We start from the raw sequence: 230,686 nt of genomic DNA, 5'->3' as shown, positions 1-230,686 counted from the left end.
ACCTTTATGCTTTTATAATAAAACATATATCCTTATATTTTTCTTAATTTGAAATGAACGGACACTTTTGTACATATATACGATCTTTAATTTGCTTGATGACAAAAGGGGCGATATCTCCATTTTGAATTTTAATCCCTGGTACATCTACTACATTCTCTTTAATCGTTCCAATACCTGTCCCTTCTACAACAAAAGGTAATCTAACAACTGTCCAATCTATATCGCTATGTTGTATAAGGCGTAATTCTTTATATTTATCACTCATCATCTTTGGAAAAAACAACCGAAATAATACGGCTCCTATTTTGTTTAGGATACTTTTTTGGTCTCCTTTTATATCCAATGATCCTCCAGAAATTAAAATATACCGTTTTATTTTATATTCATTCATTACTTTTAAAATATGACTTGTCACGGTACTGAATATGTAAGACTCTTTTTTAGGCTGACCTACAGCATTAATAACAGCTTGACAATCTTGAAGCAGTTCTTGTATAGCATAGAAATCACGCGCATCTCCCTGTATAATTTCCACATCTTGATTATATATTGTAAATTTTTCTGGATTTCGCGTTAAAATTCGTACTTGATATCCTTCCTGTAACGCTTGGTGTACAAGAAATTTTCCAGCTTTTCCATTTGCACCAATCATCGCTATTGTATCCTTTGTTCCCATATCTCGTATGAGGCTCCTTTATATCTTATTTATGTGTAACAGTTCTCCCATGCATTTGCAAAAAAGAAAGTAAATATTCACAAGATTTCTCGCACGCTAATTGTTTAAAGATTTTTTGTTCTTCCTCTGTTTTATCATTTGCTTGATCGGAAGCCGCTTTTAAACATAAGAATGGCTTTTTATTTGCATGGCATACATAAGCAAAAGCAGCTATTTCTTGATCAACTGCTAATGCCCCATATACAGTATGTAACAAATAGCGCATTTCTGAACTGTGAATACGCTGGTCGCCGGATAAAATTGTTCCAAAATGAACTGGCTCATGAGGACGCATTTTCTTTATTTGTCTGACAAGCGCTTTCGTTGTTTCAATCGGCGCTGTTCTCCCAGTATATAAATCAAACTGATTTTCTCCCGTTCCAGCAGCTGGTACATCATGCTGTAAAGTATGAAGAGCTACAACGATATGACCATTCTTCACTTTGTTCGATAAACTATCACAAATTCCCGTCATAAAAAGCTCTTCAGGCTGGAATTCACTAATTAATAATTGTACACAGCTTGCACAACTAACTTTCCCAACACCAGTAACAACTGATATAATTTCTAATTCATGAATAGAATGAAAATGAAAGTCCCAAGCCGCTCGTCTTTCGACACGTTCGCTTGGACAATATTGATGCAAATACGTAAGTTCTGATTCCCATGCAGATACAATGGCAATACGTTTCATTACATGCTTCACTTCCTCCTATTTTCATTTAAACAATGTTGCTATATGATCGAGCTCATAATCTGGTATCCACTTTTCATATTTATTATATAAATGTCTTATACTTTCTTTATTCTTCGCAATTACTTCACATCCTCTATCATCATAAATAAACATGATAATATCTTTCGTTGCATTGATAAGAAAAACGTCAGGATACGAAATATCTGCTCTTCCACCTAAACGCGGATAGAGATTAGGAAAATCTTCATGATTCATAGCTTTTATAAGTGGTATATACTTAATATCTTCTGCCAAACACTGTAATAAAAATTGATATGTACAATATAACTCTGCGTCCTCATCATCAAAGAAATAAGGAAACGTTTCTTGCCTCAGTCGAAATTTTAACTCTTTCTTTTTCAGAAATCGGCTATATAGCCTTAATTTCTTCTGTTTTCTTAATCTCTCCTTTTTAAAGTGATAAACATTTATTACTAAAAACATCATATCTTTTGCAGAAAATATATCTTGGAATAATAGTGTATTATATTTATATATTTGAGAAAAATACTTGTTGTTACATGTAGCAGTACCACACTCATATGGAAAAATGCCTTTTCCAAAGTCAAAATGAAGTTGGGGTACGGCAACCATTCCTTCTTTTTAGAGCCACTCACAAAAGTCGTCTTTTTTACATAATGTTGGTTTTAAATAAAATTTGATTGAAAGACAACCCCAAAATATCTGTTTAACAGTATATAAAAAGACAGAATTTTAAAAATATTAATCAAAATTCTGTCTTTACTTACTAATTGGTATATAACTTAAAAAAGTTTAACTACTTTCATAATTTTTTCAACTAAAACATCCAATCCTTTAAAGTACATACTTTCACATATCCTGTTGCAAGCAATGTAGAATTGGATCATTAAAAAATATTTTTTGCTAAATCTATCTTCAATAAACAATCGTCTTATGCACCATTTTTTATATTCCTATTAATACAATCAATATATAGTACCTTATTGTTTTCTGAATCAATAGTTATTAATAGAGAATCAGACATTTCGTTAAATAGTTTAAGGATTTCTAATTCTTTTAGGTTATTTTTTAACTCCCATCCAATTGGCAATACAGTAAATGATGCCTCCGTTAAATAGAATGTATTTTTAATAAACCACATGACTCGAGTTAAATCTGAATTGATAATGGTAGGAGGTTCTATATATTCCTTTAACACTTTATATTTTACTTGTTGTTTTTCACTTATATTTATATATCTATCCTCTATAGATTCTTTTTCTGTCAAAAAATATAGTTCTTGAACAATAGGATGGATGGCATTATTTTTGAGCATATCTTTAAACTGATTTTTTGAAAAGGATTTTAATTCCTGGAACTGAATACGTTTTAATTGGTTATTAACATATATTTTTTGGACTTTATTAAAGTGATTTGCAATTTCATTTGTCACAATATCCTCTATTTGGGGGCTTGTGATAGGTATAGCAGATAATAAAGTTGGCACATCGTACAGTATATGATTTGCCATAAATAATTGTGCTAGTATAGATATATTATTATCTTCTCTTTCTAAATGTACACTTTGTATTCTTAATTCATCATTGCTATTTACAGAGTCCATTTCAAAGGACTCCTCATTTAATGGATTGACAGACACTTTTTTAAGCCAATTCATTTTCATAGACTCCTTTCACGAATAAAAACGATGTATGCAAATGTCATACATCGTTCTTTATTTTCAAATCTGTTAATTGTTCTTATTTAACAGTGAAGTTTCTAGATGCAACATTGGCAACATTGTATGTTCCTTTTAGACCAGTTACTGTACCCCATAGTTCAGAATAATATGTACCGGAACCAACATACATTTCTGATTGGCCATATACTGTGCTAGAGACCCCTCCATGACGGAAAAATTGTTTATCACTAGCAACATAAATATTTTTTGGCATATAAATATAGACTGTGGTAGATACTGTGCTAATTTTATCACCAAATAAATTGTACGTAGTCACATGATGCGATGCCATGTCCTCCATCTCTACAAGTAACTGTGGCATTTCCACTTGAAAGGGCTGCATTGGAAGTATCTGAATCAACAGAGTTTGTAGTAAAAGCTGGTACTAACTCATATACAGTAGTAACAGTATTTGGTTCTTCAGATTTTTTCTCAAGAATAGGAGTTGTTTCATTTACTTCTGCAAAAATGTTTGGAGTAGGAAAAAGACTAATTGATACAAACAATACAGCAAGTAGAGCAGTAATAACCTTCTTCATAAGTTCCCTCCTAATTTTATTAATACTTAAATGCTAACACCATCTTATGAAAAATACAATATATTTAAAATATTAAGAATATTAAGTGAGAGTATTAATTCAAAAGAAAATTACATCAGTAATATTCTAAAAATCCATATATAGTAAGAACAAAAAGAATCCATTCCCAAAAAAACTAATCAAATTTATTTCAAATTGACACGCAATTTTACTATACCGAACTAGATTTTGGTATAGTTTTTGTTTATTATTCATTGTTCTTTCTTTACCGAACACGTATAATTTCTATATAAAAACAACTTTACCGAACACAATAAAATAAGGAGTATGCTTAATGAATCATATAGACTCATTTCAAATTTATTTACAAGAAGAGGGAAGACGTAATCGTACAATTCAAGAATATGTGGCATCTGTTGTGGCTTTAGAAAAATGGATAGTTGAAAGAACTGGTGAAAATTTCAATCCAGATTTTATTACATCTAGGGATTTACATGAATGGGTATCTTTTATGCAAACGGTAGAAAAATTGGCACCAGCTACAATCAATAAAAGGGTGGCGTCTATTAAGGTGTATTGGTCTTATTTAGCGCAAGCTGGATATTCTACCCTAGATCCTACAACCAAAGTAAAAAGAAAACGAATCTCCCCTTTAGCGCAAGCTCCTAGATGGCTTAGTCGTTTAGAGCAAGATAAATTTTTACATCAAATACATAAAGAAAAAAATACATGGAAAAAAGCGAGAAACCTTGCGATTGTTCAAATCATGTTACAAGCTGGACTCAGGATTTCAGAGGTAGTATCACTAGATATCGAAGATATAGATTTAAAACGCCGAACAATAACCGTAATTTCCGGAAAAGGTGGAAAGAATCGAATTGCCCTTATGAATTTAGAGTTAATGAAAACAGTAGAAAATTGGTTAGTAGTACGAGGTGAATTATCTCAAGTTGCATTATTTCTGTCAGCAAGGCATTCTACTCGGATTACGAGACAAGGAATACATTACCTTATAAAAAATTACTTACATTCTATAGGACTTACAGATTATTCAGCTCACTCTCTAAGACATTCTTTTTGCCGAAATTTAGTGGATGCTAATCAGCCTTTACAAATTATAGCTCAATTGGCAGGACACGAAAGCTTAGAAACAACACGTAGATACATTACACCTAGTGAAATTGACTTGAGAAGAGCAGTAGAGAGTATCAGTTCAGATAAATAATAAAAATAAACTGTTTGTTATGTAGCAAGATTTCATTTCGTTAATAAAGGAGCAACGTTATGGTTAGTATGCAAGAAACAGCTTATCCTAGATTAAAAAGTTGTCCGAATTATAAAGAATTAGAAAAACTTTTTTCACCTACCTCAAGTGAAATATCCTGGGCAAAACAGAAGGCACGTACCCCTTTTTCACAATTAGGTTTATTAACATTGAACATATTGCAAGAAAAGCAAAACTGGATCTACCAGATCAAAAAGAATGGGTTTCTTATCATCGTTCTGGTACAGGGATTCGTCAAATTGCTATGATTCGTGAATATCGCCAAGCTAAAATATTTAATAATCAAGCTCATCAAATTATGTTAAATATTATGAAAGAATCAATATTAGAAAAAAGATGAGAAAAGTGATATTATAAATATCGCAATTGACGAACTTATTAAAAACAGCTATGAACTTCCAGCTTTTAGTACACTTACAAAGGCTGCAGACCACGTACATGCTGAAGCATATCGTACGTTATATCAAAATATATCCGATGCATTAACCATTGAAGAAAAACAAAAGATAGACCAATTATTTCAAAGTATTGAAGGATCCACCTACTCAGACTGGAATGTAGTAAAACAAGATCCTGGACGTCCAACTTTATATCAATTGAGGCGCTGGATTTATCGTAAAAAGCGGTTGGATAAAAGACAGGTAAGATTTAATTTCTATCAACGTTTTCAAATTCCACCGGCTAAAATTGAAAGATTAGCAGCTGAAGCAAAAACATTAGATGCATCTCGGATGAAAAAATTAGAGCCTCATAAAAGATACACATTGGCTGTCTCTTTATTATCTATTCAATTAGCAAATACCATTGATGATAGATGATGTTGGAGAAATGTATATCAAACGTATTGCTCGTGCACATAAGAAATCAGAAAGTTCACTTCAAGAATTGAAAAAAAAGAAAGAAAAACAAATGGACGGCTTAATTACAATTTTACGTAATACAGTGCTTGCTTTTCAATCCAAAGGATCCATAGAAGAAAAGTTTCAAGAATTAGAAAATCTAATTGGTGGAAATCCTGGACTACGTGTATTAGATGAGTGTGAGGATCATTTAGCTTATGCAGGAAACAATTATTTTTCATTTGTATGGCGACACTTAAAAAGCAGTAGAGCCGATTTAATAAAAATATTAGAAACGTTAGAATTCAAGTCGACAAATCAAAATAGAGGCTTAGAACAAGCTATTTTATTTTTAGTCAAACATAAAATGAAGAAATCTGAATGGATTTCCATTCGTGATTTAACAGATTTTACAAATGCTGATGGAGAAATGTCTACGATTGATTTTTCTTGGATACCTGAAAAGTGGTGGCGCTGGATTTGTCCACATCAGCGGAGGAACGTTCCTCTTGAAAAAATTCATCGTCGTCATTTTGAAGCATGTGTATTTTCACAAATTTGGTTAGAATTAAAATCTGGAGATTTATACATAGAAGGAAGCGAAAAGCATGCAGATTATAGAAAACAATTAATTTCTTGGGATGAATTTCAAATAAATCGGGCTACTTTTTGTGAACAAGCAGGGCTTCCTACAACAGCTAAGAAATTTAAATTCCAAGTTTATAACAAACTAGAACAAATGGCTAGAAATGTAGATAGCTCTTTTCCAACAAATAAATCAGTTACTCTTCGTAACGGTGAACCGGTTATTACAAAACCGAAAAAGAAAAGAACATCTCCTTTGCTAAAAGCTGTACAAAAACGTATTGATGAAAAAATGATTCCAATTAATGTGTTAGATTTATTAGGAGATACAGAATATTGGTTGAATTGGACTCGTTTTTTTGGACCGATTTCTGGGCATGATGCAAAATTAGAAAAACCGACTGAACGATATTTAACAACAGCTTTTTGTTATGGATGTAACTTAGGACCTACCCAAACAGCACGTTCGCTATCAAATATAGATAGAAAACATATATCTTGGATAAATGATAGACATATTACAGAAGAAAATATTCAAAAAGCCATTGAATGGATTATTAATGCATATAATCGATTTAAGTTACCTAAGTACTGGGGAAATGGAACTAGTGCCTCAGCTGATGGAACCATGTGGGATCTATACGAAAAGAATTTACTATCTGAAAATCATATTCGCTATGGTGGATATGGAGGAATTGGGTATTATCATGTCTCTGACACATATATCGCCCTATTTAGTCATTTTATTCCTTGTGGCGTTTGGGAAGGGGTTTATATTTTAGACCTTCTAATGAAAAATAAATCTGATATTCAGCCTGATACTCTTCATGCTGATACACAAGGACAAAATGCACCTGTTTTTGGATTAGCCTATTTACTAGGAATCGAACTTATGCCTCGAATTCGTAATTGGAAAGATTTAAAGTTTCTAAGACCAGATAAAGAGTCTAATTATAAGCATATTGATGGATTGTTTTCACAATCAGTAGATTGGAATTTAATTGAAATCATTATGAAGATATGTTACGTGTAGTAATGTCCATTAAAATGGGACGGATTCATCCTTCTACGATTTTAAATAAGTTAAATACATATAGTAAGAAAAATAAACTATATCAGGCTTTTCGAGAGCTAGGAAGTGCCATTCGCACTTTATTTTTATTAAAATATTTATCTGATGAAAAACTAAGAAGCACAATCCAAGCCGCTACAAATAAAAGTGAATCTTTTAATGGATTTGCAAAGTGGTTATTCTTTGGCGGTGAAGGAATTATCGCAGAAAATAATCGAGAGCGTCAAAGAAAAATTATAAAATATAATCATCTAGTAGCAAATTGCTTAATCTTTTATAATGTCTTTCAACTCACACAAATTCTTCATGAATATATACAGGAGGGCAATAAAGTTGATGAGGATGTTTTATCTGATTTAAGTCCGTATTTAACATTTCATGTGAACCGATTTGGAAAATATAGATTAGATTCGAATCGACGTCCGCCAGATATTGAATTTGATATACCTGTATCACTTACCGAAACTGAAGAGGCAAGCTAATATAAAGCAAGAGAAATGAGGATATGAAAACATCACTTCTCTTGCTTTATATTTGTGAGTGGCTCCAAAAAGAAGGAATGGTTGCCGTACCCCAAGTTGGTTCTCCCATTGAAAGTAAATGCTCGGTTTTAAAATGACACCTGGAAAGGTATCATTCATATATTCTTTTATATCCATATCTATGTCCTTTCTCATTCAATCCCTCAGTTAAATCCCAATACGCTTCTTCCAGCCAAGGATGTAATACTTGAAGCGCCTCTTTTCTTTCCCATAAATAGGAGATATATGCAAAAGCAGCTTGCTCCAATGAGGTTTCTAAACCATTTTTCACGCGTTCTATATATGGAGGGACTCCCTTTTGGTCCCATTCTATTTTATCCGCTACAAATAAGACAAGATCCATCGTCGTCGCATGTTTTCGCAAAGTCGTATGGCAACCAATTGCATCTAATATTTGTTCATTTGTCACTTTGAATATTTCTTTTGCGATTCCTTTTGATAACTTTTGATGAATGATCATTGGAAACTCTCGCTCTTCTTGCAGTATGTCTATTCCAAATGCTTCAGCAGCCGCGATACGTTGTTCATTCGGAAAGATGGCACTAATATCATGTAAATACCCTGCAATAGCTGCCTCTTCTTCATTCACATGAAACTTTCTTGCCAATTTACGCGCTTCATTTGCAACACACATAGAATGCTTATATGTAAACTCTTTTTCATATTTTAATAAAAAACGTTCCATATCCTCTTCTATGTTTCCCGTTGGTTGAAATGCATAGATATCATTATACTTCATAAAAAATCTCACCTCATGATTATCTTTTCCTACAATGAAAATGTAAACACTCTTATTTGTTATTGTATTCGTTATGTATGTTTTAAATCCTTTTAATACGTTACATGAAATTTTATGAGGAAACGTTACGACAAAACATCTAAATGTTTGCTATTATAGTAATGTTGAATCATTGTAAAGAAAGGAATTACATATATAATGAATAAAAATATATTAATTATTGATGATGATAAAGAAATTGTAGAATTACTTGCGGTTTATTTACGTAATGACGGCTATGATATTTATAAAGCTTATGATGGTGATGAAGCTTTACAAATGCTATCCATGTATGAAATTGATCTTATGATTTTAGATATTATGATGCCAAAACGCAATGGATTAGAAGTTTGCCAACAAGTTAGAGAACATAATAACACTGTTCCAATTCTTATGCTGAGTGCCAAGGCAGAAGATATGGATAAAATATTGGGACTCATGACAGGTGCAGATGATTACATGATTAAACCATTTAACCCATTAGAATTAATGGCTAGAGTCAAAGCCTTACTACGGAGATCGTCCTTTCAACAAACGGTTTCTCAAGTAAATGAAGACGGCATGATTCGCATTCGTTCTATTGAAATACATAAACATAATCATACCGTAAAAGTAAACGGGGAAAATATTAAACTCACTTCCATCGAGTTTGATATTCTTTATTTACTCGCTAGTAATACAGGAAGGGTATTTAGTTCAGAAGAAATATTCGAGCGTGTTTGGAATGAAGATGGGTATGGTTCTAACAAAACGGTAATGGTCCATATTAGTAACTTGCGGGACAAATTGGAAACAGGGATAAATACCGAGAAAATTATTCATACTGTTTGGGGAGTAGGTTATAAAATTGAAAAATGAAACCTTCGACATTTTAAGAGTCATTCCGAAATGGAAAATCATTCTTTGGCTTTTATTAGCCATTATACTGACACCCATTACTGAAATTATTATATATCGTCTCGTGACAAGTGTAATTGATAGTTCCCTCACGCTAACAGAATTAGGAAAAGAGACTGTTAGAATTGTTGGTTATGAAAAGTATAGAGGATTGAAAGAATCCATTTGGGTTATGATGCTATCCTATCTATATTGGTTTTCGATCTTTTCATTCTATATTTATATGTTTTATCGCCACGAAAAAAAATTATATTACAGAGTTTGCATAAAGAGAATGATTGAAGAAATTCGCTATATTGCGAACGGGAATTTTAATCATAAAGTTTCCATTGTGCAACATGATTATTTAGAAGAATTAGCGATTGGTGTCAACCAAATTGTTGAACAACTCAAAGTATCGATTGAAGAAGAACGACAAACAGAACAAGCGAAAAGTGAACTTATTACGAATGTATCACATGATTTACGAACCCCTCTCACATCTATAGTTGGATATGTAAATTTGATTCATCATGATAACTATCGAGATGAAGTAGAACTACGCCATTACATACAAGTCATTTATGATAAAGTCCACCGCTTAAATACATTGATGAATGACTTATTTGAATATACACGCGTACAAAATAAAGAATTGAGTTTACGCTCTGTACCTATTGATATGATTGAACTACTCGGACAATTAACTGTCCAGTTTCGTATTCAACTTCAAGAAGCAAATATTAAATGTAGGCCTTCATTTTTATCCCAAAAACTAATGGTATTAGCTGATGGTGATAAACTTGTACGTGTATTTGAAAATTTAATTATCAACGCCATTACGTATGGAGGTGATGGTAAATATATTGATATTACAGCTTATGAAGAAGAGGATCTGGTCGCAATTGACGTTACAAATTATGGACAACCAATCCCAAGTACTGACTTACCCCATATATTTGAACGTTTCTATCGCGTTGAGAAATCTCGGTCAGCATATACAGGAGGCTCCGGGCTTGGATTAGCAATCGCCAAAAGTATTGTAGAACTTCACAACGGAACAATTGAAGTATATAGTGATGAAGAAAAAACAACTTTTACTGTAAAACTACTTCGATATAAATAAAGTGAAACTTTAATCAGCGTGGGTTTTCTTCATCCCCCACTGATGATTAGCCCTCACCAATCGGGCTGTTACTGCCCTGAAATAGCGGGATAAATATGAAATTTATTTATCTTCAAGATTCGATTTCTTAACGATTAAGAAATCGAATCTATCCTATTTTTACTCACACTTTAATAATTCTTAAAAATTCTTTAGAAATTCTTTACCTTTTCTTACCCCCTAATTAAGTATTCATTTTTACAATAGGAAATACGGAAGGATTTCGAGGGGGAATACTTATGCAATTCTTAAAAAAAGCAATGCTTATATTTCTATCTTTACTCATTACAATAGCTATCGTTTTATATTTTTATATTTATGTAAATGGCCCCGCTATTCAATCGCAGTCAGCGATTTTAATAGATGCTTATTCTGGTGAAATTGTGTATAAAAAGAACGAAAATTCTCCTCTTCCCTCAGGTGATTTATCTAAACTCATGATAGAATATATTCTTTTAGAACGAATACATAACGGTGCCCTAAAATGGGAAGATAAAGTAAACATAAAGGATGATACTTTTCACATAGGAGCGAATTATATTGGTACTACAGCTAAAGGTGATATCACAATTCGCGATTTATTCCATGCAGTTGCGTTAACGGGGAATGATCATGCAGCACTAGCTTTAGCAGAGCACATATCAACAAATGAAGAAAATTTCATAACACTAATGAATGAAACAGCAAGACAGCTAGGATTATCCAAGGATACATACTTTATAAATGTAACAGGGGTTTCAAATAAACAAGAGCAATTCTCTAAAATCACCGCTTTAGATGCCTCTAAATTAGCTCGTCAGTTACTTCATGATTACCCAATGATATTAAAAAGTAGCAGTGTGACCTCTTATCAATTCACCTTCAAAGATATCCATGTATTTAATACAAATAAAATGCTCTATTCGCTTGATAAAAATGTGAAACTGAAAAGCGTTGATGGTTTACAAACAAGTTTTTCACCTACTACCGGCTACAGCTTTGTTGGAACGGCAAAAGAAAAAGATAGAAGACTGATTTCAGTTGTATTAGGTGCAAAGGGAGAAAACAGCTCCTTTATCGAATCAAAAAAATTATTTAGCTATGGTTTCCATCCTACTTATTTCCCATCTTTTCAATCTCTTAAAGATTATATCTCATCATGGCTATCATCACTAACATTCAAGAATTTTTTCATACAAAGTGCAACTGTTTTGTTTATCATCATTATTTCAATGATTATTCATATGCGAAAACAAGATTCAGAGGATTTGTAAATACAAAACCGACTTATACCTTTTCTGTAAGTCGGTTTTTCAAAGAAATCATTTTCTACATGAATCTAGATGTAAGCAATCTTTCTTTTGAAATCTTCATCTCTCATAGATTCTAAGATTCCCCCTATTTAGGGGCATCTTTTATTATTTCAAATGCGATATGCAGTCCCCTCTTTATCACCTTGTCACCAACGGATTTCCCTTTCATTTATTTATCTCTGACTAAAGCCTTACCTATCCGGGCTGTTCTTTCTATTCGGTTTACTCTGCCAAAGAAAATATGCCTATTACTTTCCCTTTTTCTTCTATTACCTTATAAACAAAAGTATCCGCTTTTCTATGATTTGTATTCTTTACATACCTTTATAATTGTTCTTCATTCAGCGGATACATGAATGCTGACTCTTACCCTTTTCTGATCCAATTTATAGGCTATTTAAAATCATTTCTTTCAAAATAAGGAGAATGTTCGCTTTCAAGTTCGATAGTTCCTACCAATCTCTTCTCCAATTGAGAAATAATATCTAAAATTATAAAATAAAGGATTCCATTTTTGCGGATCAATGTGATTTCCACCTTTTATAATATTTGTATGGGCATGTACATGAATAACTTCTGTTTCCACAATTGCAAAAAATGGATCATAATCTGGAATACGAATGTCTCTTACCCTTGCCTCTATTTGCAATGGACATTCTTCTATACGTTGTGGTTTTACTGTTTTCGAAGAAATTGGAGTTAAATTCGCTAATGCTAATTTATCTTTTATATATGTGTATCCCATGTCGCATTTAAATTTCGGAATGTTGTCAGTTCCTGTATAGGGAGCTATTTTTTCTACATGTTCCCATTGAGAAGAGGACGGTAAATTTATAACACATTCTCTATTCACTTTTATATTTTGAATCGCTTTCCCTCCAAGTCCAATTCCTAAAACAATATACTTTCCTAGAGCCCAAGAGGAAGACATCGGACTTATATTTGTTGTACCATCTTCGTTTAGCGTTGATAACAAATACACTGGCATTCCATAGTATAAGATTTTCGGGTATATCTCTTTGCATACATTTTTACCTACTTCTAAGTTCATATTATCACTCCTTACATTCATTCTTTCCTTATTGTAAAACATAAAAATTTCTATTATCATCGAAATATGAATGTAAAAAAGGAGTGAGTAAGTGTGAATGAAAATATCGCAAAAGCCGCCTCTCTTATTAGTGATCCATCACGAGCGGCTATCTTAACACATCTTATGGATGGTCGCCCTCATCCAGCCACTGAATTAGCACGGGTCGCAAAAATCAAACCACAAACAGCAAGTTTTCATCTTCATAAATTATATGACATGCAAATTCTTGAAGTTGAAAAGCATGGTAGATATCGCTATTACAAATTAGTAAATCAAGAAATGGCAGAAATATTAGAAAAACTACTCTACATCGTTCCATTTAAACCTATTCAATCCTTTAAAGAACTAAAAAAACATGAAGAAATTCAATATGCCAGAACGTGCTATGATCATCTAGCTGGAAAATTGGGTGTCAATCTTGCTAATTCTCTACTATATAAACAAGTATTACAAAAGAATGGATCAGAATTTGAAGTCACTGAAATTGGTGCACATTTTTTTGCAGATTTCGGTATAGATTTAGAAATATTACGTAACAAAAGACGTGTATTTTCAAAATGTTGCTTAGACTGGACCGAAAGACAATATCATATTGCTGGAGCCCTCGGCAATGCTATTTTAGAACGAATGCTAGAACAAAATTGGATTACTAGAAAAGATGGATCACGAGCTGTTTACATTACATCACTAGGGAAGCAAAAAATATTTGAAATCTTTTCTCTAGAAATGTAATGGTCATTGTTTATGTTTTTTAATGTATATATTGAAAGAATTACGACAAAAGATTAACCACCTTTTCCAAGTGTACATACATTATTTATATGAGTTTAATTTATTCACATAAAAGGAGAATTTTCATGCAGAAAAAATCTATTTCAATTATACTTCCTGTTTTTAATGAAGAAAAAACTTTAGATCGTGTGTTGCAAGCTGCTCTGCAAATCCATCCTTTAGAAATTATTGTCGTTGCTAATGGTTGTACCGATCGTTCTGTAGAAATTGCTCACAAATATAAATGCCGTGTGTTAAATTTTGAAGCAGCCCTTGGACATAATATTGGACGGGCTATTGGCGCACAGCAAGCAAAAGGAGATATTTTGTTATTTATGGATGCTGATTTTCCACTTGATAGCAATATATTACGTGAATTTCTTCAACCATTAATGAATCATACAGCTGACGTTGTATTAAATAATTTAGACTATATTTTTTATAAAAAACAGCGTCCCCATTCCACAACGATTTGGAGACAAGTTACAAATCAATTTTTTCATCGTCCGGATTTAAAAATCGATTCCCCTATTTCTGTTCCGCACGCGATGACAAAAGAAGTCGTTCATGCCATTGGAGCAGAATCGTTAGGAAACCCAACGCTCGCTCATCTTAAAATACTCCAACATAACTTCCGCATTTCTCGTCATAAACAAATTGATGTCATTTCAATCAATCGCGTAAATCCTCAGCAACATTTTGCAAAGCATAATGAACTTTCCACTTCTGAAAAGCGAATTATCGGAAATCATATCGCTGCTATGGCAGAGTGGATCGATGAGCTAAAAAATCCCCGTGCACATTATTCTGATGGCGGAAGAAGGCGAGATATTGTCGAAGGATTGAAATTAAAGCAAAGTAAGTCTTTTCCTAAAGTTCATGATACAGGCTGGGGCGTAAACACAGCTAACTATGGTGGGAAACAATTATCTATTATTATTCCTGTTCAAAATGAAGAGAAAATGATACAAGCGATTATCCAGGAATCTAGAAAATTAAATCCTTTAGAAATTATAGTTGTCGTTAATGGTACGACTGACAAAACAGCAGAAATTGCGAAAAAACACGGAGCAACGATTGTTATGTATGAAGAAGAATTGGGAAATGATACTGGCAGAGCAATTGGTGCGTATTTTGCACGAGGCGATATACTATTATTTATTGATGGAGATTTTGTAATCCCTTCAAATGATTTACTGCCATTTGTACATGCGGTTGAAAATGGTGTTGATTTAGCACTGAATGATTTAGATCATTATCTTTCTTATCGTTTCCCGTTCTATATTGTAACAGCCTGTAAATACGCTGTTAATCTAGCTTGTGATCGTAAAGATTTAGGAGTTGGTTCTATTGTTGCTGTACCGCATGCCTTTAGTAAAAAATGTATTGAAACGATCGGATTTGACGCTCTTACTTCGCCAGTATACGGACAAGTAAAAGCAATATTAAGCGGATTACAAGTAAAAAACATTCATCGTGTTGAAGTCGATAAAATGAATCGCATTCGCCCTGATAAGCATTTCTCTAAAACTGGCGGTTTAGCTCCTTCAACGACAAGAATTGTCGGTGACCATATAGAAGGTATTTCTTATTTAATTCAGCAAAAAGGCGAACGTGGATTGTTTTAAAAGTTGCTATTATGTAACCGCAATATCCTATCAAAAAGAAAGCCCTAGCAGCGAGACCACCGAAAAAGTCCAAAGAAGTTTAGCACCTACTTATATATAAATGCTTAACTCCTTTCCATTCTCAACATTCTGATAGAAAGCAATTCCTTTTTCAGTGCCTTCGTAACAGCAAGGCTTTCTTTTTATGTAGATTCAAGCTTTGTATAGAAATATTCATACAAATTAAAAAAGCTGTTCTCAATAGAACAGCTTTTAAACGAGCTAACTGTTAAACAACACGTGAAAATGACTCAATTTCACAGACAGAAACTGTTACTCGTTCTCCTGCTGCCACAATATCAGCAGTATGACAATCAACTGATTCAACAGTTCCTTCAATGACTTGACCACTGCTAGTAGTAATTGCTACTGCTACAGCCGTACCTCTTAATGCTCTTAATTTACGAACAATTCCAGTTGTGCAGCAACAATCACATTTTTGATTGCTTTCTTTTTTACACTCTTCGAATTTTTTCCAACAATCATCACAATCATGTCCATAATAACTACCGTTTCTGCCTGAACACTTAGATCTTTTCTTTTCATACCAATAATCATCTCGGTAACCCATAATTTCACCCCTTTATTCTTTTACTATAAAATATGCTAACAAGAATAGGGATGATAGAGACAAAGACATAGGGATAAAGAAAACCAACACTTGCCCTATACTCTATTATATAAACAAAAAATGAGCCTCTTATGAAAGAAGCCCATTTTTTGTTTATATTCGACTCGATTGCAAACCTTGAATGTAAGGAACCACTTCCGGATTGACAAGTGAAGATAAATCTCCTAGTTCTTTCCCTAAGTATGCTGCTTTAATAATTCGTCGCATGACTTTAGCGTTGCGCGTTTTTGGTAAATCTTCTACCATGTGAATATCTTTAGGACATAGTGCTTTTCCAATATGAGAACTCACTAACTCCATTAGTTCTTTCTTTAGTTGATCAGTAAAAGATATTCCTTCTTGTAACACAACAAAACAGTGACAAACCTCGCCCTTTACATCATCTGGCACACCAATTGCTGCCGCTTCTACAATATCAGTATGCTTCATAAGAATCGATTCATATTCCGCCGGTCCAATACGTTTCCCTGCAATATTTAATGTATCGTCAGAGCGCCCTGTAATGATATATTGCTCTCCATCATAAATAACCCAATCGCCATGTACCCATTTATTTTTAAAGCGTGACCAGTATGTATTCACATACCGTTCATCATCTTCCCAAAAACTCTTCGTCATTCCTACCCAAGGTTTCTCTAAGCATAGTTCTCCTACTTCATCTCGAATCAGATTTCCTTGTTCATCTAGTACAACAGCTGCCATTCCTGGTAACGCAGCATTAAAACTAACCGGAGCAATGGGCTTTACAAGAACATTTCCAAAAATCCCACCAGAAATTTCTGTTCCACCTGAATAGTTACAAATTGGAACTTTTCCTTTCCCAACTGTTTCAAAGAGCCACATCCACGGGTCTGGGTTCCATGGTTCTCCTGTAGATGCAAAAACTTTTAAACTTTCTAGTGAGTGTTGTTTTACATATTCATCACCTTTCGCCATCAATGCTCGAATTAAAGTTGGCGAAATACCGAGATGTGTAATTTGATATTGATCTACTGTTTCCCATAATCGATCTGCTTTTGGATAATCAGGAACTCCTTCATACATGACCATTGTAGCGCCATTCATAAGAGAACCGAATAATAAAAACGGTCCCATCATCCATCCCATATCAGTTACCCATAGAACACGATCTCCTTGCTTAATATCCATCCCAAATCCGGCATCAAACGCTGCCTTTAAAGGAAATCCGGCATGCGTATGCACCGTCCCTTTCGGTTTTCCTGTTGTACCAGACGTATAAATAAGCATGAGTGGATCATCACTCTTCATTTCTTCTGCATGCGTAAATGGTTTTTCCTTTTCAAGAATGCTCCACGAAAGGTCATAGTTATGAGGTGTAAAATCATTTCCAGCATGGCGAACTATAACAACCTTTTCAACCGTTGGGCATTGTTCACACGCTTTATCCACTTCATCTTTTAAAGAAACAATTTTGCCACGACGTGAGAATCCATCAGCTGTAATAATCATTTTCGATCCAGCTGCTTGCACGCGTGTCATCACTGCATCTGCTGCAAAACCTGAAAAAATAGGAGAAATAATGGCCCCAATTTTCATAACAGCTAGCATTGCAACTACTGTTTCAGGAATCATTGGCATATAAATTGTTACACGATCCCCTTTCTCAATCCCTGAATGTTTCAAGCCATTTGCCACTTTACTTACCCAACGATCCAGCTCTTCATATGTAAATGACTTTGACGTGCCATTCTCTCCTTCGTACATCAGCGCACGTTGTATTCTTGTTTCTTCTTCCGCTAGCCAACGAGATAAAGCGGATTCTACAACATTGCAAGTCCCCTCTGTGTACCAATGGGCAAATGGGGTGCCGTTTTCTAAATCTAGTACTTCCATATAAGGCTTCATCCATTGATAACCAACTGCTTTTTCTGCTTCGCCCCAAAACCATGCTGTTTCTTCGATTGATTTTTTATAAAACACATCATAATCTTCATAACCAAGTTCTTTCATCCATCCATATAAACGCGTTTTTTCTTTATATTCTTCTGTTGGAAACCAAACCGCTTGTTTCAATGTTTTCCCCTCCTTATGTTTTCGAACAAGAAAGCCCTAAATAGGGCTTTCTATACTGGATAAACTGGATGTTTACGATCTGTAAATATTTGATATTTACTCATGTACATATCAAAACGTTTCTTCAGTTCTTCTCGCAAATCATTTGGATGCACGATGCCATCGATTACCATTTCCGATGCCAAACGATAAATGTCAATATCTTGTTTATACTCTTCACGCTTTTCTGCAATAAATGCTGCACGTTCTTCTTCTGGTAGCGCTGCAATTTTCTTGGCATAAACTGCATTCACAGCCGCTTCTGGTCCCATTACCGCAATAGAAGCAGTTGGTAATGCTAAGCAACAATCCGGTTCAAATGCAGGTCCCGCCATCGCATATAGCCCAGCACCGTATGCTTTTCGCACAACAATTGAAATTTTTGGTACTGTGGCTTCGCTCATGACAGAAATCATTTTCGCACCATGACGAATAATGCCAGCTCTCTCCACTTTCGTACCAATCATAAACCCAGGCACATCAGCGAGGAATAATAATGGAATATGGTAGGCATCACATAAATTAATAAATTTCGCGGCTTTATCAGCAGAATCATGAAATAACACGCCACCTTTCATGCGCGGTTGATTTGCGATAATTCCTACAGGCTTTCCATCAATACGTGCTAAACCTGTAATTAATTCTTGTGCAAACAGTTTTTTCACTTCAAAGAAGGAACCTTCATCAATGATTCGATTAATCAAGTCTTTCATATTAAATGGGGTATTTTGATTCTCTGGAATGATTTGTTCTAACGTTTTTTCGAACTGTTTTGGTTCTTGAGGTGTCGTCATAGGAGTTTTTTCTAAGTAGTTATTTGGAAAGTATGAAATATATTGTCTTGCTTGAGAAATAGCATCTTCTTCTGTTTTACATAAAACATCGCCACATCCTGATACAGAGCAATGCATACGAGCTCCGCCCATTTCTTCTAATGTTACTTTTTCACCGATTACCATTTCAGCCATGCGCGGAGATCCTAAGTACATTGAGGCATTTCCTTCCACCATCATCACAACATCACAAAATGCTGGAATGTACGCACCACCAGCTGCTGATGGCCCAAATAGTAAGCAAATTTGCGGCACTTTACCTGACAACTTTACTTGATTATAAAAAATTCTTCCTGCTCCGCGGCGCCCTGGGAACATCTCAACTTGATCGGTAATGCGCGCACCAGCAGAGTCAACGAGATAAAATAAAGGAACTCGTAATTTTTCAGCTGTTTCTTGAATGCGCAAAATCTTTTCGACTGTACGAGACCCCCAAGATCCAGCCTTTACTGTTGAATCATTTGCCATTACACATACCGTACGACCATGTATTTTTCCTGTTGCAGTTACAACACCATCTGCTGGTAAGTCTTTCTTTTCACAATTAGCAAATAAAGCATCTTCTACATATTCGCCATTATCAAATAATCGTGCTAGGCGCTCCCTGACAAAAAGTTTTCCTTTCGCTTTATTTTGTTCGTGATATTTTGGTGCGCCACCTTGTTTAATTGTTTCAATACGGTCTTCTAATGAATGTAACTGTTGTTTTTGATCTAGCACATTTATTCCCCCTTATAGATTGGTTTACGTTTTTCCTTAAATGCTTGTAACCCTTCTAATCTATCTTTTGTTTGAATAACACCTTCATATGCTTGCTTTTCCATTTGCAATCCGGTATGTAAATCTACTTGAATCCCATTTGAAATTGCTTGCTTTGCTAATCGGACCGCAATCGGGCCGTTGCTAGCAATTTGCTCAGCGATTTCAATCGCTTTCTCTTCAAGTGAATATTTTGGTACAACAAATTCTACTAAACCATATTCCTTCGCTTCTTGAGCTGAAATACGTCTCCCGGTATAAATTAATTCTTTCGCTCTACCGATTCCAATTAATCTTGGTAAACGCTGCGTCCCGCCAGCTCCCGGAATAATTGCAAGGGATGTTTCCGTAAGACCAAGACTTGCCGAATCCGCTGCAATTCTGAAATCACATGCTAAACTTAATTCCGTTCCACCACCAAGTGCTATGCCATTTATCGCAGCAATTACAGGTTGCGTTAACTGCTCAACCATATTCATTGTCGAGCGAATCATTCCAACAGCATGACGCACTTGCTCTTCATTCATATTGGCGCGCTCTTTTAAATCTGCACCAGCGCAAAATGCTTTTTCTCCAGCACCTGTTATCATAACAACGCGAACATTTGCTTCTTCATGAATATGAGTTAATGTTGACTGCAATTCTTCTAATAATGCTAAAGATAGAGCATTTGCTTGTCTTTCACGATTTAATGTCAACTTAACGATGTGTGGGGTTACATAATCAACAGAAATGTTTTGTAATTGTAGCATGTTCTCACCTACTTATTGTTTTATGTTGAAGCGCTTTATACACATGACTAGGTAATTCAATATTTAGTTTATTTTGAATAAATTGACTGGCTTTCCACAACTTTTCTTCATTTATATTGGTTTGTACACCTAACTTATGAAGCATATGCACGAGGTCATCTGTTGCGACATTTCCTGAAGCTCCTGGTGCATAAGGACAACCACCTAAACCACCACACGAACTATCAAAGGTTGTAATTCCGCATTCTAAAGATTTTACGACATTTGCAAGTGCCATTCCATATGTATTATGAAAATGCATAGCAAACTGAGAAGCATCATACTTCTTTAATAAATGCTCTAGTACTTGTTCTACTTGAAACGGATTTGCTACACCGATTGTATCTCCTAGCGAGATTTCATAAATACCATATGAAAAGAGTTGGTTGCATAATTCATCTATAGCTTCTATACTTACATTTCCTTCATATGGGCAACCAAATACAGTAGACACATACCCTCTCACTTTTTTACCAGCAAACTCAGCTTTTTTCGTAATATCTTTTATGACTGCTACTGCTTCTTTAATAGATTTATTAATATTACTTTTATTATGAGATTCACTCGCTGATAAGAAGACATTCACCTCATCAACATCTTGCAAAAGAGCTCGTTCCAAACCATTTTGATTTGGAACAAGCGCAGCATATGTCACATTTGATTCCCTCTTTAGCTCTGTAAATACATCACTTGCATCCGCTAAAGCAGGAACCCATTTTGGGTGAACAAAAGAGGAAACTTCAATGTATGATAATCCTGCTTCTGTCAGTAATTGAATCCATGTTACTTTATCTTTTGTGCCAATGATCTTTTTTTCATTTTGTAAGCCATCTCTTGGCCCAACTTCCTTAATGACAGCAAAATTAGGTAATTTCAATCCATTTCACCCCTCATTTTCACTATTCAATTTCTACCAATACATCTCCTTCGTTAACAAAATCGCCTTCTTGAACATGTATTTTCATAACCGTTCCAGCTTCTTCTGAAACAATTGGAATTTCCATTTTCATAGATTCTAAAATGACGACATCTTGTTCTTCCTCTACCGTATCTCCTACTTCCACTACAATCTTCCAAACATTACCTGCCATCGATGCATATACTTTTGTCATCATTTTTCCCCCTTTAATAGTGATACATCTTATTTTTTCACAAGTTGTTTTGTTACAAATCCAGTTGTATATACTCCGCTTTGAAATACTTCATCTCCTAATACTTGGAGTAACATCGGTGTATTCGTTTTAATCCCTTCTACTTTCAATTCTTGCAGCGCATTTTGTAATTTTACAATTGCTTCATCACGCGTCTCACCATGCGCAATGACTTTCGCAATCATTGGGTCGTAAAAAGGTGTAATTGTTACGTTATTTTCTAAAAAGTGATCGATACGCACATGAGTTGGTAACGTTACATTCGTAATTGTTCCTGGTGATGGGAAGAACGTCTTTGGATCTTCTGCATAAATACGCGCTTCAATAGCATGACCATTGCGGTTTATTTCTTCCTGCGTAAAGGATAATTTCTCACCATAGGCAATGCGAATCTGTTCTTCAACGAGATCCAATCCTGTAATCTCTTCCGTTACTGGGTGTTCTACTTGCAATCTCGTATTCATTTCCAAGAAATAAAAGTTCTTTTGATCATCGACAAGAAATTCAACTGTACCAGCATTTGTATAACCGAGAGCTTTCGCTGCTTGTACAGCAACTTCTCCCATTTCTTTGCGCGTTTTTTCATCTAAAAACGGAGAAGGTGCCTCCTCTATTACTTTTTGATTTCGGCGCTGGACAGAACATTCACGCTCCCATAAATACACTGTATTACCATGTGTATCGGCAAGAATTTGAATCTCAATATGATGCGCATCCGCAATGTAGCGCTCTAAATACATTTCACCGTTTCCAAAGAAATTTTGAGCTCTTGTTTTATTACTTTCAAACGCCTTGGTGAGCGTTTGCTCAGTTTCCATCAACTGCATTCCAATGCCTCCGCCTCCAGCCGATGCTTTAAGCATTAACGGATAACCAATTTGCTTTGCAATTTCAATTGCTTCTTCAGCCGTTTCGATATTTGTTGTAATCCCAGGTACAACTGGAACATTTGCTTCTTGCATTGCCAAACGAGATTCAATTTTACTTCCCATCTTAGCAATGATTTCTTCAGAAGGTCCGATAAATACAATTCCTTCTTCATGACACCGAATCGCTAAAGATGGGTTTTCTGATAATAATCCATACCCTGGATGAATTGCTTCAGCATTTGTTTTCTTGGCAATCTCTATAATCTTTTCTAAGTTTAAGTAGCTTTCTTGCACACGAGGTCCACCTACTAAGTACGCTTCATCTGCTAATTTGACATGAAGTGCATTTTCATCTGCTTCTGAATAAATCGCAACGGTTTGAATACCAAGTTTTTGACATGTTTTTATAATACGGACTGCAATTTCTCCACGATTTGCAATTAATATTTTTTGAAACATAGTGAGTCCTCCTTTTATCTACATCCTAAATGTCTAGCAATCACAAGACGTTGAACTTCAGAAGTTCCTTCACCAATTTCTAATAGCTTTGCATCACGTATATGTCGTTCTACCTCATATTCACGCATGTATCCATATCCACCATGAATTTGTACTGCTTGATTTGAAATACGACTTGCCGCTTCAGAGGCAAACAATTTTGCCATAGCTGCTTCTTTGCCGAAAGGCTTATCATGGTCTTTTAGCCAAGCTGCTTTATGTACTAAATTTCGCGCCAACTCTATTTCAGTCGCCATATCAGCTAGCTTAAATTGAATCGCTTGGAAATTTGAAATCGTTTTTCCAAATTGCTTACGTTCTTTTGCATATTGCAGTGCACGTTCAAACGCAGACTGTGCGATTCCTACAGCTAATGCTGCAATCGAGATACGTCCTCCATCAAGTGTATATAAGAATTGTTTAAAGCCTTTATTCACATCACCGAGTATATTTTCCCTCGGTATACGTACGTCCTCTAATACAATTTCACAAGTGTTAGATGCACGAACACCCATCTTATCGTAAGGGCTTGAAATGGTAAGTCCTTCACTAATCGTTGGAACAATGAATGCAGAAATCCGTTTTCTACCGTTCTCATCAACACCGTTGACAGCGGTTACAATGATTGTGTTTGCGTATTCTGCGTTTGTAATCCAACATTTCTCACCGTTAATCACATATTCATCGCCATCTAAAATCGCTTTTGTTTGTGTTCCACCTGCATCTGATCCCGCATTCGGTTCCGTTAATCCAAAAGCGCCCAATGTTTTCCCTGATGCCATGGGAACTAAATATTTTTGCTTTTGTTCTTCCGTACCGAAGTAATAAATCGGCGAAGCACCTAACGAAATTGTTGCAGCATAACTTAAGCCTGTACCACCGCAAGCTCGGCCAATTTCTTCAACGGCTAATACGTACGATAATGTATCGCCACCAGAACCGCCATACTCCTCTGGGAATGGGATGCCTAGCAAACCTAGTTCGCCCATTTTTTGAAATGTTTCATATGGAAATTCTGCTGTCTTATCATAGTAAACAGCCTTCGGAGCGATTTCCTTTTCAGCAAAATCACGTACCATTTCTTTAATCATTTGTTTTTCGCGAGTTAGAGTAAATTCCATTCCGCTACACACCCCTTATCGAATATTGAGTTTCGACAGCGTGCGAGTTCGTACTACAACCATTGCTTTTCAAAAGATACGAAATAGTAGTTAGACAATTGTTATAATTCTGTCATAATTTAATTTTAAAACAGAATCTGTACTTATGCACAAAAAAATTCCTACATTGTTCTACAACAACATAGGAATTTCCGTGTCGAATTATGCGGTTTTCATACTCTTCTTCGCATAGTCCTTCTGCCAATGCTTCAAATGAAAGTTTCCCATCATATATTATCCTCGTCAAAGTTAGATTGTCTATGATGTTAAAGTCATCGCAAGTTGCCTGAGTGAAATTTCATTCTATATATATTCGTGCAACAATCTTATTTTTTCTTTCCCTTATATTTTAAAGTACCAAAAATACACTCCCATGCGTTTGTGTTCAAAGTATAGCACGTGATACGAATAGGTAAAAAAATAATGTTTAATTCCCCTGTCTTCTGAGCAATCATAATTTGTTTCCGTTCTTTCTATTTTTGTTGATTATCTAACATAAATAATGATCTATACTATAATTTGACTAAAATGGAATGCAATCTTTCAATTTACTTCTTTCTTAAAGCTTTCTATTCAAGTGTAATAAAATTCGACAATCAATCTCCGGCCTCGGTTGCAATATACGAAAAAATTTTTTCGTACAACCTTATTAAACAAGTTAGCCCTGTCCTTTTATTCTATATAATGGTGTACATTTCTAATTCTGTAGCTCGGAACATGAATATTTCAGTACATTTGTAGGTGGTTGAACAAATCATTTTGAATTGTGAGCACCTAACAATATTCAAATCATACTATTTCATATTCATTCGCAATTTATAAACTACGTTTCTAAATTTAAATACTTTCTAATTCTAGCAAGATCACAGGAATACTCAATTACTAAATGTTGAATGGATAAAATGATTTTTTCAGGATATAAGTGTGCATGTTTTAATGTTTCGGTATATTTTTCAAGCCTTTTTTCTAAATATCTTATAATTTGTTCAGGATGATTTACCAACAAACATTGACAATAATAATGAATTTGCTCTTCAATCTCTGTATATTCTTCAATTTCAAATTCTTTATGCATAAGTACACTCCTCTAAACCATTTTTAATATAAAATAATCCATATCCCTTTAAATAAAACTGATTATTTAAACTATTTATACTATACCAAAGAAAAGCCTCAAAATTTGTTAGTTTATGTAGCGTATCACAAATTTAACAAAATTGTAATGGATACTTGTACTACAAAAGCGTACAGATTTGCATCAAAATTTCCGGATTGCAATATAATTATATTAAGTTTAATCTTGTATATTTTTTACACTTCTCCCTCATACAACATATTTTAAGGTGTATGTTTTATAATTTTTGGGTTTTAAATACAGTATGTGAAATTATCATTCTTAATGAATTCAATTTGTAAGTTTCTTAACAAAAAAAGCCCTAAAAAGGCCCTTATACATAACTAGATTACATAGTCTATACGATTGTACTCAATTACTAGATAAGACAAAGAATTCTTTTTCTAACCCTACATGTTCCCAAAAGGATTGTGCTATGTGATTATCTAAATCAACATGAACATACACATCGAAAATATAATTCACTTCAAACCATTTCATTATATTCTCTACAAGTTCTTTACCTATCTTTTGTTTTCTATATTTTGGTACCACATATAATTCATCTATTTGCCCATATTGGGTATTTGTCACTAAGTCTTGTTTCATAGAAACTGTTCCGAAACCGATAATATCATGATCCTTACCCACTACAACAAAAACCGCTCCAAAATTCGATTGAATATATTGTTCTACTAATTTTTGTACATTTAACTTTTCACTTTGTTCCAATTCGCACTCTGCTGTTTCTAAACAATTATCGTTCCAGAGGCATATAATATCTTGAATGTACCGTTTATCATCAATCACATTCATTAATTGTTTGCATAGTATAGCCATTTTTCCCCTCCATGAATGAAAATGTTCATCATAACGTATTTCATTACGAAATAGCAAACGAATTTCAAATTTTGAACATTCAAAAAGCAGTTCCGGTACAATACCGGAACCATCTTATAATCGCTTCATTTTTGATCCCGCTATTTTAGTGGTAGCCCGCTTGGTAGGGTCTTATAATCAGTAAGGGATGAAACCCCACTGATGAAAGTTTCACTTTATTTCACTAGCTCTTTTGTTTCTCTCAGCACGTCAATAAAGTAACCCCAGTTATTCATAACCGATGAAATGCTAATATGTTCGTCTGGTGTATGAACATTAAAAATATCAGGACCAAATGAAATCGCATCTAGTTCCGGCATTTTTTGTACAAATACACTGCACTCAATACCAGCATGCACTGCATAAATTTCAACATCTTCGTTATATTTTTCTTGATGCACTTTTTCAAACAAATTACGAATTGGAGAGTTTGGATTGTATGGCCATTCTGGATATTCAGATTCTTTCTCGAATTGTGCGCCAACTAACTCCGCAATATGCTTAATTTTATTTACAATATGCTGTTTTAAAGTCGCTACAGAACTTCTCACTTCATTTTTTAATTTAATTTCATTCTGTAACGTTTCAATCACTCCTAGGTTTGTCGAGCTCTCAACAAGCCCTTTAATATCCATGCTCATGCTTTGAATACCATTTGGGATTAAGAACAAAGAAGAAATGAGTTGTTTTTGCGTTTCCTTTGCAAATACTTGATTTATTTTTTCTTCTACTTTTGTTAGAGAAACATGTACATCTGGGTCTACAGCGCGTAGCTCTTCTTGTAGAATACGCGTCCACTCTTCTACTTTTCCTTCTACTGTTTCTACATCGCTTTTAGCGAATAGAATTGTTGCCGCACTTTCACGCGGAATGGCATTTGTTTTTAATCCACCGCGAATATCACTTATATAAAGTGACACTTCATTCGATAAATCATAAAGAACGCGTCCTAATACTTTATTCGCATTCCCACGTTGCTTATCAATTTCCATACCAGAATGGCCACCTTTTAGCCCTCCTACAGATAGACGATATGTCTCTAATTCTGCTGGTGCTTCATCCCAAATAATAGAGATTGTTTCAACCGCTTTTGCTCCGCCAGCACTGCTTACTAATAGTTTGTGATCCTCTTCAGAATCAATATTAATAAAGATTTTTCCATCGAAATGTTTTGGATCAACAGCAAAAGCACCGCCCATTGTTGTTTCTTCCTCTGTTGTAATAACAACTTCAAGGGCAGGATGAGCGATATTTGTTGAATCTAATAATGCTAATGCATATGCAACAGCAATGCCGTTATCTGCACCTAAAGTCGTTTCCTTTGCATATAGCATATCGCCAACAATTCTCAGTTCAATCGGATCTTTTTCAAAATCATGAATAGTTGCTTCATTCTTTTCACATACCATGTCCATATGCCCTTGTATAATAATAGTCGGCACATTTTCATATCCAGGAGTTGCTGGTTTTTTTATAATGACATTTAACGCTTCATCTTGCACAACCTCTAAATTGCGATCTTGTGCAAATTTCACTAAGTAATCACTAATTTCTTTTTCATTTCCAGACCCTCTTGGAATCTTTGAAATTTCTGCAAAATGATAAAATACAGGATGCTTCGTTAATTGTTCTAAAGTAGAATACATGTATAAGCTCCTCTCCTAAATCTATAAATAGAAGTATTTTCCTTACTATTATATCACGTTCCTCCCCTTGCGCTTCCTTTTTCATTCTTTTTGACACTATTTGACCGCCGAAATTTTACAATATTACGACATTTTTCGAGAAATATTGCTATAATTTAAAATATAAAGACTTTCTTTTAGAACACTAAAAATGAGGTGAAGTGTAATGAGAAGTGAAAAGGAAATGTTCGATTTAATTATAGGATTCGCTCAGCGAGATGAACGAATTCGAGCAGTTTATATGAATGGTTCTAGGACAAACTCCAATATTCCAAAAGATATTTTTCAAGATTATGATATCGTTTATGTTGTGACAGATACGGCATCTTTTATAGAGGATAAAAGATGGATTACAATGTTTGGCGAGTTACTTATGATGCAAGAGCCAGATAAAAATGATCAATTAAAAAACCCAACTATAGACTTCAAAAACTCCTATGGATATTTAATGCTCTTTACAGATGGAAATCGTATAGATCTTCACATTGAAACAAAATCTGCCATGCTTAAAGACTATGGAAAAGATAAGCTGACGGTCCCATTACTAGATAAAGACAACATTCTACCAACTATCCCTACTCCTACAGATATTGATTATCACGTCAAAAAAGCAACAGAACCTATGTATATGAGTTGTTGCAATGATTTTTGGTGGTGTTTACAAAATGTTGCAAAGGGCATTTGGCGCGATGAATTACCATACGCAAAGCAAATGTTTGAATATGTTATAAGGGCTAGACTAGACGAAATGGTTTCATGGTGGATTGGTATGAAATATGATTTTCAAATTTCTACAGGGAAAATGGGGAAATACTTTAAAAAATATCTTCCAAAGTCTTATTGGAAAATGTATGAGGAAACATATTCAGATTATCGTTATGAAAACTTTTGGCATTCCATCTTTGTTACTTGTGAATTATTTAGAACATTAGCAACAGATGTTGCAGATGTTCTATCCTTTACATATCCTACTTGTGACGATCAAAATATGACTACATACTTGAAACAAGTACAAAATTTATCTTCTCATGCCAATACACTCTTTTAAATCTACTTTCACTAACATATCACATGATAAGGAGCATAAAATGAAAATCAATGTACGTGAATTTCATGTAAACGGACAAACATATAGGATTCGCTCTGCCATACATGCAGATGCTGAAGAATTATCTAAAGTAAGATTACAAATTGACGGTGAAACAGAAAATCTTGACAGAGAACAAGGGGAAGCATTTATAGATACACAAGACTTTGAAAAGTTAATTAAAGCAGATACAGAAAGTTCCAAAAATCTATTCTTAGTTGCTATCGTCCAAAATAAAATTGTGGGATTCTCAAGGTGCGAAGGAAGTAACTTAAAACGACTTTCTCATAAAGTCGAATTTGGCGTCTGTGTTTTAAAAGACTATTGGGGCTATCGTATTGGGAAAAACTTATTAAAAGAATCCATCGATTGGGCGGATGCAAATAACATCAAAAAGATCATATTAACTGTTCTTGAAACGAATAAAAAAGCAATCCATCTTTATAAAACATTCGGCTTTCAAACAGAGGGAATTCTTCGAAATGACAAACTCCTTTCTGACGGTCAGTTTTATCATACTGTTACGATGGGAAGATGGAATGGATAAATTTTTTTATTTTCAAGTAACTTTTTCTAAATGAGCGTATGAAAATAAAAAACTGAAAGAAATGATTCTTATACATTTTCTTTCAGTTTTTTTCCATGGATATATTTTGGTGGTTCACGATCCATCAGTTTTTCTAACCGATTGATATTTTCTGTTAATGCACCTTTCACAAGAGAGAAATCAATGTTTGGTGCTTCTTTCTGTTCCTTAAAAAATGAAAGATTGTTTTGTTTTGTTTCTTTCATCTCTCCTGCCCCCTTTAATAAAAAGACATCATCTCTATCTACTTTTATTATATCTTAAATAGAATCGGAATGCACCGTTATCCTCTTCTTTTCAATTCTTCTTCTAACTCTTCCACTTGCTGCATTGTATCTCCTTTTATTAAAGAAAAATCTGTTGTATCCTCAGCTTCGTCTTTAAAGAAATCATTGCTATATTCTTTTAACACTACCATCACCTCTACGTGATAGTGTAGGAATGTTTCGTTCATTTTATTCAATGTTTGTCCAATTTTATCGAATGTTCGTTAAAAATATGTATAGGAGAAAAGGACAGAAAATCATCTCTGCCCTTACTTACAAAAATAACTATGATGTATTGTTAAATTATATACATTTTCAAAGTCACGATCTTGCAAATTATTTTTTTGTCCATCTATAATAATATAAACGTCTTTTATTATTTTCGCTGGTATAATTCCAATATTTTCAATTTGAACTGCTTTTTGTTCATTCAGTTGTTCAATAGATTCGGGTGATACTGTAATACTAAATTGAGATCGAACGCCTCGGAAGTTTGTATTTAATTCCTCTTCTGTTACAAACACTACAATTTTCGCACCTATTTTTTCAGCATACGTATCAAGAAAAGCATTTAAACTGCATGCATACTCAGCTGCTGTTTTCCATTCCATCGTACCAAATACAGCTGGATTTACATTTTGAATAAGTGTTGTATATATTTCTCCTCTTGCTTTTGAAGCAATAAGCGATCGTTTAATCGATTGAACTGTTTTACCAATATCGCTAAACTTTGCGCCCCAGATTTCCGAAATATTTGGCGTTAAAATAAATGCAATATCAACAAATACAACCATCGCAACAACCATTAAAATATGTTTCCAGAGGGTTAAATCAATTCCTTTCATCATGAAATACATTGTGACTGATGTAATAAATAAACCATACCACGTCTTTCGAATAAGTTGTTTTCTTTCCTCGTATAATTCTTCATTTCTCCAATAAAAGAAAATAAGAAATAAAAAAAAGATTACAAGAAAAAACAAGCCGATTCGAATGCTAGAGACAGTCAATCACATCCCCCTCCATTCAAAAACTTCACACGATATCATTACATGCTTCTTTTGCCTTGATTATGACAAAAGACATGGACAACCTTCTAAAACAATTGCTCGCGCATATACTAAGAAGGAAGCCACGTCTTTTTATAGAATGAATCTACATTTTATATGTAGACAAGCCTGTATTTCAACTTTTTCAAAATATTTTTTTATAAAGAAATGTGTTTTGGAATAACACCTTCTTGTACTTCACCATCCATATTTAAATAGTAGTGACGGACTGGATGTAAATGCTCATCTAATTCATAAACAAGCGGAATACCAGTAGGAATATTTAATGAAACCACTCCATCATCGGAAAGATGATCTAAATACTTCACGAGAGAGCGGATCGTATTACCGTGCGATGATATAATGACTTTTTGATTTGATCGTAGCATAGGTGCAATTTCTTTATGCCAAAATTCTAGTACCCTTTTTTCCGTATCTTCTAAGCACTCTGTCAGTGGAAACTCACCTTTTTTTAATCGCTTATATCTTGGATCAGTGACTTCATATCTTGGGTCATCTTCAGCAAGAGCTGGCGGTCTTACATTTGTACTTCGTCTCCAAATATGAACCTGCTCATCTCCATATTTTTTAGCTGTTTCATCCTTATTTAACCCTTGTAATGCTCCGTAATGTCTTTCATTTAATTTCCATGATTTATATACCGGAACCCAAGCAAGATCCATCTCATGAAGAATGATCCATAATGTCCGAATAGCCCTTTTTAATACCGATGTGTATGCAACATCAAACGTATAACCATTCTTTTTTAAAATCGCACCAGCTGCTCGCGCTTCATGTAATCCATTTTCTGATAAATCCACATCTGTCCATCCTGTAAACCGATTTTCTAAATTCCATAAACTTTGTCCGTGTCGAATAAGTACAAGTTTTATCATATTCATTCCCCTTTCGGAAATTGCAATTTAAATTTTGTAGTACGTACACGTCTAAAGTATTTGGTAATGTTTATTTGTATCCATGTACTCTATGATTCACACATAGTTGCCAAAATACACAGATCAATGATTCCTTTTATTTTTCGTTTACTGGCTCTTTACGTTTGGATGACCATGTATGAAAACCAAGGCGATTATTTGCTAATTCATTCATAACTTGGTGCCAATTTTCTTCACATTTCTCACCAAACGTTGTGAAAATACGTCCCATTTGTTCTCTTTGCACATCGCTTAGTTTTTTCTCTAACTCTGCTCCTGCTTGCGTTAGAACAAGTTGTTTTACGCGGCGATCATGTTCTGCTTCATTGCTTTCAATCAGCCCCTTCTCAAGAAGTTGACGAAGCGGTCCATGAAGAGCTTGTTTACTAATTTCAAGCAAAGACAACAATTCATTTATACTAAGCCCAGGAAAACGAGCAATAAAAAATAAAATTCGATGATGCACACGCTGAATGCCATATTCTTTTATAATTTCATCTGGTTTTTCAGTAAATGTTTTATATGCAAAATAAAACAATGCCAGTGCCTGATTCATCAGTTCTTCTTTATGGTCTGTCATCTAATTTCCCCCTACATGTAAATTATACCACAAATTTCTTTTTCATAGCTAAATCAACCTTTTCGACCTAACATCCACATCTTATGACGATACATGAAGAGGTTGTCCCAAAAGAGTACTTTTCATCAAACAAAATACCATATATAGGTTCAACTCGTTATCATGCGCGTATATATAGTACAGAAAAAGGCGTCCCATAATTTTTGGGACACCCTCATATTTAACGACCGCGTCTTTTTTGTCCTTGCTTTGTTCCTCTCTTCTTTTGGTTTGCTTGATAAGAAGAACTTTGATTTGCTTTTTTCGTCCCGTCTCGTCTATCTTTTGAACGATATTGCCCTGCTTTCTGCGGCTTTTTGATCTGTTTCTTTTTGTCCTTTGTATCACTTGTTCGCTTAGCAGGTTGTTCAATTTCTTGTCTTTGTAAAGTACTACCGATATACTTTTCGATTTCTTTTAAATACATCCTATCTTTCGGAGCGACAAATGTAATCGCAAGACCTGTTCCTCCAGCACGACCTGTTCGGCCAATTCGGTGTATATAGCTCTCTACATCTTCTGGAATATCATAGTTAAATACGTGCGTTACGCCTTCTACATCTAACCCACGAGCCGCAACATCTGTTGCAATTAAATATTGAATTTTTGCTTCACGGAAGTTTTTCATTACTCTTTCACGTTTCGCCTGCGATAAATCTCCATGCAATTCATCACAATTGTAACCGTACCCTTTTAAAGCGGTAAATAATTTCGTTACGCGGCGCTTTGTCCGGCAAAAAATAACAGCTAAAAATGGTTGGTCACGCTCCATGACATAACGAAGTGCGTCTTGTTTTGCACGATCTGTCGTTTCAATTACACGCTGCTTTATATTTTCTACAGTGACTTCTGCACTTTGAATTTGAATCACCTGTGGCTCTTTCATATATCGCTTTGCAAGTTTTTTAATATCTTTTGGCATCGTTGCTGAGAATAACATCGTTTGTTTATTTTCAGGTGTTTCTTCTAAAATGTGTTCAATATCATATAAGAAACCAAAATGCAGCATTTGATCCGCTTCATCTAATACAACCATAGAAACGTTTGATAACACAATTGTCTCGCGGCGTAAATGATCTAACAAACGCCCCGGTGTTGCTACAACAATATGTGTGTTGCCTTTTAATTTTTTCATTTGCTGTTCCACATCTTGTCCACCATATATCGCTAAAACATGAATATCCTGTTTATGGATCAGCATTTTTTTTATTTCAGTTGTAATTTGTAGTGCCAGTTCTCTCGTTGGCGCTACGATTAAAGCTTGTATATCATTTGCATTTGGATCAATATTCTCTAAAATCGGTAATACGAATGCAAGCGTTTTTCCTGTTCCTGTTTTTGCTTGTCCAATTACATCTTTCCCATCCATAATAACAGGAATTGCTTTTTCTTGAATGGGTGTCGCTTCAGCAATTCCATTTTCTCGTAATGTATGTTGAAATGTTTCACTAATTCCAAGTTCTAAAAAATTTTTCAAATCGATCACTTCTTTTCCTTATTTTTCACATTAAGTTTCCATTGTACCATTTGTTTCTCTAAATATGAAAAAAACTTTATCTTCTTTTTTATTCACTATGTATCAATGGAACGAACTTTTTCCTGTTTCTACTTCACCTTTATGAAATCGAAATGAGAAAAAACAATCATAATGGTTATTTTCCTCATTGTTTGGCCACCCTTTTAAAAAGCTATATTTTCATATGCATATATAAGGAGTGTTTACATGGAGAAACAAAAACTATGGAGAAAGTTAAAAACAGGTGCTATGAAGTTAGGGAAATCTGGTGTGTATGAGAGTATTATTTTATATTACACTTTAAAGAAACAAAATCTACCGCTCAAGGCAAAAATGGTTATATTGATGACATTATCCTATTACATATGGTCAATCGATTTCATTCCTGATTTAGCTGCTATTATCGGCATCGGTCTTTTAGATGATGCAATCGTAATTGCTTTGGCACACAAATATATTATGGTTCATACAGATGCAGAAATTCGGCAAAAAGGAAAATTGCAAATGGAATCTTTTTTTAGACATGCACACTCATAAGGCGGTTACCATAACCGTCTTCCCTATTCATATATCTCCTTTTTCCGCCATTAACATATACACTCCTTTTGCAGAGGAAACATCATTTTGAATGAAATGTATTTTCTCTTTTATGTTCTTTTCACAATTTGTTTTAAACTGAGCATATATTTCCGGTACAGAATTTAAAATTCCGCCTTTGACTGCAATAGAAATTGGTTCTTCAAACAGCATTCTCTTATACATATAAGTCGTAATGTTAGCCAATTCTTCGCCTGCTTTTCTGATAATCTGAAACGCATCCGTATTTCCTTGCTTAGCTGCCTCTACCACAATTGGGGCGATAGAAGCTACATGATCTTTCGGTTTTGAATATATAAGTTGTTTTATATCTTCTGGTGTCACAATATGACATTTTTCTTGAATCGCTTTACCAAGTTTACAAAAGGAGATTCCTTTATCATATGCACGTGTCATTCTTTTTAAAGCTTGTAAAGCAATCCAATACCCGCTTCCTCCATCTCCTAAAATATGTCCCCATCCACCGCTATACTCATATCTTCCCCCTTTTTTTCCTAAACAAACAGCACCTGTACCTGCTATCGTTAAAATACCATCGTTTCCTTCTAATAAAGCAGCATGCGCAATGATCGCATCATCATAGATTTCGATTTTCGTCTGATATTTTGTCATAAAACGTTTCTTTAATACATGAATATCGACACTGTTTACACCTGCTAATCCTATCCCTATACAAATACATTCTGTTTTACATAACCTTTGAAAACATTGATCGATTGCTTCAAAAATATGCGATATAGCTCGATTATAGTCCAATAAAACATTGCCAAAACGACTCATTCCTCTGGCAATTTCTTTCCCATTTTTATCAAATGCTATTGCTTCTGTCTTCGTTCCACCACCGTCTACACCAATTATATATTTCACATTCTCACCGACCCTTTCATATGAGATAAAACAACATCTATCCCATCTAAAGATGTACCTTGCATGCAGTCAACAATATACATAACATCCCCTCTATGATTTACTAAAAATTGTGATATACGTAAGCAATGTACAACCTATCAAAAACAGAGTAAATCTTTGCAATAGCTGCCATTTTGATGAATATGTCCCATCTACAAACGAAACAACAACTGTTAGCATAATACTTGCTGACATACTTGTCACAATCCATAAGCTATACATTTTTGATACATGTAGCATTTTTAATAAAGGTGTAAACAATAGATTTGAACAAACGACAACAGATAGAAATAAAAAGACACCCTTATAGCTAAATTTCACATTCATCAGTTCCACCATCTCCTTTGTTTATGCTCAAAAAAGTGAGATCACCGAAATGACCCCACTTCTTCGTTACACCTTTATCGCATTTTCATTATCACTATTTTCTACTTCAAGCATATTTTTATCATACATTTTAAAGAATGGTAGATAAATAAAAAACGAAATTGCAATATTAATAAAGACGAGCACGATTGCTCTCCAATCTCCACCTGTTGCTAGATAGGCACCAATTGGAGCTGGCAATGTCCATGGAGGCATAATATAAGTTGGTGTAACAAGTCCGATTGCAGTTGCAGTATAAGCAACCGTCGCTGTTACGAATGGCGTAATAATAAAAGGGATAATTAATACGGGGTTTAATACAATTGGAAGTCCAAATATAACCGGTTCATTAATATTAAAAATACCTGGTACAATACAAGATCTTGATAATGCTTTGGAATATTTTGATTTACCAAATATAATCATCGCTAATACAAGTCCGAGAGTCGCTCCCGAACCGCCAATCCAAATAAACCATTGATATAACGGCTCTGGTGCGATAAAAGGTATGCTGCTTGCACCATCAGCAACTGCTGCTGAGTTTTTCCCGAGATATACTTCCCATAAAGGACGAGCCACTGTTCCGACAACAGACACACCGTGTATACCAAACGACCAGAAAAATGTAATTAAAAATACAGGTAAAATAACACCAAAATAACTATCACCAGCTTTTACGAGTGGCGCAGCTAGCTGGTCCACTACATGGTGTAAGTCGATACGAAAAACAACGGTAATAATACTCATAATAATAATGACAAAAGCAGCAGGTATAAGTGCTTCAAACGAACGAGAGACAGATGGCGGGACTTGCTCTGGCATCTTAATCATTACATTTTTCGACTTGCAAAACCTTAAAATCTCAACTGATAAAATGGAAACGATCATTGTTACAAATAATCCGTGCCCTCCAAGATTTGTCATTGGGAGCATAAAACCTTTCTTATCGATTAACTCCGGTGTTAAAGTTAGCAGTAATGAACAAACTGCAAGCTGCGCTCCGGATAAAGAATCTAACTTATAACTTTTCGCCAAATTATAGCCAATACCAAAAGCAATATAAAGCGACATAATAAACATCGTTAAGCGATACGGTATTAAAATACTCGTCTGATGTTTAGCCGCCCATACCGAAATAAAACTATCCTTCGGAAGCGGCGGAAAGGCCACGATGAGAAAAAAACTTCCTACAATGATAAATGGTAATGCTGAAATGACGCCATCCCGAATTGCTTGTAAATGCCTTTGTTCAGAAAGCCTTGCCATCGGACTTGACAAGTTATTCTCAAGAAATGAGATGAACTTATTCATCATATCCCCCCCTAACCAATCAATTCATTTACAGCCTTTAATAACGCCGGCCCACCAAGTGGTGTATAAGCTTGCGGCGGAATAATGCCGCACGGAATAGATGCCGCATGTGCCACTTTTTTAATCGAATCATATCGATGCCTTACTTGCGGAGCAACCATAACAACATCCCAACCATTCTTTACCTCTTCTTCTACTTCACTCGTACCAATTGCGTGTACCTCCATACTGCTTCCCTGTTTCTCAGCTTCTTTTTTTAAAGCGTTTACAACAATAGAGCTAGACATCCCTCCGGAACATACAAATAGAACTTTCATTTCATAATCCTCCTATACATTTTAAGTAATCTTTATCCTTTTATAAGGACTGCAAAACCACCAACGAAAGGAAGTTTTACGTTATTACAAATCATATGAAGTATGAAGACAAATTAGTGCTTATGAAATGAAGTTTCAGCAAAAATATTTTTTACAAAAAAGATTCAATATTCTGTTTTCTCAATTGTGAATCTTACATTCACATGATATAGTAGTTCCAATAATAGAATATATAAGGAGGCATACAATGATTTCTAAAAAAAGATTCATAAGTTGTTGTAGCGCTTTTTTATTGATTCCTTTCCTATTCTTCAAGACCACACTCACTGAAGCATCCACTCACTCTCCAAAACATGAATTACGCGCTGCATGGATCGCATCTGTCCTTAACATTGATTGGCCCTCTCAAACTGGCTTGTCTATTGAAAAACAAAAACAAGAGTTTATGAAACTACTAGATGATGTGAAAGGTGCCGGAATGAATGCAGTTGTCGTGCAAATCAAACCAACCGCAGACGCTTTTTATCCTTCAAAATATGGACCTTGGTCTGAATATCTTACTGGGACACAAGGGAAAGACCCTGGCTATGACCCACTTGCATTTATGATTGAAGAATCCCACAAACGAAACCTTGAATTTCACGCTTGGATTAACCCTTATCGCATAACAATGAATCATACGGACTTAAATCGCTTAGCGGAAAATCACCCTGCAAGACAACATCCTAATTGGGTTGTATCTTATGGCGGCAAACTATACTATAATCCCGGCATTCCTGACGTACAAAACTTTATTACAGAAGGCGCGTTAGAAATTGTTCAAAATTACGATATTGATAGCCTCCATATGGATGATTATTTTTATCCGTACAAAGTAGCTGGTGAGGAATTTCCTGATCAAAACACATATGAAACTTATAATAACGGAAAATTTTCGAATATTGAAGACTGGCGCCGCCATAATGTAAATGAACTTGTTAAAAGTTTAAATATGGCGATTAAATCTGAAAAAGCATATGTCAAATTCGGAATTAGTCCATTTGGTGTATGGAGAAATATTGCTGATGATCCAACAGGTTCTCATACAACTGCTGGTCAAAGAAACTATGATGATTTATACGCGGATACAAGAGAATGGATTCAAAAAGGATATATTGATTATATTACGCCGCAAATTTATTGGAATATCGGTTTTGCTCCTGCTGCTTATGACATCCTTCTTGATTGGTGGGTAAAAGAAATTAAAAATAAACCGATTCACTTATATATTGGACAAGCTGCCTACAAAATAAATAATAATTCCGTTCCAGCTTGGTCTGACCCAGAAGAATATCCAAAACAAATTGCACTAAACCGTCAATATTCAGACATAAAAGGCAGTATGCACTTCAGTTTAAAGGATATTAATAACAATCCATTAGGGATTAAAGATCGATTACAACATGATATATATAAACATCCAGCATTAATTCCACCTATGCCTTGGCTTGATAATGATCCACCAAAACAACCTACTTTAAAAGGAGCAATCGCTAAAGATGAAGGAATTGCTTTAGGAATTATCGATGACAGAAACAATGACTCTGCCTACTATGCGATTTACCGCGTAAACGGGAAAGATGACGTTGATATTCAAAACCCGAAAAACTTAATTACAACTATACGAAAAACAAAGCTTGGAGAAATTTACGTTGATAAAACAGCTATACAAGGAGAAACATATACGTATGCTGTGACTGCATTAGATCGCTTGCACAATGAAAGTGTTCCTTCTAGTAAAACGACTGTGAAACCGAAATAATCAAAATAAAATCCCCCGCAACTGGAGCGGGGGATTTTATTTTGCACCTTTTCTTTTACTTATTTTTAAATTTCTCCGTCGCCGCTCTCATCTTCACATTTAAATCATAGTCGATGGAATCGCGAATATCACGCTCTACTGCTTCCATTTCTTTTTGGAAGTTTTGCAAATACATTTTCAGCTCTTCTTCTTTTTCTGGACGTTGTGATGGTGGCAGTTGTGCCACTAGCGACAGCATATCAATTAAGTCTTTCATTAAGAAAGTTTCCAGTTTATGTTGTTGCTCAAACATGCGTTGCTCTTGATAGTAAGGAAGTGCCTGTAAAACTGAAATTGTTATTTCATCAACCGTTCTTTGTAATGAAGGGTTAATAGATCGTTTATAGGATTGAATTGTCTTTAGCGCATCTGGATAACGATCATAAAAATACAATTGATAAAACGACAAATCTGTTGGTTTCATGGATTGCTGCGCTTCTTGTCTTAGAAACTCTTTTACCTTCATTACAGCTACATCCATGTCCTCGTTCGTAATCTTTTTCGTTGTTTTTGCCATACTATGCACTTTTTTCTGTCTATCTTTTGGTAACATCGAGAAAACTTGTTCTCTTGTACGTTGATTTGCTACACAGAAAAGAGTATTAAAAGCTTTCTGTTCTTTTTCCCCTTCCGTACGAATCCAGCGATAAAAGAGTGGATGCTGCGTAAATTCTTGCAAAAATGGTGTCGATTTATTTGAAAGCTTCTCAATAGATTCATGCGCTCGCTTATACGGCTTTGCCCATGATAAATATAGTTTCCGTCCAAAATACACAAGAAGAACAACGATTGTAAATCCAATGAGTAGTAACGTTCCAATTAATAGTAAAACCATTTTTATGAAACCCATCTTTTCACCTCCTCTAATACATCTTTATCTTTTAGGGCGCTGCATGAGCTTCTGTTTCATTTCCTCATTAAATGTATCCAGCTCTATCACAAACTTTTTGCTTGATTCAATAATGCGCTCTGAAGATTTCTCAGATGCTTCAATTGCCGCAAATACATTTTGGAATGATTCGCGCAGTTTCTCCATGCTGATTGCTGGATTTTCAAGCAACTGCGTCGTTTCTTCTGTATTTTGTTTTAAAGCTTGTGAGTTACTTAATACCATCGATTCTATCGCTTCATTTGTCGCGTTCACTGCATCAATCGTCTTACGCTGATTTGTTAAAGCGAGTTGAATCGCTGCTGAAACCGTTACTACGTTTTGCGTCATTGTAATGGCGTTCCGAATTGCTTCTGTTAATTTTTCATTATTTTTCTTAATGATATCTACAGAGGCAATCGATTGTAACAACACGCTTTTCGCTTGCTGCATATTTCTTGTGCGTACAAGAATTTTCTCTAATGCATCATTGATTAATGGAATATCTTTTTGACGCTCTGGATTTTGTTTTTCCGCTTCCAGCATGCTCGCCAATTTTTTTCCTAAATACACTTGTTTATCAAGCGCATGAATCTTATCATAAGACTGCTCTTTTAACATTTCCAGGCCAACTGTATCTTCTTGTAGATTATCTCGGCCAATTAATAATGACCGAATAATTTCCTCAATTTGCTTATCTATGGATTGATATTTATGAACGTATGTTTCAAGCGGATTTTTCTTAAATACTTTAAACATCAATTTCTTCATGCCCGATGCTTTTAATGAATTCGGATCAAGTTCTGAAACTACTTTACGTAATTCTAAAAGTGTGTTTGGAATTTCCTCGTTTTTTCCATTCATCATCGCAGTTACAGGGCGTTTTAACGCGGATAATGTTTGTCCTGCTGCTTGCTGTTCTTTATCACCTAGATCTCCAAGTTGCGATAAAACTTTTGAAAGATCCGTATTTTGTTCACTATTTAATTTCTGTACATAAAGATTAGCTTCTTTATTCAGTTCAACAAGTTCTTCTTCTTTAATAACTGTATCCACAACTTCCACATAATCTTTTTCTATCGATACAGGTTCTTTTTTCTCTAATTCTGTCAACAAAATCGCTCCTTTTATTTATATATGCAAAATGATTTGCACTATATTTCATATATAACAATAATTTCCCATTTATTTTTACAAGCTCCTGCTTATGCAGTCATTTCTATTTCTTACTGTAAGTATACCTTTTTTCTACTTTATTTTCCTCAGACTTAAGACCTAGAAAGCTACGTGCTGAAGGCGTATTCTTCTTTATGTTTCACTGCTCATCGTCTTTATTTCATCCCGCTATTTTAAGGTAGCCCGATTGGCGATTGGCGGAGTTCATAATCAGCGGAAGATGAAGAATCCTCCACTGATGAAAGTTTCACTGTATTTGTGTTTTCGGTAACTGAAATAACACAGCATCTATATATATATATCCATCTTTGACGCTATTCCTTTCAATATCCCGTAATTGAATCACTTTATATCTTTAACGAAACATGATCTCATATCACACTGAATCATTTGACACAGAAGCTTTTTTTATGCCATAATCCAATTGAGAATCATTCAAATTTTTAGTTTCTAACTCTTCTTATTCAATGCTATAACTTCATTTTTTTCTTGCCACAAACGCTCCTTTTTGAAAAGCTAGCAACGCCGTTTCAAATGCATCATCCTCTTCTATCATGTGCATAAATGTAGTTAGTTCATTTTCATGTGAAGTGGCATTATCAATAACGAGAAATCCTTTTGGTTGTAATATGCGCTTTATATGTTCCCACCACCACATATATTGAGTACGCTCTGAATCTAGAAATATAAAATCAAATGAATCGTCAACTTGCGTATCTAAAAATGCTCCTGCCTCTTGATTATGAATATCGATTCGATGCATGAGAATGGCCTTTTCAAAGTTTACAAGCGCCTCCGCAACCCGTTCTGAAGAAAGTTCAACTGTCGTAACGTTTCCGTCTGTTTCTTCACATGCACTTGCTAACCATAATGTTGAATATCCATTTGAAGTACCAATTTCTAAAACTTTTTTTGCTTGACATCCTTTGATAAAAAGTAATAAAAATTGTCCCATTTCACGAGAAATATTTCTTAATTTTTCCTCCCGCTTATCTTTTTTACTGTCATGTTCTTCTCCATATCGCTCAAGTTCAAACAATAACGATTCTAAAGAGCCCACATTATTCATCGCCTTTCCAACAAATTTAATAATAAAAAATTGATGAGAAAGTTGATTCTGTTTGTCTATCTTTCATTATATGCGAAATGCTTTCCTTTTTCCTGTTATAAGACAAAAAAATGAATTTTTTGTGGCAAATTGTTTCATTTTTTGATACAGTTAATTTCTACGTGCATTTATGCCATTCATACTATTTTCCATTTAAAATCCAATCCACTTTAATCGGTATTTCAAGTGTAAAAAGCGCCGTTTTGGACGCATTTTCTTCTAGTAACAATTCATAATAAGAAAGGATGCTTTAAATATGAACGTGATCAATTTAGATGTGGCTAGAAAACGAAAGCAACATAAAAAGCAAATGATAACCATACCGATTATTAAACGAATTTATGAAGAGGACGGAGAGATTAAATTCGAAGTATTAGGCGAAAAAGACGTTCCTCTTGAGCTTTTAGAAAAATAAATCAAATATCTAATAGAACTCCCCCTCTATGTGATTCTGAGGTGAGGAGTTCTTATTTTTATTAATAAAAATAAAGCGCTATCTAGATTACAGATATAAAGTGGAACTTTCATCAGCAACTCTTTTTCACTGCGCATCGAATTCGTACTAACTTGAATAAAAATATAAACCAGAAAATTACATTCTATCTATTTTATACATATCCTTTCACTCCAAATCATTCATTCTATGAAAAAAAGGATTTTTCTTTTTTTCATAGAATGAATGATTAAAAATATAAAGGATGGATATATATGAATAAAATATTACTAGAAAAAGCCTCTTATTTATCTTTCGAGGAACAACATCACTTGAGAAGAGCTATATTATTTGCTAAGCAAGCACATGATGGTCAATATCGCCAAACTGGAGAACCATATATTAATCATCCTTTTGCAGTGACAGAAATATTATTAACTTATAAAGCGGATATAGTAACGTTAATTGCTGCATTGCTACATGACGTCGTCGAAGATACTCCTTATTCCCTTAAGCAAGTTCAATCTCTGTTCGGTAATACTGTCAGTTATATTGTAGATGGATTAACGAAAGAAGAAAAAAAGCACGGGCAAGAAAAAGAGCTATATAACGCTATGAACTTAAAAAAATTTTTAATCGCTTCTCAAAAAGATATTCGTGTCGTAATGATTAAAGTAATAGATCGTCTTCATAATATACACACATTAAGTGTTAAAAAGCCTGCTAAACAAGTTGCTTATGCTAATAAAACATTAAAACTGTTTGCGCCCTTGGCAAAAAAGTTAGGCTTATCTCATATTCAACATGAGTTAGAAAATATATCTTTTCAATACCTTCATAAAGAAAAACATAAGAAAATGCAACACTTTTTAAACGGTTACATACCGACAATGCAAGACGCTATAAAAGATATCCAAGAAAAGATGATAGACTTTCAAGATGCAACGTTATCACTTGAAATCGATTATACATTTACACCTATTTATTCTGCATACTCTCAATTTCAAGAAACACAAGATTTTTCAAAGCTTTCGCAAATATATATTACAACTGATAGTGTAATTGATTGTTATAAAGTACTAGGAATAATTCATCAATTATATACACCACATATGCATGCTTTTGAAGATAATATTGCACTTAAGAATACCCTTTTTAACACTTATTTAAAAACAAAAGTGGAAGTAAATGATAACTGGCAAATCATTTACATACAGACAAAAACTGCACAATTAAAGAGAAATCATGGTATCTTCTCTTTAATACAGAACAATCACGAAAATATTCAAAACCTTTCTTATACCATTATGCATGATGTAATTATGAATAATGGTGTATTAACGGAAGATCCCCTTGCCTTTCAAAGCTTTGTTTCGTATGAGTTATTTGAGAATACAATAACTGCCTATACAACAAATCTACACCCTATTTACTTACCTGAAGGAGCTACAATTATTGATTTCGCATTTAATGCCTTTCCGGAATTGGCGTATTATATGGATGAAGCGCAGCAAAATGGTATAAAAGTACCATTTACAAAAACGATTTCTCATTTAGATATCATTGAACTTCACTTTACATCTACAAAAAATGCTTCAGTACACTGGCTCAATTATGCTCATACAGCGAAAGCACAATTGTTCCTTCAAAACAAACGATTATAACAACAAAAATCCAATGACTCTTCAAAAAGAAGAACATTGGATTTTTGTTTTCACACATCTTTCTATATATTGCTCTCTCTTTCTTATGTCACTTTTAATAGACTTCAAACATATAATATTTGTATATTAAATTGGAGGTGATGAAATCATGAACTATCGTAAAAGTTCCTCTAACAATAAAACGAATCATCCTTCATCCTCTCAACCTTCCAATTCTTCTGAACGGCAAAGGAAATTACAACAGCAAGGATATAAAAAGAAAAAAGGCTGTAATTGCAATAAAAAATAGCTAAACAACTCGTGTACCAAAAGGAGCTTTCTTAAAGATTGCTCCTTTTGGTCGTGATGAAATCCTTCCTTACCTTTCACTTGTCAATTAAAAAAACGATTTCTCATTTGAAGAGAAATTGACTCGTGTACATACCATAATAAAACCCTTCCTTTTCCATTAGTAATGTATGGTCACCTCTTTCAATAATTTTCCCATCTTGAATAACAAGAATTTGATCAGCTTCTTCAATTGTCTTTAAGCGATGAGCAATGACAAAGCTTGTTTTCCCTTTCATTAAACGATTTAATCCAGCTTGAATTTGCAATTCCGTTCTTGTATCAATATTGGATGTCGCTTCATCTAAAATTAAAATATCTGCATCAGCCAAAATCGCTCTCGCAATTGCAAGTAATTGTTTTTGTCCCTGACTTAAGTTAGCTCCTTCCGATGCTATTTTTGTTTCATATTGATTTGGTAAATGTTTAATAAAAGAATGCGCCGAAGCAGCTTTAGCTGCAGCAATGACTTCTTCATCACTTGCATCCAATCGTCCATAGCGAATATTATCCATAATTGTTCCAGCAAATAAATACGTATCTTGTAAAACTACACCGATTTTGCTTCGCAATGAAGAAATATCATACTCTTGTATATTCGTTCCATCAATTTTAATTTGCCCTTTATGAATATCATAAAACCGTGTTAACAAATTAATAATCGTTGTCTTTCCAGATCCAGTCGGTCCTACAAGTGCAATCGTTTCACCTGGGCTCGCTTGCAAGCTCACATCTTTTAAAATCTCTTTTTCTTTCTCATATCCAAATGAAACATGGTCAAATGTCACATTACCTTCTAATTTCTGAACAACAATTGGATTTTTTTTATTTTGAATTTCTGGCACTTCATCCATAATTTCAAACACACGCTCTCCTCCAGCAACTGCTGCTTGAATCGTATTCATAAGTGTAGCAAATTGACTTAGCGGCCTTGAAAATTGCCGAGAATAGTTAATAAACGAAGCAATAACTCCTACTGTTGTCATTCCAGTTAAAACCATAATGGATCCTGTTCCAATAACAAGACCCATTCCTAAATTGTTAATAAAGTTCATACTTGGAAAAATGAACGCCGAAAATGTATCTGCCTTTGTTGCTGAGACTCTCAGTTTTTCATTAATCGCATTAAATTTATGAACGGTTTCTTTTTCTTTTCCGTATAATGTGATTACATCTGCTCCTGTAATCGCTTCTTCAATAAAGCCATTCAATTCTCCTAAATCTTGTTGACGCTTCGCAAAATTTTTCCCACTATAGGCAACTAATCTTTTTGTCACAACAAACATAATCGGAACCGTAATGAGAGTTACAATTGCTAAAATCCAATCTAGTGAAAACATAGCAATCGTTACACCAACAAATGTTAAAGCAGATGAGATAATTTGGACGACGCTCTGCGTTAAAGCTTGATTTAAATTGTCAATATCATTTGTTACACGACTCATTAAATCCCCTTGAGAACGCGTATCAAAAAATCGAAGAGACAATGTCTGGATCTTTTCAAAAAGATCTTGGCGTATTTTTTGGATTGTTTTTAATGCAACATTCACCATCATAAATGTTTGCAACCAAGTTAAAAATACGGTTACACCATAAATGGCTGCAAGGAGTATACACATTTTAACTGTACCATGTAAGTCTCTTGGTATAATATATTCATCAATAATAACTCCTATATAATACGGTCCTAGTAAACCTAATAACGTTGTCACAATTACAAGCATAATAACGAAAATAAGAGCTGCTTTTTGATACCCCATATAGTTCCAAATTCTCATTATTGTACCTTTTGTATTTTTTGGCTTTCCGCCTTTTACGTTGTTACGCCCATTTTTATTTGCAAACTGCCCTTGGAAATTACGCATTTTCTTTCCCTCCTTCTTCATATAAACTACCACCTTGGGAAAGATAAATTTCTTGATATACTTCACATGACTTTATTAAATTTTCATGTGTTCCGTTTCCGACTAACTTGCCGTTATCCAAGACAAGTATTTGATCCGCATCGATAATCGATGAAATTTTTGATGCAATGAAAAATGTTGTTGTTCCTGTATATGTATCCTTTAATGCTTCTTGTATGATTTTTTCTGATTTTGCATCCACTGCTGAAGTAGAATCATCTAGCACAAGTATAGCAGGTTGCCGCACAAGCGCTCTTGCAATAGATAGACGCTGCTTTTGACCGCCGGATAAGTTTGTTGCCCCTTGCGTTAACTGATAGCGATATGCATCTTCTAACTTATAAATAAACTCCGTCGCACAAGCTGCTGCCGTTGCCACTTCTAATTCTTCTGCCGTTGCATTTTCTTTTCCATACTTTAAATTCTCCTCAATCGTTCCTGAAAATAACAATGCCTTTTGAGGTACAACTCCGATAGAAGCACGCAATGTTTGTAAATTATATAATTTCACATTCACACCATCAATGTAAATGTCACCTTGGTCAACATCATACAAACGCGGAAGTAATTTCATTAAAGTAGACTTACCACTTCCCGTAGATCCGATAACCCCTACCTTCTCACCTTTTTGGACTTTAAATGAAATATTTTTCAAAACGTACTCATCGTTTTTGCTGTAACTGTAACTTACATTTTTAAACTCAATATTCCCATTTATTTTCTTAGGCTTATACACATCTACTTCATTCGTAATATCCACTTTCATATCAAGCACTTGTTGTACACGATCAGCAGATGGAAATGCACGTGAAATTTGAATGAATACCATACTAATAGACATAAGCGACATCAAAATAATATTTAAATAGTTAATAAATGCTAATATCGCTCCGACTTGGAGAGTGCCATGAAATACTTTTTCTCCACCCATCCATAATGTAGCTACAATGCCTCCATTTACAACAAGCATAATAATTGGCATCATGAGTGAAATCATTTGCACTGCATACGTATTAACTCCTGTTAAATGCTTATTCACTTTCTTAAACTGAGAAATTTCATACTTTTGTCTTACATATGCTTTTACGACACGAACGCCGGATAAATTTTCTTGTAGTTTTGTATTCACCTTATCTAAAGCTTCCTGTACTCGCTTAAACGAACCGCTAGCTCGCCCAGCAATAAAAACAATCGCAACAAATAAAATTGGTACAACAACAAGTAAAATAGAAAATAAATCTCTTGCTGTAACGAAAACGATCATAATGCTTCCTATAAATAATAAAGGTCCACGGACAAGAACACGCAATGTCATCGTCATCGCTGCTTGAATAGATGTAATATCATTTGTTACAATTGTAAGCAATTTACCAGTTCCAAATGAATCACGATTTTTACTAGAAAATGTCTCAATTTTTGTAAAAACATCTTTTCTAATATCTGTTGCAAAATTCACCGCAGCTTTCGTAGAATACAGCATACAACCTAAACCACCAATTAATCCTATCGCTGCTGCACCGATCATCAGAAGTCCCATTTTCATGACATAATGAAAATCTTGCTGCGCAATACCAATATCGATAATGTGCTGCATAATCGTCGGTTGAATTAAGTCCATCGCTACTTCAAGTACCATAAATAACGGTCCAATCATCGCAAAGAACATGTATGGTTTTAAATACTGCAATAATTTTCGGAATGATTTCATACACTTTCTCCTTTTTCTATTAAATTGGTATTTTATAATTGATCTATCTCCTCCTTCTACTCTTTTATGTACCGGCTTCCCCTCTACTACTATTATATTCTACAGATTAATATTTAACATTATTAAATGATAAGTATTAATCTTTTATTCGTCAATGTAATCTTATTTTTCACCCCATAAGAAAACCGCACTCTTTTACAAGAATGCGGTTTTCCTCGTATTCAATTGGAAACTTAAGAAATTCGGTTTCAAATCCTTCATTTATATAGATTAAAACTCAGTTAAAATTGGAAACTTACATCTATTGAACTGGATGTTATGATTATTTCGAACCATTAAATATTTACTGGAGTGAAATTCTTGATATGTTACGTCTTCAACACCTAGTTCATCTGGATGAAAATAAAATTCGATTTCTGTAAATCCTTCAGGAATTTCACTACATATTTCATCTAAAATTGGGAAAACTGGTGCAAATACACCAAATAGTTTTAATGTTTTCTTCTCTACTTCATACACGATCATTGCATCTAGTTTTTCTGAATAGTAGAGCTTATCGTTCCATTTAGCCTCATACATATTGAAATAAAAAGAAGATTTGTAGTTTAACGTTGAAAACATATTGGAAAGCGTCTGACTTTCCTCTATCTTTTCTTTTATGAACTGAATATCTTCTTCATGATCAAAATTCAATTTTCGGAGTGATGAATCTATCTTCTCACTACTTTCATATGATAATGTCATCAGATATTCTTTTAAAACTTGAAATCCAAAATACTCATATAATTTCGGATGCTCCGTGAATAAGATTGCACAGTCATACTGTCTATCAATTTGTTCTAATACTTCAGAAAAAAGTTGCTTCATCAAACCTCTCTTCCTGTACTCGGGATGCGTCATAACCGACTGAATCCCCGCTGCATTCACAACATTTCCATTCACAAGTAATGGAAGTGCAAAACTGGAAACATTCGCAATTACTTTTTCTTCATGAACAAACGAAACTGGTTTATATGTATGATCCCAAAATCCTCTCGCATCGAAATCTTGCAACATTTTCTTAGAAACACCAAATACTTCCTCGAATAATGAAAATAACTGTTCTTTTCTTGGTTCTTTTATAAAAAAACTTTCAAAAGTAGCACTATTCCCCATATTGTCCCTCCATGACATGTATTCCATCAATTTCATTATATTACATTTTTTATTAACGAAGTATATCGCTTTCAAATCAATATATTATCACAAAATATAACAAAAAAGCTTCATTTATTATTTTATTCCACAAAATATATTTTGTTACAAATTACTCATTTTAATTTTAAAATCGATTCCCACTTGCGCTACCGCTTTACACATATAATTCCCCTTCCCTCTACACTTTTAGCGATATTTTGTTTTAATATACATATTTCCTTATATCGTGTTTCGCTTTATTTATGTGAATTTCTACTCAACTCCCTATACAAATAAGCATTTCATTTTATACTCTTTCAAATTTATGCTAGAGTTATAGAAAGGAGATGAATAAATATGAGTTTATTAAATAATGGTGTCACTTTTCTTCATTTTGATGAAACGTATCAATTACAAAATAAACTTCATTCTTATTCACATGAAGATATTGATTTTCGTCATTTGGAACACTCAAATTTATACTGTGAGAAAAGTGCATTGCAGCACATTCAAGCACAATTATGTAATCGAAAACAAAAAGGCATTACCTTTATAGGTTCTGGCAACTATCATTACGTATCATATTTACTTATTCAAGAAGTATTAAAACCTTTCACCCTCATTCTGTTTGATCATCATACAGATATGAATCTATCTCCTTCTCAAGAAGGGAATATGATTTCTTGCGGATCATGGGTTTCATTTGCACTGCGAAACAATGATATGCTCCAAAAAGTTATCATTGTCGGACCTTCTTCGTTTCAAATCCATTCTTCCGAACATTCAAAAATTGAAATTTTTCCAGTAGAAGGTTCACATACCGTCTCTTTACATACAATCCTTTCTCATATTAAAACCGATACGATTTATATAAGTGTTGATAAAGATGTTTTAGATCCGAAAGACACTGTCACAAATTGGGATCAAGGTCACATGAAATTATCGACATTATTAAGCTATATCCGTTCCATGATTTACAAAAAAGAAGTATATGGAATTGATATTTGTGGAGAAATGCCAGTTTCACCTCCTCAAATATTTATTCCAAAATATCAAGAAGCGATTACGCAAAATGAAATGGCAAACATACAAATTTTAAACACGATTTTGCAAACATACAAACAATACAGTTCTGTAAAGTAATACGCTAGCTATTTTAGGACGGCACCGAAAAAGTGATTGCTTCGAAGAAACAACATGCATTTTATAAAAATGTTAAGAATAAAAAGGAGTCCGTCACCTCTGTATATAGTGGGTGATAGACTCCTTTTTATTATGAAGTCGACTTTTTCAGCGACCTCCTATTTTAGCACTCTTTGTTTATTATTCAATTGTTTCCATAATATGATGGAAGCAACAACAAGCATAATTGTTGTAATTACACTTCCTTCAATTCCGAACGCTCCTCCATGCAAAGCATCTGGGCCATTTGCCGTCGATCGAAAAAACGGTGTAGAAAATACAGTTGTCCCACTAACTGCAAAACCATATACATTGTACTGCGCCCAGTTCCATATCGAATGCCAAGCACAAATTCCCGAAAGGCTATTATCTTTTAATACGTATAAAGCAGCAAATACACCAACTAATATAATATTTGTAATAGATAAGATGGTAACACCGGGATTCAGCAAATGTAGAAACCCAAATAAAAGAGAAGTTACCACAACGCCAATCCATATACGACTTCTAACAGAGATAACCGGGAACAACCATCCTCTTACAATGATTTCTTCTGTGGCACCTTGTATGAGAAATGCAACGAAAGAACTTAAAATTCCTAATATAGCCGTGATTGTAATATGTTGCATTTGCAACTTTACAAATCCTGTTATAACTAGGAAAACAACAGGGAGAGAAATAAGTAGAAACCCTATAAACGCTCCTTTTATGTATTTTTTTAAAAATTGATTTTTCAAAAATCCAATGGATGAGAACGGTCTTTTCTCTATAAAGCGCACCCATAAAAATACAATAAAAATTGCTCCTCCAAACGTTAAAATCATCTGTATATTAGCGTAAATCCCTTTCATAAATGTTGTTTCTGCTTTTGGTAAGAATAACATAAACAATACAAATACTTCACCAAGTATTATAAATAGAATAGATAATATAACTGCAAAAATTGGATGGACCTTCTTCTTCCCTTCCTTTGCAGCTTCAATAACTTTGTATTCAGTATGTCTCATTTTTTTAACCTCCTAATACATTTTACCATTATATTACAATATAGTCACGCTGATTCTTTTTCATTTCTATTGTATTCTTCTCATTTCATTTATTTTTCTCATAACTCTTTACATCTTAACAATTTATTCATGCAGAATGATCCAAATACACTTTACATTCCCCCCGTGATAGCAATATAAGTAATGAAATCTGTGTATATATTTCAAATTACGATTCCTATATTTCTTCATAATAATTCCAGCACTTGCTATTTCTCACCATATGCTGTAAAATGAAGTTTAAGGTTCAATTGAATAAAATTAATTTCACATATTATCAAACATCCATAAGGAATGTTTTTCCTTCTTCATGGGTTTTTGATAATATGTGAATGTTTATTTTCGTCTAAATAAGACTGATCATATTATAATTTTTTTATTTTCAGGAGGCATTTGCCATGACATTAACAGGTAAAGTAAAATGGTTTAACAGCGAAAAAGGTTTCGGTTTCATCGAAGTTGAAGATGGTAACGATGTATTCGTTCATTTCTCAGCTATTACTGGTGAAGGATTTAAAACTCTTGACGAAGGTCAAGAAGTGAGCTTCGAAGTTGAAGAAGGAAATCGTGGACCTCAAGCAAAAAACGTTGTAAAGTTATAATCCAAACAATAAAAAAGGTTGTTACCAAGCACGGTTAACAACCTTTTTATATATAATTCAAATTTTTACATAAAAGGAGTGGTCATATGTATCGCAATCGCAAGAATGATGTAGCAGAAGTACCACCAGAACAAACCCCTGTTTGGGAATGTGAATCAGAGGATTGTTTAGGATGGATGAGAAAAAACTTTTCATTTGAAGAAGAGCCAAAATGCCCTTTATGTAAAAGTAATATGAAAAGCGGAGAACGATTACTACCTAAATTAGGTTAATATTTACACGTCCCCTCTTATCTTATGATAGGAGGGGATTTTATTTTTCTATAAATAATCATAATATTTTCATTTCAATCATTATTCTGGTATCCTTTTAATTAGATACTTAAAAGGAGTTGAAATGATAATGAATAAGAAAGTCCAACTCGGTAGCACCGATTTATATGTCAATCCTATTGGATTTGGAACAAACGCTGTTGGAGGTCACAATCTGTATCCAAATTTAGATGAAGAAGTTGGAAAAGATTTAGTTCGAACTGCGCTACATAATGGAATTAACTTTTTGGATACAGCGTACATATATGGACCTGAACGATCTGAGGAGTTAATTGGTGAAGTACTACAAGAAACAAAAAAGCGTTCAGAAGTTATTCTTGCTACAAAGGGTGCTCATAAAATAGTAGGCAATGATATTGTTTTTGATAACTCTCCTGCATTTTTAACCCAATCTGTAGAAGATAGTTTAAAACGCCTGAAAACAGATTATATCGATTTATACTACATTCATTTCCCTGATGACAATACACCAAAAGATGAAGCTGTCGGTGCTTTACAGCGTTTAAAAGAAGAAGGGAAAATAAGAGCAATTGGTGTATCAAATTTTTCGATTGATCAATTAAAAGAAGCTAACCAAAATGGTTATGTTGATGTATATCAAGGAGAGTATAATTTATTAAAACGAGATGCAGAAATTGATTTATTACCCTATGCGAAAGAAAATAACATTTCATTTATACCATACTTCCCTCTAGCTGCCGGTTTATTGGCTGGTAAATACAATAAAGATATGAAGTTTCATGATTTACGTGCCGATATGCCTCATTTCCAAGGTGAAGCGTTTGAAGAAAATTTAGAAAAGGTAGAGCGAATCCGTCAAATTGCTCATGCAAAACAGACAGAAATAGCTCATGTAGTACTTGCTTGGTATTTAACAAGAGAGTCCATTGACGCTTTAATACCAGGCGCAAAAAGAGTCGATCAAATACTTGATAATTTAAAAACATTAGATGTCCATCTAACAGACGACGAAATTCGTCAAATTGATCTTCTATTTAAAGTAAAGGAATAATCTATATTCTTGGACTTGTCCTACAAGTTTCTTCAAATAACTAAAAAACCGGCGGAGAAAATGGATTATCTCCGTCGGTTTTGTTATTTTTTAATTCTCTTCCTTCATCCGCTTGTTTAAGAAGATTGTAAGGCATGACGATGTGCAGCGGCATAAAAAAACAAGGAGCTGTCCCATAAGTCAAATTTTCGACTATGTGACACTCCCTTTTGTTTTAGAAACGTTGATATATCGATGTTTTTGTTTTTACATTTTGGAGGAATTTCCCCTTTTGGGACAGCCCCATGAAAATCTTGCTACTGATAATCGATGCATTATGTCAACTTCATATGAATATTCTATTCCTACCAAGTCCTCCTCATTGATGATATAATTAAAATAGCGGAGGGATATTATGGGGGTTATTTTGTATTTTGTATTTTATTATGGATTATTGTTTCTTATAATTGGTACTGCATTATTTTTATTTATTATGGCTGCATTACCAAAAATCTGGAATAAAAATCTATCATTCATAATAATCGGTTTAGGGATAAATATACTTGCCATTCCGTTGTCTTTTTTTATAGGTGGGATGGCAACAGATTCTCCGGATAGTACTATGCTTGATTTTTGGAAAGGATTTTTCTTTATTCAAACAATACCGCTCTTCTTACTACTTCTTTTACTACTTTTAACTTTAGTGTTGTGGTTTATTCGCAAGAACAAGAAAAAAGCAAACATGTAGAATTTCAAAATGATTTCTGCTAACGTAAATTATGTAAATAGGGGCTGTCCCATAAGTCGGTGAAACCGACTTATGGGACAGCCCCTTGTTTCTTTATGCTTATTTTGAGCGATTATGTAATGCTTTTATAATTTGACTTGCTGTTTGTTTCCCGTTTCCTATACAAGCTCCAATACCTACACCGTAATATGAAGCTCCAGCTACATAAACGTTCGGAACAATTTTTACTAATTTTTTATTTAAAGATTGAACTGCTTGATTATGCTCTAAATGATAATTGGGCATTAAGTCATCCCAATTTGTAACTTCAACTACTTGGGGTTTCCCTTGAATTCCAAGACTTTTTTCAATATCCGTTAAAGCAATTTGAAGACGTTCTTCTTCACTACTACTTTTCATTTTTTCGTAATTTGCGTTTGAACTTTTATAAAACATTCTCACTAGCAAATTTTGTTTTTCTGACGTGTGTTTCCATTTTCTACTTGTCCAAGTACAAGCATCACATTGTAAATTTTCATTTTCTGAAACAATAAAACCAGTTCCATCTGCTGGTAATTGATGATCAGGTACATCAAACCCTAAATAAATACTTACAAGCGATGAGTTCTTAAATTTATCAAATTCATCGTCTAAATCATGAGAATGTAAAATTGTTTGTGCAACATCATGTGGAACAGCTAGCACGACACAATCTGCTTTTACTGTTTCTCCATTCGAAAAAGAAACTTCATATCCATCATCATTTTTCCTTATATTTGTTGTTAGCATTCCTTTTCGTATTTCCGTATCATTTAATGTTTCTTCTAACCGATGAATAATTGTAGATAGTCCGTTTTTAAATGATACAAACTTTTTGTTTCCAGCTGCCTGAAATTGTTTTTTATTTACTTCGAATCCTTTTATAATACTGCCGTACTTATTTTTATAGTCCACTAAATATGGTAATGTAGATGCCATCGTAAGTTCATGTAATTTGCCAGAATATACACCCGAAAGCACAGGAGCAATTTGTCTTTCCACTAACTCTTTTCCTAAAAAGCTTTCCAAAAATAAAGCAAGCGATGTCTCTTTTGTGAAACTTTTATTCTTCGTAATAAAATCTTTTAGCGCAGTGATCTTCCCTTTTGTAGAAACTAATGTACTCTGAAATAATGATTCTACACTTGTTGGGATTCCAAATACAGTATCAGTGGGAATTGGATGTAACATATCATCTGAATAAATGTAAGAAATTCCTGTTTCGTTATAAACCATCTCCTCTTCTAAATTCAATTCTTTTATAAGAGGAATAACATGTTCATTTCGTGCAACCATGGAGTCTGCCCCTGTCTCCATAATAAAACCATGTTTTTTTACACTATGAATTTTCCCACCTAAATATTTATCTTTTTCCACTAGGATTAAATTTAAATCTAGATTGTAGTCCTTTTTCATTCTTTCTAAGTAAAACATTGTGGAGAGGCCTGTAATACCTCCACCTATAACAACAACTGTTTTCATGTCAACTGAGCTCCTAACCGATACTATAAATTAATAAATTCCTTTATTATTATACCCAAAAGTTAGCTCTCTCGACTAGCAGCTTGCACACTCTGTAAGAATTTAGACAATATATTTGAATATACATCAGGTTGATCCCGATGAACAAGATGATTTGCAAACGGAATAACCGCAATATGAATTGCGGGATTTAACTCTTTAAATGTCATAGCGGCGGTAACTTCAGCTTGTGATTCTCCTCCCACTATACATAACGATGGCACTTGTAAACTTGAAACATCCCCCGTTTCAGAAAATGGATACCAATCCGCTTCATCCCATGATTCGATTAATTCTTTCCAATCACTATTTACATAAATTAAATATTCTGATAAATAAAATTACATCAAAAATATTCGAGAATTTTTATCTTTCTTCGTACATGTCTTTATCTCAAAAACATAATCCAATTTATTAGTTTATCAATTTCTTGACTCACTTCTAATACTTTTTCATGTTGAAAACCATAGTTCGCAACAAGCATGAAGAGTTCTTCTTTTTTTAGTTTGATCATTTCCTCTATTCTTCTCAGCTCCATATCGTAATACTCGCTCCAATTTTAAAAGTTATGTACTTTAGTATAGACTACTTACATAATAAGTAAAACCCTCATGTTTCTGTAAATCTTACATATGTAAGAAAAAACAAGTAAATATCTCTTATTTCAGCGAAAGATAAAACAGCATAAAAAGATTGACTCTACATAAAATGAATTGTATATTTGTATTAGGTAAAAAAAATTTACCTAATACAAAATAAATTACACACGCGCATAATTTATTTAGGTAGTTCAAGATTTCTATCATGTTATTCCTATGTAGCCCGAAATAATACGGGCTACTCCCCATCATTCTAAATTGTAAAGGCTCCATTTCCTTTCAAATGGAGCCCGTCTTTTTTATATAACGCGAACCTTATTTCACGAAATCAATACATCAGAATAGCATCATTATAATGTATCAACAATACCTTTTATGCTGTTAAATCATATCACTGCCTATGAATTGATTTAATTCAGTGGAGGTTTTCTTCACCCCCACTGATTATGAGCCTTCACCAGACTATTCGAACAGAAAACATCATAATTATTTCGATATATTAATTATACTTAATGATGTATAAAACATGATAATACATTCAAAATTATTATATATTTTTTACATAATAATTTTGAGTATATTAGAAGGTAAATCGAAACTCTTTTACATTTAGGTTATTATAAAAATAAATATCTCCTACTATACACATTACCTCTTCTAACAAATTACTACTATAGAATAACAATCATATCTTAGTTCATTTCCGATTCCATCATCCAATATCCTTCCTGTTCCGCATGCAATATCTAATATCCATACCTTTTGAATTTTTAATCTCTCAGCACCTGAAAGTAAAAATGGTAAATCTGATAAACTTCATTTTCTTTTGCACAATCCAACCCTCATCGCTTTTTGAGTGAAAACAATATACAAATTATACTAAATAAATATTTCTCTATAATCTTTAAAATGAGTTGGACTAATCTCTTTTCGATTATCGTAAGTTAAAATGAAGTGAAAAAATGAGGAGTGATACGATGGAACGATTATGGATTCCAATAATCGTAACATTTTTTTCATTTGGTGGTTTATTACTAGGTGGTGCTGTTGGTGTTGTGACATGTCAGTTTATAGAAGAAAAGATGCATCATTTATATGCACTATGTGGCGGCATTTTACTTGGGTTATTATCAATTGAAATTATTCCAGAAACTTTTTCAAATTACAAAGCGGTGAGTCCTATACTTGGAATTGTTATTGGCATTTTACTTATGAGCCTATTCGATCATCATTATCACCATTCCATCGTACATACAAAAAAACAACAAGCATGGCAAACTTTTTTATTTTTATCTTTTGCCATTTTTATTCATAATGTACCGAGCGGATTTGCTCTTGGGTCTGCCTTTATCAATCATAATGAGTCTGCTATTCCTTTTTTACTTGCAGTTGTAATCCATCATATTCCAGAAGGATTAGCCTTAATTATCCCGTTTTTATTTACAAAACATACGTATATTTCGTTTCTAATTGTTATTTTCTTACTTTCTATTATTCTCGGTACAGGAACGATTTTCGGTATTATAATGGAAGAAAAAGCAGCACATTTACAAGGACTAGTTATGGGAAGTGCAATCGGTTCATTAGGATATGTTACTATACACGAAATGCTAGGCAAAGCTGTAAAAAATCTTTCTCCTATCTCCTTTCTTTTCTGGTCTATCAGCGGCGTTTTATTTATCACATTTTTCACATTCTTTGCAGGACATCATTAATTTCATTATGATTTATTCAAATTCATCACGAAAAAGACTTATTTCCTTTATTTAGAAAGAATAAAAGTAAAAAGATAGATAAAAACAAAATGTTTTCATCTATCTTTTTACTTATTCATTTCTATTTTTAATTTCTATCTGTAAATTCTCTATAAACTCATGTAGCGATACAACTTCTGAGTTTTCTTCACCATATTTACGTACATTTACAGATGCATTCTCCATTTCCTTATCTCCGATGACAAGAACATATGGTATTTTCTGTATTTGAGCTTCCCGGATTTTATATCCTAGTTTTTCATTACGAATATCCCTTTCTACTCGTATACCAACCTGTTTGAATTTGTCTTCAATCTCTTTTGTATATAAATCGTGGACTAGATTTGAAACTGGGATCACTTTTACTTGAATAGGAGCTAGCCATGCCGGGAAGGCTCCTCCAAAATGTTCAATTAATATTGCTAGGAAACGATCAAATGATCCTAATACAGCACGGTGAATCACGACTGGCCGTCTCTTTTCATTTTTTTCATCAATATAGTGCAAATCAAATTTCTCAGGCATTTGAAAATCTAATTGAACTGTTCCGCATTGATGACTTCTTTTTAAAGCATCCTTAATATGAAAATCAATTTTTGGTCCATAAAATGCGCCATCTCCTTCATTAATTCTATAGTTATATTGTAAAGATTTCAGTACGTTTTCAAGAGCAGCTTCTGCTTGATTCCATAGTTCATCGTCCCCCATTGAATTTTCGGGTCTTGTTGATAGCTCAATTTCATATTCAAATCCAAATGTTCTATAGACATAATCGATTTGTTTTAATACTGATTGTATTTCACTCTCTATCTGTTCAGCTGTCACATAAATATGTGCATCATCCTGACAAAATGTACGTACTCTTAATAAACCATTTAATGCACCACTAAACTCATGGCGATGAACTTGGCCAAACTCACACATTCGAATTGGTAAATCACGGTACGACCGAAGTTTATGCTTAAATATAAGCATATGACCTGGACAATTCATTGGTTTTAATGCAAAGCTTTTATGGTCTACCTCTGAAAAATACATATTATCTTTATAATGATCCCAATGACCTGATTTTTCCCATAGCTCTTGATTCATCATAAGAGGAGTACGCACCTCTTGATAATCATATGCTTGTTGAATTTCTCTTAAAAATCCTTCTAATTCATTTCGAACGATTTGCCCTTTCGGTAAATAAAAAGGCATTCCTGGTGCTTCTTCAGAAAACATAAATAATTCTAGTTCATTTCCAAGTTTACGATGATTTCTCTTAGCCGCTTCTTCTACAAAATGCAAATATTTTTTTAATTCTTTTTGGGAGGAAAACGCAACGCCGTATACACGCTGCAATACTTGATTATTGCTATCTCCGCGCCAATATGCTCCAGAAACATGAGTTAATTGAAATGCTTTTAAATATCCAGTAGCTGGTAAGTGTGGACCGCGGCATAAATCTACAAATTCTCCTTGTTTATACATTGTTATAACTTCTCCTTCAGGTATTGCTTCTAAAAGTTCTAACTTTAAATGGTCGTCCGCTTCTTTAAAAAACTTCTCTGCCGCTTCTCTACTTATTTCAATCCTTTCGATATTTAAATTTTCATGTATGATATTCTTCATTTCTTTTTCAATTATCGGAAAGTCCTCAACAGTTATACTACTTGAAAGATCCAAATCATAATAAAAACCATTTTCAATCACAGGTCCTACACCAAGTTTGACATTGCCATAAATTCTTTTTACAGCTTGTGCTAATATATGTGCAGCAGTATGCCTTGCTATGTTTACTCCTTCCTCTGAATCGATAGAAATAATTTCAACTTTTGCATCATCTTCAAGCTTACGGCGTAAATCAAATAGTTGATCATTCACCTTCCCGGCTACTGCTTTCTTTTTCAAACTAGAACGAATGGATGCCGCTATTTCTTCTAAAGTAATTCCTTTTCTATATTCTTTTTTGCTTCCATCTGGAAAAATAATATTGATCATCTGTTTACTCATTTTCATCGCTCCATTTCTTTTATAAAAAAAAGCACACTCATCCCTATATATAGGGACGAGCGTGCTTTTACCCGTGGTTCCACCCAGATTCCCATTATATAAAAATATACAATGGCTCCTTTTGCGGTAACGTCGCTGACACGGCACCAGATACTTTTCTTTTCCCCAGTGCAGCTCGAAGGTGGTAAGTTATTTCACTGCGTTAGGAAGTTCTCAGCTATCCTTCCCTCTCTGTACAACCGTTTGAAATAACTCGTGTCCTTTTCTTTGCTTGTCGTAATATAAAATTTTAAAAATAAAAAAGCATATTCATCCCTGAAATTAGGGACGAATATGCTTAATATCCGTGGTTCCACCCAGATTCCCATTATATAAAAATATACAATGGCTTCTTTTGCGGTAACGTCGCTGACACGGCACTAGATACTTTTCTTTTCCCCAGTGCAGCTCGAAGGTGGTAAATTATTTCACTGCGTTAGGAAGTTCTCAGCTATCCTTCCCTCTCTGTACAACCGTTTGAAATAACTCGTGTCCTTTTCTTTGCTTTTAGATTAATATCCATGAATTGCTATTAAATATATCTTATTCAAATTATTTTTGCAAGTGTTTTAAAATAAAAAATTTAATTTTTTTATTTCTGACTCTGCACTTTTATTATGGACTAACAAGCCATTCTTTTATATATTCAACTTTTTTCCCTTGTACATGTTCTACATCTAATGATACATTTGCCTGTTCATATAACGTTGGAAAAATTTCATTCATGTAAAAGTAATGTGATTTTGCATCTTTCCAAAAAGAAAGTACAATATAGCGATTTGCATTTTTCAGTGATTTTCCTACAACACCGCCTAGCATCCCTGCTGTTTCTCTCATCCCTTCATTCCAAATAGTTCGTTGTACATGTAAAAACTGTTCTTCCTTCCCACGTTTCACATCACAAATTGCAGTTCTAATAAACATACCTTTTGCAATTGCCTTCGTGAGTGATGACTCCTTTATATGAAATAATGTTTCATATAGTTCAATATCACAAGCTACGTACGTTTCCTGTTGATTGCTATTATTAAAAATGGAATCGTGTATTTCATCCATAAATGTTTGATATGTACTCATATTCTCCCAAAGAGTAAATATACAAGCTTCTTCTTGATTCCATCCTCCACATTGACCAAGAAATCCATTCACATTTCGCAAATTCCTCCATCTTCCTTGCGCTTTTGAAAACAAACTCATTTTCTCTTTTTCGACTTGACAAAATATTGTTTTTAACAGCATTTCATTCTCTCCTAACCAATCTACTAGTAAAACTGAATTAAGTTTACATAATATAATTATAATTGATTGAAATATTTCACAGCAGGATACATATATTATAAATCAAAATTTTCAGACGGGTATAAAAATACGAACGAGATGATGCAAGTTTTGTCTTAGTACGAAATCTTTCTACGTCGACAAAATATGACAAAAAGAAAATGTATAACTTGTTATGATAGATGAGATATTTTTATGCTTCATCTTACTGGAGGAATATACATCATGAAAAAGTTATTCTATCGAAAATGGTGGGTGGTGCTTTTTAGTGCGGTCATCATTATAGGCACAATCTCTTTTATTACATTCAGCTACAATTCAGAGAAAAAACTACAACAGGATACAAAAAAACCCCTTGACAAATCTACTTATCAAAAAGAATTAAAATCGCACATTGATTTGTTCAATGCAAAATATGATCAAATTGTAGCCAAGGAATGGCTCCCTGCCTGGGACATTATAAATGAGAACAAAGGTAATGTAAATAAAGCCGAATTAATAGAAAAAATGAATCAGATTAGCAATGATTTTAGCGAACTCTCAAGTCAAATGGAGAATTTTAAGGCGGAGAAAAAACTACAAGATGCGGATTTGAAGGAAAAAATGAATCATTTTCGAATCGCATTTATCGCTGCTTCAAATTACATGAAAAGTGCGGCATCTTCAGTTTCTGAACATTTAAGTGATGGTACACCTTTAAATGAAATTTCCCAAAATACACTTCATCCTTTAGGTCTTGCTGATCAAAATATGGTAATGGCATTATCTACTTTAAGTGAGATAAACAACATATTAGGCATCACAAAAAAATAATTTGTTCCGCTTTGAAAAGTTCCTTTCTTCTATTCCACTTGAATCTAAATTGAAAAAACTAAAGGCTGTCCCAAAAGTTATCCTTTTAGGACAGCCTCCTCATAAAGTGAAACTTTAATCAGTGGGGGTTTTTTTCATCCCCCACTGATTATGAGCCTTCACCAATCGGGCTGTTACGGGCAGTTAATCTCCCACCTATCTTCCTTGCTTCTCTCTGAATCTTGGGGTGGGAGTCTTACTGCCCTAAAATAGCGGGATAAAATGAACTTGATCGAATATATGTATATAAATCTTAATTTTCAGTTTGTTTATATGGCATTTATTCGATCACAGATAGTTGTTGTTTCTGAAATTCTGTTTTTTCATCCGCTTTCGCAATTCCTATTTTTTCTATCGTTTTCTTTTTTATAGATTTATATTTTACATATGTGTCGAATTCTGTTTCAAAAGGAAACGGCGCGACTCGAATCGTTTTTTTATCTACCCATTCCGCTTGTAGTAGCTCATTTGCTTCTCTATTAAATATTTCAGTTCCCTCAAATCCATCTTTAAATAAAGCTACTTCCTCTTGTTTTGACACACCGGGATGATTCATACAAGCATATAAAGATAATTCATCACAAAATTTCAATAATCTATAATGCTTATCAAACATCGTATACTGTCCTTTTGTTAACGTTTTCAAAAGTTGTTTTTGACGGTCTAATTCTTTTTGATAGAAATTCACCATCTCGTTATCTTCTTGATTGAGAGGAAATGAAATAAAATGTTTACTACAAAGTACAGCTCCATATGTATTACTTTTTGCAATCTCATTAAGTCCTAACGTGTAAAAAACAAATCGTAAAGAGCTTGGACAGTCCATAAAAGTATATGGTGCATTGGTAGCATCATTCCAAATTGGCGTCTTATCCAATCCGATCCATCCCCTATCATGTTCATAAATCGCATCAATGCATTCTTTTAAATATAAAGTATCTTCAAAAAAATCCTTTTTTATATGTTTCGCAAATTCTCCTGCGAGAAAACCATGATCATGTTGGCGAATCAGTACAAATTCTTCTTTTTGATTACGAATAATCATAGACTTACTCCCCCTCTTCATTCCACTTTATTTACTTTCCGCGATTAAAATAAATTCTTAGTCCTTAGCAGGGATTTCACCTCTTACAACGAAATTAACTAACAGTATGATATGATCCTACTAATTCATTCTATAAGTGAATCCTTTTCTATTCTTACTATTCATTATACTAGTAACCACACGCAAAATAATTTTTTTATGAGGTGAAAAAATGAACAAAACGGAATTAATCAAAAATGTAGCACAGTCAGCTGATATCTCCCAAAAGGATGCCTCAGTAGCTGTTCAATCTGTATTTGACACAATCACGAATGCTTTACAAAACGGAGACAAAGTACAACTAATTGGATTCGGAACATTTGAAGTACGGGAAAGAGCAGCTCGAACTGGACGCAATCCTCAAACAGGTGAAGAAATCCAAATTGCAGCTGGAAAAGTTCCTGCCTTCAAAGCAGGAAAAGAATTAAAAGAAGCTGTAAAATAAGAAGAAATTTTATCTATTTCATCCAAAAAAGAAAAGAACAGAATTTTTATCTATATACAGAAATGAAAAGAAGATGGCCATCTATGCATGAAATGGTCATCTTCTTTTCTATTAATAGATCATAAAATTCATTCAAAAATTCTCTTATCAATCGGAGAATTGTATAGAATTAAGAAGGTTATGTTCTCTCTTTAGAATCCTTTTCTTCAAACTCCATAACTTCATATATATGTTTCGCATGAAATACTTCACAAATATAAAATAGGCATTTACATTTACTTACAATTTGATATTTTCTAGTTGGATATATATGTGATTCTACTGAACATCCATCAAATAATTCAAGGATATGTCCTGACGGCTGGTAACCTTGATATAGAATATTTTTTCTTGTATCTAGCTGTCTCACTACTTCTTCAACAGGGGTACATTCATTTTCTAATTCTTTCTTTACATGACTCGGCAAAAGTGATATATCAGCAAATATGAGTCTTTCAGATAATACCTTTCCTTTATAAGAAATAGAAGATACACGATAAAGATATGTTCCATTATGATCAAAAAAGTTTTTCGCTTCTTTTGGAATATATTTCCTTTCTAACATTTCTTGTTCAATCACATGAAACTGAACGCTGTCTTGAATGATGTTTTCTAACGTTTCCATTGATGATTTATCATAAGAAAACACGATATCTTTCATTGCTTTTGCGGCTGTCATATCAGCAGCTTCGTTTCTTTTACTTTCGGTTACTAACACGACCAACACCTCTTTTATTTTTCTGAACCTTTGTATATTGGCAAGCTCTCTTCTTCGTAAGAATATAGAAGAGATCTAGCATTTCGCTGTTGAAACTCTGTTATTTCTTTATTTAACACTGCCAATGATGCGATGTATCCTAAACCGAATTGCACCTCCCTCATGACTGTATTTTCTAAGAGTAATGATTTTTCCTTAAAAACGAGTAGTTTAGGAGCATCATTTGGTGCTGAGACCGTAAGATGAGTTGGCGAGATCATCAGTCCTTCTCCAGTAGCCTTTAGTACAGCTTCCTTCCGCGTCCAATACGTTAAGAATCCTGCAATCTTTTTTTCATCTGGCAATTGCATAACGTGCATCATTTCCGTATCTGTTAATACACCTGTCGCCATATTCATAACATCAATATTCGGCGTTATTTGTTCAATATCTATCCCAACAGGCGCGGATGCTGTAAATGCTACGACAACATATTCTCCAGAATGCGATACGGATAATTGCGGCATCCCATCTGGTAATTGCGGTCTTCCATGCGCTAATTTACAAACTGGACATGTCCGATCTATTGGCACTTGAAGCGGTGACACAGCAAGGTGTTTTCCAAGTACGAGACGACTGATTACACAACCGATTACAAAGCGGGCGCGGTCCGCTGCATGATGAAACGAATTTGCCTTTTTTCGTTCCTCTTCATCTAATAAATGAAAATGCCATGGTTGTAAGTCTGATATTTGTGCCCACCATATTTGACAGTTACGATGATGAAGTTTCGGAATGAAATCTCCATCCTTCCAAGCTATCACTAGCATCCCCCCTTTATATCCTCTACAATCTCTTCACTCACTTGCCGCTTTTTTATTTCATTGTATAGATGCTTGTTCTACTTTTTTGCTTACGCTCTCATCACGAATACGTAATGCAAATAATAATGCGATAAACAAAAAGCCAGCTGCGGTACATAAAGCAACTTGATAAGCTGTAATATCGGTTTGTCCAACTTCCATTTCACCTGTAATATGACTTTCAAGCGCTAACATACTAGCAAGAATCGCAACACCTATTGCAGAACCTAAGCGATTTTGCACATGAAATATCGTTGTAGCCTTTCCTATAGAAGAGGACTGAATATGCTGAAAAGCAGAAAATTGTACCGTCCCGACAGAATGTCCTAAGAAGAAACCTATTCCAAACAATAGTAGGCGAATGAGCCATGGGTTTGTCTCATTCGTTACAAAGCTTAACAAAACGAATAAAATAGCCGCACATAGTAAACCGATAGAAATGAGTCTTCGCGATCCTATTTTTCTATAAGACCATGGTATGATTTGTGATGAAATCATTAATCCAATTGCCTCTGGAAATGTCGTCAAACCCGTTTCTAATGCGGATGCATGTCCTATATTTTGATACATAAGTGGAAATATAAATAACATACCAAGTAATCCCGCTGCCGATAAAAATGAAATGATGCTCATATTTCGAAATAGGTGTTCCTGTAATAAACGTAAATCTAACATTGGGTGCTTTACTCGAAGTTCGACAATAATAAACAAGGTGATACATAAAATTCCACCTATTCCAGTTCCGATAACATCGAAAGACATCCAGCCTTTTGATGGCCCTTGACTTAAAGAATATACTAGCATCGTAAAACCAGGTGCTGAAAGAATAAAACCTAATAAGTCTAATCTTCCAGCGTCTGTTTCTATATGTTCTACAAGAAACAGCATGCCAAATATAAATGCAATAATTCCGAACGGTACGTTTATATAAAACGCCCAGCGCCAAGATAAATGCTCTACAAAAAATCCACTGATAATGGGGCCAACTGCTGGTGCAACAGCAATTGGCAACACAATAAATCGTGAAATTTTCGGCCTCTCTGCAGGTGAAAACGTTCGAAACAACATCGCCATTCCTACTGGTGTCAAAAGTCCTCCACCAACGCCTTGAATCATCCGAAATATATTTAAAGTTGTAATGCTATTGGCAATACCACATAATGCAGAAGCAACTGTAAATATGGAAAGAGCAATTAAAAAGATTCGTTTTGTTCCAAAGCGATCACCGAGCCATCCAGAAATAGGTAAAAATATAGCAAGACTAATCAAATACCCTACATTAACTGTCCCCATGGCTGAAGGTGGCACTTGTAACTCCTGACTAATCGTCTGAAGTGCGACATTCACAATCGTTGCATCCATTGAAGCCATAAACATCGCGATAATATATACAACAGTAACAACCATTTTTGGATTCATTCTTACTTCCCTACTGATACATATTCAAATTGACGAAGACGCTTTGGCATCATATCCGTCCAGTGTAATTCAATATATGCTAGACAAGCTTGCCTACTATCATTGTCATGCACAACGCTCCAACCAGCTGGTACGTCGAGAAAAGCTGGCCAGACAGAATGCTGGCCTTCTTCATTTATTAACACTTTATACATATCATTATCATTTTCAAATGGATTCGTCATATATGATTACTCCTTTCTTTTCTTGTAATCTATTCGCTAAAACTTTTCCAATTTCAGCAAGTGGTTCCGGCTGACATAAATCTTTATGCCGGCAGTCAATATCATACTGTTCTATTTCCCCGTCTATATAGCTAGACCACGTGTCCGGTGAAATAGGTTCAAACCATTCTGGTATCATTGTCGATCTGAAAAAGATAAGATTCCCTTTAAATTTCTTTGGAACATATTTTCCAAGTAGAGTAACAGAATTTACATATGTTTCTTTTAAATTCAAAATGGTTGTCTTTTCTAGGCTGGCTAATGCACTTCCATCCTTATGAAGAATTTCAATGGCACTTTCCATATTAAGTGGTTTCCCATCCATATGATCTGGATCATAACCACCTAAAGCTAACAACGCGATAAGTGCCTCTTCTTCAGTGGGCGCCTCTGTATTTGGTAAGAAATGCCCTGGATACGAATCAAGCATCACAAGCATTTCAACTTCTTCTCCCTCACTTTGCAAATGCGTCGCCATTGCATGAACAACATTTCCTCCAAGCGACCACCCTAATAATCTATATGGCCCATGCGGTTGCACTTCGCGAACATGTATAAGATAATCCGCAGCCATTTCCTCTAATGTTTTTGGAAGTTTTTCTTTTTTGGAAATACCGCGCGCTTGTACACCGTAAATTGGATACTCTTTTCCTACAGATTTCATTAATCCTGCATAACACCAGCTCAGTCCTCCCGCTGGATGAACACAAAATATCGGCAATTCTTCACCGCTTGTTCGTAAAGGTAACATGACATCTAACGCACTTTGATTCGTTCCCATATCAAGTCTTTCCGCAAGAGCGGAAACTGTCGGCGCTGTAAATAAATGACCGATATTTATTTCTATACCTAACGCCTCTCTAATACGGCTCATTAGCTTTACAGCAAGCAACGAATGTCCGCCGAATTCAAAGAAACTATCGTCAATTCCAATTCGAGGCACTTGTAAAACTTCTGTAAATATGTCACATAATAGTTCCTCTTTCGGTGTTCTTGGTCCTCGGATTCTATTAGACACTGTAAATTGCGGAGCTGGTAACGCCTTTCGATCTAACTTTCCATTTGGAGTTAATGGTAACGTATCGATTACAACAAAAGCGGATGGCACCATATAATCTGGTAGACTCTTCCCGACATATTGACGCATATGAACTGTTTCCATCTGTATTTGTGGTGACAGAACGATGTATGCAACTAACCGTTTATCACCTGGCTGATCTTCCCTCACAATAACAGCGGCTTGTTCCACATGTGGATGCTGCATAATTGTAGCTTCCATTTCACCAAGTTCAATGCGGAAACCGCGCATTTTAATTTGGTGATCTGCCCGACCTATGTAATCTAATGTTCCATCTTGTCTCCAGCGCGCCAAGTCACCAGTGCGATACATGCGAGTACCAGGTTCTCCGTATGGATTTGCTATAAAGCGTTCCGCCGTTAATCCTGCGCGTCCTAAATATCCACGCGCAAGCCCCGCTCCTGCTACATACATTTCTCCAACAACTCCCGGTGGTACAGGCTGCAAATAAGGATCTAATACGTATACTTGCAAATCTGGTATACTACATCCAATTAAACTATTTGCTCGTAAGGATACTATATTTTGATCCAGTTCCATATAACTTACATGTACAGTTGTTTCCGTAATCCCATACATATTAATGAGCTTTGGTGCATGATCTGTATGACGGCTGTACCAATCTTCTAGGCGACTTAATTCCAGTGCCTCCCCGCCAAAAATGATATAGCGTAAAGAAAGCTGTTTGCCTAATTCTATGTTTTCACGATCCGCCTGCATCAGTTGATAAAATGCGGACGGGGTCTGGTTTAAAACAGTTACTCTCTCCTTAACAAGAAGATGTAAAAACTCCTGAGGTGAACGACTGACCGTATGCGGTACAACAACAAGTCGACCTCCATATAAAAGCGGTCCCCAAATCTCCCAAACTGAGAAATCAAATGCATAAGAATGAAACATTGTCCAAATATCTGTTTCATCAAATTGGAACCAATGATCCGTTGCACCGAATAACCTTACAACATTTTGATGCGGAATCATAACACCTTTTGGCTTGCCTGTTGAACCTGACGTATAAATAACATAAGCGACGTGCAGCGGTAATAAAGGTTGTATCCGTTCTACATCCTCAATATCCTCGGTACAATATTGATTGATCACATTTCTTGTTTTCACATCATCAATAACAATTACGTTTGTTACTTGATACTCTATTTCAACTTCTGTACTCGTAATGATACAAACTGGCTGTGCATCACTTAACATAAATGAAATTCGATCTGCTGGATAATGAGGATCTAACGGTAAATATCCTGCTCCTGTCTTTAAAACAGCTAATAAGCTAATCATCATATCAAGTGATCGCGGCATTGCTAGCGCAACAATTTGCTCTGGCCCTACCCCTTTTGCAATTAACAAACGAGCTAACTGATTCGCCTTCTTATTTAACTGTTCATAACTTAATGTTTTCCCCTCAAACACAACAGCAGTTGCACCCGGAGCCTTGCGAACTTGCCGCTCAAACAATTCCGGCAGCGTCACTTCAGCTGTAGTTTGAAAACCACCATTCCACTTTTTCAAAATTGTACGATATTCTTCTTCTTCTAAAATTTCTAAACATCCAATCTGTTTCTCTGGATTCTCTACCGCATCTTCTAACAGTCGAATGAACCGCGTTACAAATTTTTGAGCCGTCTCATATTGAAATAAATCTGTACGATATTCTAGTAAACCTTGTAATCCATTCGCGTTTCCTTCTTTAGTACTTTGCTCACTTAGTTCAATCGTCAAATCAAATTTGGCAGCGCCTACGCTCTGAATCTCAAGCGTTGTGTCTACATTTGGAATATCAAATGTAGCTTCCGGTGTATTTTGAAAAGCTAGCATAATTTGAAAGAGCGGATGACTATTTCTCGAACGTACAGGGTTTAATACTTCCACAAGTCGCTCAAATGGAACATCTTGATGTTCATAAGCAGCAAGATTTCCTTTTTTCACTCGATTTAACAGTTCTACAAAAGTCGGATCTCCCGATGTATCTGTACGTAAAACGAATGTATTTATAAATAAACCAATCATCTCACTAAGAGCATCATCATTGCGTCCAGCTATCGGGCTACCAATTGGAATATCCGTTCCAGCTCCTAATCTTGTAAGCAATGCAGTAAGGCCTGCTTGCATTACCATAAATAGACTCACACCATGCATGCGAGCGAGTTCTAATAAACGTTTGTGTAACCTTGAATGAATATGAAAATCTATCGTATCCCCGTGATAACTGATTTCAGCAGGACGTTGATAGTCTGCAGGCAATTCTAGTTGATCTGGTAATCCTTTTAATGTTTCTTTCCAAAAATCAATTTGTTTTGAAATCAGACTATCCTTTCTCTCTTCATTTCCTAATAGTTCTTGTTGCCAAAGAGCGTAATCAGCGTACTGCATTGGAAGAGTTTCCCACTGCACGACTTCACCTTGACAACGAGCTCTATACGAAGTGGCGAGATCTTTTGTGAATGGGCTTAAAGACCAACCATCCCCTATAATATGATGTAATAAAATAAGGAGTACATGTTCATTTTTCCTAATTTCAAACAGTTCAACGCGCATGGCAGGCTCTGTAGCTAAATGAAAGCTATATCGAACTGATTCAGCAAGCAAATCAGATAAATCCGCTTCCGTAGTCTGCGTTATAATAAGCTTAGGTTTCGCCTCCTTTGTTGTAAGAATTTTCTGGTACGGGGTTCCAAATTGATCTGGAAAGATTGTTCTTAGCGTCTCATGACGTTCTACAATATCATAAAGCGCACCTTGTAATGCTTCTTTATTTATTTCACCAGACATACGAATCACTAACGGAATATTATATGTTGGACTTGGTCCTTCTAAACAATTCAAGAACCATAAACGGCGCTGTGAAAAGGAAAGAGGAATTTCCTTCGGACGCTTCATCTTTTTCAAAGCTGGTCTTGCACTTTTTGCACCATCTAACTGTTTCGCAAGTGCAGCAACGGTTGGCGCCTCAAATAACTTACCAATTCCTATTTCTACACCTAACATGTCCCGAATGCGTCCCGTTAAGCGTGATGCTAAAAGAGAATGACCGCCCATTTCAAAGAAATGATCATCTATCCCGATTCGTTTAAGCCCAAGCACTTCCGCAAAAAGATTACATAAGATTTCCTCTTTCGGGTTTCGCGGTACTCGTTCACTTGTATTTATACTGAAATCAGGTGCTGGCAGTGCTTTTCGATCGATTTTCCCATTTGGTGTTAACGGTAATTTCGACAATATAATAATGGCCGAAGGGACCATATATGCCGGTAAGTGCTCCGCTACATAAGAGCGAATGTCTGTAGAATCAGCAGATTCTCCTACAATATAAGCAACGAGCCTTTTATCTCCTGGTTGATCTTCTCTCACAAGTACAACTGCTTGCTGAACAGCTGCATGCTGATGGAGTACTGTTTCTATTTCAGCTAACTCTATACGGAAACCGCGCATTTTAATTTGATAGTCTGCACGACTAATATATTCGAGAGAACCATCTCGGCGCCATTTGACAAGATCACCCGTACGGTACATCCGCGTTCCTGGTTTCCCATAAGGATTTGCCACAAATCGCTCTGCTGTTAAATCTGGTTTTCCTAAATATCCATGAGCAAGCCCTGCTCCAGCAATATACAATTCTCCTACTACCTCTGGCGGAACCGGTTGCAAACTGGCATCTAATACATATACTTCTGTATTCCAAATTGGTTTTCCAATAGGAGGTATATGTGTGTTCGTATTATTCAAATGCATTGCTGTAGACCAAATGGTTGTTTCTGTTGGTCCGTAAAGGTTTGTAACATCACAATTTAATTCTTTTAATTTTGCTGCCAATGCATTGGGAAGTGCTTCACCACCTACGAGAGCACGTAATCCCTTTATACTTTCCGGATTATCTGTAACAAGCATTTGCCAAAGCGATGGTGTTGCTTGCATAATCGTAATTTTTTCTTTTTGTAATACTTCCGCCAAAATAACGGAATCTTGGATTTCTTCTTTTTGCGCAATTCTAATACTTGCACCGCTTATAAGCGGGACATACATCTCTAATGCTGAAATATCAAAGGCAAAAGTTGTAACGGCTAGTAAACGGTCGTTTTCCTGTAGTGAAAATGTATCCTGCATCGCTAATAAGAAATTGCTTAAACTTTCCATTGAAACAACAACACCTTTTGGTTTACCAGTTGACCCAGACGTATAAATTGCATATGCAGGATTTAAAAGACTAGAAGCATGTCGCGTTTCTGGATTGATACAAGGATACTGTTGCAATTTTCTCTTCATTACTTCACTATCTAATACAAACGTCTCCACATTTCGCTCATTAGGTAAATTTTCCAACACGGAAGATGTTGTAATCATGCAAACAGGATTGGCATCACTGAGTATATATTGCACTCGATCAGCTGGATACTCAGGATCTACTGGTATATATGCGGATCCAGTCTTTAGTACTGCTAACATTCCAATTAGCATGTCGACTGTCCTTGGAAATGCTAAGGCTACAAATTGTCCCGGCTGCACCCCTTGTTCTAACAAGAAATGCGCTAGCTTATTTGCTCGTTCGTTTAATTCTTGATAAGTCAGTTGCCATTCTCCGCCTACTACCACTGTTGCATTTGGTGTTTGATTTGCTTGCTTCTCAAATAAATTTGGCAGACTGATACGTTCTTTCTCTACAGAAGTTGCATTCCACGCTTGTATTACTTGATGTTGTTCCTTTGGAAGTACTACTTCCATCTTACCAATTGATTCAGTTGGATCCATATGTGCTAGAGCTTCTAAAAAATGCATAAATCGGTCTTTATGAGCCGTTACATCTCCTTCGCTATATATCGCAGGATTGGCATCAAAGTGAAACATGAATTCATTCTTATCAAAATGGTTATATACATGTATAGAAAGATCGTCTACAGGTCCCGCTGATAGATTGTGTTTCACTCCAAGATTTCCAGCGAAATTCAAACGATAATCAAATGGCATCACATTGATGATTGGACCAAATAATCGTTGGTTTTCTCCTAATAATTTAAGGTCGCGGCGGAGTTCTTCATGACGATATTTTTGATGAAGACGTATTTCGCGTATTTCATGAGCGACTTGCTCAGCAACTTCAGCGAAACTCATATGAGAAGATAAGGACAATTTAAGCGGAACAACATTCATTACCATACTCGGCGTATTGATCGATGACGATCCTAAACGTCCCATCATCGGTAATCCTAAGACAATATCTTTAGCACTTGTTAATTTATGAAGATAAATGGCAAGTGCAGCGATAATCAAGTCTGGCCAATTTACATTGCACTCCAGCGCTACTTGCTGTAATGATTTTGTTTGCAAATGCGATACATAAGCTGTTTGACGTAAAAATTCTTTAGATGTTTTAGACGTATGTTCAGCTAAACTAATCACTTCTGATAAATCTTGAAATCGTTCTAACCAGAAATTGCGGTCTTTCTCAATTTGAGAAGAGTTTCGATATACAGCATCTTCCGCTAAAACTTGTTGTAAAGAACCGAATGGCTTCTCATGATACGATTGCTGATTCATTAACCTCGTATATACTTTTGCTACTTTTTGGACAAGTAACGAGAAACCGTATCCATCCATTACAATGTGATGAATACGCTGATACCAAATAAAATGATCAGATGCTACTTGGAATAATGCTTCGGTAAACAACTTGTCTTTTTGTAAATCAATCGGCATAGATATATTTTCTTTCATCCACATTTCAGCCGCACGTTTCGGATCATTTTCTGAACTGACATCGATGAAATGCATATGAAAATCTAAAGAATCAGCAATGACTTGCCATGGGCCCGCTTCATCTTCTTCAAAATGAACATGTAATGCTTCTGCTTCCATTACAACAGTGCGGACTGCTAATTCAAATATTTCTGGATTCACTACCCCATGTATCTCCACATATTCAGCTGTATTATAAATTGGATTATCTGGATCAAGTTGCTGCGCAAACCACATTCCGGATTGCGCAGATGACAATGAATGGCGAATATTTCGATAATTAGACATACTGTATGACCCCTTTATTTTGTAATCTGCAATTTACAGTACTCTTTCTTTTTGTGATGCTATCATTCGAAACCAGTCTGAAATTGTTGGGTGTTCCGCTAAATCAGCAAAACTAACTTCTACACCATTTTGGCGCCACTTCTCTACTAAACTCATCAATCTAACAGAGTCTAATCCGCGGTTTAATAAATTTTCATCATTTGTAATAGCCGCTGGGGACTCGCGCAGTAGCTGGGCGACTTGTTCACGTATCATTTGTAGTGTAATGGACGATTCGCTTCCCTCTTTTACACATTGTAAATCTGTTAATACTGCATTCGTTGTTGTTGTTACCGCGCATCGATCGGATGCATATTGCATGGCTTGTCTATGATGATCGAATGAAAAATCGGCAACTGCATCAGCGATGAAGAAAGGTTGAATGCCATCCATAAACGCTTCACATGCTGTTAAAAGACATCCAATATGCGCATATACACCGCAAATGATCAATTGATCACGACCTTGTTCATGCAAAATGTCTAATAAATTTGTCTTTTTAAAGGCACTATATCTCCATTTTGTAAGAAAAATATCATGGTCATCAGGTGCAAGGTCATCAACAATTTTCTGTTTATATGGTCCTTCTGGGATACCAGCACCCCAAAAATCTTGTAATAACCCTCTTTGTTCCAATGTTTGTCCACCTGGCTGCGCCGTATAAATAACGGGTACATGAAGTCCCTTACAAGTTTGTCTTATTCGCTGAATATTAGAAATGAGCTCTACTTTTGGAGATTCTTCATCACAGTACGCATCAAGAAAATACTCTTGCATGTCGTGAATAAGAAGTACTGCACGTTTTGGATCTAATTTCCACGTTACTTTATTCATTGGTAAATCTGATTCAGTTGGCATTTTATATATGGAGATAGCAGGAATCGCCATCTAATCACTTCCTTCCAAGTTAATTGAATATATAATGAAAACATTATGAATGAATGGTAGACTGCAATCTTTCAGCAATTGCTTTTCGTAATTCTTTCTTACTTACTTTCCCTACACCAGTTTGCGGAAACGCTTTAACAAATTCAATTCGATCCGGAATTTTATACGCCGCAATTCCGCGTTCTCTTAAAAATGTTTTCAGCTCTCCTACGGATGGCTGTTGTCCGCGTGCGATGACGAAGGCACAAGTACGTTCTCCTAAATACTCATCAGGCATTGATACAATTGCAGCATCATGAACGGAATGATGGGCTAACAGATGATTTTCTACCTCTTCTGCTGCTACTTTTTCCCCGCCGCGATTAATTTGATCTTTATCGCGACCTTCGACGACTAAATACCCGTGCTCATTTATTTTCACGAGATCACCTGTACGGTAAAAACCATCAGGTGTAAAAGATTTCGCATTATGTTCTTCCGCTTTATAATAACCGCGAATCGTATAGGGACCACGAGTTAATAGCCTTCCCACTTCACCCGGCTTTACGTCATAGTCATTTTCATCTACGACACGTACTTCATCAAACTCTGACATAGGTCGCCCTTGCGTATGAATAATCATTTCTTCACAATCATCAAGTCTTGTATAATTGACTAATCCTTCTGCCATGCCAAATACTTGTTGCAATGTACACCCAAATGTAGGACGTATACGCTTTGCAGCTTCTGCGCTAAACTTCGCCCCTCCAACTTGCAAAACTTGAAGGCTAGATAAATCATTATGGCGCGATGGTTTTGCATCCAGCCATATCATCGCAAGCGGCGGTACAAGCGCTGTAATTGTGACGCGTTCCTTCTCAATTAAAGCAAACGCTTCATCAGGACTCCCTCCAGAAGCGAGCACAACCCTTCCCCCAGCATAAAATGTTCCGAGAGTTCCTGGTGAGCTGAGCGGGTAATTATGAGCAACCGGAAGAACAGCGAGATATACACTACCCTCGTTCAATCGACAAATCTCAGCGCTTACTCGCAAACTATAAATGTAGTCATCGTGTGTTCTTGGAATGAGTTTCGGTAGTCCCGTTGTCCCCCCTGATAGTTGTAAGAAAGCTACATCGCTAGATTTCACTTCAGGTAAGTCAACTGGTTCCCTATATAAATTACGAATTCCAACAAATTCTTCTTCCTCACCAACAACAATGATATGCTTCAATGTCGGTACTTTTCTTTTCACGTCTCTTGCAAGATTTCGATAGTCAAATCCAAGTTGTTTATCTGCAATAATATAAGCAGTAGCTTCAGCAAATTCACAAAAATAACAAATCTCACTACTTCGATGTGCTGGCAGAGCGAACACAGGGAGAGCCCCAATTCGAAAAAGTGCAAAACACACTTCAAAAAACTCTATCATATTTGGTAATTGAAGAACGACACGATCTGTTTTTTTAATTCCTAGTGATAGAAAACCAGCGGCTAAACGATCCACTCGTTTATCAAATTCTTTATAACTTATATGATCTTCCCCGCTCGTCAATGCGATGCGTTCACCATACTTGATAGCCCGCTCTCTAAGCATTTCTCCAAACGTTTCTCCGCGCCAACAACCAGCTTCTCTGTAACGATTTGCAAATTTTTTAGGCCATTCATAGCATCCTAATAGCATCATTTATCCCTCCAATGAGTCCTCATGTAATCCCATAGCTTGAAGCATTGTACGGAATTTCGCTGATGTTTCTGCTAATTCATCCTCAGGCTTTGATTCCGCAACAATACCAGCTCCAGCATATAAACGAAGTGAATTCTCTTCTACTTCCGCACAGCGAATTGTTACAATCCATTCCCCATCACCATTTATATCACTCCAACCAAGCATGCCCGTGAAAAACTCTCGATCAAATGGTTCAATTTCTTGAATTGCTTCACGCGCTTTTTCAGTAGGTGTTCCGCAAACAGCAGGTGTCGGATGAAGTACAGATGCTAATTCTAATGCAGAGATAGATTCATCCAGTAGCTCCCCTTTCACTTCCGTAGATAAATGCCACATCGTTTCACTATAAATGAGCGATGGCTTTTCTGGCACATGTAACGTACGGCAATAGGGACGAAGCGCTGCCGCTACTGCCTCTACCACAACCGCATGTTCATGTAAATCTTTCGCTGAGGAAAGTAAATCTTCTGCTCGCCTCTTATCTTCAGCAGGATCTCCACTTCGAGGTCTAGATCCTGCAAGCGGGTTAGAAATAACTTGCATCCCTCTTTTTGAAACAAGCAATTCGGGACTAGCTCCTATCAAGGTCCGAGTGCGTTTCTGCTTTGCACTATCCTCATTATTTGGTAAATCTACCGCAAACGTATAGCCATGTGGATTGTGTTTTGCTAAATCATATAGCAATTTCTGAACATCAATTTCCCCTGAAGAACAAACATCTAATGATCTTGATAAAACGATTTTTTTCAAGTCACCACTCTTTATTTTTGCTATTCCTTGCTCCACACCACGCATATATTCTAAAGGCGTTGGAATCGGCTTCATTTTAAATCTATGTACAGAGGAAGAGTCCTGAGTTTGTTCTGTAACATCCCACTGTAAACGATCTGTAACTCTTGTTTCCTGAGGAACAATAAGTTGCATTGTTTTTGTTCGATCAAAAGGTAGCGCCCCTACTACAATGGGATTTTGATGTCCCGTTTGTTTTGCACTTTTTAATACAGATTGAACAATCTCAGGGAATTTTTCTGCCTGGCTATGTTTAACTGTAGCAAACGTTCCTTCAGCTAGCATCGTTCGATATGGTGAAGCAAAAAAGAACGAAGACCCAGCTTTGTAATCACGCAATAAACTTGTCGCTAATTCGTTTAAAGTAGCTGTATGATTCATAATTTGAAATTCCTCCCGCAATCATTTTTTAAACTCCTAAAGTTGCACCACCATCGATACATAAATTATGCATCGTAATATGACTTGCCTTATCTGAAGCTAAAAATAATACTCCTTCAGCAATTTCTACAGGTGTCGCTATTTTTTGAAGTGGAATTCCCAATCTATATGTATCTTGTGAACCTGCAATAATCCTTTCAGGTCCATTTTCATCTGTCCAAAGTTGCCGCTGCATCTCTGTTTCAGTTGAACCTGGCGAAACTACATTACAGCGAATATTGTACTCTGCAAGCTCTAATCCTAAACATTTTGTAAACATCGTTACTGCCGCTTTTGATGCTGCATATGCCGCCATCCCTATTCTCGGAATATTCGCTGCATTTGAACCAACCGTCACAATGACGCCAGACTTTCTCCCGATCATACGATTACTAACTGCACGGGACATATAAAATACCCCTGTAGAATTGACAGAAAAAGTGGCATTCCAATCTTCATTACGAAAAGATGGAATTTGACCCATTCGTAAAACACCAGCAACATTTACTAAAATATCAATAGATCCCATTTCATTTTCAATTTGATCTACTACACTTTCTACTGCCGCACTGTTACTGACATCCAATTGGAACGCTTTCAAAATTGTTCCTTCTAATTCATGAGAATGTGAAAGTAATTGAAGAGCTGAAAGATTGGTATCTACAGCAGCAACTTCAGCCCCCCTCTCAGCAAGCATACTGGCCACTGTTTTACCAATTCCTTGGGCTGCCCCAGTAACTAAGACTATTTTCCCCTTGAACTCGTTACAACTCATATCCCCAAGTCCTTTCTTTTTAAAATCGATTTCTTATTCCTGTCTAACATGAGAAAATAAGATTCTTTTTATCGATATTGATAATCATTATCAATTATATCTCAACAAAAATAATATACATAGTAAGCTTATCTGTCAAGTATAGATTTTCGTATTTTCACTTCGCTTTTCAAAACTACTTCAATTGATAATGATTTTCATTTTCTTTACTCACAACGAAATGATAATGTTTCTCAATAATCTTGTCAATATTTTTTTATTTTTCAGATAAAATTTTAATTATATCTATATAGTAAAATATTAATATCACCTATTATAAAAACAGTCATTTGCTCAAAAACTGTACCTTTTCCCTCTGAAACCAGTATATTTATATTTACACTTCAACCACAGACATGATAAAAGTAGCAATTTACTACATTTTTAAATTAATATTTTCTCAACAAATATCTGAAAATAATAACGAACAATTTCATCCCTATTATATATATTGAAGTCTTACTGACGGGATAAATGACATATGAATATTCAATTTATAAACTAAATGTAAAAAATGTTCATAAAAACAAAAAACTACTAGTTCATGCTAGTAGTTTCAAAAATAGTATTTATCGCATTCCATTCTCCCACTTTTTCATTTTTTTCTCCATTAATTCCTGTAATTCATGTTCATCTTCCGTTAGTTTATAAAATAAAGCGAGCGATACGAGAATCACATCTATACACTCTTCCTTGACATCATTTATTTCTAATTTCTTATATTCACTGCCGTTTACTTTTAAATAAGACAATACTGCTTGAGATGTCTCACCAACCTCTTCGGTTAATTTTAAAACCATTTGCTCCAATGTTTTTGGTTCTTGTTTACTAAGTAGTTTTATTTTTTTCAATAATGTATCCATAATTTCCCCTCTCGTATTCCTTATGGTTCTAGTGTAAAAATAAAATGAAGCCAGTAAAATGTATATATTCCTAACAGAATTGTATTTTATGCTACAATTTCAAACAATCGATGGATGAATTCTTTCTGATTTTGGACAGACTGGTCCTGTAAATCAATCTGTTTTTTTCATCATATGCATAGCTTCTACTCCAGAAAGAATGGATGTAGCTGTGTCAAAATACTTGAACCCTAGTTCGTTTATCTAATTCTGGACCATACTGATGAGCCCAATACATAATCATTGTATGAGAAATGGATAAACCACGTTCCTCTATTATGAATATTAAGTTATTACCATATCCTTTAGCGCAAGAGTGTTCAACGTCATGCTAATTATTAAATTTTCATATTTAATTGATTATTAGATTTAATGAAGAGGCAGCTTTAGGCCATCCAACGTAAAATGCCATATGTGTTATCAAAGCAATAATTTCCTTTTCGCTAATTCCATTTTTTTTAGCTAATTGTAGATGAAATGGTAATTGTTCAGTATTACCTATACTAATTAGAGCAGATAGTGTACATAAACTTCTTTCTCTAGATGTTAAAGTAGGATTTCTCCATATTTTGTCAAATAATATATTTTCACTATACTCAACAAAATCAGGAGCCATTTCTCTCATTTTCTTTGGTATATTGGATTCGATACGATCATTCACTATTCTTTTCTCTCCTTCATATTAACCAATTGCACTACTCCTTGACCAAATGACCAGTTTTCAGCCGATGTCTCGTTTAATATAATAAAAATATCAGTTGTAGAGATGTTTAAATGATTAGAAATAGCTTTTGATATGGATTTATACAACCTCTTTTTCTGATTTATCGTTCTTCCTGGCCCACATGTAATAGAAACGTGCATCATGTTTTCTGTTCTCTTTTCCTCTCCTTCTAATAGATAATCCGAATCATAAAAAAAATGATTAGAAGAGTAGGGAAAAAACATTTGAAAATAATCATTTTCAGGTATTTCAAAATGTTCAATCAACGAATAGTGAATACTATTACTCACCTTTTTTAATTCTTCTTCTTTCTTCAAAAGACCTTTAGGATAGTAAACGTTAACAAAAGGCATATACTCTCATTCCTTTTCTAATTGTATCGTTTTTGAGATTAATTTCTATTGTGAAACATGTAAAACTTCATATAATGTAAGGTTATCTAGTGAGTTAAATTCTGGTTTTTCTTGATAAAAACTAAATTGACTATAGCCCCATTTATCGGGATTATACACTAATACATTCCCCAAACTTTTTTCTGCATTGTTCACATATTGATTATTGGTATTCAATGGAATTCCACTTAACGATTTACTTTTAGAAATATTCCCTGTATATTCAACAACATATCTACTGTTATTAAAATCTTTATCTAAATGAATAGATAAAGGAACACCAATATTAATTTGTTGCCATCCAAAGGATTCTAAAATATTGTCATAAAAACCATCAAAGATAAATTTGTTCATTCCCTCATGGTTATTCCAAATATATAACGGGGCATAAGAATTATATAGATTTTTATTTTCCACAGCCTCAGTAATTAAATACACCTTAAAATTTAGCCCTTGAAACCCATCTGTTTTATGCCCATTCTGTTTTACCCTTTGTCTAATAATCTCCATATCATAATCTTTTGGCAAGATAATCTTATATTGCATCCCAATCATGTTTATCACTCACTTTCGATATTATATATATTATAATAGTTTGACATTAAGACAGTGTAAAATAGGTATAAATGATGCTCTATATCATTTATACTGATACCTAATAAGGAGTTGAAATGAATGGAAATCAATGATCTTATCATATTTAAAACTGTAGTAAGTGAAGGGTCAATTAGCAAGGCTGCAAAAGAATTAGGTTATGTTCAACCAAATGTAACTGAACGAATTAAAAGATTAGAACAAGAATTAGAAACACCGCTACTACATAGAAATAACAAAGGTGTTTCCCTATTGCCATCAGGCGATATTTTGTTAGATTATACTAATAAAATATTAAATCTAATAGAGGAAGCCAAAAATGAAATTAAAATGAGTGACACTTCTTATCGAATAGCAACGTCACAGTCTATTTTGTCAGATTATTTAAGTACACGTATCAAAGAAAATTTCAGGAATTATCAAATATATATGGACAGTAGTAATTATTTGCAACAACTATTAAAGAAACAAAGAGTTGATATGGTCATAACTTATGAGGATTATTCTGATCCAGTATTTCAAAAAGTATTTAGTTCAACAATTTCTATGGGTTTACTAAAAGCAAAAGGATTATCCAATATTGAATATTCAAAGGAGTTCTTTTTTGTTAGCCATGATAAACAATGTCCCTTTAGAAATTATACAATCGAATTCATAAAGAAGAATAACCTTTCTCAAAAGCAGCTTCAGCAACTAGATTCTTATTCACTTATTAAGGAATTTATTGCTCAGGGAAAAGGATTAGCTTTCTTACCCATCTGTAATGGTAATTTAGAACCCATTAAGGAAGTGCCAATAGAAAAAATACCTATTTATTTTTTTAGGATTCGAGAATCAGAAAAAATGATTCCAAGGGAGCTATTTGATTAATAAATGAATTTTCCTTGCGTATTAACATCTGAAAAAGGTATGATTTATGCGTCCTTCTTTAATTCATTTTTTAAACATCAGAAGTTCTTTTTCTTTTTTTTACGTAGCAACGTTATTTGCACTTGAGGATAATAAATATTCTTAAGTTGATGGGCATGGGGGGCACGTCACATGCCCATCAACTTAAAATTTTATACTACCCCCAGAACGAAAATTTTGTGCATTTTGCTCGTATTTATTTTTATAAATATCGATGTATTTCATTATGAAGTGTTTTCACACGCTCTTTATAGAATATGCCTTTATCCTCTATTTTCAGTTGCGCTATAAACAGATTTGCAAGCATTACCGCTGTATCAAGCTGATAAAATAAGCTGACAATACGAGGAATAGATGCAAAGATACCTTTATTCTTATATCCATCTTTAAATTCATACCAATCAATTTCATTAGTTTCAGCTATCCTCATAAGTTCTAACAGCGGGTGACCAATTAGAGCATTATCCCCATCAACCAACGCCTTAACTTCTCCGTTATATCCAATTAGATTTGCTGGTCGAATGTCCATATGTAATAATTTCCTTACATGATCTGCTTGTTTAAGAATCTCTTCGATTATCGATATATCAGGAAATTTAATATCGCAATGTGTAATTTTGTTAAATCCTTCTACATGTATTTCCCTTCATTTCAATACATGTGTTTTTTTATATTTCCAATCGTAATAAAGCTAGCCAATATTAAGATAGAAAATAAAAGCAAAATATTATTCACTCCCATATGAGTTATGAAAATACCAGTCGACAGAGCGGACGATATCTTAACAAATGATGCTAGAATTGTTCTTAAGCCTATTACTCTACCAATATATTCTGTTGTAGTATTCAACTGTATTAACGTTTGCACAATAATCAAATGCGACATGGTAAATAGCCCCATTATAAATATACAAATAACGGCCGTTGTTTTATAGTCATTCAAATATAATAAAAAAGAAGAGGTTGCCATACCCATCATCGTAATAAAAATAACTTTATGTTTAAACTTTTTTAAAAAATAGATAGCAATCAAACCTGCTATAATTCCTCCTACTGAAAATGCTATCTCAAATATTGAGTAAAGTCCGCTACCTCCTTCAAACTGTTCTGCAAGAGGTAATAATAAAGTTGTTGTCATTTGTATGCTAATGCTATTCAAAATGGATAAAAACAGTAAGTACTTCATTCCTTCTATTTGATTAATAAAACGCCATCCCGATATTAATTCTGCAAAGTAGGATATTCTTGTATTTTTTATTTTTTTAGGGTTCATTCTTTTTATAGAAGAAAAGAAAATGGCCGCAACTAAAAATGTTACAGAATTAATAAAGAAACTAGTGGCTAAAGAAAATTCAATTAGAAATAACCCAGATATACCAGTTCCCACTAGTAATGCTGCTTCATTTAATGAAGATGCTTTTGATATAACAAATGGTATATCATGATTACAGAATGCTTCCTTAATAAATGCAGAAGATGCAGGTTTGTAAACGGTGTAGCAAACTGCTAATAAGAATTGCATAGTGTAAAAAATAAATACTGATTCAAATTTTATGAAAATAAGTATTGCCATGATTAAAACAAGTACAAATCGAATAATATCTGTTAGAACAACAATATTTTTAGAATCATGATGATCTACATAAACAGACACAAAAGGTGTTAAAATGATACTTGGTATATAATAAATTGCAATCATTAATCCGATAGAAGTTGCTTGTCCTGTTAAATGAAAAATATACCATAGCAAGGCAATTTGTTGAATTCCATCCCCAAATCCGGTAATGCTAACCCCTAATAAATATTTTAATTTATTACTCATAAAATTACCCCTGATATAATTGTTATCTTCATTTTAGGTGCATCACTTCAACAGAGTAAATTACAATTTATTTATCTATATTTATAATTTATTCTTATAAGGTATCTCGCCAATTGCCCATCAAGCGAAGTTAAAATCATATCCTCGTAGAGTAGAAAACTGAAACAGATTAAATTTTCTTTAGGGATGGCTTTACCATCCCTTTTCTGTTTCAGCTTCCCCTCATCAAACCGTACGTGAGGTTTTCCCTCATACGGCTTTCCGATGTTCTTCCTTCTTTGGCATTCAGTTTTGTTCTAACTTCCTACTTTCACGAGTGTGTATGTTGTTTTCTTCATCAAGTCCTTAATCCGACCATGTTTCTTTCGAACATTTCTTTTCTTATTCCAGAAAAGGTTAAGCCGTTCTAAGACATACCAATCTATTTTACCGAGCCACTTCCGTCCCATTGAAGATAGGCTGTAATAATTCTTGAATCCTTGTAGAATTCTATTTAAACCTTTTACCATCTCTTCCAATTGTAAATACAGTTTGTTCCTCACCAGCAAGCAGTGCCCAGCTTAGCTGGGCACGCGAAAATAAAAAGACGATTTTTATATTTTAAAAATCATCTTTTTATTTAAACATACTTTTTAACTTACAATTTCCTCTTTTGATTCGTCTGACACTTTTTGTTTCTTTTTCATTTTCACAATATAGATCCCAACTAAAGCAATTAACATCCCCATTACTTCCACTATTGTAAGCTTCTGAGTAAAAATAAACCATGCATATATTGCAGCTACGATTGGTTGTAATAAAACTAATATAGAGGATAGTGCAACATTAACTTTACCCAAACAAAAACTCAGTAGCCCTTGCCCTAAGATCTGTGAAAAAATAGCTAAACCTATTAAAGGCATCTATTCTGAAGTACCGCTTGGAATATAAACTCCTTCAGTAAAAAGCATAGCAATGAAAATTGTTACTGCACTTCCAAAAGCACTAACAAACATAATAATACTAGCGCTTCCTCTTTCTCGTACTTTATATACTGTCAATAAAAAGAATGCATAGAAAAAAGCAGTTAAAAAGGCCAACATATCTCCAAATAAATTATCTGTTGTTATTACTGCTTTACCACTACCTAAAACAATTAACCCAGATATTGTAATAATAGATCCTATAAAAAATGTACGTGTTATCTTTTCCTTAAAAATAAAAAATGAAAATGGAATAATTACTATGGGTACTAAATTAGCTAACAAATTTGCATTTGCGACACTAGTATAATAAAATGATATGTTCCATAAAATTAAATCACCTGCTAAAAGTATGAATAAAATATCTTTTTTTGAAACTTTATTAAGCTCTTTCCATACAAACGGTAATAAAAGCGGTATAGAAAGTAATACGCGATAAAAGCCTGTATTAATCGGCGGTAATTCACTTAGTTTCACAAAAATACCACCTGTAGCTAAAAAACAGACAGCTAAAAATACTAATAGTATATATTTCGTTTCATTATTTCTTATCATTTTTTCTCCTACTGTAACCCCTAAATAAAAGTGGTTCTTACGCACTTTTGGTGAGGATCCATATGTCCCCATGTAAAGAGATTTGGATATTTTTTTAGAAAAACATTTTCCCTACAAAGTTATTAACACTCTTTGTGTTAATAATTTGCTATTTGCACGTCCATACATCATTCGTTTGATTGTTTTAAGTCGATTAATATGTCCTTCTGTTATGCCGTTACTAAGTGAAAGAGAACATGCTGCAGTAATTGCTTTTATATCTTTCTCCACGTAATTTACAAATGTTTGGATGGCAGGAAATGGTATGTTTTTATATGTTATAAACCAATTTGTTAAGTCTTCAGCTCGTTTTTCACGAACAATAGATAGAAAATCTTGAATCATGCGATGAACTTTTTTCAGTTCAGGAAACTCTGTTCGAAATATTTCTGATATGCTGTTTTTCCACTCTGCAGGAACATGCTGGTTTAGTGATTCTTTCAATGCATCAAATAGTCCTTTCAGTATATACCAACGGTCTGCTACCTGTTGGGCATGAGGAAGTGCTTCGGAAATGGCAGAAGCGTAAGAAATAGAGCCGTCACGACTCACAACTTGTATAGTAGGATGTTGTTTTAACCACTCTACAACGTCTTTTTTGTATGGCTTTCTAAAATCGTAATAGGACGCCTTGTATCTTGGTCTATAATAAGCGCTCCATAACGATTGCGTTTTTTAAAAGCAAAATCATCAATTCCAATGTTAAATAAGTTTTGATACGTAGGCGGCTCCATTTTATAGAGTAAGCGAAGAAGTGTATCACGCCTTGTATGAAATCCTAGTGATTCCGTCACTTTAGATGCAGTTGTACAGTTTGTGAATAGAACAATTTTCTGTGAAATTTCTTGCAAACGATTCGTTTTTCGTTGATATGATTGAAGCCACGCGAATCGCTCGACAAATATCCGTTGGGCTATCACAAAAGAATTTCTTTACTTGTAAGTGTAGGTGGATAGATATTTGTTGAATAGCTAAGTCTTGAACAAAACGTGTATAACGACTATGTACTCGTGATGAAATCTTGCCACAAGAAGGGCAGGGACATGATTTACAGATGGATTTTAGGATATAAACATGAGTGTGGACCGCTTGAAACGAAGACATAAGTTCAATACCTTCAAATGAAGGAATACTTGTATTCCTTCACCAAAAGTGCGTAAGAACCACTTTAGTTTAGCAGTCACAGGCACCTGTAAGTGTCTTTTCTTTATGGAAAAGTAGTTCTAAATAAATAGAAAAGCCTCCTTATTGAGGCTTTTCTATTTAAAACTTCATTATCCTTTTCTTCCTTCATAATGTCCTACGTAATAAACTTTACCTTCTTTATCATGTTTTACCTCTATTCCTTTCAGGTACCAATGAACTCCATTTTGATAAAAATAGTTAGCAAACCTATTATCATATCTGATTTCATCCCTTTTAAAAATCGAATCTAATGTATTTAATTCAGTTTTAGGACTAACAGTATTTTCTGTAGTTGTTGTACTTGCTGATGCGGCCCCAATTCCTCCTGTTAATGCAATACCTGTCGCTAAAGCTCCAACTACTAATTTCTTAAACATAACAATTCCTCCTTTAATAATTTTATAACTTACAACCTAAATATAACCAAATTTACAAAAATGTAAATATTTTCGAATTATAGAAATATTTGTTTAAATTTTAGGAATGTTGAGATTCTACTTTATCAAAGATTACTAAGAAAATATCGATTATACTAGAAGCTGACACTTCCCTATTTTTTAGTTTAAATAACTTGTTTTTAACTACATTATATTGCAAAGGAAAAGACATCTGAAGGTCTCATGGAGGGGGGATTCACCCAATAATATAAAACTCACGTTAAGACATTTGATTAGCGATACCCCTAGAAAAGCCTTTTTTATCACCATACAAATCATAACCACCCTTCCAAAGGGTGGTTTGCACAAAGGCTATAAGCCTATACTACCGGTCAACGACTAAAGGCGCTGGCTTTCATATACATTCAAGCTTCTATTGCCTTTGCCACTTTTGCCACCCCTGAAGGGATATTTGTATGACACGCTACCCTTTAAAAGGGTCTGTATATTCTTTTACACTTAATTTATCTAGTGCTATATCATGCTTCTCTTGGTCTTGAATATATTTTTTTATTGTCGCTTCATTCAATCCCACTGTACTCACATCATATCCTTTACGCAACGATTTACAAGCTGTTGCCTTTATTCTTCCCTATAGTAATGGCGTGTTAGAAGGACAGGTAAATCGCTTGAAATCAATCAAACGAATGTTGTATGGGCGAGCTGGTTTAGCTATATTGCAAAAGCGCATGTTATATACACTCTGATTTATTATTTTGAAAGAATAAAATTTTATACGGTAACAACGTTATATGAGATTTCACCAAATCTGCGTAAGAACCACTTTTGTATTGCAAAAAACACTCAGTATTTTGGTTAATAGTAATTATTTTATTATCTTATTCTTATAAAAATAAATAATTAAAAATTTAAAATCATAAATACAGCAAGGGAAGGCTTGTATACTGATATATAATACTGCACTCCCTTGTTATATGTATGATATAGCCTAGTACTAACGTTGCTGTAACCAAGGGCAAAGCTACAAATGTAATTATTCGGACGTATTCTGCTGATTACATCGATCACACAAAATCTCTTTCGTATTTTTTACTAATACTTTATCTAATACCCGACGGGCATTCTTGATCTAGTTGGTAGGTTCAACCGAACAATAAATTCTTCCCCTTCAACAATTTTTTTAACACAAATATGGCAAACTAGTTTTGCTTCTTTAAAAAATGACACCAACTTTATCACCTTTCTCTACTCATCTTCTAAATCTTGTTCTTGCTTTACTCTTAATCTATATACATAATACAGCGGTATAAACCCACAAATAAATACAATAGATCCTAACAATAGACCATCAATCCAGCTAAAGTTTGGTGTAATAGAAATCAGATATGCAACAGTTACTACAATAATAGTTAGTACTACCATACTAACTATAAGTGATTTCTTTGGATTTTTTATTTCCTTTTCCTGTTCCACACTAACACTCATCGATAAATATGCAGATACAACAGAGGTTAAAATAACTACCATCCAAAGTGGATTTTCACGCACCCCATCAAGTCCATTTTGAAAGAACTCGTAGCCAAGAATGCATAAGATTCCAATCGTTTGGATAATATACATAATTCGAATATTTTTCAAATTCCTTAAAATGAGTCTTTCATCTGTAATTTTCTTCATTCAAAATCCTCCTGGTTTATCCAAAATATTTCGTCTAATTTCGCATTTACAGCATAGCAAATTTGTAAACATAGCTTTAATGATGGGTTATATTTCCCTTTTTCAATTAGACTGACGGTTTGCCTTGTAATACCAACTGCATCAGCAAGCTGCTGTTGTGTTAAATCTGCTTTGACACGAGCAATTTTCACGTTATTTTTCATATAACACCCTCCATAAATAATGTAACTTATATATTACTTTATGTAAAGTATAAGTTACATAAAAACTAAAAAACAACTTCATATTTGAACTGTATCCTTTAAAATAGACAGTTTAAAGGAGATCATAAATACTTTTCCCTTATTTTCTTATTCTTTACACAAGTATATATTAACTATAAAATCGATTCCTGTTATAAATATCAACATAACAATAAACGTTAAAATGAACAAAAATTTCACTAAGGTGAAGATAATGAGAAACCACTCCATTTCCATGGTCAACATACACTCCTAGACTACCTCCATTAACATAGATTGTTTCCTGTCTAGCAATTCTAGCTTCCATTGCCCAATGCGGTGGTCGCTCCAATATCTACTGCATTATGCGGTTTACCACCTCGTACCGCATCAAATGTATCTGTCATTCGAGTAAAGTTGTCCATTTCCATCCTTCATCTGAAACCATCTCGCCATCCCCCGCGGAAACATAGCTTTAATTCGTTTGTAAAAAATATTAAACTTTATTAAATTTGATATTTTTTGTATAATTAAAATGTTTAGATAACTTAAATTTTTAGGAGGTTTTATTTTTTTATGGCAACGTTAGATAAAAAATCCATAGTTGAAAGCGTCCCGCAGAAAGGCTTTTTCGGTCACCCAAAAGGCTTATTCACCCTCTTTTTCACAGAATTTTGGGAGCGCTTTTCTTACTATGGAATGAGAGCAATTCTACTCTTTTATATGTATTATGAAGTATCAAAAGGTGGGCTTGGAATCGATAAAGCAACCGCTGCATCCATTATGGCCATCTACGGTTCACTTGTATATATGTCTGGCATTATAGGCGGCTGGATTGCCGATCGTCTATTAGGGACAAGTCGAACTGTTTTTTACGGCGGTGTTTTTATTATGTTCGGTCATATTGTTTTATCTTTTCCTGGCAGCATTACTGCCTTTTTTATCTCGATGGCACTTATCGTTATCGGGACAGGATTATTAAAACCAAATGTATCAAGTGTTGTAGGAGACTTATATAGCGACGAAGATAAAAGACGCGATTCAGGTTTTAGTATTTTTTATATGGGAATTAATTTAGGCGGTCTTCTCTCTCCTTTAGTCGTTGGTACCATTGGACAACAGTATAATTTCCATCTCGGTTTTGGTGCAGCAGCTATCGGTATGTTCATTGGCCTAATCGTATTTGTTACAACAAAAAAGAAAAACCTTGGCTTAGCAGGCACTCAAGTCCCTAACCCTTTAGCACCTCAAGAACGCACAAAAGTGTTTGGAAGGCTCGGTATTGGTGCTCTTGTCATTATCATCATTGGATATATGACAATTACAACTGGTATTCTAACAATACAACGCTTCACCATGGTCGTAAGTGTGTTAGGTATCATTATCCCAACTTGTTATTTTTATGTCATGTATCGAAGTCCGAAAACAACTGAGGTGGAACGCTCACGCCTTCTAGCATACATCCCTCTTTTTATTGCAGGTATTATGTTCTGGTCCATCCAGGAGCAAGGCTCTATTATTCTCGCAAGATATGCTGATGAGCGTACACAATTACAATTCGCTGGATTAGAACTGCAATCTTCATGGTTCCAATCCTTGAATCCACTATTTGTTGTTTTATTGGCACCAGTATTTGCATGGTTATGGATAAAACTTGGAGATCGTCAACCTTCTACTTCTAAGAAATTTTCAGTCGGACTATTTTTTGCAGGAATTTCTTTCTTAATTATGATTATTCCGGCATACATGCATGGTACAGAATCACTAGTAAGTCCAATATGGTTAGTGCTTAGCTTCCTCCTCGTTGTAACTGGGGAATTATGCTTATCACCTGTTGGACTTTCTGCCACAACAAAGCTAGCGCCAGCAGCATTCTCTGCGCAAACAATGAGTTTATGGTTTTTATCTAATGCTTCTGCGCAAGCAATTAACGCACAAATTGTACCGCTATATAACCCAGAAACAGAAATTATATACTTTGGTGTCATCGGTGGGGTCTCTATTCTTTTAAGTGCTGTTTTATTTTTACTTTCACCAAAAATTCAAAGCTTTATGAAAGGGGTACGTTAATCCCTATTAAAAAGAAAAGAGACTTGCTTCATTTGCTAGTCTCTTTATCTTATTATCAGAAAAACTGAACTTATTAGAAATGTCTTCATAAACGTTTATAGACAGCTATCATGTGATAATCATTCCAGTAAAAAACATAACACATCACTACTTACTAGAGCTATTTTTGGCTATATTTACCGGTTATAATACAAAAAAGTTCATGTTATCCTTTTATTATCGAAAAGATTTCATTCGATGTAGTTATTCACACAAAAAACATACTTCTCTTTCCCTTGAATCTCTGTCGCTACAGAGATTCTTTTTCTATGTTTTCTACTTTTCAATATGCAAGTCCAATATACAAACTACCCTATTCATTCTATAAAGTGACACTTTCATCAGTGGAGCTTTTCTTCATCCCCACTGATGAAAAAACTATTTCACCATAAACTTCGTCTGACTACACCCATCTTTCTGCTTTGTTACTTCTAATACAGCTGGCATTGCGTTTTTTAACTCTTGTACGTGTGAAATCACGCCGATAAATCGTCCTGATTTTTGCAGGTCGATGAGTGCATCTACTGCTTTTGTAAGAGATTCTTCATCAAGTGATCCAAACCCTTCATCAATAAACATCGTTTCAATCGAAATTCCGCCTTCATATGCCTGGATTACATCTGACATTGCAAGCGCAAGACAAAGTGACGCGTTAAATTTCTCTCCACCAGACAATGTTTTTACGTCGCGCGTTTGACCTGTGTATGCATCGTATACATCTAATCCTAATCCACTTTGACGATTGCGCTTTTCCACTCGTTCGCTTCGTTTTAAATAGAACTGTCCATTTGATAATTTACGCAGTCTTTCATTCGCAATATGAACAATTTGTTCTAAATACTCAATTAAAATGTAACGCTCAAAGGAAATACGGCTTTCATTATCTCCTTTCATTACTTCATATAAATCAACAAGTTCTTGGAAAGCTTTTTCTTCCTCACGAATTTGCTCGTCAATTCGTCTAATGTTTTCATATAAGTCAGAGATATATTCCACGGCACTTTGTGCACGCTGACGTTTTTCTTTTGTAATATCAAGCTCAATATCTAACTTTTTCATTTGTTCTTCAATGGATATAATATCCGTCCATTCTTTATCCTGTAATTCATTTGTTAATTCTTCAATTTGCTTCGCCAATACTTCAAGTGATGAATAATAACTTTTAATTTTTTGTTGTAATTCTGCTATTTCTGTATCTGTTCGTTTTGCTTCTTTATACGCAGATTGATCCGGAAAACCACCTTGTTCAAGCTCGTTTGCAAAACGCGTAAACGTCTCTTCTCTCTTCTCTTTCGCATTGTTTACTTGTTTCACAGCACTATCATATTCAGCTTGCATGCGCACATATTCATTTTGCCAATGTTGATAAGCTTCTTGGCCTTTCTTCCATTCATCTTCCATCGTTCGTAACTCTTGCATTGCACTATCCAGTTTTTGTTTCCATGCTTCAAATGTTTGTAAGTTTTCAGGAATTTTTTGCTGATTATATTCATAAGATGTTCGAAGCTCAATGTATTCTTTCTCTACGCTGTGATGTGCTATTTCCATCTCACGTTTTTTCTTCTGCACTTCCTCTAATTGTACTTCTAACTCTTTTACATGTAATGCAAGTTGTTTTCTCTTTTCTTCACTTGCTTTTAATTTATTTACTTCAGCCGCTCGTTGTTTTCCTTTTTGTACTAGCGCATGATACGTATCGACTAACACTTCTGGTTGATAACCACGCTTTTTCACTTCTTCAATTATTTGTTCATACTGCTGACGGTAGAAATTCCATTTTTCCGCTAATTGAAGATGTGATTTTTCAGCAATATTTTTCTTTTCTCGCAACTCATTCAGTTGATTTTCATCAATAGAATCGCCTCGCTCTGTTGCTTTATTTGGATGCGTTGTACTACCGCATACCGGACAAGATTCTCCATCATGAAGATGCAGTGCTAATATGCCTGCTTGTTCATTTAACCAGCGGCTCTCCATCTCTTCATATGTTGTAACAGCAATCTCCATATGTTGAGCTGCTTGCTTTTTTTCTTGCTCATATTTTTCTTTTTCTTCCCAAACGTCATATGCTTGTTTTAATACTTTTGCATCTTCTCGCATATGTGTTAATTCTTCTATTTTTTCTACATATTGTTCGAGCGCGGCTTCTAACTGGTTTAATTCCTCAGTTAGTTGTTGTTTTTGCGAAATCTGAACTTCTAGCTGTTGTTCCAGCTTTTGAATATTCGTTTTCATTCGCTCGCTCTGCGCCTCAGCTTTTTGCAGTGTTGATTTTTGTTCTGCCAATGAAGTTATAACGGGCTGTAATTCTTCTAGTCTCTGTACATTTTGTTTCAATTCTTCACGCGCAGGTTCTTTCTGTTTTAATTCTTCATATTTTCCTTGTGCAAGCACAAATGCTTCAGCCGTTTTTTCCTTCTGAACAGTTATTTGGTTCAATGATCGCTGGGCATTCTGCTCACTTTGCTGCGCTTCTTCATACCATTGTTCAAACGGTAGTAATCTTTTTGCTTGTTCTGCTCGTTTAAAGTGTTTTTCTGCGATTTCGATTTGTTCACGTCTTGCTTCTAAAGCTTGTTGTTGCTCTTTTTTCTGCTGTAAATCTTGAAATTTTTCATTTGTTGATTTTGCTGTATGAAAATGTTCTTCGATTTCTTTTAATTGCTTTGTTTGTGCGATTTGCTGCGCTTGTAATTGTCGAATTTCCGCTTCATAGTAACTCGTTTCTTGTTCTAGCGCTTCAACTACTTGATGCGTATTGACATGTTCTTGCTGCACTAAGACCTCTAATAACGAACCGTCTCGAACAGGTAATTGAAAAGCATTTCGGAAATAAATTTCTCTTTCTTTTTGTTTTCCCTGCAATATGTCTTTCCACTGTTTCCGCTTTTGATCCAGTAATTCACGCATTAATTTATAACGATCCGTTTTAAAAATACGACGCAGAATTTCTTCTTTATTCTCTGTTTCAGATGTTAATAGTTTTCGAAACTCTCCTTGTGGAAGCATAACAATTTGGCTAAACTGATGTTTACTAAGACCTATTAACTCTTCCACTTTTTTATTTACATCCGTCACATGAAAACGATCGACACATGGATTTTTCTCACCGTTGACTACTTCATACAATTCAATTGCATGCCCAGTCACAGTTTTATTTCCTTTTTTCTTATGTCCAAGTTGTCTTTTTATCTCATATAGTTTTCCTTTTAATTGAAATGTCAATTCTACACTCGTATATACATTATCATCGGCAAAATGACTGCGTAGCATACTTGTATCACTTCGTTCTTCTCCGCTAGCTTCCCCATATAGCGCATAACAAATTGCATCAAAGATTGTCGTCTTTCCTGCACCAGTATTTCCTGAAATTGCAAAAATACGATGATTTCCTAAATCGCTAAAATCAATGACTTCTCTCTGTTTATATGGGCCAAATGCTGTCATCGTAAGCTGAATTGGTCTCATCCTCGTTCACCTTCCCGTTCCTGCACTGTTTGTAACACTTCTAAGAAGAGACGTTCTTTTACTTCGGATAAATCCGATCCCTTCATTTCTTTATAAAAAGCTTTTAATAAAGATACATCATCCATTTTATGTCTAGAAATAGTGATTTCATTTGCTTCTGTAAGCTCTCGTCTTTGTATCGAACGCTCAACATGCATTGCATTTGGATATACAGATCGAACTTTTTCCATTGGTTGTAATACTGGTGTTTCATCTAATAGTTTTACAAAAACATAGTCTTCACTTGTTGGATGTTTTAATAAATCATCTATTTTCGCTTCTACTGTTCGCATTTGGCGACGAGGAATCAATAAACGCTTTTCTATTTCAACGTTACCTGTTCCATCTATCTCCACAATATAGTACCCTTTTTTATGTCGTTCTTCTGAAATGGAGTATGCTAGCGGTGAACCAGAATAGCGAATGGTTTCATTACGAACAAAATGCGCTTGATGTAAATGTCCAAGCGCTGTGTAATGAAACTGGTCAAAATAGTGACTATTTACATACTCGGCACCACCAATTGAAAGCGGACGTTCTGCATCGCTCGTGTTCTCCTCTGGTTCACCCGAAGATGTAACAAATGCATGTCCTACAAAGATATGTCTTGCCTCTTTATCCATTCTCTCTGACAGCTCATTTATAAAAATACGCATCGCATCATCATGAGAACGAATATCCTCATTTTTCATAATATGTCTAACAATACTTGGATCAGCATATGGCACTAAATGAAAATGTACTTCTCCATACTCATCATGTAAAATAACTGGCTCATCTGGAAATTGAAATTGACCGACAATATGTAGCCCCTGTTTTTTCATTAACCCACTACCAAAATGAATGCGATCTGGGCTATCATGATTTCCTGCTACCGCGATAACAGGTGTTTGTAAGTCAATCACTATTTTTTGTAATACATCATTTAATAAGTCGACTGCTTCTGTTGGAGGGATTGCTCGGTCATATAAGTCACCTGCAACAATTACGGCATCTGGTTTTTCTTCTTCTACAGCTTGAACAAACTGTTCTAAAACAACTCGTTGATCGTCCGTCATATATACACCGTGAACAAGTTTCCCTAAATGCCAATCCGCTGTATGAAAAAACTTCATCTTGTCCTTCCCTTCTCTCTTTTAATTTACTGATTGTAATGAAACAAGTTGATAGTTAACAATTGTTTTCTCGTCTTTCCATTCTAACTTTTGAATCATTGCGCTACCAATTCTTTCTTGCTCTGATTTATATAAAGGTAATATTTCATTCACAGCAAATAAGTGATAGCCCTCTAAAGTTAATTGAAATATGTTTTCTTCTATATGTAATCTTATTTCTTTTTCATTTGAAATAATTTTTGTATGCATCTCAAACTTCATATAGATACAACCCCTTTTTCTCGATTCACTATACTTTAATAGTATAGTGGGGATTCTAGATTGACAAGGGCATACATCTTCTTATTTCCTTTTTTATTTTTATATCTTTCAATACGGTATGTGAAATTATAATCATTTACAAAAATAAAAATACTATCTCAAGTATTTTTATTTTTGTAAATAATCTTTCATTATATAGTACAATACAGGAATTAAAACACTCACTATAAAGAATGAAAATAAAGCGATAGTATACCCGTCTTTATTTAATATAAAACAAAGTGAAATAGCAATGATAAAAATCGGAAATACAAGACGAACTTTTTCCTTCACTTCTTCTGTCGTATCTGTATGATGAAAATAATGCGTAATTCCTACCATGAGAGAAGACAAAATAATAACCGATAATAGTAAAGGTCCTGGCATTCCGATCTCCCCTTTCTCTATCCCTTATTATATACAAACTAAGGATTTGTTAAAAGTTTGATAATTCAGCACTTATGACAAAATGTAACTTCTATATTACATTTTCTTACATAAAAATCATTCAACATCATAACATATCTTTTGTTTTCATACTATAAACTATCATGATTGCTGTTGTAATATTCCGCTTACTTCATTGAAATCCTGCAAATGTTACTCGTCAAAATATGCAAGACATTTAAAAAAACCTAACATTTTGTCTAAACAATGAGACACTTTATTTTCTTTGTTTTCTTTCATTTCGCGTTCTCAAAACTGGCACATTCCTTGCAATGTACAATAAATTATAAAGGATATTTTAGCTTTTATCGAGAAATAAGAAAATGAGAATATTTGTAGAGGAGGATTTAAAATGACTGAAAATGTTTTATTTTCCATTGGTGATCATGGTGTCGCAACCATTACGTTAAACCGTCCAAAAGCGCTTAACTCCTTATCGTATGATATGTTAAAATCAATTGGGCAAAAGCTAAAAGAATGGGAAACAGATAATCAAATTGCATTGATTGTCTTAAAAGGTGCTGGATCAAAAGGTTTTTGTGCGGGTGGTGATATTAAAACGTTATATGAAGCTCGTTCAAATGAGGTTGCATTACAACATGCCGAAAAATTCTTTGAAGAAGAGTACGACATAGATACTTACATATATCGTTATCCTAAACCAATTATCGCTTGTTTAGATGGAATTGTCATGGGTGGTGGCGTTGGTCTAACAAATGGAGCAACATATCGAATTGTTACAGAACGCACAAAATGGGCAATGCCTGAGATGAATATTGGATTTTTCCCTGATGTTGGGGCTGCTTATTTCTTAAATCAAGCACCGGGACACACTGGTCGTTACGTTGCTTTAACAGCTGCCACTCTAAAAGCTGCTGATGTATTGTATATAAATGCTGCTGATTATTATATGACAACCGAATCTTTATCTGCTTTCTTAACAGAAATCGAAAATACAAATTGGAATATACAAGATGTACATACTGCATTAAAGAAAATTATTCATACCTTCGCAAGTACACCTAATGCAGAAAGTACACTTGCTTCTCTATTAGAAGATATCAATACCCACTTTTCCTTCCGTTCAATTGAAGAAATTATCGACTCATTAGAAAAAGATAGTGGAACATTTGCTTTACAAACAAAAGAAACATTATTATCAAAGTCTCCATTCTCATTAAAAGTAACATTAAAGCAACTAACTGAGGGAAGAAATAAATCGATAGAAGAATGCTTTGCAACCGACCTTATACTAGCAAAAAACTTCATGCGCCACGATGATTTCTTTGAAGGTGTTCGTTCCGTTGTTATCGATAAAGATCAAAATCCACAGTATAAATATAAACAATTAAGTGATGTTTCAGATGAAGATGTAAACCGTTTCTTTCACCTTCTACATGTATGATGAAGAAGCTAGATAAGCGGCAGATTCGCTGCCGTCATCTAGCTTCTTATTCTTTATCCCGCTATTTTAGGGCAGATCGGTTGGTAATGACTCATAATCAGTGAAGGATAAAGAAAACCTCACTGATGAAAGTTTTACTTTATGTTAAACTATTGTTAACCCAAATTTCATACAATTCAAACAAGAAAGGTGGAGTGATTATGGAGAACTATTTTCTTTTTATTATTATGTCCATTTGTCTTATTATTTTGCCTGGACCTGACACCGCAATGGCGACAAAAAATACGCTTACGTCAGGGAAAATAGGGGGAGTGAAAACAGTTTTTGGCACATGTATCGCTCTTTTCATTCATACGCTAGCTGCTGTAATTGGGCTTTCTGCAATTATCGTAAAATCTGCTTTCTTATTTTCCATTTTTAAATATGGCGGTGCCCTTTATCTCATCTATTTAGGCATAAAAGCACTTTTATCTTTAAAAGACAAAAACAATATAGATGTAAATGAACACTCTATACACCATACAAATAAAAACAGTTCTTGCTTTCGTCAAGGTTTTCTTACTAACCTTTTAAATCCGAAAGTCGCTGTTTTCTTTTTAACCTTTTTACCACAATTTTTAAATCCGAATCATAATACACTTGTTCAACTTTTCATTATGGGGCTTACTTATCTAGTTTTAACAGTAATCTGGTTTAGCTTCTATATCTTCTTAATTGACAAAATCAGTGCTTTCATGAAAAAACCTACTACTCAAAAATATGTTCAAGGACTTACTGGCATTGTACTAATTGGATTTGGTATCAAACTAGCTTTTGAAAAAAGCAACTAAAAAAAAGGGTGAGTTGCAAATAAAACTCACCCTTTTGATAATACGCTATCTGGAAATAAGATTTCCATATCAAGTAAAACTTTAAATTTATAGTTTGTTATATTATAGTTTATTTTTAATTCTTAATAATAAATTGTTCAACTATTTTTTCTAAATCCTCCACTTTCTTTTTCATATCACTAGAGTTAGTGGAAATTTTTTGGATTGACATTGCTTGTTTTTGAATTAACTGTCCCGTTTGACTCGTTCCTTCAAATACTTGTGTGGAAGTTTCAGAAACTGCGGATAGAGACGCATTTACTTCTTCTGTTGCAGCTGATATTTCCTCTGTTGCAACAGACACTTCTTGAATTTGGCTTGTAATTCTATTGATATCCTCCATAATAGAAGAAAATGCTTGATCTGCTGTAAGAGCAGATTCTTTTCCTTCTGCTGCTTTCTCTGTACCCCTTTGCATAACGAGAACTGTATGTTGCGTATCTTGTTGGATCGATTGTATCAAATGATTAATTTCTTTGGCAGATTCCTTAGACTGTTCAGCTAAATCTCTTATTTCAGATGCAACTACTGCAAATCCTTTTCCATTTTCTCCAGCACGTGCAGCTTCAATGGCAGCGTTTAAAGCTAATAAGTTTGTTTGTTCTGCAATATGTGTAATGGCATTTAATGCTGTATCAATTTTCTGTATGCGTAAGACAAGATGATCTATCGCTTTAGAAGTTTCTTCTACCACTTCATGTACATTGTTCAGCTGAAGAATGGATTGTTTCACCACTTTACTACCAGAATCCACTCGTTCTGTTGTTGTAACAGCTACTTCAGCAACAGTTGATGAAGAGTCAGCTACTGTTTGCACTCCCGTTGAGATTTCTTCCATTGATGATGAACTTTCCTGGATTCCTGTAACTTGATTCTCAATTTTAACATTCATTTCTGAAATCGTTTGAACAACCTCTTTTGATATATTCGACGCTTGCTTCGCATCTTGTAACATGGCATCGGTAGAAGAAATAACTTCCTGTGTCGTCACTTTCACGTTTCCAATCAATTGTTGCAGGTTATCTAACATGGCATTAAAAGACTGTACGATGCTTCCTAATTCATTCTTTGATGTATAAGAAGTACGTATTGTTAAATTACCCGCAGCAACTTGCCCCATATCTCTTTGTAATAATGCGATTGGTTTACTAATTGCTTTTCTAATCATATAACCGATCCCAACAAGACATATAATTGCAAGAACTGAAATAGTAATAAACGTAAATATTGTATTTTTCACATCTGTATCATTTTCTTTATATAATTGTTGGACTGCGTCGTTATTATCCAGTGTCAACTCCTGAATCATTACAATTAGCTTTTGTAAATTCGGTCCAATTTCTTTTACATAATACGTATAAGCTTCTTCAGTATTAGACTGTGCTAATTCTTGTACTGTTTTTAACTTCGGTCGTGTCTCATTAAATAATTTTCGAAATGCTTGAAGTACTTCCTTCTCTTTATCTAAGTTTATTTGAGCCTCAAATTTTTTTAATAACTTATCATTTGCTTCACGAATCTCCCCCATCTCTTTTGTCAGTTCTTGCTTCCTATTTTCATCCTTTGAAAGCAAGAATTCCATTAGATCCTTATTAATTTGATACATATTCGATTGGACACTTTCTATCCATTGAACCGGCAGTAGGTGATTTTGATACATATCATTAGATGTTTTATTTATTTTTTGAATCGACAAAAATCCAATTGAAGTTAATGTAAGAATAACAACACACGCTATGAATGTTAATATCCTTACCCTTGTTCTAATTTTACTGTTACGTATAAAAGACAACCAAAAACACTCCATTTCTATATAATGTTTAAGTAATATATTTTATATTAAATTTTAATATTTTTCCACATAATTATAGTGCATAAGGAGCTGTCCCATAAGTCAAATTTTCGACTATGTGACACTCCCTTTTGTTTTAGAAATGTTGATATATCGATGTTTTTGTTTTTACATTTTGGAGGAATTTCCCCTTTTGGGACAACCTCATTATTTTTTTATCCTCTAATTACTTATACCTTATGTTTACTACTTAGCCTTTCTCTATACACTACATAATTAAGCCTCTGAAACTCCTTTCCCCTCTCGCTCTTCAAAATAAACTTACTTTTAAAGGGAAAAAGAAAAATTGACAAGGATTTTCTATGATCTTTAGCGTATATGTTTACAAAGAATAACTAGAAATTCAACCCTATTTTATAAAAATAAGGAGGACATATGAGAAGGATCCTTGCAAATAAGTATGTTGAAATTCCCATACACTATATTCTATCAATCATTGTAATTTTCTTTTTAGGGACATTACCCCAATTATTTATCGGCATGAAACTTGATGTTACAAATTATTTCAATACTATCGTATCTACATTTTCCCGTTTTTTTGATAATAGCTCTTTTACATATTCTCATTATAATAAGGATTTATTTCCGCAAATCTTTATTCAATATAAAGAAACGGTTTTTATATTTTCAATCTCATTTCTTGTCTCTATCATTGCCTCATTTCTGATTGTTTATCTTATTTTAAAAACGTCATCGAAAACAAAAGAACGAGTAAAAATGGTTTTTGAATTCCTTGAATCGATTCCTGATATTTTACTAATCATTGGTCTTCAATTACTCATTGTTTGGATCTACAAAAAAACAAATTTACTCATAATGAACATCGCGCGAGTAGGTAATGAAAACATTGTATTTTTACCTGTATTATGTCTTAGCTTACCCACTATTTTAATGTTTACAAAATTGCTCTTATTTCGCTTCGAGATGGAGTTACAAAAAGATTATGTATTATTAGCTCGTGCCAAAGGCTTTGATAAATTATATATTTTAAATCGCCATATTTTGCGGAACGTATTACTTAGTATGCTATACTTTTCAAAAACCAATATTTGGTTTATGCTTTCGAATTTATATATTATTGAATATTTCTTTAATATTTCTGGTATTTTTTTATTCTTAAAAGAATACCCCAATCCTGAAATATTTACAATTGCTTTAATACTTATTTATACCCCCATCTTCATTGCATTTAAATTATTTGATATTTTCATTCCAAATGAATTGAAAGGAGATACTTAAAATGTGGAATATATTAAAAAAAGATAAGTATTTTCTTATTAGTATTTCCTTTTTAATTCTAGTCTTTTTAATTAGTATAGGTTTCTCTCTATACACAAACGATAATATTCCTCAATTTTCTATTAAATATGATGAAAAAGGTAATGTTCAGCCTGCACCGTTTCCACCATCCTCTACCTTTCTATTAGGAACAGATACAAGAGGATATGATTTATTACATCGTGTTATACTAGGGGCTAAATGGAGCATTGGGATTACATTTCTGATCGCCATCCTCCGTACCATATTAAGCATAGGAATTGGATTTTATATCGCATTTTATGTAAAAAGAAAATTTAGAACATTGGAAGGGATTTTTGATAGCTTCACTGTAATACCAATGACACTAATCGCCTATTTCATCTTAAATACTGTACTTAGATTTGAGAACGGCGATGTCCCTCCTCCATTCTATCAACGTGCTATATTCGAAACCATTACCTTAGTAATACTAGCACTCCCAACTCTATCCTTTTACTTTGCTAATGAAACAAAAAAGCTTCTTTCTGAAGAGTTTATGCGTGCAGCTGAAATATTAGGGGGAAGTAAATGGCACAAAATAAAAAAACATATATTACCTAATATATTTCCCATTTGTATGATTGTTTTAATTCAACAGTTTGTACAAGCATTAATTCTTCTCTCTCACCTAGGCATTTTAGAACTATTTTTTGGTGGAACTATACTAACAGGAGGAGGAAAAGAAGCAGACTCTGTTAGTAATGAATGGTCAGGATTAATAGGACTCTATTTTCGTTCTCTATCTACTCAGCCTTGGATTTCACTTGCTCCAATTGCATGCTTCATTATTACTATAATTGTAGCAAACCTCCTTGTAAGACGTGTTACACTCGCAAATGAAAATCGCTATACGAAGAACAACATAAAGGAAAATTCCGATAACATTCCTAAACAAAAATTAGAAAAAACTTCAGCAAATTCCTTTACGTTTTATAATGAGGGACAATAAAATGATATTAACGTGAAAAGAATGGATACTTTATACGTTATCCATTCTTTTTCTTTATTTCTCTTTTCTTCTCTCACCTCTATTGTCATTCAATCTACATATCATTAAAATAAATTTTCTATCTCGACTAGAGAAAGAATTTACCTCTATAAATCCACAGTATGTATAGAGCGTAATCGCTGTTGTTACACTTCTTGATGTAAACGCCAGAATAAATTTTACAGTTTTCGCTAATATGAACTTTACATTTTTATCCGCATTTGTCGCCCACTTTAGTTGGAGAAGCAGGTATGATAGCCTTGTAGAATCAGCCATGGTTCTTTTATTACTAAGGCTTCAAGGCGGTTTATCATACCTGTAGAGGCTCCATGTCAAGTGGGCTATGCGTAATCTAAAGTGTAAAATTCTCCTTGGCGTTTACACTTGATCAAAGAAAAGGCGTGAAAACGGATATTAATGCCTTATCAAACTCAAACAATCGGCACATTTTGTCATCATGAAAGGAGCTGTCTCAAAAGGTCTTTAAATACGACCTTTTGAAGATGTTTTTTCATTTTCACCTTAATATGGATAAGCTTTGGATTGAGCTGTTGTTGTCCATTTCCGTAAATTATGTGCAAAACAAATAAGACCCCATTCCAATCGATTTTTCGAAAGGCCTCGCAAGAAAAAAAGTTAGAAGAAACGATTGTATTTCATATGACCAAATACGGGTTCTACCTCTATTTTTCGTTTTCCATATAATTCTTTACCTTCTTTTGTACATAATCTATAAACATAAAGTGAAACTTTAATCAGTGAGGGTTTTTTTCATCCCCCACTGATTATTAGTTGAACCAATCGGGCTGTTACGGGCAGCCCTACTCCCACCTATCTTCCTTGCTTCTTTCTGAATCTTGAGGTGGGAGTCTTACTGCCCGTTAATGCGGGATAAAAGAATCGTTCCTTTCTTTTGATTATTTTGTTGTGGTGGCTTAATTATATCAAAAATGGACGATTCTTTTTTATATTTTACGTAAAGAAAGAGGTTGCCCAAAAGTAGCTATTCAGCTACTTTTGGGACAACCTCATTTTAATCATATGTATACAATAAGAAAAAAGGTTCAAAAGCTTTTTTCTTTTGAACCTCAACTTGATGGCTATGAAAATAAGCCCATTTTTTATATACCATACATGACATACTTACCCGTTCTCACATTAAAACCAGCGCTCTGTGACAACTTTTTTACGTGTATAAAATTGAACACCATCTTTTCCATTCGTTCCAAGATCGCCATAGAAAGATGCTTTATTTCCTGCGAAGGCAAAGAATGCCATTGGTGCTGGAACGTTAACATTTACACCAATCATTCCAGCATCGATATGATCACGGAATGTTTGCGCATGTTTACCACTTGAAGTATAAATGACTGCACCATTAGCAAATTTAGATTGATTTGTTAGTTGAATCCCTTCCTCTAAATCTTTTACTCTGACAATACTTAATACTGGAGCAAAGATTTCGTCTTGCCAAATTTTCATATTTTGATGTACTCCATCAAAAATTGTCGCCCCAACAAAATATCCGTCCTCAACATCTTCTTTTATTTGACGACCATCTACTAATAAGTTTGCTCCATCTGCTACACCGCTATTAATATAACCTATAACACGTTCTTTATGAGATTCGCGAATTAATGGTCCTACATAATTCTCTTCATGGAAGCCATCTCCTACTTTTAATTTACGCGTTTCGGATACAAGAGCATCGATAAATTCATCTGCAATTTCATCTAAAACAGCTACAACAGAGCATGCCATGCACCGCTCTCCACTACTTCCAAACGCTGATCCAATGACACCTTGCACTGTCTTTTCAAGGTTGCAATCCGGCATAACAATTGCATGATTTTTTGCACCTGCAAGCGCTTGTACTCGCTTTCCATATTTTGTTCCTGTTTCATATACATAACGGGCCACTGGCTCAGATCCAACAAAAGAAACAGCTTGAATCTCTTTATTCTCAAGAATACTATTTACAACTTCTTTTCCACCTTGCACTAAATTTAATACACCCTTTGGAAAACCAGCTTCATAAAATAATTCTACAAGTCTTTCTGCTAAAAGCGGTGTTCTCTCAGATGTTTTTAATACGAATGTATTACCACAAGCAATTGCTAGCGGGAACATCCATAACGGAATCATCATTGGGAAGTTAAATGGAGTAATACCAGCAACAACTCCAAGAGGATAGCGCCAAATTGAGCCGTCAATACCACCTGCAATATTCGGAAGCGCTTGTCCCATCATTAAATTTGGAGCTGATGTTGCCAGTTCCACTGCTTCAATTCCCCTTTGCACTTCACCACTTGCATCTTTCAATGTTTTTCCATTTTCTAATGTAATAATTTTCGAAAGTTCATCTTTATTTTCTTGCAAAAGTTGTAAATATTTATATAGCATTCTTGAACGGTTTGGAACGGGTACTTTTGACCATGTCTCATAAGCATTTTTCGCAGCCTCTACAGCACGCTCTACATCTTCTTTTGGAGAAAGAGGAACATATGCAATAATTTTTCCTGTTGCAGGATTTGGAACAGCCTCTACTTCTGTACCTGTAGATTCTACCCATTCACCGTTAATATGATTCTTCACTCGTTTAATTTCTGTTGTAATCATGTTATTCGCTCCTTTTTATTTTTTATTGACGATCATTCGTTTATTATTTATGGTTTGAAATGAGTTGTTCACTTATCTTTTTGTATAAAGCAGCCATATCTTTCTCACCATAACCAGCTTTACTTGTTTCATCATATAAATTGAGCAGCGTTTCACTTATTGGTAAGTGAAGCTCACTTTCTTTCGCTAAATCAACTGCAAATCCTAAATCTTTCTTTAATAGATTGACAGTAAATCCTGGCTCATAATTTTCTGGAGCAATAAAGCTTTTATAATTTCGTTCATAAATTCTACTTTGACCATAACTTACATTTAAAATATCAAACATTTTATCTAAATCCATATGATTCTTCTTAGCTAATATCAGAGCTTCACTAACACCTGCCGTATAAAAACCAATTAATAAATTATTAATTAGCTTTACTGTTGTGCCGCTATCAATTTGTTCACTCACATGGAAAATATTCGCTCCTAATACTTCCATTACAGGAAAAGCTTTTTCATAGACTTCTTTTGAACCACCAACCATAAAGGTTAATGTACGATTCTCCGCGCCAATTACTCCTCCGCTAACTGGTGCAGCTAAAAAGTCTACTTGTTTCTCATTTGCAAATTCTGCTATTTTCTTATTTAGTTGCGGTGCTACTGTACTTGTATCGATGAAGATAACATTTGGATGACTATTCTCAATTAAGCCTTCTTTGCCAAAATAAACAGCTTCAACAGCTCGTGAAGATGGTAAACTTGTAAAAACCACATCGCACGTTTCTGCTAATTTCGCAATGGATAACCCGATAATGCCGCCTTCTTTTTCAAAGGAAGCCTCGGCATCTTTATTTAAATCGACACCATAAACCATATAGTTTGATTTCACTAAATTTTTAGACATCGGAAGCCCCATATTCCCTAAACCGATGAAACCAATCTTTTTCATAACAATCTCCCTCCCATTTCATCCACTTTAACTATAAACTCTCTCTTACATTGTGCTCTTACACAACATATTTCCCTCGATTTATAATTGCTTTTGCAATCGCCCTCTTTTTCAGAAATAAATTCGTATATAGAGGCACAGACTGTTGACGAATTTCGTCTAGAATGGAGTTTCTTTTTTCTTCTTCTGTTACTGCTGCAGAAAGAAGCATAGTTGCAGCAGATTCTACTTTGCAGTATCCTTCTTCACAAAGTACATCTGTTATGAGCTGTTTTACACGCTCTTTTTCTTCGCCATTTTTACTTACTGCTTTTTTCGTACGTAAAAATGCTGATTCCATTACGTAAACATCTCTCAACATATCTGCGATTACACGTGAATATTCTTGTTCTTGTTTCAGTTTTATGTCAGGAGTTTGAGATAACGTTTTCAAAGATTGTTTCAACAATTGTTTTGACAATAAAATATAGCTATGATTTCTTTCTAAGTTTTCAAATAATTCTCCTTGTACCTCATGATCCATTTCTTTTAGCTGTTTCATTAACATTTTCGCAACTGTTAATCGATTAATTTCATTCGTCCCTTCAAATATGCGACTAATTCTAGCATCACGGTATAAGCGTTCCACTTCATACTCTTGCATATAACCGTAACCACCATGAATTTGTACAGCTTCATCGACGATATATCCAAGTGTTTCTGAAGCATTTACTTTATTAAGCGCACACTCTATTGCAAATTGAGACATTTTTTGCATGACGTTTTCATCATTCTCATTAATTGCTTCATCAATTATACCTGCTGTTCGGTAAGCTGCGCTTTCCGCACCATATGTAGCAATCGTCATATTTGCGATTTTTTCTTGAATCATTGTAAAATCAACGAGTTCAGTTTGGAACTGTTTACGTTCTTTTCCATATTGTACAGATAAACCAATTGCTTGTTTTGCTGTTCCGATGTTTCCAAAAGCAAGCTTCAATCTCGCGAAATTCAAAATATTTAGAGCTACATGATGTCCCTTTCCAACTTCACCCAATACATTTTTTGCCGGAATCACTACATCTTCTAAAATGAGCGTTGCTGTTGAAGAACCTTTAATGCCCATCTTTTTTTCTTCTAATCCAAGTGAAACACCTTCACATGTTCTTTCGACAATAAATGCTGTCATTCCTTCATTTGTTTTCGCAAAAACAACATATACATCTGCCATATGCGCATTTGTAATCCATTGCTTTTCACCATTTAATGTCCATTCGGTTCCATCTTCATTTAAAACGGCACTTGTTTTTGCGCTTAAAGCATCTGACCCAGCGTTTGGTTCTGTTAAAGCGTATGCACCAATCCATTCACCCGATGCAATTTTGGACAAATATTTTTCCTTTTGTTCCACTGTTCCATAATATATATACGGCAGTGTTCCTACTCCTGCATGAATATTAAAAGAAACGCTAAATGCACCTGCATATCCCATTTTCTCTGCTACAAGTCCCGAAACTACTTTCCCTAGTTCAAATCCACCATATTCTTCAGGAACTTCTATACTAAGTAGGCCCAGCTCACCAGCCTTTTTAAATAAACTGCGCGAAATTTCATAATTGTGCTGTTCGATGTTTTCAATTTGAGGTACAATTTCTTGTTTCACAAATTGTTCTGTCGTTTTTGCGATTAATTCTTCGTCACCTGAAAAGTCTTCCGGCGTAAAAAAGAATGTATGAAGTTCCTCATTTTGTGAAAAAAACTCATCCCATTGCAGCTTTGTTTTCTCCATCTATATCCTCCTATCATTTCAATCTTCATTTTATTTACAAGCAAATAGAGAATATGAAAAGACGATGCACTTCCACATCAAGCAGTTGTGTTTGCCAAAGATGTATCGTCATCGCCTTTTCTTTTTGTTATTGATCTTCAGATAAAACAGTCTTCGCAATTCCGTTATCTAATTCTTCAAAATCATGATATGAAATTGTTTCATACAGTTCACTTCTCGTCTGCATATTTGATAATCCTTCTTTTTGCGAGCCCGTTTCTTTAATAAGTGTAAATATTCGCTCATATGCTTTTGCTGCAACGCGAAGTGATGTAACAGGATAAATGACCATTTGGAATCCCATATTAGCAAATTCTTCTGCACTATAATACGGCGTTTTCCCAAATTCAGTCATATTTGCAAGTAACGGAACGTTCACTTTACTGTTAAATAAACGAAATTCTTCTTCCGATTGAAGCGCTTCTGGAAAAATAGCATCTGCTCCTGCTTCGACATAAGCAATCGCTCTTTCAATCGCTGCATCCAATCCTTCTACAGCTCGAGCATCCGTACGCGCTACAACAACAAGTGATGGTGCAACTTCTTTAATAGCCTTAATTTTTTGTATCAACTCTTCAGTTGTAACAAGTTTTTTCCCATTTAAATGTCCGCATTTTTTCGGCAGTTGTTGATCTTCAATTTGAACAGCAGCAACATTCGCTTCTACCATTTCTACAGCCGTACGCGCTACATTGAGTACACCACCAAATCCTGTATCAATATCAACAAGAAGAGGTAAATCTGTCGCTCTAACAAGATCTCTTGCTCTTTCAGCTACTTCCGTAGATGTCACGATCCCCAAATCTGGCAATCCTTTGCTTGCTGTATAAGCAGCTCCCGATAAATAAAGAGCAGAAAAACCGGTGTTTTTTGCTACGAGAGCAGCCATTGCATCATGTGCACCAGGAATTTGTAAAATTTCAGGCGCTTCTACTAAAGCCCGGAATCGATTCGCAAGCTCTTCTTGTGTTGATTGTTTGTTCACAACCCAAGCCATCCTTATTCCCCCTATATTAAGAAAAGATCTACAAATTCATTTACATTCATATTTTCTAATTTTTCTTCATTCAAACATACTTCATGTATTTTTTCTTGTTGCTTATTAGCGTAATGACCAGCGATATTGGCAGAAAACTTCTGGATAATCTTTGGAATCGCCTCATCGCGACGGAAACGGTGTCCTAGTGGATATTCACATTCGACATTTTCTGTTGCTGTGCCATCTTTAAAATGAACTTGTACAGCATTGGCGATTGAGCGCTTGTTCGGATCGAGGTAATCCAAACTATATTGTTTATTTTCTACAACAACCATCTTATTTCGTAATTCATCTACGCGCGGATTAGAAGCTGCTTCATCCTCATAATCATCCGCAACGATATCCCCTTTTAATAAGCCAATTGCAGTAATATATTGCAAGCAATGATCGCGATCAGCTGGATTATTTAATGGTCCTTCTTTATCAATAATGCGAATAGCTGACTCATGTGTCGTAATCGTAATACGATCAATTTCATCCAATCGCCCCTTCACTTCTGGATGTAATTTCACTGCGCATTCAGCTGCAGTTTGCGCATGGAATTCTGCTGGATAGGATACTTTAAATAATACATTTTCCATGACATAAGAATCTAAATGTCTTGCTAGTTTTAATTCTTGCTTATTAAATAGTACATCTTGGAATCCCCATCCTGGTGCAGATAACGCTGTTGGATATCCCATCTCTCCTTTTAATGCAGTAAGAGCAAGGTGAACACCGCGGCTCGTTGCATCCCCAGCTGCCCAAGACTTACGAGAACCTGTATTTGGAGCGTGACGGTATGTACGAAGGCTCGAATTATCAATCCATGCGTGAGAAAGTGCGTTAAAGATTTCCTCGCGTGTACCACCAAGCATTTTCGTAACAACTGCCGTTGTTGCCACTTTTACATATAAGACATGATCTAGCCCGACGCGATTTAAACTATTTTCTAATGCAAGAACACCTTGAATCTCATGAGCTTTAATCATCATTTCCAGTATATCTTTTACTTTTAAAGGTTCTTTTCCTTCCGAAATGCGAACGCGGCTTATATAATCTGCAACAGCTAAAATGCCTCCTAAATTATCTGATGGATGTCCCCATTCTGCTGCAAGCCATGTATCGTTATAATCTAACCACCGAATCATACATCCAATATTAAATGCACCTTTTACTGGATCTAATACATAAGATGTACCTGGTACACGTGTGCCATTTGGTACGATCGTTCCTGGTACAACCGGTCCAAGTAATTTCGTACACTCTGGATATTGTAATGCTAAAATACCGCATCCAAGTGTATCAAGTAGCACATAACGCGCGGTGCTGAATGCTTCTACACTTGTCACCTCTTTATTTAATACATAGTCCGTAATCTCTTCTAAAATTGCATCTTTTTGTTTAATTTCATTTGTTTTAATCACGCTATCCTTCCCTTTCTGTCGAAAATTCGTTATTATTAGGATGGGTGTCGGTCAAACACCCATCTGGCGGGCGGCCTTAACAACTCCCCAGTTGTTTTTTATTTGCTAAGCACATGTCGCTCGCCAATATAATTTACACGAGGACGGAACAATCGATTATTTGCATGCTGTTCAATTACGTGCGCACATAAGCCCACCGTTCTTGAACTGAAAAAGATTGGCGTATAGAGTTGAATCGGAATACCGAGCATCCAATACACTGGAGCTGCATAATAATCCAAGTTTGGATAAATTCCTTTTTCCTTCTCCATAATTTTCTCTCCAGCTTCACACATTTCATATAATGTATAATCCCCTTTTACATCACATAATTGTTTTAAAGCCTCTTTCATCATAAGCGCTCTTGGATCCATCTTCTTCATATAGACGCGGTGTCCAAATCCCATAATTTTTTCTTTGTTATACAATTTCTTTTGGAGTAATTCCTCAAACTTTTCAACAGTACCTGCCTCTAACAACATGTACATAACAGCTTCATTTGCACCGCCATGTAAGCTTCCTTTTAAAGATGCCACAGCACCTGTTAAAGCTCCATATAAATCCGACTGCGTCGATGCGATGACACGAGCTGTAAATGTAGAATTCGGCATTTCGTGCTCACTATATAAAACTAAAGAGCGGTCAAATATCTTTTCTTCAAGTTCAGTCGGCTTCTTACCTGTTAACATATAAAAGAAATTCGCACTATATGACAATTCTTTCAATGGCTGAATAGGCTCTTTATCATTTAAAATATGATAACTATTTGCCACGATATTTGGTACTTTGCTTAACAATTTGTACCCGCGGCTTTTATTTACTTCCAATGAACGATTTTCAATATCATGATCGTAACCAGCTAATGCTGATACCCCTGTACGTAATCCATCCATTGGATGCGTTTCTTTCGGTAATGCTTTCAATACATGAAATACGCCATCTGGCACTTCATATTCTTCTTTTAATTTCTTTTCAAGCGCCTGTTTTTCATCTGCGCTCGGTAAATGTTCTTCCAATAAAAGGTGCACAATATCTAAATATTCTTTCTTCTTTGATAGTTCAATTAAGTCATACCCTTGAATTACGATTTCACCTTTTACTGTGTCAAGAAACGATATTTTTGTCTCGGCTGCAACTACACCGTCTAATCCCGGGGAAAATTTTTCTTCAGCTCTCATTACTATTTCCTCCAATCCTAATAGATTTTTGTGCACATAAATGTAAGCCTTTACAACGATAGAAAACTACATTTCTATTTCAATGTATCAGAGTTTTTAGAAGATTTCAATTTATTTTATAACGATACGTTCCCTGTACTTTTCCTGATGTAACACTACTACTTTTCAAAAATAATATTTACGCTTTTTATAACAAAATATGAAATGCGCTATTTAATGTTGAAGCTAAATATATAGTTTTTTAGCAAAATTAGACATAACACATTAACTTGAAATAAGTACAAAAAAACGAGTGATACAAATATGTCACTCGTTTTAAAATGTGTTTATGTTATTTGGATTCAAATACAATTTTCATATAAAATTTTTTTATTTTTAATAAAGTTATTATTTTCTCTCATTCTTCATCATTCCTCTGATAGTTTTTATTCTTCATGCACCTTTCTGATCCATATAAGAATATACTGTTATATCCTACAATTTAGGAGTGATCACTTATGTATACCTTTCCCGCAAGAATCACGGTAGCAGCTCCCGTTTCTCCTTCTATACGTGTCGCACCAGTACATGCCGGCACTTCTGATGTTGGCGTGGCCCTTCCTACAACATGGCAGCATTATCAATCTCCTTGGGGAGCAACTCCTTCTTTTTGGCAGCACGGCAATCATTCAACTAGTAGTTCAGGTTATCAACCTCCTCTACATCCTCCGTTACAAATTTTTTATCATTTTCCATCCATCTATTTTCAAAATTTTTATGGAACATTCAATATATAATGATTTAGGAAAGGTTATAATCTATTTTCTCATCATTACGTTTAAAAATTAAAAAGCCCCTATCATGCGAATTTATATCGCAATTATAGGGGCTTTTATCAATCATGCTATGCTACAATCTTTAAGAAAATTTACGCTCACTGTCCGCCATTTGAGCTAGTTGTCGTTTCTCCTTGACTTCCACCACTACTTGGTGGTGGATTTCCTTGACCATTTCCGCTATTTGATGGCGTCTGATTTCCTTGATTATTTCCGTTTCCGCTATTTGGTGGTGTTTGATTTCCTTGATTATTTCCATGTCCACTATTTGGTGGCGTTTGATTTTCTTGACCGTTTCCGCCATTTGATGGTGTTTGATTTCCTTGATTACTTTCATTTTGCTTATTAGCGGCATCTTCTTGTTTTTGTTCATTTTTCTTATTCTCTTCATCTTGTTGTTTTTTCTCTTCTTCTAACTTCTGTTGCTCTTGTTTCTTTTTCTCTTCCTCTAACTTCTGCTGCTCTTGTTTCTTTTTCTCTTCCTCTAACTTCTGCTGCTCTTGTTGTTTCTCTTGATCATCGTTTTGCTTTTGATCATTTGAGCTTGAATTTGACTTGCTCGGATTTGGAGACGAATCAGATTTTGCACCTTTTACTCGCAATTCGCTGCCCTCTTGAATAACGCTGCTCGGCTTTTTAAATTTCGCCTTACTGGAGCCGAATTCACTCATCATTTCTTTAAAAATAAGCTGAGCAATCTTTGTATTCTTACTGCTAATATAATTTTCTTTGCTATTTTGCATATAGCCAGTCCATACTGCCATTGTATATTCAGGGGTATAACCAGCAAACCAACTGTCACGTGCAGCACTTGATGGCAAATGATACTTCGCTACGTCTTCAGCTGAATAATTTGTTGTTCCCGTCTTACCTGCAATATCTAAAGAACTTACATTTGCTGCTGTACCTGTACCTGACTGAACAACTGAACGTAACATATCGGTAATCATATATGCAGTATAATCTTCCATAACCGTTTTTGCTTTTGATTCAAAACTTTTTGATTTTCCGTCTGGATAAACAACTTCTTTTACAAAGTGTGGTTTTATATATTTTCCACCATTACCGAATGCTGCGTATGCTCCAGCTAATTCTGTTGGTGAGGCTTCATTACTACCAATGGCCGTTGATTCTACTGCCGCTTTATTAAATGGAATTCCTAAACTTTCTGAAAACCCTTGTGCTTTTCGTAAACCAACTTCCTTCGCTGTTTTAATCGCTGGTATGTTTCGAGATAGTTTCAATGCATCGCGCATTGTCATCAAACCTTTATAAGATCGATCCGCATTTTGCACTTGTTGGCCTGTTGAATACTTATATGGCGAGTCATCTACTTGATGATATGTTGGCCATTTTAAATATTCTATTGCTGGACCGTAATCAAAAATTGGTTTCATGGTTGAACCTACAGAGCGATCTAATTCAATAGCCATATTCTTCCCTTTAAATGTAGCTTTATTTTCACCGCGACCACTGCCTATAGCACGAATTTCTCCTGTTTTTGTATCCATAAACGTGAACGCGCTTTGGAATTGATCGTTTGGATAAGCAATAATATTTTCATTTAACAGTTTATCTGCAAAATCTTGTGCTTTTGGATCTAACGTTGTGTAAATAGATAAACCATCTGAGCCAATATTCGCATCTGGTAATTCTTGTTCTACTTCTTTTACTACTGCATCTATAAATGCAGGATACGGCATTTCTGCAATTTGTTTAGCTGGACGTAATCCTTTTGTCACTGGCACTTTTGCAGCTTCTTCCATTTGTTCTTTAGAAATGTAACCATGTCGATTCATAAGACGAAGCACAACATTTCTTCTCTCTGTTGCCTTCTCCACATTTTGTGATTTTGTTGGGTCATAATTGTTCGGTGCTTTTGGTAACCCCGCAAGCATCGCCACTTCTGGTAATGTTAACTCTTTCAATTCCTTACCATAATAGTTTTCTGCTGCTGTTGCGATACCGTATGAACGATTTCCTAAGTTAATTTTGTTTAAATACATCTCTAAAATTTCATGTTTTGAATATTGCTGCTCTAACTTATACGCTAAATATATCTCTTGCGCTTTCCGCTTCGGTGTTTTATCCATAGATAAAAAATAATTCTTAATTACTTGTTGCGTAATCGTACTTCCACCTTGCGATCCATACTCTCCCTTTAAGCTGACTAAAACAGCACGTGCTGTCCCTTTAAAGTCAACCCCACTATGTTCATAAAACCGTGCATCTTCCGTAGCCAAAAATGCATTTTCAACTAACTTTGGTATTTGATCATACGTTACATTTGTTCGTTTTTCTTTTCCGTATTCATATATCAACTTTTTATCTTTATCATAAATTTTTGCTGATAACGGATTAACAAGCTTTGATTTTTCTAATTTAGGGGCATCCTTTATCATAATGAAAAAGGTAGTGACTCCTCCTACAAGCGCTACAATTCCAAATATTAAACAACCAATTAAAAATTTGCGAAAAAACGACGCTTTTTCTTTTCCTTTTTCTGTTCCCTTTCTTTTTTTCACAGCTGGTTGCTGTTTCTTTTGAATTTGTCTTCGCTCTTCTCGAGAACGATAATTTTCTGACATGTTTCTTTCTCCTACCTTTCAATTCTCTCATTGATTTACTTGAAAACAAAATTCAAACATTGCTTGCATTGATAAACATACTATCCTCTTCAAAATAATAATTTTATCAAAAAGCAATCTAAAAGTATAACAAACTCCCATGATAGCTTATACCAATAGCAAAATGCTTTTTGAATTTTTCAATCCCTCTATTAATATTGTTCATTTTTTGAACATAAAATATAAGAGATTACATTTCAAGTGATTCCAGTAAGGTCCCCGCATAAAATCATATGCATTTTTTACATTGATCAAACATCTCCAAATGAAAACATACTCGCAAAGCAAAGGTGACATAAAAATAGCACAACAATATGAACTTCGTGTGAACTCATTAAAAAGCAAGGAGAACAACTCATATTCATACTTAATATACATCATCTATGTATTAGAATTCTACAAAATAGCAGGTTTTTCTCTAGTTAACATTTAAATATATTAAAGAAAGGAGCTGAACAAACGTGACTTTATATCCAGTAATTTCTAAAAACTTAGTCGCTGTCGGTTATAATCCATCATCTATGATTTTACGAATTGAATTTCGAAATGGCACATATGATTTTTTTGATGTCCCGGAAAGCGTTTACAAAGAACTGTTAAATGCTCAATCAAAAAGCTACTATCATGACACGTATATAAAAAATTCTTATCGTCACACTAGAGTTTAATATGATTGTGCACGAAAAAAGGAGCATTACGTCTTATAACGCTCCTTTTTTATTAAGATGAAAGATATTCATAATACCATCCTCTTTCATCTAACCAAGCAGTGAATTTGTCCATTTCTGGATTGCTCATTTTCTCTGTTAATACATACGGATTACCATTCTTTCCTTCAAAAATAATGGTAGCTTTTATATTTCGCTCTACTAAAACTTCAGAAACTTCTTTTATAGCGCCTATACCTAACCCGCCTGTTTTAATTTTTCTTCTTCCATCATCCGCCAATGAAACTCCCCCTCCTACAAACCATGATAAATTTTTATTTCCTATTAAATAATTCAAATCACATTTCCCAATTCCAGGGACATTTCCTGTCTCTGTATATTGCCATATATCACATTCATATGCAGGCTTGTTCCCACCGTAACGCGGCAACCAAAGGAAGTCTGCCTTCACCCCACTTAGTCCATACTTATTATACATATGGTGACTTACATAGAACCCAACTTTCCACCCCGCTGCTTTACACGTCTGAATAAAGGCTTGTGAAGCAGCAGCCAACTGATCTGGACCACAACTTTTAAGTGTATCGTCTTCTACATCTAATACGAGGAACTTCGCATTTGGATTTGTTCGAGCCATAAAGTCCTTTGCTTCTACAATGGCATCTTGTACAGAAACAAAACAGCCATACGCATAAGCACCATGAGGTACACCACGCTTCTCTAAATTTGCAACATAATTTTTATACTGCTCATCTGCTGTTCTTGACCCATATTGTACACGGCATATGGCAAGAGCAATTTGAGGAGCAGCTACATCCCAGTTAATATCACCATTCCATTTCGAAAGATCAACTATATGTTTTTCCATTCTTTCTCCCCTTTCTTAATATCCTATTCAAAATTTTATAGATGGATTGTTCCAATACCTAAGTTTTGTACTACCTTACAACATGTATATAAGTAAAACGACTTGAACTAGGTATAAATCAGTAAGAGTTTCTTCATCCCCTACTAATCCCATAAGATCAACGCCCCTAAACATGAAGATTTTGTATACGCTGCTATCATTTTATTTCACTTACTCGTACACATTACAAACAAAAAAAGAGTAACGCCTTGTTACTCCACACCTACTATTCCTTTTCCCTTATAGTCTTTCTCATTTTTCACATTGATATATATACAGTGCCTAACTGTCCATTTTTAAATTTTTGTCCCCAATAAAGTTGTATGTATATTCGTAGCTACATTTCTCAAAGAAAACCAATCTTTTAATATATAACAATAAATCCTCCTTGTAAAATCTTCATTTCACATGCTTTCTCAGTTTCTCCATTTCATTTTGCAACTTCCGAATTTGATCAAAATGTAATGGAATGGATGCATTAGTATTTCTCTTATGATCTTGCTTTACGAGCAATACACCTGTGTCATAGAAAAATGCTTCTAATCCTTCTCTTATAAAAATTTTCGTAATATGAGCTGTTTTTATAGCGGATAAAATTGCAACTTCATTAAAAAATAATTCGATCTTATTTGGGCAAAATGCTTCTTCTAACAATGTAACTTTATATGCATGAATAAACGCAATAAGACGACTTGATTTAGGATTTGTTAAATCTACTTGTGTAATAACATCATTCATATCATCAGCTTCTCCTTTACGATTGTGTCCCGCATATACCCACTCATTTATTAATTTCATCTTACTCATAGTATAGTCAGAATATCTCAAACTGCATATTCAATCAAGAATTGTGACTTTTTCCTATTAAAATCCTTTAACATTCCTATTGCCTGAATATACTTACGAACCTTTCTAAAGAACAAATCATACTATACATTTAACTATTATTTATAAAGCAGGTGAAAAAATGCCCTCAGTTGTTGCAAATTTAGTTGTTCAAAACAGTAATGGCTCCTTCAATTTAGGTGATTTTTATAATGTCTCGCCAAAAGAAAATACAAAAGCTTATAGTGGTTCAGGTGCTTCTAATGTGGCGGTTGTAGTTAGTACTTTTAATGGTATTAGTACAACAAATACGTTTGATTCTGATGTAGCAGATCAAAGTCAATTTGGAACAACTTAACTTCACAATTTATACACAGAGCTACATAACATATATTGCTCTGTGTCACATACATAAAAAAACCCATGAATCATTCATGGGTTTACTTGTTCAAAATCGGATAAAATTTATTTTAAATGTAATGTATACGCGCCATTTCTATTTTCATATTTATAGACATACAAGTAATATTTCCCTGGTTTTGCTCTATATGTCCCTTTAATGACATCGCCATCATTTTGACCATATGCTACATAATTTTGCAAATCAGATTCATGATAAAGGAGCCATGTCATTCCAATTTTTCGTTCATTAGATGCAGAAAGTTCAATATTTTGCGGCGAACTGATGTTAAAGGTATATACATCAACATGATCATGATTGTTCAAATTTCCCTTTATCGACTTATTCATCTCCAAAACATTTGCTTCTGTTAATTGATTATTTGGTTCCTGTTCTACGCTCTGTACCATTTGTTGATCCGTGGCGCCCTCTGATTCTAATCTTGCTGGATGAAATCCTAACTTAGATAAGATTGCTTTCAAGTCAGGTAAAACTCCTATTTTATCTGTAACTGGATTTTGAGACTGCGTTCCAGTACTAGGATTACTTAAAATGTCTCTTAACTCTTCCGGTGTATACGGTTGTCCTAAATGTTCTTTGGCGATACCTTGTAATGATGTAGCTGCCCCTGCAATAATCGGCGAAGCGCTCGATGTTCCGTTAAAGGAAGACGTATACAAGTTAGTTGCCTCTCTACTTGGTTCCGCATGCGTTGTATCTACATGTTCTCCCCATCCGTATGTATCAATTCTACTTCCATAATTAGAAAACCATAGCCGTTTATGTGGAAATGTTGATGAACTTGCTCCTACCATAATAGCACCTGAATCTTTAAAATCCGGACTATTACGATTTAAAACTTGTTTACCATCTCTGTCCCGAAATTGATCCAGATCATTCCCGCCATTAGCCCCTGCCTCAATGATGACGATTCCTTTATTTGTTCCGGCACGAATTGCATCAAATACATCTGGTTGCACTTCTACAGGTAAATATTTATTTCCATATCCATCATAAGAAGACTGTGCCTCTAGTAATAAAATATCGCCAGGTTGTAAATCATTCACAGCACTTAATATCGCATCAGCTGTATTATAATCACCATTATTGCGTATTTGAGAGATTACTTTCACTCTTGCTTTTGGCGCAATACCTATATTACCAATCTCATTATCTACTGCGGAAACAATTCCTAATACAGAAGTTCCATGACCAACATGCTGATTTATATTTTGACCAGACATCAGTTCAATCTTTTGTTGTACTAAGTCCTCATGATTTAATAACCAACCATATTCCATATCTACAAAGGTTGTTCCTTTTCCATCTCCACCTTTAATACTCCATGCATAAGTCGCATTAATGCCATATGGTGCTGCTGCAAGATATCCCTGTTTTCCAAATCTAGGATCGTCATATGGATGAAGGAAAAGATGATTAGGCATTTCAGGTGGTGCTAACTGTTCTTTTTCTTGTACATACGCATCCTCTATAAGAGGAGATTTTTTTAGTTTCTTTAATACACTTTTTTCTTCTATATCATTAGGTACTCGTAACATATAATAGTTTAATAAACTAGCAGATAATTGATCATCCTGTCCTGTTGCATTTTTATCGATATTTCGAATCTCATTTGGATTCAAAGATGTGAATAAACGCTGTAATGTAAATGTTGGAAATTCATCAAAAAACTCACTTAATACTTCATCTTTTTTTTCACTTATAATTCGTTTCTCAATTCCATCTTCATAAGGGAATTGATTATCATTTTTTAACTTTATAATCAGTCGCTTTCCATTCACTTCTACTTGTTGATCTGCATAATACTTTTCACTCGCATACACTGTATTTTCAATCTTTCCAAATCCTACCCTCTCTACTCCTGTACAAATTGTAAGTGCAACTGTAGAAAGAAATATTCCTTTTAAAACCTTTCTCATTTCATCCTCTACCTTCTTTTCGTCTATATATTATCCATAAATATAAATGTCTTAATATATAAATTATAGTGAACAGCATGTTGAACCACAATCTATTTTTATATGCAATTTTTCATACGAAATTGTTCATTGTATAAAATACAAGTTTAATCTTTTTTCCGATTTCCTCTAGATAATTCATTTGTTGTATCACTTCTACCCTTTGACTATTTTTTTAAGCATTTTTAATCTACAATATGTACTTTTCACTCATAAAAATATCATAACTAACTCATACTATATGGAAAAAGGATGTATATACGATGAAGGCTTTTCTAAAATACACGACATTATGTATAGGATTCATTATAGGCGGGATACTGGTACTCTCTTTATTATTTTTATAACTATACAGCCTTACATCGAACTGCCTGAAAATATATTCAAATACATATTTTCAAGAAGCTGTATAATAATTAAAATTTTGAGCATTATATAAATAAGCTGTAAAACAGCTATAGTCGATTTTGTGAGTACCTAATCTTTTTTCTCCCTTTCCCTGGGGCCAAGCAGCTAGCTATCAACTAGCTGCTTTTCATTTGTAAAAATATATTTATACCGTATGCTAGATACACATTTATAAGAAAAATGACAGTTTATCTTTGTTCACAAAATCGTAAAATCTATATATAGATTTTTACCATTAACATGTTACACTTTTAATGTCCAAACCACATTATTTTTTGCAGTTTTATCCTCTAGAAAGTCCTAGCTTGACAGTAGCTAGGACTTTCTATGTTCCATCCAATAGAAATTTTAGTCATTCCATATTTTCTAAAGTTTGCGACATATTAACCAACCAATCATACCTGATTTCCTATGAGTGAGAATTGTATTTTGCAACAAACGGATTCTTCTTCACGATGCGGTTTACATCCGCGATTGTATTTGCCAGTAAAATTTGTCCCGCTATTTTAAGGCAGTAAGACTCCCTCCTCATAAACGAATTGAAGATGGGATAGTTCAATTTAGAAATGAATGAGATTGTTCAAAAGCATAAATCATATCTTTCTTGCTTTTCTCTAAGTCAATCTCGCTGCCCGTTAGCACCGGAGAAGATGATGTGAAGAACCTTATTTCTCGTCCATACAGAATGACAAATTTCTTAAACAAGATAACTCCTCTTTATAATCCCCTATTGAACTTTATAATATTACAATGTAATATTATATTGTCTTACTATCTATTTATTAACTCACACACTAACTAGAAAAGGAATCCAACTCGGATTCCTTTTCTATGTAACAAATACCACATTATGATTTATAAAACATATTTACCAACTATCGATCCATCTTCTCGGCATAATGGCTTTTTATTTTTAGTGTCAATCATCACACTGATCTCTCTCCCCTTACAATCGATAAATGTTATTTCTTCTTTATTCTCCATCACGATACCTCCTTCTCATTACGCTATAAACATTTTAGTTACAAATGAGAAAAAGGAACGTTGTACCACTAAATTTCCATGCACCTTTTACATCCACAAAAGCAATAATGATTGTACAAATGCTTCTATAGTCAGTCACCTATTTCCCCTTCATTAATACCCTATATATTATTGTATTGCATATAGGGGGATAAAACGTGATGATACTTTATGATAAAGAAATGTTACAGGAAGATCGTGCTAATGTCCCGAAGTGGCAGCAAGACGTATTTCATTCTTTTGTTCGTAAAATGACAAACACACACCAACCTTTTCCTTGTATTCCTGCACAGAAAGGTTTTTTATCTAATCATTTGAGATATGGATTTATCGGTGATCCTAGAAAAGAGACTACTAGTAAAGAATTGGCTCATTTACTAAAAGCATACGCAAAACACTCTAAAGATTTAGGTAATTATACCTCTCTTATTGTTTTTATTGAAACCCCAACAAAAATTCGTACAAAAGCTACAGTGACAGACTACGAAAATTGGTATTGGTCCCTTCTTAACCAAACAAGTAAATTAGATGAAAAAGAATGGCCTGAACATGTTCCAAGCGATCCTATGAAGAGCACGTGGGAATTTTGCTTTCATGAAGAACCATATTTTGTTTACTGCGCTACTCCCGCTCATGTTAAAAGACAAAGTAGATCTTTTCCATGCATGATGCTTGCTATTACCCCAAGGTGGGTATTGCAAGAAATAATGAAACCGAAAAGGCTAAGCGAAAAGCTGAAACAGGCGATACGAAAACGCTTACATTATTATGATACAGCTCCAATCCACCCCTCTCTTAAATGGTATGGTGAAAAAGAAAACTATGAATGGCAGCAATATTTTTTACGTGACGATGAAACCATTCCATCAAAATGTCCCTTTTCGAGAGCCATGAAATATTTAAATAACAATCAGTCATAATGAATCTCATCATATAGGAAGAAAACTTCTATCAGGAAATTACATGTTAAAGAAGTGAAAAACCAGATTGTATCGCTTTTTTGTGATACAATCTGGTTTTTTTTGACATATTATTTAGTTGTACAAACATGAATAGCCGAATACCAATAAGTATACATAAAATTCAGCAACCCTAGATGGGAGGAACTTGTTTGTATGAGTATCTTTTTAAGTTATATCTTTTTAGGTTTATCCTTATCAGCTCCAATTGGGCCTATTAATGCCGCACAAATGGACAAAGGAATTAAATATGGATTTTTTCATTCTTGGGTGCTAGGAATTGGCGCCTTAATCGCAGATCTTATTTATATGCTACTTATCTATTTTGGAGTTGTGCACTTTCTTCAGACCGATATCGTAAAACTATTTTTATGGTCTTTCGGAACTTTTGTTTTATTTTATACAGGAATAGAAAGTTTAAAATCCGCCAATGAAATTACAATTACGAATCATAGAAGCAAAGAATCCATTGTAAAAACTTTTTTCTCTGGTTTCTTCATGTCGTTATCAAATCCAATCAGCATCTTATTTTGGATTGGTATATTTGGCTCCATCTTAGCAAAAACTGCTTCTTCATACGACAACAATCAGCTTCTTCTTTATAGCCTAGGCATTATTTTAGGAATTTTTTTATGGGATATTACTATGGCCACTATATCCAGTTCTTTTCGTAATATACTGAACTTACGTGTTCTATCCTTATTAACAATTTTATCGGGTTTATCACTAATTGGATACGGAATATACTTTGGTTTTCAAGTATATCAAATTATTTTTCATTGACCCCAGCTCCTTAAACAAAGAAAAGGCAACGATATAGAAATGCGTGAGTATGATGTATGACAAACCTAGCCATATATCTGGAAATCTTAGGCTTATGATCCGCCTTGGGAATAAAGTGAAGCTTATAATCGGCAGGAGTTCACTGATTATAAGCTCTCACCTATCTTCCTTGCTTCTCTTTGAATCTTGAAGTAGGAGTCTTACTGCCCTAAAGTAGCGGGATAAACGCAACAAATAATCCATATTTTCCTTACTTCTCATCAAAACGTTCTATATCATCATCTAAATATGTATGAGCTAGCTTTTCAATCACATCTATAACATCATACGCCTTCATTTCGTGCTTTGCTACCAATTCACTACCTACAGAAATTTCAACTTTAAACACTTCTTCATGCTTCATTTAGTCTACTCCTTACAGAAGTTTTTTTGATACACCCTTTTCATATAAGTCTAGTCTCCCCTGTCCTTTTCTCTTTATTCCATTTATATATGAACTGTAAAGTTATATCGTATATGTATCATTTAGTGAAATGGATATCAAAAAACATATTAAGATTAGTAGCAGAGACCACTGCTATGGTCTGTGCTACTATTTTTTATAGTAGAAGTGAAGAATAAATTGGGGCAGCTCGTTAACACGAATATACATTCTTCTCTGAAATACTTTCCATACTATAGCTTAAGAAAGCACCTTTTCTTCAAGAGCTTCTGTGTGGGTATAAATAAAATTTCCAATCATTTGATTCAACTCTGTAGCCGCTTTTGTCGGAATTTGATGTTTTGTATGATGAATAAATCTCAGTTCATTATATGGTAACTTTTCATGCAATATATTCGCATGACTATAAAATGTTTTATCTTTTTCTCCATAAACTAATAACACCGGTAGATGGATATTTTGAAGCTGGTGGGTACAATTGTAATGCAAGCTATAACGATAATATTCCTCAATATTTTTCGCATTACCATTTCGAGATTCTCGAAACATTTTTTTAAACAATATCATTTTATTAGAATTTCCCCACGAAATAGCAAATGCTAAAAATGAAATGGCTTTTATCTTTGCTAAATTTACACCGAGAGAGATTTTATTTTTTAAATATCCTTGACGTACCTCTGACATTCCACCTATTAGTATGCCTCCTAAGGACCTTTCTGCATAAGTTAACAAAAACTCAAGTGCCACAGAGCTCCCTGTTGAATATCCACATATAAAAGCATTTTTTATTTTTAAATGATCTAATAAGGCTTTCATATCTTTCGCAATTAATGAATAAGTTATAGGTTCCCTCGAACTAAAACTTTTCCCATGTCCTCTAATATCAAAAGCGATTACTTTAAAATGTTTAGATAGCTCCTCTATTTGATACTCAAAATTTGAATGCGTCAATATCGGCGGATGAATAAAAAGGATAGGAGTCCCTTTTCCTTTCACTACATAATAAAGACTACTACCGTCTACATCTAACATCGGCATGTATGGGATCACCTCGATTGTTTGTAATTATCTTACATAAGCGACTCATTTCAATCTACTTCAGTTTTTATCATTCGCCTTTATGAAAAGAAATATGTTTCTTTTCTGTACCGTTTATAACACAGAACGCATTTTCATTTTTATGCTTTTCAACATTATGGACTAAGAAATATTTAGAAAGAAAATAGTTAAATAAAAAATGATGTTTCATGAAATATTATGACATAAAGAAGGTGAATCATTTGAAGAAGCTTTTCATTTTATATATATTGTTCTCGATTTTAACAGGCTGTTCTACACAACAACCTCCGATAGAAAAACATCAATTTGATGTTACAAATAAAGGAAGTAAACCGATAAAAAATGTAAATTATCGAACATCTCAAACGGATTCTTCGCAGCCTTCAGCTCCTTCCATTAAAAATAAAATCATTTTAGATGTACCACTAATACCTCAAAAACCAGAACTAAAATATGGTTGTGAAGTGACAAGCCTAGCAATGGTATTACATTATGCAGGCATAAAAGTGAATAAAATGCAATTAGCTAACAGCGTAAAAAAAGATCCTACCCCCATTTCGATAGGTAAAAATGGAGATATTATTCAATGGGGAGATCCTCAAAAAGGTTTTGTGGGAGATATAACTGGAAAAAGGAAAGGGTATGCTGTCTATGCTGGGCCTTTACAAGAATTGATGGAGCATTATCTTCCCAATCGTACAGTGAACTTAACAGGAAAAACATTTGATGATGTGCTTGCTCAAATTAAAATAGGTAAACCTGTAGTCGTTTGGACAACGGGAGATTACAAACTTCCAGATAGATGGGAATCTTGGAAGCATGGGAATAAACAGATTAAAACTCCTCTAGATTTGCATGCCGTTGTACTAATTGGATTTGAGGACGGGCATGTTTACATTAATGATCCTTTAACTGCAAAGAAAGCACATAAAGTGAATAAAAAAATGTTTATACAATCTTGGGAAGCGTTAGGAAAACAAGCATTATCTTATCGTTAATAAAAGGTAATGGAATTTATTCCTATTCTTCGCGAATCAGACTACCCATAATAAAGCATTATTGAACATAAAAAAGAATCCTAAAATGGGATTCTTTTTTATGTAATTCATTATATCCATTTATATCATATTCTCTTTATAGCCCAAATACTTTAGACCACCACAAAGCATTGAAAATCCAAACACCCAATTCCTATTATTCAACTTCTGTATCATTCACTTTCCATATAAACGTTTTATTCTCTCAACAGCTACACTAATTGAACTTCCAATGAAGGCACTTCCTATGATATCGAATGGATAATGATGCCCTAACCAAATTCTTGAGAAACCAGTTAAAATGGCTAAAATCCACATGACAACTCCAAATAAACGCTCACGAAGTAAGATAGAAGTCGCTAAGGCAAATGCCACAACTGTATGTTTGCTAGGAAATGAGGAATTCTTTTTAGCTGGAATAAGTAAACGCACAGAATGTACAATAAATGGACGTGGCTTAAAATAAAAAAACTGAATGAAACGATTTACACATAAAGCAGCTCCTACCGATATACCGGCAAACCATATACGTTTTCGGCACCCATTCTTTCTAAACCACATGATAAGTAATAAAAAAATGTAAAGAAATCGAGCTTTTTGTGAAATAAATACCATAAATGCATCTAAGCTCGAATTACGACCAGCTAATCCATTAATAACTTTAAAGATCCTGTAATTCATTTAAATTCTCCCCTTTTTCTTTCAGATCCTATAATGGGTATCATCCCCATATGAAATAGAAGTATGCGATTTCGCTCACATTCTTATTCATCGAGATAAATCCCCTTGTGATATTACGTCTATTCCAAATATACGTACCCCCGTCTCTATCACACTGGATTGAACGTATAATAAAAGCAACATTCATTTTATTAGGAGTTTGCTTATCTTTCTTAAAAAATGATGACCAACATAAAAAGTCAGCTTCTATATTGGAGCTGACTTTCATCATGAACGATTCATTTCTCCCATAAAAGAAAAAGACAAATAAATACATGACGCAAAGGAAAGTTTTTATGATATATTATGTAGTTCCACATATTCTATGACTCCGCCTTCCATATCATTGCCGGAAGCCGTTTAAATGAACAACTTTTCTTTTCTCATCATAAGAAAGCTACAATGATAATCGGCAATTTCATTCCATCTATCACTAGAGACGCGAGCTTTCTTTTTTTGGACATCTGTAGGAGTTATTGATATCATGTCCCATCCATTCTTTGGCAGAAAAATCCTTCATCTGTCTTCCATTCCGCATATAATACATCCTTAAACTTTGTAATCCCTCTTTGTTTAATCTGTTTTAAAAGCCAATTTTCATCAAACCCTGCTTCTCTTAAATTATCCTTAATAACCTCTCCATCACTGATTAATGAAATCGGCATATATACTGCTTTCTGTTTTAAACTTAAATCTTTAATTGTAGGAGATGCATATTGAGGTTTTTTTATGACGCTTATTTTCCCATTTGGTTCTAAAATCATATACTCTACTTCTCTAACCGAGAAAATATCTTTTTGTTGTCGCAACATTTGTTGTAGCTGGTTCAAATCTAAGTGATTCACACTTAATTGTTCTCTGTCAATATGTCCATTTCGTATAAGGATAGAAGGGTGCCCTTCAAACACATTTCTTGCCTTTCGCCATTTTTGTGTCAATACTTCTATCGTATAAATTAATATGATCCATATAAATACAGCGTATAAAATAGACCATACCTTCACTTTCGGGTCATAAATAGAATTTCCAACAAGTTCACCAAGAACAATCGCAGAAATAAAATCAAAGGGAGTCAGTTGAGAAATCTGCATTTTCCCTAACAATTTAGTAGCAATTAATAAAACGAAAAAACCGACTATAAGTTCTATGGTAATTTGTCCGATATGCTCCATATGAAATGTCACCTCATCAAATCATTTTATATACAAAAATATATAACTAAAACAAATTATCCATTTCATAACATACAATGAATAGCACAACCACTTCATTTATTTTCATGAAAGAAGCAGCAAGCTTTATTCGGCCATATCATTATTTATTAATTCTTGTAGGATTTGTGACGGCTCTTTCATTATGAGCTGTTGTTGATAGTTTGTTATACATTCTTGATAACGTTGGAAACGATTTTTATTTTGAAAAAAGGAGCATAATTGCTCCTCAAGAGTGTCTTTTTTACCTGTCACCTTGTTCAGCTGGATGATTACGCCTAACTTTTTTAGCTGCTGCAAATTAATTTCCTCTTGCCCCGGCAATACATGGTATATAAAAATCGGTTTTCTTTTAAATAAACTCTCGCTAATTGTAACTCCTCCGGGCTTTGTAATAATAGCGTCTATTCGATCATAAAGTTTGTTCATTTCTTCTCTACTCGTAATATATGGTAAAGGAATAATATAATCTCGTTGTAATCGTTGAATTTTTTGATATATTTTTTTATTTTTCCCACATAACACATAAAAATGAATGCTTGTTTCCATTCCTATTTGGTCAATTAATTCTTCCATGGCTCCAACTCCTAAACTTCCACCGGTAATTAAGACTGACAGTGTAGAAGATGGAACATTTTCTATATGCTCTTTTTGCTTTTTTATTTTTCTATGAATAGGAATTCCTGTAATAAAAATCTGTTCATTATGTATCCCTTTGTTTTGTAAAAACTCTTTCATATAATGGGATGGAACAAAATGAAAATCAATATGTGTAATCCCCCACCCCTGGTGAATAAAGTAATCCGTATATACATTGATAACAGGGATTTTCAGCTCACCTTTTTCTTTTAAATAATTTAATATATACGAAGGCAATGCATGCGTACAAACAATCAAATCAGGTCGTTTTTCTTTTATTAACTTCCTCATGAATGGGACAAACAAAATTTCGTATAATCGATAACGTTTCTGCTCTTCTTCGTTTTTGTAAACAAAAGTTTTGTATATCTTGTTGTAAAAATTAGGAAACATTTTAATCCATTTTAAATAAATGCTAGAAACGAATGTCTCTACTTTCCCATAACTATATGAGAGAATATCAACTTGATCGCATTTTATATGAAATTGATCGTTCTGTATTCCCTCGATTAATGCATTTGCAACTTGATAATGTCCTGATGGGATTTGTAAAAATGGAAAAAATAAGATCTTTTTTTGCGTTACATATTGTTCCATAAAGCACCTCTTGCCGTAACAATTCATGATATATTTTTCATTATTTTTTATTATGTAGCACTTTTTCTTTTCTATTCTAGTAGTAATGAATGATGGTTCTTGTTCCATAAATTACATACAAAATGAAAAGATTTTTCATGTATAATTTTTTATAAAAGGAGTGATGGAATGAAAATTTTATTACTATCTATTTTATTTATTGCTCTCTTCTACCTTTTCAAAAAAGCTCATAAAAACACAGCTGATGTTGTTATGAATAGAGTTCAAATCAATCAAAAGTACATTCACGGACAAGATCTAAAATTAAATATTCTACACCTTTCCGATCTGCATCTCGAAAATATTTCTATTTCCCCATCTCAGCTTTATGACAAACTAAAAGATGAATCAATTGATTTAATTGCACTTACAGGAGATTTCCTTGACCGTAAGCGTACTATACCGAAACTTGCTCCCTATTTAGAAGTATTAAATCAATTACACGCAGAGTATGGTATATACGCCGTTTTTGGTAACCATGATTATGTGTTGCACGAAACAGATTTACAAACATTAAAAGAAACACTCGAACAATATAACTGTAAAGTACTGCAAAATGAAAATCATATCATTTATGTTCAAGGTAAACTTATAAATATTATTGGTATTGATGACTTTAGTACGAAACGCAGTGACTTAACAGCCTCGTATAAAGGGATTCAGCAAGGCGTAAATTTAGTATTAACTCATGATCCAAATATCGTTCTTCATATGAAAGAATATCATTTTGGCTATTTACTTGCTGGTCATTTCCACGGTGGGCAAATTTGTTACCCAAAGGCCTACCACCTTGTGAAAATGGGTAAGCTTGCAAGAATGAATATGATAAAAGGACTTCATACGCAAGATGGGAAACCTTTTTATATTAATGAGGGGCTTGGGCAAACAGGAGTAAATATTCGAGTGGGCAGTAGACCAGAAATTACATTGCATCAACTGTCAATCCCAACTACAAATAAAGAACTACATGCAGTATAGACAATCAAAGCTGTTAACAGATTTCGTTAACAGCTTCTATCTTTACTCCACAATTAGAATATAGAATTTTATCCCGCTATTTTAGGGCAGTAAGACTCCCACCTCAAAATGCAGAGAGAAGCAAGGAAGATAGGTGGGAGTAGTGCTGCCCGTAACAGCCCGATTGGTGAGGGCTCATAATCAGTGGGGGATGAAGAACCCCCCCCCCCGCTGATTAAAGTTTCACTTTATGTTGCTCTACTATCTTCTTTTAGAAACTTCATGTGAGGCTTTATAAGTGTATCTTTCCAATAAACTTTCCTTTGACATAAATAAATATTGAGGAGAAGAAGATATATTATTCTTTACCATTTTTATAATCGAATTATTACCAGACAATAAACATATTGGTATAAACGCTATCCATTTAAACCATTTATAAAAAGGATTCGAAATAGAAACAAATTCAAATCCTAATCGATCTGCTCCTCGATTTAACATAGTAATGCCAATTACACCTTTAATTTTATCTGCCTTAGGATGATTTTGAATATATAACGCAAGATCTGGTAAGGACTTTTTGACGTATTGATAAATGAACTTTCCTTTTTTAATATTATTTTCAAACGACTTCATTTCATTTAGTAAACGAACATTGTGTAAATGAATTTTAATTAAAGTATCATTTTTATTGATTCGTGTACCATCTGAAAGAGTTATATTTTTTCCTTTGTAACGCGTAAGCCTCACGCGCAAAATATTGTCATCACAAGTTCTCTTATGAATATAAGTTAATCGCGTACATTTGTAATATATCGGATCGATCAAATTCCAAATCGTTAGTACATAACTTTTCATCTTGTTTTCATTTCCCTTTTTGAAATATCGATAAAACTATTTTGCATATTTTCATGAAAAATATTTAGGAAATCTTAAGATTTTAGAAAAAACCGAAGACATTACTATAAGTTGGTATCATAAATTTTCATAAAATATTGCAAGATAAATCATGTGAAATGGAACGGACAATTCTTTTTCTAATTATACTTTTACAGGGGGCAAAGAGATGAATATACTTAATTTCGTGATGTCATTATTTACTTCTGGAAGAAGAACGCCGCAAATGTTTACCTTGTTTAGAAATAGAAAAAATAATCGAGGATGGATTTGGTTTTCCTTATTAGGATTAGGAACCATTTTCAGTGTAGCTGCAACACGGTATTCAAATATAAAGAAACCGATTCAACGATTGTTTCAAGGTATTCAAAATACGACAAAAACTTTTACTCCAGCTAAATTAAACTTGGCAAATACGGAATTCGCTAATGAAATTACACCTAATAAGCAAAAGAAACAAAGTAACAAAACTAATCATTAGCACAATTAAGACAAAACTCGCCTCTCATTCGCGAGTTTTGTCTTATTCTTAATGACTTTCTTTAAACAAATTTTACCTCGCATATCAAAAATCAAAACATTTGACAAAAAAGTTATTTTACGCTATAATTTACATTTGATTATTTAGTGTTTATAATAAGATTCTCCTGGCCAGGGGAATCTTATTTTTTTGTTTTTAAAAAGGAGTGTGTTAAGATGAAAAAAAACGCATCCAGTATAACTTCATTAGTAGCAGCTTTTAGCAGAGCGTATCATAGTCAATTTGATACACCGAAAATTTTTCATGATGATATAGCAAAAGAGTTAATCTCTGCACAAGAATACAATACGATCAAAGAAAACATGGTACAAGGTATACAATTCTTCAACAAAGATATCGCACAAAAATTGAACGGAAATACAGAAGAACTATTAAAATGGATTACCCAAGTGCAACTCTCTCCCACACCATTAGCACGTGCTGCATATTGTGAAACAGTATTACTCCGCGAAATCACGTTAGGGTTAACACAATATGTCATACTCGGAGCAGGATTAGACACCTTTAGTTTTCGACATCCAGAATTAGAAAACAACTTAGAAATATTTGAAATTGATCACCCTGCTACACAAACTTTTAAAATAAAACGATTATATGAAACAGATTTGAAAATCCCTAGTAATCTTCACTTTATTCCTATGGACTTTACAAAAAAGTTTATGTATCCAAACCTAATAGCCGAAGGATTTCGTCGTACAAAAACGTTCTTTAGCCTTTTAGGCGTTTCTTATTATTTAACGAAAGAAGAAATGTCGAATTTGATTAATGATCTATTTACTATCGTTCCACCGGGAAGTTCTATTGTGTTTGATTATGCAGATGAAAAACTCTTTGAAACAAAAGGAATTTCTAATAGAGTTGAAAATATGATCAAAATGGCTTCTGCGGGCGGTGAACCGATGAAATCGTGCTTTTCTTATTCTGAAATGGAGAAGATGTTAGAAAAATCCGGTTTACTCATCTATGAACATTTATCACCAACTCAAATCAATGAGCTTTATTTTCGCAATCGACAAGATTATCTATCTGCCTTTGAAACGATTCACTACATTCATGCTGTAAAACAATAAAAAGCATCACGCCTGAAAAAGCCCGCTTCATAAGAAAAAGGAGTCCATCGCCTACTATCATAGGTGATGGACTCCTTTCTATTCTCAACATTCCGAAAAAAAAAGCATCCACCAGTTGGATGCTAACGTGATAAGGAGTTTTTTTATGAGTATTGAATAGGATATAAGCGAGTGAGCTTGTCCTACACTTTATCATATGCTTGTCCCTCTCAAAAGGTGAAAAAAGAAAGGATATCCCCCAAATAAATATGTTACTTTTTATAAATATTAATCTCTAAAACTTAGCAAATACACCTTTTTCTACCATAAAAAATATGAATAGATTCATCTATTCACTATTTCAAAGGTTGATTTTCTTCCGTTTCAATATGCAATATTGCTTATTTACTGGTTTTCCCCTTTCATTCCAATCTTTTATATGAGATAATTCAAATAAAAAAATATCAGTTATTAACAAGGATGATTTATATGAAAAACTTTCGAATAAAAATTACAAAGGCTTGCCAATCATTTTGGGGATGTTTCATATACGGTATTTTGATATTTATTATATTCTTAATGATCAATTTAACAGATACACCTTTACATACCTTAACTTGGAGAGATTGGTTAGGCTCTATAGTAGGTGCAGGAATCCTATCCGCTGGAATGTTTACTATCAGTAAATTAAATTTAAAATAACTATTTTTTCATATTGTAACCTAATCTCTATTTCTCTTTTTACCTGGATGAAGAATTTTTTCTCAACATCCAATATATGGATTTATCTCACGAATATTGGTACTATATAGTTAATCTCCATATTATTTCTCTGTCGTCTTTCTAAAAGGACTTGCGCCAGGCAGCAAGTCCTTTTAATTTATTTTCTTCCAGTTCACCTTTTGTTTTTTCTACACTAACAAATATTTCTTTCTAAGTCATACAAACGTTTAAGAGTATAGTATTCATCTCTTATATCCTCTTGCGACTAAGGATACTGAAACACACGAAATACAACACGAATTTTTAAATACTATTTTAAAAACTTTCTTCTGTATAAAACTTCGCATTCTGTTAATACTATACATAGGCTGTATGCCATAGCTCATTGAATGACCTCTGACTTTTTTCTTTCTCCAGTCCCCCTTGGAGATGAGCGGTTAGCTTCTGCTAGCTGCTCTTTTTCTCAGTCAACCTTTAAAAAGTAGTATATTCGAATAATTATATTGTAAATATTTGACCTAGACACTCATCTAACTTTTGTGTATGATATTCTCAAAGAGTAAGGTAAGAGTTACTCTTTGCCATTTTGAAAAAGGTTCTGCTGGAGACAGCAGAACCTTTTTTTGTGAAGTAAAAATATTATCATGATATATTATTTTATTATGATTTCCTTATGTTTCTTCCCGATTTCTGATGACAGTGATACAGAACGAAATCGTAAAGTAGTATCAGCCTATGAAGAAGTTCAAATCAAGTGGTACATATAACTGCTCTATTGCTACTACACCTGACAATTCACCAAGTGCTTCTTGTTTATCTATTTTCGGTAATTACGATGTTTCAAAAATAGAATCGATAATGGTCTTTGCTTGCCATTTAATCGGTTCATTCTTCATATCAGTAATTTAATATTTCGCATCGGCCAGTTTTCCTTTTATACTAATAGCACGACTCTGACGCATTTTCATACCTTCTTGTGGGTCAACTCCCCCCCATTAAACAGTAAATACGGGTCGCAGAATACATCTACTCGATTTGAGTTATCATATCATCCGATAAATTACTTGGACCATACTGAACCATACCACTTCTTGGTTGACTAATCGTAAAAAAGGAGCTGTCTCATAAGTCAGTGAAACCGATTTATGGGACAGCCCTTTTAAATGTCCTATGCAAAGGGAACGTTTAAATAGCTATAAATAACTTTTAGGATTTTCGTTTCCCAAGATAAACAGTTATATCATAGCTCCCCCTTTTAAATTCAACTTTACGACCATCTAATTCTATTGTTCGAGAGCTTGCAGTAGGATTTTTCATTATATTGTACAGATAATCGGATTTAGTTGGGAGTAGAGTTTTTAGAATTTTTTTCACAGGCTCATTTAATACAGGGTCATCACTAGAAATAGACATTCTATATGCGCTATCGTCGTTAGAAGAAAATTTAAAATACATAATGGGATCATATACTTTACCATTTCTATTATATACGTAGTTATATTCATTTTTTAAAAAACCAGAATCAATTAGTATATTCTGAATTTCTTTATAATTATACTCATCCCCATTTTTCTCAGGAATAGACTCAGGAACAAAGTTAGGATTTACAAAAATTGCATTATACATAAATTTTGCAAATTGTTCCCTTGTTACATTCATTTCTCCGCCATATTGATAGTTTCCAATTCCGTTTGTGATGCCATTACTATACAATGAACGAACAGAGTCTTTTGCCCAATGATTATTTGAAACATCATGGAAAAGGTCGTTTGTTTTTACAGCTAAATGAAAAGCTTTTTGTAAGATAACGGCCATTTCGTATCGAGTTAATGTATCATCTGGTCTAAATTTGTCAGTACTGTCCCCTGTCATAATCCCTGCTTGAGCAACTGCTTTAATACTGTTTTCAAACATATGCCCATGAATATCAGAGAAATTTTTGATTTTAGATCCATTATTTTCTAGTTTCAGGTATCTTGAAATAATCGCAGATACTTGTCCACGAGTTACATTGTCTCCAAAACCAAATTTTCCATTGCCATAACCGCTAATTACCTTTTTATCAGCTAAGTAGTTAATAGAACTTTCAGACCAATGCCCACTTGGTACATCAGTGAAATCTGCAGTTTGCGCATGAGCATTCGTTGCACTGAATAGCGTAGCGGTAATTAAGCCTGTTGCAAGTACATGTTTAAAGTTCATTATGATTCCTCCTAAGTATATAAAACAATATATAACTCTCACTTATATCCATTGTTTTTAAGTGATGATTACCACTCTAATTATATTAATATATTACAATATCACAAAACAATCAATTACTTTCGTAGTACTACGATCATCTTTAATTTGCTTTTGAAACTTCGGGTACTGCAGCTTATCTTCCTTTTTTATTGCAATGCCTGATACTTCAAAGAATACTTGTATTTTGTGTTTATCGTCGTCTTTTAAAACTTACTTTTTTCATTCCAACACATCATTTCACTACACAATGAAATTTTTGTTAAAGCCTACTTTGTATTTAATCTATTTAAAGAGTCTCCTAATTTGATCAAAATGATGATTATCATGTTGAGCTAAACGGCTAAAATATTTGTATAGATTTAATTGACTTTTTCCAATTAAAAATTCTTTAGGCCATAACGCATCATCTATTTTATTTATGGTGTTAGTCAGTCTCTTCCTAACTAATATAAACCTTTCAATAGAGTGGAATTTATTATTTTGTACAAGCACTTCTTCCTATCATTTCATAGAATAAATAGACATTTCAAAGAAAGGAGAGAACTATAAACATGGCTGATTATTTTTATAAAGATGGTAAAAGGTATTACAAAAAACACAATCACCAAAAAAATACTAACTGCTCTATTGCAACACATATTATATCTGGTGCCCAAACCAATCTAAACGGAAATATATTACTAGATGTTAACATACCACCTAACTCTACGATAACGGCTTTTGAAGACTTTACTAACAATCACAATAAAACATTACTTCAATTTTTTGTTACTGGTGGTACCCCTCCTATTACAATATCAATTTTCACAAGAAACTCTTCCACACCTATTACCGCTACTCTACAAGCGATTGATACTAGGATATTTCAAGTAGAAGACTTCCAAAGGCTCACCTTCACCAATGCTACCAATACAGGAGGCGGCATTGGTATGTATATTGAAAAAACATTCTGTATTTGCTGTAATAATCAGAACAATCATTGCAATGAATATTGCCATAGATACGACCATGATTATGATTATGATTATGATTGTTAAGTTAGCTGCCAAAAGAATCCTTTTTATAAAGGGCTCTTTTGCTTTTACACCACTAATATCCAAGCATTCACGTATTCATTTCTCTACCATTCCTTGTTTCTTAATAAAATAAAAATTTTATTTAGTTTTCTCTAACCGCATTTACTGCAGCTGCACAAACCTCAATACCGAAACGTTCTTCGATATATATATCATCTTCCAACGTGATATGCCAGTATCCATTTTCATTTTTAATTTCTAATGTATAATCATCTTCATTCAATTTATTTATAATGAATGCTGCATCGTTGATTGGATCAAACTGCTCAATTGTCATATTATGAAATGCTCGTCCATCTTTTTCGTCTATGATTGCTGTCAATTTTTCTTGCCAGTTGCTATCTATCGTTTCTGTCTTACTTATATGAGAAGAAGCCATCAAAATTAATATGCCCTACTTCCAAGCGGAAAACCTTTTAATTTCAGAAGTTTGACACAGCTCTGGAAAAAGCTTATAAAGAAAAGTGGAGTTCCTGATATTCGATTCCATGATCTCAGACATACTCATGCGACATTAATGTTGAAACAAGGTATTCATCCAAAGATTGTGAGTGAACGATTAGGACATAAACGAGTAGGCATCACATTGGACACCTACTCTCATGTCGTACCAGGACTTCAGGAAAAAGCAGTGGAGGATTTTGCAAATAATCTATTCCAAAAACACTAATGTTTGCAAATACGAATTTTGCATAAAAATACTAGCGAATTCGTATACGATTGAAAGGAGACAAAAACATGAAAGAAATCAAGTCTGACAAGGAGTTCAAAGACATTATCGCAAGCGAAGAGCCAGTAGTTGTTAAGTTCTTTACTACATGGTGCCCAGATTGCGTGCGTATGGATCATTTTATTGGGGATGTAATGGAAGAGTTCAATAAGTTTGAATGGTACGCTATTAATAAAGATGAGTTTCCAAGTATTGCAGAAGAGTATCAAGTAATGGGTATTCCAAGTTTACTTGTATATCAAAATGGTGAGAAGTTAGGTCATTTACATAGTGCAAATGCGAAAACAGAAGAGCAAGTTACTGAATTTTTAGAAGCATACTAAGATAAGAGATGCCACTGGAACATATTGTTTCAGTGGTTTTTTTATTTGGATTTTTCAACAGATTTTTCCTTTGCGAAACTTTGTTACCCCTTGCTCAAAAAGCTATAAAACGTCAACAATGTTTGTATAGACCCACACGACTTTCCTTTGATACTCTATTGATAGAAGGAATTTCTTGACAGAAAGGAGAGTGCTTTTTATGAATTCATGTTCGAATCAAGAAGCTGATAAAGGGGCTATTGTTAGCATTGTTGCTTACATATTTTTATCAGCGATAAAAATTATCATTAGCTATATCGCTCTATCTAGCGCATTACGTGCAGATGGTTTAAATAATTTAACAGATATCGGCGCTTCACTAGCTGTTTTAATTGGTCTTAAAATTTCGCGTAAACCTCGTGATCCTGATCATCCATATGGGCATTCTCGCGCAGAACAAATCGCTTCATTAGTAGCCTCTTTTATTATGGCATCTGTTGGATTCGAAGTTATTATTAGCGCTATTCAATCATTTTTTAATCCTCAGCAAACAGCACCTAATGTAATCGCTGCTTGGGTTGCTTTCTTTTGCGCTATCGTGATGTACGTTGTATACATGTATAATAAAAAAATTGCAAAGCGGACACAAAGTAAAGCATTAGAAGCTGCTGCCAAAGATAATTTATCAGATGCGCTTGTTAGTATTGGTACCGTCGTTGGAATTGTTGCTTCACAATTTCATATGGCCATTCTTGATCCAATTGCAGCGTTACTTGTCGGACTTATAATTTGCAAAACAGCATGGGATATTTTTATAGAAACATCTCATATGTTAACAGATGGGATTGATCCTGAGAAAATGGAAGAGTATTCTCAAGCAGTGCAACTTGTTCCAGGGGTTGAACATATTGTTGATATTCGGGCTCGTATGTATGGTAATCAAACCTATGTTGATATTACAATTGAAGTAGATGCTCATATGGACGTAAACAAAAGCCATCATATTACGGACACAATTGAAGAAATGTTACAACAGAAATTTGGAATTTTGTATACTCATATTCATGTTGAACCAATGCAAAAAGAACCTATAATACCATGATCATAAGAAAAAGGAGTCCATCACCTGCTGTATATAGATGATGGACTCCTTTTTCTTCTCAACATTCCGATAAAAATACGTGTTCTTTTTCAAAGTAATCACTTTTTTAGCGTCTTCGATACCATAGAGTCTTTTTGTAAGAATGCTTGATGAAAGATAATACATAAAACAAGCCAACTTCCTCCTGCCGCCCACCCAGCTAATATATCGGATGGATAGTGTACGCCAAGATAGATACGACTAATAGAAATCGAAAAGATTACGAAACAGGCTGTAAAAATAATTAACACTTTTTTATGCAGTGCAATACGATGTTCCGTAATCGTCACATAGGCGATAAACCCTAGAAATGCCGTCGCATTCATCGTATGACCACTCGGGAAACTATATCCAGTCGCTGTGACAAGTTGTGATACATCAGGTCTTGGACGCTCATACCATAGCTTAAGCATACTGTTAAGATAACGAGATCCATAATAGTTAATCATTAAAAATAACGCACTCAACAACTTTTTTCGGATGAGAAAGTACATTATGATAATAATAAGCAATGGAAAATAGACTTTTTTAGAGCCAATATAAGACATCCAAATGAAATAAGTCGTCAAATATTCATTTTGGAAACTTTGAATAAATGTTGTAATAACATCATCAAACTTCTCAATACAAGCGGTATGATACGAAAATGATAATACGACAAAACAAATGAGTAATATACAACTTAACAAGTATAAATGTCGATATCGTTTCACATACATAACCTCACAATACAAAAAATGGAGCGGTTGTTTTAGTTTCCCTCTCCATTTCTTTTTTATACATTGTTTTTATTAAGAAATATAACGACTCATTTTTTGTTGCATGCTAGAAATTTTTGAAACACGAATCTCTCGTCTCTTCTAATGCAAAGTATATGTCCTGCTTAAGCTCTTGTACATTTTCATAATATGGTTTCTTCATTTGCAACATTCTCATAATAATTTCTTTATTCCCTTCCGCTAATTGTAATTCTTCATACCATGGTTTTTCTATTTTATCGTTAGACTCATAGCTAGCATATAACAAAAATAAGATAAAATGGCCTAGCGCATAAAAGTCACTGCGATATTCAACTTCGCGCATAAAAGCTTGTTCGCCTTCATAAGATCGCGCTCGTTCATCCATATCTCCTTTATATCTCGCTAATCCAAAATCAACGATACGAATTGAACTCCGATTCATTAAAATGTTAGGGATTCTTAAATCGCGGTGAATGATATCTTGACTATGAATATAAGAAACAACGTCTAATATTTTATATAAGATATAAAATGCTTCTCGTTCTTCATATATATATCCATCTCGAAAAATAAAATCTTCAAAATTCTCTCCAGCCATATACTCCATGACAAAAAACGGTTGCTTCTTCCAAACAAAGTAATCATGCAAGCTTGGAATCGCTGGATGTTGTAAACTCTTTAAAATTTGCTGTTCTCTTATAAAAGATTCCCTTCCTGATTCATACTTTTGCTTACTTTGTCTCAATTGTTTTAATACTTTAACCTCATGATCCTGTAAATCTATCACTCTATAGGTAAAGCCATAACTGCCCATTCCAATTACTGATTCAACCTTATAGCGCTCTATAACAATTGTATTCTTACGCAGCGGTCTATCAAACCACGCGAGTATATGTCGCCATTTCATCAACTACTGGAAAAGAAACTACGGCTTTTCCGTTTTCTTTTATAGTGCTGATGTCCATATCCGTGAGATGGACGTCTTCTGTTGTAATCGCTACTTGAATAAGAGCGTCTTCTATGACGATAGTCACTGCTTGAATAAGAGTGGTATCTACCTTTTTTTCCTAATAGAGAATCAATAATTTTTTTGAACATCCCTTCACCTCTTATAGAAATTTTTATCTTCATTATACCAATATTTTTTCATAAATTTTGTGACAACTTTGTAAAGAAGATTCATGCTGAGAAGAGTAAAAAAACGACGAGTCGATCCCGTCGTTACTTTTACTCTTCATCTCCATCAAACACTTCGTCAATCATACATTTTTCTAGTAAGTATTCAAATGTAATATCAGCAAGATCTTCAATTTCTTCTTGCTTCGGTACATACCCTCTTTCAATTAGTTGCTCATAAAAAAACTCCGCAATTTCTTCCGTGTCAATTACGACTTCAATTTCCTTCATGAGCATCACTCCTTTATTTCTGTTTTATGAAAGAATTTCAAAATTATGTATATGAAATTAGAAAAATACTTTTTCTTTTCCCTCTTATTCTTTTCAGTCATATTGCTGTGAGCAAGTACATACGATGTAGTACAAGCTATTAAAAGGAGGTAACGATAATGAAATATCCATATGAAATAGAGCAAAGAAAAGAAGAGTTCATGCATGAGGACAAATGGGCAGACTCTCTTATTAAATGGCTTTTTATTTTTTTAAGTATAGTAGGCATACCTTATACCGCATACGTTTTTATCCACTTTCTCTTTACCTTCTAATCCATTATTTTTTTTCTGTTAATTTTACTAGATAATTATGAATCACATTCATCACAATTTTATACTCTTCATCCTGAAAAGTTTCATATAATAACTGATAATCATTATAAATATCTAATAATCCATCAATAATTTCTTGCTTATTTGTTTTAATACTTACTTTCTTCGAATTGTTAATGGATTTCAATTTCTCTAAGTCTAATTTATTCATTCCTGCTTTATCTTGTTTCATTTTCTTTAAAATCGCATTTGCTGTTTGGGCATTCGCAAGTAGTGTTAAATCAGATTCATCCGCTTCTAACCACTCACCATCTGTAATTCTTGATAATTCATATATCGTATCTTCCCATGCATCATTTTTATATCTCCATACTTCTGTACGAAATCCAACGATACGAAAAATATCTTGATCATACCCTGAAACTTGCACAAGGTCGCCAAATGTAAACTGATAACATAGTTCAATCCACTCTGTCTTATTTTTTTTCATATCTTGCTCTGTAACATGTTGAAGCGTTTGTTCCACATAATATCCATCGTGATTATTTATTTCATATACATATACACCGTCTAGTACTTTCATATTTGTAATTTTACCAACGGTTCCATATAGCGTAATCACGACTATATCTCCGACATTATATTTAGGTTGTTTTTTTCTTGACATCTATATCTCTCCTTTTTAAAGTCGTGATTTTGATAACAGTATATGCGAACGATATAAAAACGCTTATCACATAAGCGTATATTCAAAAAATTTTTTTCATAAAAAAATACATCACTTTTTATAAAGCGATGTATTTTTACAACCATATTATGCTAGCTATCTTTCTTGTAAATACAAATCCCATGCCTTATCAAAGATAGACATACTTTCTATTAATCCACTGCATTCTAAGTATGAACTAATTTCATGATAATCTTCTGATTGCTTTGGAAAACTTAAATCATCGTAGATTGCTTCTGCCAAATCAGATATTTCATTTTTAACCAATGGCGCACGGTGTTTCATCATATAATGGTAAAATGTTTTCTTCAAAAATATTCCCTACCTTTCTAACTTGGGTACATTATACAAGGGAGAAAAGAAAAAAACCAGCACAATGGCTGGTTAAAAATCAAAATAATTTCTCTTTAATAAACGCGGACGCTCCATTAATTCCTCATAAGTCAGTTGCTTTGGCAAATCTTTTGTATAAATTAGAAACAACTGATCTTCAATTTCTTTCACAATATGATCTGGTTGATATTCCATCCCACACGAAAAACAAGAAATACATGGTGTTTTTTGGATTTCAATTGCCTTTGTACCATCCGGCAACTCCCAATATACAGTATTTACACTTTCTGTTGCTTCTGTACTTTCACACCACATACAATTCATACTGCATCACCTTCAGATTTTTCATCAGCTTCTAGCTTTTCCATTTGTGCTTTATATTTTTTATCTTTAAGTTGATCACGTTTTTCACGCTTATCCTTTAAGGATGAATGCGTTTCATTCATTTCATAATCTTTTCGGCGATTCATACGCTGTAGGTCATCTGGTACGAGGTTAAATTTCTTATCGCTCATTAATGCCGCTACACCAATATCAGAGCGCTTCTCTTCATATGTCGGATAAATTTCTTTAAAATACCCTTCCGCTCTTCCTGGTACATAATTTTCTGGTTCTGGATACGTTGTAATAACCCCTTCAAAGTTACGGAGTACAACTTTATCCGCACTTTGCGAGATTAAATAGTTTGGCTGAAGCGCAATTTTACCGCCTCCGCCTGGAGCATCTACAACAAACGTTGGTACTGCATAACCAGAAGTATGTCCGCGCAGTCCTTCGATAATCTCTAAGCCTTTAGATACTGGCGCACGGAAATGACCAATTCCTTCCGATAAATCACACTGATAAATATAATATGGACGAACTCGAATTTTCACTAAATCGTGCATCAGTTTTTTCATAATTGGGACACTATCGTTAATTCCTGCTAAAATAACCGCTTGGTTCCCAACTGGAACGCCTGCATTTGCAAGCATTTCACATGCTAATTTAGACTCTTCTGTAATTTCAATAGAAGTATTAAAATGTGTATTGAGCCATACTGGGTGATATTTTTTCATAATATTACATAGATTTTCTGTAATACGTTGCGGGAATACAACTGGCGCCCTTGTTCCGATACGAATAATTTCCACATGCGGAATTGCTCGTAAATTCTTTAATACATATTCTAAAATTTTATCATTAATCAGGAGCCCATCACCGCCAGAAATTAAAACGTCTCGTACTTGCGGTGTTTCACGAATATAAGCAATTGCTTCATCTAATTGTTTTTTTGGTACGCCCATGCCAATTTGTCCACTAAAGCGGCGGCGTGTACAATAACGACAATACATGGAGCATTGATTTGTTACAAGAAACAAGACGCGATCTGGATAGCGATGTGTTAAACCAGGAACTGGTGAATCTTCATCTTCATGTAGTGGATCTTCTAAATCATACTTTGTTTTATATAATTCTTCCGAAATCGGTACAGACTGCATTCGAATCGGACAGCGCGGATCATCGGGATTCATAAGCCAAGCATAGTACGGTGTAATATTTAACGGAATCGTTTTTGTTGAAATTTTAACACCTTCTTCTTCTTCTGGTGTTAAATTTATGACTTTCTTTAAATCATCTAACGTTTTAATCGTATTCGTTAATTGCCAAATCCAATCATTCCATTGTTCTTCTGTCACGTCTTTCCATAATTCAATTTCTTTCCAATGACGATTTGGTTTATATACATCGTGTAACATTGCTATTCCCCCTTTTTTTACGCTCACTTTTTATATAAGCAATAATTATGCCAACTTCACAATTTTGATAAGCAAAATTGTAAGATTCTTTATTATATATAGGAAAAATCGTTTTTTACGTGTAGATACGATAATAACTCACTATGATTCTTGTTACTTTTTGTATATGTAAACGCTCTTTTATTGGTGCAAACACATAAAAAACGCCGATTATTCGGCGTTTTTTTTATATTTATTTAACTTATACTGCAAAGTTTGTCTTGGAATACTCAGTAATTTAGCCGCTTGTAATATATTCCCCTCCGTTTCTATTAGAGCTCGATGAATCAATTCCTTTTCTATTTGAGACAGCGCCTCGCGTAAAGGCAATATCTTTTTCTTCTCCTGTCTGTTTTCTTTCTGAAATATTCGGGGTAAACAACAAGCTGTTAGCGAATGCCCTTCTGCAATAATTACAGCATGTTCAATCGTATGCTTTAGTTCTCTTACATTTCCTGGCCAATGATACGATAATAATCTCTCTTTTGCATCATCGTTAATCTCAAATACATCTTTTTTATATTTCTTGTTATACTGTTTTAAAAAATAAGATGCTAGCAATAAAACATCTTCTATTCGCTCACGAAGTGGCGGAATATAGAGAGAAAATACATTCAATCTATAATATAAATCCGTACGAATCTTATTTTCACGCAAACAGACTTCTGGAGGCTGATTCATTGCAGTAATGACACGTACATCTACTTTTCTTGTCTTATTATCACCTATTCGACGTATAACCCCGTCTTCTAAAACGCGAAGCATTTTTGCTTGCAGATCAAGGGGCATCGAGTTTAACTCATCTAAAAATAATGTCCCTCCATCTGCAAGCTCAAATAACCCCGCACGCTCAATAGCTCCCGTATAACTACCTTTTGTTGTTCCAAATAATAAACTTTCTAATAGTGATTCTGGGAGCGCCGCACAATTTTGTGCAATACACGGTTTATTTTTTCTTTTTGAAGCTTCATGAATTGCCTGGACAAATAATTCTTTTCCTGTTCCTGTTTCGCCGTATATTAAAACATTTGCATCTGTTGGGGCTACCTTTTGCGCTAACTCTTTCGTTTGACGAAAACGAGTATCATTCGTCACGATTGTATTAAACGCAATATGTTTTTTCGTTATTTTTCGTTTAGAAGAACACTTCATTTTTGACTGTAAATCAACAATTGTATCTGTTAATTTTTGAATCGTTGTATAATCCTTTGCAATCTCAACCGCTCCAGCAATACTTCCTTCTATGAAAATAGGTAAAGTCGTATTAACAGTACATACATCCTCACCTTTTAAATTTTGATAACGCTGCACTTGATGGACGATAGGCTTTTTTGTATGTAAAACTTTCATAAGTGTACTCGTTTCCCGAGATAACGATGGAAATGCCTCTAATAAATGCTTTCCTAGTACATTCTCAATTTTTGAACCATCATGCTTCGCTGCAACCTCATTATAAAAAATGGTAATTCCATTTTCATCTACAGCATGAATTGCTTCATCAATACTGCTCAAAATCGCTTCAATGACTTCTTGTGTAGAAACAGCTAGCAATGTCATCCCTCCTTTTGCCGACAATTCAGCATATTACATGCCGAATTGTCGGCACCCCTATGTGCGATTATAAGCATTGTGATTTCATTCTATTGTTTCTTCTCCACATTCGTTATTTGTTTAATCATTCATACTGAATAAAGTGAAACTTTCATCAGTATGAATAACTTTTACGAATTTGTCGTTTATGGGCAAGCTCTGCTCCCACGTATTTCCCCCCGAATCGTACTACCTATCAATAATTGGATAAATCTTTTACCCATACATTCATATCTTCTAATTTGTCGAAAATATAACAATTGTTAGCAAGTCTACCTGTATACGTATAGCCTAACTGATGAAAAGCCGCATTCATTCCAAATGAGAGCGAGCGTGCAATTGTATAAGAACAAAAGATTGCTCGATCTCGCAGTTCTTCTTCTAATTGAACAAGTAAGCTTTTCATAAAACCATGTTTTCGATACTCCGGTAAAGTCGCGCAATTTGTTAGTTCTGCATTCCCTTCTTTCACATTCATCTCTGCAGAAGCAGTGCTAACAATTTTCCCTTCTAATTCATATACATAATAAATGGTATCTTCTTTCATTGTTTGTTTCACATAGTCCACTTGATTTAATGGTGTTGGATAAATTTCAAAAACTCTTCCGAATACATTTGCTAACTGCTGTGCATCATCTTCTGTGGCCTTCCGCAATGTAAATGTAGTCGGAACTTGTTTATCCGTTCCCTTTTTTTCTCTCACACCATTTAAAATTTGATCTTCATTTTCCCATTCGATACTATTTCTTCTTTCATCCTGCAAATACTTCACCAAAAAATAAGCATCGTGACCTTGAAAATAATGAGGAATTGTTGCTTCTAATAAAAAGCCAAAAGAGAGCCACGCCGAAACATGCTCTCCCTTTCCTTTTATAATACATTTAGTGAAAGCATGCTTCTTGGCCAATTCTTCAACTGTTTGTCTTACATATTCTACATTGCCTGTGTATTGATCAACTCGCACTCGCTTGTTAAAATAGTCCAATACTCCTTCTACAGTATAATACTTTGTCTGTTCTTTAAATGATTCATAATAGTTCATCGTTTCACCTCACACCAATCTAATAATGTACATGCAATGATTTTTGCAGCGGCAATCATTTTATCTACTTCAATGTATTCATTTGGATAATGCGCTACCTTCGTTTCTCCTGGACCAAATATAATCGTCGGTATATCTGCAATTTGAGTAAATAATCCGCCATCTGTTCCCCATGGCGATGCTTCTATAATCGGATTTTTCCCTTCAATTTGCATGAAATTATCTTGAAGTGTTGTAATGAGCTCATGTTTCTCATCTAATTCACCTGGCACCCATCTCGCTCCAAACCATTCTACTTCTACAGGATGATCTTTAAACCATACATCCTTATCCTGTAATTGTTGAATCCAAGTTTCAAATTCTTCTTTTGCCGCCTCTATAGTCTCATTCGGCGCAATCCCACATCTTCCTTCTAATATTAAGGAATCTGGTACAGAACTCGGCCAACTTCCTCCTTCAATTTTCCCTATATTAATCGGAATTGGGATGGGAATTTCCTTATAAAGTGGGTCTGCCATTCGGTCATTTCTCTTTTGTTCTAATTCTTTTACATGCTCCACTACAATCATACTTTTTTCAATTGCGCTGATTCCTTCATAACGAGTCCCACCATGTGCAGCTTTCCCTTTCACATGCAGTCGAAACCACATAGATCCTTGCTGTTTTGGAAAGAACTTCATATTTGTTGGTTCTGGAATAATGACCCCGTCCGCTTTATATCCTCTTAAAATAGCTGCTAAACTTCCTGCACCACCGCTCTCCTCTTCTATTACGCTTTGAAAATAAATATCTCCTTTTAATACAATTTCATTCTTAATAATCGCTTCCATCGCAAGTATTAAAGCAATATTCCCTCCCTTCATATCCGTCGTTCCACGACCATATATACGGTTTCCAATTCTTTCCCCACTATAAGGTGGATGATCCCACTGGTTCACATCTCCCTCTGGTACAACGTCAATATGTCCATTTAAAATCATGGATTTTCCGCCGCCACTTCCTTTTAAAGTAGCTACAATATTAGGACTATCTGAAAAATTTGTTCTTGGGGATACAAAATAAGGATGATCTTTCATTTTTGTAAAAGACGGCTCCCAAATGTCAAGGTCTAATCCTAATTCACGCAACTTTTCAATTATGATTGCTTGCGCTCCACTTTCGTTTCCAGACACACTCTTTTCTTGGATCAATCGTTTTAATAGTTTCGCACTATCTTCTTCATGATTTTCAATATAATCACATAATTGTTTTTTCAAATCTTCCATATATCCCGCTCCCTTCATTCAATTACAAGCAATTTAGAACTTACATGGAAAGCCGCTTCCGTATGCTCCCTCACATCTTCTACTGTATAAGGGCTCATCAATTCTTGAAGTACTAATCCTTTAGAAGTGACTTCCATCACAGCCATATCGGTAATAATGACATCCACACATTTTTTTGATGTTAAAGGCAATGTACATTCAGATACAATCTTTGCATTCCCATACTTATCGACATGGTTCATTACAACAACGACTCGCTTTGCTTTTTGTGCTAGGTCCATTGCTCCGCCAATACCTGGAACACGCTTTCCTGGTACAATCCAATTGGCTAAATCCCCATTTCCGCTCACTTGCAGTGATCCTAGAATTGTTAAATCTAATAACCCTTTGCGAATCATGCCAAATGCGGTGCAGCTATCGAAGTAACTTCCCCCTTGAATAATCGACGTCGGCAGTCCCGCTGCATTGCATAAATTTGCATCTTCCTCCCCTTTATTAGGTGTTGGTCCCATACCGATAATTCCATTTTCAGCATGGAACATAACGTGTATATCTTCCCGTAAATGATTGGGAACAAGTGAAGGAATACCAATTCCTAAGTTGACAATCATGCCATTTTGAATTTCTTGCGCAGCTCGCTTTGCGATTTTATCCCTTACATCTATTCCCATGCCCATTTCCAATTCACCCCTTCCGATGGAACAATATAATCTATGAAAGCACCTGGAATTACAATTTCTTCCGGATGTAAGGCACCAAGCGGTACAATTTCTTCCGCTTCTACAATTGTAATATCCCCCGCCATCGCAACATGTGGATTCATATTACGCGCACTTTTGTCAAAAACAATGTTTCCAAATGGATCTGCTTTTTTTGCATACACAATCGCTATTTCAGCTGTAAGAGCCGTTTCAACTAAAAACGTTTTTCCATTTAATTCAACTGTTCGTTTCCCTTCCTCAACCATCGTATCAACACCAACATCAACAAGAATGCCGCCAAGACCTACGCCGCCTGCTCGAATGCGCTCTGCTAATGTTCCTTGAGGTGAAAATTCAATTTGTAACTTTCCTTCGTTTAATTGTCTCCCTGCATTCGGATTTGAACCGATATGAGAAGTGATTAACGATTTTACTCTTTCTCTTGTTATAAGACGACCAATCCCCACATCTGGGAACCCTGTATCGTTTCCAATTACATGTAAGTTTGTAATTCCTTTCTCCACAATTGCTTGTATAAGAGATGGAGGGGATCCGATTCCACCAAATCCCCCAAACATTAATGTCATATCATCATGAAATAACGAAATGACTTCATCTATTTCTTTCAACTTTCCGAATGTATTTGTCACCATTTTCATGCGATACTATGCCCTCCTCTTTGCATCATTTCCTCTACACTCTTAGCAAAAATACTAAGTAGCTCATCTAGCTCAGAATATGTAGTAGTCATTGGTGGTGCAACAAGCAATGCGCTATCTTCTTTTCCTGCTTGCCCTGAAACAGCTTGATATAAAAGGAGGCCGTTTTTAGCTGCCACTGAAATGAGTTCTGATGCTTTTGTAAACGGTTGCAATTCGATTCCAATTAGGAATCCTTTCCCCCGCACATCTGCAATAATAGTCGATTGCTGCTGAATTTTTTGTAATCCCTTTATTAAATATTCTCCTTTTTCCGCTGTTTTTTCGGGTAAATTATGTTTTTCCATATATTCGATAACCGCTAAAGCGGTTGCTGCTGATAATGGATTTGCGCTTAATGTATGACCGCTCATCACTGAACGAGACCCTCGTAAAATGGGATCCATAACACGATCGCTTATAACTGTCGCTGCCATTGGTGTATAACCAGCTCCGAGCCCTTTTCCAAGCGTCATAATATCAGGCTCCACACCCCAATGCTCCATTGCAAACCATGCTCCTGTTCGCCCAAGCCCTGTCATAACCTCATCCGAAATAAACAAAATATCATAATGCGTACAAATATCTTTAATCACTTTATAATATTCTTTTGGAGGAACAACCGCTCCACCGGCAGCACCAATGATTGGTTCCGCTATAAAAGCTGCAATATGTTCCGCACCAATTCGCTCAATTGCTCGTTCTAATTCCGTTGCGCAGGCAAGCTGACAAGTTGGATATACTTTTTGTAACGGACACCGAAAGCAGTATGGAGCTGATACGGTTGGATAATCTTCCAAAATAGATACAAATCGTTGTCGTCGCAATGGATGCCCAGACATAGATAAAGCTCCCATCGTAATTCCGTGGTAGCTCATCCATCTTGATAAAATTTTATGTTTACCATGAATACCACGTTCTTGAAAATGTTGAATTGCAATTTTCATAGCTGTTTCATTTGCTTCTGTACCACTATTTACAAAAAAACTCCAATTTAAGTCTCCTATACTTAAATCACTTAGTTTCTTTGCTAACTTTTCTGCTGGTTCACTTGTAAACTGTGACCGATAGACAAAAGCAATCTCCTCTGCCTGCTTTTTTATTACTTCAGCAATTTCTGTTACGCCATGTCCGATACCAGCCGTAATAGCTCCCGAGGAACCATCAAAATATTTATTGCCATTTTGATCGTATAAATATACTCCTTTTCCATGAGAAATCATCGGATACGGCTGACCAACAAGTGGCTTAATTAAGTAATCGCGCATAGCGCTCCCCCATTTCTCCAATTTGTATATATATATGAAGAAAATTGACGTTTCTTTCATAAAAAAGAATCCCCTGCAAAAGCAGTGAATAGATAAAAAATACTTATAAACTATAGAAATAGGCCTTATGAATCAAAAAAATATTCAGAATTAAAACTTTTTAATTCCCCTCTCCTTCGATGATAAAATCATGCTCTTCTCCCCCAATCCGATTAAAAATTTTCTACAACATCAGCCATTCTATTCAAATTGCCGATATTGTGTAAACTTCGACGAAACTCCCGTTCATTTCCTTCTTCTTTGCATAGTTTACATCTCATACTTTTAAACAAAATTAGACAAATTTCTTCACTAGCGTCCCATTAAACTAATGCAACTTAGAATATTAATCTGAATTTTCTTTTATTATAAAACTCCATAAAAAAATCCTTTATAATGGTTTGGTGGTAGTAACCGATCCAAATCCAAAATAAAGGACAACCCATGGATAAGATTACACGAAAAACATCATTTAGACAATGGCTTTCACCAATTTCTACTTCATTATTTGAAGAACAAGTGAAGAAGCATCATTTAAACCACTATACAAAGAAACTTCATATGGCTTCATTTATGAAATTACTTCTGTATGCACAACTCCATGAAACTGAGAGTTTACGTGCGTTGAGTGATTGCGTCTTCTCAGAAGAATTGCAGAACGAAACGAATCTTGATTCCATCAGCTTCTCTCAATTAGGCAGACGGCTCAATCAGGTTCCGACCGAGTTCTTTCAAATGATTTTTCTTGATTTAGTGGCGCAAGTTCACACAAAGACCGATTTTTATACAAGACGTAAAACGACAACACCACTGAAAATCATTGATTCGAGTACATTGCCATTGAATTTGAAAAAGCATCAATGGGCGGAATTTCGTCGAACAAAATCAGGAGTAAAGCTTCATTTACGGCTTGTCTTTATGGAAAAAGGGTATTCGTACCCAGATCAAGCTGTCCTTACGAATGCTAAGGAACATGATCGTGGTCAGCTAGAAGTATTCGCAGATGACAAAGAATGCATGTATGTGTTTGACCGTGGCTACTTAGATTATGAGCGATTCGACCGTATGACGGATGAAGGTTACTTTTTTGTCTCACGATTACGTAAAAATGTGGTGACACGGGTGATCGAGACATTCTCCTTACCGAAAAAATCCGCTGTGATCTCGGATGAAATGATTGTGATTGGCACGGCACAAAATCGTTCTGAAAACGCATTTCGTTTCATCAAGGTACTCGATTCAAAAGGAAATGAATTACATTTACTGACGAATCAATTTGATTTGGGCGCGGATGAAATCGCCGAGTTATATAAGTCACGGTGGGCCATAGAATTGTTTTTCAAATGGATGAAACAACATTTGAATATCAAGAAGTTTTACGGTCAGAGCGAACAAGCGGTGCACAATCAAGTATACATTGCAATGATTGTGTACTGTTTACATGTACTAGCTCAGTTGTCTTCGCAAAGTAAGCGAACCTATTTGCAAATCAGTCGCTTTTTAAAAGCATCGTTATGGAAACCTGCACACATTTGGCAACGTAAAATCCAAGGAAAGAGCGTTCCATAAAGCTTTTATGTCTCTGTTGCACAAGTCGAAGGTTATAGTAAAAAAATGGATGTTTACTACCTCTGTTAAAGTGTTTTTGTTTTTCTTCTTATGGAAGAAAAACAAAAAACTGAAAATTCAAAATTCTTTTACGCGACACTAGTGAATTATTAACAATATTGGAATTACATTTTATCAAATGGAAAATAGAGGGATTTATGATGATATGTAATAATGCATGTTCATTCAGCAAAAAATCGTGATAAAATCTAAGTACCTGTTCTATTTTTTTCAATTAAAATGGAAACCTTACTTCTTATTTACCCAAATGGGAGGCGCTTGATGGCTATGAACAAAAAACCCACCTATTTCCGTAGGTGGGCCTTATCTTTATTACACAATACCAAATTATACTCTCATTTTTTCATAAACTTTATGCAATTATACATATTCATAAAAATTACACCAAATAAATATTACATATAGTGAAATATAAATTGTGGATACATTCTATAAAGCAGATTCTTTTGAAAGGCGTAACATATCGATAATTATAAAAGGTTTGGCGTCACTCTAATACTGATCTCAAATCTCTTGTACTTTGTGAACTAACAATCTGGTGTATATTGACGATTCTGTTTTATAGGATGTGTTTACACGTATAACAAAGGGATAATACGGATGGGTTTATACTAAATGAACGTGGTTCAAGTCAGAGGAAGGCACCTTTGGGTGTCTTTTCTTTATATGGGGCCCGCCAAATCACCATCAACTAAAAAATAAACACCCCCAAAACGAAAAAGATGAGCTACCTTCTCAAAGTAACTACCTGTAGAAAAAGAAAATTTCCGTTTAGGGGGGACTTTAAAATCTTAGCTTGATAGCGATGTTGCGCTAACCCAATATTAACTTTAGACCAAATGAGTATCAGTCCAAATTACATGTGCTATCACACTCGTATCGTTTCTTGTCACATCAATATGGAATTGATCTTCTGCTTTTATATGGCATTTTTGTTTTGCTGCAGTGCTGAAATGTATTTCGTATTTTCCATCAATGTTTACTATCCCTATATCCTTCCACATAGTGTTCTTTTGAAAACCAGTACCGAGTGCTTTTACTGATGCTTCCTTGATGCACCACATGATTGAATAGTTGATGTAACTCTCTTTAGCCCACATTACTTCTTGTTCCGTGAATAGTTTTTGCAGTATCTTTTTATTTTTCCATCTTTCAATCTCTGTAATATCTATACCAATCCCTTTAATCATTAAGGGCAACTTTCTTACTTGAACTTGCTGGTTTTGAATTAGCAATGTATACCCCAATTAGTACAAATATCATACCAATTACTTCTTTCCAACTCATGACTGATCCATAGAACACTACAGAAATTAAAGTCGTCACGATTGGTGTAAGATTTAGATACATACTCGCTTTACTTGCACCGATTTGCTCTACACCTTTGTTAAAAATAATATATCCAACAAGCGTACCGCATATAACCATATAAAACATTTCTAACCAGCTTTGTGCAGACATACTTGGTACTTTGTCCCAGCCACCTTCATATAAGGAAGAGATTGCTAGAAAAACAGAACCCATAACAGTCATAATCGTAGTTGCAAATAAAGGCGAAACATCTTTCATAACAGCTTTACCTACTAAACCATAAATAACGCCACATGCTAAAGCAGCTAAAAATAGTAAATCTCCCACATTAAATGCTAAAGAGAGTAACATATCAAGTGACCCTTTTGTAATAACAATAATCACACCGATTAAAGATAGCGATAAACTGATTCCGACCTTACTGTTCCATTTTTCATTTAAAAAGAGAATAGAACCTAGTGTAACGAAGATTGGCATTGTTGCAATGATTAATGAACCATTGATTGCAGACGTATAGTGTACACCTAAAAAGAAAAGAGCATTATACCCGAAAATACCAGTTAACGCGACTAATAATAATCCTTTCCATCTTTTCTTAATAGATCCCATATCCCACTCTGCTTTAATTGTTAAATACACCATAAGGATGACACCCGCGATACCGAAACGAAGTGTAGCCGCCACTAGAGGTGGGATTTCTGTTACGACATGTTCAGCTGTTGAGAATGAACCGCCCCAAAACAAAGGAACTAATAGAAGTAAGAAATAAATTTTGTTTGAATGGTTTTGGTTTTGCATCATTGTACCTCCTATTTGTTAAAAGTGCATACAACATGTTCATATGTTCAAACTTATAAACATGTTAATTAAAAAAATTAATATCCTGCTTCAATCGCAGATACTAATTCTTTCATATAAATTACAAAATTGCTGGTTGTCAAAGAGTAATATACTTCTTTTCCATGTTTCTTTGGTCTAACCAATTCTGCCTGTTTTAGTATTTTTAGATGATGAGATACTGCAGGTCTAGAAATTGACATTTGCTCTGTTATTTGAGTTACATTTAATCCATCTGTTTTAAGTAAAATCATAATAATTTGCTGCCGATTTACATCACCCAATGCTTGGAAAATGGGAGTCGCCAAATTAAATTGTTCGAGAATGTTTTCTCTGTTTTTGCATTCGTAATTCTCCATGATTCGCATCCTTTTTAATTAATATATTTGTAATGATACCATCAGTTAGAGGTAAATGAGCTAATATTACTGATGGTATCATAACTATCTGTATGTATAAGTATATCATCTTTTACAACGATAGTTAGCAAATATAGGAATTAAAATTCAAAGATTTCTTTAGCCTCTATTAATAAATCAACTACTTTTTGACATTCTTCAATCGAGTGGCTACTTGTAACACCAATACGTAATCGGCCCTTATTTACAGGAACACCTGGAGAAATGAAAGCTGCTGTAAACAATCCTTTTTCCATCAACCATGAAGTGACGCTTGCTGTCTTTTTATCATCTCCAACTAGAACAGGGACAATTTGGCTTACAGTATCTAATAAATTGAAACCATTCTCCTGTAATTTATCAATTAAGTATCGTGAATTTCTCCAAAGGTCTTCTCTTAATTGTAAACCGTGTTCTTCCATATATGTTAAAGAAGCAAGGGAAGCCGCTGCAACTGCTGGCGTAGATCCTCTTGAACTCGTATATGATGGTGCATAATATCTTATACCTTTTTCAATTTCTTTATTTGTTACAATAAATCCGCCAACACTACCTACAGCTTTACTCATTGTTCCAACAACAATGTCTACCTGGTCTAAAACACCAAAATGCTCCGCAACTCCTAGTCCGTTCGGTCCAACAACACCAAATGAATGTGCTTCGTCAACCATTACAATCGCGTTATATTCTTTTGCAAGTGCACATATTTTATCTAATGGCGCATAATCTCCATCCGCACTAAATAGGCCATCTACAACGATGATTCTTTTTCCTTTGTCCATGCTTTGTTTTAAAATAGATTCTAGCTTCTTTACATTATTATGTGGGAAGGATCGGATTTGCGCACCTGATAACTGGCTTCCCATGAAAATAGAAATATGATTTAATCTGTCATTTATAATGACATCGTCTGGCCCAGCTAATACAGTTAAAACCCCAATATTTGCAGTCATACCAGATGGGAATATAATTCCAGCTGGCTTATTGTATAGTTTAGCAAGTTTATTTTCTAGTTCATTATGAATCGTTGTATGACCACAAAAGATTTGTGCACCATATGTATTTGTACCAAAATTCTGAATCGCTTCGATGGATTTTTGTTTTAAATAATCATTCTGAGATAATCCTAGATAATCACAAGATCCGAACATCAACATCTTACCGTTTTCCTTTGTTGTAATGTAGTTGTCAGTTGTTGATTCAACTGTTGGGAAGAATGGATAAACGCCTTCTTTCTTCCAGTCTTCAAATTTTTCTACATCAAATCGAGTACGTGTATCAACTGTAGTCGTCATCTTATTAACTCCTTCTACGAATCATAATTTTCTTCCACATTAAGTTTGATTATAAAATCTGTTTATTAATTTAAACAAATTAAAACAAGTTTAAACTATTAAACTTGTAAACATGTATAAACTGCCTTTACCAGATCGTTAACAGTAGGCTTTGATTCTTTTGGATTTAAGTGCTCTTCTACTTCCAACTCTTGATCAAATTCGTCTTGTAATACGATCATAATTTCTGCGAACAATAATGAATCCACATCTAGATCTTGTAAAGTTGCATCTAAAGCTACTTCATCTACTGAAGCTTCTTCTTTAATTACAGTGATGATCACATCCTGCACTTGTTCATAAGTAAATTTCGTTCCAGTTACGTTAGTCATAACGCACAACCTTTCCATATTTTGTATTTATTTGTTTTACAATTAGAAGTTTATTCCAAAAAATGAGAAATGTAAATATTTTTTTCTAAAAAAAATTCTCTTTTTTTAGAAAACTTAGCTTTTTCTACTTCTAAATACAGACTAAAGTGTTGTTGCATTCGAATTGAATATACTCTTGTTTTTGTAGTAATTTCTCATGTATTTGCTTTAATTCTGACGCATACGAATTGTCTATTAGCATAAAAAGCTCTGTTAAATGAATCATAATCTCAATATCCAATAAGATTTTTTTTAGCTCTTTCTCAACCTGTTTTCTCTCTCCACAACCTTCCAGTCTAATAAACTCGTATGTGCAAAATTGCAATTTTTCGTTTAAGTTTTGAATAAAACAGCTGGTTTTTGCATCCATCATCCTCACCCCGCCTTCTGATACACATGAGAACTAATAAGATTATATTCAAATATAAAGAATTACGTTTATAATATTAGCACAAAAAACAAAACACGTTACATATAATAACAATTTTATCCACAAATTAACAGTTGTTTTTTTCTTCTCTGTGTAATATTTTGCTCTATTCTACTCGTTATCTCAGTCATAGCATGGGTTTTCTTACAGTTGTAACAGGATATGTCTCCTATATTTATTGGAGTAACATCACTAGTGTTGCGTAAATGAAGATTGAAAATTCGAATTATTTATTTCTGTAATTCAAAACAAAAAAAAGGAAACATCTCAATAAAGGTGGATCTATCTATTTGGTTTTTATTTACAATTAGACTAGAGAAACATCAACATTTTTCTTGTTACGGTACAGTTTTTCCTTCGATTTTCCGTATCCAAATATGTGATGGCTTCCAAAGCGACGCCTTTAAGTACCGGCTAATTTGCAGGATTTTACGTTTACTCTTCGTGTTAAGTTGTGCGAGAACATGAAGACAGTAAACAATAAGCGCAATAAATACTTGATTATGAATCGCCCACTCACTGTGACCATAGAACTTTTTAATGTGTAAGTGTTGTTTGATCCATTTAAAAAATAACTCGATCGCCCATCGTGATTTGTACATATCCGAAACTTCTTCGGGTTCTAAATCAAAACGGTTCGTCAATAAATGAAGCATATTTCCTTTTGAATCTACGACTTTCAGTAAGTGGAAGTAGTTTTCCATCCGTTTTTGTGGTGTACCGATGAGCACCATTTGATCTGATAAAACGGAGGACTCCTTTTGTACTTTAAAGTCACAAATCTTTCGTATTACTGCGTTTTTTCGTAGTCTTGAAAGGAAAAAATAGCCATCATCTGTCATTCGATCAAACCGTTCGTAATCTAAATAACTACGATCAAACACGTACATGCAGGATTTGTCATCTACCATTATTTCAAGCTGACCACGATTATGTTCCTTTGCATTTGTGATCACAGCTTTTTCTGGATATGACTCACCTTTTTCCATGAACACAAGACGTAAGTGGAGCTTCACACCAGCTTTTGTTTTTCGAAACTCCGCCCATTTATGATGTGTTAAATTGAGCGGTAATGTACTCGAATCAATAATTTTTACAGGCATGTTCATTTTTGAGTAACTTGTTTTTTGATGAATTTGAGCGACTAAATCCAAAAATAGATGTTGGAATATATCGGGATTCATTCCGTTTAATCGACGTGATAACTGTGCAACACTAATTGATTCTAGTTGTGTTCCATCTTGAAGTTGGTCATCAAATAAACAATCACGTAACGCATGTAAACTTTCGGTCTCATGCAGTTGCGCAAAAAGTAATAATTTCAGAAACGAATCTGTCGTTAATTTTTTCGTATAATGGTCTAATTTCATTGTTTTCACGTTTTCTCCAAATAATGAAAGATTTATTGGTGAAAACCATTGCCCAAATGAAGTTTTTCGTGTAATCTTGTCCATGTGTCTGGTCCTTTATATTGGATTTGGATAGGTTACCACCTAACTTCATCCATTATAAAGGACTTTTTTTGTGCGTAAAACAAAATCACTGAAGATTTTGGGTATTTTTAAAATTCGAAGTGTTTTAATGCAACACTAGTGAAATTTCTTATAAATATAAAAGTTTTCTTCTCCTAGGAAATATGTGATGCTTTTCTTTCATAAAAAAAAGAACCGATTAACGACAGTAACCAGTTCAGTATGACGCTCTTTATCCATGATTAGTGTACCCAACAAGCTCCAATGATGATTAATAAAATAAACAGTACAACTAACAACGCAAATCCATAACCTGTACCGTATCCGCCACCGTAGCCCCCATAGCCATAGCCACAATAACTACTTGGATATCCATACCCCTACATGTTTTCTCCTCCTTTTCCATATTTATATTGCACTATTACATTATGTAGGACAACTATTCTTTCGTATGTGTATTTGCCTAAAAATCAAAAAATCCATATGTATAATCTCTTTTGGAAGCAAGTTTCTTGCATAACTTCTTTTTACTGAAGCATATAGTTGTAATGATGACAAAGGAGGAATATCCATGACGCAATCTGAATTTGAAAAATATGGACAAGAAGCAATTTGCTATGAACAATTGGCACGGTACTATCAATATATAAATCCTAAAAAATATATCGAGCTATCCATGAAGTATCATCATGCGATAAAGCAACTTGTACAGGCATACGAAAGGCGTGAATCACAAGAGGCAACGTTACCATCTTATATGAGGATATTTCATGCCTCACCTCATACAGCCTCTGTCGATATTTTAATAAACGGACAAAAAGTAATTCAAAATATCACTTTTCAACAATTCAGCCCTTATTTATCCTTGATGCAAGGACAATATAGGCTTGATATTGTTCCTCTAGAGAATGAAACTCCAATTTTTTCAGCGCTTATCCCGATGCTAGGAAATCATTCCTACACACTTGCAATGCTTGATAAAGATTCGCATATTCAACTACAACCAATGCTAGATAATATACATTTGCCATCTGGTCAAGCTAAAATACGATTCGCACACTTCTCACCTGACACTTCAGTTGTAAATGTATCCTTAAAGAACGGCGATCGTCTATTTGAAAACGTACTCTTTAAACAAGTAACAGATTATTTACAAGTAAGTCCTGGTACAGCTGATATCGAAATTTCACTTGCTGATACAAAGAAAAACCTTGTAACGATTCCAAAACTAAAAATCGAACCAAATACTGTTTATACATTTTCCCTTGTAGGTTACTCTACAAAATCGCCAAATATTACTACCGTTACTCTTACAAATTAAAAAAATCTACGCCATATTATGGTGTAGATTTTTCATCTTATTTTTGAAATGTAATATGAAATTCTGTCCATTCAGAGTTTGATTGACATGTAATCGTCCCATTATGCTTTTCAACAATTTGTTTACATACAAATAAACCAATACCAGTTCCTAATTTTTTTGTTGTAACAAATGGTTCAAAAATCGTTTCAATATTCTCTGCTGGAATCATTGGACCATTATTTTTTATTACAATATGAATCATTTCTTCATCTTCACATGTATCGATAATAATTTTACGATCTTCATGAATTGCTTCTAAAGCATCAATCGAGTTCATTAAAATATTTAAAAAAACTTGCCTTACTTCACTTCGATATCCTACAAATGGAATCGGATAAGGTAAGTTTTTTTCAATTGAAACATTTGCATTCACTAAACTTGGATATAAGAAATGAATAATATCTTGAAACAAATCGTTTAGCCAAAATCGTTCCGATTCATTCCACATTTCCTTTTTAGAAACAAGTAAAAATTGCGAAATACGAAAGTTTAACTGATCTAGCTCATGAGAAATAATATCTAAATACGATAAATTAGGATGATCTGATTTCAACAGTTTCACAAAACCCATTATGGAAGTTAACGGATTTCGGAATTCGTGAACAAAGCTAGCAGACATTTGCCCTAAAATAGTTAATCTTTCTTTATGTGTTTCATTTATATATTGCTGTTTTTCCTCTAAATTTCTTGATATGATTTCCGAGTATTTTAAAACAGTATAATAAATTAATCTGTCAAAACAAGTATGTATTTTTGTCATAATTGGTTTTAGCTCGCAAGCTTTCACATCTAACTCACACATCGCTTCAAATAGTTCATTTCTTCCGACATTTGCGTTATAGACAAAATCGCCAATATTTGCGTCCGCCCCTGCACGTTCAATCGCAATTTTCTCACATAACGGCTGTAAATAAGCAATATCCTTATCTTCCATAATAAGTTTAATAATGAATTCTAATAAGCGTTCTCCATTTCGCTCTACCTCTTGCTTAAACGGATCTTTGTCGGAAATTATCGTTTTGTTTTTCCAGTTCTCTACGAATTGATGCCTATTGTCTTTCAAATACGAACAAAATACTTCTTTAATATCCTCCTTATCGATTGGAAAAACCCCCATTTCCTCCATTTCCATGCGACGATACCCTGTATATTTTGAATAGTATCACAAAAAACAAATTTCGTTAAGAGATTATTGTCACATTTTGTTAATTTCTGTTGATAAAATTCATTTTATTTTTATCGTCCGTTATACCACTTTGATAAGTGCTAGATAATTTCCTTCTATTTGTGTCAATTTTCACATATATATCATGATTTTTTTTGCATCCTTTCCGATTCTTGCGTACAATAAACATGGAAAGGTGTGAAAAATATGGTAAATAAAAATGTGGAAGATTATCTCCAAGAAGGCATTTATGGCCAAAAGCAAAACAAACCAGAAGAACGTAATATGTATTTAGGTACATTGCGCGAACGTGTAGAGATCGCTTTAACCATCGGTCAAGTAATGCGAAGCACCATTTATTCAGAAGTAACAAAAAGTATGAATTCTTCTCAGAATCTGCATCTATTTGTAAATGGAAGCATTACTTACCCACATTTATCAAAATACATTAAATTAGCAAACGAAAAAAACGTTCCCTTCACTATTGTTCAAAATAAGGGAACACATACGCCAATTGGCTTAGTTGTAGCGCATCATACTGCTGTAGATAAAAGTCAAATTTACGTTGAAGATGACATTTTCAAACAAGAAATGCCCTCATAACGAAGAAAAAGGTACACTTTAAAGAGTGTACCTTTTATGATCTACTCATCCATTCCATTTACGAACTAATTTGTTCTTGCAGCGATATAGAAGAGTCCGTTTCAGACATAACAATTGGCGCGGGTTGTTTCGTTACTTCTATTTGCTTAATATAATGGCCATCTAATTCTTTAATACAGAACCTATATCCTTCGATTCTCACGATATCTCCTTCTTCAATTCCAAGGTTTTTCGTTAAAATCCAAGCGCCAATCGTATCAATTCCATCGTCATGAATTGTTAAACCAAGTAGCGCATTCACTTCACTAACAAGTACTTTTCCTTCTAAAATTGTTTTTGTTTCGCTGACACATTGAATTTCCGGTTGTTCATCTATATCAAATTCATCTTGAATTTCCCCAACAATTTCTTCCAATATATCTTCAACTGTTACAAGCCCTGATGTTCCTCCATATTCATCAATTAACACCGCAATATGCGTACGCTCCCGTTGCATTTTTAAAAACAAATCACGAATTGGAATAGATTCGATAACAAGAATAATCGATCTCATATATGTTCCTACTGTTTCAGCATGATCAGCACCACGTTTCACATAATCTGTGAAAATATCTTTAAAATTAACAAATCCAATAACATGATCCTTATCTCCGTCAACTACAGGATATCTTGTATATTTTTCTTTTGACATTTTTTGCAATGCTTCTTTTGTCAGCATATCCTTATCTAAAATATACATTTCCGTACGCGGGACCATAATTTCTTTTGCAATCCGGTCATCAAATTCAAAAATTTTATTCACATATTTAAATTCTGATTGATTAATCTCTCCATTTTTGTAACTTTCTGAAACTAATAATTTCAGTTCTTCTTCTGAATGTACATCTTCACGCTCTTTCACCTTCGATAAACCAAACATTCTTGCTATATATTGAGCGGATCCATTTAGTAGCCATATAAATGGGAATGTAAGGCGATAAAAGAAAATGAGCGGCCTTGCTATAAACAAGCTAATTTGCTCTGCCTTTTGAATTGCAAATGTCTTTGGTGCCAATTCCCCAATAACTACATGGAAGAAAGTAATGAACATAAACACTAGAATTACAGCTAAAAATTCCGCAAGTTGAACAGGTACTTTCAAACTAGCAAATAGTTGATCAAACGTGTGCTTTAGTGCTGGTTTTCCTAACCATCCTATTCCAAGTGCTGTAACTGTAATCCCTAATTGGCAAGCTGATAAATACTCGTCTAAGTTTGTAATGACTGTTTTTACTGACTTTGCGCGCCTATTGCCCTCAGCAATTAAGTAATCGATGCGCGATCCTCTCACTTTCACAATTGCAAATTCTGTTGCAACGAAAAATGCAGTTAAGACAATTAAAACAATCAACATACTTATCCTAAATATGTCCAAATATGTTTCCTTACTTACGCTGTAAGCAAGGAAGCCACCTCCTACTTCAAATTATTCAAGCGAAATATCCAATTTGAATCTGGCAAAATTCTACATTAGCAATCACCTTTTTATATATTATATGCATAAATAAAAAAGATATTTATATTTATGATAATCTAAAAATCTTGTTCCCGTCAATTTACAACACGGAGAAGTTGAAAATTGTACAGCTCTATGTTTTATAGATACATATTAAATTTCGTGAAAAAACACTTTCTTTGGCGATTCAACACTTCTTTTGTCACTCTAGAAGGGAACAAACTTTTCATCTAGAAATCATGTAACAAGATATATATAGGAGGGATTATCTTGGAATATAAAACACCCTTTATTGCGAAAAAGTTAGGTGTTAACCCAAAAGCAGTGGTTCGGATTGCTCAACAATTAAATCTCACGATTCAAAAGAATAAATATGGACATTACATTTTTACAAAAAGTGACTTTGATCAAATGTTAGAATATCACCGTTCTCAAATGGAACAAGATTCCACTTCCCAAACGAAATCCTCAAATGAGATTGAACAACTCGTCATACAATTAAATACCATTACAAAACGATTAGATCATATTGAAGAACAAATGCAAGATAAGGCAAATGATGTTGTCACATATCAACTATTACAGCATCGTCGTGAAATGGAAGAAATGTTAACAAAGATTGAAAAATTGGAAACTTCTATTCAGAAAGAAGAACCCGTATATATTACACCGGACAGTCAATCAACATATGAACGAGAAAAGAAACCAAAACGCCGTAAAATGATTTTAAGTATGTTTGGATTTTAATGATTCTTATTTATCCCGCTATTTTGGTGTAGTAACAACCCTAAAATAGCGGGATAAAAAAAGAAGCAACTAAAGCTGCTTCCTTACTTATCTATCCATAATCTTCTTCATCATCAATTTCTTCGCAATACATAGTACCCATGCCCATGACACAGCTAAACGTTTATGTAATGCGCGCCACAAGTTTATTGATTTTCTTTCATACTCTTGAAACTTCTTTATATTTTAAATTACTTCTATGCATTCCATTGCAAGTGAATATACATTTTCATACCCTGCTATGCTTAGCTTTTTCTGTAATCGATCTGTATCCTCTTTAAGAGCGTGCACTAGCACTGTATGTTCTGGTAATAATGTGTTTAACATCTCTTTAACATCTCTTATACTTTGATGAACTTTATACGGAACTCGTTTCACCCTACATTTCCTGCTTACACGTTCTTTCATCACCTTTTCAGCGAAACTCCCTTTAGCAATATGTCCAGTAAAGATAATGGAAGTTTGTTCTTCATACCGAAGTTGTTCATAATATAATTGTGCTCGTTTCGTTTGCATATTCGCATCACTCATTACAACTATTCCATAACTATTTTGCATACAAATGTCATGATCCATAACTATTATGTTTCTTTTCAAACTCTCTATCATCCATTCGAGTTCTTCATTATTTTTTATCCAATCTTTGTATACGAACATCTCTTCAAATCCAGCTAAAATTTCTTTATCTATTATAATTGGAAGTTCTTTATATCTTTTATATAAATACAATACGATGTCTTGTGCCCTACCAAGTGGAGGCAATGGTAGTAATGCTATCCCTTTATTTTGCGTAGCTCTTTCAATTTCTGTACATAATTCATCTACTCGTTCAGTTTGCGTAATATCATCAGTGTGATACGCGGCATCTACAATTGCTATTTTTATATCGCCACGCAATTTCTCAGGTAAATTAGCTCGTAGTATATGAGACTCTGCTGAATAATCACCAGAATAAAATACGTATGTATTATGCATATCCACTAAAAACCAAACAGCACCTAATACATGCCCACTATACCCCCATTGAAACCGCAATGTAGGAGTAACCTGTATCCATTCATTTGGATTACTAATCTCATCAATACATACATAATGTAAATCTTTAATATTTTGATTGTTATAAGGTAAATTCCACCCTTGCGCCAAACTGTAGTTTCTCCATTTTTCAAAATAAGCTGGAAGTTGCTCCTTCGTATAATGAGTCGTCCAAATTTTTTTCTTATATCCATACTTCGCTAATAAAGGTAAACCCATCGTATGGTCTTCATGAATATGTGATAAAAATACCGCATCTAAAAATGGAACAACTTCTCTCTCTATTTTTGGATAACTATCCTCATATGATCGATTAATACCACAATCAAACAATATTTTCGTCTCTTTATTTTTTATAAAATAGCAGGAACGACCATATTCTCCTGCTCCTCCCCATACTTCTATCCTCATCATGCTACCCCTTTTCGTTTTTGCTCCATATGTTGCAGAAGTAATAAGCACATTGTTGTAAGTCCAACCGAAACAACGGCCATCGCCATTCCTATAGATACTTCCCCTTGTTCAAATTGAGCGAAAATAAACGTTGCTGACGTTTCTACTGATGGAGGTAGTACGAGGAGCGATGCTACTAACTCTCTTATCGAAATCGTAAATGTCATCGCCCATCCAGCAAGAATGCCGGGGATAATAAGAGGCAATATGATTTTCCTAAAAATATAAATATAATTTCCAGAAAAAATAGTTCCCGCCTGTACAAGAGAGTCATCAATTTGTCCGAGAGATACTTTTACATACTGCACCGTATAAGGCAGAAAAAGAACAACATAAGTTACGATAACCATGACTGGTGTATTATAAATTGATATAGGCATATATGGTGAATTCCAAAATAAAATAAGACCTACAATCATCACGATTCCTGGTACCATATTCGGTAACATACCGCACATATCAAGCCATTTTTCAGAGGACTTTTTCCCTTTTCGAATCATAATTGCTAAAAAAACTCCAATAACTACAGCAACAATTGCTGTTACGAGTGAAAAAAGAAAACTGTTCCATAAGGCTTCTAATCCTGGAGAGCCCATTGTAAACAATGATTCATAATGGCTCGTTGTAAAGTTATTTAAATGTAAGCCGCCACCTCTTAATTTTGACAATGAAGCTATAAGTATAGAAAAGTATGGAATACCTATTGAAACTATTAGTAAACCAATTACATAGACCCATGCAACAAAACGTGTAAATATAGACAAAGTATACCTTTTAGATTTCACACCTTTTCCACTAACCATTGCATATGAGTATTTTCGGTTCAATACATTTTGCATATACCAAATGAGCATACATGCACTAAGTAATAAAGAAGATAATGCTGTTGCACTACTAAAATCAATTGGCCAACTCGAAATAAATTTGTGAATCTCTGATGTTAACACGTGGAATCCTATTCTACGTCCGAATGTAGCTGGTGTTCCAAATTCAGAAATCGTCTTTACGAAAATGAGTAAAGCACCCATTACATAACTTGATACTAATAACGGCAATATCACTTTTCTTAAACGGTAGAAAAATTTCCCACCATGAACTGCTGCCGCTTCTTCTTTACTACTCCCAATCTGAAGTAACGTGTTTTTCAACATGAAATAAAGGAATGGAAATAAATGCAGACTCATAATTAAAACCATACTGCCTAAACTAAAAAACGATGATGAAATCGGCTTTAGCATCGGAAAGAACTGTTCGAAATAGCCGTTAGGTTGCATAAATAAAATCCAACCCATCGATCCAATATACGGTGGGGTCATAAATGGGATCATAAAAACAATATCTAACTTACTATATTTTCCGACATCTGTTTTGCTCATAATGAACGCCAATGGAAATGCAAATATTGTAGCTCCTATTACTACGAGTACACCTAAAAGCATCGAATTTAAAAAAATTCCAGCTAACCCACCACTCTGCATGACTTCAAAAGGCTTTAAGAAATTCCAGCTGCTATTTTCATATATACTAGAAAATAAAATGAGAAAAAGCGGAATGACGATTAACATCGCCACAAGTAACAACGCTATCACCATTCCAAATTGTCTTACTGATACGAATCGATTTACCATGTAATCACCATCTTATTGAAATACTTTCTTGAATTGTTTTCCTATTTCATCTTGTTCTTTTTCAACTGTTTTCCAATCAATATTTAATGCTGGAATCTCTTCTACATTTGGTCTATTTTCCGCTTTTATATCTGTTCTACCTGGCAGTAAATATGCTTTAGAAACTTGTTTTTGCACATCGTCTGATAATAAATAATCAATAAACTCTTTTGCACCTTCTACATTTTTACTATCCTTCATAATACCTGCTGCACGTGGACTAATGACTGTTCCGCTTTTTGGATATACGATCTCAACAGGTTCACCCTTTGCTTTTGCACTGTATGTCATATAATCAACACCCGCAATTACCATATCTTTCGCACCTGTTACTACTGGATCTAACGCTTCTTGGTTTGCCCCTGCTACTGTAACTTCATTTTTCTTAAGCTGTTCAAATAAATTCCATCCATCTTTTCCATTCTTCTTGACGTATCCTGTTACAAAGTCTAAAGCGGAACCTGAAAGTGCTGGATCTGGAAAATTCACTTTCCCTTTCCATTCTCCTTTTGTTATATCGCTCCAATCTTCAGGCGCTGTCTTCACATTTTTTGTGTTGTACACAAGTCCTAATGCTGAAGCACTATACCCGAAATAATGTCCTTTATCATCCGACCATTCTGGACGAAGCTTATTAGCTTGTTTCGCTTCTTTATAAGCTAACGTTTGACCCTCTTTCTTTAATCCTTCCATGGCTGGTAAAGAAGCGAGTACGACAACATCAACGACTGGATTTTTCTTTTCAGCTTCCATTCTCGCTAATATCTTCCCTGTTGTTCCTTGAAACATTTCCACTTTTATACCCGTTTTCTTTTCAAAGTCCTTTTGAATTTTTTTTGCTAATCCTTTTGGCCCTGCACTATATACAACAATTTTCTTTTCATTCGCATTTTTATTTTTTGCATCTGCATTACCTGTCTTCGAACTACATCCTGTTACTACAGCAGAAAATAATAACGTACATACAAATAAAGACTTAAGCGAACTGAATTTCTTCATACGATTCTCCCCCTATATGATGAATACATTTTTTTGGTACATATAATGATACTGGTTTACCGACGCTTAACTTACTATTGTGATAAGCTGTCCATACACCGAGTGTCCCCATATTTACTTTTACTTCATAACGTTCTCCTATATATGTAACGCGCTGAATTTCACCACTATACATTTCGCACACATCATTTTTTGTCCAGCTCACATGCTCTGGACGAATCATTTTTTTACCCTCTACAAGCCAATTTGCCTTACCAACAAATTTTGCAACAAATTCATGCGACGGTTTCACATAAATATCTTCTGGTGCTCCTTTTTGCAATACCTCTCCTTGCTTCATAACAATAATTTGGTCTGACATTGACATAGCTTCTGTTTGATCGTGAGTTACATACAATGCTGTTAAACCGATGGAATGAACGATATCCATAAGCTCTGTTCTCATTTCTTCTCGTAAAATTGCATCAAGTGCACTTAGCGGTTCATCAAACAAAATAAAATGAGGTTTTGTTACAATTGCTCTAGCGAATGCGACACGTTGTTGCTGTCCCCCAGAGAGTTCGTGTGGATATCTTTTCTCCATCCCTTGCAGGCGAACTCTCTTTATCGCATCTTCCACCTTTTCGCGTAAATGATTTGTTTGCTTTGTAGCCCTTAAACCAAATGCAACATTTTCAAATACAGTCATATGCGGCCATAAAGCAAAATCTTGAAATACCATACCGATATTCCGTTCATGAGGAGATGTTTTTATCTTTTTTGTAGAAGAATACATGCACTTATCTCCAAAATATATTTCTCCTTTATCTGGTTCTTCAAGTCCTGCTATCATTCTAAGCAAAGTCGTTTTTCCACATCCCGAAGGTCCTAAAAGTGTGGTAAATTCCCCTTGTTTCATTACAATTTGCAACGGCTTTAACGCTTTCGTTTTTCCAAATGTCTTTTCTAATCCATGAATTTTAATATCCATCGGTTCACCTCTTTCCTCTCATTCTTAACTTGCTTTCATTCTATATGGAAGATTTATACTGAATGTTAATGTACTGTAAAGATTAAATTAAAAAACTTCTAATAAACTATTTATTTCTATAGATTTTTTCTATAGTTAAAATAAAAAAGGCAGGCGACTCATAATGAATCTCTTAAAATTAGAAATTGTAGTACTGATTAAGAAATACAACAAACTTACGATTGTTGCAGAAAAACTTGGCGTTAAACAACCTACTATTACATTTCATATAAAAAGCTTAGAAGAGGAACTTGGTGTGCCTTTATTTGAATTACGTTCCGGAAGGTATTTCTTAACAGAGGCTGGCGAGGCATTGCATCATTATGCTTGTAAAATAGATGCACTTATGAAAGAAGCTAGACGGGTCACACAAGAATTTAAAGATTTTAATAAAGGAGCTATAACAATTGGTGCAAGTTATGTACCCGCGACTTATCTTTTACCAAAAGTTGTTCACCAATTTCAATGTGAATTTCCTAATATAAAAATAATACTAATGGTGAAAACAGCTCCTGAAATTCGAATGATGCTACAAAATCATGAAATTGATCTCGGGGTAATTTCTGCGGCACCATTTGATGAACCACTTTTAAAACAAACGAAAATAATACCCGATACACTTGTTCTTGCTTTTTCCAAAGAACATCATTTTTCAAAAGAAGAAAATGTATCATTACAAGATATTGAAAAGGAGCGTATATTATTGCATCGTACTCCATCTACAACGAGAGATTTACTCACACAATGGACGTTAGCACATAACATTACTTTCCAATCTGAAATTGAATTAGATTCATTAGAAACAATGAAACAAATTTTAAAATACGGTAATGGAGTTGCCTTTATTTCTCAACTTGCTATCGAACAAGAAGTACAACGAAATGAGCTGTACTATATACCAATCCCAGGATTCGAGTTTCAGCGTAATATTTACACCATTCATCATGAGGATAGGTGGAATTCTAAAATAATTTCTTTTTTACTACAGCGCATAACTTCTTTTGCAACAAAAAATTAAAAGGCTGTTATTATACATGACAGCCTTTTACACTATAACCTTATTTATTTTTCTTTGCCTCAATTTTTTCTTGTGCTTCTTCAGCTTTATCTAATGCTTCAGATACTTTCTTCTCTTTTCTTTCACTTCATCTTTTATGGCATCCTTCCTAATAAACTAGCTTCTTTCGTAATGTAGCTCTGATTTGGTTTATTTTTTGTAGTAATTCAGTTTAACCAAATTAACCTCCGAAATTATGAGTAAGGAGCTAGTTTCGGTCATGATAACTGTATCAATATATACATTGAAAGGATGCCCATTGTTTAGGCATCCTTTCGTTTTACTATGATAATATCGTCTCCATATCTTCAGCAGCAGTCATAATCGTTTTCAACCCAAAATTCTCTTGTAGCACTTGCAAAACACCAGGTGAAATAAATTCAGGTACTTTTGGTCCAATCCGAATATCTTGTATGCCAAGGCTAAATAGACCGAGCAAAATGGCAACAGCCTTCTGTTCAAACCATGATAATATAATACTCACTGGTAATTCGTTGACTTCACATTGGAAAGTCTCTGCTAATGCAGCTGCAATTTTTATCGTTGAAATGGAGTTATTACATTGTCCTAAATCAATATAACGTGGAATTTTCGTTCTTGGCACAACTCCATAATCTATGTCGTTAAAGCGGAATTTCCCGCAAGAAGTTGTTAAAATAACAGTTTCTTTTGGCAATGACATAGCCAACTCTCGATAATACTCACCACCCTTGCCAGGAGCATCGCATCCAGCAATTACGAAAAAACGTTTTATTTTTCCCATCTTTACTGCTTCAATAATTTCTGGTGCTAATGATAAAACGGTATGATGGTGAAAACCAGTTAATAATTGTTCATCAGATTCCATATGTACTGCTGGAAGTTCTAACGCTTTTTGGATTAGCGGTTCAAAATTATCGTTTTCAATTTTTCTTACCCCTGCTAGCCCAGCTATATCATAAGAAAAGAAGCGATCTGCGTACGTACCCTTAATCGGCATAACGCAATTTGTTGTTGCTAAAATTGCTCCTGTAAATTTTTCAAATAGACGTCGCTGATCAAACCATGACTTGCCGATATTTCCTTTTAAATGTTTATATTTTTTAAGCTGAGGATATCCATGAGCAGGAAGCATTTCCGAATGTGTATACACGTTAATTCCTCTTCCTTCTGTTTGCTTAAGCAGTTCTTCTAAAGCAAATAGATTATGTCCTGTCACAACAATTGCCTTTCCTTCCACACGATTTTGTGTAATTTGAACAGGTTTCGGAATCCCGAAATGGTTAATATGTGCCTCATCTAATAGTTCCATTACTCGTAAAGCTGCTTTTCCTACCTTCATTGCCATTTCCAAATGTTCTTGTTCATTAAAGTTTGAATTTGTTAAAGTCATATATAACGCTTCATGTGTCACTGCATCTACAAATGGATCTGTATAACCGAGTTGAGCTGCATGAGTACGATATGCTGCAATACCTTTTAATCCAAAGACAATCGTATCTTGCAAACTTGCAATTGTTTCGTTCTTCCCACAAACACCTATAATTTTACATCCACCTGTTGGCGTTTGCTCACACTGGTAACAAAACATAAAATCCCATCCTTTCTTAATCAACTCTTACAAATAAAGCGTAATGTAAATGAAATAAGAAGGATGTGATATGAGTCACAACATTATATAAAAATTTGTGACAATTTAATTTGTTAACATAATATTTTTACTGTATCCTTTGATGAGCGTTTGTGCATGAGCATTCCCTTGAATGATATCGCGAAACTCCTTCAAGGAATATAAGTGTGTAATACCTTTTCGAGCATGAATGCGGACTGGAACTCCTTGTAACATATCATGAAAATCGAATGGTGTATCTATTGGTTCAATTGGGAAACCAAGTGTAAGCAAATACATATACATTCGTTTTGTTACAACTGCAATATACCATTCCGCCTTCATTTCTAAAGCATGTATAAACAAAATCGCTGCTAATCTTTTGAAATGCCCTCGACCTCGAGATGTTTTTGCGATACTTAACTTTCCAATTTCATATACATTGTTTAAGTTTTTTATCAATTTATTTTTAGAAAACGGATAAAAAAACTCAGAATTAGATTGTTCTGATACGGTATATGGAATACATTCAACGGTACCAATATAATGCTGATCTTCTATTAATAAAAATCGTGATGGATTTAAATTTCGTTCCACAAACATTAAATTTCGTTCCTCACAAAAATCTCCCCACAATTGCTCGAACCAAAAATGCTCTTCCTTCGTTTGAACACGCTGGAACATATTTACCCGCCTTTCTTATCGTCACCCTCTTTGATAACGCTTACATTATATAATATAAGACCAAACCTTCGTATGCAACTAAAAATATTTATTACCTATAGTATTCGTTAAACAAAATAGAATTCCTATTCCCCGTTCATTTTTATTAAAAACACAAAAATAACCACCTAAATATATAGTAGATGGTTATTTTTTAGCGTTCTCTAACAGTAAGGATTTTTACGTTTTTATACTTTTTAACCATTCCTCAAAAATTTGTATGAGTCCATGTTTTCCAGCTAACTTCTCTTTTCCTTGCTTCGTTTTATACGGATATAACTGCAGAAATACACCGCAACCTGATTCAATTTTTTTCCCGTGCATATGACTTCCAGGATAGACACAAATTACTTCATAAATCGCCTTTCTTTTAAATATACGTTTTCCCTCTTTTTCATCTACATATTTAATAGACCAATATTTATACATTTGCTCTGTCGCTTTTGTATTACCAACAGGCTGAAAAATGTTATACATTGGACTATATTTTACTTCAATAATAATAGATGAGTGATATTCATACCCTTCTCCCTGCTTTACATAGCAATCTAGTCGAATATCCGGTTTTTTCGTGTCCTCCCCATTATAAAAATGGCTTCCTTTACTTAGCGCAATAAGTGGATGAGTTTCAATTAAATCATTAAATGCCACATGAATTCGAAATTTATCACGATGTAATACAATTGTCGTACCATCTTGTAATCCATCTAAATAAAAATATTTCTGTATTTGTTCTCGCACCGGTACTTTATCATGAAATCCCATCTGTTGCAGTATAGAAATAACAATAAAAAATGCATAATATTCGTAGACTAAAAATGTTGGTTTATACACGAATAATAAGGCTGGAGATTGCTGTCTATAATGAGGTAACAACTCTAAATGATATATAAGTTGCCGGTGTGGTATAGAGACGGAATAAAGTGTAATATTCGATTTTTCAGAAATGTCCTTCCAAAATGGAGAATGCAACAAATGATGAAAGTACTGTGCACTTTCATCAACAATACGATTCAAAATTTTATATTCTTGTATTTTTACTGCACTCTTGCGTAAATCCGCTTCTTTCAACAAATGTATATTTTTATATTTTTTCTTTTCCCTATCCGTCACAGAGCCATTTCGATCAATTGTCTGCATAATGGTTTTAACAGCTTGATATTCCTCCTTTTTTTTCTCCTTTGTGTCCTCTAGTAATTTAACTGTCTTTTGTAAAAAATGCTGAGCTTCTAATAAATAAGAATAAAACTGCCTCGTTTTAAATTTAAGAAAAGCATTTTCCAAGCTATTTTTCTGCTCCATAAACTTGCGATTATAGTGCTTTCCATATGGTTTTTTTTCACTTATGATTACACTTTTCCTTGTCGATTTTCGTTCTCGCGTCTCCCAATTGTACGTATTTACGTACTTCGTATTCATTTCGATTTTTTTATAAATTTGTTTTATTTTTTTCATCTTCTTCGGCAGCATTCGCAGTAACATTAAATAAGAAGAATCTTCAATATCACTTAATGCTGAAAACGTTTTTTTATAATAGCCTCGATCTAAAATTAATTCGTTCAAAATCGACTTCACATAACTTTGAATCACTTCAAATTGATCGTCTCCCAAATTTTTTGGAACAATTTGAAACGCTCCGTAGTATATTTCCTCTCCCACTCTTACTTCAAAGTGGTATAAGCCGCAGCGCCACGGATAAAAAAAATCTGTTTTTCCATGTTCATATATTAATATTTTCGATCTTTTTTCATGTAGTTCATATTGTGATTCTTGTATATTTTTTTGTCCTTCATATACTTTATTCCATATAAATGTAACATGAACTGGTTTCTCATAATGTAAAGATAGTCGTAATGGTTTTAACTCCTGCACTTTATAAATACACTTCGAGAGAGATAATGCCGATGTACAGAGACGATTTAAAACGATAGATTCTCCCTTCGCTTCCGATCCTACAATCAGTTTCAGTACAAAGGGCAACATTTCTATCGTGTCGACAATTTCAGTCTCATTGCGTTCTTCATTTTGCATAACCATACAACTCCAATTCGCGTCGCTTTTGTCTTAAATAGGCTAAGGAATGTTCGAATGTTGAGACACAATTTGCAAGAGGAGACTGTAGTAATGGGATTAGCATCGCTCCCTTTTTTTCCTCTTCGGAAAGAAGAGCACCAACTGTCATCTCGGTTCCGCGCAACTTTGTTAATACACGCTGCTTAATTTGTAAGTCAAATCCTTCTTCCCTGCTAATCATATAAGACTGATTATTGTGCAAAGGAATATTTTGCAAGTATGAGGCAATAGCCGCAGCGCATCGAAAAGAAATACCTTTGGATGCATCGTAAGAGGACAATATATCGTGCAACTTATCTAATAACTCCAATTCCTCCTCTGAAAAAACTTCAACCATTGCTTTATTTCTTACCCAATTTATGCGAAATTCCCCAGCTGTTACTGTCAAAGGAGGAAATTGTATATTCTTTTCCTGTCTCATACTCATTTCACAAAATGGAATTTTTTGCAATGTAATAAGATTGACTCGATCTAATAAGCGATCGGATAATTCTTTCGTTGTTTCATCAAAGTTTATCGTGCCAACAAAAATAATATTTTCTCCAATTTCGATTTTCGCTGGAACTTGATTTTCTCCCCTAGCCCCTTCCTCATATAAAGTAAGAATACGATTCTTTTTTTCTAATTGGAGAATCGATAGAAATGGGGTAAACCAATGCTCAATATGCGACATATTCATTTCATCAAATACAATCATATATAGCTGATTCGGATTTTCTTTTGCTTTTAATAATGTTCGAACAAGCTGTGTCTCACTCTCAATAAATGTTCCGCTTGGATGGAGATAACCGAGTAAATCATGTGGCTCTTGATAAGTCGGAGATATAGGAATCCATATTAATTCCTCATCATATTGCAATCCTAATGCTTCTGCATACGCCTGCACAAAACGAGATTTCCCAATTCCTGGTATACCGCCAAGAATGGTTAACATATTCGTTTTTACACTAATATGAAAATTAAAGATATCCGTTACATCGATATATAACCCTTTATCACATACCGTTTTCTGTACATACTGTAGAAAAGAAGTTTCTCGTTCGTCCCACTCCTGCTCTTCTTTTTGACTTCTAGTATCCATCACTTCAATTGGCTTCCCCTCTTCCGCAACGCGTTTTACGAGTTGCTCATATATGTTTGCACTTACAAAATACAAATGATCATCAACTTCTAATTCTATATATTTCTTCCAGTCATCAATCTCAATATATTTACATTCCTTTTTTTGTTCACAATAGGCAATGGAACTAACAGACGGCTTTAATGATAAATTTCCATATAAACGCCCTTCATGCCATAATAAATCCGGTGTATCAAAATCCTGTGGAAACTTAGGCATCAGAAACGATAAGTAGCCGTTCCCAAGCTTTCGCTCAAAAGATTCTCTTTTTCTATATCCAGTTAGTCTTGGTGAAGGAATAATTTTATATGCATCCACCAATTCTTTCTGTTCTGTACATATTAATTCTACATATATGTTTCCTCTTTCATAATACAGTCGAAATAACACCAACTGTTTTTCTAACTTTCTCTTTTTCAAATCAGCGAACACTTTTTCATTCTTTTTATTACTACATATCCCTTCAAATACGTATGGTTCCTCTCCAAACTGGGATTGCAAAACCAAAGGAATTGGCGACAAACATTGGATCCAAAATGTCTCTTTTTCTTCTATGCCTTCTACAAATTTTCCAAGAAATCTCATATGATACATCCTTTTTATAAAACTTGGATGAAGCGCTTTATGTAATTTCAATACACTCACCCTCTTTTCCCATGCTGTTCTTATTGTATGTATTATTTTATAAAACTAGAAACAAAAAACCTGACGTTATCCGTCAGGTCTTCAGAGAAAAATTGATATTAGTGCGAAGAAAATGTCTGTTTTTCTTGCAAAATCGCATTGTGAGCAATCTTTAATTTCGCTAAGACATATCGTAGTCTATCTTCAGCATTTTCATCCTTTTTATGTTGCAAATTCGCTAATGTTTCTACAGATCCTGCTAAATTTTCAATCACTCCGCGCAATTCGGGATGATGGTTAAAAAACGATTCTTGTACTAAAACTTTTCTCAAATCATTGGTCAACTCTATAATCCTTACCAACTGTTCTTTTTCTTCCATATTCATCCCTCCTGAACATCTTATTCTTATATATGAAATATTCTGTAAAAAACAATAAACTCCTTGTATCTAAAACAAAAAAAGCCCTCCAAGAGGACTTTTTACATTTGTATATTTCCTGTAAATAACATATAAAGCGATACAATAGTTGCAATTACAATGAGAACCACAACATATCTCTCGACGTTTGAAAAATAGCGATTTCCTTTTTCTTTTCGAGCAAACATATAAACAACAAGACCAGTACCATAAACAATGGAAACTAGTAACAAATTCTTTAATCCAGCCGCATAAATTAACCAGATGGAATAAATAAACGCAATGAAAGCTAATACTCCGTTTTTTATTCTCGCTTGTTTTATTTCCTTTGTAACCACTAATTTCAGCTGATACAATGCGGATAATAAATACGGTAATAAAATAGATGTCGAAGCAATAAAATACATCATTTGATACGTTGATTCTGAGAAAAGCACAATGATAAATAACGTTTGTGCAACACCATTCGAAATCCATAATGCAATATGTGGTGTTTGTTTTTTATTTGTTTTTGTAAATACTTTCGGAAAAACACCATCTTTTCCGGCCACATGAGAAATTTCAGAAACAAGTAGAAACCATCCAATTAAAGTCCCCACAAGTGATGCAACTAAACCGATATTAATAGCAACAGCTCCCCAAGAGCCAACTACATGTTCTAATACATGTCCCATTGAAGGCGTGTCTAAAAGAGACAATTCTTGTCTTGGCATAGCCCCCATTGAAAGGACTGAAATTAAAATATAAATTGCCATGACTAAAATAAGGCCAAAAACTGTCGCTTTTCCAACATCACGACTATTCTTTGCTCTCCCAGATAACACAACGGCTCCTTCTACCCCAATAAATACCCAAAGCGTCACGAGCATTGTGTTTTTCACTTGTCCAAGTACAGAAGAGATGGAAACAGTCCCTTCTCCCCAAAAGTCATGCGTAAATGTCTCCCAGCGAAATGCTGTAACCATTACGACGATAAATAATAAAATCGGAACTAGCTTTCCAATTGTAGCAATTACATTCATAATTGACGCTTCACGAATTCCAATTAAAATCAAAAAGTGAAGTGTCCATAATAAAAGAGAGGCACCAATAATCGACGCTACATTATTTCCACCTTTAAAAATTGGAAAGAAATATCCAAGCGTGCTAAACAGTAACATAATCGTTGCTACGTTTCCTAAAATCCCAGCAAGCCAATATCCCCACGCACTATTAAAACCAATGTATTCACCAAATCCTGCGCGTGCGTAACTATAAATTCCGCCCTCAAGCTCTGGTTTTTGTCTTGCTAATGTTTGATATACAAGTGCAAGTGGAATCATTCCTAACGCTGTAATGCACCAACCAATTAGTGTGGCACCACTATTTGCCCCAGCTGCTAAGTCATGCGGAAGGCTAAATACACCACCGCCAACCATTGTTCCAACTACTAATGCAATTAATGAGAAAAATCCTAATTTCTTTTCTATCGGTATCACCCCGTCTGTCATTCTAGGTGTTATGTTTATCCGTCAACTATTAAAGTCACCTTTTTCTCTAATAGAAGTTTCTTTTATATTTTTTCAGGAAAACATTACTTATTCTAAAAGAAAATGAGTAAAAAGGGAATACTTTTTTGAAAAAATGTATAAGTATGCATAAAAAACCGTTCATTTCTCATGAACGGTCGTTTTTTTAAACTAAAATTGTATATTTTTTGTAAAATTTAACGGACAAGCTTTTATTTTTTCACAATCTTTTGCATTTTATCTACTTCACATTCATTTCGTGATTCATGATAATCCATTCTAACTCACTTTTTTCTAATGATCAAATAATAGCGTCTTTATAATCGCTATGTATTCCCTTATATAAGCCTTATTCTTAGAACGTGCAGGAGTCGAAGCAGCTAATGCTTCCATTTTTATTCCTAAACGGTTTGCAATAATTTTTGTACGATATAAATGATATGTATTGCTTACTACAATAACATGTGTAATATAAAATAAATCTTTACTAAACTTTAAATTTTCATACGTACTTGTCGAACGATCTTCCATCAAAATACGATTGGCATTGATACCGTGTTCTACTAAGTAATTTCGCATACTATGCGCTTCTGGAATATCTTCATCTTCACCCTGTCCCCCAGATACGATAGCCTTTGTCTTCGGATTTTCATTTAAATATTTTAAAGCTACATCTAAGCGGTTTTGAAGAGATCGTGATGGCTTATCCCCAAATAATTTTGCACCTAATATTAATATATAAGGAACTTCATTACTCACCTTTTGTCGAGCAACTTCATACATCCAATACGTAATATATAGTATATATAATACCGGTAAAAGAAATAGAAAACAGATAATCCATTTATTCATGACTATATTTATCCTCCCTTTCTTTCTATTATATAGAAAAAGAAAGGGAGGCAGAAGTCTTTTTAATGGCTGCGTTGCCCCGCATTTTGAGGAAGAATCGCTACAATAGATACATCGCCACCGCTTCCCTTGATTACAAACTACGGAATCGTTATCATAGCAAACCTAGAACCAATAGCATATAAGCTATCGGTCCCTAAAATATAATGCAAATGAGAATGATGATTCATGATAAAGAGCATTCACATCAATCAACTCCTAATTGCTTTTTCACCTCTTTATAAACATCCGTATACGCTTTTAATTCTTTAATAAGATCATGGATAAGCGGTTTTGCATCTTCTCCAAGTTCTCCATCTTGTACATGTAAACCGTCTACTACAACTTGTTTTGGTATGGCATTCGCGTACACCCCTCTTGCGACAGTACGCATACTATTTAATGCATTCATTCCGCCTTTTCCTCCACCTGCAACTGCCAATAAAGCAACTGGCTTATGAATAAATTCACTACTGCTTAAAAAATCAAGTGCATTTTTCAAAGCGCCACTCATTGCATTATGATATTCTGGTGTACAAAGTACAACACCGTCTGCTGATTTTACTAAATTTTTTAACTTTATTACTGCTTCTAGTTCACGCTGTGAATCTTCCCCGTTGTATAAAGGCAATTCTTCAATCGCCAAATCATATAATGCCCCTTCAAAGTGCTCTGCAATATATTTTGCAATTACACGTGTTCTACCAAATTTTCTTGGTGTTCCATTTATTACGACTAATTTCATGATTCATTCTCCCCCTTATTTAAAATTCTAATTCTATCTTATCAGAAAATTCTACACAAAATATACCAAAAAATGAAAATGCTTTAGAAAATAGTATAAAAAGAAATCATTATGACTTTTGTTCTTTAAAATGACAATACGCTCTCTCTGCTAACTTTCTCCGCTCCTCTGGTAGTTTGCTATATTTTATAATCATTTCTACCATTTGTTCATAAGGAGAAAAAACGATTCCTGGCCATTCTTTTTCATCTTCTGGATTACTCGATTCAGAAATAATAAACTTTTGATTCGCAACAGCATGAGAAATTCGCGGCGTTTCAAGAATGCCAGTTAAATGGAAATGAATATTTAAAATGATCTTTGCTCGTGCCATTAGTTCGTTTCTAGGAATTCCCCATACATTGCTCTGAAAAACGATATGCAAGTTCGGTGCAAGCTCTTGAAGCTGTTCAAAAATCGCTTGACGCCGCTCATTCATAGCACCAATAAACAGAACATCAATATCTTCTGAAATTACGTGAGGAAATGCCTCTTTTTTCATTTCTAATGTTGGGGCATAATTCATCTTCACATGCTTTATTTCTTTTCCTAATCCTTTCTGTTTCAACCATTCTATATTTTGACAACTATAATCCCACACTTCTCTATCCTTTAATATTGTAAGGTATGCCGCATTTACATAAGGACTCTCATCATATAATTGTTCTAAATTATATACAATTGCGCGATCTGGTATAGAAATGGGGCGATAAGCAAATAAATGAGCACCGAAAAGAACGGCCTGTTTTGCTTGGTCCAATAACGTTTCTGATATAATCACTTCTTTTCCTTGTTGTTCTAATTTCCATTTTAAAGCGCGTGCAACGTCTATAAAACTCCCATATGTGTACGGCCATATATAGAAACAATAATCATATTCTTTATTTAAAAATGATTCAATTGCTTTTGCATTATTTTCATACAACTCCACATTCGGATACTTCCTTACCATCTCATCCGCATATTTTTTTGCAACTTTATATAAACCAGCATAGTATGCTGCCACGCATCTTTTTAATTCTATACTTGGTCTATCCGCCTCCTGTATATCCATTTCTAAAATAAGATTTGCAACAACAAAAGCTTTCAAATGATCGTGATCGTAGTAATAATCCAACAGTGGAATTAACTCCTCATGCGTATTTCCATACACAGATGTACCGAGGTCAATAGCCCATCTTATTAGCTCCATAATCCCTCCACCTCCCCTTTCACATATAAATTTTTTAATAGAACTTTTTATTATTCTCAACCGCCTTTGCGATGTGTACCGGTAATTCTTCGATTTTCGATTCAAGAAACTTTTGTGCTTTTCTACCGATATGTTTCTTACTTTCAATATAATAAGCACAAATCGAAATTTCATAGTCAAATAAATAATCATACACATGATAATCTACAAATAGAAGATCTTCTTTTGGAAACGGGATTTCTTTTCCTTGTAATGCATACATTAAACCTAGATGATTTTTCGATCTCGCTCTATATAATCTTGCCAACTGATATAATGACTCTGCCCTACTTGGCCTATATTCCCAAGCATTTTGAAAATACGTAACCGCCAGAGAAAGAAATTCTTCTTCTTTTTGAATGAAACTCTCCAATTTCTGCTCACTATTTCCTGCCTTACTTCTTAACTGCTCTTGTTTTATTGCTAACTGCTCATAGCAAACTCCAATTCGTAATAATGAATAAAATACTTCTTCTCCCCATCCCCCAGCCTCAACCCTTTTTTTGTACCATTTAATAGCTTCCACAAATTCTCCTAAATGGTAATAGGTTTGAGCTAAATAAAATAAATACCTAATTTTCAATTCTAGTGTCGTTTCTTGATCTTTTATTCCCTCCAATAATAATCGTTTATCTCTTTCAAATTTATCACTCTTACTTCCGCCATCTCCTTGATCATTTACAACAAGGCCATCTAATCTTCCCACTTCTTGTTGATAATCCGCCCCTACTTTTGAACAATCTACATCCCAATATTCATGCGTAACCCCAACAGATTTCCAAGAAAGAGAGGCTTTTAATAATCTAGTAAGCCAATATTTAATATGAATATCGTACTGCATTGTCAAATAATGATCTTTCGTTAAACTACTTTTATCAAAATTTGCTGTCTCTTCTAAAACCATATCCGCATCAAGCACTAATAAATAATCTGATTCCGGATATGTTTTTTGCGCTAACGATACTGCCAGCGTACGATTATAGCCAAAATTTCGAAACGGTTCATGGTGAACTTTCCCAGGTATCTCATTGTCTTTACACCATTGTTCTATTATTTCAGGCGTATGATCGGTAGACCCCGTATCACAAATCGACACAAAATCAATAACTGGTTTTGCGGAATTTAAACAGCGTTCAATGATTTTCGATTCATTTTTAACAATCATACAAAGACAAATTTTTTTCTCTTCTTGTTGCTGTCTATTATTCACCTTACCACCTCCACTTTTTCTAAATAAATCCCTCTATGTATAACTTGCATTATAAACACTCCTACTTTACGTATTCTTTTACTATTTATGAAAACATTATTTTATTTATTCTGATTTTCATCCTACTGACTCCGCCTTAACTTAAATGAGAGCTGAACTGATCGTAACAGCCCAATTGGTGAAGCCCCCACTGATTAAAGTTTTCCTTGATCTTCTTCCCCATTTTTTCGGTTCAGTCTACAAGGAGTAAAACAAAAAGAAACTTGCACATTTGCACAAGTTTCTTCTCCCAAATAATGAATCATTTTTTTACAACAGCATGTCCGCCAAATTGATTGCGAAGCGCTGAAACAACTTTTCCGTGGAATGTATCATCTTCTTGAGAACGGTAACGCATAAACAATGACATCGCAATGACTGGAGCGGCCGCTTGTAATTCAAGGGCTGTTTCGACTGTCCATTTTCCTTCTCCTGAAGAGTTCATTACCCCTTTAATTCCAGCCAATTTAGGATCATCCGCAAACGCTTTTTCTGTTAAATCCATTAACCAACCACGAATAACGGATCCGTTCGCCCATACTTTTGCCACATCTTCATAATTATAATCAAAATCACTTTTCTCTAAAACTTCAAACCCTTCAGCAATTGCTTGCATCATTCCATATTCAATACCATTATGAACCATTTTTAAGAAATGACCACTTCCAACACGTCCTGCATAAGAATAGCCATTTTCTACTGCTAAATCTTTGAATAAAGGCTCTAATTGATCAAAGATTTCCTTTTTTCCACCAACCATTAAGCACGCCCCATAGCGCGCACCTTCTACACCGCCTGATGTTCCAATATCTACATAATGGAGTCCTAATCTTTCTGCTTCTTCAGCACGGCGTAACGTATCTTTATAGAAGGAATTTCCGCCTTCAATAACAATATCTCCTTTATCTAATAATGGATAAAGCTCATGTAATACCGAATCCACAATTTCTCCAGCCGGTACCATTACCCAAATGATACGAGGTGCTTCCAGCTTTTCCACTAGTTCCTTTAATGTATGGCGAGCAGCAATCCCAAGCTGTCCTGCTTTTTCTACAAGCTCTTGATTCACATCATAAACGACTACTTCGTGTCCATCTTCATGTAAATGTTCCGCTAATGGGAAACCCATTTTTCCTAATCCGATTAAACCTAGTTTCATATTCATCTAACTCCCATTCTATATTATAAGATTTAATAACGAAATAAGTCCAAGTGCTACAACTGACAGAATTGTTTCCATCGCTGTCCATGTTAATAGCGTTTCTTTTACCGTCATTCCGAAGTATTCTTTAATCATCCAAAAACCAGAATCATTCACATGTGATAAAATGAGTGATCCTGCTCCTGTTGCGAGTGCTAATAATTCTACATTCACTCCTGGCATGCTCGCTGCAATCGGTGCTACAATTCCAGCTGCTGTCATCATTGAGACTGTTGCAGATCCTGTTGCAACTCTAATAAGTGCAGCAATCCCCCATCCTAATAGTATTGGGGAAATATGCGATTCTTTCGCCATATCTGCAATTGTGGTGCCGATGCCTGAGTCTAATAACACTTTATTGAATGCTCCGCCTGCTCCAATAACTAACAGTATGTTCGCAATCGGCCCTAAACAATCATTTGTAAATTGTAATACTTTCTCTTTTGAAAATCCCTTTGCATAGCCGAGACTAAAGAAGGAATAAATCGTTGCTATTAATAACGCAACAACAGGATCTCCAATAAAATGCAATGTCTTTGCCAATTGACTTGTCTTTTCTAAAGCAACTTCCGCTATCGATGCTCCAAGCATAAGTAATACCGGAAGTAAAATTGTAAATAACGTGTTTCCAAAGCTAGGAAGTTCTTTTTTCGTATGCCTTTCATTCAGCTGCTCTGCTACATCTTTTGGAACGTTTTTATGTATACGAGCACCAATCCATTTACCGTAAATCGGGCCTGAAATAACTGCTGTTGGAATCCCAATGATTAACGCATATAATATCGTTTTTCCTACATCCGCTTTAAAAATACCAACTGCAGCCATCGCAGCTGGATGTGGTGGTACTAACCCATGTACAACAGATAGACCTGCCACAAGCGGAATACCAATTGTTATAAGTGAAACACCTGTTTCTAATGCAATTGTAAATACAAGTGGGATTAATAATACAAATCCAACTTGGAAAAATACTGGAATGCCGACTAAAAATGCAACGACCATCATTGCCCAATGAACGCGCTTTGTTCCAAAACGTTCTATAAGGGTATTCGCAATTCTTTCGGCACCCCCAGACTCGGCCATCATCTTCCCAAGCATTGTTCCTAAAGCTAAAACAATCGCTAAAAAGCCTAACGTATTACCAAGTCCTAATTTAATAGAATCAATAATCCCCATTTCTTTTGACGACGTTGCAATCAAAGGCATCCCCATGGCTAGCCCAACTCCGATTGCAGTTAAAATTAAAGCGACAAACGGATGCCATTTTGCTACTGTAATCAGTAATAGTAATATGACAACAGCCGCTAGTACAATCCCAACTACCATTTCTCCCAATCCCCCTACTGTTTACGTTGGAAAGTAGCTATACAATCAAACTCTTCTTTCAAACGATTGTAAAGTCGTTCATACATATAGAACATCTCTAAATATAAAGCCGTATTTTCTTTATTTGGTATATGATGATGAACAATTTGAATCCAATCTTTTACCTCTTCTAGTGAATCAATCTTTCCTATCGCATATAAAGATAGCGCGGCTGCTCCCAGTGCAGATGCTTCATGACTTTCAGAAACAAGCAATTCTTTTCCCATCATATCCGATAACATTTGTCGCCAAAATGCTGATTTTGCAAAACCACCTGAAACACGAATTTCAGACAGCGGTCCTGTTTGATCTCGAATGGCAAGTGCTACAGAATAGACACTCATGCACACGCCTTCCATAACAGCACGAATAAAATGCTCACGTTTATGTTGCAAATGAATGCCGAAGAACGTACCTCTTGCATTTGCATTCCAATACGGAGAACGTTCTCCTGATAAAAATGGTAAAAATAATAACCCATCTGCTCCAGCTGGCACACTTTCGGCATATTGAATTAATAAATCGTATGGGTCAATGCCTAATTTCTTGGCGACTTCCTGTTCTGGACTACCAAATTCATCACGTAACCACCTTAATAAAATGCCACCATTATTCGTCGGACCGCCAATTACCCACTGTTTGTCTGTCAACGCGTAACAAAACGTTCTCCCTTTCTCATCGGTATTGATGTTTGGGGAAATGGTTCGAACAGCACCGCTCGTTCCGATTGTAATGGCTGCTTCTCCCGGAGATATTGCGCCAACACCGACATTGGCAAGAACACCATCACTTGCTCCAATAACAACTGGCGTATTTTCAGAAATCCCCATCTTCTGAGCTAGCTTCGCATTCATGCCCGATAGAATATAAGTAGTTGGTACAGGTGTTGATAACTGTTCAGGTGATAGCTCTAGCATTTGTAATACATCTACATCCCAGTCTAATGTTTCTAGATTCAATAGACCTGTAGCTGATGCAATGGAATAATCAACAACATATTGTGCAAATAATTGATAAATCACATACTCTTTTATAGAAATGAATTTATAAGCTCTCGCATATAAATCCGGTTCTTCCTCTTTCATCCACAATAATTTTGAAAGTGGCGACATCGGATGAATAGGTGTACCTGTTCTACGATAAATTTCATGTCCATGCATATGCTGTAATAATTTTTCTGATTGCTTTATACTCCGATTATCTGCCCAAATAATAGATCGTGTTAATGGACTTCCTTGTTTATCTACCGCAATGAGTGCATGCATCGCAGTACTAATCCCGATTGAAGAAATATCGGCCGGCAGCACGTTCCCTTTTTTGATAGCAACGCTTACAGATTGATATACAGCGGCACATATTACATCAGGATCTTGTTCAGCCCATCCCGAATGCGGCTGAATAATTGGATAATCAATTGCATGTGTTGCAACTACTTTCCCTTTTTCCGTAAAAACAACCGCTTTTGTACTTGTGGTACCGATATCAATTCCGATTACTCTCCCCCTTGTTTCCATACAAATCTTCCCTTCATTTCTAGCAAAATATTATTTAGTAACCGTTTACATAAAACAGTATATAAAATATTTTTTCTTAAATCAATATTTAAAAAGAAAATTTTTTTCATTAATAAAAATAAGAAAGAGCAATGTATACAAGTACACTGCTCTTTATATTCGCTTCATTGAAATTGTTTCGCGTATACTTTGCAAATTTTGTAACGTTTCTTCTTGACGCTGCAGCGACAGCCCTACATACAATGTATCTAATAAACTAAGTTGCGCTAATCGTGACGAACTTGCCTCCGTCCGAAATTCAGTTTCGCGTGTTGACGTATATAACGTGATATCCGCCAATTGACTCAATGCAGATTTCTGATAGCTAGTAATCGCAATGATGCATGCTCCTTTTGCTTTCGCTACTTCTAGTGCTTCCAGCAACGCTTTGTTGCTTCCAGAATGAGAAATTGCGATGACAACCGCTTCTTTCGTCAGCAACCCAGCCCCCATAATTTGGAAGTGCGAATCAGTATGAGCAATGCAGGAGATACCCGTTCTCATAAATTTATGATAAGCATCCATTGCGATAATACCTGAGCCACCATTTCCATAAAATTCAATACGTTTTGCTAGCTGCAATATATGTATTGCTTCTTCTAACGCTTCCTCATTTAATAGATGTAAAGTATCTTGTAACCCTGTAATATGCGAATGAAAGACTTTTTTAGCAACAGTTACCATATCATCTTCTGCAGACACTTCTTCGTGAATATTTTGCATAGGTGTATGTACAATTTCACGTGCTAATGTAATTTTCAAATCTTGAAACCCTTGAAATCCAAGATGCTTACATAAACGAAAAATCGTTGCTTCTGAACTATTTGTAATCTCAGCTAATTCCGTAATTGATTTATGTACAACATCTTGTGGATATTTTATTATATGCTCGGCAATACTTCGAAGCTTTGGCGATAAGCCATTTAATGAAGCCTGAATTTTCCCTATACCAACTTTTGTACCAGGCATGTTATATCTTCCCCTTCCATATTAGTTTTATTGTACCTAATTATACGAAGAAGAAAAACCTTTATTTGGTATCTTTATGTATTTTTTAATATCTCTTGTTTTACAGCGTAAAGTGCTACCTGTGTCCGATCTTCCAAGCATTTCACTGTTCGCTCTGTAATATGAAGCTCTACTGCAATTTCTTTATCCCGCTATTTGAGGGCAGTAAGACTCCCACCTCAAGATTCAGAGAGAAGCAAGGAAGATAGGTGGGAGTAGGGCTGCCCGTAACAGCCCGATTGGTGAGGGCTCATAATCAGTGGGGGATGAAGAACCCCCCACTGATTAAAGTTTCACTTTATTCCTTCTCCCTTTCGCAATTTCATAAAGAACTTCTTCTTCTCTTTTTGTTAGCAATGGCAAGCGATTCTGTTTCATCGCTTCCTTTCATACTTCTGCACTTTCCTTCAAAACTTTTAAACGCATTGTTTCCTTTTCTGTATCATCCATTTTTATCACCAAATATCATTATATTATCAAGAGTCTTCTAAACAATACACCAAAAAAAGAAGCTGAATTGCTCAGCTTCTTTATTCTATATCAATAATATTTCTATTTTGTTTCACTTGATTAGATTTTGGTAATTCAATTGTTAACACACCATCTTTACATTTTGCTTTTACATTTTCATTTTCTACACCGTTAAATGTAAAACGACGAATAAATGAACCTGTAGAGCGCTCTTTACGAATATATGTGCCTTGTTCATTTTTTTCTTCTACTTCATGATTTTGAGTCGCTTGAATTGTTAACAGATCGTTTTCAAAGTCAACTTGAATGTTTTCTTTTTGAAATCCTGGTAAATCTGCTTCCACTACATATTTATCAGAATCCTCTTGAACATCTACTTTAAAAGTATTCATGTTCATCGGTTTAAAGAAAGCATCTGTCATCATCTCAAATAAAGAAGGCCCAAATTCTGCAACACCATTTCTACGATTTGTTAATTCCGGAAATAAATCACGCATATTTCATTCCTCCTTATAAGATATGAATGAAAGATTAACTCTTTCTGTCTTTATTATATCAAATAGTCAAAAAAGGTCAAACTATTTGCTTGATTATTTGATTATGTACTTTTTTCCATTTTTTCTTTATTGTACGGTATGTGAAATTTAAGATCTCGCTAAAAAGAATCACGTTTTTGGTAAGATAAAAACTTGAATTATAGACAAGAACAAGACACTACAACATATGAACACAACGGTGTGATAATCGTACCGTAACTCACCAACCTATACGGTCTGTCGCGAGAGTGGTGATGGCACACCACAATTTTGCACGTCAGCGATACCAGAAATGGACTTCGCCTTTGGTAGCAAGAATCCCACTGGCGTTAGCCAGCTTGTCCTTTTAGGGGCGGGAGTGTCAAATGATGTGAAGGTCAATGAAAAAATAAAAAAAATTCCGTCAGAAACGGAATTTTTCACTTCAATCATCCTCTATAACATGTATTACCTTCTCCGTCAGTTACGTTTTAGTTTATGAGTTCTTCCATTTTCTACTCAATGATTTCAGTATGAAAACAAAGTTTCATGTGATTTATCATGGTTTCACCAAGGTCAGTAAATGTTGCGACGCCTCGCTTATGTATTGCTGTTTGAAATCCTTCTGCATCTGCTCCAGCTATTGTCAAAAAGTCACAAATATCCGTACATACTCCAACAGTATGTACTTTTTCAACTTCCAAGTTTTTTAAAGTAGCGGCCAAATCTGTTTTAAAAAACGCATTATAATTTGTTTTTGGGACGTAAATTACATTTTCGTTTCCTTTATTTTCTTGATACCATTCATATAATTCACCGTATAATTGTTGCCCTTCTGTATTCACAATATTATGGGGCGTCCATAATTGAAAATGAGGATCATTAGGCTCGTGCGCATCCATTGTAACAACAACAATATTCTCTTCTTCTAAAAAACGAGTTGCTAATTCTGTAATATACGGTACAATTTGTTGCGCTGGCTTACCAGCAGTTAAAGATCCATTATCCGCTACAAAATCATTACTCATATCTACAATTAATAAAGCTTCTTTCCCCATATCCCTTCAACTCCTACTGTCAAATAGATTTTTATTATGTCTTTTTACTGTTTTTTAAACCTAATGTAAAACCCTATATTGTCTCTTTAACTTTGTCGTCAAACTATGAATGATATATGTATCACGTTCCTACTTACTCTCATCTCGATTTGTTTCATACTAAACAATAGAAAACGTGCTTTTACGACGCCATATGTTGTATTCGACATTTTCAAACAAAATACCTACAAACATGATAACGATTCTAATCATTATGTCTCTTTCATTCTAAATATATTAAAAAAGTACACTACCGTTACAAGTAATGTACTTTTTTAATATATTTTGTTAAGGTGCTGGCTGCGTTTCAAATTTCGCTTGTTTGAAACTTACAACGTTTCCTTTTGGATCATTGTTTTCAAATTGTACTGCTGTAACTGTATGATGCCCAGTCTCTAATGTTGTTTGTTTTAATGCCACTGTTGTCTGCGTTGCATTCGTAACTTGATATTTGTCTGCAAATATATCATCTACGAATACAAACGTTTCTTTATCACTTTGAAAATTAATGAGCTCTACCTCAACTTGTTGTATTAAGGTATCTTTCTTTACAAACACGGTTGGTACATTTCCGTTTTCTGAAGTACCATCTGGTGTAATGACTTTTACTTCCCCTGCTCCCATCTGACTTACCCCTTTAGGAAAAGGAATTAAATTTTCATCACTTGCATTTACAACTTGTTCTTCTTTCACAGACTGCACTTCTTTCCTTTCATTTTGTGCAGTACACCCGATAAGCAATAAAGCAGACAATCCAGCGATTATGAATTTTTTCAAAATCCATTCCCCCTGTCTATTAGTCCTTTTCACTTATTATACAAAAATAATTTTATGTTCTAAAACTCATTTTTAACACTTACGTGAACAAACTTGTTTATTCGCGATTACTATATCATACTTTCTTTTTTAACAGTATTACATTTTTTAAGAAATTTGTGGAAATCCCTCCTTCTATTTCATTTTAACCCATACTATTTAGAAAATATTCATATGAGAAAAAGAAAACAGACATTGATCAAAGCAATGTCTGTTTTTCATATCATCCTTAAAAAATGAATTTTGTAATCTCCTTTACTTCTTTTCGTGCGAGCTTCTTTGGATGATCTTTCGGATATCCTAATGAAATCACCATATTTATTTGTTTTTCTCGCTCTATTTGTAAATACTCTCGTAATTCATTTTGCGCCAACAGCACCGGCCCTGTCATCGGGCACGTGCCTAGCCCTCTTGCATGTGCTGCTAACATTAAGTTTTGTGCTGCTAGGCAGCTACTTTTCATTCCTTCTTCTTCCCATACTGCATCTGGAACAAACGAAATAGGATCAAATATTTTTTCGCGAAATTTAGATTCATACGGTGTTGCTAAACATATAATTAACACCGGTGCATCAGAAAATGCCGTTGCATATGGTCCAAAGGAACGCGTGAGCAGTTTTCCCGCTTTCTCTTGACCGTTCTTTGCAGCTTGATCAGCCAATTTATGTAATGCTTCCCATGTCATATTCTCAATATCTTTAATTTTATCTCGATTCATAATCACAATAAATTCCCATGTTTGAGAGTTTGTATCACTTGGTGCATAACGAGCACAATCAATAATTTCCTCTATGTCCTGAACAGATACTTCTTGTTCTGTAAACTTCCGTATACTTCGTCGGTCATGAACTATTTCTTTAAATGTTTCATAATTCATATCATACTATCCCCTTTTATAGCGTTTTCAAAAGTTATCCTATTCTTTGCATTATATCATGAAAAAAAGCTGGGAGATTATCCAGCTTCTTCTTTCTTGCGATACTTAATTTGTTACCTTTAAAGGGGCAATACTTTCTTCATAAGCGGCTTGTAATTTTTTTGTAATAGGTCCTCTTTCTCCATTTCGAAATTGCTCATTTCCTATTTGAACTACTGGAAATATTTCAAGAGGGGTTGCAGTAAAAAAACATTCATCTGCTTCATAAACTTCCTGCAAAGAAAATTCTCTTTCCTCCACTTCAATACGCAAAAACTTGGCCAAAGAAATCACATGATGACGGGTAATTCCATGTAAAATAAACTGATCGGCAGGATGTGTAATCAATCTATTATTCTTTACGATAAAGAAATTAGAATGGCACCCTTCCGTAACAACTCCATCTCGAACGAGTATCGCTTCTTGATATCCTTGCTCATGAATTTTATTTTTAATCATAATGTTAGGAAGCAGATTTAAAGATTTAATATGGCACAACTTCCAGCGAATATCTTCTTCTACGGTAACTTTTATACCTTCTTCCATAGTTTTAGTTGGTCTTGGGTATGGGACAATGTTTGCAAAATACGTAGCTTGTAAATTCGAGTCGTATACATGATTTCGAGACTGAACACCTCGTGAAATTTGAAGATATACATTTCCATCTTCCTTACATTGATTTTTCTCAATCAACTGTTGAAGTTGCTCGGTAAGTTCTTCTTTTGTAAAAGGGGGAATCAAATGAATTTCTTTCATAGATGTAAAAAATCTTTCCAAATGTAACTCTAGTAAATGTGGCTTTCCGTTATACAATCGAAACACTTCGTAAATTCCATCTCCAAACTGCAATCCTCGCTCTTCTAACTCTATCGTCGGCCTTTCTTGCTTTGTATTTACAATTCTTCCATTAAACAAAATCCACTCTTTATAAGCACCTGTCAATTCCTTCACCTCTTTACAACATATTACTTCTATTGTACACCTACTCCTTTTGAATAGAAATAATTTTCTGATATTTCAATCTATAAAACCGCATACTATAAATGGATTACGGTCTCTAGTCTTCCCTTCAGCACTCTTCCTTTCTTCTATCTACACTAGGAAACAATACACTTTTTTACCATTTTATGTGCATACGAAAACCGCCTTATATATGGCGGTTGTTATCATCTCTGTTTAACCAATTTAAAATAAATATGTAAGACTGATAATGAGTATGGCGTATACAAAATAGACAAAATAAAATGAGGAGCCCAATTCCGCTATATAATAAGCCAAATTTCAAAATAATACTTAACAGCGGTGGAAAATGAATGATATTTTGCAACAAAAGTAAAGTAATCAATAAAACGAAAAAAAACGGAGTATATTGCCATTCGTATGGCTTGCGCTTCATTCGCCTATTTCTTCGAATGAAAAGTTGGCATATTTCTGCAATAAAAAAACAACTCCCTATTAATACAAGACTGGTTGTTATCGACATTCCCCCACCTGCCTTACATTCATTTAAAAACGTTTTATGTATCCATTTTCGTCTAACGTAAAACCTACTCCTTCAAGAAAAGCTCTTGCTTTATCATTTACATTTTGGATTGCTACTTTTATCTCTTTTATTTGTCTATGTTTCATCATCTCCTCAAATGTAAAATAAGCATTCGTACCATATCCATAACCTTGATAATCAAAATGAATGACAAAATGAGATAATTGTGCACTCTTATCTTGAACGACATAACCAATTACACCAATATATGTATCATCAGCTTTTATACAATATTGTACTTCCTCTGTCTCTAAGCCGTGGGAAGCAAACATCTCCTTAACCGCTTCTTTTGTATCTGTATTTACTTTTTCAAATGTAATCATACGTTGTCCATCCTTTTATTCTTATTGTATCAAGTATAGTGTGTATTTATGAAAAAAACCTTAAGATCAAACGTGACCTTAAGGTTTTTCAAAATTAAACTAAGCTATATGCACGCTTTGTTTCTTCATGGAAGTCATTTGTATCATATTTATGTTCAACAAAGATTTGATGCCATACCATAAATGCTAATACTGTCCAAATTTTACGGCTATAATCGCCTTGATCCGCACAATGCGCTTCTAGTAAGTTTAATACATATTGCTTATCGATTAAATGCTCTGTTTTACTTTCTTTAATAATATTAACAGCCCAGTCGTGCATTTCATCTTTTAACCAGTGACGAATTGGTACTGGGAAGCCTAGTTTCTTACGATCTAGTACATGGTCTGGCACAATTCCACGTACCGCTTCACGTAAAATCGCTTTTGTTGTTCCGTTAGCAATTTTTAATTCTGTTGGTATTTTAGAAGCAACGTCAAATACTTCTTTATCTAAAAATGGTACACGAAGCTCTAATGAATTTGCCATTGTCATTTTATCCGCTTTTAATAAAATGTCTCCACGTAACCATGTGTACATGTCAATATATTGCATTTTACTTACATCATCATAATCTTTAATTTCGTTATACAATGGTTTCGTGATATCCATATAGTTAATACTTTCATTGTAGTGCTTCATGAATGCTGCTTTTTCTTCTTCACGGAAGATTTTTGCATTGCCATAGTAACGCTCTTCAATTGGTGTACATCCACGCTCTAGGAAGCTTTTTCCTTTAAATCCTTCTTTAAGCGCTCCGCTCAAAGCTTTTAAAACAGCTTTTCCTGGAGTAGGAATGTAAGAGAACATTTTTAAAGAATTTGGCTCACGGTAAATATTATAGCCACCAAACAGTTCGTCTGAACCTTCACCAGAAAGAACAACTGTTACATGTTTACGTGCTTCTTTTGCAACGAAGTACAATGGTACTGCTGCTGGATCCGCTAATGGATCATCCATATGCCACATAATTTTCGGGAATTCATTCATAAACTCTTGTGCTGTTACAAATACACTATAGTTTTTCACACCTAACTTCTCAGCAGTTTCCTTCGCCACGTCTACTTCACTAAAGCCGCGGCGTTCAAAACCAACAGAGAATGTTAGAAGATTTGGATTCATTTCTTTTGCGATAGAAGCAATAATAGATGAATCAATACCTCCAGATAAGAATGAACCTACTGGTACATCACTGCGCATATGCACTTTTACTGAATCATATAGTACATCGCGAATCGCTTGAATATGCTCTTCTTTCGTTGCGTTTGAAGCCTTAAAATATGGCTTCCAGTAACGATGAATCTCCATTTCTTTACCAATTTCTTTTACAAAATAATGGCCAGGTTCAATTTTATTGATATCCGTTGTTAATGTTTCTGGTTCTGGTCCATATTGATACGTAAAGTAATGTTGTAGCGAAGTTGGGTTTACCCCTTTATCTTGCATGACATGCATAATGCTTTTCTTTTCAGATGCAAAGAAAGTTGTATCCCCTTGTGTTGCAATGTAAAGAGGTTTGATTCCAAAATGATCACGCGCTCCGAAAAGTTTTTTCTCTTCACGATCCCAGATCATAAATGCAAACATACCGCGAAGGTAATCCACACACTTTTCTTTCATATGTGCATATAATGCAATAATTACTTCAGTGTCAGATTGCGTTGCGAATGTTGCACCTTTCTCTAGTAGCATTTCACGCAATTCTACATAGTTGTAAATCTCACCATTAAAAATAATTACATATCGATCATTTTCATAAGTTAGCGGCTGATGTCCTGCCTCTAAGTCAATGATACTTAAACGGCGGAAGCCAAATTGTACATGCTCATCACGAAAATATCCTTCGTCATCTGGACCACGATGGAAAATAATCGTGTTCATATTTTCAAATTGATGTTTTTCTGTTTCTGAAAACTCTCTAGGGTTTTCACATAAACATCCTACAAAACCACACATACTTCTTACCCTCTTTCAGTTTTCATTCTGTTTCTATACTACTATATCAACCCTATTTATACTAGCATAATCAACTCAATATGGCGACAAAAACTATAAAAAAATCACTCCGTTTCACATTTTTAGCACTTTTTCATATAAACCTGAAAAATAGGCACTCACATTTCTCCACTTTTGTCATATGATATTGCAAATTGATTTCTAGGAGGGATCGTCATGAGCGAAGAACAAAAAGAGTCTTCTTCACGTCCGCCAGTCCGAAATTATTTGAAACAAATTGATGATTTTTTCGAACAGACACCTCTTCGCAACGTAATCGCTGATTTGAATCATTTTTTCCAAAAGGGAAATCGTTTATTAACATTCCCCGTTGATTTATATGAAGCCGGTGAAGAACTTGTTATTACAGCTGAACTCCCAGGTGTTCAAAAGGAACAAATACAAATTGAAATGCAGAGTGAATACTTAAAGGTTTCTGTAACGGAAGATATTCTTGAGGAAACAGAAGAAAAAGCTTCGCATAATTATTATCGCCGTGAACGCTCTGTTTCAGAATCTTCTCGTATTATTAAATTACCTTATTTAATAAATAAAAAGACCGCAAAAGCTACTTATCAAAATGGTGTATTAGAAATTCGTGCCCTAAAGCTTCCGCAGCAACATGATATTTTATCCATCGACTAACTTACAAGTGAATACATTTTAAAAAGAAGGATGCTGAGCATCCTTCTTTTAATCCAATAGCCGTTTCATATCACGCAATATATCTTCATATGGAGTATTACTAATTCCACTATACTTTTTCATTACTTTCCCATTTTGATCAATTAGATAAAATGATGTTCCATGAATCACTTGACCATTCTCTGGCTTATCAACAAGAGATTGAAAATTATTTTTTGAAAATTCCTTTACATCTTCTAACGAATAACCCGTCAATAAATTCCAATTACTTGTGTCATTCGTGAACTTTTGTATAAATGCTTTTAAATTCTCCGGCTTATCTACTTCAGGGTCTACGCTAAACGAAACAAATTGAACATCTAATTTTCGCTCTTTTGCCATTTTTTGCAATTTCGCCATATTGGCAGTCATCGGTGGACAAACTGTTTGGCAATTCGTAAACATAAAGTCAGCTACCCATACTTTTCCTTTTAAATCTTTTGTTCCAAACTGTTTTCCATCTTGATTTATATATTGAAAAGTTTCTAAATCCCAATTTAATGGTTTACGGAGTTTTGATCCTGAGCCGCATCCTGCAAGTATAAAGAAGCAAAAAACAACTATGAGACCAATCAGCTTTTGATAACGCTTCATTTTCAAACCTCTCTTCTCTTCCCTTAATATGTGTTTTAAGTTAATCATAACAAAAGTAAACACCATGAGAAAATTGTTTATCCTATTTGTTCACGAAATCGTACGAATTTATAGAGATTCGTTTCATTTGCAAGTAAATAACTGGACAAACATTTCATTATTTACTAATATTATTTCCTTACAATATTTTTACATTGCATACTTCCAACAAATATATGTTGATTTTGTAAAGAAGTTCAAACCATTCTTTACAACTTTTTAATGATTCATCAATGATTTCCACTGTTTTCCTTTACAAGATTTCGATACAATACAACTACAAAGATTTTAAATGAGGTGATGTTCATGGCGAAACGCTACGAAAACATGGATACCGTTAATACAAAAAAATCGATTCGTTCGTTTTTAAAGTGGCGAAAAGAACGTAATTTAAGCAAAAAAGATTTTTCATTTCTTGTGGAACAATCACCTGTAAAACAAGTTGAATTTTTACGAAAGAACAATGAACAAACGACTATTACATGGATCGGACATTCCACTTTCTTCATTCAAACAAACGGATTAAATATTTTAACGGATCCTGTCTGGGCAAAAAAATTAAAGTTTATACCGCGACTTACAGAGCCCGGACTCTCACTACAAGAACTACCTAATATTGATATTGTGCTTATCTCACATGGGCATTACGACCATTTAGACTTTTCAACACTCCGCCAACTAAACAATGACGTTCTATATTTAGTACCTGCGGGACTTAAAAAATTATTTTTACGAAAGAAGTTTACTCGTGTAGAAGAGTATAACTGGTGGGAATCTACAACAATTGATGAGGTCTCTTTTCATTTTGTTCCAGCTCAACACTGGACGAGGCGATCACTGTTTGATATGAACACTTCTCACTGGGGTGGTTGGATAATTCACAATGAAACAGCGGACGAAACCATTTATTTCTGTGGAGATAGCGGCTATTTTCGAGGATTTAAGGAAATTGGAAAACGCTTCTCGATTGATGTCGCACTCATGCCTATTGGTGCCTATGAACCAGAATGGTTTATGAAAGTCTCTCATGTCTCACCTGAGGAAGCCGTACAGGCCTATTTAGACGTAAATGCAACTCACTTCATTCCAATGCATTATGGAGCATTTGCGCTTGCAGATGAAACGCCGAGGGAAGCTATCACACGTCTTCGCAATAATTGGAATTTGCGTATGTTGCCTTGGGAACACTTACATGTGCTATTTCTTGGGCAAACATTTCTATATTCTTCCCTACCGAATCATGCAGAAGTTAAAAAAATTTTAGAACCTTTCCAAGCATAACCTTTTTTCTTGAAAATACATTATATAGAAAAAAAGCGGAAGGTGTTTAGATGAAAGAATACTTACAAACACGATTTATTATGAGTGGAAGTGCTTGTATAGCTCTTCTTATTTCTTATTTTTTATACAGTTAAAAAAGCTACTTGAATAAAAATTTCAAGTAGCTTTTTTCTACTCAGCTAAATACATAAAACCAATTGCTCCTGGGCCTGTATGCGTACTGATAATTGGTGTTGTATAAAAAATCTCTGATTGTGTAAATCCGCTTACTTTCTCAACAGCAGCTTTTACACTTTCTGCAAGCGGAAGTGCTTTTGCATGTGGAATTGCTACTGCCTTCACAGTCTTTCCAGCTATATCTTGTTCAAACAATTTCGCTAATGTTTTTACAATTTGCCCTTGGCTACGTACTTTCGTAACAGGATTATAAACTCCATCTTCAAGGCTAGCAATTGGTTTAATATTTAATAATGAACCAATGAAGGCTTTCCCTTTTCCGATGCGCCCACCTTTTACTAAATTTTCTAGCGTATCTACAACAACATATAAACGAGTGTTTTTTCTTACTTCATCAAGACGTTTTAAAATTTCTTCTAATGAACGACCTTCTTGTACCATCTTGGCTGCCTCAAGGACTTGATATGCCAACCCATGCGTAATAAATTGAGAATCGACAACTGTTACTTTTGTGTCTGTCATGGATGCTGCGCTATTCGCGGTTGCAACTGTACCGCTCATCCCACCCGTCATATGAATGGAAAGAACTTGGCTACCATCTTCTCCTAAATTTTCATACATTTCAACAAATGATCCCATAGCAGGTTGTGATGTTTTTGGTAATTCCTCTGACTTCATCATTTCTTCAATAAATTCATCTGGTTGTATATCTATTCTATCTAAATACGTTTGTCCATTTACAGAAATAGATAATGGGATTACATGAATATCATATTTCTCAATCACATCTTGTGATAAATCTGCCGTTGAATCTGTTACAATTTTAATTTTTTGCATATTTTACTTCTTCCCTTTCCAATACGCTCTCCTTGTTATTATACTAGTATTCCTAATGCTTTCAACCATTTGAAAGCATTTTTCAGTAAAAATCTTCTGTTTTATGTCCAAAAAGAAAACGGCAGAGCTCATTTGCTCTGCCAGTATTTCCATCATGCATTTTTTTCAAGCGTATTTGTTTGGTATACATTTGAATAATCATTCCACTTTAAACAACTTTGTAAATATTCTCGGAAAGAGTATGAGACCCTCGGGTGTTTTTGTTTTTGAATTTTTGTGATAAATAATTGGAGGCGCGACTGAATCAGAAACGCTAATGGATGATGTGCTTGTAAAACCGGTATTTCGAATATTTTAATACAATTTCCTGTTGAATGAGTAAAGTAAAAACTTTTCATAATCACAATATCAATCCTCTTTTTTATTGGATTTGTAACTTCAGTATAAACTTACAAAGGTGAAAAGTTTGTCTAAATTTCGGAGATTCTATAATTTTTTTCTTTTTTTATATTGTATGCGATTATAAACATAGTATAACAAATACACTCAAAAAGTACCTTTATAATGAGGCACTTTTTGAGTGTACTTCTTCTCTTCTTTTCTTCCTTCTACTTACAAATTTAGATATAGCAATACTTATTTCATAAATACAAATAAGAGGTACTGCCACTAAGCTATGTGATAAAAAATCTGGTGGCGATATACAAGCAGCAAGAATGATTAATATAACGTAAGCATATCTTCTGACTTTTTGCAGAAATTCCGCTGTTAATAAACCTATGCTTGTTAAAAACATAACAATGACTGGTAATTCAAATATAACCGCAAATGGAATTGTTAAATTTAATACAAAATGAAAATATTTTTCTGTCGTAAACATCGTATGAAACATTTCATTTCCGATTGTTGTTAAAAAATGAAATAAAAATGGCATTACAATAAAATATCCAAAACATAAACCCGCTATAAATAATACACATAATATAGGAATGTACATTAATGTCATTTTCTGCTCACGCGGATGCAATCCCGGTTTTACAAACAACCAAATTTGCATTGCTGCAATCGGAATTGTACAAACAATGGCGAATACAGTAGCTATCGAGAAAAAAATCCATAATACATCACTCGGACCGAGAACTGTCAGCTTCATCGGTAAATCTTTTACTAACCAAAAATAAATATCTTTCGTAAAAACAAAACCAACTACTAAAAATACGATAAACGATAAAATAGTAATTATTAGACGTTTTCGAAGTTCTACGATATGTTCTACTATACTCATCTCTCGATCTTCCATCTCGTTCACCACACTTCTCTCACCAAATCTAGCAAAAATCCTACTACACTCTCTCGTTGAAATCGACTTTCATATATCGATCATAACCCCTGATTATACAAACAAGAAGAGTATTTTTAAAAAGCACTCTCCCTTTCTATGCATAGGTGTTCTCTCCTATTTTAAAATTTTTTATATCACATTTTACTATAATTTACTTTTTCTCTTTCTCCTGAAACGCATCATCTGTTAACTCTCTCGTTGATTTTTTAAATTCTTTTAATGTTTCACCTAAAGACCGTCCGATTTCTGGTAATTTTTTCGGACCAAATAATATAAGTATGGCTACTAAAATTAAAATTAATCCCGGAAAGCCAATATTTGATAACATTTCCCCATCCCCTTTTTACTCGATTTTTCCCTTCTACTATCCCATAATCTCATTTTGTCAAAAAAGTTTGTAAACGTCAACGTATCCATTATATTTTGTCAAAAAAATTAAAAAATATAATCAATTATACAAATTTCATTTCCTATTTTTATTGCATATGATATGTTTAAAGAGATGATAATTGATTTTATCGATGGAAGGGATTAAATTATGACACAAAAGATAACAAAAATGACACAGTTCGTAAAAGAAGAAATTGCGAATGCGATTACTCACGGAATTGGTGCTATTTTAAGCATACCCGCATTAATCATATTAATTATCCATGCTTCAAAACACGGTACAGCTTCTGCCATTATCGCTTTTACAGTCTATGGTGTAAGCATGTTTCTACTATATTTATTTTCAACATTATTACATAGCATTCACCATCCAAAAGTTGAAAAGGTCTTTACCATTTTAGATCACTCTGCTATTTACTTATTAATAGCCGGAACGTATACACCTTTTTTACTCATTACGTTACGCGGCCCTCTTGGCTGGACACTTCTTGCTATTATTTGGACATTAGCGATTGGGGGGATTATCTTTAAGATTTTCTTTGTACGCCGCTTTATTAAAATGTCAACACTTTGCTACGTTATTATGGGATGGCTCATTATAGTAGCTATTAAGCCCCTTTATGAAAACTTAACTGGACACGGATTTTCTCTCCTTTTAATTGGGGGTATTCTCTATTCAGTCGGTGCTATTTTCTTCCTGTGGGAAAAACTACCGTTCAATCATGCAATATGGCATCTATTCGTATTAGGTGGTAGTACAATGATGTTCTTCTGCGTATTATTTTACGTGTTACCTGTCGCATAAAAAAATCTCAGCTTGAAAAAGCTGAGATTTTTTTATTACTTATATAATGGAGCAGCAATCATATCCTTTGTATACTGCGTTAATTCTTTAACATCCATATTTCCATATTGCTCAGGTGTAATTGGTTTTGAAATGGTAAGCGTTGCATGCGCTGGTTTCAGTCTATTTCCATTCGCTTCGAACATCTTATATGTTCCCTCTATCGTGACTGGTAAAATAGCTACTCCCGATTTGATTGCAAGGTGAAAACTCCCTGCTTTAAACTCACCTATTTCGCCACCTTTACTGCGTGTTCCTTCTGGAAAAATTACGAGAGAGTGGCCCTTTTTTAATAGTTCAATCCCCTCTTTAATCGCTTGAAGAGATTGACGGCGATTACTACGATCCATAAACACACAATTCATTAATTCCATCCAAGCTGGTACAATCGGAATTTTTTTAATTTCTGCCTTAGAAACAAATCCAATCGGCTTATTTAAATATCCTAGTAAAACAGGAATATCCATATTACTTTGATGATTACTTACAACAAGTACCGGTTGATCTTTCGGTACATTTTCAAGCCCTTTCACCTCTACAGTCGATCCAGCTCCAGCTGCACGAACCATCTTTTTTCCAAACCAATTTGTTGTTTTATACACAAGACGATCTTTCTCTTGTGGCGATAGTGTATTTGCTTTCTTTTGAATGCGCCACAATCTCGGTGTAATACCGATTACAATTACAATTAAATATAAAGCTTTAAAAAACGTTTGAATCATACAAAACCCCCACCTATTATCATTCCGTCCTTCATTATACTAGACAAACGAGGGAAAAAGAAGAAAAAATGTCCAAACGACAAGCGTTTGGACATTTTTGAGTTTTCTATATTAGAAACGTTTTGCTAATTCGCGTGCTTTAGCAATTGCTGCTTCTTTAATTTCTGGTGCTTTTTCAGGATTTGCATTCATACCTTCAACTGCAAGGTATTCTGTGTCAGATACACCGATAAATCCTAAGACAGTATTTAAGTGTTGACGACCAAAGTCTACTGCTGCATAGTCACCTTCAGAGTAAATGCCACCTGTAGCTTGGATATGAAGTGCTTTTTTACCTTCTAATAATCCTACTGGACCATTTTCAGTATATTTAAATGTTTTACCTGCAATAGCAATGTTATCTAAGTATGCTTTCATTACTGGTGGGTAACCGAAGTTCCACATTGGTGTTACAAATACATAACGATCTGCATTCATAAATGTTTCTAAGTTTGTGTTCATTGCTGCAATTTTTTGTTGTTGGTTTTCAGTTAATGCTTCAAAACCTTCACCTGCTGCAAACTTGCCCCAAGCTGCAAATACATCTGCATCAATTACTGGTACTGTTGTGTTAAATAAATCGATTGTTACAACTTCATGTTGTGGATTTTCATTTTTGTATGCTTCGATAAAAGCTTCACCTACTGCCATACCGAAAGATGTTTCTGCTGAATTTGGATTTGCTGTAATAAATAGAACTTTTGTCATTATATTCTCTCCCTTTATACATTTATCTTTAATTTGAGATTTGTTTTTTAAAAGTAAATTACTTACCTTATGTAAGTATAATACAAAAAGATTTTCTCTTTGTCAACGAAAAATAGTTACTTTTTTTTCGTAAGTTAATAAGTTATTCAGTTTCACAATATCCCGTTGTAACATTTATAAATGTTAGCCTTAAAAAGAGCCATCTCTACTTTAAATAAAGATAGCTCTCTCATTACCTATCACTTTTGAAAAACATGCTTTACTTTCTCAGCTGGAATATTACTTCCACCTCGACCTTTTACATCTTCAATCATCATTGTAACAACCATGTCAGGTGCATTTAAATCAAAAGCAGCGAACCATCCAAGTTCTTTACCTTCTGCATCTTTTGCTGCTTTTAACTCAGCCGTTCCTGTTTTGCCAGCAAGAGTCATGCCATCAATTTTAGCAATTTTCCCTGTACCGTCTGGATCATTAATGACTTTTGTTAATGCTGTTTTTAATATATCTTGGTTTTCTTTAGAAATGACATTCTCTTTCCAAGCCTTTGGTAGTTTCTCTGTTTTTATAAGGTGCGGTGAAGGTATCGTTCCATCATTTACAATTGTTGCATACGTGAAAGCTAAATGAAGAGGCGTCATTAATACTTGACCTTGTCCATATCCTGTATCCGCCATTTGAATATCATTTTTCATTCCATCATTCACAATTTTTGAAGCTGGGAACCCGTACTCAATTGGTAATTTTTCATCAAATCCGAATTTTTTTGCTTCATTTACAAATTTATCTTTCCCAATTTTTAATGCTTGCTGCGCAAAATAAATATTATCAGAATACTTCATTGCTTTGTCAAAATCAATTGGACTTGCATCTTTTACACGTGTTACATAATAGTTACCCCATGAAGAATCTTTCGTCCATTTCAATCCTTCAATTTTCAATTCTTCCTTCGGATCAATTATTTTTGTTTCAAGACCAATTGCACCTGTAATAGGCTTAAATACAGAACCTGGTACAGATAACTGTGTAAATCGATTCGTCATCGGCTTTTTCAGATCATTAGCCCACGCTTCACGTTGTGCTTTTGAAGCTCCTCTTGCAATGATATTCGGATTATAAGCTGGACTACTAACAAGTGCGATTGTCTCACCGCTTTTCGGATTAATTGCCGCACTTGAACCTGCTTCTCCTTTCATTTCATTATAAATCTTTTCTTGAATCGTACTATCAATTGTTAAATTGATATTTTCACCATCTACCGCTTCCGTTTTCACCAATGTTTTGATTTCTTTCCCTTGCGCATCTTCCATAAAGACGCGCCCACCTTTTTTACCACGTAGTTTTTCTTCAAACACTTGCTCTAAACCAGCTTTTCCAACCGGATCATCCGCTTGATAGCCCTTTTTCGCAAGTTTCTTTAAATCATCAGCATTTACTTTCCCAATATAACCAGTTAAATGCGCTGCCGCTTCTCCTAATGGATATGTACGAACATCTACAGAACGAGTTACAACACCCGGTAAATCAATAAAATCATTTTGAGTAACTCCCTCTTGTAAAATACCAATTGGCACAAGGTAATCTGGTTTTACCCATTTTGCATTTAATTTTTGGTCGATCTCTTCTACGGACATATTTAATAGTTTCGCAACCATTTCTTTTGTCTGTGCTGCATTATCTTCTAAGTTACCAGGAACAATGCTTACTTGAGATGCTCTTCCATTTATAGCAAGCCCTTTTCCGTTGCGGTCATAAATTTCACCGCGTTTTGCTTGAAATGTTTGCATACGAATTTTGCTATCTTTTGTCATCCCTGGAAAGATAAAATCAGGAGTCCAGTCTATTTTCCAAACTTCTTCATCTCCACTTTTTTCTTTTACCATTTTCGCTTCGTGTGAAAATGAAATATTTCCACCAACAGTATCCATACTTACTTTAAAATGTACAGGTCCTTTGTCTTCTTGTTCCTTACTTCCTTCACCTGTTTCTACCTTTAAGTTTTTAACCTCAATACCTGCATAAATTTTCTCGTATTTCTCAGTAAACTCTTTTTTAGAAATTGTCTTTTTTGCATTTTCTGATAATTGATCATACATCTCAGCGAACTTTTGCTTATTCCATGCTTTGGCATATGTATGGAATGCATCTATTGGCTTTTCTTCTTTGCCACAGCCAACTAAGACCAGCATAAAACAAAGAAAAAGAGCCCCCCATATTTTTTTCAATCTATTCTCCTCCTAGTAAGTAACGAAATACATGCTCTCTTTCATAACCATATATAGTAAAAAACATATACTCGTTCTCATTATAGCATCTTCAAAGCAAATTCAAAAACTTTCATCTAACCATGTAAATAAAAAGATTGATGCAAATAAACATATTTACATCAATCTTTTTTATCCTGCATTAACAGGCAGTAAGACTCCCACCTCAAGATTCAGAGAGAAGCAAGGAAGATAGGTGGGAGATTAACTGCCCGTAACAGCCCGATTGGTGAGGGCTCATAATCAGTGGTGGATAAAGAAAACCCCCACTGATTAAAGTTTCACTTTATTATTGTTGCTTTTCATATATATGATAGTAATATGTGTACGGATTCTTCTCGTCCGTTACACCTTTCTCTACAAACACTTCTTTCCAATCTTTCATATCGATTTCTGGAAAGAATGTATCCCCTTCAAAGGCATGATGAATCTTCGTTATATATAACTTATCCACATACGGTAAGAATAGCTCATAAATTTGCGCTCCACCAAAAACAAAGATTTCCTCTTCATTTTTACAAAGTTCAAACACTTCCTCCACAGAATGAGTAATCTCACAGCCTTCCACGTAATAATCCGTATTGCGTGTAACAATAATATTTCGTCTTCCAGGAAGCGGTCTTCCAATGGCTTCATAATTTTTTCTTCCCATAATAAGGGGGTGTCCCATTGTTGTTTTTTTCACATATTGTAACTCACTTGGTAAATGCCAAGGCAACTTATTATCTTTACCAATTACTCGATTTTCATCCATTGCAACCATAAATGAAATAATCATCTTTTCATCTCCTCTTACAATCAGACTGCAACTGGTGCTTTAATTGTTGGATGCGGGTCATATCCTTCTATCATTAAATCTTCCATTTCAAAATCAAAAACAGATTTCACATCTGAATTTAATTTTAATGTTGGAAATGGACGTGGTTCACGTGCTAATTGCTTCTTCACTTGTTCAAAATGATTTGTGTAAATATGTGCATCGCCAATTGTATGAACAAATTCTCCTACTTCAAGACCACACTCATGAGCAATTAAATGCGTTAACAGCGAATAGCTTGCAATATTAAATGGAATGCCTAAGAAAATATCTCCACTTCGTTGATATAATTGACATGAAAGCTTTCCATCTGCTACATAAAATTGGAATAATGTATGGCATGGCGGAAGTGCCATATTTGGTACATCTTCAGGATTCCATGCCGAAACAATCAAGCGGCGAGAATCCGGTGTTTTCTTAATCATTTCAATTACATCTTTTAATTGATCAATCGTTTCACCAGCAGCCGTTTTCCAAGCGCGCCACTGCTTGCCATATACATCTCCTAAATAACCATACTTCTGTGCAAATTCATCATCTTCTAACACATTCTTTTTAAAGATTTCCATTTGCTCATCATATTGTTTTTTAAATGCTTCATCTTGTTGTGAGCGCAGTCCGAAATTCGTCATGTCCGGTCCTTTATATTCAGCACTTTCTACCCAATTTTTAAACGCCCATTCATTCCAAATATTATTATTATGTTGCAATAAATAACGAATATTTGTATCACCTTTCATAAACCAAAGTAACTCACTTGCAACAAGACGAAATGGAACTCGCTTTGTCGTTAATAAAGGGAACCCTTTACTAAGATTAAAGCGCATTTGATATCCAAATACAGATACCGTTCCTGTTCCTGTACGATCCTCTTTTTTCGTACCATGCTCCATGACATGGCGGCATAAATTTAAATATTCATATTCAGCATGTTTCATATATAAGAAAAACCCTCTTTCGCATCTATATCTATATGGAGTTTATCATATTAAAAGCAATCATGCATATATTTACAAAGTTCTCATTCAAAATATTTATATTTTAAATTAGTTTAAATATCGAAAGATTCTAAATACCCACTTTATCGATTATTAAAAATCCCTTAATTTTTCCATATCCAAAAGGTTTTCACTCTCAATGATCGAAATACTAGCACGGGAAGAAAAAATATATTTGGAGGTTAAAGCGATGGCGAAAATTGAAACTCCTGTTATAAACAACTTACAAACGAAAGTTAAAATGATGATAAACGATTTACACGTCCCCGGCGCTGCTATAGCAGTAATAAAAGATGGCGAGGTTATGATTTCGGAGGGATTTGGTTATCGAAATGTAGAAAAAGGAGAAGCTGTTACACCGAAAACACGCTTCGCAATTGGTTCCGCAACGAAAGCATTTGGCACCTTTTCGTTAAGCTTACTAGCGCAACAAAACAAATTTTCATGGGACGCTCCTGTTCAATCTTACATCCCAAACTTCTCTTTATCGGATGTTTTGGCTACATCTCAAGTTACAGGACGTGATTTAGCTTCTCACCGAACGGGAGTAAATCGTCATGATACGCTTTGGTACAATTCTTCTGTAACTCGACAAGATATCGTGGAAAAAATAAAGTATTTATCCCTTGATACACCATTTCGCACGACATTTTTATATAATAATTTAATGTATGTAACCATTAGTTATCTTGTAGAAAAAATTACAAGTCGATCATGGGAACAATACGTTACAGAACATATTTTAGAGCCTCTCAATATGCAGCAAACAAACTTTTCTGTCACAGACTTACAAAATACAGATAATTATGCATTACCTTATATTGAAAATGAGGGTGAAATAAAAGAAGTTCCGTTCCGCAATATCGATACGGTAGGCGCCGCAGGATGTATAAATTCTACAATTGAAGATATGGCGAATTGGGTGCTTCTTCACTTAAATCATGGAAAAATCGGAGAACAGCAGTTACTCTCTAATGAATACTTACAAGATATGTATATACCGCACACACCAATTCCAGATCAACCTATTTTATCCACTCCTGAATCTCCATTGAACAGCTATGGACTCGGTTGGTTTATTAGTGCCTATCGTGGTTATAAACTGATTCACCATGGCGGCAATATTGATGGGTTTACGTCACTTATATCATTTATGCCAAACGAAAATATAGGAATTATCGTATTAACAAACTCTGGAAATACATTACTTCCTATTTACCTTACAAACTATATTTACGATAAACTACTCGGTTTAGAAAACATAGACTGGCATAAACGTGCAGTAGAAGATAGTGAAAAAATGAAAGAAATGGTGAAAGAATCAATTGAATCGCTGCCTAAGCAAATAAAAGGGACGGTACCTTCTCGCAAGTTAGATGACTATACTGGAACATTTAAGCATCCTGCATATGGCCTGTTAACAGTATACAAACAAGGTGACTCGTTATATGTACAATTTATGGATATAGAAATGCAACTACAACATTATCATTACGACGTATTCGTTACTACAGTTACCTTGTTCCAAACAAAAATGAATATATTATTTGCCTATGACATCAATATACACGGTGAGTTTCCTACTTTACAATTACACTTACCACAAATGCTAAGTACTGAGCCTCTTACATTTACAAAAGGACGTGAATGACCTGAATCATAGAGGGAATCCTTGCTTCCCTCTATGATTTTATAATTAAAATCGTATCTTATATTTCTACATTAGGTGTATAAGCGACCTCTACTATAAAACCATTTGGATCATAAAAATCTATTGTATAGTACCCCTCTGCATAATGATGCATTTCAATCGGTCCACGAATTACTACTACTTCTGTATTTCTAACAAATTTCGCTACTTCATCAACTACGTTCCTACTAATAGCCTGATAACAAATATGCCTTGGTCCTAATGTCCTTACTATCCTTTCATCTACTTCCTTAAAATATATTTCCGTACTTCCCGTACTAAATGCATATTTGTTTAACTGTCGCCACCCAATGATAGCGAACAATTTACTATAAAACAGCATAGACTCCTCTAAATTTGCTACCCAAAATTCAATATGGTGAATAACCAGGTTCAAACTGCGTCATCCCCTTCTCTCCCTTTTATTTTCTTCTTAAATCAGTCTAACGATAAATATATTCGCCGCTACTATATGTTTCCCTGTTATTTTCGTATATGTAAACAAAAAAGAGCAAGGGGATTTCCCTTACTCTTTTCATGATAGCCATTTTGGTGGTATATTTGTATTCCAATAAATATCTCCTAACTCATGATGCGCTATATATCCATCATCAAAACGATGATAATGGAAGTTAAAATAATATCCATCTTGCGGTGGATGATCACGTCTTACATGGAATCGTAATAAATCAGTTCCTGTTTTCGTATCATACACATGAAAAATCTTTTCGTTATTTCCACCAGCTGGCTTTTGTGAAATTGCTAACGATTGCAATGACTCTTCCGGTATATCGTGTGCAAGATTAGCAATCGCTTCCTCTATTTTAGGTAAAATAATATCTTTAAACTCATCTTCAATTATAGGTCCAATTTTAGAACCAAACTTTTGCATAGATTGTTTTTCAGCTTCTTCCATCGCATAAGTAATAAAAGATTCTGGCGTTAGCCGTTCATCATTTTCTTCATATGTATAGGACGTTTGCTCCAAATTTTGTTGCCTAGTAGGCTTGTCCGCTGCTTTTGTATTGTCAAGCAAAATGGAAGGAGGCGTCACTAAACCAAATGTAAATACAGTAATGAATGCGACTAACGTTTTTCTAAACCAATTTGGCATCTTCATTCCCTCTCCTTTTACTCATTACCATTTATATAACGATTATTTCTTCCATTATACAAAATGATTTTAATTTTTGCACTTTATAAATTTATTATCATCCCTATATGCTTTAATTGAATATGGAATTGTAAGATTTCATACACTATATATAACAACAACTAGGAGGGAATGTAATGACTCTAGACGTTATATACTCCGGCATTAGTATTGTCATTCTACTATATTTTATCTATCAGTCCATCACAGACTAAAAGAGTCGTTTTCGGCTCTTTTTCTCTGGCAAAAATAGAATCCATCCTACTATGACAGCAATTAAAATTCCTACGAAAATTGCTGGTAATAGATAAAATTGAGCAAGTATCACTGTTGCATAAATAAAAATTGCTGGAAGCAATAAATACTGAGTCGCTCTCCATTTTAATAATAATAATTTGCTCTCTTCACAGTATAAATGAAGAAACATTTTCTTCGTAAATTCATGCCAATAATCATGTGAGTAACGCGAAATAGCAAATAATGCAAAAATAAGAATGATGGCTGTAATCCACCACGGCGTTCTCATTATACTAATTGTACTGATAAAAACAATCTGCACATAAAATCTCAAAGAACTTCCGGTACGAAAAAATTCTTTTAAAAAAGATTCTACAATACGCGAATCAGATTTTTCCCCTAAAAATTTTTTAGAACGAGGAAACAACCACGGCTTTTTGCTCGAACTGCTCGTATTTGTCACATGTCCACCAACTTGCATAATTCCCCTCGTCCAGCGCATACTTTCTTCTTTTTCTTTCTCAATTTCTTTAAAAAAGTACTTCTTATAATTCACTTTTTGTTTTATACATGCTACGCAAATAAGAACTGGTACTATAATAAATACAATTGAATAAACAGCGCTTTTTAAAATAAAAAATATGCCGTATCCAAGATACATGAAACAAATAAAAAATAGCAAACTACTAACGATCCATAAGACCCATCGTTTTCCAATACATACATTTATATACCGTACTAATAATGACAACATAAATCGAAAAACAGTACAAAATCCCCATACTAATACAATTTGTAAAGGTGATGCTCCTATATTTTTCATACATAGCGGTAACATAAATACGATTAAGATAACATTTGTTATACTAATCCGAACAAACGTATATAGCATGCCATATCGCATTAATTTTTGCATATGTACCGGATATTGAATGAAAAATAAGCAATCCGCCCGTTCGAAAAACGATCGTACTCCTCTCGAATAGATAACGCAATAAAACATAAATAAGCCTAGCAGAAAATAAGTAGTCTCTTCCCTTGCTATTTCTCTTTCCCATAGCGATCGATAATAGATTCCACTAAATATAAATGCTGGAATAATTAAATATAATGCAACCGTCCAATCTGTTACAGAGCGTATTGACTTCCATTTTCTATATAATTCGTTATATAATCGTTTCTTAAATTGTTCTTTTATCATGTTGTTCCCGCCTTACAATCGCATCAAAACAATCTAATAGTGGACTTCCCGGCATTTCTGCTAATGCTTGAATTGCTTCTAAATGGCCATCTGCCACTAAAGTACCTTGTGAAATAAGAAGAAATCTTTCACAAATTCTTTCTGCTGTATCTAGTACGTGTGTACAGAGTAAAATTCCAACGCCGCGCTCTTTTTCTTTATATAAAAAATTTAAAAACTCTTTTGTCGCGACTGGATCTAAACCGATAAACGGTTCATCAATAATATAAAAGTCTGGCTCTGTTAAAAACGCAAGAATAAGCATTGATTTCTGCTTCATCCCCTTTGAAAACTTAAATAAATATTCATGCTTGCGTTCTTCCATCCGAAACGTATGTAGTAATTCGTTTGCCTTCTCTTCCCAGCTTCCGACTTCACAGCCACGTGCAGCCATTAATAGTTCAATATGTTCCCAAAGTGTTAAATAATCATAATAGGTTGGATGTTCTGGTACATATGCATATGGATTATTCTTTTTTCCAAATGATATTTCCCCCTCCATATTGGTAAGCAGACCTAGAATCGATTTTATCGTTGTACTTTTACCAGCTCCATTTGCACCAATCAATGCAACTAACTCACCTTGTTTCATCGAAAAAGCTATATTACGGATTATTTGTTCACCTGTTTCATATCCAGCTGAACAAATATTAACTTGTAACAAATATTTCCCCCTCTTTCTCACTTCAATAAACTTAAGAAAATCATAACACATTCTCTATTAAAACATCACTTTATATATCTATTTTAATTATTATTGATCTACAAGAAGGAAAAAACATTATTTTATAGAATATATGGGAGTTTATAATTATAAATCAAGGAGTTGATTGTATGTCATTTCAAATTCGAGAAGCAAACATAAATGATATTCCGTCACTATGTTCACTAACAAAAGAGCTAAAAGGCTCATCTATTTCTCACAAAGATATGCAAAATAGATTGGAATTTGTTAAGATCAGTCCATTTGATTTCCTCTATGTGTATGAAGAGGACGATAAAATACACGGTTTCTTCGGGTTTCGCATACGAGAGAATTTAGAGGATGTAACACGTTATGGAGAAATTTCCATTATTAGTGTTGATTCCACATCACGAAGAAAAGGAATCGGACAAATTTTAATGGCATACGCTGAACAATTAAGCAAAGAGCATAACTGTATTGGAACCTGGCTTGTCAGTGGTACTCAAAGAACAAATGCTCATCCATTTTATAAAAAATTAGGATATGCGATAAATGGATATCGCTTTGTGAAACATTTTTAAATTACGATTCGAAAGGAATAATCATGATGAAACATATTCAAGCTATCTTTATCGATCGTGATGGAACAATTGGTGGCGATCATACAGTACACTACCCTGGTGCTTTTACTTTATTTCCATTTACACAAAAATGTTTACACGCACTTAAAAATCAAAATATTAAATTATTTTCTTTTACAAACCAACCAGGCATCGCTGAAGGAAAAGCAGCTACTGAAGATTTCATTCAAGAACTCACTGCATTTGGTTTTGATGATATTTACCTTTGTCCCCATAGACATAATGATGGATGCATATGCCGTAAACCAAGTACTGGCATGCTTCTACAAGCAGCAAAAAAACATAATTTAGACTTAACAAAATGTATCGTAATTGGTGATCGTTGGACGGATATCGTCGCAGGTGCAAATGTTCACGCGAAAACGATTTTAGTACAAACTGGAGCTGGATATGATGCTTTGCACACATATCGTGAGAAGTGGGCACATATTACACCAAATTACATTGCGATAGATTTTGAAGACGCTGTAACCTGGATTCTCAACCAAATATAATTCTATACCTATTTCAATAAATAAAGCTCAACTTACAATTTTTTGTATGCTGAGCTTCTTATTATATATACAATTTTAAAATGTTAATTCATAATGAAAATAACGATTATCTCGTAAATATCCATTTTCCGCATATAACCGTTGCGCCGAGAAATTATTCATTTCTGTCTGTAATTTTAAACCTTTTGCGCCACGTTCTAACGCGAATTTTCTCGCTTCATCTAATAGTTTTTTGCCAATACCTGCTCCGCGTTTATGAGCTTGAACAAATAAATCATTTAAAATCCATAGTCGCTTCATTGAAATGGATGAAAAAGAAGGATATAACTGTGTAAAGGCAAGATATTCTCCGTTTTCAACTGCGACAAAAATGACAGATTCTTTTCCTTCCATCCGATTTCGTAAAAATAATTTTGCTTCTTCCACATTGGATTCTTGTCCATAAAACATACGATAATTATTAAAGAGTTCTGCTACCCCATCTAAATCTGCAATTGTCGCTTCATATATTTTCATTTTTCTCCGCTTCCTTTCCAATATTCTTTCATAATATCCGTCGCCCATTTAGGCTGAATGATCTTTTCACTTGGGATAAATTCCTGCATAACAGGCTTTATATCCAATATAGGAGTCCCATCAATCGCATCTAGACCCTCAACTACTACTACTTTTCCTTCTTTTCTTACGAATTTGACAATTGTAGTCCCTAATCGATTCGGCCGATTTTTCCCGCGTTGTGCAAAAATACCTACTTTTGGATACTCCTTATTATTACGTGGATGCCTTGCTGCATATTGAATTTGGTCATCCTTTACTTTATGAAAATAAAAGATGATCTCAATATGTGAAAAGCTCTCAATCCCCTGTATACTTTCTTCAGAAAAGAAATCTGTTAATATAATAGTAGATTGTGTTTTTCCCCAATCGTCATCCTTTATCATCTTTCTTTCATTTTGTACAAAAGCGATAGGCCGAAGTGAAAACATTTACATCTCCCCTTTTTGTAACCCCTTACATTATAGAATATTTTCTGAATCTTTTCCATATATATTTAATTTACATAAAATTATTATCGTATTCTAATTACATAAAACTGTATTTTTTCATTATCATTTCCTTCCTCCGGTAAGGCTAATAATTTTCATTACATGCCCCTTTCCTTTGTTCTCTCCTGTTTTTAATAGTGAAAATATACTTCTCTTTTATTATGTAATTTCAACATAATAAATAAGACTTCAAGAATAATAAATGGATCTTTTTATCTCTCCTTTTATACGATTCCAGTTAAACGATAAACACCAATTACTACAAAAACAGCTAATGTTTTAATAATCGTGATAGCAAAAATATCGCGATAGGATTGTTTATGCGTTAATCCCGTTACTGCCAATAATGTAATAACTGCTCCATTATGAGGTAATGTATCCATACCTCCTGAAGCCATTGAGATGACTCTATGCATGACTTCAAAAGGAATATCATATTGCTCAGCTGCTGCAATGTATTTTTCTGCCATCGCACTTAATGCAATTCCCATTCCCCCTGATGCTGATCCAGTAATTCCAGCAAGAACATTTGTAGTAACAGCTCCATTCACAAGTGGATTCGTAAATGTTGTCGAAATTCCATCTCTAATCATTCCAAACCCTGGAAGAGTTGCAATCACGCCGCCAAATCCGTATTCGGCACCTGTGTTCATAGCTGCAAGTAATGCACCGCCAATACTTGCGTTTAAACCAGCTTGGAATCCTGTAACTAAACGTTTCCAATTTAAAATAATCGTTGTAACAATTCCAATTAATAAAGCTAATTCCACAGACCAGACTCCTAGTACAGCCGAAAGTTCTACTTTACCAAAATCTTTTAATCCTACCATTGCAAAATCAAAACCTTTTGGATACCATATCGGGATCCATACTGTAAAAAATTTATTCATAACTCCTACCAATATGAGTGGAACAAATGCAAGTACTTGTCGAAGAGGAGTAATTTCAGAAACTTGAATGGCTGTTTTTGTATTTTGTTTAGGTTCTAAACTAGCTGCCATTTCTGAAGTTCCATCTCCAAATCCATCATATCCTTCTCCATTTTTAGCAGCTTGCTTACGTCTTCTTTCCAAGTAAAGCATACCGACTACAAAAACAAAAATTGCTCCGATTGTCCCGAGAACTGGTGCAGCATAAATATTTGTTTTAAAAAATGTAGTTGGAATCACATTTTGAATTTGTGGTGTTCCTGGAAGAGCATCCATTGTAAACGTAATGGCCCCAAGAGCAATTGTCCCTGGTATGAGTCGTTTTGGTATGTTTGCTTCACGAAATAAATTCGCTGCAAATGGATAGACTGCAAATGCAACAACAAATAAGCTAACCCCACTATATGTCAAGATTGCCCCCATAAGAACAATTGCAAGCATGGAACGTTTCACACCAACAAATTGAATAATTGTCTTTGCAATAGATTCAGCAATACCAGACATTTCTACTACTTTCCCAAAAATTGCTCCAAGCAAAAAAACTGGAAAATATAACTTAATAAAGCCAACCATTTTCTCCATAAAAACATTAGAGAAAAAAGGAAGTACATGGCTCGGTTCGGTTAACAATACTGCAAATAATGCACAAATTGGTGCAAATAATATAACTGAAAACCCACGATAAGCAACAAACATAAGCATACCGAGCGCTAATAAAATAATAATTAATTCCATCTTCTCCCCCCTCTTTTTCATTTCCATGGAAATATTTTAAAAATTTTCAGACTTTTAAAGAACTACTAACCATCGGTTCATATTGGTAATCAAAAGAGATTTGATATAATTTCTTCACTTCATGATAGGATGGAATGCGCGGGTGATTGCTCGGACTTCCGCTAGCCAGTGCATCTTTTGCCATTTTTGAAAGAGCATTCATAAATTCAGTTTGATCAATCCCATACCCTTTTAAATTAGGAATATGAAGATCAAAACAAAGTTTCTTTATTTCCAAAATGATATGATTTGCAGCTTCTTCATCAGAATACGAACGTAACTCTGCATTTATATGTCGCCCGATGTCTGCAAAACGTTTAATAGCACAAACTTTTGTAAAATCTAAAACAACCGGTAATAACATCGCATTCGATATCCCATGAGGCACATGAAACAATGCTCCAATCGGACGGGACATTCCATGAACTAATGTAACTGAAGCATTCGAAAAGGCAATCCCAGCTTGTAATGATGCAATCATCATTACTTCTCTAGCTTCCATATGATCGCCATCTTCATAAGCAATGCGCAAATATTTCATAATACTTTTCATAGCTGAAAGTGCTAGCACATCTGTAAGCGGTTGTGAAAATCGAGAAATGTAAGCTTCAATTGCATGACATAATGCGTCTATTCCTGTTGCTGCCGTAATATGAGGTGGTACAGAACGTGTTAATTCAGGATCAATAATCGCTACTTGTGGTATAAAGTTTGGATGCTTAATCATCATCTTCACATCTGTTTTTTTATTTGTAATAACAGTAACACTTGTTACTTCAGAACCAGTTCCAGATGTTGTTGGAATCGCAATAAGCGGCAACGATTCATGTTTTATACTTACATGATTTTGTACGTAATCTTCAATCTTGCCTCCATTTGTAGCTAGAACAGCTACAGCTTTTGCTGCATCAATACAACTCCCACCACCAAGCCCAATAATAAAGTTACATTTTTCCCCCATGCAAATCCTTAATGCCTCTGAAACATGGACATCTGTCGGTTCAGCATTTACATTGTTATACGTAACGACTTCTATCTTATTTGCTTTTAGCTGTTCTATACATATATCTATATAGCCAAGTTTTCCCATAATAAAATCACTAATAATAAAAGCCTTCCTTCCTAACCTGCTAGCTTGTTCCCCTAATTTTTCAAGCGAATTTCTTCCGTATAAAACAATCTTTGGCATCCGAAATTCTGCTACTTCTTGCAAATGTCTCACCTCTTTTTCATTGATTCATCATTTATGATGTGAAATTTTTTCAATCCTATAGTTCCTCTTACTAAACAATCGTGATTTATATGTTAGTAGATTCCTGTTAAAGGATAAAACGCTATTACGGAAAAGATAGCCAATAAGGCGAAAATCAGTGCAAATAATCTAACAGAAAAACCAAGGTAAGCAACAAACATGATTAAAATAACTACCTCCAACTACACTTATATATTTAACTGAAAATTCAATCTTTTATTAGTAAACCTTTATCCAATCACGCTCCCTCCTTACTTTACTACAAAATGTTTATAATAGAAAAATATACTAATTAGTATTCGATTCTATATAAAAAAATCCCTTTAAACGAATTTGTATCATATATTTCCCTGTATACATAGCACCTGCAATTTTTCGACATCTTTTATAATACACCTTGCACTTAAAAATTTTATATATAGGAAATATACAAACAATACAAATATGTTATATGATAAAATAAAAGTTTTCTTCCTCTCACTCTTTAAATACTGATGCATCATCTACCCTTACTTTTAAAGTACAGATATTACTATAGGATGATATAATTTAACAGAAAATGGTGAAATAGATGTCAATCACGCTCATTTTTATAATCGTTTTTACAATTATTATTCATGCAGTTGAAACAAGCTCATACAGCATTCGACTTGCTGGTGTTCGTTTAAAGAAAATCGCTGTTGCATTATCTGTAGTAGGGATGGTTTTGCTTATCTCTCGAACTTCTAACTTACTGCAAGCTTTTTTAATAGGCGGAATTGTAGATCAAGCTAAACTTGATTCTTCGATTGATTTAGAAAAGGTGATTCGCCTCGTTCTATTATCCGCTTCTTTTGGAACATTACTTGCTATCATTTTATATCCAACGTTAACGAAATTATTTGGATATGTGATTCAAAACTTTGAAACGGATGGCTCATTTATGCGAATGATGAAAACAAATAATATCCAAAAGCTAAAATACACAAAAAAGTATGTTCGTTTTCCAAAATTTGAAATGATTCACCGTATGCGTATTGGTGGAATTCCGAAACGCATTATGCTCATTAATATGTTTGCAACCGCCATTTATACAGCTGGTGTTCTGTCTGCTTTATATGCATCGTTTTTAAATCCAACGTATGCAACAAATGCTAGTACAGCTTCTGGCCTTGTGAATGGATTTGCTACTATTTTATTAACAGTACTATTAGACCCACGCATCGCTCTTTTAACAGAACGCGCCCTTCAATCAGAAAATGGTGCGGAGATGATGAATAAAATATACGGTTGGCTTATGATTTCTCGACTTCTTGGTACATTATTAGCACAGCTTTTATTCGTACCGGGAGCGTATTGGATATTATGGATTATTGAATTCATGCATTAAACAAAAAGGTGCTTCTCATATTTGGAAGCACCTTTTTTTTCACTTTAAAAAGTCAATAACAGCCTCTGCAAATAAATCGGCCTTTTCATAATGCGGTGTATGACCACATTCTTCAAAAACAATGACTTTTCCACTTTGTACATTCTGATGAAATGCTTGCATTTGCTTTCCACAGGTTACTACATCATGCTTTCCTACCATAAGTAACATAGGATTTGTTACAGTTTTTAATTTTGATAACAATGATGGATGTTTATGTTCCACCTTGCAATCCCCCTTTTTTACATTTAGAGAAAGCATTAAAGTGTATTATTAACTGAATTTTTAAACACATCAAGTTAAATAATCCCAATTACATTTAAAAAGACAATGACAATTGCAATTGGTGCAACAAATCGAAGTAAAAATATCCAACAAGTAAATAATCCTTTCGCATAATTCCCACCAACAAAGAACTCGGCTTCCAGTACCTTTTTCTCCATTTTAAATGATACAAAAATACTGATTAATAATGCACCTAGTGGCATTAAAATGTTACTAGATAAAAAATCTACTGCATCAAAAATATTCTTATTACCAATTGTGATATCGCTCCATACTCCAAACGACAGTGCTGACGGTATACCTACTAGAAAAATAGCCCCTCCAATCATCCAAGATAATTTCTTTCTTTTTTCTTGCTTGCCATTCGCTATAGCTGAAACAACTGTTTCTAGTAAAGAGAACGCCGAAGTTAACGTCGCAAATGTAAATAAGGCAAGAAATACCGTTAAGAAAAAACTCCCAAATGGAATTTGACTAAATACAGATGGCAATACGATAAATAGTAACCCTGGTCCTTCAGCTGGTTCCATTCCTAGTGAAAATACAGCAGGAAAAATAGCAAGTCCAGCAAAAAGAGAAACAAATAAGTTTAACCCAACAATTGTTACCGCTGATTTAGGCAAGCTTTCTTTTTTATTTAAATAGGAGCTATACGTAATCATAATAGAAATACCAATACTAATCGCAAAAAATGATTGCCCCATCGCAAACAAAATGCTTTCTGATGTAATTTTTGAAAAATCAGGTTGTAAAAAGAATGTAACTCCCTTCATTGCATCATCAAGTGTTAAAGATCGTATAATTAAGGCAAGAAATAAAATGAAAAGCGTTGGTAGCATATACTTACTTGCTTTCTCAATCCCATTTTGTACTCCTTTTGATACAACCCCAATCGTAATAAACATAAAAACAAAATGACCAGTAATGGCCCAAGTAGGGTCTCCAATTGTTTCTGTAAATAGCAAACTATAATTTTGTTGCGAAGTAATAAGTTGTCCCGTCACTCCTCTGAATAAATAGATTAATACCCATCCACCAACAACACTGTAAAAAGAAAGTAGAATAAAACAAGTACCAACACCAAGGCGACCAATCCAGTGCCATCCCGTGTTTGGTGCAATGCTTTGAAATGCACCAATTGCCTGTTTTTGCGTACTACGACCAATCATAAATTCCGCTACTAATAAAGGGAGCCCGATTAATACCGTGAACAATATAAAAATTAAAAAGAATGCACCCCCTCCGCTCTTTCCAGCTATATAAGGAAACTTCCATATCGCTCCTAACCCAATAGCAGAACCTGCTGCTGCCATTATAAATCCTAACTTTGACGTCCATTGCTCCGTCTGTTTCATCTTCTTTCCCCTCCTAAATTATTTTGTATTAATAACCAAACTTCATTGACCAATCTAAAAGCAACTTCCATTTTCTTCTCTATAATAAAAAATGGCCTAACATCTCTTTTTATCAAGAGACGCTAAGCCATTCACTTAACGCGGTACCACTCTTATTGATTCCATTATGAATCCACCTTAGTAGCAATCGTATGATTACAAACCCGTTATCGAAGGTTAACCGTTAAGATTTACTAAGAATTAGATTTCCGTTCCACCTTATTGCTCCTAGGCGAGTTCAGGATGTTATTTGACTATGTCACACCAACCCATAGCTCTCTGCACAAACACTTGACCTTACTACTCCTATTCAACGCAACTTAATATTCCGAATATAATTTCTTTTGAAATTAATACGAATTATATCGATTATATTTTAAACTGTCAATAAGGTTCATATATTTTTTGTCAAAAAATGTTTTTACATATGCATGCTGTATGTAAAGACCTATCTACTTCTCAAATCTTTTATTTAGCTAAATCGAAAAATATTACAAGTAAGAGAAAGAATAGGCAACTAATATGCAAGACTATAAAAATTGTGAATGATCAAAAACAAAACGTACCAGTTCATCGACTATATTATTGACTGAAAAAATTATCACTTGAACTTGAAGATTAAAATAAACATGTAAATTGAATTTCTACTGAATCTCCCTGTCGTAGAAGAAAACATTAGACCATCTGTTCACATGATTAGCTGCTAATTATACAGCAAAGGGATGAATAAAAAATATCGTTCAAGAAGGACGAAACAACGATATTTATTTCTTTGTAACAGATACAACATCCAACTTAAATAGCTATAACCATGAAAAATAGTTTACGGAAATTAAGAAAAGAAATTTCTCTTACTTGCGAGGAAGGGTATTGTATTCGTAGAAAACCAATCAGCAGATGGCATCAAGAATCGTTTTAAACTGGCGTAAAACCCAACAATGATGAATAGTATCTGTTGTGGAAAATAAAACAATTTTTTACTCTTTACTAAGAGATGGGATAAGGATTTTCATCCCCGTCTCTAATGCTATTTACAAGACTAGTTGTTGCTTTTTCTTTTTATACTTGCATATTATAGATAAGTAAATATATGTTATTATATAATTAAATATGGTAAAAAATGCGAAAGGAAGGGGAAATCTTTGACTACAATTGTTGTTCGTCCAGAACTGTTAATAAACTTAAGTAAATCATTTATTCAATATGCTGAAGAAGTACAAAAGTTAGAACAACAACTAGAAAGAAACTATCAATCTATTCCATGGAGTGTAAAAGCAAAATCATTTGTTGACCAGCAATGGTATGAAGCAAAAAGACAAATGAACGAATCGATGCACTATGCGCATAACTTAGCGAGCTCTCTTGAACGAGCGGCTGAAAAATTCGCAAAAGCAGACCAACAAGAAGTGGCAAGTACAGTTCCGATTGGAGCAAAACAAAAAGAAACGAAAAAAGAAGAACAAGGTTTTTTCGATAAAATGATGGGAAGCGCAAAAAAACTCGTTGATAAGGCAACACATAAAGTAGAAGAACTTGTAGATGAAGCAGGCAATTTAGCAAACAAATTTGTTGACTATGTTAAAGATCCTGACGGCTTACTATCAGATGTATCGACTTATTGTGGATATATCTCAGCAGCAGCAGGTACAGCAGCTATTTTAACAGTATGGTGTCCACCGGTTGCGGGGGTGTTGGGTACGGTTTCTACAATAGCAGGTGCAGGAGGATTAATAGCTGATACAGCACTCTATTCTATGGGAAAAAAAGATGGAATGGCAATAGCATTAGATGCAGTAGGTACAATCCCAGGATTGAAAGGATTTGGAACAACATTTAAATCGGTAATGGGATACACAAAAGCGGAATGGTCGCTGTCACATTGGGTCAACCGAGGTACGAGCGATGGTGAAGCGATACAAATGGCAAAAGATATTTTAATGGGAAAAGCAACTAGTACAGTAGGATGGATCGGTGCTTTTCGGGACAGTACACCGAAATAAGAGAATGTGTAAGGCGGAGATTGTATGAAAAAAAAGAGAAGTTATTCTACCAAAAAAGCTGTTGCAGAGTTCGCAGCCCTTTACATTTGGGCACGTTTTATGATAATTGGCGCATTCATAAATGCCTTATTAGTAGTTATGTTTGGACCACATAATAAACTAGGGACTGTGGGGATTTTATTTTGTGTGGTTATATATATAACTAGCGCATTCTTCATGGTTTTCCATTTAATTCGCTACTTACGCTACTATTTCAGACAAGAATAAGTAAGAGGAGCTGGAAAAATGTTAAAGTACATAAGAGAAGATTTTATTATGACAAAACAAATACGGCTTGATATCAAAACATTTCTCCCAGAAAAAACAAGGGGAATTTTTATGAAAATATATAAGCTAGCAGCATGCGTATGGATTGTATTTGCAATTACTTGTATTATAAATAAACTAATTGGAAAAAATCATCCGTTTAATGATACTTTGTATACAATCAATGTGGTAATTGCCAGCGTTGCGGCAGTGTGTATTCTTTTTTATAGTATTCGTTATTTTTACTATGTACGAAAAGGACTGTAGACGCTACTTTTCCGAGTTTTTATTAGAGTAAATAGTTTAAAATTCCGATGAAATATAATTATGAGAAAGAAGGAACGATATGATGGAATTTGAATCTTGGTATCGGTATACATTAGAGGACAAACATATTTCAATTGCACTTCCCGACACGTGGACACTTATGGAAACAGCTCCTGAGCATGTAGAAGAATTCACTTCTTTGTTTTTAGAGAAACAAGCTGAAATCTTTCCATTCATTAGTGAAAACCGTCAGCCTGTTCAATTACAATTAGAGTATATTTTACAAAATTTAGAGACTATGAAAGTAGACTTATTTGCATTACAAGTCCTTGGGGATGAGGAGAATAAAGTACATTTTTCGGATATTACAATCTCTACATTTCCATATCAAAAAGCGTATTCTTCTATTCATAGTATAGAAGAATTATTAAAAAAGAAAGAATCCGGTGTTTATAAATTGCATTCAATCGAAGAATTACCATTTTCTATTGGCAATGTCATACATGTACGGGGTTTTACTGAGATAGAACATGCCGATGAACAGTTAACTTTATGTACGAATCAATTTTTGATTCCAATGCTAGAACAACAGCACGTTTACAGTATTACATTTTCCGCATTAAATATAGATGACGCAATGGCGTTTGAGCCCTCATTTTTCCAAATTATAAATACATTTCAATTAGTATAAGTAATATGAGAGGACGCCGATTGTTTACAAAAAGAGTATTCCTTTGTTTTTAAAAAGGAGATGCTCTTTTTCTACGAAAGAAATTTATAATATATATTCACCATTAATTGCTTCACTTCTATTTACTCTTATTTTCCTACTACAATTAAAACACACGCTACCAATTTCTTCCTAGAAGGGTATTATCCATATTATTCATTTTTCCCTCCCACTTAGGATATGACCTTAATTTATGCCCCGCACTTGAACCAGATCCTTTATAAGCCGAACACTGGTCCTTGTACCACCCTCTTTAAACATTGCTGATGGATATTTATCCAAATCTTTTCTCGGAACTTTATCTTATCCCCTTTAATGATACCCTACGATTAGCTTTTACATCACCTATCATCTCCTCTATTGATCGTTAATATATCTGGTTGTCCAACGGCTATTGCACCCTCGATGTGCTTTGCGAATTCTAGGTATTTAGTTCTAGATATTTCAACTTCTATTACCTTAGAACTTTTCCAAAATTTAGAAGTAGCACCATCAACTCTCTCCCCAGCATTCTGCACATACCGATACACATCCTTCAGAGAATACTGCCCCATCTCTCGAAAAAGTTCCTATATACTTTTCCTACACCAGGGATTCATTTGTATTCCAGTAATGTTCTTACTGCGTGCTGGAATTTTTGATTTCCTTCCAGGGAGGTTGTTTTTACGGCTGTGGTACATTTATTCTACTATTCTCACCTCTATACCAAAAACGAAAAAAGCACTCGCTGTCTTTTGTAGACAATCAAGCGCTTTAAGTTCATATGTTTTTAAGTAGCATAAATTTGTAAATCCTGCAGTAAAAGTATGAAACCTTTTGTACATCATGACAAATACTATATTAAAACTTACGAGTTTGTACGAGTTCGTTCGTTAGTTTAATATACATTCCATGTGTTTATATTTATCGCCCGGTAAAATGTCATCTCGCCTAAGCTCGTACTTTATTTTCTATTCTATCATTGCACATAACACTCTATGATGGTACAACCATCATGGAGTATGTACTTTTAAACAACCTATTCTTTTTCTTTCCACTTCAAAAATAAGTTCTTCCTCGTTCATTTGGCTTATGTGCTTTTTTGTTTTTAATTTCTAATCCCAATTGTCAATTGCTTCTTGAAAGCTATCTTTTAAGTACTCATCAAAAGTTGAGTATCTAATTATTTCTTCCTTACTAATATCATCCCATCTTATAACATAGTAATCACCTTTCGTGTTAATACAATAAACAAATTCATCTACATTTTCAATAACCAAATAATTCTCTGGTAATCCTAATTTTCTATATCTTTCAGTATCATCGACTACTGATGCATACTCCATTCCTTCTACTCCCAATACCTCAACTCCACAAATACCTCCTGAACCAAACCTTTTAACAAACTCTCTATATTGTGGCGGAAAAGTACAACCTAATTTTTTTTCAATCATAACTATGTTTTCGTCTGATATTTCTCCAAAAAAATCTCCTTTTTCAGTATATTGATTTATCATTTCTAAAATTTCCATATCCATTTCTTAATCACCTCAATCTAAATTATTAAAACGCCATTTCCAGTATTTTTTTCTAAAATTATTGTATTGTTTATCTAAAATATCACTATTTCTAAAACTATCACCATCTTTTATTAAACCATGCAAAATCTTTTTATACTCATCATGAGTAGTGGCAAATATTTCTACCATATCGCCTGGTTCTTTTTGAAGTAAATGATGAAGTTCAATCTGTGTCTCTACTCCATTCTTATCAACTACAAAAGGTGGACGTCCTTTTGCTGCTAGTTCCCTATTTGATAAACCCTTTGCCTTTGGATGCATCGGCTTATAATCCCACTGTATGTCAGTTCTCTGATATACACGCCTTGAAACATCCATTTCTTTTCCGCCAACTTTAACACTACCTTCAAGTTCAACAGCCTTATATTTATCTCCCAACCAATCAAGATTAACTTCTCTACCAACTAATTTTGAAGAGTTACTTCCGGTATTAACATCCTTACCCTTACCCGTACCCTTAACTCCCGAACCACCATTCCCCTTCGCAAGTTGATAAGCATCATCTTTATCGGTTGCTCGCACTCTTGCAAAGTTTTCTGCTATTTCTCCAACAGTTACATGTTCTATATGAGGAATTTTTATTCCCATTCCAGTATCTGCTGACCTGATTACTACGGGAACTTTCGTTTTTTCCATGTATGTAATGCAATCTTTAACGTCTTATTCTCCTGTAACGATTGTACCACATTTTTCCACATGTAATTTGAGTCCCTGTAACGTTTCCCCGTTTTTTGCGGATCACGTGTTCATAACGTAAATCCGTTAAAACGTACTTTACGATGACTTTAAAACATAATACAACCCTTTATTTTTTCCTCTACTATCGTCATACACTGTACATAGCCATTACAATCTATAAAACAACAATAAAAATTTAACACTTAATGCTCTTATAAAATTATAATGCTCTTTTAATTTTCTACGCTAAAATGCAAAAAAGCACTTGTTGTCTTTAATTGACAATCAAGTGCTTTAAGTTCATCTGTTTTTAAGTAGCATAAATTTGTAAGTTTTGTAATAACAGTATGTCACCTTTTGTACATCACGACAAATACTATGTTAAAACTTACGAGTTTGTACGAGTTCGTTAGTTTAATGTACATTCCATGTGTTTATATTCATCGCCATGTAAAATTTCATCTCGCCTAAGCTCGTACTTCGTTTTCTATTCTATCATTGCACACAGTACTCCATGATGGTATTACCTTCATGGAGTCTCTATTTTCAAATATATCATTTTTCTTTTTTCTAATTCAATATTTTAATTATCTTTAATTCGCTTGCCTTATGTGTTAGTGATATATAACACCTTTCTTATAGATAGCTTTGGCACTATAGAGTGCTCCTAAAAACATTATCTTTCCTCTCTACACAAATGAATATAATGACCAAATTCAGGAAATACATCCCAGTTTCTTTCAAGGGTATCGCTAATCTCACGCTCCTCGACTAAGCCAGTCTTTAAATCCCTTTTTTCCATTGCTATATAGCCATTTTCTCGGAATCCCAAAATCAAGCTACTTACTTCTGTATCAGTTTCATCATCATATTCCCAATACGTAGCTGTTCTTAAAAATATCTTACTGTCACTCATAACTTCAAAATCATAATTTAAATACTTACGAATCAAGTCATCATAAAATCCCACCGAAACCCATTCATTTGTAACATTTACAATATACTTAAGGTTTTCATCTTCAGTTAATACCGCCGTATATGGTTCATGTTTTTGATGGTATGTGTATGCATCACGGTCATCTAGAATATTCCAAGGCTTCTTTTTAATGTCCGACCATTCGTCACAATAATAAATTTTCATAGTCAATTATACACCTTCCCTTTAATATCCCTAATAATAATCCTATTTTTTGTTGCTTCATCAAGAATCGTTTGCGGAATTGGTTTATTTTGAACTGGTACTTCTAATATTAACTCACCTTTAAGTCGCCCCCCTTTGAGAGCGTTAGGATTAAAAGGACCATTTGATATTTTAGAACCTGAAGGATATTTTTTTGTAATTTCATTTAAATAACTCTTAGCTGTCTTTTCTTGCACTTCACTAAGTTGAGTGAATTTTCTAGATACTATTTCCTTATTGTGCGCATATGAGTCAACTACGTATTTTTTACCCCCTACTTCTTTTGCTTCCAACTCTACCTCATTATAAGGGTAACGAGGACGATTTTCCTTATTAAAATTATTCCCTGCTTCCCATCGCTCTTTAAGCCAATCCGGTACACTTTTCTTTTTAGGTGTAGCTTCACCCGTACCCTATGTTGTAATCTTAAACCCTCACAATAAAAAAGCAAACCCTGTAAAACCTTATTAAACTACTTCTTTTTCTTCCACTACCGGCAATTCATAAGCTGTTTTATATTTCATCATGCCATATACAATGTTTACAAGCCTTCTCATAATACATACCAATGCTTGTCCTTTTGTTTTTCCTTCTTTTAATTTCTTTTGGTAGTACGCATGAAACACTGGATTCCGTGGCTTCTTACTCCCTTTTGCTACTTGCACTTGCTGTACTGCTAAATTATAAAATAAAGCGTGTAGCGCCCTGTTTCCTTGTTTGCTTTTATGCACCTTACCTTTCCCACCAGAACCAAAGTAAACAGGCGCAATCCCCGCAAATCGTGCTAATTTGTTGGCATTTAGAAATCGCCTTACATCCCCAATTTCTGCAATTAATGCTGATGCAGTCACAAGTTCTATTCCCGGCATTGTATCTAATTGATAATCTAGTAGTTTTACTAGCTGTTTTAATTCTCTCTCGATGTATTTCATTTCTGTCTTTTTAAACTCAATATCCCGTACAATACTTCTTACTAAAAAGTCTCGTGTTTCTTGATATTCCTTCATTATATGTCCATCTTCTTTTACAAGTTTTAATATGTCGCTTGCCTTCTTTACTGAACATGTATTGTTGCTAACATCTAATAAAAAAGCTGTTAATCGCTTTATATCCGTCCCCTCCAAACAAGAGGGTGACGGATATTGCTGCCAAAATGTTAATGCTGTTTTTCCATCTAACTCCGAGAAAAACTTTTTATAACTTGGATAATGGTGGTTCAATTGAATATGTAGTTGATTCTTTAATGCACTTTGTGCCTTTACTAATGCATTCCTTCTTGAAACTAGTTGTTGTATTGACCATAATAAATCGTTTGGCTTTGCATCTGGTAATTGATTAAATTTGTTTACCAATATGCGTGCTACACATTCCGCATCCCAGCTATCGTTCTTTTTAATCATTACCTCACTTTTGCGTTCTAAAAATGATAAAGCTGGATTTACTTCTTTCACAACTCGTTCATGGTCTACTAAATATTTCGCTAACGCTCTTCCATAACCACCAATATCTTCCAAACCAAATACAACTGATAAACCATCACTCACATATGTCTCTACTTCTAATAAAAACTTCGAAAATGCAGATGGTTTATTCTCAAATTGTATTTCTCCTAATTTCTCTTGCCAACAATTAATAATAACAGCCGTATGATGCTGCTTATGTAAATCTACTCCTACATACAAATAGTTTTGTCTATTCTGCATAACTCATCCCTCTATTCAATGATTTAGTCATATATAAAAATGTCGGCAACCTTAGTTCGAGCGTTCATCTTCCGATGCGCATTGGTACGCAAGCCTATCCATTTTCATAATTTCATAAGTACATATAGTAAAATGAGTAATTTTTTTAAGTACGACTATTATATAATTGCTGAATGTTTCCCATTTGTTTGTATTTGCCCGTATGTATATACCCCTCGATAAAAGTTCTCTCGGTCTAACATGCGTTTCACTTGTACTTTCGTAAACAGCTTTCCTTTCTCAGTACGATAACCTTCCCTATTCAGTCGTTCTGCCAATTGAGTTAGCGACCAATCTTTAAAAAAGTGTCTTAATTCAAATAGTCTACGTACAACTACCGCTTTCTCCACATCTACTTCTAACACTTTTTGCCCTTTCTTTACTCTATAACCAAACATCACACCGCCCCCCGCATATCCACCTTGTTCTGCTTTCTTCTTTCTGCCTCGACTTAGTTTTAATGCAATTTCAAGACGTTGGTATTGGTCTAATAGCTCTAACATGCCATTTACTAAAAAGTCATTGGGGTCATGTGTATATATACTGTAATTCGGTTGTTCAATTGCTTTCACATCTACCTTGTATTTCTTTAGCTCTCGTTGTATTAACACTTTTGCCATATCAGAGCGCCATAACCGAGATGTATTGAGTACAATAACTTTGCTCACTTGATGATATGCCATATCTGACAATAGTTCTTGTAAGCCTTCACGTTCAACTGTTAATCCATCTTCATCTACTTTCGCTCCGCTGATTCCTTTATCTTCGTATATGTGAAGCAGTTGTAGTTCATTTTCAATGCAGTACCGTTCAATTTCTTCTACTTGATATGTTAAACTGTACCCTTCACGTACTTGCCCTTTTGTTGAAACTCGTACATAACCCACTACTTTCTCTTCCATATTGAGTCCTCTCCCGTTACAGCAATTACAATCCTTGTAACGTTTACCCGTTTTTTGCGGATAACGTGTGCATAACGTCCATCCGTTAAAACGTACTTTACGATGACTTCAAAAAATAACACAACCCTTTATTTTTTCCTCTACTATCGTCGTACACTGTACATAGCCATCACAATCTATAAAACAACAATAAAAATTTAATACTTAATGCACTTATAAAATTATAATGCTCTTTTAAATTTCTACGCTAAAACGCAAAAAAAGCACTTGTTGCCTTTAATTGACAATCAAGCGCTTTAAGTTCATCTGTTTTTAAGTAGCATAAATTTGTAAGTTTTATAGTAACAGTATGACACCTTTTGTATATCATAACAACTACTACGTTAAAACTTATGGATTTGAGTCAATATTTTGGACACAAAAAAGTTAAATCTAAGCTACCTTTTTAGCTAGATCTTCTATTGCTTGAGGAGTTTTATAACCAATGCTACTATGAATTCGTTT

The 230,686-nt window shown here is 34.4% G+C and carries 216 protein-coding genes, 15 pseudogenes and 3 other annotated features; of the genes and pseudogenes, 59 read left to right on the top strand and 172 right to left on the bottom strand.

Going from position 1 to position 230,686, the window contains the following annotated elements; all coding sequences use genetic code 11:
• Positions 1 to 43: 43 nt before the first annotated feature.
• The 6 genes from MR063_RS08260 to MR063_RS08235 form a co-directional block, all read right to left on the bottom strand.
• Entirely contained in the window at positions 44 to 679 is a 636-nt protein-coding gene (locus MR063_RS08260) for an SDR family oxidoreductase (RefSeq protein ID WP_242196215.1), read from the bottom strand.
• Between the two features lie 25 nt (positions 680 to 704).
• Entirely contained in the window at positions 705 to 1,412 is a 708-nt protein-coding gene (locus tag MR063_RS08255; RefSeq protein WP_242196212.1) for a phosphorylase family protein, read from the bottom strand.
• A 24-nt stretch (positions 1,413 to 1,436) separates the two neighbouring features.
• Positions 1,437 to 2,048, bottom strand: a complete 612-nt coding sequence (locus MR063_RS08250) for a DUF3885 domain-containing protein (protein WP_242196209.1) — start codon at positions 2,046 to 2,048, stop codon at positions 1,437 to 1,439.
• Between the two features lie 319 nt (positions 2,049 to 2,367).
• A complete protein-coding gene (locus MR063_RS08245) occupies positions 2,368 to 3,093 on the bottom strand; it encodes a hypothetical protein (RefSeq protein WP_242196206.1) in 726 nt (241 codons plus the stop codon).
• Between the two features lie 82 nt (positions 3,094 to 3,175).
• Positions 3,176 to 3,433 carry a hypothetical protein gene (locus tag MR063_RS08240; protein WP_242196203.1) on the bottom strand — a complete coding sequence of 86 codons (258 nt, stop codon included), beginning with the start codon at positions 3,431 to 3,433 and terminating at the stop codon, positions 3,176 to 3,178.
• Positions 3,408 to 3,695: a hypothetical protein gene (locus MR063_RS08235; RefSeq protein WP_242196200.1), complete on the bottom strand. Its 288-nt coding sequence runs from the start codon at positions 3,693 to 3,695 to the stop codon at positions 3,408 to 3,410. Before MR063_RS08235 ends, MR063_RS08240 begins: the two co-directional genes overlap by 26 nt.
• Positions 3,696 to 4,029: 334 nt before the next feature.
• Here MR063_RS08235 and MR063_RS08230 point away from each other — a divergent pair, with 334 nt between their 5' ends.
• Positions 4,030 to 4,920, top strand: coding sequence for a tyrosine-type recombinase/integrase (locus tag MR063_RS08230; protein ID WP_242196198.1), 891 nt, complete (start codon positions 4,030 to 4,032; stop codon positions 4,918 to 4,920).
• A 59-nt stretch (positions 4,921 to 4,979) separates the two neighbouring features.
• Positions 4,980 to 7,958: pseudogene (locus tag MR063_RS21765) on the top strand (Tn3 family transposase).
• Between the two features lie 93 nt (positions 7,959 to 8,051).
• Here MR063_RS21765 and MR063_RS22285 read toward each other — a convergent pair.
• Positions 8,052 to 8,135, bottom strand: a pseudogene (locus MR063_RS22285) (DUF3885 domain-containing protein); the annotation flags it as partial.
• Positions 8,110 to 8,757 (bottom strand): bis(5'-nucleosyl)-tetraphosphatase (symmetrical) YqeK, encoded by a 648-nt coding sequence (yqeK, locus tag MR063_RS08210; RefSeq protein ID WP_242196188.1) that lies wholly within the window; start codon positions 8,755 to 8,757, stop codon positions 8,110 to 8,112. The gene yqeK and the pseudogene MR063_RS22285, both read right to left, overlap by 26 nt.
• Before the next feature lie 198 nt (positions 8,758 to 8,955).
• Here yqeK and MR063_RS08205 point away from each other — a divergent pair, with 198 nt between their 5' ends.
• From MR063_RS08205 to MR063_RS08195, 3 genes are all read left to right on the top strand, one after another.
• Positions 8,956 to 9,654, top strand: coding sequence for a response regulator transcription factor (locus MR063_RS08205; protein WP_242196185.1), 699 nt, complete (start codon positions 8,956 to 8,958; stop codon positions 9,652 to 9,654).
• Complete coding sequence (locus tag MR063_RS08200; protein WP_242142998.1) at positions 9,644 to 10,798, top strand: sensor histidine kinase; 1,155 nt, start codon at positions 9,644 to 9,646, stop codon at positions 10,796 to 10,798. The genes MR063_RS08205 and MR063_RS08200 overlap by 11 nt, the downstream gene beginning before the upstream one ends.
• Before the next feature lie 278 nt (positions 10,799 to 11,076).
• Entirely contained in the window at positions 11,077 to 12,090 is a 1,014-nt protein-coding gene (locus MR063_RS08195) for a D-alanyl-D-alanine carboxypeptidase family protein (protein WP_242196182.1), read from the top strand.
• A 475-nt stretch (positions 12,091 to 12,565) separates the two neighbouring features.
• Here MR063_RS08195 and MR063_RS08190 read toward each other — a convergent pair whose 3' ends face one another.
• Positions 12,566 to 13,180 (bottom strand): flavin reductase family protein, encoded by a 615-nt coding sequence (locus MR063_RS08190; RefSeq protein ID WP_242196179.1) that lies wholly within the window; start codon positions 13,178 to 13,180, stop codon positions 12,566 to 12,568.
• Between the two features lie 93 nt (positions 13,181 to 13,273).
• Between MR063_RS08190 and MR063_RS08185 the strand changes: the two genes are divergently transcribed.
• On the top strand, positions 13,274 to 13,954 hold the full coding sequence (locus MR063_RS08185) for an ArsR/SmtB family transcription factor (protein WP_242196176.1): 681 nt from the start codon (positions 13,274 to 13,276) through the stop codon (positions 13,952 to 13,954).
• A gap of 125 nt (positions 13,955 to 14,079) precedes the next feature.
• Positions 14,080 to 15,621: a glycosyltransferase family 2 protein gene (locus MR063_RS08180; protein WP_242196173.1), complete on the top strand. Its 1,542-nt coding sequence runs from the start codon at positions 14,080 to 14,082 to the stop codon at positions 15,619 to 15,621.
• Positions 15,622 to 15,889: 268 nt separating this feature from the next.
• Here the strand turns inward: MR063_RS08180 and MR063_RS08175 are convergent, their stop codons facing one another.
• The 11 genes from MR063_RS08175 to MR063_RS08125 all read right to left on the bottom strand — a co-directional run bounded on the left by MR063_RS08175 (position 15,890) and on the right by MR063_RS08125 (position 28,064).
• On the bottom strand, positions 15,890 to 16,231 hold the full coding sequence (locus MR063_RS08175; RefSeq protein ID WP_242196170.1) for a hypothetical protein: 342 nt from the start codon (positions 16,229 to 16,231) through the stop codon (positions 15,890 to 15,892).
• A gap of 153 nt (positions 16,232 to 16,384) precedes the next feature.
• Positions 16,385 to 18,325, bottom strand: coding sequence for an AMP-binding protein (locus MR063_RS08170; protein ID WP_242196167.1), 1,941 nt, complete (start codon positions 18,323 to 18,325; stop codon positions 16,385 to 16,387).
• Positions 18,326 to 18,375: 50 nt separating this feature from the next.
• Positions 18,376 to 19,917: an acyl-CoA carboxylase subunit beta gene (locus tag MR063_RS08165; protein ID WP_242196165.1), complete on the bottom strand. Its 1,542-nt coding sequence runs from the start codon at positions 19,915 to 19,917 to the stop codon at positions 18,376 to 18,378.
• Positions 19,918 to 19,919: 2 nt separating this feature from the next.
• Positions 19,920 to 20,708, bottom strand: coding sequence for an enoyl-CoA hydratase (locus MR063_RS08160; RefSeq protein WP_242196161.1), 789 nt, complete (start codon positions 20,706 to 20,708; stop codon positions 19,920 to 19,922).
• A gap of 4 nt (positions 20,709 to 20,712) precedes the next feature.
• A complete protein-coding gene (locus tag MR063_RS08155; protein ID WP_242196158.1) occupies positions 20,713 to 21,624 on the bottom strand; it encodes a hydroxymethylglutaryl-CoA lyase in 912 nt (303 codons plus the stop codon).
• A 22-nt stretch (positions 21,625 to 21,646) separates the two neighbouring features.
• Positions 21,647 to 21,862: an acetyl-CoA carboxylase biotin carboxyl carrier protein subunit gene (locus tag MR063_RS08150; protein WP_242196155.1), complete on the bottom strand. Its 216-nt coding sequence runs from the start codon at positions 21,860 to 21,862 to the stop codon at positions 21,647 to 21,649.
• Between the two features lie 26 nt (positions 21,863 to 21,888).
• Positions 21,889 to 23,226: an acetyl-CoA carboxylase biotin carboxylase subunit gene (locus tag MR063_RS08145; RefSeq protein WP_242196152.1), complete on the bottom strand. Its 1,338-nt coding sequence runs from the start codon at positions 23,224 to 23,226 to the stop codon at positions 21,889 to 21,891.
• A gap of 14 nt (positions 23,227 to 23,240) precedes the next feature.
• Complete coding sequence (locus tag MR063_RS08140) at positions 23,241 to 24,386, bottom strand: acyl-CoA dehydrogenase (protein ID WP_242196150.1); 1,146 nt, start codon at positions 24,384 to 24,386, stop codon at positions 23,241 to 23,243.
• An 862-nt stretch (positions 24,387 to 25,248) separates the two neighbouring features.
• Positions 25,249 to 25,500, bottom strand: a complete 252-nt coding sequence (locus tag MR063_RS08135; protein ID WP_242196147.1) for a hypothetical protein — start codon at positions 25,498 to 25,500, stop codon at positions 25,249 to 25,251.
• A 411-nt stretch (positions 25,501 to 25,911) separates the two neighbouring features.
• A complete protein-coding gene (locus MR063_RS08130; RefSeq protein ID WP_242196144.1) occupies positions 25,912 to 26,379 on the bottom strand; it encodes a GNAT family N-acetyltransferase in 468 nt (155 codons plus the stop codon).
• Positions 26,380 to 26,594: 215 nt separating this feature from the next.
• The gene (locus tag MR063_RS08125) at positions 26,595 to 28,064 is read right to left on the bottom strand and encodes an aminoacyl-histidine dipeptidase (protein WP_242196143.1); all 1,470 of its coding nucleotides are present in this window, start codon (positions 28,062 to 28,064) and stop codon (positions 26,595 to 26,597) included.
• 205 nt (positions 28,065 to 28,269) lie between these two features.
• Between MR063_RS08125 and MR063_RS08120 the strand changes: the two genes are divergently transcribed.
• Positions 28,270 to 29,151, top strand: a complete 882-nt coding sequence (locus MR063_RS08120; protein ID WP_242196140.1) for an aminoglycoside 6-adenylyltransferase — start codon at positions 28,270 to 28,272, stop codon at positions 29,149 to 29,151.
• A gap of 40 nt (positions 29,152 to 29,191) precedes the next feature.
• The gene (locus MR063_RS08115) at positions 29,192 to 29,737 is read left to right on the top strand and encodes a GNAT family N-acetyltransferase (RefSeq protein WP_242196137.1); all 546 of its coding nucleotides are present in this window, start codon (positions 29,192 to 29,194) and stop codon (positions 29,735 to 29,737) included.
• A gap of 68 nt (positions 29,738 to 29,805) precedes the next feature.
• On the opposite strand, the gene spoIISB is transcribed toward MR063_RS08115, so the two are convergent.
• From spoIISB to MR063_RS08085, 6 genes are all read right to left on the bottom strand, one after another.
• Positions 29,806 to 29,982 (bottom strand): stage II sporulation protein SB, encoded by a 177-nt coding sequence (gene spoIISB, locus MR063_RS08110; RefSeq protein ID WP_242196134.1) that lies wholly within the window; start codon positions 29,980 to 29,982, stop codon positions 29,806 to 29,808.
• A 77-nt stretch (positions 29,983 to 30,059) separates the two neighbouring features.
• A complete protein-coding gene (locus tag MR063_RS08105; RefSeq protein WP_012094285.1) occupies positions 30,060 to 30,188 on the bottom strand; it encodes a hypothetical protein in 129 nt (42 codons plus the stop codon).
• A 123-nt stretch (positions 30,189 to 30,311) separates the two neighbouring features.
• Positions 30,312 to 31,052 carry a type II toxin-antitoxin system SpoIISA family toxin gene (locus MR063_RS08100; RefSeq protein ID WP_242196131.1) on the bottom strand — a complete coding sequence of 247 codons (741 nt, stop codon included), beginning with the start codon at positions 31,050 to 31,052 and terminating at the stop codon, positions 30,312 to 30,314.
• A gap of 197 nt (positions 31,053 to 31,249) precedes the next feature.
• Positions 31,250 to 31,987 (bottom strand): 2,3-diphosphoglycerate-dependent phosphoglycerate mutase, encoded by a 738-nt coding sequence (gpmA, locus tag MR063_RS08095; protein WP_242196129.1) that lies wholly within the window; start codon positions 31,985 to 31,987, stop codon positions 31,250 to 31,252.
• A 136-nt stretch (positions 31,988 to 32,123) separates the two neighbouring features.
• Positions 32,124 to 32,606, bottom strand: coding sequence for a MarR family winged helix-turn-helix transcriptional regulator (locus MR063_RS08090; protein ID WP_242196127.1), 483 nt, complete (start codon positions 32,604 to 32,606; stop codon positions 32,124 to 32,126).
• Between the two features lie 220 nt (positions 32,607 to 32,826).
• A complete protein-coding gene (locus tag MR063_RS08085; protein ID WP_242196125.1) occupies positions 32,827 to 34,131 on the bottom strand; it encodes a DEAD/DEAH box helicase in 1,305 nt (434 codons plus the stop codon).
• Positions 34,132 to 34,368: 237 nt separating this feature from the next.
• On the opposite strand from MR063_RS08085, the gene MR063_RS08080 reads away from it, so the two are divergent.
• Positions 34,369 to 34,698: a YkvA family protein gene (locus tag MR063_RS08080; RefSeq protein WP_242196123.1), complete on the top strand. Its 330-nt coding sequence runs from the start codon at positions 34,369 to 34,371 to the stop codon at positions 34,696 to 34,698.
• 27 nt (positions 34,699 to 34,725) lie between these two features.
• Here the strand turns inward: MR063_RS08080 and MR063_RS08075 are convergent, their stop codons facing one another.
• From MR063_RS08075 to MR063_RS08060, 4 genes are all read right to left on the bottom strand, one after another.
• On the bottom strand, positions 34,726 to 35,625 hold the full coding sequence (locus MR063_RS08075; protein WP_242196121.1) for a BadF/BadG/BcrA/BcrD ATPase family protein: 900 nt from the start codon (positions 35,623 to 35,625) through the stop codon (positions 34,726 to 34,728).
• A gap of 93 nt (positions 35,626 to 35,718) precedes the next feature.
• Entirely contained in the window at positions 35,719 to 35,994 is a 276-nt protein-coding gene (locus MR063_RS08070; protein WP_242196119.1) for a hypothetical protein, read from the bottom strand.
• Positions 35,995 to 36,060: 66 nt separating this feature from the next.
• Positions 36,061 to 37,344, bottom strand: a complete 1,284-nt coding sequence (locus tag MR063_RS08065; RefSeq protein WP_242196117.1) for a PTS sugar transporter subunit IIC — start codon at positions 37,342 to 37,344, stop codon at positions 36,061 to 36,063.
• Positions 37,345 to 37,355: 11 nt separating this feature from the next.
• Complete coding sequence (locus MR063_RS08060) at positions 37,356 to 37,661, bottom strand: PTS sugar transporter subunit IIB (RefSeq protein WP_242196115.1); 306 nt, start codon at positions 37,659 to 37,661, stop codon at positions 37,356 to 37,358.
• A gap of 247 nt (positions 37,662 to 37,908) precedes the next feature.
• On the opposite strand from MR063_RS08060, the gene MR063_RS08055 reads away from it, so the two are divergent.
• Positions 37,909 to 39,462 (top strand): glycoside hydrolase family 10-like protein, encoded by a 1,554-nt coding sequence (locus MR063_RS08055; protein ID WP_242196113.1) that lies wholly within the window; start codon positions 37,909 to 37,911, stop codon positions 39,460 to 39,462.
• A 55-nt stretch (positions 39,463 to 39,517) separates the two neighbouring features.
• On the opposite strand, the gene MR063_RS08050 is transcribed toward MR063_RS08055, so the two are convergent.
• From MR063_RS08050 to MR063_RS08040, 3 genes are all read right to left on the bottom strand, one after another.
• Positions 39,518 to 40,351 carry a DUF3974 domain-containing protein gene (locus MR063_RS08050; RefSeq protein WP_242196111.1) on the bottom strand — a complete coding sequence of 278 codons (834 nt, stop codon included), beginning with the start codon at positions 40,349 to 40,351 and terminating at the stop codon, positions 39,518 to 39,520.
• 24 nt (positions 40,352 to 40,375) lie between these two features.
• On the bottom strand, positions 40,376 to 41,482 hold the full coding sequence (locus tag MR063_RS08045; RefSeq protein WP_242196082.1) for a toxic anion resistance protein: 1,107 nt from the start codon (positions 41,480 to 41,482) through the stop codon (positions 40,376 to 40,378).
• A gap of 541 nt (positions 41,483 to 42,023) precedes the next feature.
• Positions 42,024 to 42,614 (bottom strand): O-methyltransferase, encoded by a 591-nt coding sequence (locus MR063_RS08040; RefSeq protein WP_242196079.1) that lies wholly within the window; start codon positions 42,612 to 42,614, stop codon positions 42,024 to 42,026.
• Positions 42,615 to 42,909: 295 nt separating this feature from the next.
• Here MR063_RS08040 and MR063_RS08035 point away from each other — a divergent pair, with 295 nt between their 5' ends.
• Complete coding sequence (locus tag MR063_RS08035) at positions 42,910 to 43,068, top strand: hypothetical protein (protein ID WP_242142967.1); 159 nt, start codon at positions 42,910 to 42,912, stop codon at positions 43,066 to 43,068.
• A 293-nt stretch (positions 43,069 to 43,361) separates the two neighbouring features.
• Positions 43,362 to 44,750 (top strand): HD domain-containing protein, encoded by a 1,389-nt coding sequence (locus tag MR063_RS08030; protein WP_242196076.1) that lies wholly within the window; start codon positions 43,362 to 43,364, stop codon positions 44,748 to 44,750.
• A gap of 392 nt (positions 44,751 to 45,142) precedes the next feature.
• Here MR063_RS08030 and MR063_RS08025 read toward each other — a convergent pair whose 3' ends face one another.
• The 3 genes from MR063_RS08025 to MR063_RS08015 all read right to left on the bottom strand — a co-directional run bounded on the left by MR063_RS08025 (position 45,143) and on the right by MR063_RS08015 (position 49,844).
• On the bottom strand, positions 45,143 to 46,942 hold the full coding sequence (locus tag MR063_RS08025) for an ABC transporter ATP-binding protein (protein ID WP_242196073.1): 1,800 nt from the start codon (positions 46,940 to 46,942) through the stop codon (positions 45,143 to 45,145).
• On the bottom strand, positions 46,935 to 48,689 hold the full coding sequence (locus tag MR063_RS08020; protein ID WP_242196070.1) for an ABC transporter ATP-binding protein: 1,755 nt from the start codon (positions 48,687 to 48,689) through the stop codon (positions 46,935 to 46,937). The genes MR063_RS08025 and MR063_RS08020 overlap by 8 nt, the downstream gene beginning before the upstream one ends.
• Positions 48,690 to 48,959: 270 nt before the next feature.
• Positions 48,960 to 49,844, bottom strand: a complete 885-nt coding sequence (locus MR063_RS08015; RefSeq protein WP_242196067.1) for a GNAT family N-acetyltransferase — start codon at positions 49,842 to 49,844, stop codon at positions 48,960 to 48,962.
• A 378-nt stretch (positions 49,845 to 50,222) separates the two neighbouring features.
• Between MR063_RS08015 and MR063_RS08010 the strand changes: the two genes are divergently transcribed.
• Entirely contained in the window at positions 50,223 to 51,008 is a 786-nt protein-coding gene (locus tag MR063_RS08010) for an arginase family protein (protein ID WP_242196064.1), read from the top strand.
• 158 nt (positions 51,009 to 51,166) lie between these two features.
• Here the strand turns inward: MR063_RS08010 and MR063_RS08005 are convergent, their stop codons facing one another.
• On the bottom strand, positions 51,167 to 52,054 hold the full coding sequence (locus tag MR063_RS08005) for a CPBP family intramembrane glutamic endopeptidase (protein WP_242196061.1): 888 nt from the start codon (positions 52,052 to 52,054) through the stop codon (positions 51,167 to 51,169).
• Positions 52,055 to 52,491: 437 nt separating this feature from the next.
• On the opposite strand from MR063_RS08005, the gene cspD reads away from it, so the two are divergent.
• From cspD to MR063_RS07985, 4 genes are all read left to right on the top strand, one after another.
• Positions 52,492 to 52,695: a cold-shock protein CspD gene (gene cspD / locus MR063_RS08000; protein ID WP_242196058.1), complete on the top strand. Its 204-nt coding sequence runs from the start codon at positions 52,492 to 52,494 to the stop codon at positions 52,693 to 52,695.
• A gap of 86 nt (positions 52,696 to 52,781) precedes the next feature.
• The gene (locus MR063_RS07995; protein WP_000286200.1) at positions 52,782 to 52,967 is read left to right on the top strand and encodes a cold-shock protein; all 186 of its coding nucleotides are present in this window, start codon (positions 52,782 to 52,784) and stop codon (positions 52,965 to 52,967) included.
• Positions 52,968 to 53,097: 130 nt separating this feature from the next.
• Positions 53,098 to 54,039 carry an aldo/keto reductase gene (locus tag MR063_RS07990; protein ID WP_242196055.1) on the top strand — a complete coding sequence of 314 codons (942 nt, stop codon included), beginning with the start codon at positions 53,098 to 53,100 and terminating at the stop codon, positions 54,037 to 54,039.
• 394 nt (positions 54,040 to 54,433) lie between these two features.
• Entirely contained in the window at positions 54,434 to 54,766 is a 333-nt protein-coding gene (locus MR063_RS07985; protein WP_242196052.1) for a hypothetical protein, read from the top strand.
• Between the two features lie 99 nt (positions 54,767 to 54,865).
• On the opposite strand, the gene MR063_RS07980 is transcribed toward MR063_RS07985, so the two are convergent.
• The 4 genes and pseudogenes from MR063_RS07980 to MR063_RS07965 form a co-directional block, all read right to left on the bottom strand.
• On the bottom strand, positions 54,866 to 56,266 hold the full coding sequence (locus tag MR063_RS07980) for a protoporphyrinogen oxidase (protein WP_242196050.1): 1,401 nt from the start codon (positions 56,264 to 56,266) through the stop codon (positions 54,866 to 54,868).
• A gap of 62 nt (positions 56,267 to 56,328) precedes the next feature.
• Positions 56,329 to 56,625: pseudogene (locus MR063_RS07975) on the bottom strand (alpha/beta fold hydrolase); the annotation flags it as partial.
• A gap of 68 nt (positions 56,626 to 56,693) precedes the next feature.
• Entirely contained in the window at positions 56,694 to 56,843 is a 150-nt protein-coding gene (locus MR063_RS07970) for an aspartyl-phosphate phosphatase Spo0E family protein (RefSeq protein WP_242196047.1), read from the bottom strand.
• A gap of 781 nt (positions 56,844 to 57,624) precedes the next feature.
• Positions 57,625 to 57,720 (bottom strand): annotated as a pseudogene (locus tag MR063_RS07965) (SAM-dependent methyltransferase); the annotation flags it as partial.
• A gap of 161 nt (positions 57,721 to 57,881) precedes the next feature.
• Between MR063_RS07965 and MR063_RS07960 the strand changes: the two are divergent.
• Positions 57,882 to 58,619: a ZIP family metal transporter gene (locus MR063_RS07960; protein ID WP_242196044.1), complete on the top strand. Its 738-nt coding sequence runs from the start codon at positions 57,882 to 57,884 to the stop codon at positions 58,617 to 58,619.
• A gap of 111 nt (positions 58,620 to 58,730) precedes the next feature.
• On the opposite strand, the gene thrS is transcribed toward MR063_RS07960, so the two are convergent.
• Positions 58,731 to 60,653, bottom strand: coding sequence for a threonine--tRNA ligase (gene thrS, locus MR063_RS07955; RefSeq protein ID WP_242196041.1), 1,923 nt, complete (start codon positions 60,651 to 60,653; stop codon positions 58,731 to 58,733).
• Positions 60,654 to 60,701: 48 nt separating this feature from the next.
• Positions 60,702 to 60,930: a binding site (T-box leader), on the bottom strand.
• Between the two features lie 43 nt (positions 60,931 to 60,973).
• Positions 60,974 to 61,203: a binding site (T-box leader), on the bottom strand.
• Positions 61,204 to 61,307: 104 nt separating this feature from the next.
• Positions 61,308 to 61,931: a DUF4937 domain-containing protein gene (locus MR063_RS07950; RefSeq protein WP_242196038.1), complete on the bottom strand. Its 624-nt coding sequence runs from the start codon at positions 61,929 to 61,931 to the stop codon at positions 61,308 to 61,310.
• Between the two features lie 264 nt (positions 61,932 to 62,195).
• Here MR063_RS07950 and MR063_RS07945 point away from each other — a divergent pair, with 264 nt between their 5' ends.
• Complete coding sequence (locus tag MR063_RS07945; protein WP_242196036.1) at positions 62,196 to 62,783, top strand: hypothetical protein; 588 nt, start codon at positions 62,196 to 62,198, stop codon at positions 62,781 to 62,783.
• A 319-nt stretch (positions 62,784 to 63,102) separates the two neighbouring features.
• Here the strand turns inward: MR063_RS07945 and MR063_RS07940 are convergent, their stop codons facing one another.
• Positions 63,103 to 63,867 carry a DUF3891 family protein gene (locus MR063_RS07940; RefSeq protein ID WP_242196033.1) on the bottom strand — a complete coding sequence of 255 codons (765 nt, stop codon included), beginning with the start codon at positions 63,865 to 63,867 and terminating at the stop codon, positions 63,103 to 63,105.
• A gap of 211 nt (positions 63,868 to 64,078) precedes the next feature.
• Between MR063_RS07940 and MR063_RS07935 the strand changes: the two genes are divergently transcribed.
• Positions 64,079 to 64,351 carry an HU family DNA-binding protein gene (locus MR063_RS07935; protein WP_012094252.1) on the top strand — a complete coding sequence of 91 codons (273 nt, stop codon included), beginning with the start codon at positions 64,079 to 64,081 and terminating at the stop codon, positions 64,349 to 64,351.
• A gap of 178 nt (positions 64,352 to 64,529) precedes the next feature.
• Here MR063_RS07935 and MR063_RS07930 read toward each other — a convergent pair whose 3' ends face one another.
• The 15 genes and pseudogenes from MR063_RS07930 to MR063_RS07860 form a co-directional block, all read right to left on the bottom strand.
• Entirely contained in the window at positions 64,530 to 65,108 is a 579-nt protein-coding gene (locus tag MR063_RS07930; protein WP_242196030.1) for a cold-shock protein, read from the bottom strand.
• A 14-nt stretch (positions 65,109 to 65,122) separates the two neighbouring features.
• Positions 65,123 to 65,911 (bottom strand): 4'-phosphopantetheinyl transferase family protein, encoded by a 789-nt coding sequence (locus MR063_RS07925; protein ID WP_396021825.1) that lies wholly within the window; start codon positions 65,909 to 65,911, stop codon positions 65,123 to 65,125.
• Between the two features lie 57 nt (positions 65,912 to 65,968).
• On the bottom strand, positions 65,969 to 67,369 hold the full coding sequence (locus MR063_RS07920) for an MDR family MFS transporter (protein ID WP_242196025.1): 1,401 nt from the start codon (positions 67,367 to 67,369) through the stop codon (positions 65,969 to 65,971).
• A 2-nt stretch (positions 67,370 to 67,371) separates the two neighbouring features.
• Positions 67,372 to 67,593 (bottom strand): MbtH family protein, encoded by a 222-nt coding sequence (locus MR063_RS07915; protein WP_242196022.1) that lies wholly within the window; start codon positions 67,591 to 67,593, stop codon positions 67,372 to 67,374.
• Positions 67,577 to 74,737 carry an amino acid adenylation domain-containing protein gene (locus MR063_RS07910; RefSeq protein WP_242196019.1) on the bottom strand — a complete coding sequence of 2,387 codons (7,161 nt, stop codon included), beginning with the start codon at positions 74,735 to 74,737 and terminating at the stop codon, positions 67,577 to 67,579. The genes MR063_RS07915 and MR063_RS07910 overlap by 17 nt, the downstream gene beginning before the upstream one ends.
• Before the next feature lie 33 nt (positions 74,738 to 74,770).
• Positions 74,771 to 75,664: an isochorismatase family protein gene (locus MR063_RS07905; protein WP_242196016.1), complete on the bottom strand. Its 894-nt coding sequence runs from the start codon at positions 75,662 to 75,664 to the stop codon at positions 74,771 to 74,773.
• A 43-nt stretch (positions 75,665 to 75,707) separates the two neighbouring features.
• Positions 75,708 to 77,327: a (2,3-dihydroxybenzoyl)adenylate synthase gene (locus MR063_RS07900; protein ID WP_242196012.1), complete on the bottom strand. Its 1,620-nt coding sequence runs from the start codon at positions 77,325 to 77,327 to the stop codon at positions 75,708 to 75,710.
• Between the two features lie 3 nt (positions 77,328 to 77,330).
• Positions 77,331 to 78,542 carry an isochorismate synthase DhbC gene (gene dhbC / locus MR063_RS07895; RefSeq protein WP_242196009.1) on the bottom strand — a complete coding sequence of 404 codons (1,212 nt, stop codon included), beginning with the start codon at positions 78,540 to 78,542 and terminating at the stop codon, positions 77,331 to 77,333.
• Between the two features lie 28 nt (positions 78,543 to 78,570).
• On the bottom strand, positions 78,571 to 79,356 hold the full coding sequence (locus tag MR063_RS07890; protein WP_242196006.1) for a 2,3-dihydro-2,3-dihydroxybenzoate dehydrogenase: 786 nt from the start codon (positions 79,354 to 79,356) through the stop codon (positions 78,571 to 78,573).
• Positions 79,357 to 79,964: 608 nt separating this feature from the next.
• Positions 79,965 to 80,258 carry a MazG-like family protein gene (locus MR063_RS07885; RefSeq protein ID WP_242196003.1) on the bottom strand — a complete coding sequence of 98 codons (294 nt, stop codon included), beginning with the start codon at positions 80,256 to 80,258 and terminating at the stop codon, positions 79,965 to 79,967.
• Positions 80,259 to 80,344: 86 nt separating this feature from the next.
• A pseudogene (locus MR063_RS07880) lies at positions 80,345 to 80,492 on the bottom strand (IS6 family transposase); the annotation flags it as partial.
• Positions 80,488 to 80,577: pseudogene (locus tag MR063_RS22280) on the bottom strand (IS6 family transposase); the annotation flags it as partial. The pseudogenes MR063_RS22280 and MR063_RS07880, both read right to left, overlap by 5 nt.
• Positions 80,578 to 80,649: 72 nt before the next feature.
• The gene (locus tag MR063_RS07870) at positions 80,650 to 80,958 is read right to left on the bottom strand and encodes a carboxymuconolactone decarboxylase family protein (protein WP_242196000.1); all 309 of its coding nucleotides are present in this window, start codon (positions 80,956 to 80,958) and stop codon (positions 80,650 to 80,652) included.
• Positions 80,958 to 81,374: a tautomerase family protein gene (locus tag MR063_RS07865; protein ID WP_242195997.1), complete on the bottom strand. Its 417-nt coding sequence runs from the start codon at positions 81,372 to 81,374 to the stop codon at positions 80,958 to 80,960. The genes MR063_RS07870 and MR063_RS07865 overlap by 1 nt, the downstream gene beginning before the upstream one ends.
• 45 nt (positions 81,375 to 81,419) lie before the next feature.
• The gene (locus MR063_RS07860; protein WP_242195994.1) at positions 81,420 to 81,968 is read right to left on the bottom strand and encodes a DUF4865 family protein; all 549 of its coding nucleotides are present in this window, start codon (positions 81,966 to 81,968) and stop codon (positions 81,420 to 81,422) included.
• A gap of 120 nt (positions 81,969 to 82,088) precedes the next feature.
• Here MR063_RS07860 and MR063_RS07855 point away from each other — a divergent pair, with 120 nt between their 5' ends.
• Entirely contained in the window at positions 82,089 to 82,877 is a 789-nt protein-coding gene (locus tag MR063_RS07855; RefSeq protein ID WP_242195991.1) for a LysR family transcriptional regulator, read from the top strand.
• 241 nt (positions 82,878 to 83,118) lie between these two features.
• Here the strand turns inward: MR063_RS07855 and MR063_RS07850 are convergent.
• From MR063_RS07850 to MR063_RS07790, 11 genes and pseudogenes are all read right to left on the bottom strand, one after another.
• Positions 83,119 to 83,550 (bottom strand): annotated as a pseudogene (locus MR063_RS07850) (phosphotransferase family protein); the annotation flags it as partial.
• A gap of 17 nt (positions 83,551 to 83,567) precedes the next feature.
• Entirely contained in the window at positions 83,568 to 84,737 is a 1,170-nt protein-coding gene (locus MR063_RS07845; protein WP_242195988.1) for an MFS transporter, read from the bottom strand.
• A gap of 296 nt (positions 84,738 to 85,033) precedes the next feature.
• Positions 85,034 to 85,279, bottom strand: coding sequence for a group II intron maturase-specific domain-containing protein (locus MR063_RS07840; protein WP_313928741.1), 246 nt, complete (start codon positions 85,277 to 85,279; stop codon positions 85,034 to 85,036).
• Between the two features lie 90 nt (positions 85,280 to 85,369).
• Positions 85,370 to 85,639 carry a DMT family transporter gene (locus MR063_RS07835; protein WP_277927801.1) on the bottom strand — a complete coding sequence of 90 codons (270 nt, stop codon included), beginning with the start codon at positions 85,637 to 85,639 and terminating at the stop codon, positions 85,370 to 85,372.
• A complete protein-coding gene (locus tag MR063_RS07830; RefSeq protein ID WP_242195979.1) occupies positions 85,640 to 86,326 on the bottom strand; it encodes a DMT family transporter in 687 nt (228 codons plus the stop codon).
• 39 nt (positions 86,327 to 86,365) lie between these two features.
• Positions 86,366 to 87,397 (bottom strand): annotated as a pseudogene (locus MR063_RS22275) (transposase).
• Between the two features lie 170 nt (positions 87,398 to 87,567).
• On the bottom strand, positions 87,568 to 87,855 hold the full coding sequence (locus MR063_RS07810; protein WP_242195973.1) for an LCI fold-containing protein: 288 nt from the start codon (positions 87,853 to 87,855) through the stop codon (positions 87,568 to 87,570).
• A gap of 484 nt (positions 87,856 to 88,339) precedes the next feature.
• Positions 88,340 to 88,471 (bottom strand): annotated as a pseudogene (locus tag MR063_RS07805) (IS200/IS605 family transposase); the annotation flags it as partial.
• Between the two features lie 650 nt (positions 88,472 to 89,121).
• A complete protein-coding gene (locus MR063_RS07800) occupies positions 89,122 to 89,553 on the bottom strand; it encodes a hypothetical protein (protein ID WP_242195970.1) in 432 nt (143 codons plus the stop codon).
• Entirely contained in the window at positions 89,550 to 89,756 is a 207-nt protein-coding gene (locus tag MR063_RS07795) for a helix-turn-helix transcriptional regulator (RefSeq protein ID WP_242195967.1), read from the bottom strand. The genes MR063_RS07800 and MR063_RS07795 overlap by 4 nt, the downstream gene beginning before the upstream one ends.
• 226 nt (positions 89,757 to 89,982) lie before the next feature.
• A pseudogene (locus MR063_RS07790) lies at positions 89,983 to 90,243 on the bottom strand (M23 family metallopeptidase); the annotation flags it as partial.
• Positions 90,244 to 90,350: 107 nt separating this feature from the next.
• Between MR063_RS07790 and MR063_RS07785 the strand changes: the two are divergent.
• Positions 90,351 to 91,844 carry a peptide MFS transporter gene (locus tag MR063_RS07785; protein ID WP_242195964.1) on the top strand — a complete coding sequence of 498 codons (1,494 nt, stop codon included), beginning with the start codon at positions 90,351 to 90,353 and terminating at the stop codon, positions 91,842 to 91,844.
• Positions 91,845 to 92,261: 417 nt separating this feature from the next.
• On the opposite strand, the gene MR063_RS07780 is transcribed toward MR063_RS07785, so the two are convergent.
• The 4 genes from MR063_RS07780 to MR063_RS07765 form a co-directional block, all read right to left on the bottom strand.
• Entirely contained in the window at positions 92,262 to 95,351 is a 3,090-nt protein-coding gene (locus MR063_RS07780; RefSeq protein WP_242195961.1) for an AAA family ATPase, read from the bottom strand.
• On the bottom strand, positions 95,348 to 96,505 hold the full coding sequence (locus MR063_RS07775; protein WP_242195959.1) for an exonuclease SbcCD subunit D: 1,158 nt from the start codon (positions 96,503 to 96,505) through the stop codon (positions 95,348 to 95,350). The genes MR063_RS07780 and MR063_RS07775 overlap by 4 nt, the downstream gene beginning before the upstream one ends.
• A 21-nt stretch (positions 96,506 to 96,526) precedes the next feature.
• On the bottom strand, positions 96,527 to 96,766 hold the full coding sequence (locus MR063_RS07770) for a DUF2584 family protein (protein WP_242195956.1): 240 nt from the start codon (positions 96,764 to 96,766) through the stop codon (positions 96,527 to 96,529).
• A 168-nt stretch (positions 96,767 to 96,934) separates the two neighbouring features.
• Positions 96,935 to 97,192, bottom strand: a complete 258-nt coding sequence (locus tag MR063_RS07765) for a hypothetical protein (RefSeq protein ID WP_242195953.1) — start codon at positions 97,190 to 97,192, stop codon at positions 96,935 to 96,937.
• A 412-nt stretch (positions 97,193 to 97,604) separates the two neighbouring features.
• On the opposite strand from MR063_RS07765, the gene MR063_RS07760 reads away from it, so the two are divergent.
• A complete protein-coding gene (locus MR063_RS07760) occupies positions 97,605 to 98,657 on the top strand; it encodes an enoyl-CoA hydratase/isomerase family protein (protein WP_242195950.1) in 1,053 nt (350 codons plus the stop codon).
• A 197-nt stretch (positions 98,658 to 98,854) separates the two neighbouring features.
• Positions 98,855 to 99,487, top strand: coding sequence for a LysE family translocator (locus MR063_RS07755; protein ID WP_242196290.1), 633 nt, complete (start codon positions 98,855 to 98,857; stop codon positions 99,485 to 99,487).
• A 115-nt stretch (positions 99,488 to 99,602) separates the two neighbouring features.
• Here the strand turns inward: MR063_RS07755 and MR063_RS07750 are convergent, their stop codons facing one another.
• Positions 99,603 to 101,318 carry a methyl-accepting chemotaxis protein gene (locus MR063_RS07750; protein ID WP_242195947.1) on the bottom strand — a complete coding sequence of 572 codons (1,716 nt, stop codon included), beginning with the start codon at positions 101,316 to 101,318 and terminating at the stop codon, positions 99,603 to 99,605.
• A 435-nt stretch (positions 101,319 to 101,753) separates the two neighbouring features.
• Here MR063_RS07750 and MR063_RS07745 point away from each other — a divergent pair, with 435 nt between their 5' ends.
• Positions 101,754 to 102,617, top strand: coding sequence for an ABC transporter permease subunit (locus MR063_RS07745; RefSeq protein WP_242195944.1), 864 nt, complete (start codon positions 101,754 to 101,756; stop codon positions 102,615 to 102,617).
• A gap of 1 nt (position 102,618) precedes the next feature.
• Positions 102,619 to 103,626 carry an ABC transporter permease gene (locus tag MR063_RS07740; RefSeq protein WP_242195941.1) on the top strand — a complete coding sequence of 336 codons (1,008 nt, stop codon included), beginning with the start codon at positions 102,619 to 102,621 and terminating at the stop codon, positions 103,624 to 103,626.
• Between the two features lie 561 nt (positions 103,627 to 104,187).
• Here the strand turns inward: MR063_RS07740 and MR063_RS07735 are convergent.
• The 7 genes and pseudogenes from MR063_RS07735 to mmgD all read right to left on the bottom strand — a co-directional run.
• Positions 104,188 to 104,397 (bottom strand): annotated as a pseudogene (locus MR063_RS07735) (transposase); the annotation flags it as partial.
• Between the two features lie 426 nt (positions 104,398 to 104,823).
• Positions 104,824 to 106,284: a CoA-acylating methylmalonate-semialdehyde dehydrogenase gene (locus MR063_RS07730; protein WP_242195939.1), complete on the bottom strand. Its 1,461-nt coding sequence runs from the start codon at positions 106,282 to 106,284 to the stop codon at positions 104,824 to 104,826.
• Between the two features lie 43 nt (positions 106,285 to 106,327).
• A complete protein-coding gene (locus MR063_RS07725) occupies positions 106,328 to 107,224 on the bottom strand; it encodes an NAD(P)-dependent oxidoreductase (protein WP_313928799.1) in 897 nt (298 codons plus the stop codon).
• 52 nt (positions 107,225 to 107,276) lie between these two features.
• Positions 107,277 to 108,986 carry an acyl-CoA dehydrogenase family protein gene (locus MR063_RS07720; protein WP_242195933.1) on the bottom strand — a complete coding sequence of 570 codons (1,710 nt, stop codon included), beginning with the start codon at positions 108,984 to 108,986 and terminating at the stop codon, positions 107,277 to 107,279.
• A 127-nt stretch (positions 108,987 to 109,113) separates the two neighbouring features.
• Positions 109,114 to 110,022: a methylisocitrate lyase gene (gene prpB, locus MR063_RS07715; RefSeq protein WP_242195930.1), complete on the bottom strand. Its 909-nt coding sequence runs from the start codon at positions 110,020 to 110,022 to the stop codon at positions 109,114 to 109,116.
• An 11-nt stretch (positions 110,023 to 110,033) separates the two neighbouring features.
• The gene (gene prpD, locus MR063_RS07710; protein WP_396021824.1) at positions 110,034 to 111,470 is read right to left on the bottom strand and encodes a 2-methylcitrate dehydratase; all 1,437 of its coding nucleotides are present in this window, start codon (positions 111,468 to 111,470) and stop codon (positions 110,034 to 110,036) included.
• Between the two features lie 98 nt (positions 111,471 to 111,568).
• Positions 111,569 to 112,687: a citrate synthase gene (mmgD, locus tag MR063_RS07705; protein ID WP_242195927.1), complete on the bottom strand. Its 1,119-nt coding sequence runs from the start codon at positions 112,685 to 112,687 to the stop codon at positions 111,569 to 111,571.
• 497 nt (positions 112,688 to 113,184) lie between these two features.
• On the opposite strand from mmgD, the gene MR063_RS07700 reads away from it, so the two are divergent.
• Positions 113,185 to 113,463, top strand: coding sequence for a hypothetical protein (locus tag MR063_RS07700; RefSeq protein WP_242195924.1), 279 nt, complete (start codon positions 113,185 to 113,187; stop codon positions 113,461 to 113,463).
• A gap of 137 nt (positions 113,464 to 113,600) precedes the next feature.
• Here the strand turns inward: MR063_RS07700 and MR063_RS07695 are convergent, their stop codons facing one another.
• Entirely contained in the window at positions 113,601 to 116,090 is a 2,490-nt protein-coding gene (locus MR063_RS07695; RefSeq protein ID WP_242195921.1) for a transglycosylase domain-containing protein, read from the bottom strand.
• A gap of 500 nt (positions 116,091 to 116,590) precedes the next feature.
• On the opposite strand from MR063_RS07695, the gene MR063_RS07690 reads away from it, so the two are divergent.
• A complete protein-coding gene (locus MR063_RS07690) occupies positions 116,591 to 116,797 on the top strand; it encodes a KTSC domain-containing protein (protein WP_242195919.1) in 207 nt (68 codons plus the stop codon).
• Between the two features lie 52 nt (positions 116,798 to 116,849).
• Here the strand turns inward: MR063_RS07690 and MR063_RS07685 are convergent, their stop codons facing one another.
• Both MR063_RS07685 and MR063_RS07680 read right to left on the bottom strand, forming a co-directional pair.
• Positions 116,850 to 117,665 carry a GH25 family lysozyme gene (locus MR063_RS07685; RefSeq protein WP_242195916.1) on the bottom strand — a complete coding sequence of 272 codons (816 nt, stop codon included), beginning with the start codon at positions 117,663 to 117,665 and terminating at the stop codon, positions 116,850 to 116,852.
• A gap of 438 nt (positions 117,666 to 118,103) precedes the next feature.
• Entirely contained in the window at positions 118,104 to 118,442 is a 339-nt protein-coding gene (locus tag MR063_RS07680; RefSeq protein ID WP_242196285.1) for a hypothetical protein, read from the bottom strand.
• 229 nt (positions 118,443 to 118,671) lie between these two features.
• Here MR063_RS07680 and MR063_RS07675 point away from each other — a divergent pair, with 229 nt between their 5' ends.
• Positions 118,672 to 118,887, top strand: coding sequence for a spore germination protein (locus MR063_RS07675; RefSeq protein ID WP_242195912.1), 216 nt, complete (start codon positions 118,672 to 118,674; stop codon positions 118,885 to 118,887).
• A gap of 107 nt (positions 118,888 to 118,994) precedes the next feature.
• On the opposite strand, the gene MR063_RS07670 is transcribed toward MR063_RS07675, so the two are convergent.
• Entirely contained in the window at positions 118,995 to 120,869 is a 1,875-nt protein-coding gene (locus MR063_RS07670; RefSeq protein WP_242195909.1) for a S8 family peptidase, read from the bottom strand.
• A gap of 1,302 nt (positions 120,870 to 122,171) precedes the next feature.
• Entirely contained in the window at positions 122,172 to 122,300 is a 129-nt protein-coding gene (locus MR063_RS21745; protein ID WP_277926453.1) for a hypothetical protein, read from the bottom strand.
• 197 nt (positions 122,301 to 122,497) lie between these two features.
• Between MR063_RS21745 and MR063_RS07665 the strand changes: the two genes are divergently transcribed.
• Both MR063_RS07665 and MR063_RS07660 read left to right on the top strand, forming a co-directional pair.
• Positions 122,498 to 123,259, top strand: coding sequence for a YqcI/YcgG family protein (locus MR063_RS07665; RefSeq protein WP_242195906.1), 762 nt, complete (start codon positions 122,498 to 122,500; stop codon positions 123,257 to 123,259).
• Positions 123,260 to 123,454: 195 nt separating this feature from the next.
• On the top strand, positions 123,455 to 124,081 hold the full coding sequence (locus MR063_RS07660) for a LysE family transporter (RefSeq protein ID WP_242195903.1): 627 nt from the start codon (positions 123,455 to 123,457) through the stop codon (positions 124,079 to 124,081).
• A 250-nt stretch (positions 124,082 to 124,331) separates the two neighbouring features.
• On the opposite strand, the gene MR063_RS07655 is transcribed toward MR063_RS07660, so the two are convergent.
• A complete protein-coding gene (locus MR063_RS07655) occupies positions 124,332 to 124,484 on the bottom strand; it encodes a hypothetical protein (RefSeq protein WP_242142898.1) in 153 nt (50 codons plus the stop codon).
• Between the two features lie 279 nt (positions 124,485 to 124,763).
• The gene (locus MR063_RS07650; RefSeq protein ID WP_242195900.1) at positions 124,764 to 125,561 is read right to left on the bottom strand and encodes an alpha/beta fold hydrolase; all 798 of its coding nucleotides are present in this window, start codon (positions 125,559 to 125,561) and stop codon (positions 124,764 to 124,766) included.
• 242 nt (positions 125,562 to 125,803) lie between these two features.
• On the opposite strand from MR063_RS07650, the gene MR063_RS07645 reads away from it, so the two are divergent.
• Positions 125,804 to 126,580 carry a C39 family peptidase gene (locus MR063_RS07645; protein ID WP_242195897.1) on the top strand — a complete coding sequence of 259 codons (777 nt, stop codon included), beginning with the start codon at positions 125,804 to 125,806 and terminating at the stop codon, positions 126,578 to 126,580.
• 216 nt (positions 126,581 to 126,796) lie between these two features.
• Here the strand turns inward: MR063_RS07645 and MR063_RS07640 are convergent, their stop codons facing one another.
• The 3 genes from MR063_RS07640 to MR063_RS07630 all read right to left on the bottom strand — a co-directional run bounded on the left by MR063_RS07640 (position 126,797) and on the right by MR063_RS07630 (position 129,786).
• Positions 126,797 to 127,300: an undecaprenyl-diphosphatase gene (locus tag MR063_RS07640; protein ID WP_242195893.1), complete on the bottom strand. Its 504-nt coding sequence runs from the start codon at positions 127,298 to 127,300 to the stop codon at positions 126,797 to 126,799.
• 521 nt (positions 127,301 to 127,821) lie between these two features.
• Positions 127,822 to 128,511, bottom strand: a complete 690-nt coding sequence (locus MR063_RS07635; protein ID WP_242195890.1) for a YetF domain-containing protein — start codon at positions 128,509 to 128,511, stop codon at positions 127,822 to 127,824.
• Between the two features lie 126 nt (positions 128,512 to 128,637).
• Positions 128,638 to 129,786, bottom strand: a complete 1,149-nt coding sequence (locus MR063_RS07630) for an MGDG synthase family glycosyltransferase (RefSeq protein ID WP_242195888.1) — start codon at positions 129,784 to 129,786, stop codon at positions 128,638 to 128,640.
• Between the two features lie 168 nt (positions 129,787 to 129,954).
• Here MR063_RS07630 and MR063_RS07625 point away from each other — a divergent pair, with 168 nt between their 5' ends.
• Positions 129,955 to 130,803: a metallophosphoesterase gene (locus MR063_RS07625; RefSeq protein ID WP_242195885.1), complete on the top strand. Its 849-nt coding sequence runs from the start codon at positions 129,955 to 129,957 to the stop codon at positions 130,801 to 130,803.
• Positions 130,804 to 131,043: 240 nt separating this feature from the next.
• Here the strand turns inward: MR063_RS07625 and MR063_RS07620 are convergent, their stop codons facing one another.
• Entirely contained in the window at positions 131,044 to 131,640 is a 597-nt protein-coding gene (locus tag MR063_RS07620) for a YkoP family protein (RefSeq protein WP_242195882.1), read from the bottom strand.
• Between the two features lie 208 nt (positions 131,641 to 131,848).
• On the opposite strand from MR063_RS07620, the gene MR063_RS07615 reads away from it, so the two are divergent.
• The 4 genes from MR063_RS07615 (at position 131,849) to MR063_RS07600 (ending at position 134,901) form a co-directional block, all read left to right on the top strand.
• Positions 131,849 to 132,160: a hypothetical protein gene (locus MR063_RS07615; RefSeq protein ID WP_242195879.1), complete on the top strand. Its 312-nt coding sequence runs from the start codon at positions 131,849 to 131,851 to the stop codon at positions 132,158 to 132,160.
• Positions 132,161 to 132,375: 215 nt separating this feature from the next.
• Entirely contained in the window at positions 132,376 to 133,290 is a 915-nt protein-coding gene (locus MR063_RS07610) for a class I SAM-dependent methyltransferase (RefSeq protein WP_242195876.1), read from the top strand.
• 468 nt (positions 133,291 to 133,758) lie between these two features.
• Complete coding sequence (locus MR063_RS07605) at positions 133,759 to 133,971, top strand: hypothetical protein (RefSeq protein ID WP_242195872.1); 213 nt, start codon at positions 133,759 to 133,761, stop codon at positions 133,969 to 133,971.
• Positions 133,972 to 134,727: 756 nt separating this feature from the next.
• The gene (locus MR063_RS07600) at positions 134,728 to 134,901 is read left to right on the top strand and encodes a hypothetical protein (RefSeq protein WP_242195869.1); all 174 of its coding nucleotides are present in this window, start codon (positions 134,728 to 134,730) and stop codon (positions 134,899 to 134,901) included.
• Between the two features lie 297 nt (positions 134,902 to 135,198).
• On the opposite strand, the gene MR063_RS07595 is transcribed toward MR063_RS07600, so the two are convergent.
• On the bottom strand, positions 135,199 to 136,194 hold the full coding sequence (locus MR063_RS07595) for an S-layer homology domain-containing protein (RefSeq protein WP_242195866.1): 996 nt from the start codon (positions 136,192 to 136,194) through the stop codon (positions 135,199 to 135,201).
• 117 nt (positions 136,195 to 136,311) lie between these two features.
• A pseudogene (locus MR063_RS07590) lies at positions 136,312 to 136,440 on the bottom strand (FtsK/SpoIIIE domain-containing protein); the annotation flags it as partial.
• Positions 136,441 to 136,787: 347 nt separating this feature from the next.
• Between MR063_RS07590 and MR063_RS07585 the strand changes: the two are divergent.
• Positions 136,788 to 137,273 (top strand): exosporium protein D, encoded by a 486-nt coding sequence (locus MR063_RS07585; protein WP_242195863.1) that lies wholly within the window; start codon positions 136,788 to 136,790, stop codon positions 137,271 to 137,273.
• A 121-nt stretch (positions 137,274 to 137,394) separates the two neighbouring features.
• Here the strand turns inward: MR063_RS07585 and MR063_RS07580 are convergent, their stop codons facing one another.
• A complete protein-coding gene (locus MR063_RS07580; RefSeq protein WP_472927035.1) occupies positions 137,395 to 137,691 on the bottom strand; it encodes a BC1872 family protein in 297 nt (98 codons plus the stop codon).
• A gap of 5 nt (positions 137,692 to 137,696) precedes the next feature.
• On the opposite strand from MR063_RS07580, the pseudogene MR063_RS07575 reads away from it, so the two are divergent.
• The 3 genes and pseudogenes from MR063_RS07575 to MR063_RS07565 all read left to right on the top strand — a co-directional run.
• A pseudogene (locus MR063_RS07575) lies at positions 137,697 to 137,982 on the top strand (site-specific integrase); the annotation flags it as partial.
• Between the two features lie 68 nt (positions 137,983 to 138,050).
• Positions 138,051 to 138,365 carry a thioredoxin family protein gene (locus MR063_RS07570; protein WP_242195859.1) on the top strand — a complete coding sequence of 105 codons (315 nt, stop codon included), beginning with the start codon at positions 138,051 to 138,053 and terminating at the stop codon, positions 138,363 to 138,365.
• A gap of 199 nt (positions 138,366 to 138,564) precedes the next feature.
• Positions 138,565 to 139,446 (top strand): cation diffusion facilitator family transporter, encoded by an 882-nt coding sequence (locus tag MR063_RS07565; protein ID WP_242195856.1) that lies wholly within the window; start codon positions 138,565 to 138,567, stop codon positions 139,444 to 139,446.
• A gap of 98 nt (positions 139,447 to 139,544) precedes the next feature.
• On the opposite strand, the gene MR063_RS07560 is transcribed toward MR063_RS07565, so the two are convergent.
• The 4 genes from MR063_RS07560 to MR063_RS07545 all read right to left on the bottom strand — a co-directional run bounded on the left by MR063_RS07560 (position 139,545) and on the right by MR063_RS07545 (position 141,632).
• Positions 139,545 to 140,198 (bottom strand): phosphatase PAP2 family protein, encoded by a 654-nt coding sequence (locus MR063_RS07560; protein ID WP_313928720.1) that lies wholly within the window; start codon positions 140,196 to 140,198, stop codon positions 139,545 to 139,547.
• Positions 140,199 to 140,310: 112 nt separating this feature from the next.
• Positions 140,311 to 141,132, bottom strand: coding sequence for a serine/threonine protein kinase (locus MR063_RS07555; RefSeq protein ID WP_242195853.1), 822 nt, complete (start codon positions 141,130 to 141,132; stop codon positions 140,311 to 140,313).
• Positions 141,132 to 141,323 carry a hypothetical protein gene (locus MR063_RS07550; RefSeq protein WP_012094186.1) on the bottom strand — a complete coding sequence of 64 codons (192 nt, stop codon included), beginning with the start codon at positions 141,321 to 141,323 and terminating at the stop codon, positions 141,132 to 141,134. Before MR063_RS07550 ends, MR063_RS07555 begins: the two co-directional genes overlap by 1 nt.
• A gap of 129 nt (positions 141,324 to 141,452) precedes the next feature.
• Complete coding sequence (locus tag MR063_RS07545; protein ID WP_012094184.1) at positions 141,453 to 141,632, bottom strand: YozD family protein; 180 nt, start codon at positions 141,630 to 141,632, stop codon at positions 141,453 to 141,455.
• A gap of 158 nt (positions 141,633 to 141,790) precedes the next feature.
• Between MR063_RS07545 and MR063_RS07540 the strand changes: the two genes are divergently transcribed.
• Positions 141,791 to 141,946 carry a DUF3930 family protein gene (locus MR063_RS07540; RefSeq protein WP_242195850.1) on the top strand — a complete coding sequence of 52 codons (156 nt, stop codon included), beginning with the start codon at positions 141,791 to 141,793 and terminating at the stop codon, positions 141,944 to 141,946.
• Between the two features lie 4 nt (positions 141,947 to 141,950).
• Here MR063_RS07540 and MR063_RS07535 read toward each other — a convergent pair whose 3' ends face one another.
• The 10 genes from MR063_RS07535 to MR063_RS07490 all read right to left on the bottom strand — a co-directional run bounded on the left by MR063_RS07535 (position 141,951) and on the right by MR063_RS07490 (position 151,348).
• Positions 141,951 to 142,613 (bottom strand): hypothetical protein, encoded by a 663-nt coding sequence (locus MR063_RS07535; RefSeq protein ID WP_242195848.1) that lies wholly within the window; start codon positions 142,611 to 142,613, stop codon positions 141,951 to 141,953.
• 156 nt (positions 142,614 to 142,769) lie between these two features.
• Positions 142,770 to 142,985: a YozE family protein gene (locus tag MR063_RS07530; protein ID WP_012094179.1), complete on the bottom strand. Its 216-nt coding sequence runs from the start codon at positions 142,983 to 142,985 to the stop codon at positions 142,770 to 142,772.
• A gap of 72 nt (positions 142,986 to 143,057) precedes the next feature.
• Positions 143,058 to 143,330 (bottom strand): YokU family protein, encoded by a 273-nt coding sequence (locus MR063_RS07525; protein WP_242195845.1) that lies wholly within the window; start codon positions 143,328 to 143,330, stop codon positions 143,058 to 143,060.
• Positions 143,327 to 144,745, bottom strand: a complete 1,419-nt coding sequence (gene kamA, locus MR063_RS07520; RefSeq protein ID WP_242195842.1) for a lysine 2,3-aminomutase — start codon at positions 144,743 to 144,745, stop codon at positions 143,327 to 143,329. The genes MR063_RS07525 and kamA overlap by 4 nt, the downstream gene beginning before the upstream one ends.
• A 210-nt stretch (positions 144,746 to 144,955) precedes the next feature.
• Positions 144,956 to 146,341: a sigma-54 interaction domain-containing protein gene (locus tag MR063_RS07515; protein ID WP_242196278.1), complete on the bottom strand. Its 1,386-nt coding sequence runs from the start codon at positions 146,339 to 146,341 to the stop codon at positions 144,956 to 144,958.
• Positions 146,342 to 146,570: 229 nt separating this feature from the next.
• Positions 146,571 to 147,416, bottom strand: a complete 846-nt coding sequence (gene ablB / locus MR063_RS07510) for a putative beta-lysine N-acetyltransferase (RefSeq protein WP_242195839.1) — start codon at positions 147,414 to 147,416, stop codon at positions 146,571 to 146,573.
• The gene (locus MR063_RS07505; protein ID WP_242195836.1) at positions 147,413 to 148,681 is read right to left on the bottom strand and encodes a peptidase; all 1,269 of its coding nucleotides are present in this window, start codon (positions 148,679 to 148,681) and stop codon (positions 147,413 to 147,415) included. The genes ablB and MR063_RS07505 overlap by 4 nt, the downstream gene beginning before the upstream one ends.
• A gap of 14 nt (positions 148,682 to 148,695) precedes the next feature.
• A complete protein-coding gene (locus MR063_RS07500; RefSeq protein WP_242195833.1) occupies positions 148,696 to 149,358 on the bottom strand; it encodes a CoA transferase subunit B in 663 nt (220 codons plus the stop codon).
• A complete protein-coding gene (locus MR063_RS07495) occupies positions 149,343 to 150,041 on the bottom strand; it encodes a CoA transferase subunit A (protein ID WP_242195830.1) in 699 nt (232 codons plus the stop codon). Before MR063_RS07495 ends, MR063_RS07500 begins: the two co-directional genes overlap by 16 nt.
• Positions 150,038 to 151,348 carry an aspartate aminotransferase family protein gene (locus MR063_RS07490; protein ID WP_242195828.1) on the bottom strand — a complete coding sequence of 437 codons (1,311 nt, stop codon included), beginning with the start codon at positions 151,346 to 151,348 and terminating at the stop codon, positions 150,038 to 150,040. The genes MR063_RS07495 and MR063_RS07490 overlap by 4 nt, the downstream gene beginning before the upstream one ends.
• A 483-nt stretch (positions 151,349 to 151,831) precedes the next feature.
• Between MR063_RS07490 and MR063_RS07485 the strand changes: the two genes are divergently transcribed.
• A complete protein-coding gene (locus tag MR063_RS07485) occupies positions 151,832 to 152,956 on the top strand; it encodes an IS4 family transposase (protein WP_242195824.1) in 1,125 nt (374 codons plus the stop codon).
• 890 nt (positions 152,957 to 153,846) lie between these two features.
• Here the strand turns inward: MR063_RS07485 and MR063_RS07480 are convergent.
• The 8 genes and pseudogenes from MR063_RS07480 to MR063_RS07445 form a co-directional block, all read right to left on the bottom strand.
• Positions 153,847 to 154,206, bottom strand: coding sequence for a holo-ACP synthase (locus tag MR063_RS07480; protein WP_242195821.1), 360 nt, complete (start codon positions 154,204 to 154,206; stop codon positions 153,847 to 153,849).
• On the bottom strand, positions 154,199 to 155,125 hold the full coding sequence (locus tag MR063_RS07475; RefSeq protein WP_061139895.1) for a DMT family transporter: 927 nt from the start codon (positions 155,123 to 155,125) through the stop codon (positions 154,199 to 154,201). The genes MR063_RS07480 and MR063_RS07475 overlap by 8 nt, the downstream gene beginning before the upstream one ends.
• Before the next feature lie 77 nt (positions 155,126 to 155,202).
• The gene (locus tag MR063_RS07470; RefSeq protein WP_044306992.1) at positions 155,203 to 155,523 is read right to left on the bottom strand and encodes an ArsR/SmtB family transcription factor; all 321 of its coding nucleotides are present in this window, start codon (positions 155,521 to 155,523) and stop codon (positions 155,203 to 155,205) included.
• Positions 155,524 to 155,663: 140 nt separating this feature from the next.
• Positions 155,664 to 156,857, bottom strand: coding sequence for an aminotransferase class I/II-fold pyridoxal phosphate-dependent enzyme (locus MR063_RS07465; protein WP_061655852.1), 1,194 nt, complete (start codon positions 156,855 to 156,857; stop codon positions 155,664 to 155,666).
• Positions 156,858 to 156,955: 98 nt separating this feature from the next.
• Positions 156,956 to 157,228, bottom strand: coding sequence for an acyl carrier protein (locus tag MR063_RS07460; protein WP_044306994.1), 273 nt, complete (start codon positions 157,226 to 157,228; stop codon positions 156,956 to 156,958).
• A gap of 130 nt (positions 157,229 to 157,358) precedes the next feature.
• A complete protein-coding gene (locus tag MR063_RS07455; protein ID WP_044306998.1) occupies positions 157,359 to 157,637 on the bottom strand; it encodes a hypothetical protein in 279 nt (92 codons plus the stop codon).
• A gap of 398 nt (positions 157,638 to 158,035) precedes the next feature.
• Positions 158,036 to 159,151 carry an IS4 family transposase gene (locus tag MR063_RS07450; protein ID WP_242195818.1) on the bottom strand — a complete coding sequence of 372 codons (1,116 nt, stop codon included), beginning with the start codon at positions 159,149 to 159,151 and terminating at the stop codon, positions 158,036 to 158,038.
• A gap of 260 nt (positions 159,152 to 159,411) precedes the next feature.
• Positions 159,412 to 159,549 (bottom strand): annotated as a pseudogene (locus MR063_RS07445) (YjcZ family sporulation protein); the annotation flags it as partial.
• Between the two features lie 191 nt (positions 159,550 to 159,740).
• Between MR063_RS07445 and MR063_RS07440 the strand changes: the two are divergent.
• Positions 159,741 to 160,490 carry a DUF4397 domain-containing protein gene (locus MR063_RS07440; protein ID WP_242195815.1) on the top strand — a complete coding sequence of 250 codons (750 nt, stop codon included), beginning with the start codon at positions 159,741 to 159,743 and terminating at the stop codon, positions 160,488 to 160,490.
• Between the two features lie 37 nt (positions 160,491 to 160,527).
• Here the strand turns inward: MR063_RS07440 and MR063_RS07435 are convergent, their stop codons facing one another.
• Positions 160,528 to 161,664 carry a BA2291 family sporulation histidine kinase gene (locus tag MR063_RS07435; RefSeq protein ID WP_396021823.1) on the bottom strand — a complete coding sequence of 379 codons (1,137 nt, stop codon included), beginning with the start codon at positions 161,662 to 161,664 and terminating at the stop codon, positions 160,528 to 160,530.
• A 240-nt stretch (positions 161,665 to 161,904) separates the two neighbouring features.
• Between MR063_RS07435 and MR063_RS07430 the strand changes: the two genes are divergently transcribed.
• On the top strand, positions 161,905 to 162,300 hold the full coding sequence (locus MR063_RS07430; RefSeq protein ID WP_242195812.1) for a YueI family protein: 396 nt from the start codon (positions 161,905 to 161,907) through the stop codon (positions 162,298 to 162,300).
• Positions 162,301 to 162,358: 58 nt separating this feature from the next.
• Here MR063_RS07430 and MR063_RS07425 read toward each other — a convergent pair whose 3' ends face one another.
• On the bottom strand, positions 162,359 to 163,693 hold the full coding sequence (locus tag MR063_RS07425) for a hemolysin family protein (protein ID WP_242195808.1): 1,335 nt from the start codon (positions 163,691 to 163,693) through the stop codon (positions 162,359 to 162,361).
• A gap of 372 nt (positions 163,694 to 164,065) precedes the next feature.
• On the opposite strand from MR063_RS07425, the gene MR063_RS07420 reads away from it, so the two are divergent.
• Complete coding sequence (locus MR063_RS07420; RefSeq protein WP_242195806.1) at positions 164,066 to 164,542, top strand: chromosome segregation protein; 477 nt, start codon at positions 164,066 to 164,068, stop codon at positions 164,540 to 164,542.
• Between the two features lie 225 nt (positions 164,543 to 164,767).
• On the opposite strand, the gene MR063_RS07415 is transcribed toward MR063_RS07420, so the two are convergent.
• From MR063_RS07415 to MR063_RS07400, 4 genes are read right to left on the bottom strand one after another with little or no spacing between them, the layout of a single operon-like run.
• Positions 164,768 to 166,030, bottom strand: coding sequence for an MBL fold metallo-hydrolase (locus tag MR063_RS07415; protein WP_242195803.1), 1,263 nt, complete (start codon positions 166,028 to 166,030; stop codon positions 164,768 to 164,770).
• A complete protein-coding gene (locus MR063_RS07410) occupies positions 166,027 to 167,697 on the bottom strand; it encodes an ABC transporter permease (RefSeq protein WP_242195800.1) in 1,671 nt (556 codons plus the stop codon). The genes MR063_RS07415 and MR063_RS07410 overlap by 4 nt, the downstream gene beginning before the upstream one ends.
• A gap of 12 nt (positions 167,698 to 167,709) precedes the next feature.
• A complete protein-coding gene (locus MR063_RS07405) occupies positions 167,710 to 168,735 on the bottom strand; it encodes an ABC transporter substrate-binding protein (RefSeq protein WP_242195796.1) in 1,026 nt (341 codons plus the stop codon).
• Positions 168,713 to 169,705, bottom strand: a complete 993-nt coding sequence (locus tag MR063_RS07400) for an ABC transporter ATP-binding protein (RefSeq protein WP_242195793.1) — start codon at positions 169,703 to 169,705, stop codon at positions 168,713 to 168,715. The genes MR063_RS07405 and MR063_RS07400 overlap by 23 nt, the downstream gene beginning before the upstream one ends.
• Positions 169,706 to 169,868: 163 nt before the next feature.
• On the opposite strand from MR063_RS07400, the gene MR063_RS07395 reads away from it, so the two are divergent.
• Positions 169,869 to 170,762 carry a LysR family transcriptional regulator gene (locus tag MR063_RS07395; RefSeq protein WP_242142865.1) on the top strand — a complete coding sequence of 298 codons (894 nt, stop codon included), beginning with the start codon at positions 169,869 to 169,871 and terminating at the stop codon, positions 170,760 to 170,762.
• Between the two features lie 322 nt (positions 170,763 to 171,084).
• On the opposite strand, the gene hcp is transcribed toward MR063_RS07395, so the two are convergent.
• From hcp to asnB, 22 genes are all read right to left on the bottom strand, one after another.
• A complete protein-coding gene (gene hcp, locus MR063_RS07390; RefSeq protein WP_242195790.1) occupies positions 171,085 to 172,371 on the bottom strand; it encodes a hydroxylamine reductase in 1,287 nt (428 codons plus the stop codon).
• Positions 172,372 to 172,476: 105 nt separating this feature from the next.
• Positions 172,477 to 173,073 carry a hypothetical protein gene (locus MR063_RS07385; protein WP_242195786.1) on the bottom strand — a complete coding sequence of 199 codons (597 nt, stop codon included), beginning with the start codon at positions 173,071 to 173,073 and terminating at the stop codon, positions 172,477 to 172,479.
• 219 nt (positions 173,074 to 173,292) lie between these two features.
• The gene (locus tag MR063_RS07380; RefSeq protein ID WP_242195783.1) at positions 173,293 to 175,143 is read right to left on the bottom strand and encodes a hypothetical protein; all 1,851 of its coding nucleotides are present in this window, start codon (positions 175,141 to 175,143) and stop codon (positions 173,293 to 173,295) included.
• Positions 175,133 to 176,941, bottom strand: coding sequence for an AAA family ATPase (locus tag MR063_RS07375; protein ID WP_242195780.1), 1,809 nt, complete (start codon positions 176,939 to 176,941; stop codon positions 175,133 to 175,135). The genes MR063_RS07380 and MR063_RS07375 overlap by 11 nt, the downstream gene beginning before the upstream one ends.
• Positions 176,942 to 177,048: 107 nt before the next feature.
• Complete coding sequence (locus MR063_RS07370) at positions 177,049 to 177,309, bottom strand: LemA domain protein (protein WP_242142861.1); 261 nt, start codon at positions 177,307 to 177,309, stop codon at positions 177,049 to 177,051.
• A gap of 101 nt (positions 177,310 to 177,410) precedes the next feature.
• A complete protein-coding gene (gene arcD / locus MR063_RS07365) occupies positions 177,411 to 178,838 on the bottom strand; it encodes an arginine-ornithine antiporter (protein ID WP_242195777.1) in 1,428 nt (475 codons plus the stop codon).
• A 312-nt stretch (positions 178,839 to 179,150) separates the two neighbouring features.
• Positions 179,151 to 179,708, bottom strand: coding sequence for a YdcF family protein (locus MR063_RS07360; protein WP_242195774.1), 558 nt, complete (start codon positions 179,706 to 179,708; stop codon positions 179,151 to 179,153).
• A gap of 247 nt (positions 179,709 to 179,955) precedes the next feature.
• Positions 179,956 to 180,492 (bottom strand): NADPH-dependent FMN reductase, encoded by a 537-nt coding sequence (locus tag MR063_RS07355; RefSeq protein ID WP_242195772.1) that lies wholly within the window; start codon positions 180,490 to 180,492, stop codon positions 179,956 to 179,958.
• A 109-nt stretch (positions 180,493 to 180,601) separates the two neighbouring features.
• A complete protein-coding gene (locus MR063_RS07350; RefSeq protein ID WP_242195769.1) occupies positions 180,602 to 181,723 on the bottom strand; it encodes a glycosyltransferase family protein in 1,122 nt (373 codons plus the stop codon).
• A 34-nt stretch (positions 181,724 to 181,757) separates the two neighbouring features.
• A complete protein-coding gene (locus MR063_RS07345; RefSeq protein WP_242196271.1) occupies positions 181,758 to 182,927 on the bottom strand; it encodes a tetratricopeptide repeat-containing glycosyltransferase in 1,170 nt (389 codons plus the stop codon).
• A gap of 346 nt (positions 182,928 to 183,273) precedes the next feature.
• The gene (gnd, locus tag MR063_RS07340; protein ID WP_242195766.1) at positions 183,274 to 184,170 is read right to left on the bottom strand and encodes a phosphogluconate dehydrogenase (NAD(+)-dependent, decarboxylating); all 897 of its coding nucleotides are present in this window, start codon (positions 184,168 to 184,170) and stop codon (positions 183,274 to 183,276) included.
• A gap of 18 nt (positions 184,171 to 184,188) precedes the next feature.
• Positions 184,189 to 185,538 carry a GntP family permease gene (locus MR063_RS07335; RefSeq protein WP_242195763.1) on the bottom strand — a complete coding sequence of 450 codons (1,350 nt, stop codon included), beginning with the start codon at positions 185,536 to 185,538 and terminating at the stop codon, positions 184,189 to 184,191.
• A gap of 14 nt (positions 185,539 to 185,552) precedes the next feature.
• Positions 185,553 to 187,091 carry a gluconokinase gene (locus MR063_RS07330; RefSeq protein ID WP_242195760.1) on the bottom strand — a complete coding sequence of 513 codons (1,539 nt, stop codon included), beginning with the start codon at positions 187,089 to 187,091 and terminating at the stop codon, positions 185,553 to 185,555.
• Positions 187,092 to 187,244: 153 nt separating this feature from the next.
• On the bottom strand, positions 187,245 to 188,099 hold the full coding sequence (locus MR063_RS07325; protein WP_242195757.1) for a MurR/RpiR family transcriptional regulator: 855 nt from the start codon (positions 188,097 to 188,099) through the stop codon (positions 187,245 to 187,247).
• Between the two features lie 569 nt (positions 188,100 to 188,668).
• Positions 188,669 to 189,106 carry an Hsp20/alpha crystallin family protein gene (locus MR063_RS07320; RefSeq protein ID WP_242195754.1) on the bottom strand — a complete coding sequence of 146 codons (438 nt, stop codon included), beginning with the start codon at positions 189,104 to 189,106 and terminating at the stop codon, positions 188,669 to 188,671.
• Between the two features lie 533 nt (positions 189,107 to 189,639).
• Positions 189,640 to 190,182 carry a cysteine hydrolase family protein gene (locus MR063_RS07315; protein WP_242195751.1) on the bottom strand — a complete coding sequence of 181 codons (543 nt, stop codon included), beginning with the start codon at positions 190,180 to 190,182 and terminating at the stop codon, positions 189,640 to 189,642.
• A 327-nt stretch (positions 190,183 to 190,509) separates the two neighbouring features.
• Positions 190,510 to 190,998 carry a hypothetical protein gene (locus MR063_RS07310; protein WP_242195748.1) on the bottom strand — a complete coding sequence of 163 codons (489 nt, stop codon included), beginning with the start codon at positions 190,996 to 190,998 and terminating at the stop codon, positions 190,510 to 190,512.
• 268 nt (positions 190,999 to 191,266) lie between these two features.
• Positions 191,267 to 191,914: a nitroreductase family protein gene (locus MR063_RS07305; RefSeq protein WP_242195745.1), complete on the bottom strand. Its 648-nt coding sequence runs from the start codon at positions 191,912 to 191,914 to the stop codon at positions 191,267 to 191,269.
• Positions 191,915 to 192,019: 105 nt separating this feature from the next.
• A complete protein-coding gene (dat, locus tag MR063_RS07300; protein ID WP_242196268.1) occupies positions 192,020 to 192,895 on the bottom strand; it encodes a D-amino-acid transaminase in 876 nt (291 codons plus the stop codon).
• A 205-nt stretch (positions 192,896 to 193,100) separates the two neighbouring features.
• Positions 193,101 to 193,436, bottom strand: coding sequence for a hypothetical protein (locus MR063_RS07295; protein WP_242195742.1), 336 nt, complete (start codon positions 193,434 to 193,436; stop codon positions 193,101 to 193,103).
• Between the two features lie 23 nt (positions 193,437 to 193,459).
• Positions 193,460 to 193,819 (bottom strand): GNAT family N-acetyltransferase, encoded by a 360-nt coding sequence (locus tag MR063_RS07290; RefSeq protein WP_242195739.1) that lies wholly within the window; start codon positions 193,817 to 193,819, stop codon positions 193,460 to 193,462.
• 94 nt (positions 193,820 to 193,913) lie between these two features.
• The gene (asnB, locus tag MR063_RS07285) at positions 193,914 to 195,815 is read right to left on the bottom strand and encodes an asparagine synthase (glutamine-hydrolyzing) (RefSeq protein WP_242142846.1); all 1,902 of its coding nucleotides are present in this window, start codon (positions 195,813 to 195,815) and stop codon (positions 193,914 to 193,916) included.
• A 216-nt stretch (positions 195,816 to 196,031) separates the two neighbouring features.
• Here asnB and MR063_RS07280 point away from each other — a divergent pair, with 216 nt between their 5' ends.
• The gene (locus MR063_RS07280) at positions 196,032 to 196,499 is read left to right on the top strand and encodes an Hsp20/alpha crystallin family protein (RefSeq protein ID WP_242195736.1); all 468 of its coding nucleotides are present in this window, start codon (positions 196,032 to 196,034) and stop codon (positions 196,497 to 196,499) included.
• Between the two features lie 48 nt (positions 196,500 to 196,547).
• On the opposite strand, the gene MR063_RS07275 is transcribed toward MR063_RS07280, so the two are convergent.
• A complete protein-coding gene (locus MR063_RS07275; RefSeq protein ID WP_242195733.1) occupies positions 196,548 to 197,132 on the bottom strand; it encodes an SCO family protein in 585 nt (194 codons plus the stop codon).
• A 345-nt stretch (positions 197,133 to 197,477) separates the two neighbouring features.
• Between MR063_RS07275 and MR063_RS07270 the strand changes: the two genes are divergently transcribed.
• A complete protein-coding gene (locus tag MR063_RS07270; protein WP_242195732.1) occupies positions 197,478 to 198,452 on the top strand; it encodes an MBL fold metallo-hydrolase in 975 nt (324 codons plus the stop codon).
• 171 nt (positions 198,453 to 198,623) lie between these two features.
• Here the strand turns inward: MR063_RS07270 and MR063_RS07265 are convergent, their stop codons facing one another.
• The 4 genes from MR063_RS07265 to MR063_RS07250 form a co-directional block, all read right to left on the bottom strand.
• On the bottom strand, positions 198,624 to 199,466 hold the full coding sequence (locus MR063_RS07265) for a DegV family protein (RefSeq protein WP_242195729.1): 843 nt from the start codon (positions 199,464 to 199,466) through the stop codon (positions 198,624 to 198,626).
• Between the two features lie 152 nt (positions 199,467 to 199,618).
• Positions 199,619 to 199,870, bottom strand: a complete 252-nt coding sequence (locus MR063_RS07260; RefSeq protein ID WP_242142841.1) for a DUF2535 family protein — start codon at positions 199,868 to 199,870, stop codon at positions 199,619 to 199,621.
• A gap of 155 nt (positions 199,871 to 200,025) precedes the next feature.
• Entirely contained in the window at positions 200,026 to 200,766 is a 741-nt protein-coding gene (tatC, locus tag MR063_RS07255; RefSeq protein WP_242196264.1) for a twin-arginine translocase subunit TatC, read from the bottom strand.
• Between the two features lie 193 nt (positions 200,767 to 200,959).
• On the bottom strand, positions 200,960 to 201,136 hold the full coding sequence (locus MR063_RS07250) for a twin-arginine translocase TatA/TatE family subunit (protein ID WP_012094130.1): 177 nt from the start codon (positions 201,134 to 201,136) through the stop codon (positions 200,960 to 200,962).
• A 210-nt stretch (positions 201,137 to 201,346) separates the two neighbouring features.
• Between MR063_RS07250 and trhA the strand changes: the two genes are divergently transcribed.
• Positions 201,347 to 202,003 (top strand): PAQR family membrane homeostasis protein TrhA, encoded by a 657-nt coding sequence (gene trhA / locus MR063_RS07245; protein WP_242142840.1) that lies wholly within the window; start codon positions 201,347 to 201,349, stop codon positions 202,001 to 202,003.
• Positions 202,004 to 202,038: 35 nt separating this feature from the next.
• Here the strand turns inward: trhA and MR063_RS07240 are convergent, their stop codons facing one another.
• The 5 genes from MR063_RS07240 to MR063_RS07220 all read right to left on the bottom strand — a co-directional run bounded on the left by MR063_RS07240 (position 202,039) and on the right by MR063_RS07220 (position 207,530).
• Entirely contained in the window at positions 202,039 to 202,764 is a 726-nt protein-coding gene (locus MR063_RS07240) for a lysophospholipid acyltransferase family protein (protein ID WP_242195726.1), read from the bottom strand.
• Between the two features lie 111 nt (positions 202,765 to 202,875).
• Complete coding sequence (locus MR063_RS07235; RefSeq protein ID WP_242142838.1) at positions 202,876 to 203,511, bottom strand: FMN-dependent NADH-azoreductase; 636 nt, start codon at positions 203,509 to 203,511, stop codon at positions 202,876 to 202,878.
• 239 nt (positions 203,512 to 203,750) lie between these two features.
• Positions 203,751 to 205,736 carry a penicillin-binding transpeptidase domain-containing protein gene (locus MR063_RS07230; protein WP_242195724.1) on the bottom strand — a complete coding sequence of 662 codons (1,986 nt, stop codon included), beginning with the start codon at positions 205,734 to 205,736 and terminating at the stop codon, positions 203,751 to 203,753.
• A 328-nt stretch (positions 205,737 to 206,064) separates the two neighbouring features.
• Complete coding sequence (locus MR063_RS07225; protein WP_242195720.1) at positions 206,065 to 206,553, bottom strand: dihydrofolate reductase; 489 nt, start codon at positions 206,551 to 206,553, stop codon at positions 206,065 to 206,067.
• Between the two features lie 20 nt (positions 206,554 to 206,573).
• A complete protein-coding gene (locus MR063_RS07220) occupies positions 206,574 to 207,530 on the bottom strand; it encodes a thymidylate synthase (protein WP_242142835.1) in 957 nt (318 codons plus the stop codon).
• Between the two features lie 250 nt (positions 207,531 to 207,780).
• Between MR063_RS07220 and MR063_RS07215 the strand changes: the two genes are divergently transcribed.
• The gene (locus tag MR063_RS07215; protein WP_242195717.1) at positions 207,781 to 209,241 is read left to right on the top strand and encodes a serine hydrolase; all 1,461 of its coding nucleotides are present in this window, start codon (positions 207,781 to 207,783) and stop codon (positions 209,239 to 209,241) included.
• 58 nt (positions 209,242 to 209,299) lie between these two features.
• Here the strand turns inward: MR063_RS07215 and MR063_RS07210 are convergent, their stop codons facing one another.
• From MR063_RS07210 to MR063_RS07195, 4 genes are all read right to left on the bottom strand, one after another.
• Positions 209,300 to 209,677 carry a VOC family protein gene (locus tag MR063_RS07210; protein ID WP_242195715.1) on the bottom strand — a complete coding sequence of 126 codons (378 nt, stop codon included), beginning with the start codon at positions 209,675 to 209,677 and terminating at the stop codon, positions 209,300 to 209,302.
• Positions 209,678 to 209,815: 138 nt separating this feature from the next.
• The gene (locus tag MR063_RS07205) at positions 209,816 to 210,394 is read right to left on the bottom strand and encodes a YpjP family protein (RefSeq protein ID WP_242195712.1); all 579 of its coding nucleotides are present in this window, start codon (positions 210,392 to 210,394) and stop codon (positions 209,816 to 209,818) included.
• Between the two features lie 250 nt (positions 210,395 to 210,644).
• The gene (locus MR063_RS07200) at positions 210,645 to 211,871 is read right to left on the bottom strand and encodes an ABC transporter permease (RefSeq protein ID WP_242195710.1); all 1,227 of its coding nucleotides are present in this window, start codon (positions 211,869 to 211,871) and stop codon (positions 210,645 to 210,647) included.
• Complete coding sequence (locus tag MR063_RS07195) at positions 211,852 to 212,574, bottom strand: ABC transporter ATP-binding protein (protein ID WP_242195707.1); 723 nt, start codon at positions 212,572 to 212,574, stop codon at positions 211,852 to 211,854. The genes MR063_RS07200 and MR063_RS07195 overlap by 20 nt, the downstream gene beginning before the upstream one ends.
• Before the next feature lie 170 nt (positions 212,575 to 212,744).
• Between MR063_RS07195 and MR063_RS07190 the strand changes: the two genes are divergently transcribed.
• Together MR063_RS07190 and MR063_RS07185 are read left to right on the top strand one after the other, a co-directional pair.
• Positions 212,745 to 213,176 carry a GNAT family N-acetyltransferase gene (locus MR063_RS07190; RefSeq protein WP_242195704.1) on the top strand — a complete coding sequence of 144 codons (432 nt, stop codon included), beginning with the start codon at positions 212,745 to 212,747 and terminating at the stop codon, positions 213,174 to 213,176.
• 26 nt (positions 213,177 to 213,202) lie between these two features.
• Positions 213,203 to 213,730: an HAD-IIIA family hydrolase gene (locus MR063_RS07185; protein WP_242195701.1), complete on the top strand. Its 528-nt coding sequence runs from the start codon at positions 213,203 to 213,205 to the stop codon at positions 213,728 to 213,730.
• A 75-nt stretch (positions 213,731 to 213,805) separates the two neighbouring features.
• On the opposite strand, the gene MR063_RS07180 is transcribed toward MR063_RS07185, so the two are convergent.
• From MR063_RS07180 to MR063_RS07165, 4 genes are all read right to left on the bottom strand, one after another.
• A complete protein-coding gene (locus MR063_RS07180; protein ID WP_242195699.1) occupies positions 213,806 to 214,246 on the bottom strand; it encodes a GNAT family N-acetyltransferase in 441 nt (146 codons plus the stop codon).
• Positions 214,243 to 214,716, bottom strand: coding sequence for an SAM-dependent methyltransferase (locus MR063_RS07175; RefSeq protein WP_242195697.1), 474 nt, complete (start codon positions 214,714 to 214,716; stop codon positions 214,243 to 214,245). The genes MR063_RS07180 and MR063_RS07175 overlap by 4 nt, the downstream gene beginning before the upstream one ends.
• Positions 214,717 to 215,000: 284 nt before the next feature.
• The gene (locus MR063_RS07170) at positions 215,001 to 216,440 is read right to left on the bottom strand and encodes a GntP family permease (protein ID WP_242195694.1); all 1,440 of its coding nucleotides are present in this window, start codon (positions 216,438 to 216,440) and stop codon (positions 215,001 to 215,003) included.
• 46 nt (positions 216,441 to 216,486) lie between these two features.
• On the bottom strand, positions 216,487 to 217,692 hold the full coding sequence (locus MR063_RS07165; protein WP_242195691.1) for an iron-containing alcohol dehydrogenase: 1,206 nt from the start codon (positions 217,690 to 217,692) through the stop codon (positions 216,487 to 216,489).
• A gap of 610 nt (positions 217,693 to 218,302) precedes the next feature.
• Between MR063_RS07165 and MR063_RS07160 the strand changes: the two genes are divergently transcribed.
• Positions 218,303 to 219,100 (top strand): lipid II flippase family protein, encoded by a 798-nt coding sequence (locus MR063_RS07160; protein ID WP_242195688.1) that lies wholly within the window; start codon positions 218,303 to 218,305, stop codon positions 219,098 to 219,100.
• Between the two features lie 39 nt (positions 219,101 to 219,139).
• Here the strand turns inward: MR063_RS07160 and MR063_RS07155 are convergent.
• Together MR063_RS07155 and MR063_RS07150 are read right to left on the bottom strand one after the other, a co-directional pair.
• Positions 219,140 to 219,352, bottom strand: a pseudogene (locus tag MR063_RS07155) (alpha/beta fold hydrolase); the annotation flags it as partial.
• Positions 219,353 to 219,438: 86 nt separating this feature from the next.
• A complete protein-coding gene (locus tag MR063_RS07150) occupies positions 219,439 to 220,779 on the bottom strand; it encodes a sodium-dependent transporter (RefSeq protein ID WP_242195685.1) in 1,341 nt (446 codons plus the stop codon).
• Between the two features lie 112 nt (positions 220,780 to 220,891).
• Positions 220,892 to 221,141, bottom strand: a binding site (T-box leader).
• Positions 221,142 to 221,960: 819 nt separating this feature from the next.
• On the opposite strand from MR063_RS07150, the gene MR063_RS07145 reads away from it, so the two are divergent.
• The 4 genes from MR063_RS07145 to MR063_RS07130 all read left to right on the top strand — a co-directional run bounded on the left by MR063_RS07145 (position 221,961) and on the right by MR063_RS07130 (position 224,082).
• Positions 221,961 to 222,818, top strand: coding sequence for a WXG100 family type VII secretion target (locus MR063_RS07145; protein WP_242195682.1), 858 nt, complete (start codon positions 221,961 to 221,963; stop codon positions 222,816 to 222,818).
• Between the two features lie 24 nt (positions 222,819 to 222,842).
• Entirely contained in the window at positions 222,843 to 223,085 is a 243-nt protein-coding gene (locus MR063_RS07140; RefSeq protein ID WP_242195679.1) for a hypothetical protein, read from the top strand.
• 18 nt (positions 223,086 to 223,103) lie between these two features.
• Positions 223,104 to 223,391, top strand: a complete 288-nt coding sequence (locus tag MR063_RS07135; RefSeq protein WP_242195676.1) for a hypothetical protein — start codon at positions 223,104 to 223,106, stop codon at positions 223,389 to 223,391.
• A gap of 82 nt (positions 223,392 to 223,473) precedes the next feature.
• Positions 223,474 to 224,082, top strand: a complete 609-nt coding sequence (locus MR063_RS07130; RefSeq protein ID WP_242195674.1) for a hypothetical protein — start codon at positions 223,474 to 223,476, stop codon at positions 224,080 to 224,082.
• Between the two features lie 1,133 nt (positions 224,083 to 225,215).
• Here the strand turns inward: MR063_RS07130 and MR063_RS07125 are convergent.
• The 6 genes from MR063_RS07125 to MR063_RS07100 form a co-directional block, all read right to left on the bottom strand.
• Positions 225,216 to 225,638 carry an SMI1/KNR4 family protein gene (locus tag MR063_RS07125; RefSeq protein ID WP_065212026.1) on the bottom strand — a complete coding sequence of 141 codons (423 nt, stop codon included), beginning with the start codon at positions 225,636 to 225,638 and terminating at the stop codon, positions 225,216 to 225,218.
• 12 nt (positions 225,639 to 225,650) lie between these two features.
• Positions 225,651 to 226,316 (bottom strand): HNH/ENDO VII family nuclease, encoded by a 666-nt coding sequence (locus MR063_RS07120; protein ID WP_242195671.1) that lies wholly within the window; start codon positions 226,314 to 226,316, stop codon positions 225,651 to 225,653.
• A 718-nt stretch (positions 226,317 to 227,034) separates the two neighbouring features.
• Entirely contained in the window at positions 227,035 to 227,499 is a 465-nt protein-coding gene (locus tag MR063_RS07115) for a hypothetical protein (protein WP_098204522.1), read from the bottom strand.
• A 2-nt stretch (positions 227,500 to 227,501) separates the two neighbouring features.
• Positions 227,502 to 227,831, bottom strand: coding sequence for a hypothetical protein (locus MR063_RS07110; RefSeq protein ID WP_002188089.1), 330 nt, complete (start codon positions 227,829 to 227,831; stop codon positions 227,502 to 227,504).
• A 174-nt stretch (positions 227,832 to 228,005) separates the two neighbouring features.
• Complete coding sequence (locus MR063_RS07105) at positions 228,006 to 229,241, bottom strand: IS110 family RNA-guided transposase (RefSeq protein WP_242195668.1); 1,236 nt, start codon at positions 229,239 to 229,241, stop codon at positions 228,006 to 228,008.
• Between the two features lie 158 nt (positions 229,242 to 229,399).
• A complete protein-coding gene (locus MR063_RS07100) occupies positions 229,400 to 230,182 on the bottom strand; it encodes a recombinase family protein (RefSeq protein ID WP_242195665.1) in 783 nt (260 codons plus the stop codon).
• Positions 230,183 to 230,686: the final 504 nt, after the last annotated feature.

Origin of the sequence: Bacillus cereus group sp. BfR-BA-01492 (assembly GCF_022662815.1) — a bacterium.
Taxonomy (GTDB): domain Bacteria; phylum Bacillota; class Bacilli; order Bacillales; family Bacillaceae_G; genus Bacillus_A; species Bacillus_A cereus_BD.
The sequence above is the reverse complement of the archived record's forward strand: the minus strand, read 5'-3'. Positions and strand labels throughout refer to the sequence as shown.

Excerpts from the sequence above, each read along its gene's own strand:
- MR063_RS07990 (WP_242196055.1), top strand. The coding sequence starts at position 53,098 with ATGAATAAGAAAGTCCAACTCGGTAGCACCGATTTATATGTCAATCCT.
- MR063_RS07430 (WP_242195812.1), top strand. The coding sequence starts at position 161,905 with ATGGTAAATAAAAATGTGGAAGATTATCTCCAAGAAGGCATTTATGGC.
- asnB (WP_242142846.1), bottom strand. The coding sequence starts at position 195,815 with ATGTGTGGTTTTGTAGGATGTTTATGTGAAAACCCTAGAGAGTTTTCA.
- yqeK (WP_242196188.1), bottom strand. The coding sequence starts at position 8,757 with ATGAAGTATAATGATATCTATGCATTTCAACCAACGGGAAACATAGAA.
- MR063_RS07565 (WP_242195856.1), top strand. The coding sequence starts at position 138,565 with ATGAATTCATGTTCGAATCAAGAAGCTGATAAAGGGGCTATTGTTAGC.
- MR063_RS07670 (WP_242195909.1), bottom strand. The coding sequence starts at position 120,869 with ATGAGAAAGGTTTTAAAAGGAATATTTCTTTCTACAGTTGCACTTACA.
- MR063_RS07685 (WP_242195916.1), bottom strand. The coding sequence starts at position 117,665 with ATGGAAAAACATATAGTTGATCTTTCGAAATGGAATGGTGATATTAAC.
- MR063_RS07410 (WP_242195800.1), bottom strand. The coding sequence starts at position 167,697 with ATGGTAAATCGATTCGTATCAGTAAGACAATTTGGAATGGTGATAGCG.
- MR063_RS07380 (WP_242195783.1), bottom strand. The coding sequence starts at position 175,143 with ATGCAAAATGAAGAACGCAATGAGACTGAAATTGTCGACACGATAGAA.
- MR063_RS07370 (WP_242142861.1), bottom strand. The coding sequence starts at position 177,309 with ATGGAAGAAAAAGAACAGTTGGTAAGGATTATAGAGTTGACCAATGAT.
- MR063_RS07945 (WP_242196036.1), top strand. The coding sequence starts at position 62,196 with ATGAAAAAGTTATTCTATCGAAAATGGTGGGTGGTGCTTTTTAGTGCG.
- MR063_RS07660 (WP_242195903.1), top strand. The coding sequence starts at position 123,455 with ATGAGTATCTTTTTAAGTTATATCTTTTTAGGTTTATCCTTATCAGCT.
- MR063_RS07620 (WP_242195882.1), bottom strand. The coding sequence starts at position 131,640 with ATGAAAAGTTATGTACTAACGATTTGGAATTTGATCGATCCGATATAT.
- MR063_RS07545 (WP_012094184.1), bottom strand. The coding sequence starts at position 141,632 with ATGAAGGAAATTGAAGTCGTAATTGACACGGAAGAAATTGCGGAGTTT.
- MR063_RS07860 (WP_242195994.1), bottom strand. The coding sequence starts at position 81,968 with ATGATTGGGATGCAATATAAGATTATCTTGCCAAAAGATTATGATATG.
- MR063_RS08180 (WP_242196173.1), top strand. The coding sequence starts at position 14,080 with ATGCAGAAAAAATCTATTTCAATTATACTTCCTGTTTTTAATGAAGAA.
- MR063_RS08055 (WP_242196113.1), top strand. The coding sequence starts at position 37,909 with ATGATTTCTAAAAAAAGATTCATAAGTTGTTGTAGCGCTTTTTTATTG.
- MR063_RS07125 (WP_065212026.1), bottom strand. The coding sequence starts at position 225,638 with ATGGATATGGAAATTTTAGAAATGATAAATCAATATACTGAAAAAGGA.
- MR063_RS07140 (WP_242195679.1), top strand. The coding sequence starts at position 222,843 with ATGAAAAAAAAGAGAAGTTATTCTACCAAAAAAGCTGTTGCAGAGTTC.
- MR063_RS08005 (WP_242196061.1), bottom strand. The coding sequence starts at position 52,054 with ATGAGACATACTGAATACAAAGTTATTGAAGCTGCAAAGGAAGGGAAG.
- MR063_RS07425 (WP_242195808.1), bottom strand. The coding sequence starts at position 163,693 with ATGTTGATTGTTTTAATTGTCTTAACTGCATTTTTCGTTGCAACAGAA.
- MR063_RS07295 (WP_242195742.1), bottom strand. The coding sequence starts at position 193,436 with ATGTCGATAACAACCAGTCTTGTATTAATAGGGAGTTGTTTTTTTATT.
- MR063_RS08235 (WP_242196200.1), bottom strand. The coding sequence starts at position 3,695 with ATGAAGAAGGTTATTACTGCTCTACTTGCTGTATTGTTTGTATCAATT.
- MR063_RS08245 (WP_242196206.1), bottom strand. The coding sequence starts at position 3,093 with ATGAATTGGCTTAAAAAAGTGTCTGTCAATCCATTAAATGAGGAGTCC.
- MR063_RS07105 (WP_242195668.1), bottom strand. The coding sequence starts at position 229,241 with ATGCAGAATAGACAAAACTATTTGTATGTAGGAGTAGATTTACATAAG.
- MR063_RS07655 (WP_242142898.1), bottom strand. The coding sequence starts at position 124,484 with ATGAAGCATGAAGAAGTGTTTAAAGTTGAAATTTCTGTAGGTAGTGAA.
- MR063_RS08060 (WP_242196115.1), bottom strand. The coding sequence starts at position 37,661 with ATGAAAGTTCTATTTGTATGTTCCGGAGGGATGTCTAGCTCTATTGTT.
- MR063_RS07275 (WP_242195733.1), bottom strand. The coding sequence starts at position 197,132 with ATGAAGCGTTATCAAAAGCTGATTGGTCTCATAGTTGTTTTTTGCTTC.
- MR063_RS08010 (WP_242196064.1), top strand. The coding sequence starts at position 50,223 with ATGAGTTTATTAAATAATGGTGTCACTTTTCTTCATTTTGATGAAACG.
- MR063_RS07415 (WP_242195803.1), bottom strand. The coding sequence starts at position 166,030 with ATGATGAGGATAGAAGTATGGGGAGGAGCAGGAGAATATGGTCGTTCC.
- MR063_RS08250 (WP_242196209.1), bottom strand. The coding sequence starts at position 2,048 with ATGGTTGCCGTACCCCAACTTCATTTTGACTTTGGAAAAGGCATTTTT.
- MR063_RS07315 (WP_242195751.1), bottom strand. The coding sequence starts at position 190,182 with ATGGGGAAAGAAGCTTTATTAATTGTAGATATGAGTAATGATTTTGTA.
- MR063_RS07465 (WP_061655852.1), bottom strand. The coding sequence starts at position 156,857 with ATGACGACTACAGTTGATACACGTACTCGATTTGATGTAGAAAAATTT.
- MR063_RS07395 (WP_242142865.1), top strand. The coding sequence starts at position 169,869 with ATGAATCTCTTAAAATTAGAAATTGTAGTACTGATTAAGAAATACAAC.
- prpB (WP_242195930.1), bottom strand. The coding sequence starts at position 110,022 with ATGGCTTGGGTTGTGAACAAACAATCAACACAAGAAGAGCTTGCGAAT.
- MR063_RS07240 (WP_242195726.1), bottom strand. The coding sequence starts at position 202,764 with ATGATTCAAACGTTTTTTAAAGCTTTATATTTAATTGTAATTGTAATC.
- MR063_RS07765 (WP_242195953.1), bottom strand. The coding sequence starts at position 97,192 with ATGCCAGGACCTTTACTATTATCGGTTATTATTTTGTCTTCTCTCATG.
- MR063_RS07695 (WP_242195921.1), bottom strand. The coding sequence starts at position 116,090 with ATGTCAGAAAATTATCGTTCTCGAGAAGAGCGAAGACAAATTCAAAAG.
- kamA (WP_242195842.1), bottom strand. The coding sequence starts at position 144,745 with ATGTTACACGATGTATATAAACCAAATCGTCATTGGAAAGAAATTGAA.
- MR063_RS07175 (WP_242195697.1), bottom strand. The coding sequence starts at position 214,716 with ATGTTTTCACTTCGGCCTATCGCTTTTGTACAAAATGAAAGAAAGATG.
- MR063_RS07185 (WP_242195701.1), top strand. The coding sequence starts at position 213,203 with ATGAAACATATTCAAGCTATCTTTATCGATCGTGATGGAACAATTGGT.
- MR063_RS07495 (WP_242195830.1), bottom strand. The coding sequence starts at position 150,041 with ATGAAAATGGTGACAAATACATTCGGAAAGTTGAAAGAAATAGATGAA.
- MR063_RS07865 (WP_242195997.1), bottom strand. The coding sequence starts at position 81,374 with ATGCCTTTTGTTAACGTTTACTATCCTAAAGGTCTTTTGAAGAAAGAA.
- MR063_RS08065 (WP_242196117.1), bottom strand. The coding sequence starts at position 37,344 with ATGAATAAGTTCATCTCATTTCTTGAGAATAACTTGTCAAGTCCGATG.
- MR063_RS08195 (WP_242196182.1), top strand. The coding sequence starts at position 11,077 with ATGCAATTCTTAAAAAAAGCAATGCTTATATTTCTATCTTTACTCATT.
- MR063_RS07290 (WP_242195739.1), bottom strand. The coding sequence starts at position 193,819 with ATGATTACATTTGAAAAAGTAAATACAGATACAAAAGAAGCGGTTAAG.
- MR063_RS07550 (WP_012094186.1), bottom strand. The coding sequence starts at position 141,323 with ATGTTCAAAAAAATTATTGATTCTCTATTAGGAAAAAAAGGTAGATAC.
- MR063_RS07615 (WP_242195879.1), top strand. The coding sequence starts at position 131,849 with ATGAATATACTTAATTTCGTGATGTCATTATTTACTTCTGGAAGAAGA.
- MR063_RS07985 (WP_242196052.1), top strand. The coding sequence starts at position 54,434 with ATGGGGGTTATTTTGTATTTTGTATTTTATTATGGATTATTGTTTCTT.
- MR063_RS07675 (WP_242195912.1), top strand. The coding sequence starts at position 118,672 with ATGCCCTCAGTTGTTGCAAATTTAGTTGTTCAAAACAGTAATGGCTCC.
- MR063_RS07940 (WP_242196033.1), bottom strand. The coding sequence starts at position 63,867 with ATGATTATTCGTAATCAAAAAGAAGAATTTGTACTGATTCGCCAACAT.
- MR063_RS07600 (WP_242195869.1), top strand. The coding sequence starts at position 134,728 with ATGAAGAAGTTCAAATCAAGTGGTACATATAACTGCTCTATTGCTACT.
- MR063_RS07640 (WP_242195893.1), bottom strand. The coding sequence starts at position 127,300 with ATGAATTACAGGATCTTTAAAGTTATTAATGGATTAGCTGGTCGTAAT.
- MR063_RS07235 (WP_242142838.1), bottom strand. The coding sequence starts at position 203,511 with ATGACAAAAGTTCTATTTATTACAGCAAATCCAAATTCAGCAGAAACA.
- MR063_RS07915 (WP_242196022.1), bottom strand. The coding sequence starts at position 67,593 with ATGACGAATCCATTTGAAAATGATAATGATATGTATAAAGTGTTAATA.
- MR063_RS08145 (WP_242196152.1), bottom strand. The coding sequence starts at position 23,226 with ATGTTTCAAAAAATATTAATTGCAAATCGTGGAGAAATTGCAGTCCGT.
- MR063_RS07785 (WP_242195964.1), top strand. The coding sequence starts at position 90,351 with ATGGCAACGTTAGATAAAAAATCCATAGTTGAAAGCGTCCCGCAGAAA.
- MR063_RS08160 (WP_242196161.1), bottom strand. The coding sequence starts at position 20,708 with ATGCTACAATTACAAAACATTTCTGTTGATTATGTAACCCCACACATC.
- MR063_RS07335 (WP_242195763.1), bottom strand. The coding sequence starts at position 185,538 with ATGGTAGTTGGGATTGTACTAGCGGCTGTTGTCATATTACTATTACTG.
- hcp (WP_242195790.1), bottom strand. The coding sequence starts at position 172,371 with ATGTTTTGTTACCAGTGTGAGCAAACGCCAACAGGTGGATGTAAAATT.
- MR063_RS07650 (WP_242195900.1), bottom strand. The coding sequence starts at position 125,561 with ATGCCGATGTTAGATGTAGACGGTAGTAGTCTTTATTATGTAGTGAAA.
- MR063_RS08080 (WP_242196123.1), top strand. The coding sequence starts at position 34,369 with ATGGAGAAACAAAAACTATGGAGAAAGTTAAAAACAGGTGCTATGAAG.
- MR063_RS07780 (WP_242195961.1), bottom strand. The coding sequence starts at position 95,351 with ATGAGACCAATTCAGCTTACGATGACAGCATTTGGCCCATATAAACAG.
- MR063_RS07270 (WP_242195732.1), top strand. The coding sequence starts at position 197,478 with ATGGCGAAACGCTACGAAAACATGGATACCGTTAATACAAAAAAATCG.
- MR063_RS07535 (WP_242195848.1), bottom strand. The coding sequence starts at position 142,613 with ATGTCAAGAAAAAAACAACCTAAATATAATGTCGGAGATATAGTCGTG.
- MR063_RS08135 (WP_242196147.1), bottom strand. The coding sequence starts at position 25,500 with ATGCATAAAGAATTTGAAATTGAAGAATATACAGAGATTGAAGAGCAA.
- MR063_RS07855 (WP_242195991.1), top strand. The coding sequence starts at position 82,089 with ATGGAAATCAATGATCTTATCATATTTAAAACTGTAGTAAGTGAAGGG.
- MR063_RS07570 (WP_242195859.1), top strand. The coding sequence starts at position 138,051 with ATGAAAGAAATCAAGTCTGACAAGGAGTTCAAAGACATTATCGCAAGC.
- MR063_RS07120 (WP_242195671.1), bottom strand. The coding sequence starts at position 226,316 with ATGGAAAAAACGAAAGTTCCCGTAGTAATCAGGTCAGCAGATACTGGA.
- MR063_RS07720 (WP_242195933.1), bottom strand. The coding sequence starts at position 108,986 with ATGGAGAAAACAAAGCTGCAATGGGATGAGTTTTTTTCACAAAATGAG.
- MR063_RS07745 (WP_242195944.1), top strand. The coding sequence starts at position 101,754 with ATGAGAAGGATCCTTGCAAATAAGTATGTTGAAATTCCCATACACTAT.
- MR063_RS07215 (WP_242195717.1), top strand. The coding sequence starts at position 207,781 with ATGGCGAAAATTGAAACTCCTGTTATAAACAACTTACAAACGAAAGTT.
- MR063_RS08050 (WP_242196111.1), bottom strand. The coding sequence starts at position 40,351 with ATGGGTTTCATAAAAATGGTTTTACTATTAATTGGAACGTTACTACTC.
- MR063_RS08115 (WP_242196137.1), top strand. The coding sequence starts at position 29,192 with ATGAAAATCAATGTACGTGAATTTCATGTAAACGGACAAACATATAGG.
- MR063_RS07585 (WP_242195863.1), top strand. The coding sequence starts at position 136,788 with ATGGCTGATTATTTTTATAAAGATGGTAAAAGGTATTACAAAAAACAC.
- arcD (WP_242195777.1), bottom strand. The coding sequence starts at position 178,838 with ATGACAGACGGGGTGATACCGATAGAAAAGAAATTAGGATTTTTCTCA.
- ablB (WP_242195839.1), bottom strand. The coding sequence starts at position 147,416 with ATGAACTATTATGAATCATTTAAAGAACAGACAAAGTATTATACTGTA.
- MR063_RS07450 (WP_242195818.1), bottom strand. The coding sequence starts at position 159,151 with ATGGACAAGATTACACGAAAAACTTCATTTGGGCAATGGTTTTCACCA.
- MR063_RS07135 (WP_242195676.1), top strand. The coding sequence starts at position 223,104 with ATGTTAAAGTACATAAGAGAAGATTTTATTATGACAAAACAAATACGG.
- MR063_RS07115 (WP_098204522.1), bottom strand. The coding sequence starts at position 227,499 with ATGAAAATTTATTATTGTGACGAATGGTCGGACATTAAAAAGAAGCCT.
- MR063_RS07130 (WP_242195674.1), top strand. The coding sequence starts at position 223,474 with ATGGAATTTGAATCTTGGTATCGGTATACATTAGAGGACAAACATATT.
- MR063_RS08090 (WP_242196127.1), bottom strand. The coding sequence starts at position 32,606 with ATGACAGACCATAAAGAAGAACTGATGAATCAGGCACTGGCATTGTTT.
- MR063_RS07995 (WP_000286200.1), top strand. The coding sequence starts at position 52,782 with ATGTATCGCAATCGCAAGAATGATGTAGCAGAAGTACCACCAGAACAA.
- gnd (WP_242195766.1), bottom strand. The coding sequence starts at position 184,170 with ATGAAACTAGGTTTAATCGGATTAGGAAAAATGGGTTTCCCATTAGCG.
- MR063_RS07505 (WP_242195836.1), bottom strand. The coding sequence starts at position 148,681 with ATGGAAGATTTGAAAAAACAATTATGTGATTATATTGAAAATCATGAA.
- MR063_RS07490 (WP_242195828.1), bottom strand. The coding sequence starts at position 151,348 with ATGCGCGATTACTTAATTAAGCCACTTGTTGGTCAGCCGTATCCGATG.
- MR063_RS07460 (WP_044306994.1), bottom strand. The coding sequence starts at position 157,228 with ATGACTAACGTAACTGGAACGAAATTTACTTATGAACAAGTGCAGGAT.
- MR063_RS21745 (WP_277926453.1), bottom strand. The coding sequence starts at position 122,300 with ATGGAGAATAAAGAAGAAATAACATTTATCGATTGTAAGGGGAGAGAG.
- MR063_RS07810 (WP_242195973.1), bottom strand. The coding sequence starts at position 87,855 with ATGTTTAAGAAATTAGTAGTTGGAGCTTTAGCGACAGGTATTGCATTA.
- MR063_RS07730 (WP_242195939.1), bottom strand. The coding sequence starts at position 106,284 with ATGATTACAACAGAAATTAAACGAGTGAAGAATCATATTAACGGTGAA.
- MR063_RS08260 (WP_242196215.1), bottom strand. The coding sequence starts at position 679 with ATGGGAACAAAGGATACAATAGCGATGATTGGTGCAAATGGAAAAGCT.
- MR063_RS07150 (WP_242195685.1), bottom strand. The coding sequence starts at position 220,779 with ATGAAACAGACGGAGCAATGGACGTCAAAGTTAGGATTTATAATGGCA.
- MR063_RS07160 (WP_242195688.1), top strand. The coding sequence starts at position 218,303 with ATGTCAATCACGCTCATTTTTATAATCGTTTTTACAATTATTATTCAT.
- MR063_RS07305 (WP_242195745.1), bottom strand. The coding sequence starts at position 191,914 with ATGAATTATGAAACATTTAAAGAAATAGTTCATGACCGACGAAGTATA.
- MR063_RS08150 (WP_242196155.1), bottom strand. The coding sequence starts at position 21,862 with ATGATGACAAAAGTATATGCATCGATGGCAGGTAATGTTTGGAAGATT.
- MR063_RS07885 (WP_242196003.1), bottom strand. The coding sequence starts at position 80,258 with ATGGATACATTATTGAAAAAAATAAAACTACTTAGTAAACAAGAACCA.
- spoIISB (WP_242196134.1), bottom strand. The coding sequence starts at position 29,982 with ATGAAAGAAACAAAACAAAACAATCTTTCATTTTTTAAGGAACAGAAA.
- MR063_RS08175 (WP_242196170.1), bottom strand. The coding sequence starts at position 16,231 with ATGGGTTACCGAGATGATTATTGGTATGAAAAGAAAAGATCTAAGTGT.
- tatC (WP_242196264.1), bottom strand. The coding sequence starts at position 200,766 with ATGGAAGATCGAGAGATGAGTATAGTAGAACATATCGTAGAACTTCGA.
- MR063_RS07455 (WP_044306998.1), bottom strand. The coding sequence starts at position 157,637 with ATGGATGCAAAAACCAGCTGTTTTATTCAAAACTTAAACGAAAAATTG.
- MR063_RS08015 (WP_242196067.1), bottom strand. The coding sequence starts at position 49,844 with ATGGGGAATAGTGCTACTTTTGAAAGTTTTTTTATAAAAGAACCAAGA.
- MR063_RS08230 (WP_242196198.1), top strand. The coding sequence starts at position 4,030 with ATGAATCATATAGACTCATTTCAAATTTATTTACAAGAAGAGGGAAGA.
- MR063_RS07970 (WP_242196047.1), bottom strand. The coding sequence starts at position 56,843 with ATGGAGCTGAGAAGAATAGAGGAAATGATCAAACTAAAAAAAGAAGAA.
- MR063_RS07630 (WP_242195888.1), bottom strand. The coding sequence starts at position 129,786 with ATGGAACAATATGTAACGCAAAAAAAGATCTTATTTTTTCCATTTTTA.
- MR063_RS07625 (WP_242195885.1), top strand. The coding sequence starts at position 129,955 with ATGAAAATTTTATTACTATCTATTTTATTTATTGCTCTCTTCTACCTT.
- MR063_RS07475 (WP_061139895.1), bottom strand. The coding sequence starts at position 155,125 with ATGCAAAACCAAAACCATTCAAACAAAATTTATTTCTTACTTCTATTA.
- MR063_RS07935 (WP_012094252.1), top strand. The coding sequence starts at position 64,079 with ATGAACAAAACGGAATTAATCAAAAATGTAGCACAGTCAGCTGATATC.
- MR063_RS07485 (WP_242195824.1), top strand. The coding sequence starts at position 151,832 with ATGGATAAGATTACACGAAAAACATCATTTAGACAATGGCTTTCACCA.
- MR063_RS07180 (WP_242195699.1), bottom strand. The coding sequence starts at position 214,246 with ATGAAAATATATGAAGCGACAATTGCAGATTTAGATGGGGTAGCAGAA.
- MR063_RS07190 (WP_242195704.1), top strand. The coding sequence starts at position 212,745 with ATGTCATTTCAAATTCGAGAAGCAAACATAAATGATATTCCGTCACTA.
- mmgD (WP_242195927.1), bottom strand. The coding sequence starts at position 112,687 with ATGAGAGCTGAAGAAAAATTTTCCCCGGGATTAGACGGTGTAGTTGCA.
- MR063_RS07740 (WP_242195941.1), top strand. The coding sequence starts at position 102,619 with ATGTGGAATATATTAAAAAAAGATAAGTATTTTCTTATTAGTATTTCC.
- MR063_RS07345 (WP_242196271.1), bottom strand. The coding sequence starts at position 182,927 with ATGATTGTTAAAAATGAATCGAAAATCATTGAACGCTGTTTAAATTCC.
- MR063_RS07830 (WP_242195979.1), bottom strand. The coding sequence starts at position 86,326 with ATGGGGACATATGGATCCTCACCAAAAGTGCGTAAGAACCACTTTTAT.
- MR063_RS07760 (WP_242195950.1), top strand. The coding sequence starts at position 97,605 with ATGACTGAAAATGTTTTATTTTCCATTGGTGATCATGGTGTCGCAACC.
- MR063_RS07775 (WP_242195959.1), bottom strand. The coding sequence starts at position 96,505 with ATGAAGTTTTTTCATACAGCGGATTGGCATTTAGGGAAACTTGTTCAC.
- MR063_RS07635 (WP_242195890.1), bottom strand. The coding sequence starts at position 128,511 with ATGGAGCATATCGGACAAATTACCATAGAACTTATAGTCGGTTTTTTC.
- MR063_RS07910 (WP_242196019.1), bottom strand. The coding sequence starts at position 74,737 with ATGTCTAATTATCGAAATATTCGCCATTCATTGTCATCTGCGCAATCC.
- MR063_RS07835 (WP_277927801.1), bottom strand. The coding sequence starts at position 85,639 with ATGCCTTTAATAGGTTTAGCTATTTTTTCACAGATCTTAGGGCAAGGG.
- MR063_RS07385 (WP_242195786.1), bottom strand. The coding sequence starts at position 173,073 with ATGTTCCAGCGTGTTCAAACGAAGGAAGAGCATTTTTGGTTCGAGCAA.
- MR063_RS07170 (WP_242195694.1), bottom strand. The coding sequence starts at position 216,440 with ATGGAATTAATTATTATTTTATTAGCGCTCGGTATGCTTATGTTTGTT.
- MR063_RS07320 (WP_242195754.1), bottom strand. The coding sequence starts at position 189,106 with ATGCGTGATTTATTTCCGGAATTAACAAATCGTAGAAATGGTGTTGCA.
- MR063_RS08120 (WP_242196140.1), top strand. The coding sequence starts at position 28,270 with ATGAGAAGTGAAAAGGAAATGTTCGATTTAATTATAGGATTCGCTCAG.
- MR063_RS07525 (WP_242195845.1), bottom strand. The coding sequence starts at position 143,330 with ATGAATTGTATGTGGTGTGAAAGTACAGAAGCAACAGAAAGTGTAAAT.
- MR063_RS07540 (WP_242195850.1), top strand. The coding sequence starts at position 141,791 with ATGAAATATCCATATGAAATAGAGCAAAGAAAAGAAGAGTTCATGCAT.
- MR063_RS07890 (WP_242196006.1), bottom strand. The coding sequence starts at position 79,356 with ATGAGTTGTAACGAGTTCAAGGGGAAAATAGTCTTAGTTACTGGGGCA.
- MR063_RS07250 (WP_012094130.1), bottom strand. The coding sequence starts at position 201,136 with ATGTTATCAAATATTGGCTTTCCGGGATTAATTTTAATTTTAGTAGCC.
- MR063_RS07360 (WP_242195774.1), bottom strand. The coding sequence starts at position 179,708 with ATGAATAAATGGATTATCTGTTTTCTATTTCTTTTACCGGTATTATAT.
- MR063_RS08125 (WP_242196143.1), bottom strand. The coding sequence starts at position 28,064 with ATGTATTCTACTTTAGAACAATTAACGAAGCATCCTGTATTTTATCAT.
- MR063_RS07700 (WP_242195924.1), top strand. The coding sequence starts at position 113,185 with ATGTATACCTTTCCCGCAAGAATCACGGTAGCAGCTCCCGTTTCTCCT.
- MR063_RS07200 (WP_242195710.1), bottom strand. The coding sequence starts at position 211,871 with ATGATAAAAGAACAATTTAAGAAACGATTATATAACGAATTATATAGA.
- MR063_RS07205 (WP_242195712.1), bottom strand. The coding sequence starts at position 210,394 with ATGCCAAATTGGTTTAGAAAAACGTTAGTCGCATTCATTACTGTATTT.
- MR063_RS07595 (WP_242195866.1), bottom strand. The coding sequence starts at position 136,194 with ATGAACTTTAAACATGTACTTGCAACAGGCTTAATTACCGCTACGCTA.
- thrS (WP_242196041.1), bottom strand. The coding sequence starts at position 60,653 with ATGAGTAAACAGATGATCAATATTATTTTTCCAGATGGAAGCAAAAAA.
- MR063_RS07265 (WP_242195729.1), bottom strand. The coding sequence starts at position 199,466 with ATGCAAAAAATTAAAATTGTAACAGATTCAACGGCAGATTTATCACAA.
- MR063_RS07100 (WP_242195665.1), bottom strand. The coding sequence starts at position 230,182 with ATGGAAGAGAAAGTAGTGGGTTATGTACGAGTTTCAACAAAAGGGCAA.
- MR063_RS07845 (WP_242195988.1), bottom strand. The coding sequence starts at position 84,737 with ATGAGTAATAAATTAAAATATTTATTAGGGGTTAGCATTACCGGATTT.
- MR063_RS08205 (WP_242196185.1), top strand. The coding sequence starts at position 8,956 with ATGAATAAAAATATATTAATTATTGATGATGATAAAGAAATTGTAGAA.
- cspD (WP_242196058.1), top strand. The coding sequence starts at position 52,492 with ATGACATTAACAGGTAAAGTAAAATGGTTTAACAGCGAAAAAGGTTTC.
- MR063_RS08130 (WP_242196144.1), bottom strand. The coding sequence starts at position 26,379 with ATGGCTATACTATGCAAACAATTAATGAATGTGATTGATGATAAACGG.
- MR063_RS07325 (WP_242195757.1), bottom strand. The coding sequence starts at position 188,099 with ATGCCTGGTACAAAAGTTGGTATAGGGAAAATTCAGGCTTCATTAAAT.
- MR063_RS08190 (WP_242196179.1), bottom strand. The coding sequence starts at position 13,180 with ATGAACTTAGAAGTAGGTAAAAATGTATGCAAAGAGATATACCCGAAA.
- MR063_RS08035 (WP_242142967.1), top strand. The coding sequence starts at position 42,910 with ATGAACGTGATCAATTTAGATGTGGCTAGAAAACGAAAGCAACATAAA.
- MR063_RS07795 (WP_242195967.1), bottom strand. The coding sequence starts at position 89,756 with ATGAAAAATAACGTGAAAATTGCTCGTGTCAAAGCAGATTTAACACAA.
- MR063_RS07400 (WP_242195793.1), bottom strand. The coding sequence starts at position 169,705 with ATGGATATTAAAATTCATGGATTAGAAAAGACATTTGGAAAAACGAAA.
- MR063_RS07900 (WP_242196012.1), bottom strand. The coding sequence starts at position 77,327 with ATGCTATTAGGATGCTATGAATGGCCTAAAAAATTTGCAAATCGTTAC.
- MR063_RS07555 (WP_242195853.1), bottom strand. The coding sequence starts at position 141,132 with ATGAAATGGCGACATATACTCGCGTGGTTTGATAGACCGCTGCGTAAG.
- MR063_RS07800 (WP_242195970.1), bottom strand. The coding sequence starts at position 89,553 with ATGAAGAAAATTACAGATGAAAGACTCATTTTAAGGAATTTGAAAAAT.
- MR063_RS07980 (WP_242196050.1), bottom strand. The coding sequence starts at position 56,266 with ATGAAAACAGTTGTTGTTATAGGTGGAGGTATTACAGGCCTCTCCACA.
- MR063_RS07920 (WP_242196025.1), bottom strand. The coding sequence starts at position 67,369 with ATGAATCCAAAAATGGTTGTTACTGTTGTATATATTATCGCGATGTTT.
- MR063_RS08040 (WP_242196079.1), bottom strand. The coding sequence starts at position 42,614 with ATGAATAATGTGGGCTCTTTAGAATCGTTATTGTTTGAACTTGAGCGA.
- dhbC (WP_242196009.1), bottom strand. The coding sequence starts at position 78,542 with ATGAATCATACAGCTACTTTAAACGAATTAGCGACAAGTTTATTGCGT.
- MR063_RS08140 (WP_242196150.1), bottom strand. The coding sequence starts at position 24,386 with ATGGAATTTACTCTAACTCGCGAAAAACAAATGATTAAAGAAATGGTA.
- trhA (WP_242142840.1), top strand. The coding sequence starts at position 201,347 with ATGACACAAAAGATAACAAAAATGACACAGTTCGTAAAAGAAGAAATT.
- MR063_RS07470 (WP_044306992.1), bottom strand. The coding sequence starts at position 155,523 with ATGGAGAATTACGAATGCAAAAACAGAGAAAACATTCTCGAACAATTT.
- MR063_RS07435 (WP_396021823.1), bottom strand. The coding sequence starts at position 161,664 with ATGGAAATGGAGGAAATGGGGGTTTTTCCAATCGATAAGGAGGATATT.
- MR063_RS07960 (WP_242196044.1), top strand. The coding sequence starts at position 57,882 with ATGGAACGATTATGGATTCCAATAATCGTAACATTTTTTTCATTTGGT.
- MR063_RS08070 (WP_242196119.1), bottom strand. The coding sequence starts at position 35,994 with ATGAATGTGAAATTTAGCTATAAGGGTGTCTTTTTATTTCTATCTGTT.
- MR063_RS07610 (WP_242195876.1), top strand. The coding sequence starts at position 132,376 with ATGAAAAAAAACGCATCCAGTATAACTTCATTAGTAGCAGCTTTTAGC.
- MR063_RS07480 (WP_242195821.1), bottom strand. The coding sequence starts at position 154,206 with ATGATTAAAGGGATTGGTATAGATATTACAGAGATTGAAAGATGGAAA.
- MR063_RS07440 (WP_242195815.1), top strand. The coding sequence starts at position 159,741 with ATGACGCAATCTGAATTTGAAAAATATGGACAAGAAGCAATTTGCTAT.
- gpmA (WP_242196129.1), bottom strand. The coding sequence starts at position 31,987 with ATGATAAAACTTGTACTTATTCGACACGGACAAAGTTTATGGAATTTA.
- MR063_RS07405 (WP_242195796.1), bottom strand. The coding sequence starts at position 168,735 with ATGAAGAAATTCAGTTCGCTTAAGTCTTTATTTGTATGTACGTTATTA.
- MR063_RS08255 (WP_242196212.1), bottom strand. The coding sequence starts at position 1,412 with ATGAAACGTATTGCCATTGTATCTGCATGGGAATCAGAACTTACGTAT.
- MR063_RS07220 (WP_242142835.1), bottom strand. The coding sequence starts at position 207,530 with ATGAAACATGCTGAATATGAATATTTAAATTTATGCCGCCATGTCATG.
- MR063_RS07950 (WP_242196038.1), bottom strand. The coding sequence starts at position 61,931 with ATGCTGTTAAAAACAATATTTTGTCAAGTCGAAAAAGAGAAAATGAGT.
- MR063_RS07350 (WP_242195769.1), bottom strand. The coding sequence starts at position 181,723 with ATGGAGCTAATAAGATGGGCTATTGACCTCGGTACATCTGTGTATGGA.
- MR063_RS07355 (WP_242195772.1), bottom strand. The coding sequence starts at position 180,492 with ATGAAATTAGTCGTAATAAATGGAACACCAAGAAAATTTGGTAGAACA.
- MR063_RS08020 (WP_242196070.1), bottom strand. The coding sequence starts at position 48,689 with ATGAAATCATTCCGAAAATTATTGCAGTATTTAAAACCATACATGTTC.
- MR063_RS07280 (WP_242195736.1), top strand. The coding sequence starts at position 196,032 with ATGAGCGAAGAACAAAAAGAGTCTTCTTCACGTCCGCCAGTCCGAAAT.
- MR063_RS07225 (WP_242195720.1), bottom strand. The coding sequence starts at position 206,553 with ATGATTATTTCATTTATGGTTGCAATGGATGAAAATCGAGTAATTGGT.
- MR063_RS08030 (WP_242196076.1), top strand. The coding sequence starts at position 43,362 with ATGAATAAAATATTACTAGAAAAAGCCTCTTATTTATCTTTCGAGGAA.
- MR063_RS07680 (WP_242196285.1), bottom strand. The coding sequence starts at position 118,442 with ATGAATGATGTTATTACACAAGTAGATTTAACAAATCCTAAATCAAGT.
- MR063_RS07770 (WP_242195956.1), bottom strand. The coding sequence starts at position 96,766 with ATGAAGTTTGAGATGCATACAAAAATTATTTCAAATGAAAAAGAAATA.
- MR063_RS07605 (WP_242195872.1), top strand. The coding sequence starts at position 133,759 with ATGAAAAACTTTCGAATAAAAATTACAAAGGCTTGCCAATCATTTTGG.
- MR063_RS07905 (WP_242196016.1), bottom strand. The coding sequence starts at position 75,664 with ATGGCGATTCCTGCTATCTCCATATATAAAATGCCAACTGAATCAGAT.
- MR063_RS07500 (WP_242195833.1), bottom strand. The coding sequence starts at position 149,358 with ATGGGCATGGGAATAGATGTAAGGGATAAAATCGCAAAGCGAGCTGCG.
- MR063_RS07515 (WP_242196278.1), bottom strand. The coding sequence starts at position 146,341 with ATGACATTGCTAGCTGTTTCTACACAAGAAGTCATTGAAGCGATTTTG.
- MR063_RS08025 (WP_242196073.1), bottom strand. The coding sequence starts at position 46,942 with ATGCGTAATTTCCAAGGGCAGTTTGCAAATAAAAATGGGCGTAACAAC.
- MR063_RS07330 (WP_242195760.1), bottom strand. The coding sequence starts at position 187,091 with ATGGAAACAAGGGGGAGAGTAATCGGAATTGATATCGGTACCACAAGT.
- MR063_RS07580 (WP_472927035.1), bottom strand. The coding sequence starts at position 137,691 with ATGGCTTCTTCTCATATAAGTAAGACAGAAACGATAGATAGCAACTGG.